At 62.1% G+C, this 229325-nt stretch carries 198 protein-coding genes, 1 tRNA gene and 1 pseudogene; 83 read left to right on the top strand and 117 right to left on the bottom strand.

Annotated features, from left to right (window positions below; all coding sequences use genetic code 11):
- Positions 1-360 precede the first annotated feature (360 nt).
- The 3 genes from AC07T0_RS01000 to AC07T0_RS00990 all read left to right on the top strand — a co-directional run bounded on the left by AC07T0_RS01000 (position 361) and on the right by AC07T0_RS00990 (position 4638).
- Positions 361-437 (top strand) — tRNA-Met (locus tag AC07T0_RS01000).
- A gap of 278 nt (positions 438-715) precedes the next feature.
- Positions 716-3358 carry a bifunctional lysylphosphatidylglycerol flippase/synthetase MprF gene (mprF, locus tag AC07T0_RS00995; RefSeq protein WP_494999440.1) on the top strand — a complete coding sequence of 881 codons (2643 nt, stop codon included), beginning with the start codon at positions 716-718 and terminating at the stop codon, positions 3356-3358.
- Positions 3358-4638 (top strand): virulence factor family protein, encoded by a 1281-nt coding sequence (locus AC07T0_RS00990; RefSeq protein ID WP_494999439.1) that lies wholly within the window; start codon positions 3358-3360, stop codon positions 4636-4638. The genes mprF and AC07T0_RS00990 overlap by 1 nt, the downstream gene beginning before the upstream one ends.
- A 229-nt stretch (positions 4639-4867) precedes the next feature.
- On the opposite strand, the gene AC07T0_RS00985 is transcribed toward AC07T0_RS00990, so the two are convergent.
- On the bottom strand, positions 4868-6769 hold the full coding sequence (locus AC07T0_RS00985; RefSeq protein WP_494999438.1) for a potassium transporter Kup: 1902 nt from the start codon (positions 6767-6769) through the stop codon (positions 4868-4870).
- A gap of 299 nt (positions 6770-7068) precedes the next feature.
- Between AC07T0_RS00985 and rimO the strand changes: the two genes are divergently transcribed.
- From rimO to AC07T0_RS00960, 5 genes are all read left to right on the top strand, one after another.
- Positions 7069-8406, top strand: coding sequence for a 30S ribosomal protein S12 methylthiotransferase RimO (gene rimO, locus AC07T0_RS00980; RefSeq protein WP_494999437.1), 1338 nt, complete (start codon positions 7069-7071; stop codon positions 8404-8406).
- A 102-nt stretch (positions 8407-8508) separates the two neighbouring features.
- Positions 8509-8958: a GNAT family N-acetyltransferase gene (locus tag AC07T0_RS00975; protein ID WP_494999436.1), complete on the top strand. Its 450-nt coding sequence runs from the start codon at positions 8509-8511 to the stop codon at positions 8956-8958.
- A gap of 75 nt (positions 8959-9033) precedes the next feature.
- Positions 9034-9744 carry an rRNA pseudouridine synthase gene (locus AC07T0_RS00970; protein ID WP_494999435.1) on the top strand — a complete coding sequence of 237 codons (711 nt, stop codon included), beginning with the start codon at positions 9034-9036 and terminating at the stop codon, positions 9742-9744.
- A 54-nt stretch (positions 9745-9798) separates the two neighbouring features.
- Positions 9799-10260: a YehS family protein gene (locus tag AC07T0_RS00965; RefSeq protein WP_494999434.1), complete on the top strand. Its 462-nt coding sequence runs from the start codon at positions 9799-9801 to the stop codon at positions 10258-10260.
- Positions 10261-10363: 103 nt separating this feature from the next.
- Positions 10364-11134 (top strand): SDR family oxidoreductase, encoded by a 771-nt coding sequence (locus tag AC07T0_RS00960; protein ID WP_494999433.1) that lies wholly within the window; start codon positions 10364-10366, stop codon positions 11132-11134.
- A gap of 186 nt (positions 11135-11320) precedes the next feature.
- Here AC07T0_RS00960 and AC07T0_RS00955 read toward each other — a convergent pair whose 3' ends face one another.
- Positions 11321-12418, bottom strand: coding sequence for a PLP-dependent cysteine synthase family protein (locus AC07T0_RS00955; RefSeq protein WP_494999872.1), 1098 nt, complete (start codon positions 12416-12418; stop codon positions 11321-11323).
- Positions 12419-12735: 317 nt separating this feature from the next.
- On the opposite strand from AC07T0_RS00955, the gene nhaA reads away from it, so the two are divergent.
- Positions 12736-13908 (top strand): Na+/H+ antiporter NhaA, encoded by a 1173-nt coding sequence (gene nhaA, locus AC07T0_RS00950; RefSeq protein ID WP_494999432.1) that lies wholly within the window; start codon positions 12736-12738, stop codon positions 13906-13908.
- 59 nt (positions 13909-13967) lie between these two features.
- On the opposite strand, the gene AC07T0_RS00945 is transcribed toward nhaA, so the two are convergent.
- Positions 13968-14432: an outer membrane lipoprotein gene (locus AC07T0_RS00945; RefSeq protein WP_103496413.1), complete on the bottom strand. Its 465-nt coding sequence runs from the start codon at positions 14430-14432 to the stop codon at positions 13968-13970.
- A gap of 230 nt (positions 14433-14662) precedes the next feature.
- Here AC07T0_RS00945 and AC07T0_RS00940 point away from each other — a divergent pair.
- Positions 14663-14896, top strand: a pseudogene (locus tag AC07T0_RS00940) (hypothetical protein); the annotation flags it as partial.
- An 86-nt stretch (positions 14897-14982) separates the two neighbouring features.
- Here the strand turns inward: AC07T0_RS00940 and pdxH are convergent.
- The 5 genes from pdxH to dinG all read right to left on the bottom strand — a co-directional run bounded on the left by pdxH (position 14983) and on the right by dinG (position 22924).
- Positions 14983-15630 carry a pyridoxamine 5'-phosphate oxidase gene (pdxH, locus tag AC07T0_RS00935; protein WP_494999431.1) on the bottom strand — a complete coding sequence of 216 codons (648 nt, stop codon included), beginning with the start codon at positions 15628-15630 and terminating at the stop codon, positions 14983-14985.
- Positions 15631-15655: 25 nt separating this feature from the next.
- Entirely contained in the window at positions 15656-16747 is a 1092-nt protein-coding gene (locus AC07T0_RS00930; RefSeq protein WP_494999430.1) for an OmpA family protein, read from the bottom strand.
- Between the two features lie 110 nt (positions 16748-16857).
- Positions 16858-18003, bottom strand: a complete 1146-nt coding sequence (locus tag AC07T0_RS00925) for a serine hydrolase domain-containing protein (RefSeq protein ID WP_494999871.1) — start codon at positions 18001-18003, stop codon at positions 16858-16860.
- 306 nt (positions 18004-18309) lie between these two features.
- Positions 18310-20682 (bottom strand): beta-agarase, encoded by a 2373-nt coding sequence (locus AC07T0_RS00920; RefSeq protein ID WP_494999429.1) that lies wholly within the window; start codon positions 20680-20682, stop codon positions 18310-18312.
- Between the two features lie 97 nt (positions 20683-20779).
- Positions 20780-22924 carry an ATP-dependent DNA helicase DinG gene (gene dinG / locus AC07T0_RS00915; RefSeq protein ID WP_494999428.1) on the bottom strand — a complete coding sequence of 715 codons (2145 nt, stop codon included), beginning with the start codon at positions 22922-22924 and terminating at the stop codon, positions 20780-20782.
- Positions 22925-23023: 99 nt separating this feature from the next.
- Here dinG and AC07T0_RS00910 point away from each other — a divergent pair, with 99 nt between their 5' ends.
- Positions 23024-23488 (top strand): CopD family protein, encoded by a 465-nt coding sequence (locus AC07T0_RS00910; RefSeq protein ID WP_494999427.1) that lies wholly within the window; start codon positions 23024-23026, stop codon positions 23486-23488.
- 154 nt (positions 23489-23642) lie between these two features.
- On the opposite strand, the gene AC07T0_RS00905 is transcribed toward AC07T0_RS00910, so the two are convergent.
- Together AC07T0_RS00905 and AC07T0_RS00900 are read right to left on the bottom strand one after the other, a co-directional pair.
- Positions 23643-24401 (bottom strand): collagen-like protein, encoded by a 759-nt coding sequence (locus tag AC07T0_RS00905; protein ID WP_494999426.1) that lies wholly within the window; start codon positions 24399-24401, stop codon positions 23643-23645.
- Positions 24394-24672 (bottom strand): DUF1145 domain-containing protein, encoded by a 279-nt coding sequence (locus AC07T0_RS00900; RefSeq protein ID WP_494999425.1) that lies wholly within the window; start codon positions 24670-24672, stop codon positions 24394-24396. The genes AC07T0_RS00905 and AC07T0_RS00900 overlap by 8 nt, the downstream gene beginning before the upstream one ends.
- 109 nt (positions 24673-24781) lie before the next feature.
- Here AC07T0_RS00900 and AC07T0_RS00895 point away from each other — a divergent pair, with 109 nt between their 5' ends.
- Positions 24782-25279 (top strand): DUF6231 family protein, encoded by a 498-nt coding sequence (locus tag AC07T0_RS00895; protein WP_494999424.1) that lies wholly within the window; start codon positions 24782-24784, stop codon positions 25277-25279.
- 5 nt (positions 25280-25284) lie between these two features.
- Positions 25285-25761 (top strand): YchJ family protein, encoded by a 477-nt coding sequence (locus tag AC07T0_RS00890; protein WP_494999423.1) that lies wholly within the window; start codon positions 25285-25287, stop codon positions 25759-25761.
- On the opposite strand, the gene AC07T0_RS00885 is transcribed toward AC07T0_RS00890, so the two are convergent.
- Entirely contained in the window at positions 25754-26257 is a 504-nt protein-coding gene (locus tag AC07T0_RS00885; protein WP_494999422.1) for a hypothetical protein, read from the bottom strand. The genes AC07T0_RS00890 and AC07T0_RS00885 overlap by 8 nt on opposite strands.
- A 133-nt stretch (positions 26258-26390) precedes the next feature.
- Here AC07T0_RS00885 and AC07T0_RS00880 point away from each other — a divergent pair, with 133 nt between their 5' ends.
- Together AC07T0_RS00880 and AC07T0_RS00875 are read left to right on the top strand one after the other, a co-directional pair.
- Entirely contained in the window at positions 26391-26873 is a 483-nt protein-coding gene (locus tag AC07T0_RS00880) for an LEA/WHy family protein (protein WP_494999421.1), read from the top strand.
- Between the two features lie 7 nt (positions 26874-26880).
- Positions 26881-27087 (top strand): SEC-C metal-binding domain-containing protein, encoded by a 207-nt coding sequence (locus AC07T0_RS00875; RefSeq protein ID WP_494999420.1) that lies wholly within the window; start codon positions 26881-26883, stop codon positions 27085-27087.
- Positions 27088-27151: 64 nt separating this feature from the next.
- Here AC07T0_RS00875 and rpoS read toward each other — a convergent pair whose 3' ends face one another.
- The 8 genes from rpoS to AC07T0_RS00835 form a co-directional block, all read right to left on the bottom strand.
- Positions 27152-28156 (bottom strand): RNA polymerase sigma factor RpoS, encoded by a 1005-nt coding sequence (rpoS, locus tag AC07T0_RS00870; protein WP_248794610.1) that lies wholly within the window; start codon positions 28154-28156, stop codon positions 27152-27154.
- Between the two features lie 107 nt (positions 28157-28263).
- Positions 28264-29142: a peptidoglycan DD-metalloendopeptidase family protein gene (locus tag AC07T0_RS00865; protein ID WP_494999419.1), complete on the bottom strand. Its 879-nt coding sequence runs from the start codon at positions 29140-29142 to the stop codon at positions 28264-28266.
- Between the two features lie 198 nt (positions 29143-29340).
- Positions 29341-29976 (bottom strand): protein-L-isoaspartate(D-aspartate) O-methyltransferase, encoded by a 636-nt coding sequence (locus AC07T0_RS00860; RefSeq protein ID WP_248794953.1) that lies wholly within the window; start codon positions 29974-29976, stop codon positions 29341-29343.
- A gap of 41 nt (positions 29977-30017) precedes the next feature.
- Positions 30018-30767 carry a 5'/3'-nucleotidase SurE gene (gene surE / locus AC07T0_RS00855; RefSeq protein WP_494999418.1) on the bottom strand — a complete coding sequence of 250 codons (750 nt, stop codon included), beginning with the start codon at positions 30765-30767 and terminating at the stop codon, positions 30018-30020.
- Positions 30755-31813, bottom strand: a complete 1059-nt coding sequence (truD, locus tag AC07T0_RS00850; RefSeq protein ID WP_494999417.1) for a tRNA pseudouridine(13) synthase TruD — start codon at positions 31811-31813, stop codon at positions 30755-30757. The genes surE and truD overlap by 13 nt, the downstream gene beginning before the upstream one ends.
- Positions 31810-32283 (bottom strand): 2-C-methyl-D-erythritol 2,4-cyclodiphosphate synthase, encoded by a 474-nt coding sequence (gene ispF, locus AC07T0_RS00845; RefSeq protein ID WP_494999416.1) that lies wholly within the window; start codon positions 32281-32283, stop codon positions 31810-31812. The genes truD and ispF overlap by 4 nt, the downstream gene beginning before the upstream one ends.
- Before the next feature lie 77 nt (positions 32284-32360).
- Positions 32361-33206: an S-formylglutathione hydrolase gene (fghA, locus tag AC07T0_RS00840; protein ID WP_494999415.1), complete on the bottom strand. Its 846-nt coding sequence runs from the start codon at positions 33204-33206 to the stop codon at positions 32361-32363.
- Positions 33207-33214: 8 nt separating this feature from the next.
- On the bottom strand, positions 33215-34327 hold the full coding sequence (locus AC07T0_RS00835) for an S-(hydroxymethyl)glutathione dehydrogenase/class III alcohol dehydrogenase (protein ID WP_248807047.1): 1113 nt from the start codon (positions 34325-34327) through the stop codon (positions 33215-33217).
- Positions 34328-34434: 107 nt separating this feature from the next.
- Between AC07T0_RS00835 and AC07T0_RS00830 the strand changes: the two genes are divergently transcribed.
- Entirely contained in the window at positions 34435-35331 is an 897-nt protein-coding gene (locus AC07T0_RS00830) for a LysR substrate-binding domain-containing protein (protein WP_494999414.1), read from the top strand.
- Positions 35332-35497: 166 nt separating this feature from the next.
- On the opposite strand, the gene ispD is transcribed toward AC07T0_RS00830, so the two are convergent.
- From ispD to rpsB, 23 genes are all read right to left on the bottom strand, one after another.
- A complete protein-coding gene (gene ispD, locus AC07T0_RS00825) occupies positions 35498-36208 on the bottom strand; it encodes a 2-C-methyl-D-erythritol 4-phosphate cytidylyltransferase (RefSeq protein ID WP_494999413.1) in 711 nt (236 codons plus the stop codon).
- Positions 36205-36483 (bottom strand): cell division protein FtsB, encoded by a 279-nt coding sequence (gene ftsB, locus AC07T0_RS00820; RefSeq protein ID WP_017906255.1) that lies wholly within the window; start codon positions 36481-36483, stop codon positions 36205-36207. The genes ispD and ftsB overlap by 4 nt, the downstream gene beginning before the upstream one ends.
- Positions 36484-36654: 171 nt before the next feature.
- Positions 36655-37944 (bottom strand): phosphopyruvate hydratase, encoded by a 1290-nt coding sequence (gene eno, locus AC07T0_RS00815; RefSeq protein ID WP_494999412.1) that lies wholly within the window; start codon positions 37942-37944, stop codon positions 36655-36657.
- A 161-nt stretch (positions 37945-38105) separates the two neighbouring features.
- Positions 38106-38951: a 3-deoxy-8-phosphooctulonate synthase gene (gene kdsA, locus AC07T0_RS00810; RefSeq protein WP_100938597.1), complete on the bottom strand. Its 846-nt coding sequence runs from the start codon at positions 38949-38951 to the stop codon at positions 38106-38108.
- A gap of 18 nt (positions 38952-38969) precedes the next feature.
- Complete coding sequence (gene pyrG / locus AC07T0_RS00805) at positions 38970-40601, bottom strand: CTP synthase (RefSeq protein ID WP_494999411.1); 1632 nt, start codon at positions 40599-40601, stop codon at positions 38970-38972.
- Between the two features lie 274 nt (positions 40602-40875).
- Positions 40876-42204, bottom strand: coding sequence for a tRNA lysidine(34) synthetase TilS (tilS, locus tag AC07T0_RS00800; RefSeq protein WP_494999410.1), 1329 nt, complete (start codon positions 42202-42204; stop codon positions 40876-40878).
- Positions 42205-42246: 42 nt separating this feature from the next.
- Entirely contained in the window at positions 42247-43194 is a 948-nt protein-coding gene (locus AC07T0_RS00795) for an acetyl-CoA carboxylase carboxyltransferase subunit alpha (RefSeq protein WP_494999409.1), read from the bottom strand.
- A gap of 149 nt (positions 43195-43343) precedes the next feature.
- A complete protein-coding gene (dnaE, locus tag AC07T0_RS00790; RefSeq protein WP_494999408.1) occupies positions 43344-46865 on the bottom strand; it encodes a DNA polymerase III subunit alpha in 3522 nt (1173 codons plus the stop codon).
- A gap of 73 nt (positions 46866-46938) precedes the next feature.
- Positions 46939-47565, bottom strand: a complete 627-nt coding sequence (rnhB, locus tag AC07T0_RS00785) for a ribonuclease HII (protein WP_494999870.1) — start codon at positions 47563-47565, stop codon at positions 46939-46941.
- An 11-nt stretch (positions 47566-47576) separates the two neighbouring features.
- A complete protein-coding gene (gene lpxB / locus AC07T0_RS00780) occupies positions 47577-48707 on the bottom strand; it encodes a lipid-A-disaccharide synthase (protein WP_494999407.1) in 1131 nt (376 codons plus the stop codon).
- A gap of 2 nt (positions 48708-48709) precedes the next feature.
- A complete protein-coding gene (lpxA, locus tag AC07T0_RS00775) occupies positions 48710-49486 on the bottom strand; it encodes an acyl-ACP--UDP-N-acetylglucosamine O-acyltransferase (protein ID WP_494999406.1) in 777 nt (258 codons plus the stop codon).
- On the bottom strand, positions 49483-49923 hold the full coding sequence (fabZ, locus tag AC07T0_RS00770; RefSeq protein WP_040064770.1) for a 3-hydroxyacyl-ACP dehydratase FabZ: 441 nt from the start codon (positions 49921-49923) through the stop codon (positions 49483-49485). Before fabZ ends, lpxA begins: the two co-directional genes overlap by 4 nt.
- Before the next feature lie 114 nt (positions 49924-50037).
- The gene (gene lpxD, locus AC07T0_RS00765) at positions 50038-51093 is read right to left on the bottom strand and encodes a UDP-3-O-(3-hydroxymyristoyl)glucosamine N-acyltransferase (RefSeq protein WP_494999405.1); all 1056 of its coding nucleotides are present in this window, start codon (positions 51091-51093) and stop codon (positions 50038-50040) included.
- 3 nt (positions 51094-51096) lie between these two features.
- The gene (locus tag AC07T0_RS00760) at positions 51097-51600 is read right to left on the bottom strand and encodes an OmpH/Skp family outer membrane protein (protein ID WP_248794627.1); all 504 of its coding nucleotides are present in this window, start codon (positions 51598-51600) and stop codon (positions 51097-51099) included.
- A 45-nt stretch (positions 51601-51645) separates the two neighbouring features.
- Positions 51646-54033, bottom strand: coding sequence for an outer membrane protein assembly factor BamA (gene bamA / locus AC07T0_RS00755; protein ID WP_494999404.1), 2388 nt, complete (start codon positions 54031-54033; stop codon positions 51646-51648).
- A 75-nt stretch (positions 54034-54108) separates the two neighbouring features.
- Positions 54109-55461, bottom strand: a complete 1353-nt coding sequence (gene rseP, locus AC07T0_RS00750) for a sigma E protease regulator RseP (RefSeq protein ID WP_494999403.1) — start codon at positions 55459-55461, stop codon at positions 54109-54111.
- 51 nt (positions 55462-55512) lie between these two features.
- Positions 55513-56703 (bottom strand): 1-deoxy-D-xylulose-5-phosphate reductoisomerase, encoded by a 1191-nt coding sequence (gene ispC / locus AC07T0_RS00745; RefSeq protein WP_494999402.1) that lies wholly within the window; start codon positions 56701-56703, stop codon positions 55513-55515.
- Complete coding sequence (locus AC07T0_RS00740; protein WP_494999401.1) at positions 56700-57506, bottom strand: phosphatidate cytidylyltransferase; 807 nt, start codon at positions 57504-57506, stop codon at positions 56700-56702. The genes ispC and AC07T0_RS00740 overlap by 4 nt, the downstream gene beginning before the upstream one ends.
- A complete protein-coding gene (uppS, locus tag AC07T0_RS00735) occupies positions 57506-58261 on the bottom strand; it encodes a polyprenyl diphosphate synthase (RefSeq protein WP_494999400.1) in 756 nt (251 codons plus the stop codon). Before uppS ends, AC07T0_RS00740 begins: the two co-directional genes overlap by 1 nt.
- Positions 58262-58277: 16 nt before the next feature.
- Complete coding sequence (gene frr, locus AC07T0_RS00730; protein WP_248794633.1) at positions 58278-58835, bottom strand: ribosome recycling factor; 558 nt, start codon at positions 58833-58835, stop codon at positions 58278-58280.
- Entirely contained in the window at positions 58832-59575 is a 744-nt protein-coding gene (pyrH, locus tag AC07T0_RS00725) for a UMP kinase (protein ID WP_003172271.1), read from the bottom strand. The genes frr and pyrH overlap by 4 nt, the downstream gene beginning before the upstream one ends.
- A 203-nt stretch (positions 59576-59778) precedes the next feature.
- Positions 59779-60642, bottom strand: coding sequence for a translation elongation factor Ts (gene tsf / locus AC07T0_RS00720; RefSeq protein ID WP_494999399.1), 864 nt, complete (start codon positions 60640-60642; stop codon positions 59779-59781).
- Positions 60643-60831: 189 nt separating this feature from the next.
- Entirely contained in the window at positions 60832-61572 is a 741-nt protein-coding gene (gene rpsB / locus AC07T0_RS00715) for a 30S ribosomal protein S2 (protein WP_248794635.1), read from the bottom strand.
- A gap of 396 nt (positions 61573-61968) precedes the next feature.
- Between rpsB and map the strand changes: the two genes are divergently transcribed.
- The 3 genes from map to dapC all read left to right on the top strand — a co-directional run bounded on the left by map (position 61969) and on the right by dapC (position 66868).
- The gene (gene map, locus AC07T0_RS00710; RefSeq protein WP_494999398.1) at positions 61969-62751 is read left to right on the top strand and encodes a type I methionyl aminopeptidase; all 783 of its coding nucleotides are present in this window, start codon (positions 61969-61971) and stop codon (positions 62749-62751) included.
- Positions 62752-62806: 55 nt separating this feature from the next.
- Positions 62807-65509, top strand: coding sequence for a [protein-PII] uridylyltransferase (locus AC07T0_RS00705; protein ID WP_494999397.1), 2703 nt, complete (start codon positions 62807-62809; stop codon positions 65507-65509).
- A 159-nt stretch (positions 65510-65668) separates the two neighbouring features.
- Entirely contained in the window at positions 65669-66868 is a 1200-nt protein-coding gene (gene dapC / locus AC07T0_RS00700; protein ID WP_494999396.1) for a succinyldiaminopimelate transaminase, read from the top strand.
- 133 nt (positions 66869-67001) lie between these two features.
- Here the strand turns inward: dapC and AC07T0_RS00695 are convergent, their stop codons facing one another.
- Positions 67002-68663, bottom strand: a complete 1662-nt coding sequence (locus tag AC07T0_RS00695) for a Na+/H+ antiporter (RefSeq protein WP_494999395.1) — start codon at positions 68661-68663, stop codon at positions 67002-67004.
- Between the two features lie 268 nt (positions 68664-68931).
- Between AC07T0_RS00695 and AC07T0_RS00690 the strand changes: the two genes are divergently transcribed.
- The 4 genes from AC07T0_RS00690 (at position 68932) to AC07T0_RS00675 (ending at position 72189) form a co-directional block, all read left to right on the top strand.
- On the top strand, positions 68932-69240 hold the full coding sequence (locus tag AC07T0_RS00690) for an arsenate reductase (protein ID WP_494999394.1): 309 nt from the start codon (positions 68932-68934) through the stop codon (positions 69238-69240).
- Between the two features lie 45 nt (positions 69241-69285).
- A complete protein-coding gene (gene dapD, locus AC07T0_RS00685) occupies positions 69286-70320 on the top strand; it encodes a 2,3,4,5-tetrahydropyridine-2,6-dicarboxylate N-succinyltransferase (RefSeq protein WP_494999393.1) in 1035 nt (344 codons plus the stop codon).
- A 259-nt stretch (positions 70321-70579) separates the two neighbouring features.
- A complete protein-coding gene (locus AC07T0_RS00680) occupies positions 70580-71785 on the top strand; it encodes an aminotransferase class V-fold PLP-dependent enzyme (RefSeq protein ID WP_494999392.1) in 1206 nt (401 codons plus the stop codon).
- Positions 71782-72189: a SufE family protein gene (locus tag AC07T0_RS00675; protein ID WP_494999391.1), complete on the top strand. Its 408-nt coding sequence runs from the start codon at positions 71782-71784 to the stop codon at positions 72187-72189. Before AC07T0_RS00680 ends, AC07T0_RS00675 begins: the two co-directional genes overlap by 4 nt.
- A gap of 200 nt (positions 72190-72389) precedes the next feature.
- On the opposite strand, the gene tcdA is transcribed toward AC07T0_RS00675, so the two are convergent.
- On the bottom strand, positions 72390-73199 hold the full coding sequence (gene tcdA / locus AC07T0_RS00670) for a tRNA cyclic N6-threonylcarbamoyladenosine(37) synthase TcdA (protein ID WP_494999390.1): 810 nt from the start codon (positions 73197-73199) through the stop codon (positions 72390-72392).
- A 264-nt stretch (positions 73200-73463) separates the two neighbouring features.
- Between tcdA and AC07T0_RS00665 the strand changes: the two genes are divergently transcribed.
- The 4 genes from AC07T0_RS00665 (at position 73464) to AC07T0_RS00650 (ending at position 78668) form a co-directional block, all read left to right on the top strand.
- Positions 73464-76055: a glycosyltransferase gene (locus AC07T0_RS00665; RefSeq protein ID WP_494999389.1), complete on the top strand. Its 2592-nt coding sequence runs from the start codon at positions 73464-73466 to the stop codon at positions 76053-76055.
- 189 nt (positions 76056-76244) lie between these two features.
- Positions 76245-77396: a succinyl-diaminopimelate desuccinylase gene (dapE, locus tag AC07T0_RS00660; RefSeq protein WP_494999388.1), complete on the top strand. Its 1152-nt coding sequence runs from the start codon at positions 76245-76247 to the stop codon at positions 77394-77396.
- Positions 77396-78205: a putative RNA methyltransferase gene (locus AC07T0_RS00655; RefSeq protein WP_494999387.1), complete on the top strand. Its 810-nt coding sequence runs from the start codon at positions 77396-77398 to the stop codon at positions 78203-78205. The genes dapE and AC07T0_RS00655 overlap by 1 nt, the downstream gene beginning before the upstream one ends.
- 85 nt (positions 78206-78290) lie before the next feature.
- The gene (locus AC07T0_RS00650; RefSeq protein WP_494999386.1) at positions 78291-78668 is read left to right on the top strand and encodes a hypothetical protein; all 378 of its coding nucleotides are present in this window, start codon (positions 78291-78293) and stop codon (positions 78666-78668) included.
- A 193-nt stretch (positions 78669-78861) separates the two neighbouring features.
- Here AC07T0_RS00650 and AC07T0_RS00645 read toward each other — a convergent pair whose 3' ends face one another.
- The gene (locus AC07T0_RS00645; protein ID WP_017127105.1) at positions 78862-79071 is read right to left on the bottom strand and encodes a cold shock domain-containing protein; all 210 of its coding nucleotides are present in this window, start codon (positions 79069-79071) and stop codon (positions 78862-78864) included.
- 246 nt (positions 79072-79317) lie between these two features.
- On the opposite strand from AC07T0_RS00645, the gene plsB reads away from it, so the two are divergent.
- The 3 genes from plsB (at position 79318) to AC07T0_RS00630 (ending at position 83384) form a co-directional block, all read left to right on the top strand.
- Positions 79318-81825: a glycerol-3-phosphate 1-O-acyltransferase PlsB gene (plsB, locus tag AC07T0_RS00640; protein WP_494999385.1), complete on the top strand. Its 2508-nt coding sequence runs from the start codon at positions 79318-79320 to the stop codon at positions 81823-81825.
- Positions 81826-81951: 126 nt separating this feature from the next.
- Positions 81952-82572: a hypothetical protein gene (locus AC07T0_RS00635; protein WP_121137127.1), complete on the top strand. Its 621-nt coding sequence runs from the start codon at positions 81952-81954 to the stop codon at positions 82570-82572.
- A gap of 122 nt (positions 82573-82694) precedes the next feature.
- A complete protein-coding gene (locus tag AC07T0_RS00630) occupies positions 82695-83384 on the top strand; it encodes a DUF4197 domain-containing protein (RefSeq protein ID WP_494999384.1) in 690 nt (229 codons plus the stop codon).
- Between the two features lie 123 nt (positions 83385-83507).
- Here AC07T0_RS00630 and AC07T0_RS00625 read toward each other — a convergent pair whose 3' ends face one another.
- Both AC07T0_RS00625 and AC07T0_RS00620 read right to left on the bottom strand, forming a co-directional pair.
- Positions 83508-86618, bottom strand: coding sequence for an efflux RND transporter permease subunit (locus AC07T0_RS00625; RefSeq protein WP_494999383.1), 3111 nt, complete (start codon positions 86616-86618; stop codon positions 83508-83510).
- A gap of 6 nt (positions 86619-86624) precedes the next feature.
- Positions 86625-87725 carry an efflux RND transporter periplasmic adaptor subunit gene (locus AC07T0_RS00620; protein ID WP_494999382.1) on the bottom strand — a complete coding sequence of 367 codons (1101 nt, stop codon included), beginning with the start codon at positions 87723-87725 and terminating at the stop codon, positions 86625-86627.
- 93 nt (positions 87726-87818) lie between these two features.
- On the opposite strand from AC07T0_RS00620, the gene AC07T0_RS00615 reads away from it, so the two are divergent.
- Positions 87819-88454 (top strand): TetR/AcrR family transcriptional regulator, encoded by a 636-nt coding sequence (locus AC07T0_RS00615; RefSeq protein ID WP_494999381.1) that lies wholly within the window; start codon positions 87819-87821, stop codon positions 88452-88454.
- Positions 88455-88610: 156 nt separating this feature from the next.
- Here AC07T0_RS00615 and AC07T0_RS00610 read toward each other — a convergent pair whose 3' ends face one another.
- Positions 88611-89393: a class I SAM-dependent methyltransferase gene (locus AC07T0_RS00610; RefSeq protein ID WP_494999380.1), complete on the bottom strand. Its 783-nt coding sequence runs from the start codon at positions 89391-89393 to the stop codon at positions 88611-88613.
- Positions 89394-89485: 92 nt separating this feature from the next.
- On the opposite strand from AC07T0_RS00610, the gene AC07T0_RS00605 reads away from it, so the two are divergent.
- A complete protein-coding gene (locus tag AC07T0_RS00605; RefSeq protein WP_494999379.1) occupies positions 89486-90100 on the top strand; it encodes an energy transducer TonB in 615 nt (204 codons plus the stop codon).
- Positions 90101-90129: 29 nt separating this feature from the next.
- Here AC07T0_RS00605 and AC07T0_RS00600 read toward each other — a convergent pair whose 3' ends face one another.
- The 6 genes from AC07T0_RS00600 to ppc form a co-directional block, all read right to left on the bottom strand.
- The gene (locus AC07T0_RS00600; RefSeq protein ID WP_494999378.1) at positions 90130-90957 is read right to left on the bottom strand and encodes an isocitrate lyase/PEP mutase family protein; all 828 of its coding nucleotides are present in this window, start codon (positions 90955-90957) and stop codon (positions 90130-90132) included.
- 33 nt (positions 90958-90990) lie between these two features.
- Entirely contained in the window at positions 90991-91863 is an 873-nt protein-coding gene (locus AC07T0_RS00595) for a DUF72 domain-containing protein (protein WP_494999377.1), read from the bottom strand.
- A gap of 13 nt (positions 91864-91876) precedes the next feature.
- A complete protein-coding gene (locus AC07T0_RS00590; protein WP_494999376.1) occupies positions 91877-92179 on the bottom strand; it encodes a hypothetical protein in 303 nt (100 codons plus the stop codon).
- A 334-nt stretch (positions 92180-92513) separates the two neighbouring features.
- Positions 92514-93188 carry a tRNA (adenosine(37)-N6)-threonylcarbamoyltransferase complex dimerization subunit type 1 TsaB gene (gene tsaB, locus AC07T0_RS00585; protein WP_494999375.1) on the bottom strand — a complete coding sequence of 225 codons (675 nt, stop codon included), beginning with the start codon at positions 93186-93188 and terminating at the stop codon, positions 92514-92516.
- Positions 93189-93281: 93 nt separating this feature from the next.
- Positions 93282-93929, bottom strand: a complete 648-nt coding sequence (adk, locus tag AC07T0_RS00580) for an adenylate kinase (RefSeq protein WP_100942394.1) — start codon at positions 93927-93929, stop codon at positions 93282-93284.
- A 285-nt stretch (positions 93930-94214) separates the two neighbouring features.
- Positions 94215-96845 (bottom strand): phosphoenolpyruvate carboxylase, encoded by a 2631-nt coding sequence (gene ppc / locus AC07T0_RS00575; RefSeq protein WP_494999374.1) that lies wholly within the window; start codon positions 96843-96845, stop codon positions 94215-94217.
- 223 nt (positions 96846-97068) lie between these two features.
- On the opposite strand from ppc, the gene AC07T0_RS00570 reads away from it, so the two are divergent.
- Positions 97069-97410, top strand: coding sequence for a pilin assembly protein (locus tag AC07T0_RS00570; protein WP_494999373.1), 342 nt, complete (start codon positions 97069-97071; stop codon positions 97408-97410).
- 203 nt (positions 97411-97613) lie between these two features.
- On the opposite strand, the gene AC07T0_RS00565 is transcribed toward AC07T0_RS00570, so the two are convergent.
- The 7 genes from AC07T0_RS00565 to AC07T0_RS00535 all read right to left on the bottom strand — a co-directional run bounded on the left by AC07T0_RS00565 (position 97614) and on the right by AC07T0_RS00535 (position 104350).
- On the bottom strand, positions 97614-97940 hold the full coding sequence (locus AC07T0_RS00565; RefSeq protein ID WP_494999372.1) for a PA3694 family proteiin: 327 nt from the start codon (positions 97938-97940) through the stop codon (positions 97614-97616).
- The gene (locus tag AC07T0_RS00560; RefSeq protein WP_494999371.1) at positions 97937-98851 is read right to left on the bottom strand and encodes an alpha/beta hydrolase; all 915 of its coding nucleotides are present in this window, start codon (positions 98849-98851) and stop codon (positions 97937-97939) included. The genes AC07T0_RS00565 and AC07T0_RS00560 overlap by 4 nt, the downstream gene beginning before the upstream one ends.
- A gap of 159 nt (positions 98852-99010) precedes the next feature.
- Positions 99011-100324 carry a flavohemoglobin expression-modulating QEGLA motif protein gene (locus AC07T0_RS00555; protein ID WP_494999370.1) on the bottom strand — a complete coding sequence of 438 codons (1314 nt, stop codon included), beginning with the start codon at positions 100322-100324 and terminating at the stop codon, positions 99011-99013.
- A 9-nt stretch (positions 100325-100333) separates the two neighbouring features.
- Positions 100334-101050 carry a TetR/AcrR family transcriptional regulator gene (locus AC07T0_RS00550; protein ID WP_494999369.1) on the bottom strand — a complete coding sequence of 239 codons (717 nt, stop codon included), beginning with the start codon at positions 101048-101050 and terminating at the stop codon, positions 100334-100336.
- 93 nt (positions 101051-101143) lie between these two features.
- Complete coding sequence (gene lysS / locus AC07T0_RS00545; protein WP_494999368.1) at positions 101144-102646, bottom strand: lysine--tRNA ligase; 1503 nt, start codon at positions 102644-102646, stop codon at positions 101144-101146.
- Positions 102647-102728: 82 nt separating this feature from the next.
- Positions 102729-103824 (bottom strand): peptide chain release factor 2 gene (gene prfB, locus AC07T0_RS00540; RefSeq protein ID WP_248794669.1). Its coding sequence is split into 2 segments (ribosomal slippage): positions 102729-103751 and positions 103753-103824, totalling 1095 coding nucleotides; the frame shifts between segments, so codons are not numbered across the junction.
- 88 nt (positions 103825-103912) lie between these two features.
- Positions 103913-104350, bottom strand: coding sequence for a type II toxin-antitoxin system YafO family toxin (locus AC07T0_RS00535; protein ID WP_494999367.1), 438 nt, complete (start codon positions 104348-104350; stop codon positions 103913-103915).
- A 291-nt stretch (positions 104351-104641) separates the two neighbouring features.
- On the opposite strand from AC07T0_RS00535, the gene AC07T0_RS00530 reads away from it, so the two are divergent.
- Genes AC07T0_RS00530 through AC07T0_RS00520 form a run of 3 tightly spaced genes read left to right on the top strand, consistent with a single transcriptional unit; the run spans position 104642 to position 108734 of the window.
- Positions 104642-106849 (top strand): type VI secretion system Vgr family protein, encoded by a 2208-nt coding sequence (locus tag AC07T0_RS00530; protein WP_494999366.1) that lies wholly within the window; start codon positions 104642-104644, stop codon positions 106847-106849.
- Complete coding sequence (locus AC07T0_RS00525; RefSeq protein WP_494999365.1) at positions 106846-107847, top strand: DUF2515 family protein; 1002 nt, start codon at positions 106846-106848, stop codon at positions 107845-107847. The genes AC07T0_RS00530 and AC07T0_RS00525 overlap by 4 nt, the downstream gene beginning before the upstream one ends.
- Positions 107844-108734 carry a hypothetical protein gene (locus AC07T0_RS00520; RefSeq protein WP_494999364.1) on the top strand — a complete coding sequence of 297 codons (891 nt, stop codon included), beginning with the start codon at positions 107844-107846 and terminating at the stop codon, positions 108732-108734. Before AC07T0_RS00525 ends, AC07T0_RS00520 begins: the two co-directional genes overlap by 4 nt.
- 367 nt (positions 108735-109101) lie before the next feature.
- On the opposite strand, the gene AC07T0_RS00515 is transcribed toward AC07T0_RS00520, so the two are convergent.
- From AC07T0_RS00515 to AC07T0_RS00480, 8 genes are all read right to left on the bottom strand, one after another.
- Positions 109102-109386 carry a hypothetical protein gene (locus tag AC07T0_RS00515; RefSeq protein WP_494999363.1) on the bottom strand — a complete coding sequence of 95 codons (285 nt, stop codon included), beginning with the start codon at positions 109384-109386 and terminating at the stop codon, positions 109102-109104.
- 335 nt (positions 109387-109721) lie between these two features.
- On the bottom strand, positions 109722-110726 hold the full coding sequence (locus tag AC07T0_RS00510; protein ID WP_494999362.1) for a diguanylate cyclase domain-containing protein: 1005 nt from the start codon (positions 110724-110726) through the stop codon (positions 109722-109724).
- 51 nt (positions 110727-110777) lie between these two features.
- Positions 110778-111788: a chemotaxis response regulator protein-glutamate methylesterase gene (locus AC07T0_RS00505; RefSeq protein ID WP_494999361.1), complete on the bottom strand. Its 1011-nt coding sequence runs from the start codon at positions 111786-111788 to the stop codon at positions 110778-110780.
- The gene (locus AC07T0_RS00500) at positions 111785-114079 is read right to left on the bottom strand and encodes a hybrid sensor histidine kinase/response regulator (protein ID WP_494999360.1); all 2295 of its coding nucleotides are present in this window, start codon (positions 114077-114079) and stop codon (positions 111785-111787) included. Before AC07T0_RS00500 ends, AC07T0_RS00505 begins: the two co-directional genes overlap by 4 nt.
- A complete protein-coding gene (locus AC07T0_RS00495) occupies positions 114076-114762 on the bottom strand; it encodes a chemotaxis protein CheW (RefSeq protein WP_494999359.1) in 687 nt (228 codons plus the stop codon). The genes AC07T0_RS00500 and AC07T0_RS00495 overlap by 4 nt, the downstream gene beginning before the upstream one ends.
- Complete coding sequence (locus tag AC07T0_RS00490; protein WP_494999358.1) at positions 114759-116042, bottom strand: CheR family methyltransferase; 1284 nt, start codon at positions 116040-116042, stop codon at positions 114759-114761. Before AC07T0_RS00490 ends, AC07T0_RS00495 begins: the two co-directional genes overlap by 4 nt.
- Complete coding sequence (locus AC07T0_RS00485; RefSeq protein ID WP_494999357.1) at positions 116039-116557, bottom strand: chemotaxis protein CheW; 519 nt, start codon at positions 116555-116557, stop codon at positions 116039-116041. The genes AC07T0_RS00490 and AC07T0_RS00485 overlap by 4 nt, the downstream gene beginning before the upstream one ends.
- On the bottom strand, positions 116557-118179 hold the full coding sequence (locus tag AC07T0_RS00480) for a methyl-accepting chemotaxis protein (RefSeq protein ID WP_494999356.1): 1623 nt from the start codon (positions 118177-118179) through the stop codon (positions 116557-116559). Before AC07T0_RS00480 ends, AC07T0_RS00485 begins: the two co-directional genes overlap by 1 nt.
- Positions 118180-118265: 86 nt before the next feature.
- On the opposite strand from AC07T0_RS00480, the gene AC07T0_RS00475 reads away from it, so the two are divergent.
- The 8 genes from AC07T0_RS00475 to AC07T0_RS00440 all read left to right on the top strand — a co-directional run bounded on the left by AC07T0_RS00475 (position 118266) and on the right by AC07T0_RS00440 (position 128478).
- Positions 118266-119933: a diguanylate cyclase domain-containing protein gene (locus tag AC07T0_RS00475; RefSeq protein ID WP_494999355.1), complete on the top strand. Its 1668-nt coding sequence runs from the start codon at positions 118266-118268 to the stop codon at positions 119931-119933.
- Positions 119934-120028: 95 nt separating this feature from the next.
- A complete protein-coding gene (locus tag AC07T0_RS00470; protein WP_494999354.1) occupies positions 120029-120943 on the top strand; it encodes a LysR family transcriptional regulator in 915 nt (304 codons plus the stop codon).
- Positions 120944-121049: 106 nt separating this feature from the next.
- A complete protein-coding gene (locus tag AC07T0_RS00465; protein WP_494999353.1) occupies positions 121050-122540 on the top strand; it encodes a gamma-aminobutyraldehyde dehydrogenase in 1491 nt (496 codons plus the stop codon).
- Between the two features lie 87 nt (positions 122541-122627).
- Positions 122628-123779 carry a putative ABC transporter substrate-binding protein YdcS gene (gene ydcS, locus AC07T0_RS00460; protein ID WP_494999352.1) on the top strand — a complete coding sequence of 384 codons (1152 nt, stop codon included), beginning with the start codon at positions 122628-122630 and terminating at the stop codon, positions 123777-123779.
- Between the two features lie 332 nt (positions 123780-124111).
- Positions 124112-125137, top strand: coding sequence for an ABC transporter ATP-binding protein (locus AC07T0_RS00455; RefSeq protein ID WP_494999351.1), 1026 nt, complete (start codon positions 124112-124114; stop codon positions 125135-125137).
- 1 nt (position 125138) lies between these two features.
- On the top strand, positions 125139-126086 hold the full coding sequence (locus AC07T0_RS00450) for an ABC transporter permease (protein WP_494999350.1): 948 nt from the start codon (positions 125139-125141) through the stop codon (positions 126084-126086).
- Complete coding sequence (locus tag AC07T0_RS00445; protein ID WP_494999349.1) at positions 126076-126903, top strand: ABC transporter permease; 828 nt, start codon at positions 126076-126078, stop codon at positions 126901-126903. The genes AC07T0_RS00450 and AC07T0_RS00445 overlap by 11 nt, the downstream gene beginning before the upstream one ends.
- A gap of 150 nt (positions 126904-127053) precedes the next feature.
- Positions 127054-128478: a gamma-aminobutyraldehyde dehydrogenase gene (locus tag AC07T0_RS00440; RefSeq protein WP_494999348.1), complete on the top strand. Its 1425-nt coding sequence runs from the start codon at positions 127054-127056 to the stop codon at positions 128476-128478.
- Positions 128479-129291: 813 nt separating this feature from the next.
- Here the strand turns inward: AC07T0_RS00440 and AC07T0_RS00435 are convergent.
- The 4 genes from AC07T0_RS00435 to AC07T0_RS00420 all read right to left on the bottom strand — a co-directional run bounded on the left by AC07T0_RS00435 (position 129292) and on the right by AC07T0_RS00420 (position 133764).
- Positions 129292-129804 (bottom strand): P-loop nucleotide/nucleoside kinase family protein, encoded by a 513-nt coding sequence (locus AC07T0_RS00435; RefSeq protein ID WP_494999347.1) that lies wholly within the window; start codon positions 129802-129804, stop codon positions 129292-129294.
- A gap of 193 nt (positions 129805-129997) precedes the next feature.
- On the bottom strand, positions 129998-131104 hold the full coding sequence (locus AC07T0_RS00430; protein ID WP_494999346.1) for an NADH:flavin oxidoreductase/NADH oxidase: 1107 nt from the start codon (positions 131102-131104) through the stop codon (positions 129998-130000).
- Positions 131105-131503: 399 nt separating this feature from the next.
- Positions 131504-133213 (bottom strand): single-stranded-DNA-specific exonuclease RecJ, encoded by a 1710-nt coding sequence (recJ, locus tag AC07T0_RS00425; RefSeq protein ID WP_494999345.1) that lies wholly within the window; start codon positions 133211-133213, stop codon positions 131504-131506.
- Between the two features lie 8 nt (positions 133214-133221).
- Positions 133222-133764: a YaeQ family protein gene (locus tag AC07T0_RS00420; RefSeq protein WP_494999344.1), complete on the bottom strand. Its 543-nt coding sequence runs from the start codon at positions 133762-133764 to the stop codon at positions 133222-133224.
- A gap of 139 nt (positions 133765-133903) precedes the next feature.
- Between AC07T0_RS00420 and AC07T0_RS00415 the strand changes: the two genes are divergently transcribed.
- The gene (locus AC07T0_RS00415; RefSeq protein WP_494999343.1) at positions 133904-135103 is read left to right on the top strand and encodes a CaiB/BaiF CoA transferase family protein; all 1200 of its coding nucleotides are present in this window, start codon (positions 133904-133906) and stop codon (positions 135101-135103) included.
- A gap of 51 nt (positions 135104-135154) precedes the next feature.
- Entirely contained in the window at positions 135155-136054 is a 900-nt protein-coding gene (locus AC07T0_RS00410; RefSeq protein WP_494999342.1) for a TIGR02285 family protein, read from the top strand.
- A 161-nt stretch (positions 136055-136215) separates the two neighbouring features.
- On the opposite strand, the gene AC07T0_RS00405 is transcribed toward AC07T0_RS00410, so the two are convergent.
- Complete coding sequence (locus AC07T0_RS00405; protein WP_494999341.1) at positions 136216-136506, bottom strand: DUF3509 domain-containing protein; 291 nt, start codon at positions 136504-136506, stop codon at positions 136216-136218.
- Between the two features lie 169 nt (positions 136507-136675).
- Here AC07T0_RS00405 and AC07T0_RS00400 point away from each other — a divergent pair, with 169 nt between their 5' ends.
- Positions 136676-137356 carry a response regulator gene (locus AC07T0_RS00400; protein ID WP_494999340.1) on the top strand — a complete coding sequence of 227 codons (681 nt, stop codon included), beginning with the start codon at positions 136676-136678 and terminating at the stop codon, positions 137354-137356.
- Positions 137357-137366: 10 nt separating this feature from the next.
- Here AC07T0_RS00400 and AC07T0_RS00395 read toward each other — a convergent pair whose 3' ends face one another.
- The 11 genes from AC07T0_RS00395 to ffh all read right to left on the bottom strand — a co-directional run bounded on the left by AC07T0_RS00395 (position 137367) and on the right by ffh (position 150900).
- The gene (locus tag AC07T0_RS00395; RefSeq protein WP_494999339.1) at positions 137367-138632 is read right to left on the bottom strand and encodes an EAL domain-containing response regulator; all 1266 of its coding nucleotides are present in this window, start codon (positions 138630-138632) and stop codon (positions 137367-137369) included.
- Between the two features lie 88 nt (positions 138633-138720).
- Entirely contained in the window at positions 138721-142251 is a 3531-nt protein-coding gene (locus AC07T0_RS00390) for an ATP-binding protein (RefSeq protein WP_494999869.1), read from the bottom strand.
- Between the two features lie 203 nt (positions 142252-142454).
- Positions 142455-143864: a threonine synthase gene (gene thrC, locus AC07T0_RS00385; protein ID WP_494999338.1), complete on the bottom strand. Its 1410-nt coding sequence runs from the start codon at positions 143862-143864 to the stop codon at positions 142455-142457.
- Between the two features lie 31 nt (positions 143865-143895).
- On the bottom strand, positions 143896-145200 hold the full coding sequence (locus tag AC07T0_RS00380; protein ID WP_494999337.1) for a homoserine dehydrogenase: 1305 nt from the start codon (positions 145198-145200) through the stop codon (positions 143896-143898).
- Positions 145201-145338: 138 nt separating this feature from the next.
- Positions 145339-146070 carry a DsbC family protein gene (locus AC07T0_RS00375; RefSeq protein ID WP_248794698.1) on the bottom strand — a complete coding sequence of 244 codons (732 nt, stop codon included), beginning with the start codon at positions 146068-146070 and terminating at the stop codon, positions 145339-145341.
- A gap of 132 nt (positions 146071-146202) precedes the next feature.
- Positions 146203-147099, bottom strand: coding sequence for a site-specific tyrosine recombinase XerD (xerD, locus tag AC07T0_RS00370; protein ID WP_494999336.1), 897 nt, complete (start codon positions 147097-147099; stop codon positions 146203-146205).
- A 228-nt stretch (positions 147100-147327) separates the two neighbouring features.
- Positions 147328-147678 carry a 50S ribosomal protein L19 gene (gene rplS / locus AC07T0_RS00365; RefSeq protein ID WP_191485515.1) on the bottom strand — a complete coding sequence of 117 codons (351 nt, stop codon included), beginning with the start codon at positions 147676-147678 and terminating at the stop codon, positions 147328-147330.
- 45 nt (positions 147679-147723) lie between these two features.
- Positions 147724-148491 carry a tRNA (guanosine(37)-N1)-methyltransferase TrmD gene (gene trmD / locus AC07T0_RS00360; protein WP_494999335.1) on the bottom strand — a complete coding sequence of 256 codons (768 nt, stop codon included), beginning with the start codon at positions 148489-148491 and terminating at the stop codon, positions 147724-147726.
- Positions 148478-149014, bottom strand: a complete 537-nt coding sequence (gene rimM / locus AC07T0_RS00355) for a ribosome maturation factor RimM (protein ID WP_494999334.1) — start codon at positions 149012-149014, stop codon at positions 148478-148480. Before rimM ends, trmD begins: the two co-directional genes overlap by 14 nt.
- Before the next feature lie 5 nt (positions 149015-149019).
- The gene (gene rpsP / locus AC07T0_RS00350; RefSeq protein ID WP_017124058.1) at positions 149020-149271 is read right to left on the bottom strand and encodes a 30S ribosomal protein S16; all 252 of its coding nucleotides are present in this window, start codon (positions 149269-149271) and stop codon (positions 149020-149022) included.
- Between the two features lie 252 nt (positions 149272-149523).
- A complete protein-coding gene (gene ffh, locus AC07T0_RS00345) occupies positions 149524-150900 on the bottom strand; it encodes a signal recognition particle protein (protein WP_494999333.1) in 1377 nt (458 codons plus the stop codon).
- A 197-nt stretch (positions 150901-151097) separates the two neighbouring features.
- Here ffh and AC07T0_RS00340 point away from each other — a divergent pair, with 197 nt between their 5' ends.
- From AC07T0_RS00340 to AC07T0_RS00330, 3 genes are all read left to right on the top strand, one after another.
- The gene (locus tag AC07T0_RS00340) at positions 151098-151910 is read left to right on the top strand and encodes a cytochrome C assembly family protein (protein WP_494999332.1); all 813 of its coding nucleotides are present in this window, start codon (positions 151098-151100) and stop codon (positions 151908-151910) included.
- A 15-nt stretch (positions 151911-151925) separates the two neighbouring features.
- On the top strand, positions 151926-153170 hold the full coding sequence (locus AC07T0_RS00335; RefSeq protein WP_494999331.1) for a transporter associated domain-containing protein: 1245 nt from the start codon (positions 151926-151928) through the stop codon (positions 153168-153170).
- 348 nt (positions 153171-153518) lie between these two features.
- Positions 153519-154835 carry an MFS transporter gene (locus AC07T0_RS00330; RefSeq protein ID WP_494999330.1) on the top strand — a complete coding sequence of 439 codons (1317 nt, stop codon included), beginning with the start codon at positions 153519-153521 and terminating at the stop codon, positions 154833-154835.
- Between the two features lie 92 nt (positions 154836-154927).
- Here AC07T0_RS00330 and purT read toward each other — a convergent pair whose 3' ends face one another.
- From purT to AC07T0_RS00305, 5 genes are all read right to left on the bottom strand, one after another.
- The gene (purT, locus tag AC07T0_RS00325) at positions 154928-156109 is read right to left on the bottom strand and encodes a formate-dependent phosphoribosylglycinamide formyltransferase (RefSeq protein WP_494999329.1); all 1182 of its coding nucleotides are present in this window, start codon (positions 156107-156109) and stop codon (positions 154928-154930) included.
- Positions 156110-156225: 116 nt separating this feature from the next.
- Positions 156226-156693, bottom strand: coding sequence for a VUT family protein (locus AC07T0_RS00320; protein ID WP_494999328.1), 468 nt, complete (start codon positions 156691-156693; stop codon positions 156226-156228).
- Positions 156694-156925: 232 nt separating this feature from the next.
- On the bottom strand, positions 156926-157141 hold the full coding sequence (locus AC07T0_RS00315; RefSeq protein WP_494999327.1) for a DUF1289 domain-containing protein: 216 nt from the start codon (positions 157139-157141) through the stop codon (positions 156926-156928).
- A complete protein-coding gene (locus tag AC07T0_RS00310) occupies positions 157138-157662 on the bottom strand; it encodes a gamma carbonic anhydrase family protein (RefSeq protein WP_494999326.1) in 525 nt (174 codons plus the stop codon). Before AC07T0_RS00310 ends, AC07T0_RS00315 begins: the two co-directional genes overlap by 4 nt.
- A gap of 40 nt (positions 157663-157702) precedes the next feature.
- On the bottom strand, positions 157703-158302 hold the full coding sequence (locus tag AC07T0_RS00305; RefSeq protein ID WP_494999325.1) for a CoA pyrophosphatase: 600 nt from the start codon (positions 158300-158302) through the stop codon (positions 157703-157705).
- Between the two features lie 146 nt (positions 158303-158448).
- Between AC07T0_RS00305 and AC07T0_RS00300 the strand changes: the two genes are divergently transcribed.
- The 7 genes from AC07T0_RS00300 to nagE all read left to right on the top strand — a co-directional run bounded on the left by AC07T0_RS00300 (position 158449) and on the right by nagE (position 166864).
- Positions 158449-159003 (top strand): NUDIX hydrolase, encoded by a 555-nt coding sequence (locus AC07T0_RS00300; RefSeq protein WP_494999324.1) that lies wholly within the window; start codon positions 158449-158451, stop codon positions 159001-159003.
- Positions 159004-159037: 34 nt separating this feature from the next.
- On the top strand, positions 159038-159541 hold the full coding sequence (locus AC07T0_RS00295) for a L,D-transpeptidase family protein (RefSeq protein ID WP_494999323.1): 504 nt from the start codon (positions 159038-159040) through the stop codon (positions 159539-159541).
- 174 nt (positions 159542-159715) lie between these two features.
- On the top strand, positions 159716-160447 hold the full coding sequence (locus AC07T0_RS00290; protein WP_494999322.1) for a GntR family transcriptional regulator: 732 nt from the start codon (positions 159716-159718) through the stop codon (positions 160445-160447).
- Positions 160448-160466: 19 nt separating this feature from the next.
- Positions 160467-161573, top strand: coding sequence for an N-acetylglucosamine-6-phosphate deacetylase (gene nagA, locus AC07T0_RS00285; RefSeq protein WP_494999321.1), 1107 nt, complete (start codon positions 160467-160469; stop codon positions 161571-161573).
- The gene (locus AC07T0_RS00280) at positions 161554-162576 is read left to right on the top strand and encodes an SIS domain-containing protein (RefSeq protein WP_494999320.1); all 1023 of its coding nucleotides are present in this window, start codon (positions 161554-161556) and stop codon (positions 162574-162576) included. The genes nagA and AC07T0_RS00280 overlap by 20 nt, the downstream gene beginning before the upstream one ends.
- Positions 162577-162589: 13 nt before the next feature.
- The gene (gene ptsP, locus AC07T0_RS00275) at positions 162590-165106 is read left to right on the top strand and encodes a phosphoenolpyruvate--protein phosphotransferase (RefSeq protein ID WP_494999319.1); all 2517 of its coding nucleotides are present in this window, start codon (positions 162590-162592) and stop codon (positions 165104-165106) included.
- A gap of 42 nt (positions 165107-165148) precedes the next feature.
- A complete protein-coding gene (nagE, locus tag AC07T0_RS00270) occupies positions 165149-166864 on the top strand; it encodes an N-acetylglucosamine-specific PTS transporter subunit IIBC (RefSeq protein ID WP_494999318.1) in 1716 nt (571 codons plus the stop codon).
- A gap of 15 nt (positions 166865-166879) precedes the next feature.
- On the opposite strand, the gene AC07T0_RS00265 is transcribed toward nagE, so the two are convergent.
- Positions 166880-167191, bottom strand: a complete 312-nt coding sequence (locus AC07T0_RS00265; RefSeq protein WP_494999317.1) for an NGG1p interacting factor NIF3 — start codon at positions 167189-167191, stop codon at positions 166880-166882.
- A 6-nt stretch (positions 167192-167197) separates the two neighbouring features.
- A complete protein-coding gene (purL, locus tag AC07T0_RS00260; RefSeq protein WP_494999316.1) occupies positions 167198-171094 on the bottom strand; it encodes a phosphoribosylformylglycinamidine synthase in 3897 nt (1298 codons plus the stop codon).
- A 286-nt stretch (positions 171095-171380) separates the two neighbouring features.
- Between purL and mltF the strand changes: the two genes are divergently transcribed.
- Positions 171381-172841 (top strand): membrane-bound lytic murein transglycosylase MltF, encoded by a 1461-nt coding sequence (mltF, locus tag AC07T0_RS00255; protein WP_494999315.1) that lies wholly within the window; start codon positions 171381-171383, stop codon positions 172839-172841.
- A gap of 175 nt (positions 172842-173016) precedes the next feature.
- On the opposite strand, the gene pdxJ is transcribed toward mltF, so the two are convergent.
- The 9 genes from pdxJ to lptF form a co-directional block, all read right to left on the bottom strand.
- Entirely contained in the window at positions 173017-173763 is a 747-nt protein-coding gene (gene pdxJ / locus AC07T0_RS00250; protein ID WP_494999314.1) for a pyridoxine 5'-phosphate synthase, read from the bottom strand.
- A 157-nt stretch (positions 173764-173920) separates the two neighbouring features.
- Positions 173921-174610 (bottom strand): DNA repair protein RecO, encoded by a 690-nt coding sequence (gene recO, locus AC07T0_RS00245; RefSeq protein WP_494999313.1) that lies wholly within the window; start codon positions 174608-174610, stop codon positions 173921-173923.
- Positions 174611-174763: 153 nt separating this feature from the next.
- Positions 174764-175666, bottom strand: a complete 903-nt coding sequence (era, locus tag AC07T0_RS00240) for a GTPase Era (RefSeq protein ID WP_248794722.1) — start codon at positions 175664-175666, stop codon at positions 174764-174766.
- Positions 175659-176348: a ribonuclease III gene (gene rnc, locus AC07T0_RS00235; protein WP_494999312.1), complete on the bottom strand. Its 690-nt coding sequence runs from the start codon at positions 176346-176348 to the stop codon at positions 175659-175661. Before rnc ends, era begins: the two co-directional genes overlap by 8 nt.
- Complete coding sequence (locus AC07T0_RS00230) at positions 176345-176722, bottom strand: DUF4845 domain-containing protein (RefSeq protein WP_494999868.1); 378 nt, start codon at positions 176720-176722, stop codon at positions 176345-176347. The genes rnc and AC07T0_RS00230 overlap by 4 nt, the downstream gene beginning before the upstream one ends.
- Before the next feature lie 61 nt (positions 176723-176783).
- A complete protein-coding gene (gene lepB, locus AC07T0_RS00225) occupies positions 176784-177638 on the bottom strand; it encodes a signal peptidase I (protein WP_494999311.1) in 855 nt (284 codons plus the stop codon).
- 5 nt (positions 177639-177643) lie between these two features.
- Positions 177644-179443, bottom strand: a complete 1800-nt coding sequence (gene lepA, locus AC07T0_RS00220) for a translation elongation factor 4 (protein WP_494999310.1) — start codon at positions 179441-179443, stop codon at positions 177644-177646.
- A gap of 170 nt (positions 179444-179613) precedes the next feature.
- Positions 179614-180675 (bottom strand): LPS export ABC transporter permease LptG, encoded by a 1062-nt coding sequence (gene lptG, locus AC07T0_RS00215; protein WP_494999309.1) that lies wholly within the window; start codon positions 180673-180675, stop codon positions 179614-179616.
- A complete protein-coding gene (gene lptF / locus AC07T0_RS00210; RefSeq protein WP_494999308.1) occupies positions 180668-181786 on the bottom strand; it encodes an LPS export ABC transporter permease LptF in 1119 nt (372 codons plus the stop codon). The genes lptG and lptF overlap by 8 nt, the downstream gene beginning before the upstream one ends.
- A 402-nt stretch (positions 181787-182188) precedes the next feature.
- Between lptF and AC07T0_RS00205 the strand changes: the two genes are divergently transcribed.
- The 5 genes from AC07T0_RS00205 (at position 182189) to rlmF (ending at position 189045) form a co-directional block, all read left to right on the top strand.
- Positions 182189-183679: a leucyl aminopeptidase gene (locus AC07T0_RS00205; RefSeq protein ID WP_494999307.1), complete on the top strand. Its 1491-nt coding sequence runs from the start codon at positions 182189-182191 to the stop codon at positions 183677-183679.
- Between the two features lie 57 nt (positions 183680-183736).
- Positions 183737-184165: a DNA polymerase III subunit chi gene (locus AC07T0_RS00200; RefSeq protein ID WP_494999306.1), complete on the top strand. Its 429-nt coding sequence runs from the start codon at positions 183737-183739 to the stop codon at positions 184163-184165.
- 8 nt (positions 184166-184173) lie between these two features.
- The gene (locus tag AC07T0_RS00195; RefSeq protein ID WP_494999305.1) at positions 184174-184590 is read left to right on the top strand and encodes a DNA polymerase III subunit chi; all 417 of its coding nucleotides are present in this window, start codon (positions 184174-184176) and stop codon (positions 184588-184590) included.
- 286 nt (positions 184591-184876) lie between these two features.
- Positions 184877-187723, top strand: a complete 2847-nt coding sequence (locus AC07T0_RS00190; protein ID WP_494999304.1) for a valine--tRNA ligase — start codon at positions 184877-184879, stop codon at positions 187721-187723.
- Positions 187724-188016: 293 nt separating this feature from the next.
- The gene (rlmF, locus tag AC07T0_RS00185) at positions 188017-189045 is read left to right on the top strand and encodes a 23S rRNA (adenine(1618)-N(6))-methyltransferase RlmF (RefSeq protein WP_494999303.1); all 1029 of its coding nucleotides are present in this window, start codon (positions 188017-188019) and stop codon (positions 189043-189045) included.
- Between the two features lie 90 nt (positions 189046-189135).
- Here rlmF and AC07T0_RS00180 read toward each other — a convergent pair whose 3' ends face one another.
- Positions 189136-189417: an HU family DNA-binding protein gene (locus AC07T0_RS00180; RefSeq protein WP_040064476.1), complete on the bottom strand. Its 282-nt coding sequence runs from the start codon at positions 189415-189417 to the stop codon at positions 189136-189138.
- Between the two features lie 389 nt (positions 189418-189806).
- On the opposite strand from AC07T0_RS00180, the gene yejK reads away from it, so the two are divergent.
- Both yejK and AC07T0_RS00170 read left to right on the top strand, forming a co-directional pair.
- Positions 189807-190814 (top strand): nucleoid-associated protein YejK, encoded by a 1008-nt coding sequence (gene yejK, locus AC07T0_RS00175; RefSeq protein ID WP_103497043.1) that lies wholly within the window; start codon positions 189807-189809, stop codon positions 190812-190814.
- A 3-nt stretch (positions 190815-190817) separates the two neighbouring features.
- Positions 190818-191168, top strand: a complete 351-nt coding sequence (locus tag AC07T0_RS00170; protein ID WP_494999302.1) for a glutaredoxin family protein — start codon at positions 190818-190820, stop codon at positions 191166-191168.
- 115 nt (positions 191169-191283) lie between these two features.
- On the opposite strand, the gene AC07T0_RS00165 is transcribed toward AC07T0_RS00170, so the two are convergent.
- The 5 genes from AC07T0_RS00165 to AC07T0_RS00145 all read right to left on the bottom strand — a co-directional run bounded on the left by AC07T0_RS00165 (position 191284) and on the right by AC07T0_RS00145 (position 195308).
- Positions 191284-192225 carry a glutathione S-transferase family protein gene (locus tag AC07T0_RS00165; protein ID WP_494999301.1) on the bottom strand — a complete coding sequence of 314 codons (942 nt, stop codon included), beginning with the start codon at positions 192223-192225 and terminating at the stop codon, positions 191284-191286.
- 156 nt (positions 192226-192381) lie between these two features.
- Positions 192382-192732, bottom strand: a complete 351-nt coding sequence (locus AC07T0_RS00160) for a GIY-YIG nuclease family protein (RefSeq protein WP_494999300.1) — start codon at positions 192730-192732, stop codon at positions 192382-192384.
- Between the two features lie 46 nt (positions 192733-192778).
- Complete coding sequence (locus AC07T0_RS00155; RefSeq protein ID WP_494999299.1) at positions 192779-193249, bottom strand: nuclear transport factor 2 family protein; 471 nt, start codon at positions 193247-193249, stop codon at positions 192779-192781.
- Positions 193250-193351: 102 nt separating this feature from the next.
- Positions 193352-194659, bottom strand: a complete 1308-nt coding sequence (locus AC07T0_RS00150; RefSeq protein ID WP_494999298.1) for a CynX/NimT family MFS transporter — start codon at positions 194657-194659, stop codon at positions 193352-193354.
- Complete coding sequence (locus AC07T0_RS00145) at positions 194649-195308, bottom strand: FadR/GntR family transcriptional regulator (RefSeq protein ID WP_494999297.1); 660 nt, start codon at positions 195306-195308, stop codon at positions 194649-194651. The genes AC07T0_RS00150 and AC07T0_RS00145 overlap by 11 nt, the downstream gene beginning before the upstream one ends.
- Positions 195309-195525: 217 nt before the next feature.
- On the opposite strand from AC07T0_RS00145, the gene AC07T0_RS00140 reads away from it, so the two are divergent.
- Complete coding sequence (locus AC07T0_RS00140; RefSeq protein ID WP_494999296.1) at positions 195526-195999, top strand: type II toxin-antitoxin system MqsA family antitoxin; 474 nt, start codon at positions 195526-195528, stop codon at positions 195997-195999.
- 65 nt (positions 196000-196064) lie between these two features.
- Here AC07T0_RS00140 and AC07T0_RS00135 read toward each other — a convergent pair whose 3' ends face one another.
- The 4 genes from AC07T0_RS00135 to AC07T0_RS00120 all read right to left on the bottom strand — a co-directional run bounded on the left by AC07T0_RS00135 (position 196065) and on the right by AC07T0_RS00120 (position 200227).
- Complete coding sequence (locus AC07T0_RS00135; RefSeq protein WP_494999295.1) at positions 196065-196829, bottom strand: amino acid ABC transporter ATP-binding protein; 765 nt, start codon at positions 196827-196829, stop codon at positions 196065-196067.
- 10 nt (positions 196830-196839) lie between these two features.
- Complete coding sequence (locus tag AC07T0_RS00130) at positions 196840-197937, bottom strand: amino acid ABC transporter permease (protein ID WP_494999294.1); 1098 nt, start codon at positions 197935-197937, stop codon at positions 196840-196842.
- 10 nt (positions 197938-197947) lie between these two features.
- Positions 197948-199129 carry an amino acid ABC transporter permease gene (locus AC07T0_RS00125; protein ID WP_494999293.1) on the bottom strand — a complete coding sequence of 394 codons (1182 nt, stop codon included), beginning with the start codon at positions 199127-199129 and terminating at the stop codon, positions 197948-197950.
- Between the two features lie 66 nt (positions 199130-199195).
- Positions 199196-200227, bottom strand: a complete 1032-nt coding sequence (locus tag AC07T0_RS00120) for an amino acid ABC transporter substrate-binding protein (protein WP_218223666.1) — start codon at positions 200225-200227, stop codon at positions 199196-199198.
- 480 nt (positions 200228-200707) lie between these two features.
- On the opposite strand from AC07T0_RS00120, the gene AC07T0_RS00115 reads away from it, so the two are divergent.
- The 5 genes from AC07T0_RS00115 (at position 200708) to AC07T0_RS00095 (ending at position 206227) form a co-directional block, all read left to right on the top strand.
- Positions 200708-201364 (top strand): alpha/beta hydrolase, encoded by a 657-nt coding sequence (locus AC07T0_RS00115; protein WP_494999292.1) that lies wholly within the window; start codon positions 200708-200710, stop codon positions 201362-201364.
- A 76-nt stretch (positions 201365-201440) separates the two neighbouring features.
- The gene (rhlB, locus tag AC07T0_RS00110; RefSeq protein ID WP_494999291.1) at positions 201441-202919 is read left to right on the top strand and encodes an ATP-dependent RNA helicase RhlB; all 1479 of its coding nucleotides are present in this window, start codon (positions 201441-201443) and stop codon (positions 202917-202919) included.
- Positions 202920-203059: 140 nt separating this feature from the next.
- Positions 203060-204010: an ornithine cyclodeaminase family protein gene (locus AC07T0_RS00105; RefSeq protein ID WP_494999290.1), complete on the top strand. Its 951-nt coding sequence runs from the start codon at positions 203060-203062 to the stop codon at positions 204008-204010.
- A gap of 295 nt (positions 204011-204305) precedes the next feature.
- Positions 204306-205433, top strand: coding sequence for an NAD(P)/FAD-dependent oxidoreductase (locus AC07T0_RS00100; RefSeq protein ID WP_494999289.1), 1128 nt, complete (start codon positions 204306-204308; stop codon positions 205431-205433).
- 164 nt (positions 205434-205597) lie between these two features.
- Complete coding sequence (locus AC07T0_RS00095; protein ID WP_494999288.1) at positions 205598-206227, top strand: helix-turn-helix transcriptional regulator; 630 nt, start codon at positions 205598-205600, stop codon at positions 206225-206227.
- A 148-nt stretch (positions 206228-206375) separates the two neighbouring features.
- On the opposite strand, the gene AC07T0_RS00090 is transcribed toward AC07T0_RS00095, so the two are convergent.
- From AC07T0_RS00090 to AC07T0_RS00065, 6 genes are all read right to left on the bottom strand, one after another.
- The gene (locus AC07T0_RS00090) at positions 206376-207152 is read right to left on the bottom strand and encodes an ABC transporter substrate-binding protein (RefSeq protein ID WP_494999287.1); all 777 of its coding nucleotides are present in this window, start codon (positions 207150-207152) and stop codon (positions 206376-206378) included.
- A 352-nt stretch (positions 207153-207504) separates the two neighbouring features.
- Positions 207505-207954 (bottom strand): molybdopterin synthase catalytic subunit MoaE, encoded by a 450-nt coding sequence (gene moaE / locus AC07T0_RS00085; protein ID WP_494999286.1) that lies wholly within the window; start codon positions 207952-207954, stop codon positions 207505-207507.
- A gap of 1 nt (position 207955) precedes the next feature.
- Positions 207956-208198: a MoaD/ThiS family protein gene (locus AC07T0_RS00080; protein WP_494999285.1), complete on the bottom strand. Its 243-nt coding sequence runs from the start codon at positions 208196-208198 to the stop codon at positions 207956-207958.
- Positions 208195-208668: a cyclic pyranopterin monophosphate synthase MoaC gene (moaC, locus tag AC07T0_RS00075; protein WP_494999284.1), complete on the bottom strand. Its 474-nt coding sequence runs from the start codon at positions 208666-208668 to the stop codon at positions 208195-208197. Before moaC ends, AC07T0_RS00080 begins: the two co-directional genes overlap by 4 nt.
- Before the next feature lie 251 nt (positions 208669-208919).
- Positions 208920-210314 carry a PhoH family protein gene (locus tag AC07T0_RS00070; RefSeq protein WP_494999283.1) on the bottom strand — a complete coding sequence of 465 codons (1395 nt, stop codon included), beginning with the start codon at positions 210312-210314 and terminating at the stop codon, positions 208920-208922.
- Between the two features lie 342 nt (positions 210315-210656).
- Positions 210657-211781: a polysaccharide deacetylase family protein gene (locus AC07T0_RS00065; protein ID WP_494999282.1), complete on the bottom strand. Its 1125-nt coding sequence runs from the start codon at positions 211779-211781 to the stop codon at positions 210657-210659.
- Between the two features lie 294 nt (positions 211782-212075).
- On the opposite strand from AC07T0_RS00065, the gene yaaA reads away from it, so the two are divergent.
- The 12 genes from yaaA to AC07T0_RS00005 all read left to right on the top strand — a co-directional run bounded on the left by yaaA (position 212076) and on the right by AC07T0_RS00005 (position 229138).
- Complete coding sequence (yaaA, locus tag AC07T0_RS00060) at positions 212076-212855, top strand: peroxide stress protein YaaA (RefSeq protein ID WP_494999281.1); 780 nt, start codon at positions 212076-212078, stop codon at positions 212853-212855.
- A 982-nt stretch (positions 212856-213837) separates the two neighbouring features.
- Positions 213838-215154, top strand: a complete 1317-nt coding sequence (locus AC07T0_RS00055; RefSeq protein WP_494999280.1) for a nucleotide sugar dehydrogenase — start codon at positions 213838-213840, stop codon at positions 215152-215154.
- 195 nt (positions 215155-215349) lie between these two features.
- Positions 215350-216831 carry a mannuronan synthase gene (alg8, locus tag AC07T0_RS00050; RefSeq protein ID WP_494999279.1) on the top strand — a complete coding sequence of 494 codons (1482 nt, stop codon included), beginning with the start codon at positions 215350-215352 and terminating at the stop codon, positions 216829-216831.
- 36 nt (positions 216832-216867) lie between these two features.
- Positions 216868-218046, top strand: coding sequence for a PilZ domain-containing protein (locus AC07T0_RS00045; protein WP_494999278.1), 1179 nt, complete (start codon positions 216868-216870; stop codon positions 218044-218046).
- Between the two features lie 216 nt (positions 218047-218262).
- On the top strand, positions 218263-219711 hold the full coding sequence (gene algK / locus AC07T0_RS00040; RefSeq protein ID WP_494999867.1) for an alginate biosynthesis TPR repeat lipoprotein AlgK: 1449 nt from the start codon (positions 218263-218265) through the stop codon (positions 219709-219711).
- The gene (locus AC07T0_RS00035) at positions 219708-221192 is read left to right on the top strand and encodes an alginate export family protein (protein ID WP_494999277.1); all 1485 of its coding nucleotides are present in this window, start codon (positions 219708-219710) and stop codon (positions 221190-221192) included. Before algK ends, AC07T0_RS00035 begins: the two co-directional genes overlap by 4 nt.
- Complete coding sequence (algG, locus tag AC07T0_RS00030) at positions 221192-222808, top strand: mannuronan 5-epimerase AlgG (protein ID WP_494999276.1); 1617 nt, start codon at positions 221192-221194, stop codon at positions 222806-222808. The genes AC07T0_RS00035 and algG overlap by 1 nt, the downstream gene beginning before the upstream one ends.
- Before the next feature lie 11 nt (positions 222809-222819).
- Entirely contained in the window at positions 222820-224253 is a 1434-nt protein-coding gene (locus AC07T0_RS00025; RefSeq protein WP_494999275.1) for an alginate O-acetyltransferase, read from the top strand.
- Positions 224254-224264: 11 nt separating this feature from the next.
- Positions 224265-225383 (top strand): mannuronate-specific alginate lyase, encoded by a 1119-nt coding sequence (locus AC07T0_RS00020; protein WP_494999274.1) that lies wholly within the window; start codon positions 224265-224267, stop codon positions 225381-225383.
- A 334-nt stretch (positions 225384-225717) separates the two neighbouring features.
- On the top strand, positions 225718-227268 hold the full coding sequence (locus AC07T0_RS00015; RefSeq protein WP_494999273.1) for an MBOAT family O-acyltransferase: 1551 nt from the start codon (positions 225718-225720) through the stop codon (positions 227266-227268).
- 11 nt (positions 227269-227279) lie between these two features.
- Complete coding sequence (locus tag AC07T0_RS00010) at positions 227280-228458, top strand: alginate O-acetyltransferase (protein WP_494999272.1); 1179 nt, start codon at positions 227280-227282, stop codon at positions 228456-228458.
- Positions 228459-228472: 14 nt separating this feature from the next.
- Positions 228473-229138 carry an alginate O-acetyltransferase AlgF gene (locus AC07T0_RS00005; protein ID WP_494999271.1) on the top strand — a complete coding sequence of 222 codons (666 nt, stop codon included), beginning with the start codon at positions 228473-228475 and terminating at the stop codon, positions 229136-229138.
- Positions 229139-229325 lie beyond the last annotated feature (187 nt).

Raw genomic sequence — 229325 nt, 5'->3', positions numbered from 1 at the left:
ATGGAGCAGTCTGGTAGCTCGTCGGGCTCATAACCCGAAGGTCGTCGGTTCAAATCCGGCTCCCGCAACCAAACATCAAAAAAGGCTACTCGAAAGAGTGGCCTTTTTTGTGCTTGTGGGAACTGGCTTGCCAGCGATAGCGTTCTTGCCAGCGATAGCGTTCTTGCGGGCGCTATCGCTGGCAAGCCAGACGCCTACAAAGAGCGCACGATCGTCACCCCTCCTTCTCACAAAAAACCTTGATTGTCGGACACTTACTGAAAGCGACCGGCCAAATCAGGGCTTTTCGCATTATTTTGACCAAACGGGCCATTAACGGTTGACACCCCGCCGTTCGGCTGTAGAATGCCGCCACACAGACGCGGGATGGAGCAGTCTGGTAGCTCGTCGGGCTCATAACCCGAAGGTCGTCGGTTCAAATCCGGCTCCCGCAACCAAACATCAGAAAAGGCTGCTCGAAAGAGTGGCCTTTTTTGTATCCGCCGAAAAAACTTTCATCCAATCAGTGCTGCAAGGATCGAACCCTCGACGGATACCGCAGTCAATGGCTGCACAGGCTAAGCTGAATCCGCAACAAACTTCCTCTACAACAGCCCGGGGCGTGGGTCGCCGTACAACGGCCAGACACGTTAATATTTGCACTTATTTTGTCCATAGGGATTGGTAACTTGGCTGGATACCCCCATCCTGTCGCGCACAATCCTAGAGGTGATTGATGCGCGCCAACTCGTCCGAACCACACGAAACTGTTACAGCGACACACCCGATCACCGCCACCCGTCTCCGTTGGCTGGATCTGTTGAGCAAGTACCGGCAGTCCGTCGGCTTGGCCGTCACCCTGTTTCTGTTCGCCATCGCCCTGATCGCCTGTCGTCACCTGTTGATCGAACTCGATCTGGACGCCTTGCACGATTCGATTCTCAGCGTGCCCAAGCCAGCCTTGGGCGGTGCGCTGGCCGCGACCGCCATCGGCTTCATTATTCTGCTGGGCTATGAGTGGTCCGCCAGTCGCTACGCCGACGTGAAACTGCCGGGGCGCACCCTGGCGCTCGGCGGCTTCACCGCCTTCGCCATCGGCAATGCCATCGGCCTGTCGTTGCTGTCCGGCGGCTCGGTGCGCTATCGACTCTATGCCCGCCACGGCCTGGGCGCCTCCGAAGTCGCGCGGATGACCCTGTTCGCCAGCCTGTCGCTGGGTTGCGCGCTGCCACCCTTGGCCGCCCTGGCGACCCTGAGCAACCTGCCCGCGGCATCCGAAGCCCTGCACCTGCCCACCTACCTGCTCGGCGGCATCGCCGTGCTCGTGCTGGCCCTCGCGGCACTGCTGGCGGCCGGCATCTATCGCCGGCGCCTGCCGGAACAACCGATCAAGGAAAACCTGCTGGTCAAGGTGGGACGTCGCACCCTGCGCCTGCCCAGTGCGCGCCTGACCCTGCTGCAACTGCTGATCACCGCCCTGGACGTGGCCGCCGCCGCGACCGTGCTCTATCTGCTGTTGCCCGAGGCACCACCGTTCGGCGCATTCCTGCTGGTGTATCTGCTGGCCCTGGCCGCCGGCGTACTCAGCCATGTGCCTGGCGGCGTCGGCGTGTTCGAAGCCATCCTGCTGGCGGCCTTTGCCAATCAGCTGGGCGCCGCACCGTTGGCCGCCGCGCTACTGCTCTATCGCCTGATCTATGTGCTGTTGCCGTTGCTGCTGGCCTGCCTGGCCCTGCTGAGTACCGAAGCCCAGCGCCTGATGACCACCCGGCAAAGCATGCGGGTCGCTTCCGGCTTCGCCGCGCCGATCCTCGCCGTGTTGGTGTTCCTCTCCGGCGTGGTCCTGCTGTTCTCCGGCGCCACCCCGGAAATCGACACGCGCTTGGAAGGCATCGACTTCCTGGTCCCGGATCGCCTGATCGACGCCTCGCACTTCGGTGCCAGCCTGGTGGGCGTGCTGTGCCTGCTGCTGGCCCAGGGCCTGCGTCGCCGCCTGTCCGCCGCCTGGATGCTGACCATGACCTTGCTGCTGGTGGGCGCCCTGCTCTCCCTGCTCAAGGGCTTCGACTGGGAAGAAGCCTGCATGCTGACGGCCACCGCCTGTCTGCTGGGGATTTTCCGCCGCTCCTTCTATCGACCCAGCCGCCTCACCGAACTGCCGTTCTCGCCGCTGTACCTGGTGGCCAGCCTCTGCGTGCTCGGTGCCTCGGTCTGGCTGCTGCTGTTCGCTTACCAGGACGTCCCCTACAGCCACGAGCTGTGGTGGCAGTTCGCACTGGATGGCGACGCACCCCGCGGCCTGCGTTCGCTGCTGGGGGCTGCCGTGGTCCTGGTCGCCGTTTCGCTGACCTGGCTGCTGCGCACCGCACGTCCAGTGATTCACCAGCCCACGCCGGATGAAATGGAGCGGGCGGTCAAGGTGCTGATGGCCTCGGACCAGCCTGACGGCGGCCTGGCCCTGACCGGCGACAAGGCCTTCCTGTTTCACCCCACCGACACTGCGTTCCTCATGTACGCCCGCCGTGGCCGCAGCCTGGTGGCGCTGTACGATCCGATCGGGCCGGCGCGCCAGCGTGCCGAACTGATCTGGCAATTCCGCGATCTCTGCGACACCCACCATGCTCGTCCGGTGTTCTATCAGGTGCGCGCGGAGAACCTGCCGTACTACATGGACATCGGCCTGACCGCCATCAAGCTCGGCGAAGAAGCGCGAGTCGACCTGCAGCGCTTTGACCTTGAATCCAAGGGCAAGGAGATGAAAGACCTGCGCTACACCTGGAACCGTGGCGGCCGTGACGGCCTGTCGTTGGAAATCTACGAACCGGGACAGGCCCCGCTGGATGAACTCAAGGTCATCTCCGATGCCTGGCTCACCGGCAAGAACGTGCGCGAGAAAGGTTTCTCCCTGGGCCGCTTCAGCCCCGAGTACATCAACCACTTCCGTGTTGCAATCGTGCATTTCGAGGGGCGCCCGGTGGCGTTCGCCAACTTGCTCGAGACCCACGGCCATGAACTGGCCAGCCTCGACCTGATGCGCTCGCACCCCGACGCCCCCAAGCTGACCATGGAGTTCTTGATGGTTGGCCTGATTCAGCATTATAAGGCTCACGGATACGCACGCTTCAGCCTCGGGATGGTGCCGTTGTCGGGCCTGCAACCGCGGCGCGGCGCACCACTGACCCAGCGCCTGGGCTCGATGGTGTTCCAGCGCGGCGAGCAGCTCTACAACTTCCAGGGCCTGCGTCGCTTCAAGGACAAGTTCCAGCCTGACTGGGAACCTCGTTACATGGCCGTGCCAGCCGGACTTGATCCGTTGGTCGCATTGGCCGATACCGCCGCCCTGATTGCGGGCGGCCTGACTGGATTGGTGAAACGCTGATGATTCAACGCTCCTGGCGGTTTTTACTGGTAATCGTGCTGCTCCTGGCCGCACTCGCGGGAGGTGGCTACTGGTTCTGGAACCGCCCCCCGCCGGAATCCACCCTTGAGCACCTGAGCCAGGCCGACGGTTCGACCCTGACTCGCCTGACCCCTGGCACTACGCCCAAGGCCCAGGTGGTCGTGGCGACCCTCGCCGAAGACGCCCTGAGCGACGCGCAATTGTCCGCCCTGAGTCGTAGTGGCGCGGCGTTGATCGTCCAGGTGATCCTGCCCAAGGACAACTGCACGCTGCAACAAAAGGCCCTGGACGGCGCCCTGCAACAATTGAAGGGCCCGGCGACCTTGGTCAGCGGCGTCGGCCCGGGCGCGTCCCTGGCCTGGAACTGGCTGGCGTCCCAGACCAGCGAGAAGGCCCAGGCCATCTCGGTGGGGTTCGTCCTCGATCAACCGGATTGCACCCTCCCGGTACCGAAGAGCGCCGCCCATGGCCACTGGCTGGTAGCCTGGAACGACGGCCCGGATGATCCGAGCGCGGCGTTCGTGCGCGACCAGCCGAATGCCGAAACCAGCATCAGCGACTACGACATCCACCTGCCCCAGGTGCTGAACAACGAACTGCGCAAGATGCTGGTGGGTACGGACAACGGCGGCCTGGCCATTCCCGTGGTGGAAGTCCCGGCGGAGAAAGCCAGCGACACCGTGACCCTGTTCCTCTCCGGCGACGGTGGCTGGCGCGACCTGGACCGCGACGCGGCGGGCTATATGGCGAAGATGGGCTACTCGGTAGTGGGCATCGATACCCTGCGCTACTACTGGCAGCACAAGAGCCCGGAACAGACAGCCGCCGACCTGACCGAACTGATGCAGCACTATCGGCAGAAATGGGGCGCCAAGCGTTTCGTCCTGGCCGGTTACTCCTTCGGTGCCGACGTCCTGCCGGCGATCTACAACCGCCTGCCGGAAAACGAGCAGCAGCGGGTCGATGCGATCATCCTGCTGGCTTTCGCCCGTAGCGGCAGCTTCGAGATCCACGTTGACGGCTGGCTGGGCAAGGCCGGCATGGAACTCGATACCGGTCCGGACATGGCCAAGCTGCCGGCAGTCAAGGTGTTGTGTATTTATGGCCAGGACGAAGTGAAGGAGAGTGGCTGCACCACCGAGACCGCGGTGGGAGAGCCCGTCAAATTGCCAGGGGGTCATCACTTCGACGAGAACTACCCGGCGTTGGCCAAGCGGTTGGTGGATGCTATCCAGAAGCGTCAGGCTAAAAGCGAGTAATGCGAGCCCTGTAGGAGCCAGCTTGCTGGCGATAGCGGCCTGACAGTCAACCCCTCTGTCACCTGATAAACCGCCTCGCCAGGCGCCTACAGAAGCAAGCACAGCCCTCCTACAGCGCCCAACAGATCGCATCACTGGCCAGCCAGCTCCCACAGAGTCAGCGTAAGCCGCCCAAAGAAAAAGCCCCCGCTGCCGCAAGGCAACGGGGGCTTTTTCATACCCGGGACAATCAGATCTCGACCTGCGTCCCCAGTTCGATCACCCGGTTCACCGGCAGCTTGAAGAAGCGCAGGTTACCGTTGGCATTCTTCAGCATAAAGGCGAACAGGCTCTCCCTCCAGCGCGCCATGCCGACGATCTTCGACGCGATCACCGTCTCGCGACTGAGGAAATAGGTGGTGCGCATCGGGCTGAAATCCAGCTCATCCAGATGGCACAGCTTCAGCGCCTGCGGCACATCCGGCTCATCGATAAAGCCGAAGTGCAGGATGACCCGGAAGAACCCCTCACCATAGGAATCGACCTCAAACCGCCGCTGTGCCGGTACCCGTGGAATATCTTCATAGACCACCGTCAGCAACACCACCTGCTCATGCAGCACCTGGTTGTGCAGCAAATTGTGCAACAACGCATGGGGTACCGCATCCGGCCGCGCGGTGAGGAACACCGCCGTACCCTGGACCCGATGGGGCGGCTGCACCCGAATGCTACCGATAAAGATCGGCAACGGCAGGCCACCTTCATCGAGGCGATCCATCAGCAGCTCCTTGCCGCGTTTCCAGGTGGTCATGAGGATAAACAGCACGATCCCCGCCAACACCGGAAAGGCACCGCCCTGGACGATCTTGGGCACGTTGGCGGCGAAGAACAACCCGTCCACCAGCAGGAAGCCCACCAGGATCGGCACGGTCAGGATCGGCGACCATTTCCACAACAGCAACATCACCGCCGCCACCAGGATACTGGTGATCAGCATGGTCCCGGTCACCGCCACACCATAAGCCGAGGCCAGGGCGTTGGACGAGCCAAACCCGATGACCAGCAGGATCACGCCGATCATCAGGGTCCAGTTCACCGCACCGATGTAGATCTGCCCCTGCTCGGCACTCGAGGTGTGCTGGATATACATGCGCGGGATGTAGCCCAACTGGATCGCCTGGCGGGTCAGGGAGAACGCCCCGGAGATCACCGCCTGGGAAGCGATCACCGTCGCCAGGGTCGACAGCACCACCAGCGGTACCAAGGCCCAGGCTGGCGCCAGCAGATAGAAGGGGTTGCGTGCCGCGTCCGGGGTTTCCAGCAGCAAGGCACCCTGGCCGAAGTAGTTCAGCACCAGCGCCGGCAGCACCAGGGCGAACCAGGCGCGGGCAATCGGCTTACGCCCGAAGTGGCCCATGTCGGCATACAAGGCTTCGGCACCGGTCAGCGCCAGCACCACCGCCCCCAGAATCGTCACGCCCATGCCCGGGTGAACGACAAAGAAGTGCACGCCCCACATCGGGTTCAACGCGCTCAGCACTTCAGGGTGCAGGGAAATGCCATAGGCCCCCATGATCCCCAAGATCACGAACCACGCGACCATCACCGGCCCGAACAACTTGCCGATACTCGCGGTGCCATGTCTCTGGATCAGGAACAACCCCACCAGCACCACCAGCGACAGCGGCACCACCCAATGCTCCAGCCCGTCGAAGGCGATTTCCAGACCCTCGACCGCCGACAGCACCGAAATGGCCGGGGTGATCATGCTGTCACCATAGAACAGTGCCGCGCCGATCAACCCGAGCACCACCAGCGTCGACTGCAATTTCGGGTAGGACGCCGATGCCCGCCGCGCCAACGCAGTCAGGGCCATGATCCCGCCCTCACCCTGGTTGTCGGCACGCAGGATAAACAACACGTACTTGATCGAAACCACCCAGATCAGCGACCAGAAGATCAGTGCCAGAATCCCGAAGACACCGTCATGGTCGACCTGCACCCCGTAACCGCCAGTGAACACCTCCTTGAGGGTATATAACGGGCTGGTGCCGATGTCGCCGTACACCACCCCTACCGCCGCTACCAGCATGCCCAACGGCTTTGCCGTCGAGTGCCCGACCTGCCCCTCACTCACTGCCTGACCACCCATCAACTACTCCTACACCCCGGACTAAGGCTTCTTTCAAGAAGCACTATGCTTTTTCACGCAGCATGCGCTGTTTTTCTTACAGTTGCCGACGATTTATAAATCATCGGTGATTTGAAACAAAAAATGACAGCGACTCGCATCGGACGAAGCATAGCGCAGCACTCGTCGCATTTCCCTGCATAAAGCTGGTCAAGTGCCTCGAGCGTCGCTAGAATTGCGCACTTTTTGATCAGAGGCGCATCAGCGCCCACGCGACGCCCTTGTCCCAAGCGGCTCGACACCCTATACCGAGGTTAGACATGTCCACCCCTACCGCGCCAGCCAACCCCAAGGTCGGCTTCGTATCCCTGGGTTGCCCGAAAGCACTGGTCGACTCCGAGCGCATCCTTACGCAACTGCGCATGGAAGGCTATGACGTGGTGTCCACCTACCAGGACGCCGATGTCGTGGTGGTCAACACCTGCGGCTTTATCGACAGCGCCAAGGCCGAATCCCTGGAAGTGATCGGCGAAGCCATCAAGGAAAACGGCAAGGTGATCGTCACCGGCTGCATGGGCGTCGAAGAAGGCAACATCCGCAAGGTGCACCCCAGCGTACTGGCCGTGACCGGCCCGCAGCAGTACGAGCAGGTGGTCAATGCCGTGCACCAGGTGGTGCCGCCGCGCCAGGACCACAACCCGCTGATCGACCTGGTGCCGCCACAGGGCATCAAGCTGACCCCACGCCACTATGCGTACCTGAAGATTTCCGAAGGCTGCAACCACAGCTGCAGCTTCTGTATCATCCCGTCGATGCGCGGCAAGCTGGTCAGCCGCCCGGTCGGCGACGTGCTCGACGAGGCCCAGCGTCTGGTCAAGTCCGGGGTCAAGGAACTGCTGGTGATTTCCCAGGACACCAGCGCCTATGGCGTCGACGTGAAGTACCGCACCGGTTTCTGGAACGGCGCGCCGGTGAAAACCCGCATGACCGAACTGTGCGAAGCCCTCGGCAGCCTGGGTGTGTGGGTGCGCCTGCATTACGTCTACCCGTACCCGCATGTCGATGAACTGATCCCGTTGATGGCCGCCGGCAAGATCCTGCCGTACCTGGACATCCCGTTCCAGCACGCCAGCCCGAAAGTGCTCAAGTCGATGAAACGCCCGGCGTTCGAAGACAAGACCCTGGCGCGGATCAAGAACTGGCGGGAAATCTGCCCGGACCTGATCATCCGTTCGACCTTCATCGTCGGCTTCCCCGGCGAAACCGAGGAGGACTTCCAGTACCTGCTCGACTGGCTGACCGATGCCCAGCTCGACCGCGTCGGCTGCTTCCAGTACTCACCGGTGGAAGGCGCACCGGCCAACGACCTCGGCCTGGACGTGGTCCCGGATGACGTCAAGCAGGAGCGTTGGGATCGCTTCATGGCCCATCAACAGGCCATCAGCAGCGCCCGCCTGCAACTGCGCATCGGCCGCGATATCGAAGTGCTGATCGACGAAGTCGACGAACAAGGCGCGGTCGGTCGTTGTTTCTTCGACGCCCCGGAAATCGACGGCAACGTGTTCATCGAAGGTGCCGGCGATCTCAAGCCCGGCGACAAGGTCTGGTGCCGCGTCACCGACGCCGACGAATACGACCTCTGGGCGGAAACGATCTAAGTTGTAAATAAACTGAAAAGCCCCGCTCTTTCAACGAGATGCGGGGCTTTTTTACGGCTATAGTCTGGCTCATGAACAACCGTGACGGAAGGAATCTGCCGCATGCGCCAGCTCCCGGTGATCCAAACCCCCAAGCCCGGTGACTACCCGGAACTGGCCCGACTCTGGGAAGCCTCGGTGCGTGCCACCCATGACTTCCTGCCGGACAGCTACATCGAACTGCTGAAGAACATGCTGCTGACCCACTACCTGGATGCGGTCATGCTGATCTGCACCCGCGATTCGCGCCAGCGCATCACCGGGTTTGCCGGGGTCGCGGCGGGCAAAGTCGAAATGTTGTTTATCGCCCCGCAGGCACGCGGTACCGGCCTGGGCAAACTGCTGCTGCGCTACGCTATCGAACACCTGAATGCCGATGAACTGGACGTCAACGAACAAAACTCCCAGGCCGTCGGTTTCTACTTCAAGCAAGGCTTCGAGGTGATCGGGCGCTCGGAGAAGGATGGCATGGGCCAGCCCTATCCGTTGCTGCATCTGCGCCTGAAGCGCTGAGTGCGACAAATGTTGCCGGGCTTAACCGGCGCCAGGCAGGTACAATAGCCGCCCCCCTTTTTTACGGCCGCCGTCATGTCTGAACCCACTCGCCTTTCCAAACGCCTGATCGAGCTGGTCGGCTGCTCCCGTCGGGAGGCCGAACTGTTCATCGAAGGCGGCTGGGTCACGGTCGATGGCGAAGTCATCGACGAACCGCAGTTCAAGGTCGAGGCCCAGAAAGTCGAACTGGATCCCGAAGCCAAGGCCACCGCCCCGGAACCGGTAACCCTGCTGCTGCACCAACCGCTCGGCCTGGACCTCGACGCGGCCATGCAACTGCTGCGCGCCGAGACGCTCTCCGAGGAACACCGTTATGGCAAGCGTCCGCTCAAGGGGCACTTCCTGCGCCTGACCGCGGGGACCGACCTGCAAGCCGGCGCCAGCGGCCTGGTGGTGTTTACCCAGGACTGGAAAATCCTCCGTAAGCTCACCGCCGACACCGCCAAGATCGAGCAGGAATATGTGGTGGAGGTCAGCGGCGACATCGTCGAGCACGGCCTCAACCGACTGAGCCACGGCCTGACCTACAAAGGCCGCGAGCTGCCCGCCGTGAAAGCCAGCTGGCAGAACGAGAACCGCCTGCGTTTCGCGATGAAAAATCCGCAACCGGGGGTGATCGCGCTGTTTTGCCAGGCGGTCGGGCTCAAGGTCGTGTCCATTCGGCGGATCCGCATTGGCGGTGTCTCCATCGGCAAGGTGCCCGTGGGTCAATGGCGCTATCTGTCGACCAAAGAAAAATTCTAATCCCCTTTTCAGCGCCGCGCAGATGCGCGGCGTCTACCTCTCAGGATGGTTCCCATGATTCACAACGACGTACTGCGTAGCGTGCGCTACATGCTCGACATCAGCGACAACAAGGTCGTCGAGCTCATCAAGCTGACCGGCTTCGACGTGGCCAAGGCCGATGTCATCAGCTACCTGAAAAAGGACGAGGAAGAAGGCTTCGTGCATTGCCCGGACGAGGTCATGGCGTATTTTCTCGACGGCCTGGTGATCTTCAAGCGTGGCAAGGACGAGAGCCGCGCGCCGCTGCCGGTCGAGTTGCCAGTGACCAACAACATCATCCTGAAGAAACTGCGGGTCGCCTTCGAACTGAAGGAAGATGACATGCACGCCATTCTCAAGGCCGCCGAGTTCCCGGTGTCCAAGCCGGAGCTGAGCGCGCTGTTCCGCAAGTTCGGTCACACCAACTACCGCCCCTGCGGCGACCAGTTGCTGCGCAACTTCCTCAAGGGCCTGACCCTGCGCGTTCGCGGCTGATCCGCGGCATCGTGCATGGCGCATCATTGCGCCGCCCAATAGTGGCTCCGTTTTTGACTCCTGACGGCTAGGGTATGGACACCTTTCGCACTCAGGATTCGCCATGCACCCCTACTTCTCCCTGCAAGGCCGCACTGCGCTGGTGACCGGCGGTACCCGCGGCATCGGCAAGATGATTGCCAAGGCCTTTGTCGAGGCCGGTGCCAAGGTCTACGTCTGTGCCCGGGATGCCGAGGCCTGCCAGCAGACCGCCGATGAACTCGGCGCCCTGGGCCACTGCCAGGCCCTGGCCGCCAACCTGGCGACCGAGGAAGGTGTGCTGGCGCTGGCGACACGTCTGGGTGAGCAGATCGATCGGCTGGATATCCTCGTCAACAACGCCGGCACCACCTGGGGCGCACCGCTGGAAAGCTACCCGGTGAAGGGCTGGGAAAAGGTCATGCAGTTGAACGTGACCTCGGTCTTCAACTGCATCCAGCAATTCCTGCCGCTGCTGCGCAAGGCCGGTTCGGCGGCGAACCCGGCGCGAATCATCAATATCGGTTCGGTCGCGGGGATTTCCTCGTTCGGCGAACAGGCCTATGCCTACGGCCCGAGCAAGGCCGCCCTGCATCAACTGTCACGGATCCTGGCGCGCGAACTGGTCAGCCAGCACATCAACGTCAATGTGATCGCGCCGGGACGCTTCCCGAGCAAGATGACCCAACATATCGGCAGCGACGAGCAGGCGTTGGCTGAAGATACCGCGTTGATTCCCATGAAACGCTGGGGTCGCGAGGAAGAGATGGCGGCGCTGGCGATCAGTTTGGCGAGTACGGCCGGGGCTTATATGACCGGGAATATCATCCCGCTGGACGGTGGTTTCAGCCTGTAATCACAGGAACTGCCGAGGACTAACTTGTGGAACCCCATACCTGTGGGAGCAGAGCTTGCTCGCGAAGGGGCCCTCAAGAGCGCTAAAAGCTTCGCGGCGGTGCGGCGATCCGACAAGCACCGCTCCCACAGGTTTTCTGCCATACGTAACACTCAGATACGGCTCAGGACGGTGGGAGCGTTCGGATCAGATCCCGGCCCGCAACACACTCTCGGGCAGCGCCTCGCCGCGCTCGACACTGGCCGCCACGGTCGCGATCAGGCTGTCCAGCTCATAGCCCTGGGCCGCCAGCCATTGCGGGTCGTAGTAAGTGGTGGCGTAACGCTCGCCGCCGTCACAGAGGATCGCCACGATCGAACCACTCTCCCCCGCCTGGACCATCTGCCGCGCCGCCATCAGCGCACCGATCAGGTTGGTCCCGCTGGACCCCCCGACCCGCCGCCCCAGGCGCTGTGCCAGGTAGTGCATGGCTGCCAGGGACAAGGCATCCGGCACCTTGACCATGGCATCGATCACCTTCGGCAGGAACGACGCCTCGACCCGCGGACGACCGATGCCTTCGATTCGCGAACCGCAGTCCAGGCGCAGGCTGGCGTCACCGGTCTGGTAAAAATCGAAGAACACCGAACGCTCGGCATCGGCACACAACACCCGGGTGCAATGCTGGCGATAGCGCACATAACGACCCAGGGTCGCCGTGGTGCCGCCGGTACCCGGGCTGGAAATCAACCAGCTCGGCTCCGGGTGACGCTCGCAACGCAGTTGCTGGAAAATCGACTCGGCGATGTTGTTGTTCGCCCGCCAGTCAGTGGCTCGCTCGGCGTAGGTGAACTGGTCCATGAAATGACCGCCGCTCTCCCGGGCCAGGCGCTCGGATTCGGCATAGATCTGCGTCGGGTCCTGCACCAGGTGGCTCTTGCCGCCGTAGAAGGCGATCTGCGCGATCTTTTCCTGGGAGGTGGTGGCCGGCATCACCGCGATAAAAGGCAAGCCCAGCAGGCGCGCGAAGTAGGCTTCGGAGATCGCCGTCGAGCCACTGGACGCCTCGATCACCGGCGCGCCCGGGCGCAGCCAGCCATTACACAGCGCATAGAGGAACAGCGAACGGGCCAGGCGATGCTTCAGGCTGCCGGTCGGATGGCTGGATTCGTCCTTGAAGTACAACTCGATGCCCGGCAGGCCCGGCAACGGTAAAGGGATCAGGTGGGTATCGGCACTGCGCTGGAAGTCGGCTTCAATGATCCGAATCGCTTCCCGGGCCCACTGTCGGTTGTCGCTCATGATGGCTACTCGTCTTGGAACGGAGGCGCTCGAAAGCACTGACGGCCGGCTGCGCCACTGCGCCCAAGGCCAAACCGTTGAAGGATAAACAGAGATCGGACCCCTGACAGGCCCCACCGCAATAATCCGCTAACTATAGGAAGTTTCCTACGCAGCGCACAGATACAGTGAAGACGCATTTAGACACACAACTGCTAGGCTCTTTGCGATCACCCTTCAACGACTCGCTTATAACAAAAACGAATATAATTTTTGTTTTAACAACTAACAGTACGGGTTAGGGTGTCCTACCTTTTTGAATTCATCGATGGAGAGCGACCTTGCCTCTGCGTAGCACTTTCACCCGTTTCTTTCAGTTGGAAGCTGCCAGCGGTCTGCTATTGATAGCCGCTGCAGCCCTGGCCCTGATTATCAACAATTCGCCACTGTCGCACCTCTACGCCGGTCTGCTGGACGTACCGGTGGTGGCCCAGGTCGGCGCCCTGAAAATCGCCAAGCCCCTGCTGCTGTGGATCAACGACGGCCTGATGGCGTTGTTCTTCCTGTTGATCGGCCTGGAGGTCAAGCGCGAACTCCTCGAAGGTCATCTGTCCAAGCCGTCGCAGGTGGTGCTACCCGGTGCGGCGGCCATTGGCGGCATGGTGGTGCCGGCGCTGATCTACTGGTTCCTCAACCGTGACAACCCGGCGGCGCTGGGCGGCTGGGCAATCCCCATGGCCACCGATATCGCCTTCGCCCTCGGCGTGCTGGCCTTGCTCGGCAAACGGGTACCAGTGTCACTGAAACTGTTTCTGATGACCCTGGCGATCATCGACGACCTGGGCGCGATCATCGTCATCGCGATCTTCTATTCCCATGAACTGTCGACGCTCTCGCTGATGCTGGCAGGGGCCTGCCTGGTGGCGCTGATCGCGATGAATCGCCTGGGAGTGATCAAGCTCGGACCGTATCTGGTGATCGGCCTGATTCTCTGGGTCTGCGTGCTCAAGAGCGGCGTGCATGCCACGCTGGCCGGCGTGACCCTGGCCTTTTGCATCCCGTTGCGCACCCGCAACGCCGAAGCCTCGCCACTGCTGAGCCTGGAGCACGCGCTGCATCCCTGGGTGGCGTTCGGCATCCTGCCGCTGTTCGCCTTTGCCAATGCCGGCGTGTCCCTGGCCGGCGTGAACCTGGACAGCTTTACCCACCATGTGCCGATGGGCATCGCCGCCGGCCTGCTGATCGGCAAGACGGTCGGGGTCTTCGGCCTGACCTGGCTGGCGGTCCGCGCCGGTCTGGCGGCGCTGCCCCACGGCGCCAACTGGGGGCAGTTGTTCGGCGTGGCGATCCTCTGCGGTATAGGTTTCACCATGAGCCTGTTCGTCGGCTCCCTGGCCTTTATGCCGGGTCACAGCGACTACGCGGGCATGGACCGCATGGGCATTCTCACCGGTTCGATCCTGGCGGCGCTGATCGGCTACGCCGTGACGGCCGTGGCCAGTCGCAAGCCCTGAAAAAAGAAAACCCCGACCAGTTTCCTGGCCGGGGTTTCTTTTTTAGACCGATCGCGAAATCAGTGGGAAACGCGGCTGGTACCGCCAACGGTGGAAATACGCACACGCTCGCCAACCCGGAAGATTTCGTTCGGCTGAACTTCCTGCACATAGGCACGCATGCTGCCGTCGTCTTCACGCACGGTGATTTCAACACCCTGGGCGCTGGTCAGGCCTTTTTCAGCCATGTTGCCCAGCACGCCACCGGCGACCGCACCGATCACTGCGGTCACGATACTGCCACGGCCACCACCGATGGCGCTGCCGCCGACACCGCCGACAATCGCACCGGCACCGGCACCGATAGGCGAATTGCTACCTTCGATTTTCACCGGACGCAGCGACTCGATGGTGCCCATGCGAATGGTCTGAACGCGACGCGCTTCGTCACGGGAATAGGAATCGCCAGTCAGGCTGTTGGTGCAACCACCCAGCAACATAGCCATTGTGGAAAAGGAAGCAATCAACAAAACAGACTTACGCATAGGATCAACTCCAAAGGAAATGACTTTAATTAAACTCCGCAGCTTGATCCCTGTCACGGCACCGCACGGATAAAATGGTTTCATTCAGCGCCAGTACAGCCTCGACGTCCAAATAAACGGGGACATAGGGTAGCGCGATTACGATCCGCCTGCCCCGGCTGCCAAACAGTTGAAACAATCAGTAACAACTGAATCGCTACGATAACTACCCCAACTCGCAAAGAACCGGCATGGACTACTTCATCATCGCAATCACTACAGTAGCCGGGTTGTATTTCCATGGCTGGCTGTATATCAGGATCAGACGCTGGACGGACCGCGATCTGGCGTTATCGCTAGCGGGAGACAACGAATTACACAAAAAGTTCATGCTCGAACGCCTGGCCGCGGCCAGGGAGCAGAAGATCAAGCGTCGGGACCTGCAACAATGGCTTGAAGCCGCCGCCGCCAGTTATCCAGGTCAAGGCCTGGAAGAACACTCGCCAGGCAGCGATCAGGCGAACACTTGTTCAACGTCGCCTGATCGAAGCGCTGACGGCTCGCGCCAACGCTAAGGCGCGAGACGCTGGCGCGCCCAGTCCGCGCCGACCAGACGGTAGTCGAGGCGGTCGTGCAGGCGGCTCGCGCGGCCCTGCCAGAACTCGATACGCTCCGGCAGTAAACGATAACCGCCCCAGTGCTCGGGACAATCGGGCTGTGTATCGCTGAAGCGCGCTTCGGTGTTCTTGAGCAAGCCTTCGAGTTCCGCCCGGTCGGCAATCACCCGACTTTGCGGCGAAGCCCAGGCCCCCAGGCGGCTACCCAACGGACGCACCTGGAAGTAGGCATCCGATTCCTGCTCCGAGACCTTGACCACTCGCCCCTCGATCCGCACCTGGCGTTCCAGGGTCGGCCAGAAGAAGGTCATCGCGGCAAAGGGACGGACCGCCAGTTGCCGGCCCTTGTCGCTTTCGTAGTTGGTGAAGAAGGTAAACCCCGCCTCGTCCAACCCCTTGAGCAACAGGATGCGGCAATGCGGGCGCCCTTCCTCGTCCACCGTGGCCAGGGTCATGGCATTGGCCTCGACGGGCGCCTGCTCGGTCTTCACCGCCTCGGCAAACCACTGGTGGAACAGCGCGAACGGCTCGGCCGGAGCCTGGGCCTCGGTGAGCCCATCACGGGTGTAGTCGCGGCGCATATCCGCCAGGGTTTGAGTCACGGCGCGTTCCTTCTTGATCGTCAGGTCAGTTCTTGGTCGAGCTGTCGCCGCTGTCGTCTTTCTTCGCCGGCGCTGCTGCCTTGTCCGCCGCTGGCTTGGTCGCCGCTTTCTTGACCGCAGCCTTCTTGTGGACAGAAGCCTTCTTGGCCGCTGCCTTGCCCTTGCCCTTGGTCGTGGCTTTCTTCGCCACAGGCGCTGGAGCCACTGCCGGCTTGACAGCCGCCACCTGGGTGACCGGAAGCGGAGCCGGAACCGGAATGCTGTATTTGCTCAACAGTGCAACCATCGTGTTCTGCGGCGTCAGGATGATTTCCACGCGACGGTTCAGGGCACGGCCTTCGTTGCTGTCGTTGGCGGCACGCGGCATGTCCGCGCCCATGCCACGCAGCATCAGGCGATCACGATGCAGGCCGCTGAGGCCGAAGATCGCCGCTACGGACTGAGCCCGTTGCTGGCTCAGGGCCTGGGTCGACTCGGCGCTGGCACTGTTGTCACCATGGCCGAGGATCAGCACGGCAGTCTTGGGATCACCCTCAACGGTCTTGGCGATTCGGGTGAAGGGACCGAGGGTCACCGGCAGCAACATTTCCGGGCGCTTGGGGTTGTAGAAACCGTCCACCGGGGCAATCACCACCAGCACGTTTTCACGCCGCTCCAACTTCAGGGCGCTGTTCTGGATCGCGGTACGCAGGCGTGGCTCGTAGTCGTCGAGCCAGGCCTGGGTGATTTTCGGATCGGGCATCGGCACGGCCTTGACCGGCGGCTGGGCAGCTTCCTGGGCCTTTTCCGAACTGCCGAACGGCCACCACCAGTGAGTGGCAGGGTCGACCTTTGGCGCTGGGGTCGTCGCGGCGGCAACGGCTGGAGCGGTTGAAGCCGCCGCGGGGGCTACTGGAGCGTTTGCCTTGGCAACATCCTTGGCGGCTGACGCAGCTGCGGCGGGCTTGACCGGGAGCTTGGCAGCATCCTTGGCTACGGCTGCCGCAGACGCGGCGGGTGTACTAGTGCCAGCTGTCGCCGGGGCTTGAGCAATGTCCTTGTCCGCACTTTGTGGAGTTTGCGCACAACCGGTCACGGTCAGACAGAGGGCCAGGGCGAGAGACTTGTTCGATGACATTGGATATCCACAAATGAGATAGGGAAACGAGGACCGTCAGGCCCCATGAAACAGTGTATTGGAAAGCAAAAAAGTCACAGGGTTCCGGCCTACGAATTTATCTGCGCATTCTACAGACAGCCGGTAAGAATCCGTACTAGCTTCTGTGCCCGCGGGTCCATCAATACATAAGGGCCGAGGGTATTGGTGACGAAGCCGAAGGCGACATCGTGCTCAGGGTCGGCAAACCCGACGGAGCCGCCGGCACCCGGGTGGCCGAAGGCCTTGGCCCCGAGACCGAAGGTGGCGTTGGCGACGTCCGGCTGATCGAGCATGCAACCCAGGCCGAAACGGGTCTGGGTCAACAGCGTCTTGTCCAGGCCCAGACTGTGCTGGCGGGTCAGTTCCTCCAGCATATCGGCCTCCAGCAGGCGACCGTCGAGCAGGCCGCTGTAGAACCCCGCCAGGCTGCGTGCGTTGCCATGCCCGTTGGCGGCCGGCTGCTGCATGCGCCGCCACTCCGGCTTGTTGGTACTGGTCATGATCGACGGTGGGTTGGTGAACGCCCGGGTGCTCATCGCCTCGGGTTCGCGCATGGTCACTTGCAGCAGGCGCTGGGCCGCGGCGTCGCCGACATTGCCCTTGCCCCGGGCGATATGGGCCACGCGATGGAATTCCTGGTCCGCCAGGCCGACATGGAAGTCCAGCCCCAGCGGCCGGGCAACCCGCGCCACGATGGACTCACCCGGCCCGCGCCCGTCGGCGCGCCGGAGCAATTCTCCGACCAGCCAGCCATAGGTGATCGCGGCGTAGCCATGGCCCTCGCCAGGAGTCCACCAAGGCGCTTCGGCCGCCAGGGCGTCGACCATGGTCTGCCAGTTGTACAGCGCCTCGGGGGGCAGCAACTGGCGCAAGGCCGGTAAGCCGGCCTGATGGCAGAGCAACTGGCGCAGGGTGATAGCGGCCTTGCCGGCGGCGGCGAACTCGGGCCAATACTGGGCAACCGGAACATCCAGTTGCAATTTACCCTCGGCCACCAGTTGCAGCGCGGTGACGGCGGTAAAGGTCTTGGTGCAGGAAAACAGGTTGGCGATGGTGTCGCTGTGCCAGGCCTCGGCACCGTCCTTGTCGGCGGTACCGGCCCAGAGATCAACCACGGTTTCCCCGCCAATCTGGATACAGAGCGCGGCGCCGCGCTCCTGGGGATCGTCGAAAAGGGCCGCGAAGGCTTCGCGCACCGCCTCGAATTGAAGTTCGAAATGACCCTGAATCTGCACCCGTGACTCTCCCGCCGCAACACCTACCAAAGTGGCCTGCATTGTTCCAGCGATTGGCGGGTTTGGGAACAGACGTGAATCAGACTATTCGTAACACCTTGCAAGAATTGTCAGGCATTGAGCAAGGCGCTGTAGGAATTGGAATCATCGACCCAAAACACCACAAAACTGTAGGAGCGAGCTTGCTCGCGATGAGGCCAGGGAGCCATGCATCGCCTGTTCGGCCCCTATCGCCAGCAAGCCGGCGCCTACAGGAACGGTGTTTATTCAAGAAATCAATCCGTGCGCCCGTGGTCCGAGAGCCGCTCAGTGGCCGTTGCCGGAGTGACCACCGGGATGGTCGGCCCCCTCGGCCCCCTGTTCACCCGCACTGCCGGAACGGGCGTTGCCACCGCTGTCATCCTGGCCGATGCCCTTGGCAGCTTTCTGCTGCGCCTCCACCTTGGCTTTCTCGGCTTCCTTGTTGAGCAACGCCAAGGCCTGCAGATTGCTCTTGCGCACGCTCTCGACAAAGCCCTGGAACGGCACATCGGTCATGCCCACCAGGCCGAAATGACCGTTTTCGCCGTCCAGCAGGCGTCCCGTCACAGGCTGGTCGAGGTACTGGAACCAGTGCACACCGACGATCGAGGGCTCGGCCACCGCCTGCTTGAGGAATGCGGCATAGGCCGGGCCACGATCTTCTTCCCGGGCCAGTTCCGTCACCCCGCCCCAGAACGGACCGCGATCTTTCGAGCCGAAGTTGAATTCGGTGATCAGTACCGGTTTGTTCAACGCCTCCAACCGGTCGAAGTCGTAACCGTCCTGGGGCTTGAGGGTGTAGAAGTTGAAACTCAGCACATCGCAGTACTGGGCACAGGACGCCACGGCCTCAGGCGTGCTGACAGCAAAACGACCGCCCAGCAGCAGATGGTTCGGCGCATGCCATTTCAGCGAGTCGGAAATGGTCTTGAAGTAGGTGTCGGCAAACACCTTCTGGAAATACTTCAGGTCCGCCTCGATTTGCGGGTGCGCGGGATTCGGCAGCGGTGCCTCGAAGCCCGGGTCCTCCATCTGTTCCCAGGTCGGAATATCCACGCCCCAGGCCTGGGACAGACCCTGCTGGTTGCGGTACTTGTCACGCAACTGCTTGAGGAAGGCACGCTTGGCCGGTACGTCGGTGGTCATGCGCAACGTGCCGTAGGCCAGGGCGTAACGGGATTTCGGATCATCGCCGGGACCGGCCCAGGCCAGTTCGTTGTCGGCGAAATAGCCGAGCAGCCAAGGGTCGTCGCGATGATCGCGGGTGGCAATCGCCACCGCGCGCTCGGTGGCCATGGCAAAACGCGGGTCGAACGGGTCGGGCATGCCGCCCCACCAGTCGCTGCCGGTACTGATACTGGTGTAGTCGCCGACGATGGACAGCGGCAAGGTGTAAGGCACGCGGTCGTTCAGGCTCAGGGCCGGATCGCTCCAGTTACCGAGGGTGTTGAAGCCCCAGGCCAACAGGCGATCCAGGGTATGTTTCTGCCAACGCTGGGCGTCCAGGCCCGGGGCGCAGGGCACCTTGGGCTCCGTCGGCGCGGCGGTCGCGCACGGCGAACCATAGGTGCGCTCCAGGTTGGCGCCATAGAAATCGAACCAGCGCCCGGACTTGAAAGCCCGGCCCTGGGAGGCTCCGCTGGTGGTGCTGTTGTCGGCCTTGCCGTAGTAGGCGGCCAGGGGCTCACCGTCCTTGGGCAGGTCGCTGAACATGCCTTCACGACCTTCGACATAGGTCTGCTGGTCATGGGCACTCACGGTATTCACACCCAGGGAGTAGAACGGATGCCCCTCCGGCGTCACCAGGTACCAGCGGCCGTCGTGCTTTTCCGTGCGAAAGAAGCCAGTGGCATCAAAGAGCGGGCCCTTGAGCGAACCGCCGAACTTGTCCCGGGCACTGCGTTCGCGCTCGCTCAGCCAGGTCTTCAGTTGCTGGCTTTCCTTGCTCGCGACGGCCTTGAGCTGATCGTCGCTGCTGATTTTTTCCGGCCACTTGGCCCGGGTGGACTGGCCGTAGCCGTCCACCAACGAGCTGTAGACAGCCGCGATCACATCGTCGCCATTCTGCACGCCGAAACGTTCCAGAAGGATGTTCTGGGCGACTTTCGGCGCGTCCATCGACAGGGTCACCGACACCACCTGCTGGCGATTCAGTTCGCCCCGGCTACTGGCCAGTAACACCCGCTGGCCATCAACCGTCGTCGGCATCGGCGGACCGACGCGCATGCCCTGGCTCAACGCTGAACTGGCCTGCAGCGGCACCAGCAAGGTCTGCGCCGGGCCGGCCGGCAGATCGACGCGGCTGCTGAGGGTCTTGCCGTCGCTGCTCTGGATCGTCACATTGAGGGTCAACGCCCAATCCATCGCACTCTGGATCCGCAGGCTCATGGCGCCCGCCTGCGACCAGTCCCAGGCCCCGGTCTGCGGCGTAAGGCGCAGGCTCGGTTGCAGCGCTGGATTGAAGGTGATCCGCCGCAGCACTTCGCCCTCGGCCGTCTGTTCCGCGTTGTATTGCGGCAGGCTGGCATCCACGGTTGTCACCTGCACCACATCGGCGGGACGAACGAAGTTGAACAGCGTCTGTTGCCCGGCAGGCGCAGCCCAGAGCGGCGCGGCGAACAACAAGGCGAAAACGGCGGGCAGCGTACGGCCAATCATATGAATCAAACTCTCCCTTACGGCCAGTCAGAGGCCAGCGTGACGCCAAGCGGCGCCATCCGTAGACAACGAAATTGGTAATTCAACCTACATCACATCAAGAAATTTCCCGCCGGAACGGCGGCAAGGCATTGAGGATAGCTTTACCGTAGCGCTGGGTGACCAAACGCCGGTCGAGCAAGGTGATGATGCCCCGGTCCTCTTCGGTGCGCAGCAGCCGACCGCAGGCCTGGACCAGCTTGAGGGAGGCGTCCGGCACGGAGATTTCCATGAACGGGTTGCCGCCCCGGGCTTCGATCCATTCGGCCAGCGCCGCCTCGACCGGATCGTCCGGGACCGAGAAGGGAATCTTGGCGATCACCACGTGTTCGCAGTAGGCACCGGGCAAGTCCACCCCTTCGGCAAAGCTCGCCAGGCCGAACAGTACGCTGGAGTCACCACCGTCGACCCGCGCCTTGTGCTTGTTGAGGGTCTCCTGTTTCGACAGGTTGCCCTGGATAAACACCTGCTTGCGCCAGTCGCGGTCCAGGCCGTCGAACACGTCCTGCATCTGTTTACGCGAGGAAAACAGCACCAGGGTGCCCTTGGAACCCTCCACCAGTTCCGGCAGGTCGCGAATGATCGCGGCGGTATGCGCCGCAGCGTCGCGGGGATCGGCGTTGAGATTCGGCACCCGCAGCACACCGGCATCGGCATGATGGAAGGGGCTCGGCACCACCGCCGTCACGGCTTTCTTCGGCAAGCCGGCGCGCATGCGGAAACGGTCGAAGGTGCCCAGAGCGGTCAGGGTCGCCGAGGTCACCAGGGCGCCATAGGCCACGTTCCACAGGTTGCGCCGGAGCATTTCCGCGGCCAGGATCGGGCTGGCGTTGACCTCGATATCAAACAGCGCACCGCTCTCGGCCAGACTCAACCAGCGCGCCATGGGCGGGTTGTCTTCCGGGTCTTCGGCGGTAAAGGCGGTCCACAGCTCCCAGTTGCCCTGGGCGCGAGACAGCAGGCTGCCGAACAGCGGATACCACTCCTCGGCCTGGTGACTGGCGATGCCGATATTGACCTCGCCGTCCATGCCCTCCTTGAGCAATTCGGTCAGGCGGGTGAAGAGGTCGTTGAGGCGGGCAAAGCCTTTCTTCAGCTCGATGCCCATCTCGCGGATATGCTCCGGAATCACCCCGCCGACAAAGCGATGGCGCGGCCGCTCGCGGCCCTCGGTGTCTTCGCCGGTCTTGAAGTCGGCCAGTTGCTCGCAGGCGCTGAACATGAACTGCTGGTGGGTCTTGATCTCCCGCGCCAGCTCCGGCACCTGCTCGATCAGCTTGCCCAGGTCGCCCGGCAGCGGATGCTGGGCCAGCAGCTTGGTCAGGTTCTTGGCGGTCTGCTCCAGCCAGTCGGCGGTGGAGCGCAGGCGCGTGTAGTGGGCAAAGTGGCCGATAGCCTTGTCCGGCAGGTGGTGGCCTTCGTCGAACACATACAGGGTGTCGCGCGGGTCGGGCAACACCGCGCCACCGCCCAGGGCCAGATCGGCGAGCACCATGTCATGGTTGGTGACGATCACGTCGACCTTGCCCATGCCTTCGCGGGCCTTGTAGAAGGCGCACTGGCCGAAGTTCGGGCAATGGCGGTTGGTGCACTGGCTGTGATCGGTGGTCAGGCGCGCCCAATCGGCGTCCTCCAGGGCCGAAGGCCAACTGTCGCGGTCGCCATCCCATTTATTTCCGGCGAGCTTCTCGATCATGCTGGTGAAGAGTTTCTGGCTGGCCTCGTCGACCTCGATACGAAACCCTTCCTCTTCGAACAACTGCGCGGTGGCGGTCTGCGCGTGACCTTCCTGCAACAGCATGTCGAGCTTGGACAGGCACATGTAGCGCCCGCGCCCCTTGGCCAGGGCGAAGCTGAAGTTCAAACCGCTGTTGCGCATCAGGTCGGGCAGGTCCTTGTAGACGATCTGCTCCTGCAGCGCGACGGTGGCGGTAGCGATCACCAGGCGCTTGCCGGCGGCCTTGGCGGTGGGAATCGCCGCCAGGCTGTAGGCCACGGTCTTGCCGGTACCGGTCCCCGCCTCCACCGCGACCACGGCCGGGTCGCCACTGCGCCGGCCTTCGTCATCGGTGTCGATATCGCCGAGGACCTTGGCCACTTCGGCGATCATCAGGCGCTGGCCGTAACGCGGCTTGAGGCTCTTGGCTTCGAGAAAACGCGAGTAGGCGCCCTGGATCGTGGTTTTGAGTTCGGTGCTGATCATGAGTCTTCAGGCGCAAGAAACGCTGGATAAATTTTCAGTGGTTCGAATGGACGGCTATCATACCCCGCTAAACCCTCGCGCGCCGCACGGAGTACCCGAATGACCGCTTTTGCCCTTGTCTACACCCTGCATGTCCTGGCCGCACTGGTCTGGGTCGGCGGTATGTTCTTCGCCTGGATGATCCTGCGCCCGGCGGCCATGGCCGCGCTGGAGGGGCCGGCCCGACTGAAACTGTGGGTCCAGGTGTTCCAGCGCTTCTTCGTCTGGGTCTGGGTCGCGGTGGTGCTTCTGCCAATCAGCGGCGTCGGCCTGATCCAGTTGCGTTTCAGCGGGTTCGAGACTGCACCACGTTATGTGCAGGTCATGATGGGCCTGTATATCGTCATGGTTGCACTGTTTATTCGTATCCAGTCATTGCAACTACCGGACTTGCGCCAGGCAGTGCAAGCCCAGGACTGGCCGGCGGGTGTGGCGGCGCTGGGGCGGATTCGGCGACTGGTGGGGATCAATCTGCTGATCGGCTTGGTGCTGGTGGCCATTGCCGCGGCACGCCCGATGTTTTGAGTGCGGTACTGGCTGAGCCCAGGAGCCGAGCCCAGCACGGACAGTGTTGGAGCTGGCTTGCCGGCGATGAGGCCCTTGAGCCTTGCATCGCTCTTGCGGCCGTCATCGCCGGCAAGCCGGCTCCTACAGGGTTTGTAGCGTTTTCACGGTCTTGTTACAGACGCTGAACCGTCACGCTGCCCGCCGGGCCAACCGCCCCCGGCTTGCCCGCGTGGCCCGGACGGCCTGGCTTGCCACCGTCGGTGTCGTAAACGAAGCAGCCCTTGGCCTTGCCACCCGCGCCCGGACGCCCCGCCGCACCGGCAAGGCCGCCGTTACCGCCATCGACCAGCACTTGGATCTGCGCCGCCGGATAATCCCGTGGCAACTGCAGCCGAACCTGCGCACCCGGCGCCCCCTGATGACCATCGCCGCCATTGTCGCCGTCCGCGCCTTGTCCGGCCGCGCCCCAGGTACAGCCCGGCTCATCGCCATTGGCCCCATCGAGCCCGACGTAGCCCGGCACGCCGGCGCCGCCACGGGCATCCACCGACAGCAAAGGACCGCTCAACGCATCGATACGCAGATCCAGGTTACGTCCCGGCGAAGGGGCTCGCTGGTAGGTACCCGGCGCTCCAATCGCGCTGATCTGGCTGCCGCTACCCAACTCGGCGTGTGTGGCCTTGAGGGCGAACCCCTGCTCGCTCGGCACAATGGCAATACGCGCCTCATGCCCCAGGTGCAGCTCACCGATATTCAGTTGCGTAACACTGGCGGGGACCAGCAAGGTGCCAAAGTCGGCCACATCCAGGCGCTCCAGTTGCAGCACCGAGGTACTGGCCGGCAAGCGCAGCAGGGAATTGGTTTCGACACTCACGACCTGGGCGAACGCCAGGGGGCTGCACAGCGCAGCCAGCAGACACAGGCTACGCATGTTGGCGTTCCTCACGGGTAGGCAAAGGCAGGACTTGCAGGTGGAACATGCCGAACAGCAGAATCTGCGCCCGGTCGCGCCAGGGATGGGCACGCTCCCGCAAGCTGCCATTGAACAGCATCACTTCCAGCAAATGCGTCAACAGCAGCATGCTCCCCGCCAGATCGACCAGGACCCGGAACGGACTGATCAGCGGCTGCACCAGGTTGACCAGCACCACCAGCCAGAACATCAGCGTCAACACCTTCCCCAGCCCCCAAAGCACCTTCATACGCCCCCCTGATGAGTTATTCTTTGGCGCACAGTAAGGCGAGTCAGGGTAGTTTGCCAGTGGCCGTTGAAAATTCGCCCATGTTTGCCGTTCCGAGCGAGGAATCCCGATGCTAGAAAGCCTTTCCACCCGCACCCCCCAGCAAGCACTGGCGGCGCTACTGGACCGTTATGCTCCGCAAAACCTGCTGCTGGTAGGGGCTGGCAGCTTTCCGGCACTCGACGCGTTTCAAGCCGCCCACCCCGAGACCCAGGTAGCCTTCGCCGAACCCGGCGCCCTGCCCGCCGCACTGGCCGCCCGGCGCTTCGACCTGGCGCTGGTGGTCGACTGCCTGGAGCACCTGCCCAAGCGTGACGGCCGACAATTGCTCGGCGGCATTCGCAACCTCAATGCCAGCCGGATCGCGGTGCTGGTGGACATGGCCGCCAGCGGCTGGCAGGACAGTGACTTCTTCGCCCTGGCCCTGCAAAACAGCGAACGTTTTGCCCGCGACGAGCAGGTACTGACGTTGTTCACCTATGATCTGAAGGAATACAAACAGGTGCCGGACTGGTTGAATGCCAAGTTCTGGGCCAATCCGGAAAATTTCGGCAAGTACTGGTGGTGATTCCCGTGAGCACATCCATCTGTCCCTGTGGTAGCGGCAACCTGCTGGATGCCTGCTGTGGCCACTATCACTCCGGCCATCCGCCCCCCTGCGCCGAAGCCCTGATGCGCTCGCGCTACTGCGCCTATGTGCTGGGACTGGTCGACTATCTGGTGGACACCACGCTGCCGGCTCAACAACCCGGACTGGACCGCCAGGCCATCGGCGAATGGAGCGCGCAAAGCACCTGGCTGGGCTTGCAGGTGGAAAGCTCGGAAGTCTTCGGCGGCCAGCCCGAACATGCCTTCGTGACCTTTACCGCGCGCTGGCACGACAGCAACGGCGAACACAGCCACCGGGAAAAGTCGTCCTTCGTGCAAACCGACGGGCGCTGGTATTTCATCGACCCCACCGTGCCCCTCAAGGCCGGGCGCAATGACGCCTGTCCTTGCGGCAGCGGGCAGAAATACAAAAAATGCTGCGCAGGTTACCTGCTCAACTGAGACTCAGGTGTGAGATATCCGGCAGCGTGGCGACGGTTGTCGTCGGCAGTTGGCCCATGTCGGCACCCACCGGCGCCACGCTGAACGCTGACAGATCCAACACCGCCACGACCGGTTCAGGCTTGGCGTCCTGCATGTCGCTGCCGACCTCGGCGATGCCAAAGTCCGGCGCATCGACCGCACTGAACGCCGCCATATAGGCATCCCGCGGCGCCACCTGGGCGCGGCCGGGCATCGGCGCGAGCGCCGTCATTTCGATCTCCTCGACGGCCATCTCGACCACCGTGACCAAAGCGCCGGCACGCTCGAGGGTGAGCCGATACTTTTCCGCGGCCACAGCATCGAGATTGCTCTTGAGCACCAGGCGACGCCCGGAAAACAGCAGCTCGACACGCTGGGCATCGGCCTGGAACAGCCGGGTCAGGTTGCTTTTGACCTGATCGGGCGCCGCGCCGGGCAGCGACTCGCCACTGAAGACAATCTCGTAAAGCGTCATGATCACACTCCTGTGCGCCAGCCTGATCCATTGCGCGAATGGTAGGCAGTATCCCCCAGTGGATTTACCGCCACAACCATGAGCTTTTTCTGTCACAGGCTTGCTATGCTGGGGCCTCGGCGGGAGGAAACCCATGCACTCACGGACACTTGGCACGCTCGGCCTGCTTATGCTGTTGACACTTTCCGGCTGCGCGTCCTGGTTCGACAGCAGTACCCGCGAGCCCGAGGTGCGCCTGGTGCGGGTCGAACTGGTCAAGGCCCGGCTGGTGCAACAGAAGTTTCGCCTGCACTTTCGCGTCGACAACCCCAACGACGATAGCCTGACCGTGCGTGGCCTGCATTATCGTCTCTACCTCGATGGCTGGCTGCTAAGCGAAGGCGAGTCCGCCAATGGCTGGTTCACCGTCGAAGCCAACAGCCACGCCTTCCTGGTGATTCCAGTCAGGACCAATCTCTGGGAGCACCTGCGCGACCTGACCAAACGCCTGAAACACCCCCATGATCCGATCCCCTACCGACTGGAGGGCGAACTGGAAACCGGACTATTCCTCAGCCATGACGTGCACCTGGAGCGCAAAGGCGAGATAATTCCCGCCGAAATTACTCCGGAGTGACACCAGCATGACCCAGCAACCCCATGTTCACGGCCCTGATTGCAACCACGATCATGACCATGACCACCACGATCACGACCATGGTCATGTCCACGGCCCGAACTGCGGCCACGCTCACCAGGAGCCGGTACGCAACGCGCTGAAGGATGTGGGTCGCAACGATCCTTGCCCGTGCGGCAGCAGCAAAAAATTCAAGAAGTGCCACGGGGCCTGAGGCCCGGATACAAAAAATCCCCGACCAGATCGGGGATTTTTATTTGGCCAGGTGCAGGGCCGTGCTACTGGAACAGTGCTTCGCTGGACAGGCCGTTCTTTTCAAGGATCTCGCGCAGGCGCTTGAGCCCCTCGACCTGGATCTGGCGGACGCGCTCGCGGGTCAGGCCGATCTCCAGACCGACATCCTCCAGGGTACTGCTCTCATGCCCGCGCAGGCCGAAGCGCCGTACGACCACCTCACGCTGCTTGTCGGTCAATTCCGATAACCACTGGTCGATGCTCTGGGACAGGTCGTCGTCCTGAAGCAGCTCGCAGGGATCGGTAGGCCGATCATCCGTCAGGGTATCGAGCAGCGTCTTGTCGGAGTCCGGTCCCAGGGACACGTCCACCGAAGACACCCGCTCATTCAGGCCCAGCATGCGCTTGACCTCACCCACTGGTTTCTCCAGCAGGTTGGCGATTTCTTCCGGGGAAGGTTCATGATCGAGCTTCTGGGTCAGCTCCCGCGCCGCCCGCAGATAGACGTTCAACTCCTTGACCACGTGAATCGGCAGGCGAATGGTTCGGGTCTGATTCATGATCGCCCGTTCAATCGTCTGGCGGATCCACCAGGTGGCATAGGTTGAGAAGCGAAAGCCACGTTCCGGGTCGAACTTCTCGACGGCCCGGATCAAGCCGAGGTTGCCCTCTTCGATCAGGTCCAGCAGGGAAAGACCACGGTTGACATAACGTCGGGCGATTTTCACCACCAGGCGCAGGTTGCTTTCGATCATGCGCTTGCGGCCCGCGGGATCGCCACTTTGCGACAAGCGTGCAAAATGAACTTCTTCTTCCGGGGACAACAAGGGGGAAAAACCGATTTCATTGAGATACAACTGGGTCGCATCCAGCGCCCGGGTGTAGTCAATGTACTTGTGCTGCTTGAGCGAAGCAGCACTTTTGGCCTTGGCACGAACTGGGGGTGGAGAACTGTCGTCCTCCGGCATCATATCCATGACGATGTCGGAGTCCATAAGGAGCACCTCATCATCGATGTCAAACCCCGGCGCTTCTTTACTGAGAGCCATTGTTATAGTCCTTTGGTGAGTTCGACCTCAAGCTCAAGCGACGCCTTTATCCTTGGCAACGCTGGAACCTGTTCCCGCTACATCAGGAGAACAGGCTGGAAAACGGATCAACGACGCGGCAGGAATTGCAGTGGGTCTACGGGTTTCCCCTGGCGGCGAATCTCAAAATGCAGTTTCACCCGGTCTGTACCAGTTGACCCCATTTCGGCAATTGTCTGTCCGACCTTGACCTGCTGCCCCTCCCGAACCAACAGCCTACGGTTGTGACCGTAAGCACTGACGTAGGTATCGCTGTGTTTGATGATGACTAGTTCGCCGTAGCCCCGCAACCCACTCCCGGCGTAAACAACTGACCCATCAGACGCAGCTAAAACAGGCTGTCCCAAATCCCCGGCGATATCAATACCTTTATTCAAACTACCGTTTGAAGAGAATTTTCCAATCAGAATCCCGTTTGAAGGCCATGCCCAGCCCTTGGGCGCGGGACCGGCCGGCGGCGTCGGAGCGGCGGCCACAGGTGTCTGGGCGGCGGCTTGTGAGCTGGTTGCCGGACCAGACGTCGAGTTGGCCGGGCGCCGGGTGATGGTGAATTTTCCCGAAGGCGAGGCCGTCGACGTGCTCGAGGCAACGGCGGTCGGTGTTGAATTTGAACGGCTGTCGAAGCGAATCGCCTGACCCACGTGAATCGTGTAAGGCTCGGGAATATTGTTGCGCGCGGCCAGGGCTTTCCAATCCCAACCGTAGCGAAAGGCGATCGAAAACAAGGTATCGCCACGGGCGACCACATGCTGGCCGGTGGTGGTCATCGGCTTCTGTGGCGCCGCGTTGGCGGTTGTCGTTGTCGTGTTGCCGTTACGATCGACGACGCGTACGCCGCCTTTTGGAGCACTGGAGCAACCAGCCAGTAAAGCACTGAGGGCAAGGCCGATCATCAGGCGCTGAACGCTTGCTTTACCCATACGCTGCCGAATGACTGTGAGACTCACCCGCCGCTCCCTTTGTGGTGGCTGAAATAAGAGTGCCTGTACAGGCGGTAATGTGACGTAAGTATAACTGGCTGTTGGAATTTCACTGACAACCCAGCCAAGTCGAAAAACTCGACACATTTTAAACATGGCTGCCGTACCTGGTCCCGCTCTAAGACCTACGACCTTAAACAGAATTCATTGCCGTTCAACAAATGTTCAGGCCAAGGGTCCGTTAAGCAGCGGAACGAAACGTACTGCGCCTAATACATGACGGGAAAAACCCTGTTCTTCGCGCACGATCAGCATCAACTGCTGGACTTCACCGGCACCCACCGGAATCACCAGGCGCCCGCCCGGGGCCAACTGGTCCAGCAGCGCTTGCGGTACATCGGTGGCCACGGCAGTGACAATAATGCCGTTGTACGGCGCCAGTGCCGGCCAGCCTTCCCAACCGTCGCCCCAGCGGAACACCACGTTACGCAGGTTGAGCTCGACCAGACGCTCCTTGGCGCGGTCCTGCAGGACCTTGATCCGCTCCACCGAAAACACCCGCTCCACCAACTGCGAGAGTACCGCCGTCTGGTAGCCGGAGCCGGTCCCGATCTCCATCACCTTGTCCAGCGGCCCGGCCTCCAGCAGCAGCTCGCTCATGCGCGCGACCATATAAGGCTGGGAAATGGTCTGGTTGTGGCCGATCGGCAGCGCCGTATCTTCATAGGCACGATGGGCCAACGCCTCGTCGACAAACAGATGACGCGGGGTACGGCGGATCACTTCCAGCACCTGGGCGTTGGACACCCCCTCTTCATAGAGCCGCTGAATCAAGCGTTCGCGGGTTCGTTGGGAGGTCATGCCGATGCCGCGGCGCATCAGGTCGTCCTGCTCACGGGCCATCAGGCAAGCCCCTCCAACCAACCACCCAGCGACTGGAAGGCATCATTGAACGTGCGATCCAGTTGCAGCGGCGTCACCGAGACAAACCCTTGCATCACGGCATGGAAGTCGGTACCCGGGCCGCCGTCTTCGGCATCGCCGGCGGCGGCGATCCAGTAACCGGCCTTGCCCCGCGGATCGACCACCCGCGTCGGCGCCGCGGCCCGGGCACGATGGCCCAGGCGCGTGAGCTGGATACCGCGAATGTGCTCCAGGGGCAGGTTGGGAATATTCACGTTGAGCACCGTGCGCGTGGGCAGTGCCAGGCCTTCATGGGCCTGCACCAGCAGGCGGGCGAAATGCGCGGCGGTGGCCAGGTTGTCGACCTGGCGTGAGGCCAGCGAGAAGGCGAACGAAGGCTTCCCGAGGAAGCGCCCCTCCAGGGCCGCCGCCACCGTGCCGGAATACAGCACGTCATCCCCCAGGTTGGCCCCCAGGTTGATACCAGACACCACCATGTCCTGCGGATGCGATAGCAGGGCATTGAGCCCCAGGTGCACGCAGTCGGTAGGTGTGCCGTTGAGGCTGATAAAGCCGTTGGGCAATGTATGCGGGTGCAGCGGACGGTCCAGGGTCAGCGAACTGCTGGCACCACTTTTGTCCTGGTCCGGGGCAATCACCTTGCACTCGGCATAATCCGCCAACGCAGCATGAAGCGCGGCGAGACCGGGTGCGAAAACCCCATCATCGTTCGAAATCAGAATACGCATGAGCTGTCCGTCTGTCCTACCGGCACCAGATCGACGAGTTCGCGCACCAAAGCAGTGGCGAAGCAACCGGCCGGCAGGACGAATTCCAGTTGCAGAATGTCCAACGAAGGATAATGCCACGACAACCGACCAATGGGCAGCCGCAGGATGCGACGTTCGTGCTCCATGCTCGCCTTGACCAGCCATTGGCAGAGTTCGGCCTCGCGCTCGGCAACCGCTTGCTCCAGCGCGAAGGTCGCCCCCGCCGCCGGTGACGGGCCTTCGCCCCACTGCGGGCCAGTGGGATGCAGATCGAGAATGTCCAGGCGCGGGTCGCTGCACTCGGCCTCGCCGGCCGGGAAGAAACTACGGCTGTCGGTGAACGCCAGCAGGTCGCCGACCTGGGCCCGATTCCAACTGCCGTCGGCGACACGCGCCGCCAACACCTGGTTGAACAGGTAGCTGCGCGCCGTGGACAGCAGCCGCGAACGGACATTGCGCTGCTCGGGCAAAGCCTGGCGCGCCGCATAGGCACGAGCCTCGCCCAGATTACCGCCGAGGTGGCCGAAGCGCTGGGCGCCGAAATAATTCGGAATACCCTGCGCGGCGATCTGCTCGAGGCGTTGCTGCAAACCGTCCTTGTCCGCGTTCAATTGGGTCAGGCGCAGAGTGAAGCCGTTGGCGGCATGGGCACCGCGTTGCAGCTTGCGCTTGTGCCGGGCGCTCTTGAGGATCAGCAGGCTGTCGTTCTGCGCCGCCGACAGGTCCGGATCGGCCTTGCCCGGCAGTTGCACGCTGAACCACTGACGGGTCAGAGCCTGGCGATCCTTGAGACCGGCATAACTGACCGTGCGCAACGGCACACCGGCGGCCTTGGCGATGCGCCGGGCGGCCTCCTCGGTATTCAGGCCGCGCTTCTCCACCCACAACCACAGGTGCTCGCCCTCGCCGCTCAGCGGGATATCGAGGACCTCGTCGACCTGGAAATCTTCAGCCGTGGCCTTGAGCACCGCGCTGCCCAGGACATCGCCGTAGGCACGTGGGCCCAACAGTTCCAGTTCGGTCATGCGCGTAACAACAAGGCGACGCTATGCACAGCGATACCTTCTTCACGGCCGGTGAAACCGAGCTTTTCGGTGGTGGTGGCTTTGACGTTCACTTGATCCAACTCAACTTCAAGATCCGCGGCAATCAGTGCGCGCATCGATTCGATATGCGGCGCCATTTTCGGCGCCTGGGCAACGATGGTGTTATCGACATTGCCGACTTTCCAGCCCTTGGCCTTGATCAACGACACCACGTGACGCAGCAGCACCCGGCTGTCAGCGCCCTTATAGGTCGGATCGGTGTCAGGGAAATGCTTGCCGATATCGCCCAGAGCGGCCGCCCCCAGCAGCGCATCGCTCAAGGCATGCAGCAGCACGTCGCCGTCGGAATGGGCGAGCAACCCGTGGTGGTGCGCAACACGCACGCCGCCCAGGGTGATGAAGTCGCCTTCGGCGAAACGGTGCACATCATAGCCGTGGCCAATACGCATAAAAAAAACGCCCCGATGTAAGTCAGGGCGTGATTCTACCTATTTTGCGGCAGATTAACCGCTAAGAGCTGCGCTGTTTAACCGCCAAGAGCCGCGCTGTGATGACGCAAGTGGTCGTCAATGAAACTGGCGATGAAGAAATAGCTGTGGTCGTAGCCCGGCTGCAGGCGCAATGTCAGCGGATGTTGTGCCAGTTTCGCCGCCTGTTGCAGCGCCTCAGGCTTGAGCTGGTTGGCCAGGAAATCGTCACGATCGCCCTGATCCACCAGGATCGGCAGCTTTTCAGTGGCCTCGGCGATCAGCACACAGGCATCCCATTCCCGCCAGCGCGAGCGTTCCTCGCCCAGATAGCGGGAAAAGGCCTTCTGTCCCCAGGGGCAATCCATCGGGTTGCTGATCGGCGCGAAGGCCGACAGCGACTGATAACGCCCGGGATTGCGCAAGGCGCAGACCAGCGCGCCATGCCCGCCCATGGAATGACCGCTGATACCACGCTTGTCCGAAGCCGGGAAATGCGCCTCGACCAGGGCCGGCAGCTCATGCACCACGTAGTCGTGCATCCGGTAATGCTCGGCCCAAGGTTGCTGGGTGGCATTGAGATAAAAACCGGCACCCAGGCCGAAGTCCCAGGCCTTGTCCGGATCCCCCGGCACATCGGTGCCACGCGGACTGGTGTCCGGCGCGACGATGATCAATCCCAGCTCGGCGGCCAGGCGCTGAGCGCCGGCCTTGTGCATGAAGTTCTCGTCCGTGCAGGTCAGGCCGGACAGCCAGTACAGCACCGGCAACTTGCCACCCTGTTCGGCCTGTGGTGGCAGATAAACGGCGAACACCATGTCGCAGCCGAGGACTTCGGAATGATGCTTGTAGCGTTTGTGCCAGCCGCCGAAGCTTTTCTGGCAGGACAGGTTTTCCAGGCTCATGAGCGACCTCAGAAATGGATGACGGTGCGAATGCTCTTGCCTTCATGCATCAGGTCGAACGCCTTGTTGATATCTTCCAGGCCCATGGTGTGGGTGATGAAGGTATCCAGCGGAATCTCGCCCTTCTGCGCCATCTCCACGTAGCTCGGCAACTCGCTGCGCCCACGCACGCCACCGAAGGCCGAACCGCGCCAGACGCGCCCGGTGACCAACTGGAACGGACGGGTGGAAATTTCCTGGCCGGCCCCGGCGACGCCGATGATCACCGACTCGCCCCAGCCCTTGTGGCAGCACTCCAGCGCCGCGCGCATCAATTGCACATTGCCGATGCACTCGAAGGAGAAATCCACGCCGCCATCGGTCATGTCGACAATCACTTCCTGGATCGGACGATCGAAGTCCTTCGGATTGACGCAATCGGTGGCCCCCAGTTGTCGGGCGATTTCGAACTTGGCCGGGTTGATGTCGATGGCAATGATCCGCGCCGCCTTGGCCTTGACCGCACCGATCACCGCCGACAGGCCGATGCCGCCGAGGCCGAAGATCGCCACGGTGTCGCCCGGCTTGACCTTGGCCGTGTTGATCACCGCACCGATCCCGGTGGTGACGCCACAGCCCAGCAGGCAGACCTTCTCCAGCGGCGCGTCTTTTGAGATCTTCGCCACGGAAATTTCCGGCAGCACGGTGTACTCGGAGAACGTCGAAGTGCCCATGTAGTGGAAAATCGTCTCGCCCTTGTAGGAGAAACGCGAAGTACCGTCCGGCATCAGGCCTTTGCCCTGGGTGGCGCGAATGGCCTGGCAGAGGTTGGTCTTGCCCGACAGGCAGAATTTGCACTTGCCACATTCCGGGGTGTAGAGCGGGATTACGTGGTCGCCCACCGCCACCGAGGTCACGCCTTCGCCGATCGCCTCGACAATCGCACCGCCTTCGTGGCCGAGGATCGACGGGAAGATACCTTCGGGGTCCGCGCCGGACAGGGTGTAGGCGTCGGTATGGCAAACGCCGGAGGCCACGACACGCAACAGCACTTCGCCGGCCTTGGGCATGGCGACATCGACTTCGACGATCTCGAGGGGTTTCTTGGCCTCGAAGGCAACGGCAGCACGTGACTTGATCATCCAGCAACTCCTGAAAAGTGAATAACGAAAACCCGAGTGTAAATCAGCCTTGGTTGATTAATAATCCAGCCAAAAGCAAAACATTATTGCTGTGCAGGGACAATCCAATGAATGACAACCGCTGGGAAGGCATCGACGAGTTCGTCGCGGTGGCCGAATGCAGCCAGTTCACGGCGGCGGCGGAGCGCCTGGGGGTGTCGTCCTCGCATATCAGCCGGCAGATCGCCCGGTTGGAGGAGCGACTGCAAACCCGCCTGCTTTATCGCAGCACCCGGCGGGTGACCCTGACCGAGGCCGGGCAGACTTTCCTGCAACACTGCCAGCGTCTGCAGGACGGACGCGAAGAAGCCTTGCGCGCGGTGGGCGACCTGACCAGCGAGCCCAAGGGCATGTTGCGCATGACCTGCGCCGTGGCTTATGGCGAACGTTTTATCGTGCCGCTGGTGACCAGCTTTATGGGGCTGCATCCGCAGTTGCGGGTGGATATCGAGTTGAGCAATCGCACGTTGGATCTGGTGCATGAAGGGCTGGACCTGGCGATCCGGCTGGGGCGCTTGCAGGATTCGCGACTGGTGGCGACCCGGCTGGCGCCGCGGCGGATGTATCTGTGTGCGTCACCGTCCTACCTGGAACGTTACGGTCGCCCTCATAGCCTGTCGGAATTGAGCCGGCATAACTGTTTGATCGGCAGCTCGGATATCTGGCAACTGGAGCAGGACGGGCGGGAGTTTTCCCAACGGGTGCAGGGCAATTGGCGCTGCAACAGTGGCCAGGCGGTGTTGGATGCGGCGTTGCAGGGAGTTGGGTTGTGTCAGTTGCCGGACTATTACGTGCTGAAGCATTTGCACAACGGCACGCTGATCTCCTTGCTCGAAGCCCATCAGCCACCGAATACGGCGGTGTGGGCGCTGTATCCGCAACAGCGGCACCTGTCGCCGAAGGTGCGCAAGCTGGTGGATCATCTCAAGGAAGGGTTGGCCAAACGGCCCGAGTACGCCATTTGATCGACGCCTGCAAATACCCTCTTGAGATCAACGCAGTCACTGTGGGAGCCGGCTTGCCGGCGATGAGGGCAGAGAGTCTTGCGTCAATCTTGCGGACGCCATCGCCGGCAAGCCAGCTCCTACACGAGTCCGCGTTCCATCGAGAAATAGCGTCGGGCCCCAAACTTCAGTGACGGTTGGCCCAACGCAGCCGCAGCCATTCCAGGTCTTCAGGCCGGGTGACCTTGATATTGTCCGAGCGCCCTTCGATCAGCCGCGGCGCCTGGCCTGCCCACTCCATCGCCGAGGCTTCATCGGTGATGGTCGCATCCGCCACCAGGCTGTCGGCCAGGGCCCGGTGCAAGGCGCCGAGGCGGAACATCTGCGGCGTATAGGCCTGCCAGATCAAGCTCCGGTCGATGGTTTCCAGCACCCGCCCGTGCTGGTCGACACGCTTGAGCGTGTCCCGGGCCGGCACGGCCAGCAGGCCGCCCACCGGGTCATTCGCCAACTCAGCGAGCAGGGTGTCGAGGTCATGACGCGACAGGTTGGGCCGCGCCGCATCGTGTACCAGCACCCAATCGTCCTCCGCCGCCCCCAGGGTATGCAGGTGCAGCAAGGCGTTGAGTACCGAGTCGGCCCGCTCGCTGCCACCCTCGACCCGCTGGATACGCGAATCCGCGGCACAGGCCAGGCCAGGCCAGTAGGGATCGTGCGGAGCAAGGGCAATCACCAGGCCCTTCAAGCCCGGATGATCGAGGAAACAGCCGAGGCTGTGTTCAAGAATAGTGCGCCCGCCCAGTGACAGATACTGCTTGGGACGGTCCGCGGCCATACGGGCACCGACGCCCGCGGCAGGAATCACGGCCCAGAAGGCCGGTAGAGAGAATTCAGTCATTGCGCCAGCTGATAAAGGGTTTCACCGTCCTTGACCATGCCCAGCTCATGGCGAGCGCGTTCTTCAACGGTCTCCATGCCTTTCTTCAGTTCAAGAACTTCCGCGTCAAGCACACGATTGCGCTCCAGCAGACGCTCGTTTTCGGCGTGCTGTTCGGCAATTTGCTGTGTCAGGTCGGCTACCTGCGCCAGGCTCCCATTGCCCACCCAAAGGCGGTACTGCAGGCCAGCCAGCAGCAAGAGCAGAACGAGGAACAACCAATTGGGACTGCGCATCGAATTTCAGTTATCCAGTGGAAAAGACAGCCATGCCAACCATTTCGAACCGACTGATAGCACGAAGCCTGGAAGACCCAGGCTTGTGCTCTCAAAGCATCAGATTAGTGCTAAAAAACTCGCGATAGCGACTTTTTCGACACAATCCGGTGTCTTTTTACCATCTACGGCTTAACCGCGAAACTCGGAGCGACCGTTGTACTTGGCCTTGGCGCCCAGTTGCTCTTCGATACGCAGCAGTTGGTTGTACTTGGAAACGCGGTCGGAACGGCACAGCGAACCGGTCTTGATCTGGCCCGCGGCGGTGCCCACGGCCAGGTCGGCAATGGTCGAATCTTCGGTTTCACCGGAGCGGTGCGAGATCACCGCGGTGTAGCCGGCGGCCTTGGCCATCTGGATGGCTTCCAGGGTTTCGGTCAGGGTGCCGATCTGGTTGAACTTGATCAGGATCGAGTTGGCGATCTTTTTATCGATGCCTTCTTTCAGGATCTTGGTGTTGGTAACGAACAGGTCGTCGCCTACCAATTGGGTCTTCTCGCCGATCTTGTCGGTGAGGATTTTCCAGCCATCCCAGTCGGACTCGTCCAGGCCATCTTCGATGGAGATGATCGGGTAACGCTCGGTCAGGCCTTTGAGGTAGTCGGCGAAACCTTCGGCGTTGAACACCTGGCCTTCGCCGGACAGGTTGTACTTGCCGTCTTCGTAGAATTCGCTGGCGGCGCAGTCCAGGGCCAGGGTCACGTCGGTGCCCAGCTTGTAACCGGCATTGGCCACGGCTTCGGAGATCACTTTCAAAGCATCTTCGTTGGACGCCAGGTTCGGTGCGAAACCACCTTCGTCACCCACGGCAGTGCTCAGGCCACGGGCCTTCAGCACGGCTTTGAGGTGATGGAAAATCTCGGTGCCCATGCGCAGGCCTTCGGAGAAGGTCTTGGCGCCCACCGGCTGAACCATGAATTCCTGGATGTCGACGTTGTTGTCGGCATGCTCGCCACCGTTGATGATGTTCATCATCGGTACCGGCATGGAGTAGACACCCGGCGTGCCGTTGAGGTTGGCGATGTGCGCGTACAGCGGCAGGTCCTGGTCCTGGGCAGCGGCCTTGGCGGCGGCCAGGGACACGGCGAGGATGGCGTTGGCGCCCAGGGTTGCCTTGTTCTCGGTAGCGTCCAGCGCGATCATCGCGTGGTCCAGACCCTTCTGGTCGGCAGGATCCTTGCCCAGCAACAGCTCACGGATCGGGCCGTTGATATTGCCGACAGCCTTCAGCACGCCCTTGCCCAGGTAACGGCTCTTGTCGCCATCACGCAGTTCCAGCGCTTCACGCGAACCGGTCGAAGCACCGGACGGCGCGCAGGCGCTGCCGATGATGCCGTTGTCCAGAAGCACGTCCGCTTCCACGGTGGGGTTGCCACGGGAGTCGAGAACTTCACGACCTTTGATGTCGACGATTTTTGCCATTGTTGTAAACACTCCAAAGTTGACGAAAACCCTGTAGGAACCAGCTTGCTGGCGATAGCGATCTTACGGACACCATCGCCGGCAAGCCGGCGCCTACAAAAGCTATACGGCCGGCAGGCCAGAGCGAAAATTTGTGTGGCAGTTTACCGAAGAAACGAGGATTACGCGGTTTCTACCGTCGGAAAACTCTTCACCAGCGTGTCCAAGGCCTTGAGTTGGGCCAGGAACGGTTCCAGCTTGTCCAGGCGCAGGGCACAAGGGCCGTCGCATTTGGCGTTGTCCGGATCCGGATGCGCTTCCAGGAACAGCCCGGCCAGACCCTGGCTCATGCCGGCCTTGGCCAGGTCGGTGACCTGGGCCCGACGACCACCGGCGGAATCCGAGCGACCGCCCGGCATCTGCAGGGCGTGGGTCACGTCGAAGAACACCGGGTATTCGAACTGCTTCATGATGCCGAAGCCGAGCATGTCCACCACCAGGTTGTTGTAACCGAAGCTCGAACCGCGCTCGCAGAGGATCAACTGGTCGTTGCCCGCTTCCACGCACTTGCTCAGGATGTGTTTCATTTCCTGGGGCGCGAGGAACTGGGCCTTCTTGATGTTGATCACCGCGCCGGTCTTGGCCATGGCCACCACCAGATCAGTCTGCCGCGACAGGAAGGCCGGCAACTGGATGATGTCGCAGACCTCGGCGACCACGGCGGCCTGGGCCGGCTCGTGGACGTCGGTAATGATCGGCACGCCGAACGCCTGCTTGATGTCCTGGAAAATCCGCATCCCTTCTTCCAGGCCGGGGCCACGGTAGGAGGTGACGGAAGAACGGTTAGCCTTGTCGAAGCTGGCCTTGAACACGTAAGGAATACCCAACTTCTCGGTAACCTTCACGTATTCCTCACAGACCTGCATCGCCATGTCGCGGCTTTCCAGTACGTTCATGCCGCCGAACAGCACCATCGGTTTGTCGTTGGCAATCTCGATGTCGCCTACGCGGATGATCTTTTGGGCCATGCTTCTATCTCTCCGAGATCATGCGTTCTTCTGGTGTTGAACCAAGGCCGCCTTGACGAAACCGCTGAACAGCGGATGGCCGTCACGCGGGGTCGAGGTGAACTCAGGGTGGAACTGGCAAGCAACGAACCATGGATGATCCGGGGCCTCGATCACTTCCACCAGTGCACCGTCACCGGAACGACCGGAAATCTTCAGGCCGGCCTCAATGATCTGCGGCAGCAGATTGTTGTTCACTTCGTAGCGGTGACGGTGACGTTCGACGATCACGTCCTTGGCATAGCAGTCGTGTACCAGGGAACCGGCTTCGAGCAGGCAGTCCTGGGCGCCGAGGCGCATGGTGCCGCCCAGGTCGGAGCTTTCGGTACGGGTCTCGACCGCGCCGGTGGCGTCTTCCCACTCGGTGATCAGCCCCACCACCGGATGACCGCTGGTGCGATCGAACTCGGTGGAGTTGGCATCTTTCCAACCCATCACGTTACGGGCGAACTCAATGACCGCCACTTGCATGCCCAGGCAGATCCCCAGATACGGCACCTTGTTTTCCCGGGCGTACTGCACGGCGGTGATCTTGCCTTCCACCCCACGCAGACCGAAGCCGCCGGGAACCAGAATGGCGTCGACGCCTTCCAGCAGCGCGGTGCCCTGGTTCTCGATGTCTTCGGAGTCGATGTAACGCAGGTTGACCTTGGTTCGGTTGGTGATACCGGCGTGACTCATCGCTTCGATCAGCGACTTGTAGGCGTCCAGCAGCTCCATGTACTTGCCGACCATGGCGATGGTGACTTCGTGTTCCGGGTTCAGCTTGGCGTCAACCACCGCTTCCCACTCGGACAGATCGGCACCGCCGCATTGCAGGCCGAAACGCTCGACGACGAAATCATCCAGGCCCTGGGAGTGCAGGATGCCCGGGATCTTGTAGATGGTGTCGGCGTCTTCCAGCGCGATCACCGCACGTTCTTCAACGTTGGTGAACTGGGCGATCTTGCGCCGCGACGAAATATCGATCGGATGGTCCGAGCGGCAGACCAGCACGTCCGGCTGCAGGCCGATGGAACGCAGTTCCTTGACCGAATGCTGGGTCGGCTTGGTCTTGGTTTCGCCGGCCGTGGCGATGTACGGCACCAGGGTCAGGTGCATCAGCATCGCGCGCTTGGCACCGACCTCGAAACGCAACTGACGGATGGCTTCGAGGAACGGTTGCGACTCGATGTCGCCGACCGTCCCGCCGATTTCCACCAGGGCCACGTCGGCATCGCCGGCGCCCTTGATGATGCGGCGCTTGATCTCGTCGGTGATGTGCGGGATCACCTGGATGGTCGCGCCCAGGTAATCACCACGCCGCTCCTTGCGCAGCACGTGCTCGTAGACACGGCCGGTGGTGAAGTTGTTGTTCTGGGTCATGGTCGTGCGGATGAACCGCTCGTAGTGACCCAGGTCCAGGTCGGTCTCGGCACCGTCGTGGGTGACGAAGACTTCACCGTGCTGGAACGGGCTCATGGTGCCCGGATCGACGTTGATGTACGGGTCCAGTTTGAGCATGGTGACTTTCAGCCCCCGCGCCTCCAGGATGGCCGCCAATGAAGCCGAGGCAATGCCTTTCCCCAATGAAGAAACAACACCGCCCGTGACGAATATGTAGCGCGTCATGAAAAACCCTAGAAGTCTGCGTTAAAGCGGTCCGAGCCGCCGGGGAAAGCGAAGGAAGGCCGAAGCCCCCAATTACCTGCGATCATCACAGTGCACCTTTCGAAAAACTGCTGCGTTGAGACGGGCCACGGGGACAAACCCGCGGTACGGTGCGCGCTACACATTTTTTGGAATCGCCCGGCAAAGACAGCCTGGTAATCGGCAACTCCTGCAATTGCTGGCAATCCACAGAAGTTGTATCAAGAAGGGAGCGTAGTCTACCGGAAAGCGCCTTTCAGCTCAAACCTTGATCGCTCGAAGGTGGTTGCCAATGCAAATGCCAGTCGCCCAAAGCCCCACCGTCCAAGCCCGGCAGGTTCGCCACGGCCAGCAATTCGTCGCCCCGATAGAGCAGCGGCAATCGGCCGCGGATAAACCAGGGCACGCCACTTTCGTTAAGCAGGCGCTTCAGATCGCGGTGTCCGCGGTCCGGCAGGTGCAGCACCTCGCCGCCCTGGCGATAACGAACCTGCAAGGGACCGGGCGGCGCCTCGCCGACCACCAGCAGTTCGCCGTTGTCCGGCAGTTCCAGTGGGCGATTCGGAGATTTCCAGGCGATATCCGCCAGCGGCTGGCGTAACCAGGAACCGCTCAACCACCACAGATGCTCGTCGGCCCGGTGCAATTCGCCCTCCGCCAGGCGCCATTTCGGCCGGGCATCATGGGCGGCATCACGCAGATCGTCCCAACCGGCCCAATGGTCGCTGTCCGGCAGCCGGGTCAGCGGTGCCAGCCAATGCCGCAGGGCGTTGCGCTGACGCGCCGGGGACAGGTCGATCAAGGCGTCGAGGGCCAGCGAGGGCATGCCCAGCCAGACGTGCCGGGAATGCGCCAAGGCATCGTCGAGGTCGACTTCGGCCAGTTCGTCGAGCAGTTCCTGGGCTTCGCGCAGGTGCGCGGCGCTACGCACCATGCTGCTCACCGCTTGCGGCCAGCGCCCGGTCAGCCCGGGGAAAACCCGCTGGCGCAGGAAGTTGCGCGAGAATTGCTGGTCACTGTTGGACGGGTCCTCGATCCAGCGCAGGTCGTGCGCGCGGGCATAACGTTCGAGTTCAGCCCGGGAAACGTCCAGCAGCGGCCGCACCAGATAGCCGCCACCGACCTCGCGCTGCGCCGGCATGGCGGCCAGGCCGCGCACTCCGGCACCACGCAGCAGGCGAAAGAGCAGGGTTTCGGCCTGGTCTTCGCGATGCTGGGCGGTCAGCAGCACATCATGCAACTGGGTGACGCCGGCAAAGGCCAGGTAGCGCGCGTCGCGGGCGGCGCGCTCAAGGCTGGCGCCCAGCTGGACGCTGACCCGAATCACCTGCAACGGCACCCCCAGCTCATCGCAGACCGCCTGGCAATGGGCCGGCCAGCCGTCGGCCACCGCCTGCAGTCCGTGATGGACATGCAAGGCGGCAATCCTGGGCAGGGGCCGGGTTCTCGCCTGGGTGGCGAGCAGGTGCAGCAGCACAGTGGAGTCCAGGCCGCCGGAGAAGCCGATCCGCCAGGTCTGGGCATTGCGCCAGGGCGAAAGGGCTTCGAGCAGCCTGCAGGGCAGATCGATATCAGGCTGACGCATGGGTTGCCCCCCGCGCTGGCTCACGAACGATAACGCGCGCTATCAGAGACCGTAGCTCATCAGACGCTCGTAACGACGAGCCAGCAGCGCATCGTTGTCGAACTTCTTCAGCATAGCCAACTGCGCGCTGAGTTCGGCACGAATCGATGCTGCCGCCGTGGCCGGGTCGCGGTGCGCACCGCCCAGGGGCTCGGAAATCACCTTGTCGACAATCCCCAGGCCCTTGAGGCGCTCGGCGGTGATGCCCATGGCTTCGGCGGCATCCGGGGCCTTCTCGGCGGTTTTCCAGAGGATCGAGGCACAACCTTCCGGGGAAATCACCGCGTAGGTCGAGTACTGCAGCATGTTCAACTGGTCGCACACGCCAATGGCCAGCGCACCGCCGGAACCGCCCTCGCCTATCACGGTGGCAATGATCGGCGTTTTCAGCCGCGCCATCACCCGCAGGTTCCAGGCAATCGCTTCGCTCTGGTTGCGCTCTTCGGCATCGATACCCGGGTAGGCGCCCGGCGTATCGATAAAGGTCAGGATCGGCATCTTGAAGCGTTCGGCCATTTCCATCAGGCGGCAAGCCTTGCGGTAGCCTTCCGGACGCGGCATGCCGAAGTTGCGGCGAACCTTCTCGCGCACTTCGCGGCCCTTCTGGTGACCGATAACCATCACCGGCTGGTCGTCCAGACGGGCAATACCGCCGACAATCGCCGCGTCGTCGGAGAAATGCCGATCGCCGTGCAGTTCATCGAACTCGGTGAAGATATGCCCGATGTAGTCCAGGGTATAAGGACGACGCGGGTGACGCGCCAGACGCGCGATCTGCCAGCTGGTCAGCTTGCCAAAAATATCTTCGGTCAGCGTGTTGCTCTTGTCCTGCAGGCGGGAAATCTCATCGCCGATGTTCAGCGAATTGTCGTTACCGACCAAGCGCAGCTCTTCGATCTTGGCTTGCAGGTCAGCGATCGGCTGTTCGAAATCAAGAAAATTCGGGTTCATAAGCATCCGTCTTGGGTCGAGCACAGTAGTTTTTACACAGCCTGGCCGGCCGATTGATCTGTATCGCGCCCTACCTTACGGGATATGGCGCGCTCAGGTCGAGATTAAAAATAGGGTCAAGGTCGGCGCGCACCGAGTGCGCCACCGTCCTAACGGTATTGGAGGAAGACGTTGTCTCGCCCGAACTGGTCACGCAATGCCTGAATCAGACTGTCCGCCGGGTCGATCCGCCAGCTCTCGCCGAACTGCAGCAAGGCCTTGGCGTCGCTGCCGGTGTACTCCAGGGTGATCGGGCAAGCCCCCCGGTGCTTGCCGAGCAACGCCCCCAGCCAGCGCAGTTGATCGCCCTTGAGCGCGTCGCTTTGCAGCTTCAGGCGCAGGCTCTCGGCCAGGTTGGTGCGGGCATCTTCCATGCTCATCACCCGCTTGACCCGCAGACGCAGGCCGCCGGAGAAGTCGTCGTTACTGACCTCGCCCTCGACCACCACCATGGCGTCGGTCTGCAACAGCGACTGGGCCGACATGAAGGCATCGGCGAACAACGAGGCCTCGATCCGCGCCGAACGGTCGTCGAGGGTGATAAAGCCCATCTTGTCGCCTTTTTTGTTTTTCATCACCCGCAGGTTGATGATCATCCCGGCCACTGTCTGGGTATCTCGGGCCGGCTTCAGGTCGATGATGCGCTGTCGGGCGAAGCGGCGGATCTCGCCTTCGTATTCGTCGATCGGGTGACCGGTGAGGTACAGGCCGAGGGTGTCCTTCTCGCCCTTCAGCCGTTCCTTGAGGGTCAGCTCCTTGGCCTTGCGGTGATTGGCGTAGACATCGGCGTCCGCTTCGACGAACAACCCGCCAAACAGGTCGGCGTGACCACTGTCGTGGGTGCGCGCGGTCTGCTCGGCAGCCTTGATCGCCTCTTCCATCGCCGCCAGCAATACCGCGCGGTTACGGTCGATATTGGCCTGGTAGGCCTTGGTTTCGTCGTGAAAATAGGGACCGAGGCGATCCAGCGCGCCGCTGCGGATCAGGCCGTCGAGGGTGCGCTTGTTGATGCGCTTGAGGTCGACCCGGGCGCAGAAATCGAACAGGTCCTTGAACGGACCGTCCTGGCGCGCTTCGGTGATCGCTTCCACCGGGCCTTCGCCGACGCCCTTGATCGCGCCGAGACCATAGATGATCCGGCCCTCGTCGTTCACCGTGAACTTGAACTCCGAGGCGTTCACGTCCGGTGCGTCGAGGCGCAGCTTCATGGTGCGCACTTCCTCGATCAAGGTCACGACCTTGTCGGTGTTGTGCATATCCGCGGACAGCACCGCGGCCATGAACGGTGCCGGATAGTGGGCCTTCAGCCAGGCGGTCTGGTAGGAGACCAGGCCGTAGGCGGCGGAGTGGGATTTGTTGAAGCCATAACCGGCGAATTTCTCCACCAGGTCGAAGATGTTACCGGCCAGATCCGGATCGATATTGTTGTTCGCGCAACCTTCGATGAAACCGCCGCGCTGCTTGGCCATTTCCTCGGGCTTTTTCTTACCCATGGCACGACGCAGCATGTCCGCGCCACCCAGGGTGTAGCCGGCCATGACCTGGGCGATCTGCATCACCTGTTCCTGATACAGGATGATGCCGTAGGTCGGCGCCAGCACCGGCTTGAGGCCTTCGTACTGGTAATCGGAGTGCGGGTACGCCAGCTCGGCGCGGCCGTGCTTGCGGTTGATGAAGTCGTCCACCATGCCGGACTGCAGCGGGCCCGGACGGAACAGGGCCACCAGTGCGATCAAGTCTTCCAGGCAGTCGGGCTTGAGCTTCTTGATCAGCTCCTTCATGCCGCGCGATTCCAGCTGGAACACCGCCGTGGTCTCGGCTTTCTGCAGCAGGCTGTAGGTCGGCTTGTCATCCAGCGGGATAAAGGCGATATCCAGCGGCGCCTCGTCGACCTTGGCGCGCTCACGGTTGATGGTCTTCAACGCCCAGTCGATGATCGTCAGGGTCCGCAGGCCGAGAAAGTCGAACTTCACCAGGCCGGCCGCCTCCACATCGTCCTTGTCGAACTGAGTGACCAGGCCGTCGCCCTCTTCATCGCAATAGATCGGCGAGAAGTCGGTCAGCTTGGTCGGCGCGATCACCACGCCACCGGCGTGTTTACCGACGTTACGCACTACGCCCTCAAGCTTGCGCGCCATCTCCCAGATTTCCGCCGCCTCTTCATCGACCTTGATGAAGTCCCGCAGGATCTCTTCCTGCTCGTAGGCTTTTTCCAGGGTCATGCCGACTTCGAAGGGGATCATCTTCGACAGGCGATCGGCCAGGCCGTAGGACTTGCCCTGGACCCGCGCGACGTCCCGCACCACCGCCTTGGCGGCCATGGAACCGAAGGTGATGATCTGGCTCACGGCGTTGCGGCCGTACTTCTCGGCCACGTACTCGATCACCCGGTCGCGACCGTCCATACAGAAGTCGACGTCGAAGTCGGGCATGGAAACCCGTTCCGGGTTGAGGAAACGTTCGAACAGCAGGTCGTATTCCAGCGGGTCGAGGTCGGTGATCTTCTGCACATAGGCCACCAGCGAACCAGCACCCGACCCCCGGCCGGGGCCGACGGGCACGCCGTTGCTCTTGGCCCACTGGATAAAGTCCATCACGATCAGGAAATAACCGGGGAAGCCCATCTGGATAATGATATCCAGCTCGAAATTCAGCCGGTCGACATAGACCTGGCGCTTGGCTTCGTAGTCTTCGGTGGTGTCCTTGGGCAGCAGTACCGACAGGCGCTCTTCAAGGCCGTCAAAGGATACCTTGCGGAAATACTCGTCGATGGTCATGCCATCGGGAATCGGGAAGTTGGGCAGGAAGTGCTTGCCCAGCTTTACTTCGATATTGCAGCGCTTGGCGATCTCGACGCTGTTTTCCAGGGCGTCGGGCAGGTCGCTGAACAGCTCGGCCATTTCCTCGGCGCTTTTGAGGTATTGCTGATCGCTGTAGTTCTTCGAGCGCCGCGGATCGTCGAGGGCCCGGCCCTCACCGATGCAGACGCGGGTTTCGTGGGCCTCGAAATCTTCCTGCTTGATGAAGCGCACATCGTTGGTCGCCACCAGCGGCGCGCCGAGCTTGTCGGCCAGGGCCACCGCACCGTGCAACTGCTCTTCGTCGTTGGGGCGGTTGGTGCGCTGGATTTCCAGGTAGAAACGGTCCGGGAACACCGCCATCCAGTCGCGGGCCAGGGCTTCGGCTTCGGCGGCGTTGTCGCCGAGCAGGGCCATGCCGATCTCGCCCTCCTTGGCCGCCGAGAGCATGATCACGCCTTCGCTGGCCTCGGCCACCCACTCGCGCTCGATGATCACCATGCCGTTGCGCTGGCCATCGATAAAGCCACGGGAAATCAGCTCGGTGAGGTTACGGTAGCCGACCGCGTTCATCGCCAGCAGGCTGATGCGGCTCAGCGGCGCATCGGGATCCTTGTTCGACAGCCACAGGTCGGCGCCGCAGATCGGCTTGATCCCGGTGCCCATGGCGGCCTTGTAGAATTTGACCAGGGAGCACATGTTGTTCTGGTCGGTCACCGCCACGGCGGGCATGTTCATGCCGACCAGGGTTTTGACCAGCGGCTTGATCCGGACCAGGCCATCGACCAGGGAGTACTCAGTGTGCAGGCGTAGATGAACGAATGAAGCCGGCATAGTGATCCTGTCTATATCTGTAAAAACAACAAGGCCCGGATTGTACCGGGCCTGGCCTAAAACATCAGCAGCGTCAAAGTTCGCTGGACCGCCCATGACGCTCATAAGCCAAACGTACCGGTGCGAACGAACGCCGATGAATCGGGGTCGGCCCCAGCCGCTGCAAGGCTTCCAGGTGCACCGGCGTCGGATAGCCTTTATGCCCGCCAATGCCGTAACCCGGGTAGATCAATTCGACAGCCGCCATTTCACGATCACGGCTGACCTTGGCCAGGATCGACGCCGCCGCGATGGCAGGCACCTTACTATCGCCCTTGACCACGGCTTCGGCCGCCATCGACAGCTTCGGGCAGCGGTTGCCGTCGATCATCGCCAGCTTGGGCTGGATGTGCAGGCCTTCGACCGCCCGCTGCATCGCCAGCATGGTGGCATGCAAAATATTCAGCTCGTCGATTTCCTCGACTTCAGCGCGAGCGATACACCAGCTCAGGGCCTTTTCGCGAATTTCGTCATAGAGCTTTTCGCGCCGGGCTTCAGTGAGCTTCTTCGAGTCGTTCAGGCCGAGGATCGGGCGCTTGGGATCGAGGATCACCGCCGCCGTCACCACCGCGCCGCAGAGCGGGCCACGACCGACTTCATCGACACCGGCGACCAGGTCTTCGGCATCCGCCACCAGGGTGAAGTCCAAGCCCATCTGCATTTTCAGGTTACTCATAGGGTTTTGCCGATCAGCTTCAACACCGCGTCGGCGGCCTGGTTCGAGGCATCCAGGCGCAAGGTGCGATGGATTTCGTCGAAGCCCCGGGTCTGCTCTTCGCCACCTTCGAGCAGCGGTGACAAGGTCCGCGCCAGGGTTTCGGGGGTTGCGTCGTCCTGCAGCAACTCGGGTACCAGCAGACGCTGGGCCAGCAGGTTCGGCAGCGAGATATAAGGGCTTTTCACCAGCCGCTTGAGAATCCAGAAGGTCAGCGGCGCCAGGCGGTAGGCAACCACCATCGGCCGCTTGTACAGCAAGGCCTCCAGCGTCGCCGTACCCGAGGCGATCAACACCGCGTCGCAGGCGGCCAGGGCCTTGTGGGACTGGCCGTCGAGCAGGGTCAGCGGCAAATCGCGCCCCACCAGCAAGGCCTCGATCTGGCTACGCCGCTGCGGACTGGCGCAGGGCATGACAAAACGAATGCCGGGGTGCATCTCACGCAGGCGTTGCGCAGTATCGAGGAACAAGCCCCCCAGGCGCCCGACTTCGCCACCGCGACTGCCTGGCATCAGCGCCACCACGGGACCGCTCGGCAAACCGAGTTCAGCCCGGGCGGCAGCACGATCGGCCTGCAAGGGGATGGCGTCGGCCAGGGAATGCCCGACAAACCGCACCGGCACGCCCTTCTCTTCATAGAAACGCGCTTCGAACGGGAACAGCGTCAGCATCAGGTCGCAACCTTCGCGGATCTTCAGCACCCGCTTCTGCCGCCAGGCCCAGACCGACGGACTGACGTAATGCACGGTCTTGATCCCGGCACGGCGCAGCTTCAGTTCGATATTCAGGGTGAAATCCGGCGCATCGATGCCAATGAACACATCGGGCCGTTCGGCAATCAGCGTCTGGATCAGCAGCTTGCGGCGCTTGAGCAGCTCTGGCAGACGACCCAGCACTTCCACCAGGCCCATTACCGACAGCCGTTCCATGGGGAAATAGGAGACCAGGCCTTCGGCCTGCATCAACGGGCCACCAACCCCAATGAACTCGACTTCGGGATGCTGGGCCTTGAGTGCCCGCATCAGACCAGAGCCGAGAATATCACCGGAGGCTTCCCCAGCGACCAGCGCAATCCGCAAAGTCGCCATGATCAGCGGGTAATGCCGCGGGTCGAGGACTGGATCGACTGGAGGAACACCGCTACTTCCGGGTACTGCGCGGCGGGTTCGACCAATTCGGCAATAGCTTGCTCCACCGTCAGCCCCTGGCGGTACACCACCTTGTAGGCCCGGCGCAGGGCGTGGATCACATCCTCGCTGAAGCCGCGACGGCGCATACCTTCGAAGTTCATGCTACGGGCTTCGGCGGGGTTGCCGAATACCGTGACGTAGGCTGGAACATCCTTGCCGATGGCGGTGCCCATACCGGAAAAGCTATGGGCGCCGATATGGCAGAACTGATGGACCAGGGTGAAGCCCGAGAGGATCGCCCAATCACCCATGTGCACATGCCCGGCCAACGCCGTGTTGTTGACCAGGATGCAGTGGTTGCCGATCACGCTGTCGTGACCGATATGCGCGTAGGCCATGATCAGGTTATGGTCGCCCAGGGTGGTTTCCGCGCGATCCTGCACCGTGCCACGGTGGATGGTCACCCCTTCGCGGATAACGTTGTGGTCACCCATGACCAGGCGTGTCTCTTCGCCTTTGTACTTGAGATCGGGCGTGTCTTCGCCTACCGAGGAAAACTGGTAGATGCGGTTGTGTCTGCCGATCCGGGTCGGGCCCTTGAGAATCACATGCGGCCCGATCACTGTCCCCTCGCCGATTTCCACACCTGCGCCGACGATCGACCAGGGGCCGACCTCAACGCCCTCGGCCAATATGGCCGTCGGATCGATGATTGCACGAGGGTCAATCAAACTCATACTTTCTGTTCCGCACAGATGATCTCGGCCGAGCAGACCGGCTTGCCGTCAACCGAGGCCTGGCATTCGAACTTCCAGATCTTGCGCTTGCAGCTGATGAACTTGGCTTCGAGGATCAACTGGTCACCCGGCAGCACCGGCTGGCGGAAGCGCAGCTTGTCGGAGCCGACGAAGTAGTACAGGGTGCCATCGGAAGGCTTCACGTCGAGCATCTTGAAACCGAGGATGCCGGCAGCCTGAGCCATGGCTTCAATGATCAGCACGCCCGGCATGATCGGATGCGCCGGGAAATGGCCATTGAAGAAAGGCTCATTGATGCTGACATTCTTGTAGGCACGAATGCGCTGGGCCTCGACATCCAGTTCCACCACCCGGTCCACCAGCAGGAACGGGTAACGGTGAGGCAGGTATTCGCGAATCTCTTTGATGTCCATCATTTCGTGGGGAAGCCTGTAGTAAAGAGTGGGAGCGCGCCACGCGCGGCTCCTCTAGCAAATCAAGAAGGCAGCTTTCGTACAGACTCGGGCAGCTACTTGATATGGAAAATGGTATCAGCCATCTGATGAAGCATTACCGTCCGGGGTCACGTCGCCTACCCGCTTTTCCAGCTGCCGCAAGCGCCGGGCGATGTCGTCGAGCTGGCGAATACGCGCCGCGCTCTTGCGCCACTCGACGGCCGGCTGCATCGCCGTGCCGGAAGAATAGGCACCCGGCTCGGTAATCGAGTGGGTCACCATGGTCATCCCGGTGAGGAAGACGTTGTCGCAAATCTCGATATGCCCCACCAGGCCGACACCACCGGCGAGCATGCAATGCTTGCCGATCTTGGTGCTGCCGGAAATCCCGCAGCAGGCAGCCATGGCCGTGTGATCGCCGACCTGAACGTTGTGGGCGATCTGAATCTGGTTGTCGAGCTTGACGCCATTGCCGATGATCGTGTCGGCCAGGGCCCCACGGTCGATAGCGGTATTGACGCCGATCTCCACGTCGTCACCGATGGTCACGCCGCCAATCTGGGCAATCTTCTGCCAAACACCCTTTTCGTTGGCAAAGCCGAAGCCTTCGCCACCGAGCACGGCACCGGACTGGATCACCACGCGCTTGCCAATGCGCACGTCGTGGTAAAGCGTGACCCGTGGCGCCAGCCAGCCGCCTTCGCCGATTTCACAGCGGGCACCGACAAAACACTGGGCCCCGACGCTAACCCCGGCAGCAATCCGCGCACCGCTCTCGATCACCGCAAAGGCACCGATACTGGCGCTCGGATCGACCTGCGCATCGGCGGCCACCAGCGCACTCGGGTGAATCCCGGCAGGCGCCTTGGGCTTGGGATCGAACAGGTGCGAAATACGCGCATAGGCCAGGTAAGGATCAGCCACCACCAGCGCATCGCCAGCATAACCTTCGGCATCGGCGGCCTTGAGCAACACGGCACCGGCCTGGCTGTCAGCAAGGTATTTGCGGTACTGGGGATTTGCCAGAAAGCTCAACTGAGCTGGGCCAGCCTCCTGCAAGGTGGCTAGCCCAGTGATTTGTTTCTCCTCGTTGCCACGCAAGGTGGCACCGAGGATCTCGGCCAATTGGCCGAGCTTGATGGTCGCTGTCATGGATTACTTCAGCTGGTTCATGCGCTCGATCACCTGGCGGGTGATGTCGTACTGCGGTTTGACATCGATCACGGCGCCACGCTCGAACACCAGGTCAAAGGCACCTTTCTTGATGACTTCTTCCACGGCGCTATCAAGCTTGGGCTTGAGCTGCTTGAGCATTTCACGGTCAGCAACGGCTTTTTGCTCGTTCAGCTCCTTGGACTGGAACTGGAAGTCACGGGCCTTTTGCTTGAATTCCAGCTCAAGACGCTCGCGCTCGCCTTGCTGCATCTTGTCGCCGCCCGCCACCAGACGATCCTGGATCCCCTTGGCGCTGCTTTCCAGAGCCTTGAGCTTGGTCAGTTGCGGACCGAACTTCTTCTCGGCATCGACCGCGTATTTCTTGGCTGCGTCGGATTCCAGCAGGGCCATCTGATAGTTCAGGACCGCGATTTTCATTTCGGCAAAGGCCGGGGTCGCTACCAGAACAGTGGCCAGCAGAACCAGTTGAGTCAACTTACGCACGATAAACTCCTACAAAATCCATTGTCGTTATCTAGGGTCAGGCCGTTAGAAGGTCTGACCGAGGGAGAATTGGAAAACCTGGGTTTCAGCGTTATTCGGTTCTTTGATCGGCATTGCCAGGGCGAAACTCAATGGCCCCAGAGCGGTCACCCAGGTCACGCCAACACCCACGGAACTGGCCATATTGCTGAAACTGATGTCGTTGCACTGCGTCTGCGACAGCGTGCCATTGGTGTTCCTGACCTGTTCGCACTTGGAGTCGAACACGTTACCCACGTCCCAGAACAGCGAGGTACGCAGCGAACGCTGGTCTTTCACGAATGGCAGCGGGAACAACAGCTCCGCACCACCTTGAATCAACACGTTACCACCGAACGGCAAGGCACTCGTGCTGGTATCGGCAACCGTACCGACGTTGCCGGTCACATCGACGCCACGACTTGGCGTGCCGCGCGGACCCAGGGTGCTGTCCTTGAAGCCACGTACCGAGTTGAAACCACCGGCGTAGTAGTTCTCATAGAACGGCAGACCGTTGGTCGAACCGTAGCCGTCGCCATAACCCAGTTCGGTATGGAAACGCATGGTGTAGGTGTCGCTCAACGGCTGGAATACCTGGCCGCGGTAGTCGAGTTTGAAGAACAACAGGTCACTGCCTGGGATGGTACTTTCCAGGGTCAGGCTCTGGGAATGACCACGGGTCGCCAGGACACCTTTGTTCAGGGTCGATTCCGACCAGCCGGCCGAAGCCTTGTAGTTCAGGAACTCATCGCCCTGATTGTTAACGAAGTTGAAGATTTCGTCGACGGTGTACAGGCCGGTCTGGATCTTGTCCTGCTGGGCCGTCAGGCCGAAGGTCAGGCGCGAGGTTTCGTTGATCGGGTAGCCGACGCTGACACCGGCACCCAGGCTGTCCACGGCATAGCTGGCGACGCTGACATCGAGCTGAGCGTAGTCAGTGGTGCGATAGAACACGTTGTAGCCCAGGCTGACACCGTCCGGCGTCCAGTAGGGGTCGACATAACCGAAGTTATAGCGGCTCTGGTACTGGCTGCGGGTCAGGCCGATGCTGACCTTGTTACCGGTACCGAGGAAGTTGTTCTGGGTGATCGAGCCGCCCAGGATCAGACCGGCACTCTGGGCAAAACCGACGCTGGCGGTAATCGAACCCGAGGCCTGCTCTTCCACGGCGTAGTTCACGTCAACCTGGTCGTCGACACCCGGAACCGCCGGGGTTTCGACGTTGACTTCTTTAAAGAAGCCCAAACGTTCAAGACGGGTCTTGGACTGGTCGATCAGGTAGGTGGAAGCCCAACCGCCTTCCATCTGACGCATTTCACGACGCAGCACTTCGTCCGCGGACTTGGTGTTGCCACGGAAGTTGATGCGGTTGACGTAGGCCCGCTTGCCCGGGTCGACCACGAAGGTGATATCGACGGTGTGATCGTCATCGTGCGGCGTCGGGACGCCGTTGACGTTGGCGAAGGTGTAGCCGTCGTTACCCAGGCGGCGGGTGATCAGTTCCGAGGTGGTGGTCATCAGCTTGCGCGAGAACACCTGCCCCTTCTCCACCAGCAGCAGGGATTTGACCTGGTCTTCAGGCACCTTCAGGTCACCACTGAGCTTCACGTCACGGACCTTGTACTTCTGGCCTTCGGTGACGTTGACCGTGATATAGACGCTTTTCTTGTCCGGGGTGATGGAGACCTGGGTCGAGGCGATATCCATGTTGATATAGCCACGGTCCAGGTAGTAGGAACGCAGGCGCTCCAGGTCACCGGAGAGCTTTTCACGGGCGTACTTGTCATCGTTCTTGAAGAACGACAACCAGTTGGTGGTCTTGAGTTCGAACAGGTCGATCAGGTCTTCGTCCTTGAATACCGAGTTACCCACCACGTTGATGTGCTGGATCGCGGCGACGGTGCCTTCATTGATCTTGATCTTCAAGCCAACGCGGTTACGCGGTTGGGGAACGACTTCGGTCTCGACCTCGGCCGAGTAACGGCCCTGGGCCACATACTGACGTTGAAGTTCGTTACGCACGCCTTCAAGGGTCGCGCGCTGGAAAATTTCACCCTCGGCCAGGCCGGACTGTTTCAGACCCTTCATCAGATCGTCAGTCGAGATCGCCTTGTTGCCTTCGATATCGATACTGGCCACCGAGGGCCGTTCAACGACCGTGATGACCAGGACGTTACCTTCGCGCCCCAGTTGGATATCCTGGAAGAAACCGGTTTTGAACAGCGCGCGAGTGGATTCCACCAGGCGACGGTCATCCGCTTGCTCCCCGACATTCAACGGTAACGCGCCAAAGACGCTACCAGCGGATACCCGCTGGAGGCCATTGACACGAATATCGGAGATAGTGAAGGACTCGGCGTGAACTTCGGCGATCATCAATACGGTGAGAACCGCAGTTAGCAGCAGACGTTTCATGAAGTCCTTTCTTATTCCAACTGGCAATAAACAAACTGCCGCACAATGCGGCAGATTCGCAATTTTCGCGAAGCGTTACAGTCGACTCAGATCGTTGACCAAGGCAAGCAACATCACCCCGACCACCAAACTGATACCGATCTGAATCCCCCAACCTTGCACCCGATCCGACAAGGGACGACCACGCGCCCACTCGATCAGATAAAACAGCAAATGCCCCCCATCCAGTACCGGGATGGGCAACAAATTCAGAACCCCGAGGCTGATACTCAGATAAGCCAGGAAATTCAGGAAATCAGCGACGCCCGACTGGGCCGAAGCGCCCGCCACTTTAGCAATGGTTATCGGTCCACTCAAGTTTTTTACCGAGAGCTCACCGAACAACATTTTCTTCAGCGAGTCCAGGGTCAGAACACTCATGGTCCAAGTGCGCCGGGCACCCTCGCCAATCGCCGCCAGCGGACCGTAACTCACCTCGCGAACCATCTCCGGCGGCCAGTCCACGGCCTTGACCCCCGCCCCCAGATAACCGCTCGCCGCCTTGCCTTCGCCACGGCTGGCCAGGGTCAGCGGGACGTCGATTTGAGCACCATCACGCTCGATGTGCAGCACAATTTTGGTATCAGGACGTACACGGACCCAATCCACCACCTGCTGCCAGTCGTTCAGGGGCTGGTCATTCACCGCCAGCAGGCGGTCGCCAGTCTTGAGACCGGCAGCCTGGGCCGGGCCTTTCGGATCGAGTTCGGCCAGCACCGGCGCCAACGCCGGGCGCCATGGGCGAATCCCCAGGGCCTTGATCGGATCGGGCTCATCGGCGCCCTTCAACCAATGGTCCAGCGCCAGTTCGCGTGGCGAGTCGCTGGTCGAACCGGACTCACGGACCCGCAGTTGCAAGGTGCCGCTCTCTCCCAGGCGCCGCACCAACTGAAGATTGACCGCACCCCAACCGGTGGTCGGCTCGCCGTCGATGGCAACAATTTCCTGGCCGCTGCTCAGTCCGGCCTTCTCGGCCAGGCTGCCGCTCTCCACAGTGCCAATGACCGGACGCACCTGTTGGCTGCCGAGCATCGCCAAGCCCCAGAAAAACACGATGGCCAGGAGAAAGTTGGCAATCGGGCCGGCCGACACGATCGCGATACGCTGGCGCACCGACTTGCGATTGAAAGCCTGGTCGAGCAGATGCGGCGGAACTTCAGCCTCGCGCTCGTCGAGCATTTTCACGTAGCCGCCCAACGGAATGGCGGCGACCACGAACTCGGTGCCCTGGCGATCCTGCCAACGCAGCAGCGGCATGCCAAAGCCCACGGAAAAACGCAGGACCTTGACGCCGCAACGACGGGCCACCCAGAAGTGGCCGAATTCGTGGAAGGTCACCAGCACACCCAGGGCCACCAGGGTGCCGACTATCATATAGAGCGCGCTCATGTACTTTCTCCGCAATCCCAGGTGCCGACAGCCCCGAAGGCTACGCCAGATTCATCGCCCGTGGCGACTCAGCCACTGCTCGGCCAGCGCCCGGGCCTTGGCGTCCGCCGCGAATACCGCGTCGAGCTGGTTGACCGCGACCACCGGCTCCAGGTTCAAAACGTCCTCGATGATACCCGCGATCTCGAGGTAGCGGATGCGCCGTTCGAGAAATGCCGCCACCGCCACTTCATTCGCCGCATTCAACATCGCCGGCGCACTGCCTCCGGCCTCAGCCGCTTCGCGGGCCAGGCGCAGGCACGGAAAGCGCTGCTCGTCCGGTGCCTGGAAGTCCAGCCGCGCCACGGCAAACAGGTCCAGCGGCGTCGCGCCGGAGTCAATCCGCTCAGGCCAGGCCAGGGCGTTGGCGATTGGTGTGCGCATATCCGGGTTGCCCAACTGTGCCAGCACCGAACCGTCAACGTAATCGACCAACGAGTGAATCACACTCTGTGGGTGGATCACCACTTCGACCTGGGACGGCTTGGCGTCGAACAACCAGCACGCCTCGATCAGCTCCAGGCCTTTGTTCATCATACTCGCAGAGTCGACCGAGATCTTGCGCCCCATCGACCAGGTCGGATGGGCGCACGCCTGCTCGGGAGTGACATCGGCCAGTTCGGCCAACGGCGTTTGCCGGAACGGGCCACCCGAGGCGGTCAGCAGGATCCGCCGCACACCGACCGCCGCCAGGCCACGGGCGTGATCCTGGGGTAAACACTGGAAAATCGCATTGTGTTCACTGTCGATCGGCAGCAATACCGAACCGCTCTTGCGCACCGCCTGCATAAAGAGCGCGCCGCTCATCACCAGCGCCTCCTTGTTGGCCAGGAGGATCTTCTTGCCCGCCTCGACCGCCGCCAGCGTCGGACGCAAGCCCGCCGCGCCGACGATGGCCGCCATCACCGCATCGACCTCGGGATCGGCCGCGACCTGGCACAGGCCGGCCTCCCCCACCCGCACTTCGGTCGCCAGGCCGGCATCGCGCAGCTGCTCCTGCAGACCACGCGCCGCGGCCGCCTCGGGCACTACCGCATAACGCGGTCGATGCCGCACGCACAGGGCGAACAGCTCGGCCAAGCGGCTGAAACCGCTCAGGGCAAAGACCTGGTAACGCTGCGGGTGGCGAGCGATGACATCCAGGGTACTCAGGCCGATGGAACCGGTGGCACCCAGCACGGTAATTTGCTGTGGGCGGCTCACGATGCAGCGATCCAGAGCAGTACGGCGAAGGTCGGAATCGCCGCCGTCAGGCTATCGATTCGATCGAGGATGCCGCCATGCCCGGGCAACAGGTTGCTGCTGTCCTTGATCCCCGACTGGCGCTTGAACATGCTTTCGGTCAAGTCACCGACCACCGAGATCACCACGATCAGCGCCGCCCCCAGCAGACTGGCGATCATTTGCCCGGCACCCCAGCCGCGTACGACCCCGACCACCGCGGTAATCACCAGACTCAAGGCCAGGCCGCCGTAGACACCTTCCCAGCTCTTGCCCGGACTGACCGAAGGTGCCAGCTTGCGCTTGCCGAAGGCCTTGCCGGAAAAGTAGGCACCGATATCGGCACCCCAGACCAGGATCATCACCGCCATGATCAACCAGTTGCCCAACGGTTCCTGCTTGATCAGGATCAGGCCCTGCCAGGCCGGCAACAGGATCAGGAAGCCGATCACCAGTTTGCTGGCGGTCGTCGACCAGTGCGCGCTGGTGCGCGGGTAGGTCAGCACCAGGAAAGTCGCCAGGCCCCACCACAACACCGCCGCCCCGAGCACCCAGGGTGCCAGGTTGGGCAGGATGTACATAAAGAACAACAGCACCGCGACCAGCGCCGCATAGGCCACACGGGCCGGCTGCGCTTCAAACCCCGCCAGGCGTGCCCATTCCCAGGCGCCAAGGGTGACGACCAGGCCGATGAACAGCGCAAAGCCGGCGCCTTCGAGCAGGAAGAACCCACATAAGGCAATAGGCAGGAGAATGAGTGCCGTGATGATGCGTTGCTTGAGCATTAAACCCGGGCTCCTGCTTCGACCTGCTCGCTCGTTTTACCGAAACGACGCTGGCGGGAAGCAAAATCAGCCAGCGCGGTGCGCATGGCCTCGTGTTTGAAGTCCGGCCAGAACAGGTCGGAGAAATACAGCTCGGCATACGCCAGCTGCCACAGCAGGAAATTGCTGATGCGATGCTCGCCACCGGTCCGGATACACAGGTCCGGCAACGGCAGGTCGCCGGTGGCCAGACAGGTCTGCAACAGCTCCGGAGTAATATCGTCCGGACGCAAATGCCCAGCCTGCACTTCACGGGCCAGGCGCTGGGCCGCCTGGGCGATATCCCATTGCCCGCCATAGTTGGCGGCGATCTGCAGAATGAAACGATTGCTGCCGACCGTCGCCGCTTCCGCCTCGCGCATGGCGGCCTGCAACTCGGGGTGAAAGCGCGAGCGGTCGCCAATGATCCGCAGGCTGATATTGTTCTCGTTGAGACGCTTGGCCTCGCGGCGCAACGCCTTGAAGAACAGGTCCATCAAGGCACTGACTTCGTCGGCGGGGCGCTGCCAGTTCTCGCTGGAGAACGCGAACAGGGTCAATACCTCGACCCCAGCCTCGGCACACACTTCAATAACGGCGCGCACCGCGTCGACGCCAGCCTTGTGCCCGGCAACCCCGGGCAAAAAGCGTTTCTTCGCCCAGCGGTTATTGCCGTCCATGATGATTGCAACATGGCGCGGCACCGAGGACGGCACAGACTGCTTGGTCTTTTCCATGAAAACGTCCTGACCCTTATACGGCCATCAGGTCCGCTTCTTTTTGCTTCACGGCGACTTCGATTTCCGCCACGAACTTGTCGGTCAGTTTCTGGATATCGTCAGCCGCACGACGCTCTTCGTCTTCGCTGATTTCTTTTTCCTTGACCAGGTCCTTCAAGTCGCCCAGCACGTCGCGACGGATATTGCGCACGGCAACGCGAGCGTTTTCCGCTTCTTCACGGGCCTGCTTGGTGAAACCACGACGGGTTTCTTCGGTCAGCGCCGGCATGGAGATCAGCAGCAACTCGCCCAGGTTGGTCGGATTGAGGTTCAGACCGGCACTGCCGATCGCCTTGTCCACGGCACCGAGCATATTGCGCTCGAACGCCACGACCTGCAGGGTGCGCGCGTCCTTGACGGTGATGTTGGCGACCTGTTTGATCGGGGTGTCGGTGCCGTAGTAAGGCACCATCACACCTTCCAGGATGCTCGGGTGAGCCTGCCCGGTACGAATCCGGCCAAACGCATGGGCCAGGGATTCCAGGGACTTCTTCATGCGCTCTTGAGCGTCTTTCTTGATTTCGTTGATCATTGTTGGCCTTCCTCGATCAGGGTTCCTTCAGCGCCGCCATGCACGATGTTCAGCAGGGCGCCGGGCTTGTTCATGTTAAATACGCGCAGCGGCATCTTGTGATCGCGGCACAGGCAGATAGCAGTGAGATCCATGACCCCCAGCTTGCGATCCAGCACTTCATCGTAGGTCAGATGATCGAACTTCTCGGCATGCGGGTCTTTGAATGGGTCCGCGGTATAGACGCCATCGACCTTGGTCGCCTTGAGCACCACATCGGCGTCGATTTCAATTGCCCGCAGGCAAGCCGCCGAGTCCGTGGTAAAGAACGGATTACCGGTACCGGCCGCGAAGATCACCACTTCCTTGGCGTTGAGATGACGCATGGCCTTGCGGCGATCATAGTGATCGGTCACACCGACCATGGAAATAGCTGACATCACGATGGCCGAGATATTCGCACGTTCCAGCGCGTCGCGCATCGCCAGCGCGTTCATCACCGTGGCCAGCATGCCCATGTGGTCGCCGGTGACACGGTCCATCCCGGCGGCACTCAAGGCGGCGCCGCGGAACAGGTTGCCACCGCCGATCACCAGACCGACCTGAACGCCGATGCCAACCAGTTGGCCGACTTCCAGCGCCATGCGATCCAGGACTTTCGGGTCGATCCCGAACTCTTCCGAGCCCATCAGGGCCTCGCCGCTAAGTTTGAGTAGAATGCGTTTATAGCGAGCTTGATAGCCACTGCCCTGCTGAGCCATTGCGAATCTCTCCTGCGGCGTTTAAAAAATCTTGCGAGCTGTTTGCAGCCTGCGCTTACTCTAGCTTGGCGCTGCTACAGCGCCATCAGAACACATCTCTGTAAGACGGTTCCGAATGGAAAAAGAGAAAATCCCTCCTCCCATTTGAAAAGAGGCTGCGCGCGTAAGCGGGCAGCCTCTTGGGTCGACAGTTGAAAACCGTCTTACTGCTTGTTGGCAGCCAGTTGAGCAGCAACTTCTTCAGCGAAGTTGTCCACTGGCTTCTCGATACCATCACCTACTTTGAAGTAAGTGAAGGAAACGATTTCAGCGCCGGCTTTCTTGACCAGAGCACCCACGGTGACTTCTGGGTTCTTGACGAAAGCTTGCTCAACCAGGCTGGCTTCGGCCAGGAACTTGTTGATACGGCCGCCGACCATTTTTTCAACGATTTCAGCTGGCTTGCCTTTGATCTTGTCTTCGTTGAGGCTCAGGAAAACGCCTTTTTCGCGTTCGATGGCTTCAGCGGAAACCTGCGATGGCAGCAGGAATTCAGGGTTGGTCGCCGCAACGTGCATGGCAACGTCTTTGGCCAGGTCTTCGTTGCCGCCTTTGAGGGCCACAACCACACCGATCTTGTTACCGTGCAGGTAAGCGCCGACCACATCACCTTCGATACGAGCCAGGCGACGGATGTTGACGTTTTCGCCAACTTTGGCAACCAGTGCTTCACGCGCCGATTCCTGAGCGGCGATCAGCGGAGCTACGTCGGTCAGTTTGTCAGCGAAGGCTTTTTCAACGCTGGCAGCGACGAAGCCCTTGAAGTCGTCTTGCAGAGCCAGGAAGTCGGTCTGCGAGTTCACTTCCAGGATCACGGCAGCGGTGCCGTCGCCCTTGATTGCGATGGCGCCTTCAGCGGCAATGTTGCCGGCTTTCTTGGCGGCCTTGATGGCGCCCGAAGCGCGCATGTCATCAATGGCTTTTTCGATGTCGCCGTCAGCCTTGGTCAAGGCCTTCTTGCAGTCCATCATGCCTTCGCCGGTACGCTCGCGCAGTTCTTTGACCAACGCTGCAGTAATCTCTGCCATTTCAAAATTCCTCTTGGATAGGTTATCAACCATTCCACCCGATCGAACGGGCGTTCAATTCTTCCCGATCCCGTTGTAGCGGCTACACATTACAAAGGCTGTAGCGGCACCAGCAACCAACGGTTTTCGAGGTGGCAAAAAGGGGGCCAAGCCCCCTTTTTGCTTACTGAGTCAACGCCAGGGCGTCAATTACTCAGCTGCGGCGACCGGAGCTTCTTCAGCAGCGAACTCGACGGTGCCACCGTTGACATTGTTGCGACCGCGGATCACAGCGTCAGCCATCGAACCCATGTACAACTGGATGGCGCGAATGGCGTCATCGTTGCCTGGGATGATGTAGTCAACGCCTTCCGGGCTGCTGTTGGTATCGACTACGCCGATAACCGGGATGCCCAGCTTGTTGGCTTCAGTGATCGCGATGCGCTCGTGGTCAACGTCGATCACGAACAGTGCGTCAGGCAGACCGCCCATGTCCTTGATACCACCCAGGGAACGATCGAGCTTTTCCAGGTCGCGAGTGCGCATCAGCGCCTCTTTCTTGGTCAGCTTGGCGAAAGTACCGTCTTCGGCTTGGATTTCAAGGTCACGCAGACGCTTGATCGAAGCACGGATGGTTTTGAAGTTGGTCAGCATGCCGCCCAACCAGCGGTGATCGACGTACGGCGAACCGCAACGTGCTGCTTCTTCAGCAACGATCTTGCCAGCGGAACGCTTGGTGCCGACGAACAGAATCTTGTTTTTGCCCTGGGCCAGACGCTCTACGAAAGTCAGAGCTTCGTTGAACATTGGCAGGGTTTTTTCAAGGTTGATGATGTGGATCTTGTTACGTGCGCCGAAAATGTACTTACCCATTTTCGGGTTCCAGTAACGGGTCTGGTGACCGAAGTGCACACCGGCCTTCAGCATATCGCGCATGTTGACTTGGGACATGATAGTTCCTTGATAAGTCGGGTTTGGCCTCCACGTATCCCAATGACCAACCCGCAGCTTTAGCTGAGGCACCCAGGTCATCGTGTCGACACGTGTGTGGATTTAAGCTTCACGGGGCTATCCCCGGAAAGCGGCGCATTTTATACCACAGCAACGACAAAAACGGAACCCGCATTCGCATTTCCTGCCCCGGGCTTTTGCGCCCGCCCAGGATTCAGGCCAGAATGACCCCAGCTTGATAGAGAGAAGCGATGGCCGGATGCTCATGGTTCACCCCGTCCGTCTGGTAGAATCGCGCTTTATAAGGGTAGCGACCCCCCGGGCCAGCCATCATGGCCCCGGCGTTTACACCCCATTCCGTGTTTATCCGCGCCCGGCGCGTAGAAGAGAGCCTGTATGACCGTCACCCTCAAAACCCCCGAGGACATCGCAAAAATGCGTGTCGCTGGCCGCCTGGCTGCCGATGTACTGGAAATGATCGGTGAATACGTCAAGCCCGGCGTCACCACCGAGGAACTCGACCGTATCTGCCACGACTACATCGTCAATGTGCAGCAGGCCATTCCCGCCCCGCTCAACTACAAGGGTTTCCCGAAGTCGATCTGCACCTCGGTCAACCACGTGGTCTGCCACGGCATTCCCGGCGACAAGGCACTCAAGGATGGCGACACGCTGAACATCGACGTCACCGTGATCAAGGACGGTTACCACGGCGACACCAGCAAGATGTTCCACGTCGGTGCGGTGCCGGTCTGGGCCGAACGGCTGTCGCAGATCACCCAGGAATGCATGTACAAGGCCATCGAGATCGTCAAACCCGGCTGCCGCCTGGGCGACATCGGCGAAATCATCCAGAAGCACGCGGAAAAGAACGGTTTCTCGGTGGTGCGTGAGTTCTGTGGCCACGGCATCGGCAAGGTGTTCCACGAAGAGCCGCAGATCCTGCACTACGGCCGCGCCGGCACCGGCATGGAACTCAAGGCCGGCATGACCTTCACCATCGAGCCGATGATCAACCAGGGCAAGGCCGACACCAAGGTGCTGGGCGACGGCTGGACCGCGATCACCAAGGACCGCAAGCTGTCGGCCCAGTGGGAGCACACCCTGCTGGTCACCGACAGCGGCTATGAGATCTTCACCCTGCGTAGCGATGAGACCATCCCGCGCGTCTCGGCCTGATCGCTCGCCAGCCGCTTTATATAGAACGCCTATAGAACCCAAGGAAAGCCAATCGATGCCGCAGGTGGACCCCGAACTCTTCGACCGCGGCCAGTTCCAGGCGGAACTGGCACTGAAGGCCAGCCCCATCGCTGCCTTCAAGAAGGCCATCCGCCATGCCCACGAGGTGCTCGACGAACGCTTTCGTATCGGGCGCGATATCCGCCGGCTGATCGAAGACCGCGCCTGGTTCGTCGATAACATCCTGCAACAGGCCTGGGACCAGTTCTGTTGGAGCGAAGACGCCGACATCGCCCTGGTGGCGGTCGGCGGCTACGGTCGTGGCGAACTGCACCCCTACTCGGACATCGATCTGCTGATCCTGCTCGACGACGCCGACCACGAGATCTTTCGCGACTCCATCGAGCGTTTCCTGACCTTGCTCTGGGACATCGGCCTGGAAGTCGGCCAGAGCGTGCGCTCGATTGACGAATGCGCCGAGGAAGCCCGAGCCGACCTGACGGTCATCACCAACCTGATGGAAAGCCGCACCGTCGCCGGCCCCGAGCGCCTGCGCCAGCGCATGCTCGACGTCACCAGCACGGCACACATGTGGCCGAGCAAGGACTTCTTCCTGGCCAAGCGCGCCGAACAGAAGGCCCGCCACCACAAGTACAACGACACCGAATACAACCTGGAACCCAACGTCAAGGGCTCGCCCGGCGGCCTGCGGGATATCCAGACGATCCTCTGGGTCGCCCGCCGCCAGTACGGCACCCTGAACCTGCGAGCCCTGGCCGGCGAAGGTTTCCTGGTGGAAAGCGAAAACGCCGTGCTGGCCTCGTCCCAGGAGTTCCTCTGGAAAGTCCGCTACGCCCTGCACATGCTCGCCGGTCGCGCCGAGGACCGCCTGCTGTTCGACCACCAGCGCAGCATCGCCGGGCTGCTGGGCTTCAAGGGTGACGATGCGAAACAGGCCATCGAAAACTTCATGCAGCAGTACTACCGGGTGGTCATGAGCATTGCCCAGCTCAGCGACCTGATCATCCAGCACTTCGAGGAAATCATCCTCGCCCCGGAAGACGAAACGCCGCCGCAGCCGTTGAACTCGCGCTTCCAGTTGCACGACGGCTACATCGAGGCGTGCAACCCGAACGTCTTCCGCCGCACGCCGTTCGCCATGCTGGAAATCTTCGTGCTGATGGCCCAGCAGCCGGAAATCAAGGGGGTGCGCGCCGACACCATCCGTCTGCTGCGGGAAAACCGCCACCTGATCGACGACGACTTCCGCAACGATATCCGCAACACCAGCCTGTTTATCGAGCTGTTCAAGTGCAAGATCGGCATCCACCGCAACCTGCGCCGGATGAACCGCTACGGCCTCCTCGGGCGCTACCTGCCGGAGTTCGGCGATATCGTCGGGCAGATGCAACACGACCTGTTCCATATCTATACGGTCGACGCACACACCCTGAACCTGATCAAGCACCTGCGCAAACTGCAGTACACCCAGGTCTCGGAGAAATTCCCGCTGGCCGCCAAGCTCATGGCCAAGCTGCCCAAGCCCGAGCTGATCTACATGGCCGGGCTCTACCACGATATCGGCAAGGGCCGGCACGGCGACCATTCGGAACTCGGCGCTGTGGATGCCGCGGCCTTCTGCGCGCGTCACCAACTGCCGCAGTGGGACAGCCGCCTGATCGTCTGGCTGGTGCAGAACCACCTGATGATGTCCACCACCGCCCAGCGCAAGGACCTCTCCGACCCGCAGGTCATCCATGACTTCGCGCAGATCGTCGGCGACCACGTCTACCTGGACTACCTTTATGTCCTGACCGTCGCCGACATCAACGCGACCAACCCGAGCCTGTGGAACTCCTGGCGCGCCAGCCTGTTGCGCCAGCTCTACACCGAGACCAAGCGCGCCCTGCGCCGCGGTCTGGAAAACCCGGTGGACCGCGAAGAGCAGATTCGCCAGACCCAGAGCGCCGCCCTGGATATCCTGGTGCGTGCCGGCACCGACCCGGACGATGTCGAACAGCTCTGGTCGCAACTGGGCGATGACTACTTCCTGCGTCACACCGCCGGCGATGTCGCCTGGCACAGCGACGCGATCCTGCAGCAGCCGGCCGATGGCGGCCCGCTGGTACTGATCAAGGAAACCACCCAGCGCGAATTCGAAGGCGGCACGCAGATCTTTATCTACGCCCCGGACCAGCACGACTTCTTCGCCGTGACCGTGGCCGCGATGGACCAGCTCAATCTGAACATCCATGACGCCCGGGTCATCACCTCCAGCAGCCAATTCACCCTCGATACCTACATCGTGCTGGACAACGACGGCGGCTCCATCGGCGACAACCCGAAGCGCATCAAGCAGATCCGCGACGGCCTGACCGAGGCCCTGCGCAACCCGGACGACTACCCAACCATTATCCAGCGCCGGGTCCCGCGCCAGCTCAAGCACTTCGCCTTTGCGCCCCAGGTCACCATCCACAACGACGCCCAGCGCCCGGTCACGGTGCTGGAGCTGAGTGCGCCGGACCGCCCCGGGCTGCTGGCGCGGATCGGCAAGATCTTCCTGGAGTTCGACCTGTCGCTGCAGAACGCCAAGATCGCCACCCTCGGCGAGCGGGTCGAAGACGTGTTCTTCATCACCGACGCCGACAACCAACCGCTGTCCGACCCGCAGCTGTGCAGCCGATTGCAGGACGCCATCGTCGAACAACTGAGCGTCAACGCCGAACCGCCCCCTGAAACGATGCGCCTGAGTATCTGAATAAATGCTTTCCTGTGGGAGCGGGCTTGCCCGCGATGCGTCAGTCCAAACACATCGCCGGCGACTGACACACCGTCATCGCCGGCAAGCCCGCTGCCACACTTGATCTGCCGCGCCCGGCAGGCCGCATGCCTACAACTGAATTGAACGAGACTGTCCATGAACAACGCCCTGAACCAGTTGCAGCCCTACCCGTTCGAGAAACTCCGCGCCCTGCTTGGCAGCGTGACGCCGAACGCGGACAAGCGGCCGATCGCCCTGTCCATCGGCGAACCGAAGCACCGCTCGCCAGCATTTGTCGCCGAGGCCCTGAGCGCCAACCTGGAACAGATGGCCGTGTACCCGACCACCCTCGGGGTGCCGGCCCTGCGTGAAGCCATCGCCGGCTGGTGCGAGCGGCGTTTCGGCGTGCCGAGCGGCTGGATCGACCCGGCGCGCAACGTGCTGCCGGTCAACGGCACCCGCGAGGCACTGTTCGCCTTTACCCAGACCGTGGTCAACCGTGGCGACGACGCCCTGGTGGTCAGCCCCAACCCGTTCTATCAGATCTACGAAGGCGCGGCGTTCCTCGCCGGGGCCAAGCCGCACTATCTGCCCTGCCTGGACGAGAACGGCTTCAACCCGGACTTCGAGGCCGTGCCGACGGAGATCTGGCAGCGTTGCCAGATCCTCTTCCTGTGCTCGCCAGGCAACCCGACCGGTGCGCTGATTCCGCTGGAGACCTTGAAAAAGCTGATCGCTCTGGCCGACGAGCACGACTTCGTGATCGCCGCCGATGAGTGCTACAGCGAGCTCTACTTCGATGAGCAGACCCCGCCGCCGGGCCTGCTCAGCGCCTGCGTGGCGCTGGGCCGCAAGGACTTCAAGCGTTGCGTGGTGTTCCACAGCCTGTCCAAGCGCTCCAACCTGCCGGGGCTGCGTTCGGGTTTTGTCGCCGGTGACGCGGATATTCTCAAAGCCTTCCTGCTGTATCGCACCTACCACGGCTGCGCGATGCCGGTGCAAACGCAACTGGCCAGCGTGGCGGCCTGGAACGACGAAGTGCATGTGCGGGCCAATCGTGCGCTGTACCGGGAGAAGTTTGATGCGGTGCTGGAGATCCTGGCGCCGGTGCTGGATGTGCGGCGGCCGGATGGCAGCTTCTACCTGTGGCCGAATGTGCAGGGCGATGATGCGGCGTTCTGCCGCGATCTGTTTGCCGAGGAGCATGTGACCGTGGTGCCGGGCTCCTATCTGTCCCGCGAAGTCGACGGCGTCAATCCGGGGGCTGGTCGCGTGCGCATGGCCCTGGTTGCGCCACTGGCCGAATGCGTCGAAGCCGCCGAGCGGATTCGCGCGTTCATCCAGCGCCGCAAATAACCTGTAGCAGCAGGCTTGCCGGCGATGAAGCCGTTGGGCCCTTGTGGGAGCGGAGCTTGCCCGCGAAGAGGCCCGCGATGCCGCTAAGGACATCCCGACAAGCTCCGCTCCCACGGCACCGTGACACCCCGGGCTATTTCACCGAGCCGAGGTTCGCCTCGCTCAGATCCAGCTCCGCCAGCACCTCGCGCAACACATCGTCGCCGATCTGATGCTGGCGACTGAGCCGGTACAACTCCAGGCGCTGCGCCCGCAGTGCCCTCAGCCGCAAGCGGCGGTCCAACTGGTCCATCTGGAATGCCAACGCCTGAGCTTCGGCGGAGTCGTTGAACACCTCCAACTGATGCCGGTATTCGGCCATCAACTGCGCTTTCAACTCGGTCGCCAACGCTGCCTGGGTCGCATCCTGAGTAGCGTCCTGAGTCATGTCCTGCGGCGCAGCCAGTTCCTCGGTCTCCAGCGCATGGATCGCCGCTTCGGCGGTTTTCTTCCAGGCTTCGCGCACTTCGCCGCGATGTTTGTCATCCTGACTCTTCGGCAAGTCGCGCAACAGCAGCGGCAAGGCAATGCTGGCGGCCGCCAAAGACAACAGAATCACCCCCGCGGCAATGAAAATCAGCAAATCACGCTCGGGAAAATCCACCCCAGGCGCAATCAGCAGCGGCACCGACATCACGCCCGCCAGCGTCACCGCCCCGCGCACGCCGCCCACCGTCAGCAACCAGCAGGAACGCCCCTTGGCCATGCCCGACAATGGGCTTTTGCCACGCCAGCCCCGCAGCAGCTCGGACAAACGCCAAATGCTGTGCACCCAGATAAACCGCAACGCCACCAGCGCCAGAAAGATCGCCAGCACCTCCAGGCAGCGATAGAGCAAGGTCGGCCACAACGAAGGCTGATGACTGACGACCGCCTTGACGATGTCCGGCAACTGCAAGCCCAGCAGCAGGAAGATCAGCCCGTTGAAGGCGAACTCCAGCAGCGACCAGACACTGCGGTTGAGCAACCGCGTGCTGGTCTGGCGCGGCAGCAGGTCGAGCCAGCTCTGCATCATCCCCGCCGCCACCGCCGACAGAATCCCCGAGACCTCGAGACGCTCGGCCAACACATAGGCGGCGAACGGCAACAGCAACATGAACACCACGTGGGTCGCCGGATCGTCCCAACCGCGAGCGATCATCCAGACCCGAAAGCGCCCCACCAGCCAGCTCAGCGCCACGCCGACGGCCAAGCCACCGACCGCCACCAGAACAAAGGTCAGGCTCGCATTGGCCAGGGAAAAGGCACCGGTCACGGCCGCCGCCAGGGCGAACTTGAAGGTCACCAGGCCCGACGCATCGTTCATCAGCGCCTCGCCCTGGAGCATATGCATCAGCGGTGTCGGTAGACGGTTTTGGGCAATGGCGGACACCGCCACCGCGTCGGTCGGCGACAACACCGCCGCCAAGGCGAACGCCACGGGCAAGGGGATGGCCGGCAGCAGCCAGTGAATGAAATAGCCAGCGCCGACCACCGTGAACAACACCAGCCCCACGGCCAGGGTCAGGATCGGCCCGCGCAGGCGCCACAACTCGCGCTTGGGCATGCGCCAACCGTCAGAAAACAGCAACGGCGGCAGAAACAGGAACAGAAACAGCTCCGGGTCCAGCGCCACATGCAGACCCAGGGTCGGCCAGGCCAGCAAGGCCCCCGCGGCAATCTGCACCAAGGGCAGCGGCAGCGGAATCACCCGCCAGAGCAAACGCGAGACGCCGACCAGCATCAGCAAAATCAGGACGGTGTAGGCCGTCTGCATAAAAAGCATTCCCAATCGTTTAAAACAGATCGCTGGCAACAGCTTGCCGTCGAAGTGCCATATTAGCCGCTTAAGCTGCCACCCGGACGCTGCACCAAAGTCGCAGTCGGCAGGGGAAGATGTAACCGCACACGACTAAGACGCCTAAGCGGCCCGGTCATGGCATAATCTTCAACCTTTCATCCCTCGCATCTCCAAAGGGGAGGCAATTGCTGTGACTGCTCCGAGCAAAACGTTGCACCTTTTCGGAATCAAGGCGTGCGACACCATGAAAAAGGCCCGTACCTGGCTCGACGAGCAAGCCGTGCCCTACACGTTCCATGACTACAAGACCGCCGGTATCGACCGCGAACACCTGACCCAGTGGTGCAACGAGCACGGCTGGCAAGTGGTGCTGAACCGCGCCGGAACCACCTTTCGCAAACTCGACGACGAACGTAAAGCCGATCTCGACCAGGCGAAAGCGATTGAACTGATGCTGGCACAACCCTCGATGATCAAGCGCCCGGTGCTTGATCTCGGTGACCGAACCCTGATTGGCTTCAAGCCAGATAGCTATGCGGCGGCCCTCAACTGAGCCAGAGCGCTCAAGGCCCCCACTCATTTTGCAAGAGGTAACTGCATGTCCACTACTCCGTTCAGCCTGGGCTTCGGCGTTGGCACCCAGAATCGTCAAGGTGCCTGGCTGGAAGTTTTCTACGCCCAACCCCTGCTTCAGCCTTCGGCCGAGCTGGTCGCCGCCATCGCGCCGATCCTCGGTTACACCGGCGGCAACCAGGCGATCACCTTCAGCACCGCCCAGGCCTCGCAACTGGCCGAGGCCCTGAAAAGTGTCGACGCCGCCCAGGCTGCCCTGCTGACCCGTCTGGCCGAAAGCCACAAGCCGTTGGTCGCGACCCTGCTGGCTGAAGATGCCCAGCTGACTTCCACCCCCGAGGCCTACCTCAAGCTGCACCTGCTCTCCCACCGCCTGGTCAAGCCCCACGGCCTGAGCCTGGCGGGCGTGTTCCCGCTGCTGCCGAACGTGGCCTGGACCAGCCAGGGCGCCATCGACCTGTCGGAACTGGCCGCGCATCAACTGGAAGCGCGCCTGCGTGGCGAGCTGCTGGAAGTGTTCTCGGTGGACAAGTTCCCGAAAATGACCGACTACGTGGTCCCGAGCGGCGTGCGTATCGCTGACAGCGCGCGGATCCGCCTGGGCGCCTACATCGGCGAAGGCACCACCGTGATGCACGAAGGCTTCGTCAACTTCAACGCTGGCACCGAAGGCCCGGGCATGATCGAAGGCCGCGTTTCGGCGGGTGTCTTTGTCGGCAAGGGTTCGGACCTGGGCGGCGGTTGCTCGACCATGGGCACCCTGTCCGGTGGCGGCAATATCGTCATCAAGGTCGGCGAAGGTTGCCTGATCGGTGCCAACGCCGGTATCGGCATTCCGTTGGGCGACCGCAATACCGTGGAATCGGGCCTGTACGTGACTGCCGGGACCAAGGTCGCGCTGCTCGACGAAAACAACCAGTTGGTCAAGGTGCTCAAGGCCCGCGACCTGGCCGGCCTGCCGGACCTGCTGTTCCGTCGCAACTCGGAAACCGGTGCGGTGGAATGCAAGAGCCATAAGTCGGCCATTGCACTGAACGAAGCCCTGCACGCGCATAACTAAGCAGGATTGCTGTAGGCCGTGCGACAGGATCAATTGTAGGAGCCGGCTTGCTGGCGATGGCGTCTGTAAGGCCGCCTTCGCGGGCAAGCTCCGCTCCCACAAGAGATTTGTGCCATGCACAAAGATTGTGCCCGGCGCCGAACTGTGGGAGCGGAGCTTGCCCGCGAAGAGGCCCTCAAGGTCGCAAAAGAACTTCGCGAACCAGACCGATACCTACAGGTTTTGCGTACCCCGCCCATGCTAACCAGGGCCGAACACCATGTTGATACCTTCCCCCTGGCGCGCCGATTTCCCGGCCATCGCCGCCCTGCAACGGCAAGACCAGGTCTACCTGGACAGCGCCGCCACCACCCAGAAGCCCCAGGCATTGATCGATGCCCTGGCGCACTATTACAGCAACGGTGCGGCCAATGTGCACCGTGCCCAACACCTGCCCGGCGCCCACGCCACCCAGGCCTTCGAGGACAGTCGGAGCAAGACGGGCCAGTGGCTCAACGTCGGCAATAGCGGACAGATCGTCTTCACCCACGGCGCCACCTCGGCGCTGAATCTCCTGGCCTACGGCCTGGAAGCGCTTTTCCAACCCGGCGACGAGATCGTTATCAGCGCCCTGGAGCATCACGCCAATCTGCTGCCCTGGCAGCAACTGGCCCAGCGCCGGGGACTGCGACTGGTGGTCCTGCCGATCAGCGACAGCGGCCTGATCGACCTGGAGGCCGCCCGCCCGTTGATCGGCCCGCGGACCCGTCTGCTGGCGGTCAGCCAGTTGTCCAATGTGCTCGGCGCCTGGCAACCGTTGGCGCCGTTGCTGGCACTGGCCCGCTCGTTCAACGCGCTGAGCGTGGTCGACGGCGCCCAGGGCGTGGTCCACGGTCGTCACGACGTCCAGGCACTGGGCTGCGATTTTTATGTATTTTCCAGTCACAAGCTCTACGGCCCGGATGGCGTCGGCGTGCTCTATGGCCGACACGAAGCCCTGAGCCAGCTGCGCCACTGGCAATTCGGCGGCGAGATGGTGCTGGACGCGGACTATCAACAGGCCAGCTTCCGCCCTGCCCCATTGGGCTTCGAAGCCGGAACACCAGCGATTGCCAGCGTCATCGGCCTCGGCGCGACCCTCGACTATTTGGCCGGCCTCGACCAGACGGCCGTCTCGGCCCATGAAGCGGCGCTGCATGCCCACCTGTTGCAAGGTTTGAAAGTTCGCAAGGGCATCCGTCTGCTGGGCGAGCCGCAGTTGGCGCTGGCCAGTTTCGTCGTCGACGGTGTGCACAACGCCGATCTGGCGCACCTGCTGACCGAACAGGGGATTGCCGTGCGCGCCGGACATCATTGCGCGATGCCACTGATGAAACAGCTTGGGCTGGCGGGCGCGATCCGCGTATCGCTGGGGTTGTACAACGACTCGGAAGATCTGGAGCGTTTTTTCGAGGCGCTGGATCAGGCGCTGGAGTTGTTGCGATGAGCTTGCCCGATGAGGCGCTGCTGGTGCTGGAAAACTTCCGGCATCTGGCGGGCTGGGAACAACGGGCGCGTCTGCTGATGCAATGGGGCGAGCGCTTGCCGCCCTTGAGCGACGCCGACAAGACCGAGGCCAACCGCGTGCACGGTTGCGAAAGCCAGGTGTGGTTGACCGGGCACTTGCAAGACGGTCAGTGGCAGTTTGCCGCGAGCAGCGATGCGCGAATGATTCGCGGGCTGGTAGCGCTGTTGCTGGTGCGGGTCAATGGTCTGAGCGCCGGCGAGTTGCAGCAGGTCGACCTGCCGGACTGGTTCAACCAGCTTGGCCTGTCCCGGCAATTGTCGCCGTCGCGCAGCAACGGCCTGAATGCCGTGCTGCAGCGGATGCGTGAATTAACCCAATCCTGAAAACCCCACAAACCTGTAGGAGCAAGCTTGCTCGCGATCGGGCGCGTAGCGGCCGCAATTCGCTTGACTCGGCGTGTCAGAAAAACTGCGTTCTGAGGTTTTACGACTGCTGCGCAGCCGATCGCGAGCAAGCTTGCGCCTACACAGTACGACGTCGCCCATCAGTTCCGGGAACGACACAAATACCCAGACGACCTTCCTTATTGCGGCTTGAGCCGATCCGCCGGACGGCGCATACCGGCGACGATCTTGTCCACCGCCTTGGTCGCCGCGACCATGCCGAAGGTCGCCGTGACCATCATCACCGCGCCGAAACCACCGGCGCAGTCCAGTTTCACCCCATCGCCGACAAAACTCTTCTGCAGGCAGATGCTGCCATCCGGCTTGGGATAACGCAGTTGCTCGGTGGAAAACACACACGGCACGCTGTAATGGCGGGTCACCGTGCGGGAAAAACCGTAGTCACGACGCAGGGTCGAACGCACTTTCGAGGCCAGGGGATCATTGAAGGTACGGTTCAGATCGCACACCTGGATCAACGTCGGATCGATCTGCCCACCGGCACCGCCCGTGGTGATGATCTGGATCTTGCGCCGCTTGCACCAGGCGATCAGCGCCGCCTTGGCATTGACGCTGTCGATGCAGTCGATCACGCAGTCGATATCCGGGGTGATGTATTCGGCCATGGTCTCGCGGGTGACGAAATCGGTCACCGCGTGAACTCGACAGTCCGGGTTGATGCCCTTCAGGCGCTCGGCCATCACCTCGACCTTGGCCCGACCCACGGTGCTGTCCAGGGCATGCAACTGACGGTTGCTGTTGCTGACGCAGACATCATCCAGGTCGAACAGCGAGATCTCGCCGACACCGCAACGGGCAATGGCTTCGGCCGCCCAGGAACCGACACCGCCGACGCCGACGATCGCCACATGGGCGGCCTTCAGCCGTTCCAGGCCTTCAATGCCATACAACCGGGCGACGCCGGCAAACCGCGGATCTTCTGCACTCATGACCATTACCCCAAAAACCGGCGCGCATTATAGGGCCGGGCGCGGGCCGAGGGCAGCTTTAGCCTATGAATGGCTGCCGACGAGCGTTAAATCACAACGCTTTGACGAGAATAGAGCTACAAAGAATCCGGAAAGAACTTAAGTCATGCGTTATTGCCCAATGTCCGCGCACACTCCACGGTACTGTACGGTCGACGGATAGCAAGTGTAGGATGCGCGCCGCTCTGTTCCCTGTTCTAGCCCTTTTCGGAACCCGAAATACCTATGTCATCGCGTAAATTTGGACTCAACCTGGTCGTGGTGCTGGCAATTGCCGCACTATTCACCGGTTTCTGGGCGCTGATCAACCGCCCGGTTTCGGCGCCTGACTGGCCCGAGCAGATCGCCGGCTTCTCCTACTCGCCTTTCCAGCAGGGACAATTCCCACAGAAAGAGCAGTATCCGACCGACGATGATATGCGTCGCGACCTGGAGATCATGAGTAAGCTGACGGATAACATCCGTATCTACTCGGTCGACGGCACCCTCCAGGATATTCCCAAGCTCGCCGAAGAGTTCGGCCTGCGGGTCACCCTGGGGATCTGGATCAGCCCGGACCAGGAACGCAACGAGCGCGAAATCACCCGCGCCATTGAACTGGCCAACACCAGCCGCAGTGTCGTGCGCGTGGTGGTCGGTAACGAGGCGATCTTCCGCAAGGAAATCACCGCCAAGGAACTGGCCGTGCTGCTCGACCGCGTGCGCGCCGCCGTCAAGGTGCCGGTGACCACCTCGGAACAGTGGCATATCTGGGAACGCAACCCGGAACTGGTCAAGCACGTCGACCTGATCGCCGCGCACATCCTGCCCTATTGGGAATCTATCCCGATGGACAAGGCCGGCCAGTACGTGCTGGACCGCGCCCGCGAACTCAAGCGCATGTTCCCGAAAAAACCCCTGCTGCTCTCGGAAGTCGGCTGGCCGAGCAATGGCCGCATGCGGGGCGGTGCCGATGCAACCCAGGCCGACCAGGCCATTTACCTGCGCACCCTGGTCAACAAGCTTAACCGCCAGGGCTTCAACTACTTCGTGATCGAAGCCTTCGACCAGCCGTGGAAAGCCAGCGACGAGGGTTCCGTGGGCGCCTACTGGGGCGTGTTCAACGCCGCGCGCCAGCAGAAGTTCAACTTCGAAGGCCCGGTGGTGGCAATCCCGCAATGGCGCGTACTGGCCATCGGTTCGGTGGTCCTGGCGCTGCTCTCGCTGACCCTGCTGATGATCGACGGCTCGGCCCTGCGCCAGCGCGGGCGGACCTTCCTGACCTTTACCGCGTTCCTCTGCGGTTCGGTGCTGGTGTGGATCGGCTACGACTACAGCCAGCAATACAGCACCTGGTTCAGCCTGACGGTGGGTTTCCTGCTGGCCATCGGTGCCTTGGGCGTGTTTATCGTCCTGCTGACCGAGGCCCACGAACTGGCCGAGGCGGTCTGGACCCACAAGCGCCGGCGTGAATTCCTGCCGGTGGAAGGCGACTCGGACTACCGGCCGAAGGTCTCGATCCACGTGCCGTGCTACAACGAGCCGCCAGAGATGGTCAAACAGACCCTCGACGCCCTCGCGGCCCTCGATTACCCGGACTACGAAGTCCTGATCATCGACAACAACACCAAGGACCCGGCGGTCTGGGAACCGGTGCAGGCCTACTGCGAAACCCTCGGTCCGCGCTTCCGCTTCTTCCACGTCGCGCCACTGGCCGGTTTCAAGGGCGGGGCACTGAACTACCTGATCCCGCACACCGCCAAGGACGCCGAAGTCATCGCGGTGATCGACTCGGACTACTGCGTCGATCGCAACTGGCTCAAGCACATGGTGCCGCACTTCGCCGATCCGAAGATCGCCATCGTGCAGTCGCCACAGGACTACCGCGACCAGAACGAAAGCACCTTCAAGAAGCTCTGCTACTCGGAATACAAGGGTTTCTTCCATATCGGCATGGTCACCCGCAACGACCGCGACGCGATCATCCAGCACGGCACCATGACCATGACCCGGCGTTCGGTCCTGGAAGAACTGGGCTGGGCCGACTGGTGCATCTGCGAAGACGCCGAACTGGGCCTGCGGGTCTTCGAAAAAGGTCTGTCGGCGGCTTATCACCACAACAGTTACGGCAAGGGCCTGATGCCCGATACCTTTATCGACTTCAAGAAACAGCGTTTCCGCTGGGCCTACGGCGCGATCCAGATCATCAAGCGGCACACCGCCAGCCTGCTGCGCGGCAAGGACACCGAACTGACCCGTGGTCAGCGCTATCACTTCCTCGCGGGCTGGCTGCCGTGGGTCGCCGATGGCATGAACATCTTCTTCACCGTTGGTGCCCTGCTCTGGTCGGCGGCGATGATCATCGTGCCGCAACGGGTCGATCCGCCGCTGTTGATCTTCGCAATCCCGCCCTTGGCGCTGTTCGTGTTCAAGGTCGGCAAGATCCTGTTCCTCTACCGTCGCGCGGTCGGGGTGAACATGAAGGATGCCTTCGCCGCGGCACTGGCTGGGCTGGCCTTGTCCCACACCATCGCCAAGGCGGTGCTGTACGGTTTCTTCACCAGCAGCATCCCGTTCTTCCGCACACCGAAAAACGCCGACAACCACGGCTTCTGGGTGGCGATTTCGGAGGCCCGGGAAGAGATGTTCATCATGCTGCTGTTGTGGGCCGCGGCGCTGGGGATCTTCCTGGTGCAGGGCTTGCCGAGCAACGACATGCGCTTCTGGGTGGTGATGTTGCTGGTACAGTCGCTGCCGTACCTGGCGGCGCTGATCATGGCCTTCGTCTCGTCGCTGCCGAAACCGGCCGGCGAGCCGGAGCCGGCCGCAGTCGCATAAACGCGATGTACAACACGAAACGGCGGCCTGCGGGCCGCCGTTTTGCTTTAAGATATCTCCCCTTTGCGCGCCCCTACCCGTGTAGGAGCCGGCTTGCCGGCGATCCAGGCGACGCGGTGATCCTGGTTAACCGCGTCGCTCAAATCGCCAGCAAGCTGGCTCCTACAAAAAAAGCACCGGAGCTTTCCCATGACGGCCCACGCCGACCTTTCGCCGACCTTGCAACTCGCTTGCGAGCTGATCCGCCGCCCTTCCGTGACCCCGGTCGATGCCGACTGCCAGAAACTGATGATGCAGCGCCTGGGCGACGCCGGTTTCAAGCTCGAGCCGATGCGTATCGAAGACGTCGATAACTTCTGGGCCAGCCATGGCCGGCATGAAGGCCCGGTGCTGTGTTTCGCCGGTCACACCGACGTGGTCCCCACCGGTCCCGTGCAGGCCTGGCAGAACGATCCGTTCGATGCCTTGATCGACGGGCACGGCATGCTCTGTGGGCGCGGCGCGGCCGACATGAAAGGCAGCCTGGCAGCGATGCTGGTGGCCGCCGAGCGTTTTGTCGCCGACTACCCGGATCATCGCGGTTCGGTCGCCTTCCTGATCACCAGCGACGAAGAAGGCCCGGCCCACCACGGCACCAAGGCCGTGGTCGAGCGCCTGGCCGCGCGTAAAGAGCGCCTGGACTGGTGCATCGTCGGCGAACCGTCGAGCACCACCCTGGTCGGTGACGTGGTGAAAAACGGCCGTCGCGGTTCCCTCGGCGCCCGGCTCACCGTGCGTGGCGTACAAGGCCATGTGGCCTACCCACACCTGGCGAAGAACCCGATCCACCTGGCCGCCCCGGCCCTGGCCGAACTGGCCGCCGAGCACTGGGACGACGGCAACGCCTTCTTCCCGCCCACCAGCTTCCAGATTTCCAACCTCAACTCGGGGACCGGCGCGACCAACGTGATCGCTGGCGAACTGGTGGCGCTGTTCAACTTCCGTTTCTCCACCGAGTCCACGGTCGAAGGCCTGCAACAGCGGGTCGCGGCGATCCTCGACAAGCACGGCCTGGACTGGCATGTGGAATGGGCGCTGTCCGGCCTGCCGTTCCTGACCGAGCCGGGCGCGCTGCTCGATGCGGTGTCGGCGAGCATCAAGAGCATCACCGGACGCGAGACCCAGGCCTCCACCAGTGGCGGCACCTCCGACGGGCGCTTTATCGCCACCCTCGGCACCCAGGTGGTCGAGCTGGGCCCGGTCAACGCGACCATCCACCAGGTCAACGAGCGGGTCCTGGCCAGCGACCTCGACGTGCTGACCGAAATCTACTACCAGACCCTGATCAAGTTGCTTGCCTGATGCTCACCTGCCCTCTCTGCAGCGCGCCCCTGGGCGCGGTCGACAACGGCGTGGCGTGCCCGCTCGGACATCGTTTCGACCGGGCACGCCAGGGTTACCTGAACCTGTTGCCAGTGCAGCACAAGAACAGCCGCGACCCGGGCGACAACCTGGCCATGGTCGAAGCCCGACGGGATTTCCTCAACGCCGGCCACTACGCGCCGGTGGCCCGCCGCCTGGCGGAGCTGGCCGCCGAACGCGCGCCGGGACGCTGGGTCGATATCGGCTGCGGCGAGGGCTACTACACGGCGCAGTTGGCCGAGGCCATGCCCACGGCTGACGGCTATGCGCTGGATATCTCCCGCGAGGCGGTCAAGCGCGCCTGTCGGCGCAACCCGCAACTGACCTGGTTGATCGCCAGCATGGCGCGGGTGCCATTGGCCGACGCCAGCTGCCAGTTCATCGCCAGCGTGTTCAGCCCGCTGGACTGGCAGGAAGCCAAACGCCTGCTGAGCCCCGGTGGCGGCCTGATGAAAGTCGGACCGACCAGCGGCCATCTGATGGAACTGCGCGAGCGTCTGTACGATGAAGTGCGCGAGTACACCGACGACAAGCACCTGGCCCTGGTGCCGGCGGGCATGGCGCTGCAACACAGCGAAGTGCTGGAGTTCAAGCTGAGCCTGGCCAGCGCCCAGGACCGCGCGAACCTGCTGGCCATGACCCCTCACGGCTGGCGGGCCAGCGCCGAGCGCCGGGCACAGGTCATCGAACAGCCGGAGCCGTTCGAGGTCAGCGTGTCGATGCGCTACGATTACTTCGTTTTGCAATAACCCCACTCTTCATGGCCTTGGACACCGGTTCAAGGCCGACAAAATCCGCGAATGGATTTTTCGAACAACCGCAGCGAGGATTTCCATGCGCCAGCCCGATATCGAGATTTACCTCAAGGACGACGACGTCGATCACAAGGCCGTTGCCGCCTGGCTCGGCGCCGCGCTGGGCCCTTGCAGCGACTGGGTCCAGAAAGGCCAGACCTGGAAGTGCCAGGCCGGCAATGTGCCGGTGACCTGGCTGCCCAAGGCCGTGGGCAAATGGAACAGCCTGTACCTGGAAAGCGACCAGACGCCGTGGGACGACGACATCGCCTGCGCCCGCGCCGCCTTTGCCGCGCTGAACGTGGAAGTGCGTTGCGCCCCGGGCAGTTGGGTCGAGGAAGAAGGCGAGGAGACGGCCGATCGCTGGATCCGCATCAGCGCCGATGGCGAAGAAGAAATCACCTGGCGTACGGCATAGCACTGGCAGGCAAACCCGGGGCTTGGCGGTATTCTGCGGTGAAACACCGAACCTGTAGGAGCTGGCTTGCCAGCGATGGCGTCCGCAAGATCAATGCAAGACTCACTGGCCTCATCGCCGGCAAGCCGGCTCCCACAATGACCGCGTTGACCGTAACGGCCAATCCACGGTCGGCGTCGATTGAAGACTGGTCTTACAGCCCCACCACATCCTCGGCCTGCAGGCCTTTCTGGCCTTCCACCACCGCGTATTCCACCTGCTGCCCTTCCGCCAGGGAGCGGTGACCTTCGCCACGAATCGCGCGGTAGTGCACAAACACATCCGCCCCGTCTTCGCGCTGAATAAAGCCGTAGCCCTTGGCATCGTTGAACCACTTCACATTGCCTGTCTCGCGAGTTGCCATGAATCCGTACTCCGTCTTGTTATTGTGGGGAGAGGCCCGGCTCGACGGGCCCTGCCTGCTGCGTCGCCAGAACATCATGCTGCGCGGATAAATCCTACCGTCCACGGCGAACGACCGAGTATAAGACAGGTCAAAAAACTCTCAATCAATATTAGTTCGCCGCGTTTTTGCCGATCTTTGACGAATACGGCACACTAGCCATACCGAGCAAACGCTCGGTTCAATCCACTAGCCTGCAGAAGCCGTATGACCCGTTCCCCGTTCCGCCGCCTCGTGTTTGGTACCTTGCGCCGCCTCTTGTACCTGTGGGTGCGCTCGGAGACGATCAACCAGTCGTCGCTGACCCTCGACCTCGACCGCAGCCGGCCGGTGTTCTACGTCCTGCAATCGCCGTCGCTGACCGACCTCGCCGTGGTCGACCGCGAATGCACCAAGGCCGGCCTGCCGCGTCCGGTACTGCCGGTGTCCGTCGGCTCGCTGCTGGAACCGGCGGCGTTCTTCTACCTGACCCCCGAGCCTGACTGGCTCGGCCGCCAGGACAAGCGCGGCGCGCCACCGACCCTGACCCGTCTGGTCAGCGCCTTGAGCGAGAACCCCGCCGAAGATGCGCTGATCATCCCGGTCAGCGTGTTCTGGGGGCAGTCGCCGGACAGTGAGTCGAGCCCCTGGAAACTGCTGTTCGCCGACAGCTGGGCGGTCACCGGGCGCCTGCGCCGCCTGCTGAGCATCCTGATTCTCGGGCGCAAGACCCGCGTGCAGTTCTCCGCGCCGATCCACCTGCGCGGCCTGATCGAACACAACAAGGGCCATGAACGCACCGTGCGCATGGCCCAGCGGATCCTGCGGGTGCACCTGCGCAACCTCAAGGCCGCGGTGATCGGCCCGGACATCTCGCACCGGCGCAACCTGGTCAAGGGCCTGGTCAACGAACCGATGGTGCGCCAGGCCATCCTCGAAGAAGCCCAGCGCGAGAACATCTCCGTGGACAAAGCCCAGGCCCAGGCCCTGCGCTACGGCAACGAGATCGCCTCGGACTACACCTATACCGCGATCCGCTTCCTCGAAGTGGTGCTGAGCTGGTTCTGGAACAAGATCTACGACGGCATCAAGGTCAACCATATCGAGGGCGTGCAGGCCGTGGCCCAGGGCCATGAAGTCATCTACGTGCCCTGCCACCGCAGCCATATCGATTACCTGCTGCTGTCCTACCTGCTGTTTCGCAACGGCCTGACCCCACCGCACATCGCCGCCGGGATCAACCTCAACATGCCGGTGATCGGCAGCCTGCTACGGCGCGGCGGGGCGTTCTTCATGCGCCGCACCTTCAAGGGCAACCCGCTCTACACCGCGGTGTTCAACGAATACCTGCACACCCTGTTCACCAAGGGCTTCCCGGTGGAGTACTTCGTTGAGGGCGGCCGCTCGCGCACCGGGCGCATGCTGCGGCCGAAGACCGGCATGCTGGCCATCACCCTGCGCAGCTTCCTGCGTTCCTCGCGCATGCCGATCGTCTTCATCCCGGTGTATATCGGCTACGAGCGCGTGCTGGAGGGTCGCACCTACCTGGGCGAACTGCGCGGCGCGAGCAAGAAGAAAGAATCGATCTTCGACATTTTCAAGGTCATCGGCGCACTCAAGCAGCGCTTCGGCCAGGTCGCGGTCAACTTCGGCGAGCCGATCAAGCTGGCCGAGTTCCTCGACCAGGAACAACCGGACTGGCGTGCCCAGGAACTGGGCCCGCAATTCCGCCCGGCCTGGCTCAACGAAACCACCAACCGTCTCGGCGAGCGTGTGGCCCGGCACCTGAACGAAGCGGCGGCGATCAACCCGGTGAACCTGGTGGCCCTGGCGTTGCTCTCGACCACGCGCCTGGCCCTCGACGACCGCGCCATGGCCCGGGTGCTCGACCTTTACCTGGCGCTGTTGCGCCGCGTGCCTTACTCGCCGCACACCACCCTGCCGGAAGGCGATGGTCGCGCGCTGATCCAGCACGTCAAGGACATGGACCTGCTGGCCGAGCAAAGCGACGCCCTGGGCAAGATCCTCTACCTGGACGAGCAGAACGCCGTCCTGATGACCTATTACCGCAACAACGTGCTGCATATCTTCGCCCTGCCTTCATTGCTGGCGAGCTTCTTCCAGAGCGCCACGCGCATGAGCCGCGAGCAGATCCTGCGCTACAGCCGCGCGCTCTATCCCTACCTGCAGGCGGAACTGTTTATCCGCTGGTCATTGGAGGAACTCGACGCGGTGATCGACCAATGGCTGCAAGCCTTTGTCGAACAGGGCCTGTTGCGCCTGGAGAACGACGTCTACCTGCGCCCGGCGCCGAGCTCGCGGCACTTCGTACTCTTGACCCTGCTGTCGCGGAGCATCGCCCAGACCCTGCAACGTTTCTACATGGCCATCTCGCTACTGCTCAACAGCGGCCAGCACAGCATCAGCGCCGAGGAGCTGGAAGACCTGTGCACGGTCATGGCCCAGCGCCTGTCGATTCTGCATGGCCTGAACGCCCCGGAGTTTTTCGACAAGAGCCTGTTCCGCCACTTTATCCAGACCCTGCTCGACCTCGATGTGCTGCGCCGCGACGCCGCCGGCAAACTGGGTTATCACGAACTGCTCGGCGAGTTGGCCGAGGGCGCCGCCAAACGGGTACTGCCGGCGGAAATTCGCCTGTCGATCCGTCAAGTGGCCGTGCATCGCAGCGAAGATGCCGCCGAACAAAGCCCCAATTCGGCTCCAGAGGTGGGATAAGGCGAACCACCCTTGTCAGGCTATTCGGTAAAGCAGCAAGGATGCTTCTCGGCCGGTTTTCAAGCGCAAAGGCCCGTGTAGACTCAATCTTGCGTTGCCTTTGACGCGTTCGATAAGGACATCGAGATGACCGCAAAAAACGTCGTGACCGCTGTGTTCCACTTCCCACCGGACTACAGGATCCCGGCCAAGGCCGAAACCCGTATCACCTTGCGCAACCGCTGCAGCGACACCCTGCTGGGGACCTGGACCAGCGCGCAACTTCCCGACCAGTCGCCCTGGCGCTTCACCTTCGAACTGCCGGCGGATCTCAAGCGTAACTGCAAGGTCGAGATCGACATCGACCTGAGTGTCGCCGGCACCTCCCTGCTGCCGGACATCAAGTACAGCTTCCGCTGGCGTCGGGACAACCAGGAAGAAACCTTTCACCTGAGCCCACCGGGGTACCTGTACCTCAGCGCGGCGCTGGTGCCGATGATCGGCACGCAGGACAATACCCTGGCCACCCTGAGGCTGGTCGCCCAGACCGAACCGGGTATTCCAGTGCATGTGCTCAGCGAGGAAATCACCTTCTTCAAGGGCTCCATCCCACGCTACCTGCGCTACGACGTGAACAAGGTCAAGCCGGGCCAGACCTACGAGACCCAGGGCACCTTCGGCAGTCGGCGCAAGTTCACCATGAAGCCCATTCCGCGCACCGTCGTGCTACTGAAAGAGAAACCGCAAAGCCTGATCCTCAGTGCCTGAGTCGCATGCGGCGCCTTTCAAAAACTGACGTTTGTCGATAAATTCGTTAGATTCTTACTGGCTGGCGCCAGGTTTCTTCTGGCGCCACGGATTTCCCCACTGACCCCAACAAGGAAGCTTCCATGCTCCGTCCCTCCCTTCGTCTGGCCGGCTTCTGCGCGGGCCTGCTGATTTCCGTCAACGCCCTGGCCTTGTCCCTCGGCAGTCTTACCCAGGGCGAAGCGTCCGGCGGCCTCAAGGATGCCCTGGCCCAGGGCGCCGTCGCCGCCGTGACCAACCTCGGCAAACCGGGTGGTTTCAGCAACAACCCGGCCGTGAAGATCGAACTGCCGGGCAACCTCGGCAAGGTCGCCAGCAAGATGAAGCAGTTCGGCATGGGCGCCCAGGTTGACCAGTTGGAAGCCAGCATGAACAAGGCCGCGGAAGCCGCCATGCCACAGGCCCAGGCGCTGCTGGTGGATGCGGTGAAGAAGATGACCGTGACCGATGCCAAGGGCATCCTCACCGGTGGCAAGGATTCGGCGACCCAGTACCTGGACAAGACCAGCCGCGAACAGATCCGCGCCAAGTTCCTGCCGATCGTCAAGCAGGCCACCGACCAGGTGGGCCTGGCCAAGCAGTACAACTCGTTCGCCGGGCAGGCGGCGACCCTCGGCGTACTCGACGCCAAGAGTGCCAACGTTGAAAGCTACGTAACGGAAAAGGCCCTGGACGGCCTGTTCAAGATGATCGCCCAGAAGGAAGAAGACATCCGCGCCAACCCGGCGGCGGCGGCTACCAGCCTGGCGAAGAAGGTGTTTGGCGCGCTGTGATGTCACCTGTGGCGCGCCGGCTTGCTGGCGCCCTACAATTCCCCTGTAGGAGCCAGCTTGCTGGCGATAACGGCCGATCAGGCGATGCAAGGCTTACTGGCCTCATCGCCAGCAAGCTGGCTCCTACAGGTCCGGGGCGCTTACTAGGCCGGCTCCGAGCGGCTGCTCTTGATGGACCGTCTTCTTCACCCTGAACCACCCCGCATACAACGCCGGCAGGAACAGCAGGGTCAAGGCCGTCGCCACGATCAGGCCCCCCATGATCGCCACCGCCATCGGCCCGTAGAATACGCTGCGTGACAACGGAATCATCGCCAGCACCGCCGCCAGGGCGGTCAGCACGATGGGTCGGAAACGCCGCACGGTCGCCTCGATGATCGCCTGCCATTGCGACATGCCCGCCCGGATATCCTGCTCGATCTGGTCGACCAGGATCACCGAGTTGCGCATGATCATCCCCGACAAGGCGATAGTCCCGAGCATCGCGACAAACCCGAACGGCTGGTGGAACACCAGCAGGAACAAGGTCACCCCGATCAGGCCCAACGGCGCGGTGAGGAACACCAGCGCCACCCGCGAGAAGCTGCGCAGTTGCAGCATCAACAAGGTCAGCACCACCACGATAAACAGCGGCACGCCGGCATTCACCGAAGCCTGGCCGCGCTCCGAATCCTCCACGGTGCCGCCGACGTCCAGCAGGTAGCCATCCGGCAACTCGGCGCGAATCGGGTCCAGGGTCGGCATGATCTGCTTGACCAGGCTCAGCGGCTGCTCCTGGCCGTAGATATCGGCGCGGATCGTCACGTTCGGCAAGCGGTTGCGGTGCCAGATAATGCCTTCCTCGAAACCGTACTCCAAGGTCGCGATCTGCGACAGCGCCACACTGGTGCCGTTGTCCGTCGGTATCGCCAGGCTCGGCAGTGCCGACAACTGGTTGCGTTCCTGGACAGTGCCGCGCATCAGGATTTCGATCAACTCGTTGTCCTCGCGGTACTGGCTGACGGTCGAACCGGTCAGCGACAACTGCAGGAAGCGCGACAAGTTCGCGGTGCTGACCCCCAACGCCCGGGCACGGTCCTGATCGACGTTCAGGTAGACCACCTTGCTCGGCTCTTCCCAGTCCAGATGCACGTTGGTCACATGCGGGTTCTCACTGACCTTGGCCGCGACCTTGCGCGCCAGGGCACGGACCACCTCGATATGCTCGCCGGTCACCCGGAACTGTACCGGATAGCCCACCGGCGGCCCGTTCTCCAGACGTGTCACCCGGGCCCGTATATCGGCGAACTGCTCATCGAGCACCTTGATCAGCCAGGTACGCAGTGCTTCCCGCTCCTCGATGCTCTTGGCCAGCACGACGAACTGGGCAAAGCTGGTGGCCGGCAATTGCTGGTCCAGCGGCAGGTAGAAACGCGGCGAACCAGTGCCGACATAGGCCACATAGTTATCAATACCGGGGTGATCCTTGAGCAGGGCCTCCAGCCGCGAAACCTGTTCGGTGGTGTTGTTCAGGGACGCACCTTCGGCCAGCTTCAGATCGACCATCAGCTCCAGTCGCCCGGAGGCCGGGAAGAATTGTTGCGGCACAAAGCGGAACAGCAACACCGAGCCGATAAACAGCGCGATAGTCAGCACAATCACGGTTTTACGCCGACGCACGCACCACTCCACCGTGCGTCTGACCCGCTGGTAAAACGGCGTGCCATAAGGGTCCGGTTGCTCGCCGCCGTGTTTGGCGGCATGGATCCTGGCCAAATCCGGCAGCAGTTTTTCCCCCAGATAAGGTACGAACACCACCGCCGCGATCCATGACGCCAGCAGCGCCAGGGTCACCACCTGGAAAATCGAACGGGTGTACTCGCCCGTGCCCGACTGCGCGGTAGCAATCGGCAAGAAGCCGGCGGCGGTGATCAGGGTACCGGTGAGCATCGGGAATGCGGTGCTGGTCCAGGCAAAGCTCGCCGCCTTGAGGCGGTCGAAGCCCTGCTCCATCTTGATCGCCATCATCTCCACGGCGATGATCGCATCGTCCACCAGCAAGCCGAGGGCCAGTACCAGTGCACCGAGGGAAATCTTGTGCAGGCCGATGCCCAGGTAATACATGGCGGCAAAGGTCATCGCCAGCACCAGCGGAATCGCCAGGGCCACCACCATCCCGGTGCGCACGCCGAGGGAGAAGAAACTCACCAGCAGCACGATGACCAGGGCCTCCACCAGCACCTGGACGAACTCGCCGACGCCGCTCTTCACCGCGGCGGGCTGGTCGGAGACCTTGCTCAGTTTCATCCCCGCCGGCAGGCTTTTCTGGATACGCGCGAACTCGGTCTCCAGGGCCTTGCCCAGCACCAGGATATCGCCGCCGTCATTCATCGCCACCGCCAGGCCGATCGCGTCTTCCCCCATGAAACGCATGCGCGGTGCCGGGGGATCGTTGAAGCCGCGATGGACATCGGCGACATCGCTGATCCGGAAGGTGCGATCGCCCACGCGAATCGGGAAGCTCCTGATCTCGTCGACCGTTTTGAAGTTACCGCTGACCCGCAATTGCACGCGCTCGGTCGGGGTCTCGAAGAAGCCGGCGGTGGACACCGCATTCTGCTCTTGCAGGGCTTGTTGCACGGCGGTCAGCGGCAGGCCGAGGGTGGCCAGCTTGACGTTGGACAGCTCGATCCAGACCTTTTCGTCCTGCAAACCGAGCAGGTCGACCTTGCCCACGTCCTTGACCCGCTGCAACTGGATCTGGACACGGTCGGCGTAGTCCTTGAGCACCGCATAATCGAAACCTTCGCCGGTCAGGGCGTAGATATTGCCGAAGGTGGTGCCGAACTCATCGTTGAAGAATGGCCCCTGGATGTCCGGCGGCAAGGTCTGGCGGATATCGCCGATTTTCTTCCGGACCTGGTACCAGAGGTCGGGAATCTGTGAAGAGTGCATCGAATCCCTGGCCATGAACGTCACCTGGGATTCGCCCGGCCGGGAAAAGGACACAATCCGCTCGTACTCGCCGGTCTCCATCAGCTTCTTTTCGATGCGTTCAGTGACCTGCCGCGAAACTTCCTGGGCCGTGGCCCCCGGCCAGTTGGTCTTGATGACCATGGCCTTGAAGGTGAACGGCGGGTCTTCGCTCTGCCCCAGCTTGGTGTAGGACAACGCGCCGACTACCGCCAGCAGGATCATCAGGAACAGCACGATCTGGCGATTACGCAACGCCCATTCGGAAAGATTGAAACCCATCGAGGACTACTCCTTGGCCGCCAGATTGACCACGCGGTTGGAGCGATCCACCGGGCGAACCAGCTCGCCGTCATGGAGCACATGCACGCCGGCCGCCACCACCCAGTCGCTGGCCGTCAGGCCTTCGAACACCGGCACGGTCTTTTCGCCAAAGGCGCCGACCCGCACCGGGGTCAGCTTGAGGGTATTGTCGGCCTGAACTCGCCAGACATAGGTCGCACCGTTTTCCGCGGTCAGCGCCGACAGCGGCACCGACAACGGCACCACGCCGGCGGCCTGGATAAACACCCGGGCGCTCTGGCCCAGCTCGGCCGGAACCTTGCCGGCACTGAAGGCAATCCGCGCGGCGAAGGTCCGCGACTTGGGATCGGCGGCCGGTGACAACTCGCGGATCCGCCCGTTGAAGCGTTGATCCGGCTGCGACCAAAGCTCCACCGAGACATCCTGGCCGATCTTGAATCGTCCAAAGGCCTGCTCCGGGAAACTGATCAGCACTTCACGTTCGCCATCGGCGGCCAGGGTGAAGACCGTCTGGCCGGCGGCAACCACCTGGCCGACTTCCACCAGGCGCTTGGCAACCACACCGTCCTGGGGCGCGCGCAACACAGCATACCCAGCCTGGTTGCTGGACACGTCGAACTCGGCCTTGATCTGCTTGAGGCGCGCCTCACCGGAACGGTAGAGGTTCTCCGCATTGTCGTACTGTGAGCGGCTGACCATCTGCCGGTCGAGCAAGGTCTTGTAGCGATCACGCTCGGAGCGCACCAGGTTGAGGTTGGCCTCGGCGGCCGCGACCTGGGCGCGGGTCGCTTCCAGTTGCAGGCGCACGTCCTGTGGGTCGAGCTCCGCCAGGGGCTGGTTGGCCTTGACCCGCTCGCCCTCCTCCACCAATCGCTTGCTCACCTTGCCACCGATGCGGAAGGCCAGATCAGGCTCGAAACGCGCGCGCACTTCGCCGGGATAACTGTCCATGGCCTGGGCCGAAGGCTGTGGCTGCACCACCATCGCGGGACGCACGCTGACCTGGGCCGGCTCTTCATGACCACAACCGACTAGGAAAAGGGCTAGACTGACGGGCAACGCAAGGGGCATGACATAGCGGAACATGGTGTAGGACCTTTCGCTAGTGGTGCTCAGAATATTTATACTGATCAGTATGGTATTAATACCAAACCGACCAGTCCAGTATTAAGTAAAAAAATGTCCGACAATCTTTCAGTGCCCAGCGGTCCCGGCCGCCCCAAGGACCTGGCAAAACGCCAGGCCATTCTGAACGCGGCGAAAGATCTGTTCCTGAGTCATGGATACGCCAGCACCAGCATGGACGCAGTCGCTGCAGCAGCAGGTGTTTCAAAGCTGACGGTGTATAGCCATTTCAACGACAAGGAGACGCTGTTCTCCGCTGCCGTGGTGGCCAAATGCACAGAACAGCTGCCCGAGTTGTTCTTCGTGCTGCCCCAAGGCGTACCGGTGGAAAGCGTATTGCTGAACATCGCCCGGGGCTTTCATCACCTGATCAACAGTGACGAGTCGGTGAACCTGCATCGGCTGATCATGGCCCTGGGTAGCCAGGACCCGAAGCTCTCGCAGATCTTCTTCGAGGCCGGGCCCCAACGCATGCTCACGGAGATGGAGCAACTGCTCAGCCAGATTCACCAGAGCGGCGCCCTGGTGATCGACAAGCCGCATAACGCCGCCGAGCATTTTTTCTGCCTGCTCAAGGGTGCGGGGAACTTCCGCCTGCTCTACGGCTGCGGCGAGCCGTTGAGCGAAATCGAGGGCGAGGCGCATGTGCGCGAAGTGGTGGGGTTGTTCATGCGCGCCTACCGGCCTTGAGCACTCGGGTGCCTGTCAAACCGCTATCGCGAGCAAGCTTGCTCCTACAAGATTTGTGTCGTAAGCAAAGTCTATGCACGACGCAAAACTTGTAGGAGCAAGCTTGCTCGCGATGAGGCCCTCAAGACCGCCCAAGCCGTCACGCCAAGCAGGCTTTCACGGTTTCAGGGCTTTCTTCGGATAGATATCGTAGCGACTCGACTTGCCGTCCAGGCCATGGCTCGGTTTCGGCCCGTCGATGCACGGTGCCTTGCGTGGGCGCTTGACCACCACCCGATGGGTCGCCAGAGCCAGTGCCGCCTCGAGCAAGGCCGGCGCGTCCGGGTCATCGCCCACCAACGGCCGGAACAGGCGCATTTCCTTCTTCACCAGGGCGGTTTTCTCGCGGTGGGGAAACATCGGATCCAGATAGATCACCTGCGGCGCCTCACCCTCCCAATTGCGCATCACCTCGATCGAGTTGCCCTTGAGCAGGCGCATGCGCGAGACAATCGGCGCCACCTCGAAATCCTCCAGCCCGCGGGACAGACCGTCTTCGAGCAAGGCGCCAATCAACGGCTGGCGCTCGATCAGGCTCATCTCGCAGCCCAGGCTGGCCAGCACGAACGCATCCTTGCCCAGGCCCGCCGTGGCATCCAGCACCCGCGGACGCACGCCTGGCTGAATCCCGACCGCCTTGGCGATCATCTGCCCGCTGCCGCCGCCGTACAGACGTCGATGTGCCGCGCCGCCTTCGACAAAGTCCACGCGGACCGGCCCGGGCGCCTCGGGGCCCAGTTGTTGCAATTGCAAGCCCTGCTCGGACAGCTGCAGAGCGAACTCCGCTTCGGGCTCCTGCAACGGCAAACCGAGGCGCTCGGCCCACTCTTCGGCCCGGGATTGCAACCCTTCGGCCAGGGCCTCGACTCTGATACGCACCGGCGCTTGCTGCTCACTCATGAAAAACACGCTCAAAAATTTAATGATCGGCAAAAGCTGCCGATAAAAACATTATCCAGCATTTTGCCAGACCTGAGCGCCACTCGAGAGCCATGTCAGACATTCGCAATACATCCATAGGTTATCTGTCGCCCACCGGCGATTATGGCCTGCGCAATTCCCAGGCACTGAGCGGTGTCAGTCACCTGTGGCAAGATTTTTTTGCCCGGGCGCTGGCCGAACAGGTGGGGGATACGCCGGATGGCAAGAATGTCCAGGCACAGCTGCCAGTCGATGGCCCGGTGGAACCCACCGCCGGCGCCGAGCTGCTCGCGCAGATCGTCGACCAGCGCCAGTGTGATGTGCAGGACACACCGGTGCGTCCACCGGAGCCGCTGTTCCTGCCGATTGCCGAATTCGATCTGGACCTGCTGAAGCGTCCCGTGCCCTATCCGCCGGAAGAAATCGTCGCCCAGCAGAAGCAGCAGGATTTCGAAAGCGGTTGGGTCCGTCCTATCGTTCTTACCGCCGGTCAGCCACTGCCCGTGCCCGGCCCAGCACCGCAACCGCGTCCGCTGCACCTGCCGATTGCCGAATTCGAACTGGACCTGCTGCAACCCCACGTGCCATTCGACGAAGAAACCCTGGCCAAGCAGCAGAAAGCCATGGATTACGACCTGCACTGGGCCCGTCCGCTGGTGGCACAGAATCTGCGCCTGGCGGCCTGAGTCGCCAGCGCCTGCAAGAATGTGTCTACCTAGCCCTTGAACATCTGATTGATCCGCGCAAAAGGTATCGCCTGATCCAGCGCGCCAAACGTCCCCTGCCCACGAATCTCCTCGGCCGCCCGATAGAACGCGCCGTACGCCGCCCGGGCCAGCGCCGAACCGACGCTGATGCGCTTGACCCCCAACTCGCTCAACTCGGCTACCGACAGCGACACCCCACCCGACATCAACACATTCACCGGCTTGGGCGCCACGGCCTTGACCACCGCCTGGATATCCTCACGTGTGCGCAGGCCCGGTGCATACAACACGTCGGCACCGGCCTCGGCGAACGCCTGCAATCGGCGAATCGTATCCGCCAGATCCAGGCGGCCATGCAGCAGATTCTCCGCCCGCGCCGTGAGCATGAACGGGAACGCCAGGCTGCGGGCTGAGGCAACCGCGGCTTCGACCCGCTCGACTGCATGGTTGAATGCATAGATAGGGTCTTCGGCATGGCCGCTGGCGTCTTCGATCGAGCCGCCGACCAATCCGGCGTCAGCCGCGCGCAGAATCGCCTCGGCGCAACCGACGGAGCTGTGGCCGAAGCCATTTTCCAGATCCGCCGCCACCGGCAGCGCCGTGGCCAGGACAATGCTGCGCGCGTTTTCCAGCGTATCGCTCAGCGAGTTGGCCCCCTCCGCATCCGGACGTCCAAGGGAAAACGCCAGGCCCGCGCTGGTGGTGGCCAGCGCCTCGAAGCCCAGCGCGGCGAGCATTTTCGCCGAGCCGGCATCCCAGGGATTGGGAATCACGAAGGCCCCCGCACGTTCGTGCAGGGCCTTGAAGGCTTGGGCTCTAAGGGTTTGCGCATCCATGGGTCGACTCCTGGCGAAGAGAGTGGAGTGCCATCAGAGCAAACCAAGTTGCTCCGTGGCGGGTCCTCTGTATAGCTCAGGCAGCGCCGGCAAGCCAGGCATTCGCGCCATCAGCCGGGCATGGAACCGTTGCGCCAGCGCCGGTGCGAGACGGTTGTCAGAGGTATGCAGAAACACATAGGGCGTGCGTCCCTCCTCGATCCAGCCGGCGACCTTTTCGACCCAGGGGGTCAGGAAAGGCTCATTCGCCTGCAGTTCCGGGTGACCGATAAAACGCACTTGCGGGAACAGCGTGAACGCCGCCGGCCGTGGTGGCACCTTGGGCTTTTTCGACTGGGCGTGGAGCACCGAGGCTTCAGTGGAGGTGCAACTGAACAGTGCCCGCGGATCGAGGCAGATCCGTTCGACACCCCGGTCCAGCAGCATGCGATTGAGCATCCGCTCCGCGTCGCCCTTGGCGAAGAAGTCGCGATGACGGACTTCAATCGCCAACGGGCGCTCCAATGCGTCGATAAACCCGGCCAGCTCGGCCAGGCGCTGCGGCGCAAAACTGGCCGGCAATTGCAGCCACAGTGGCGCCACCCGCGGGCCCAGCGGCTTGAGCAGTTGCAGGAAGTCTTCAGCGGCCTGGACCTGCTCGCGCAGGTCACCGCCGTGGCTGATATCCCGGGGAAACTTGGCGGTGAAGCGAAAGTGTTCGGGCATAAGCTGCGCCCAGCGTTCTACCGTGGCGGGCGCGGGCCGTGCGTAGAAGGTGGTGTTGCCTTCGACGGCATTGAACAGCTGGGCGTAGAGATCGAGAAAGTCGCTGGCGCGCGCGGTGGGCGGGTACAGAGACTCGCGCCAGGCGTTTTCGCTCCAGGAGGGGCAACCGAGGTAGTAAGGGAGCAGGACAGGATCAGTCATCGACCCGATTAAATCAGATATGCAGGTCGAGCCCCAACACTTCCATGTCCCACTCGACGAAACCGGCGGTGGTCAGGTAGCTGGCCAGGGCATTGGCGACGCTTTTGCTCATGGCGCGATGGAAGATCATGTCCTGCGGGCGGGCCGGCAGATTGGCCAGACGACTACCGGCCGCTTCGGCGCGGGCGGCGACCTCGGAGAGGTCCTCATCGCTATCACCATTCGAGACATCGGCATCGTCGTCGAGCACGACGCTGCCTTTGCGCGGCTTGCGCTTGATGGGGTAGGACTGTGAGGAAACGCCGTCTATACGCATTGGGGCATGCTCGGTGTCGATGATGGCAATTTAGCAGCACGCACCGCACTTAGCTATTGCCCGAGTGATAACTGGACCACAGAACCTGGAAAAGGTTTTCACACCCTGACGCCTGGGTGGGAAAAACATGATGAACGGCACATTTTTGACTGATTCAGGCGTTTTTTCGGCTGATCGAGTTAACGTTCAGTTTAGCCTGAATTTTATCAGTTGCCGCCCAACCTTGTGGGAGCCGGCTTGCCGGCGATGAGGCCAGTAAGCCTTGTATTGCCCTTTCGGCCGTCATCGCTGGCAAGCCAGACTTCCTACAAGGACCGTATGCAGCCTTGCGGGCTCAACGCGCCTTGGGCGTTGCCACTTTATCGCGCAAGTAGACGGGCTGGGCATCGTCGGCCGGGATCGCCTCGCCGCGCGCCCAGGCAAAGCGCGCCAGGCTCAACAGGTCTTCGGCGTGAGGCAGCAGGCTGGCATCCTGACCGCTCAACGCAACCTGGATCCGTTCGCCATAACCCCAGCCCGTGCCCGCACCAAACCACTCGCCCGTGGCGTCGTCCGGCAACGCCGCCAGTTGCGGTGCCAGCACGGCCTCAACCCCGGCCAGGCGCATCTCCCCCGCTTCCTCGCGGTAGCAGCCCCAATACACCTCGTCCATCCGCGCATCGATGGCCGCGGCCACCTGACGCACACCGCGCTCACGAAAGGCCCGTTGCGCGAGGACCGCCAGGTTCGACACCGGCAACACCGGACGCTCCAGGGCAAACGCCAGCCCCTGAACCACACCAATGGCAATCCGCACCCCGGTAAAGGCCCCTGGACCACGGCCGAAGGCAATCGCCTCCACGGCCGACAGGCTGATACCGGCGTCCGCCAGCAACTGCTGGATCATCGGCAAGAGCTTTTGCGCGTGCAGGCGCGGAATCACCTCGTAGTGGCTCGTCACCTTGCCGTCGTGCAGCAAGGCGACGGAGCAGGCTTCAGTCGCGGTGTCCAGGGCCAGCAAGGTGCTCATCGATGTATCCGTCAGGTCGAAAGGAAAAAAGTGCAACAGTATAAACAACAACAGCCCGCAAGCGGGCTGTTGTAGACGCGGCAACTACAACGATCAGCTCAAGGCTTCAAGCACCTTGCTGGTGATCGATTCCACCGAACCGACACCGGCGATATGGCTGTACTTCGGTTTGCCCTGGGCGGCCGAGAGCTTCTGGTAGAAATCCACCAGCGGCTTGGTCTGGGAATGGTAGACCGACAGGCGATGACGCACGGTTTCTTCGGTGTCGTCCTTGCGCTGGACCAGGTCATCCCCGGTCAGATCGTCCTTGCCTTCGACTTTCGGCGGATTGTAGACGGTGTGGTAGACGCGCCCGGAAGCCTCGTGCACACGACGGCCGGCAATGCGCTGGACGATTTCTTCGTCATCGACGGCGATCTCGACCACGTAGTCCAGCTCGACGCCGGCGTCCACCAGGGCTTCAGCCTGGGGAATGGTCCGCGGGAAACCGTCGAACAGGAAACCCTTGGCGCAATCGGCCTGGGCGATACGGTCCTTGACCAGTGCGATGATCAGGTCGTCGGAGACCAGACCGCCGGCGTCCATGATGCCCTTGGCCTTGAGGCCCAGCTCGGTGCCGGCCTTGACCGCGGCGCGCAGCATGTCGCCAGTGGAGATTTGCGGGATGCCGAATTTTTCGGTGATGAACTTAGCCTGAGTACCTTTACCGGCCCCGGGAGCTCCCAGCAGAATGACGCGCATCGATGTGCTCCTCAATTTTTTATTTAGAAACGCTCGGATTCGCCTCGTGGGGCCAATCTCAAAAATAGGGTCATGGCCGCAAAACGGCCAAAGGCTGATCAAGATACACAGCCGACCGTACCCACACAAGCCGCCGAAAGTCGCAGTCACTCATGCCTGCACAAGCGCTGAAACCTGCTACGCCGGGTCGCCCCCCGACAATAAAGTGTCGCCACACAAAAACGACCGCCCCTGACTGGGCAGTCGCTTTTGCCTTGCTGTACACAGAGACGCTTCCTACACACCTTAGCCAGTATTGCGCAGTCCGGCGGCAATTCCCGCCACAGACACCAGCAAAGCCTGTTCCAGAGGGCTGTCCTGGGTGGTTTCCTGGCGCCGCGAACGGGCCAGCAACTCAGCCTGCAAGCGATGCAGCGGATCCAGATAGGTGTTGCGCAGGCGAATGAATTCCAGGGTCTCGGGGCTGTGGGCAAGCAGTTGCGACTGGCCGGTCAAACCCAGAACCACCGCGCACGCCTGCGACAATAGGTCGCGTAAGTGCACCCCCAATGGCCGCAATTCGGCATCCACCAAGCGCTCGTCATAGGAGCGGGCGATATCGCTGTCGGCCTTGGCCAGGACCATTTCCAGCATGTCGATACGGGTGCGGAAGAACGGCCATTGCTCACGCATCTGCGCCAACAGCTCGCCTTCACCCCGGGCCAGGGCCTTGCGCAACGCGGCTTCCCAGCCAAGCCAGGCCGGCAGCATCAAGCGCGTCTGGGTCCAGCCGAAAATCCACGGGATCGCCCGCAGGCTTTCGATACCGCCGGCGCGGCGCTTGGCCGGACGGCTGCCCAGCGGCAGGCGCCCGAGTTCCTGTTCCGGGGTCGACTGACGGAAGTACTCGACGAACTGCGGATTATCCCGCACCTCGGCGCGGTACGCATTGACGCCGTCCGCGGCCAGTTCGTCCATTAACGTGCGCCAGGCCGGCTGCGGCGGCGGTGGCGGCAGCAAGGTGGCTTCGAGTACGGCGGCCAGGTAGAGGTTGAGGTTCTGCTCGGCAATATCCGGCAGGCCGAACTTGAAGCGAATCATTTCGCCCTGCTCGGTGGTGCGGAAACGCCCCGCCACCGAACCCGGCGGCTGCGACAGGATGGCCGCGTGGGCCGGACCGCCGCCACGGCCGACGGTGCCACCGCGACCATGGAACAGCAGCAGTTCGACCTGCTGCTCGCGGCAGATCTCCACCAGGCGTTCCTGGGCCCGATACTGCGCCCAGGCCGCCGCCGTGGTGCCGGCGTCCTTGGCCGAATCGGAGTAGCCGATCATCACCTCCTGCGGACCTTGCAGGCGGGCGCGATAACCGGGCAGCAACAACAGTCGCGCCATCACCGGCCCGGCGTTGTCCAGGTCAGCCAAGGTTTCGAACAATGGCACCACACGCATCGGCCGCAGCACCCCGGACTCCTTGAGAAGCAACTGCACCGCCAGCACATCGGAGGCGGCAGCGGCCATGGAGATCACATAGGAACCGAGGGACGCCGCCGGCGCCGCGGCGATTTCCCGGCAGGTTGCCAGCACTTCGGCGGTGTCCGCGGAAGGCTTGAAATAGGCCGGCAGCAGCGGGCGACGATTGGCCAGCTCGCGCATCAGGAACGTCAGGCGGTCTTCTTCCTTCCAGTCTTCGTAACGCCCCAGGCCCAGGTAGTCGGTGATCTCGGTCATCGCGGCGGCGTGACGGGAGGCGTCCTGGCGCACATCCAGGCGCACCAGGAACAGACCGAAAGTCACCGCCCGGCGCAGGCAATCGAGCAGCGGGCCATCGGCAATCACGCCCATGCCGCAGTCGTGCAGGGACTGGTAGCACAGTTGCAGCGGCTCCAGCAGTTCACGGTTGTGCTGCAGCACCTCGTCCGACGCCGGTTGCGTCGTGGCGAGGGAGGCCTGGGCCCAGTTGCGGGTGGCCCGCAGCCGCTCACGCAATTGCTTGAGCACGGCGCGGTAAGGTTCAGCGCTCTCGCCAGCGCGGGCGCACAAGGCCGCGCTGGCCTGTTGCATCGACAACTCGGCGGCCAACTGATCGATATCGCGCAGATAGAGGTCCGCCGCCATCCAGCGGGCCAGCAACAGGACCTCACGGGTGACCTTGGCCGTGACATTCGGGTTGCCGTCGCGGTCGCCGCCCATCCAGGAGGCGAAACGAATCGGCGCGCCTTCCAGGGGCAGGTGCAGGCCAGTGGCGGCAAACAGCGCCTGGTCGGCACGGCGCAGGTAATTGGGGATGGCTTGCCAGAGGGAATGCTCGATCACCGCGAAGCCCCATTTGGCCTCGTCTACCGGCGTCGGTCGGGTACGGCGGATTTCCTCGGTGTGCCAGGCTTCGGCGATCAGACGCTGCAAGCGCTGGTGGATCTGCTCGCGCTCGGCGCCGGTGAGATCACGGTGATCCTGCTGCGCCAATTGCGCGGCAATCGCATCGTATTTCTGGATCAGGGTCCGCCGCGCCACTTCGGTGGGATGCGCGGTGAGCACCAGTTCGATCTCCAGGCGGCCCAATTGCCGCGCCAGGGATTCGGCGCCATGGCCTTCGGCGAGCAGCCGCGCCAGCAACTCCGGCAGCACCCGCGACTCGAAGGGCGCTGGCTGCGACTCGTCGCGGCGGTGAATCAACTGATACTGCTCGGCAATATTGGCCAGGTTGAGGAACTGGTTGAAGGCCCGGGCCACCGGCAGCAGCTCGTCGTCGCCCAGGCTGTCCAGGCTGGCACTGAGCTCGGCATTGACCGAACCGCTGCGGTCGGCCTTGGCGCCTTTGCGGATACGCTCGATCTTGTCGAGGAATTCGTCACCGTGCTGGGCACGGATGGTATTACCCAGCAGTTCACCTAACAGGTGGACGTCTTCACGCAAACGTACATCAATATCGGACATCGACAGACTCTCCGGGGGACGCTGAGATGGCTCACAAGCGCAAGAGTGCACCACGGCGGCGAATGCTTACAAGTCGAGCGGATAATTGCTGCCCGGCAAAAATCCGCAATGAACCTCGTGACCTGAAGCTAGTCTGATAGATAGGTCCCATGAGGGCCTTATCGCCGGTACAGGCCGGTCACTCATCAATACCCACCATCAACGGGTGCGAATTGAGGTCGATATGAAAATCCGCGAGCTTGCCCAGCACTGGGAAGAAAACGCCAAGGGTCGGTTGACCGACACCGGCTATGCCATTCATCTGGATGTGGAAGCTGCGGCGCGACTGGCGGCGGTGATCGACATGTACCCCAAACGGCGCCCGGAAGAGCTGCTCGGCGAGCTGATCGGCGCGGCGCTGGAGGAACTGGAAGCCAGTTTCCCCTATATCCAGGGCGCACAGGTGGTGGCCACCGACGAAGAAGGCGATCCGCTGTATGAGGACGTCGGGCCGACACCGCGTTTCCTGACGTTGTCGCGACGTCATCTGCATGACCTGGCGTCCCAGGACAAACCGAAACATTAAAGCGCAGCGCGCGTCCCTTATGGATACCGTCTTGCCCCTTGACGCGCAACGACGGTCACTGCGGTCATGCGGTCATGCGGTCATGCGGTCACTGTAGGAGCGAGCTTGCTCGCGATAAACGCAAGGACACCGCGATACCCTTGAAGAATCGCGTTATCGTTGACGCCCATCGCGAGCAAGCTCGCTCCTACAGATAAGGCAGGTTACTGCTCCAACTTCGGCGTTTCCTGCCCCATGCAGCGCACCGCCTGCTTCTGGCTGTTCACCAGCACGCCGGTCAGGCCCTTCTGTTCGGTGTCGAACAGCACCAGCACGCCATCGACGCACTGCGCGGTTTGCGCCGCCGGCTCCAGCGACAGCTTGTAATCCTCCCCGGGCACCGTCTTGAGCATGGTGAACTCGTTCAACAGCAGCGCATCCTCCGGCTTGGCGAAATGCAGGTAGCCGTAGTACCACAAGCACGCCACCGTACCGAGGATGCTGCAGATACCGGTGATGATCAGGGGAATGGCGTTACGTTCTTCAGTCATTGCGGACTCTCTGGTTCACTATTCGAATTCGGGACAGGCGGATAATTCGGGATCTCGCCCAGGCGGCGCAGGCCGTTGAAGTGTTGCGGGTCGTCGAGATAACGCAGCATCACCTGGCGCCAGGTCGGGTCGCCGAAGGTCTGCACATGACCGCCACGGGTCAGTTGCAGCACCCGTGGCGGTGGCGCCGCCTGATACAGCTGGATGCCATTGCTCAGCGGCACGATCGGGTCGTCGAGGCTGTGGAAAATCAGTTTCGGCACCCCGGTCAGGCGCGGCATGGCCTTGATCGCGCTGTCACCGTCGGGCACCAACCAGGACAGCGGGATTTGCAGGAGCCAGGTCAACCAGGACGAAGCGAGGGCATCACGCCCCACCGACCGGTAGCCGGCCGGCGCGCCATCAAGCACCAGGGCCTTGAGCCGCGACTGATACTCGGGATGGCGTTCCACCAGGTAATGCACCACCAGCGCTCCGCCCAGGCTCTGCCCCAGGACCACCAGGGGTTTGCCCTGGACTTCCGGGGCCTTTTGCAGCCAGTCGAACGCGGCATCGATATCCTGGTAAACCGCCGGCAGGCTCGGCTCGCCTTCGGACAGTCCATAACCGCGATAGTCGAGCATCAGCACCTGGTAACCCTGCTCCGGCAACCACCAACTGCCGCCCAGATGCCCGGACAGGTTGCCGCCGTTGCCATGTAGATGCAGCACCGTGCCCTTGACCGCCACGCCGGCCTTGACCGGCAGCCACCAGGCGCGCAGGCGCAAGCCGTCGGCGGTGGTCAGGGTGACATCGCGGTATTCGAGGTGAGCCTTGTCCGGGGTGAATGGCAGGCCGGGATCGGGATAGAACAGCAGGGAACTGCAACCGCCCAGGGTCAGCAACAAGCACAGCACGCCGAGGATTCTCATCCGTTTGAAGCCTCGCTAGATATGTAGAGCCCCCCACCATCCCCTGTAGGAGCGCGCTTGCTCGCGATGGCGGCACAGGCACCGCGGGGCAGCAGTTGCCCCGCGTTATCGTTGACGTCCATCGCGAGCAAGCTCGCTCCTACAGGGCGCGGTCAGCGGTCAGAGGATATTAGAGTAATCCGCTTCGATCCGATCCAGGCTCAAGTGGTTCAGGAAGTTGCTGAAACACATCCAGGCCGACAGTGCATTCATGTCGCGGAACTGTTCCGGCAGGTACTTGGGGGCTACCACCAGGCCTTCATCCACCAGTTGGCGCAGCGTGCGCATGTCCTCCAACGTGGTCTTGCCGCAAAACAGCAACGGCACCTGTTCGAGCTTGCCCTTGCGCACGGCCAACTGAATATAGTTGTAAACCATGATGAAGCCCTTGAGGTAGGACAAGTCTTTGGTAAACGGCAGGCCCGTGGGGGTCGAGCCACGGAAGATCCGACTGGCGTTGCCATAGCTTTCCGCCATCTCGAAACCCTGTTCGCGAAAGAATTCGAACACCTGGAGGAAATCCGCGCCCTGCTCCACCATGTCGATGGCCCGGGTACGGTTGGTCAGCTTGCGCAGGCGGGTCGGATAGGAGGCGAAGGCAATCACCTCCATCAGGATCGCCAGGCCCTCCTGGGTCACGGTCGACGAGGGTGGCCCCTTGGACAGGAAGGTGCAGATCGGCTGGTTCAAGCCGTTGAGGGTGGTGCCGACATGCACCAGACCTTCATGCACCTCCAGCGCCCGTACATCCCGCGAGTTGAACATCGCATCGGCACGGATCTTGATGTAATCGGCACCCGCCGCCGCGTCGGCGACGATACCGTCAGACTCGAACACCCGGATGGTGCCCTCGGCCTCGCCGAACACCTTGTTCAAGCGGCTTTGCAACAGCTCGACCGCGTCCTTGGCAGTGAGGGTCTTGGGTTCGTCCTTGAGGTCCCCGCGCACGTCGATATTGTTCAGGTAATCGGACAGCATCAAGCCCAGGTCCGCCAGGGTCGGATCACCGGCGTGGAAGGCATCCGACGCGGCGCCGTACAGTTCCTGGGAAATCAGCCCGAAATCCGCGGTGCCACGGGCTTCAAGCATCCGCACCACCTGACGGTACTCACGGCACATACGGCGCATGATCTGCCCGACCGGATTGAACTGGCCGAGCCGCCGGGTGATGTCGCGCTCGATATTCTGGAACTCCAGCTTCACCGCGCTGGAATCGAACGACAGCGGCCGCGAGGTGTAATAGTCGCGATCCACCGCCGGCATTTCCTTGCCCTTGGCCTTGAGAAACCCCTTGCGGATATTGTCGTCCCACTTCACCGCATCGAGCACGCGAATCGGTGTCTGCGCCAGCACAATGCGATCGGAGAGGCTGCGTATCGTCTGCTGGTAATCGTCCAAGGGTGACTCCTGAAAGTGACGGCGGTGAATAGCCATGCACGCAGCCTAGACCGAGGCCAGCACCAGATGCATGTAACGCGAGAGGATCCCCAGCATGTCTTGCTCGGTCTGGGCCTCGGTGTCGTTGAGCAGGCCCTGATATTCCATCCGTCCGATAATCGCCGTCAACACTTTGGCATCCTGCTGTGGCTCTTTGGTTCCCAGCACCTGGACAAACTGGTAGGCGCCCTCCAGGAGAATCTGCTGGTGCGAGCGCACCAACACCGCCAGGCGTGGATTGAGCAGCGCTTCCTGGCGAAACGCCTGCTCAGCCATCAGGTGCTCGCGACGGTTGTGCAATTGCCGCTGGATGTAGTCGGCGATCATGTGGGCGATGTCGTCGGCCAGTTGCGCCCGTGAGGCCGTACTGCCGTCACCGTAGGCGACCATTTCCCGCAAGATGCCTTCGGTGTTTCCCCACAGCTTGGCCATAAAGGCCGCACTGCGCTCGACATACTGGGCGAAGGTATCGGTAAGCAGGTCATCGATATCCTTGAAGTAATAGGTGGTGGCCGACAGCGGCACACCGGCCTCGGCGGCCACCGCGCGGTGCCGCACCCCGCGTACGCCGTCGCGCACGACAATGCGCATGGCCGCGTCGAGAATCTCCTGTCGCCGCTGCTCGCTGCCCTGCCGGCTGGCCTTGCGCCCTTGATACTGAACGCTTTCAGCCACCGCCGTGGCGACGCCAGCTGCTCCCTTTTGCGCCTTTGCACGCTCCACTACCGGTCTTCCTCTCTTGTAATGATTTGAAACATCAGTACCAACAGACAATAAAAAAGCCGCCTTGCAAGGGCGGCTTTTTCAACAACAGGTTTACGCTTGCGGCCGCATGTGCGGGAACAGGATCACATCGCGGATCGACGGTGCGTTGGTGAGCAACATCACCAGGCGGTCGATACCGATGCCCTCGCCCGCAGTGGGCGGCATGCCGTACTCCAGCGCCCGCACGAAGTCGGCGTCGTAGTGCATGGCCTCGTCGTCGCCGGCGTCCTTCTCGGCCACTTGGGCCTGGAAGCGCTCGGCCTGGTCTTCCGCGTCGTTCAACTCGGAATAGGCGTTGGCGATTTCACGACCGCCGATAAACAGCTCGAAACGGTCGGTGACGTTCGGGTTCTCGTCATTGCGGCGGGCCAGCGGCGAGACTTCGAACGGGTACTCGGTAATGAAGTGCGGCTGTTCCAGCTTGTGCTCGACCAGTTCTTCGAAAATCATCACCTGCAGCTTGCCCAGGCCTTCGAAGCCGAGGACCTTGGCGCCGGCCTTCTTGGCGATGGCGCGGGCCTTGTCGACGTCCTGCAGGTCGGCGGCGCTCAGCTCCGGGTTGTACTTGAGGATCGAGTCGAACACCGACAGGCGCACGAAAGGTTCGCCGAAGTGGAAGACCTTGTCACCGTATGGCACGTCGGTGCTGCCGAGAACGGCCTGGGCCAGCTCACGGAACAGCTCTTCGGTCAGGTCCATGTTGTCTTCATAGTCGGCGTAGGCCTGGTAGAACTCCAACATGGTGAATTCAGGGTTGTGCCGGGTCGACACGCCTTCGTTGCGGAAGTTGCGGTTGATCTCGAACACCCGCTCGAAGCCACCGACCACCAGGCGCTTGAGGTACAGCTCCGGCGCGATGCGCAGGTACATGCCCATGTCCAGCGCATTGTGGTGGGTTTCGAACGGCTTGGCCGCGGCACCGCCGGGAATGGTCTGCAGCATCGGCGTTTCCACTTCCATGAAATCGCGCTGCATCATGAAGTTGCGGATATGGGCGATGACCTGCGAACGCACGCGGAAGGTCTGGCGTACTTCTTCGTTGACGATCAGGTCGACGTAGCGCTGGCGATAGCGGGTTTCGGTGTCGGTCAGGCCGTGATGCTTGTCCGGCAGCGGGCGCAGCGACTTGGTCAGCAGGCGCACCTGGGTCATTTCGACGTACAGGTCGCCCTTGCCGGAACGGGCCAGGGTGCCTTCAGCGGCGATGATGTCACCGAGGTCCCAGGTTTTCACCGCGGCCAGGGTGTCTTCGGCCAGGGTCTTGCGGTTGACGTAGACCTGGATGCGCCCGGACATGTCCTGGATCACCATGAAGGAGCCACGGTTGAGCATGATGCGACCGGCAACCTTGACCGGGATCGCTGCCTCTGCCAGCTCTTCCTTGGTCTTGTCGGCGTACTGTTTCTGCAAGTCTTCACAGTAGGCGTCGCGACGGAAGTCGTTGGGGAAGGCCTGACCCTTGGCGCGCTCGGCAGCCAGCTTTTCCTTGCGCAGGGCGATCAGAGTGTTTTCTTCCTGTTGCAGGGCTTGCGGGTCGAGTTGTAGGTCGCTCATGTCTTTAGATTTTCCATCACAGGTTCGTTGCCCCCGGCCTACGGCCGGGGATCGCCAGCAAGCCGGCTCCCACAGTAGTGTCTTACAGCCCTTGCTTGAGGCTGGCTTCCAGGTATTCGTCGATATCGCCGTCCAGCACCTTGTCGCAGTCGCTGCGTTCGATGTTGGTGCGCAGATCCTTGATCCGCGAGGCGTCGAGTACGTAGGAGCGGATCTGGTGACCCCAGCCGATATCCGACTTGGTGTCTTCCAGGGCCTGGGAAGCGGCGTTGCGCTTCTGCACTTCCTGTTCGTACAAGCGCGCCCGCAACATTTTCATCGCGGTGTCTTTGTTCGCGTGCTGGGAACGTTCGTTCTGGCAGCTGACCACGGTGTTGGTCGGTACGTGGGTGATCCGTACGGCCGAGTCGGTGGTGTTAACGTGCTGGCCACCGGCACCGGAGGAGCGATAGGTATCGATCCGCAGGTCGGCCGGGTTGATTTCGATTTCGATGTTGTCGTCGATTTCCGGCGAGACGAAAACCGCCGAGAACGAGGTGTGACGACGGTTGCCGGAGTCGAACGGGCTCTTGCGCACCAGGCGGTGCACGCCGATCTCGGTGCGCAGCCAACCGAAGGCGTACTCGCCCTTGATATGCACGGTGGCGCCCTTGATCCCGGCGACTTCACCGGCGGACAGTTCCATGATGGTGGCGTCGAAACCGCGTTTGTCGGCCCAGCGCAAATACATGCGCAGCAGGATATTGGCCCAGTCCTGAGCTTCGGTGCCGCCGGAACCGGCCTGGATATCCAGGTAGGCGTTGTTCGCGTCCATTTCGCCGCTGAACATCCGCCGGAATTCGAGTTTCTCGAGGGCGGCGCGCAAGCGTTCGACTTCAGCGGCGACGTCGTCGACGGCACCCTGGTCTTCTTCGGCGGCGGCCATTTCCAGCAGGTCGCGGGCGTCGCTCAGGCCACTGGACATGTCATCCAGGGTCTCAACGATCAGCGCCAGCGCGGAGCGCTCGCGGCCGAGGTTCTGCGCGTATTCGGGGTTGTTCCAGACAGCCGGATCTTCAAGCTCGCGATTGACTTCGGTCAGACGCTCATGCTTTTGATCGTAGTCAAAGATACCCCCGAATGGTTTCGGAGCGCTCGGACAGGTCCTTGATACTGTTAAGGATCGGGTTGATTTCCATGGCGGGCAGCACTCGTCGGTGAACTTTTGAAAGCCGGCGAGTATAACCGAATTGCGCGCGTCCCGGCAGCCCGCTTGGCGGGGTGATTTCAGTTTTCGCCGCGAAACTTCTGCGCCAATCTGGCCAGGTATCGCATTAGCTTCTCTTCACGTGCCCTTGCATGCCCATCGGGATACAGGACCGCGAGGAGACAGTAACGATGCTCCTCCAACTCCCCGCGCACATAAACTAGAGCGGCGTCCTTTTCCGGAGCGCCTCTACGACATACTCGATCAATCTGCGGAAGGTGCCTGGGGAATTTTTCCGGCGGAAGCTTTAAGTGGATATGCATGAGGTTTGCATTAAACGCTGCCGCCGGCCAGACGTAGGGAGCGTCACACCCAAACCGATCTGAAGGGATACCTGTCTGCTTATAGAGGGCGAAATCATTCAGTAGAGCGGCGTCCAACCCAGGATAATCCTTCAGGACATCCAGAAAAAACTCGCGGTAGGATTCCGGATGAAAGTTGGCTGACGCCCTGGACATCAGGCGTTAGCCAACTCAATCAGCCTCTGGGTGGAATGAGCGGTCTGCTCAAAAGTATTTTGGTGTGCAATTATTGTACAGCCGCACACCGTATCGTGATATTTCAGCAACCCTCCACCTGCTTAAGCCCCCCAGCAGTGGCACTTTCACCTCTTTTGGCAAAACATTCCGCTATTGCGTCAGCCCTTTTAACCTTAAAATGTAAGGCATTTCTGTTTTTTAACAGACCTATTCAACACACCGCCGAGGACAAGCAGACTCCCCCCTTACCGCTTGAGTAAGGGACTACGAATGTTCATTTCAGCGCCGTTAAACCGCTTTACCCTGACCCTCCCGGGCCTTGCCCCTGAACTCCAGGTGCTGGCCTTCAAAGGCAGTGAAGCCATCAGCCAGCCCTATCGTTTCGAGCTGGAACTGGTCAGCCGCCGCCCGGACCTGAACCTCGACGCGCTGCTGCACCAGCAGGGCTTTCTCGCCTTCAACGATGGTGGCGCGGGTATTCACGGCCAGGTCTACAGCATCGGCCAAAGCGATACCGGTCAGCGCTGGAGCCACTATCACCTCACCCTTGTGCCGCAACTGACTTACCTGGGCCATCGCTTCAACCAGCGCATTTTCCAGAACCAGACCGTACCGCAGATCATCGCCCGAGTGCTCAAGGACCACGGCATCCTCGGCAACGCCTTCAGTTTCAACCTCGCCACCCCCCTGCCCGCCCGCGAGTACTGCGTGCAGTACAACGAATCCGATCTGGATTTCATCCAGCGGCTGTGTGAGGAAGACGGCCTGCACTACCACTTCCAGCACAACCCGACCGACCATCACCTGGCCTTCGGCGATGACCAGACCTTCTTTCGCCGGCTGTCCAATGCCGTGCCCTATGTGCCGGACAGCGGCACCGTGGCTACGACCGCGAGCATCAAGTCCTTTGACCTGCGCCTGGAGACCCGCAGCAGTCATGCGGCCTTGCGTGATTACGACTTCGAGACGCCGCATACCTTGCTGGAGCGGACGACCCACTGCTCGGATTCACTACCGAAACCCGTATTGGAGAACTATCGCTATCCCGGCCGTTTCAAGCATGACGACGCCGGCAAACAGCTCAATCGCCGCCAACTGGAACGCCATCGCGCCGACTATCGACAGGCCTCGGGCAAAAGCAACGCGCCACAACTGGTCAGCGGTCACCTCCTGACCCTGAGCGACCATCCACAGCCGGACTGGAATGATCTCTGGCTGCTGACCCACCTGACCCACGAAGGCAAACAGCCGCAGGTGCTGGAGGAGTCGGCACCTGGCCCGAACAGTGCCAACGACGGTTTCCGTCAGGGCTACCGCAACAGCTTTCTCGCCACGCCGTGGGATGTGTTCTTTCGGCCGCCGCTACAGGTGCGCGAATCCCGTCGTCTGAATGCCCAGACCGCTATCGTCACCGGCCCGCCCGGCGAAGAAATCCACTGCGACGAATATGGCCGGGTGAAGGTGAAGTTTCACTGGGACCGTTCCGACGAAACCGGCACCCACAGCAGTTGCTGGTTGCGGGTGGCGTCCGGCTGGGCCGGGCCGAGTCATGGCGCCGTCACCCTGCCCCGTGTCGGCATGGAAGTGCTGGTGACCTTTCTGGAAGGCGACCCGGACCAGCCACTGATCGTCGGTTGCCTGAACAACGCGGTGCAGCAAGCGCCCTACCCTCTGCCAGCGCACAAGACCCGCAGCGTGTTCAAAAGCCAGAGCAGCCCGGGGGGTGGCGGCAGTAATGAAATCCGTATCGAAGACCTCAAGGGCCAGGAACAGATCTATGTGCATGCCCAACGGGATTTCGAGCAGCACATCGAACATGACCAGCACGTACAGGTCGGCCATGAACGGCATGAAAGGGTCGACGCCAACAGCTATGCCGAGTTCAGGGCCGAAGAGCATCACACGGTTCATCAGGATCGGCGTTGCGAGGTGAAGGGGGATGATCATCTGACGGTGGGTCGAAGCCAGCAGGTGAAAGCAGGAGTGGGTTACCTCGTCGAAGCGGGCCAGGAAATTCATTTCTATGCAGGCAAAAAAATCGTTATCGAGGCCGGTGCTGAATTGACGATCAAGGTGGGTGGTCACTTCATCAAGCTCGACGGCAACGGCATCAGTCGTGTAGGCCCCGATACCGATGGAATCGCAGGTACAGGAGCAGGTATTGCCGTGTTGACGGCTCTCAAACCAGCCGCCGTAGGACAGGCCGGAACCACACATCGTATACCCGGCAGTTCACCCCAAGAAGCCCACGACGAGCAGATGCAACTGCTCAGCCGCTCCGGCACGCCGCTGAAAGGGATCAAGGTCACCGTTGCAGTGCCTGGAGAAAGCGCCCCTCTGGTTGTCACCAGCGACGTCGACGGACTTCTCCCCCGTATCAAGACCCAAACCGCCCAGGACCTCAAGGCATTTCTGAACTGGGACAAATTCCATGTCCCGGAAGGCGCTGATAGTTACGAAAGGAGTCGCAAGCAATGAGCGCAGATCCGATCCTCACATGCACCACCAATACTCGACCCGGCTCGGTCTCTCAGCAGACTTTTGACTGCGCAATACTCTGGGCCTGGGGTCAGCAGGAAGCGATACGTCGGCTGACAGTAGAGAGGCGCGATCCCTATTCGCAACACGTACGCAGCGAATTGGTCGCCAGTTTCAGTGCCCGTGCCGCGCGTATCGCGGCGACCTATGCGCGGTTCTATCTGGAGTTGGAAGACGGTGGAAAGCCCGAACTGAAGGGACGTTTCTACTGGATGGGTCTGGCGGCCTTTGCCAGTAAACAAGTCAAGTGCGGATTGGACTTCATACCGGACGCTCTGGCTGTCTCAGTAGGGGATTATCTGCCCAATCCAATGGCTATCGGCAAGGACGGGCTGGGTAAGGGTAACTTTTGGTTGTTCCAAGACATTTTTGTCTGGCACTGGTTTTACAGCCAATTTCCCGAACAATTCGAAGAATGTGCGTTGGAGCGTAATGCGCTGAACTGCCCTGAGTTGGCACTGGCGGGACTAAAGAATTTGCCATGGGCGGAGGAGGCGTTGGCGACTTTGAATAACTTCAGGGTAAATTCTTATATTCTTGAAGCTTTTGAAACCATCAAGAAGTGCGAGCAGGCCACCACGGAAAACAAGCCAGACCTGCAGCTCGACTCCCTTTTAGCCATAGCCAACCATGAACAGCTAGAAATCCTGCAGCCACTTATCTACGAGAATCAAATCTTCCAAAAAGTGTTGGACCTCCAAGCATTGACAGAAGGGTTTCCCGGTTTCCCCTTAAGGGTTGCAGCTTTCAGTACGACATGTGATGTAGAAGAAGAAAATCTTCGAGAGCACATGACGGAAGGGGATCTGTACAACGAAACGCACAGAATGAATTTCATTACAAAAATTGCAAACACATACCATTTACTCATGCAATACAATACCGAATACATGGAGGAGTGCATTACCTCTATATCCAACTGGTCTGATGCCGCATGAAAAAAATCCTGGTGGCGACACTAATACTTGGACTCACTGCTTGCGACACCTCGAGTAATCCAGAGAAGCAAAAAATGAAAGACAGTCCCCCTATCATCAAAATCAACCTTCACGAAGATATCAATGATGTCATCGCGCGCAGCCCAATACCATTCAAACCTGACTGCTTAGCGGCAGCGGGTGTATGCTGGCATGAAATATCTCGTTCGCCCAATAGCAAAGAGTTCCCTATCGCCAGTATAAAGACGGGGGCTCACACACTACTATTAAAGAATGCATCAAGAATAAGCACTGCCATCTTTGACAGATTCGGCAGCCAAATCGAAAACATAGAAATCGTTTTGAGAGGCCTTCCCGACAACAGCCTACACACGGACCATCAAAATTCCATATACCACCTAATCGACGGTATCCAACGTGCTGGTTGGACTCACTACTACCGTAGGAGCGACCCTAGAGTTTCGGGCAAAGAGATGGACAAAATTGACACACCGCGGGAAGTACTTGGAAAATTCACATCCAGCCATCCTTGGCTAGACCCAAACTATAGAGTCGACATAGATCGCTGGCTTAAAGTAGGTTCATTTTATAATTGGTTTTTTTACAACAACGGCTCATATCTGCACCTTAGAGCGTGGCGTCGACTTTCAAAAAAATACCCTAACGAAAGAGGAACCTATCTAATAAGCCTGGAGTTCTCGACAGAGGCGGAATTTTGGCGAACTCCCTTCCAAGGCAAAGACAAGCTTCGTTGGAAAGAGCTACTACCAGACGTGCTAGCGACCGCTAAAAAACAACGCGAAGATCAGGAAACCAAAGCCCGAGCAGCCGGCATAGAAATTGATGAATCGTATCAAGACCCGCTAATTAAGGCGCTTAGCTTATAGCCATTCCCCGCTGGAGAACCTTCGCCCTCTTCCGGTTGAAACCGAGGAATTGGCATGAATTTAAAAACCCTCATTGAGCGGGCTGAACATTTAATTCACGCAACCTTTCAGGCCAATGCCGGCTCGTGTCGGAACCGGCTTTACGGGTGATAAAACCCTAAAATTTTGCATCGCCAGAACTGACGCCTTCGCGGGCAAGCTCCGCTCCCACAGGTTTTGAGTCGACCCCGGATATTGTGTACGACACAAAACCTGTGGGAGCGGAGCTTGTCGGGACGCCGCACCGCCGCGAAGAGGCCCTTGAGCCATGTGCCGATCTTGCGGACGTCATCGCCGGCAAGCCGGCTCCCACACAGGGAGTGTTCGATCAGGAAACCGGGGCGCTGCGGGCTCGGTCGGTGAAGCGGCCCTGCATCGCATCCAGCGCATCACAACCATCCTGCAACAGCAGGTACGTGGCGCCCGCGCAGTGCTGAAGATCACGGTCGCAGGTGTTGCCGATGCTCATGCAGGTCAGGCTGTGACTCAGGTCGCGGGCGGCCTTGATGCGCTGGATCGCGCACTCATACAGGTCACGTACCGGAGCATCGAGATTGAGGTAGAGAACGGGGACTTCGGTGAGGTTGCTTTGTAGCGGGCGATATTGAGTCATTGCTAAAGCTCCATTAGGAGCCACCACCTTTTGCGGCTAAGCAAAACTAGGGTGGCAGCTGTACGCGGGTTAGCCGACCGGGTCCTATGGAGCTACACCCGGCACACCCGAAGGTGTCCCGCGCACAACCGCCATAACGCAAACGTCAGGCAGTAGGAAGCGCCAGCATTGTAATGGCGGCGCTCAAGCTCCGTTAGGAATTTCGACCGGCTAAGATCGATCACCGACACATCGGCGACGACCGAACTATAGTCCAGCCAGTCACCCAATAGTCGCCGCTTTTACACCTTGAAATACGAGCCACTGCGGATGCCAGTAATGGCGATTTATCCGCCTCAACCAATCCCCACCTGATTACGCCCACTGTTCTTCGCCAAATACAGCCCCTTGTCCGCCGCCGAAATCAGCTCGCGGCAGTTGCTGCCCTGCTGCGGGATCACGGTGGACAAGCCGATGCTGATGGTCAGCACCGAACCCTCGCTCGGCGTATTGTGCGGAATCTTCAACCCCGCCACGGTCTGCCGTAGTTTTTCCGCCACCAGCCGCGCGCCCCCCTGCGAGGTGTTCGGCAGGACCAACGCAAACTCCTCACCGCCATAACGCGCCGGCAAGTCCGAAGGCCGGTTGCCGGCCTCGCGGATCGTCTCCGCCACCTTGCGCAGGGCTTCATCACCCTCCAGATGACCAAAGCTGTCATTGAAGGCTTTGAAATAGTCAACGTCGATCATCAACAGCGACATCTGCATCTGCTCGCGCTGCGCCCGTCGCCACTCCAGCTCCAGGTACTCGTCGAAGTGCCGACGGTTGGACAAGCCGGTCAGGCCATCGGAGTTCATCAGGCGCTGCAACACCAGGTTGGTGTCGAGCAATTGCTGCTGGCTGACCCGCAATGCCCGATACGCCGCGTCACGCTGCAACAAGGTCATGTAGGACCGCGAGTGATAGCGAATCCGCGCCACCAACTCGATGTTGTCCGGCAACTTGACCAGGTAATCATTGGCCCCGGCGGCAAACGCCGCGCTCTTGATCAGCGGTTCTTCCTTGGTCGAGAGCACGATGATCGGAATGTCCTTGGTCGCCGGGTGATTACGGTACTCGCGCACCAGGCTCAGACCATCGAGCCCGGGCATCACCAGGTCCTGCAGGATCACCGTCGGCTTGATGCGAATCGCCTGGGCAATCGCCTGGTGCGGATCGGCACAAAAGTGAAAATCGATATTGGCCTCAGTGGCCAGCCCGCGCCGAACCGCCTCGCCGATCATGGCCTGATCATCGACCAGCAACACCATCGCGGCATTTTCGTCGGAGGTCTTGAAATCATACAGCTGTAATTCATTCATACGCGGTCACCTGAAGTACTGCTTTCAAACCAGGATTGCTGACTATAGAACTCATGTCGGAAATATCTCCAGCAAACGTGGTGCGATCTTGTTCAGTGGGCGAATTTCAACGGCGGCATCGATAGCCGCCGCCGCCTTGGGCATGCCGTACACGGCGCTGCTCTGTTGGTCCTGGGCGATGGTCAGGTAGCCGCGCTCGCGCATCAGCTTCAACCCGTGGGCACCGTCGCGCCCCATGCCCGTCAACAACACGCCCACCGCATCGCTATTCCAGTAACTGGCGACACTCTCGAAAAACACATCGATGGAGGGCCGGTAGATTTCGTTCACGGGCTCGGCGGTGTAGGCCAAGGTCCCGTTTTTCAACAAGCGGATGTGGTGGTTCGTCCCGGCCAGCAACACGGTACCGCGCTGCGGCGCCTCGCCATCGCGGGCCAGGCGCACCGGCAAACCACAGGCGCTGCCCAACCACTCGGCCATGCCGGCGGCAAACACCTGGTCGACATGCTGGACCAGGACAATGGCGGCGGGGAAATTGGCAGGCAAACCTTTCAGCAAGGTTTCCAGGGCCGCCGGCCCCCCGGCCGAAGAGCCAATGACCACCAGTTTCTGCCGTGGACTGTGGTCCCGGGCCGGCGCGGTCACGCTGCACACCCGGCTGCCGCGCTGGCCGATCAGCCAGCCGATATTGAGGATCTTGCGCAACAACGGCGCCGCGGCTTCCTTCGGATTGCCGGCGCCGATGGCCGGGGTGTCGACCACGTCCAGGGCTCCGTGGCCCATGGCTTCGAAAACCCGGTGCACATTCTGCTGCCGGTCAACGGTGACGATCACAATGGCACACGGCGACTCGGCCATGATCCGCCGGGTAGCTTCGACGCCATCCATCACCGGCATGATCAGGTCCATCAGGATCAAGTCCGGGGTGTCCTCGGCGCATTGTTTCACCGCTTCGGCACCGTTGCCCGCGACCCAGATCACTTCGTGCGCCGGCTCCAACGCCAGGGCACGGCGCAACGCTTCTACCGCCATGGGCATATCGTTGACGATAGCAATCCTCATCCCTGAGCGCCCCCAATCAGTTCCACCACCGCGTCGAGCAGGGCGTCGTCATGAAAACTGGCCTTGGCCAGATAATAGTCGGCCCCGGCGTCCAACCCACGGCGACGATCTTCTTCACGGTCCTTGTAGGACACCACCATGACCGGCAGCGACTGCAAGCGTGTGTCTTTACGCAAGAGGGTGACCAATTCAATCCCGTCCATTCGTGGCATGTCGATATCGGTGATCAACAGGTCAAAGTCTTCGCCGCGCAGGGCGTTCCAGCCGTCCATGCCATCCACCGCGACCGCCACCTCGTAACCCCGGTTGAGCAGCAGTTTGCGTTGCAGTTCGCGCACGGTCAGGGAGTCGTCGACCACCAGCACGCGCTTGCGCACAGCCTCGCTGACCTGGCGCTTGCGCCGGTCGATACGTTCCAGGCGACCGGTATTGAGCAGTTTTTCCACCGACCGCAGCATGTCCTCGACGTCGACGATCAACACCGCCGAACCGTCGTCGAGCAAGGCCCCGGCGGAAATATCCTGGACCTTGCCCAGCCGTGGGTCCAGCGGCAATACCACCAGGGTGCGCTCGCCGATAAACCGTTCCACCTCAACCCCGTAGACCGCCTCGCGCTCGCGGATCACCACGACCTTGAGGCTACCATCCTGGTGTCCGCTGGCCGGACGCTGCAGCAACTGGCTGGCCGCCACCAGCCCGACATGCCGACCTTCATGCCAGAAGTGCTGACGCCCCTCGAGCTGAACGATGTCCTCGGGGGCCAGATCACACATACGCTCGATATGGGCCAGAGGAAAGGCATAGGCCTCGCCGCCAACTTCCACCACCAGGCTGCGCACCACCGACAAGGTCAGCGGCACTTCGAGGTGGAAGCGGCTGCCCTGCCCCGCTGCCTGCTCCAGCACCACCGCGCCGTGCAACTGGCGGACCATATGCTGCACCGCATCAAGACCGACCCCGCGCCCGGAGACTTCGGTGACTGTGTCCCGCAGGCTGAAACCCGGCAGGAAGAGAAAGCTCAGCAGTTCCTCTTCGCTCAGTTGCGCGGCGGTTTCGGCCGGTGACAACTGGCGCTCGATAATGTTGCGCCGAACCCGTTCCAGGTCGACGCCAGTGCCGTCGTCGCTCAATTGCAACACCAACAGCCCGGCCTGGTGCGAGGCGCGCAGGCGAATCAGGCCTTCCGCGGGTTTACCGGCCAGTACCCGCAGCTCCGGGCTCTCGATGCCATGGTCGACCGCATTGCGCAGCAGGTGGGTCAGCGGCGCTTCGAGCTTTTCCAGCACGTCGCGGTCGACCTGGGTTTTCTCCCCTTCGATTTCCAGACGAACCTGCTTACCCAGGCTACGGCCCAGGTCGCGAACCATTCGCACCTGACCATTGAGGACATCGGCAAAGGGTCGCATGCGACAGGCCAGGGCCGTGTCATAGAGCACCTGGGCACGCTGGCTGGCCTGCCAACCGAACTCGTCCAGCTCCAGCGTTTGCGCCGCCAGCATCTGCTGGGACTCGGCCAACAGGCGCCGGGCATCGACCAGGGCCTCCTCGGCCTCAAGGCTCAGGCCGATGTTTTTCAATTGCTCGCTAAGCTGGTCCAGGGCGCGCAGGCCTTTGTTCTGTATCCGCCGCGCCCGCTGCATGCTCGCCAGGTAAGGTTTGATACGCTGGGTTTCCACCAGGGACTTGCTCGACAGATCGAGCAAGCTGTTCAAGCGTTCAGCGGTGACCCGCAACACCCGTTCGCCACCTTCGGCGACCCGGCGGCCGGGGCTCGTCGGTTCAGGTGAGGCCGTTTCAACAAGCACGCTTTCAACGTCAAGGGACGCGGCTGGCGGCACGAATTCAGGTTCCGGCAACACGGCCACACCCGCCCGCTCAGGCACCGTCCGGGCAACGGCGGCTGCAGGATCGAGCAACGCCTGCAACCGCAGGACATAGGCCTCGATCTCCACCGGTCCGACATTGGCGCTCGGCGTGGCGATGCGCATCAACAGGTCGGTGCCGTGCAGCAAGGCGTCGATATGTTCCGCTTGCAGGTATAAGCGACCTTCCTGGGCGCTGACCAGGCAATCCTCCATCACATGGGCCACGCTGACCCCGGCATCGACGCCGACGATCCGCGCCGCGCCCTTGAGCGAATGGGCGGCGCGCATGCAGGCTTCGAGCTGGTCGGCCTGGGTCGGGTTGCGCTCCAGGGCCAACAAGCCGGCGCTGAGCACCTGAGTCTGGGCCTCGGCCTCCAGACTGAACAGTTCCAGCAGCGACGAGTCGCGCATTTGATCAGGGGTCATGTGAGGCTCCGGGTCACGGCCAACAACAATTGCTCTTCATCCAGCCAACGCAGACTGCGCCCCTTGAACGGCAATACGCCACGGGTGAACCGCGCACTGGCCTGGGGGCCCGCGGCGCTGGCGTTGTCGAGCAGACGCTGGTCGATGGCATGGATACCGTCCACCTCGTCCACCGGCAGCACCACCGGACCGCCCTGGGCACTGACGATCAGCATGCGCGGCATGACCCGCCCGGTCGGTGCGACCGTGAGCGAGGCATCCAGCCCCAACAACTCCACCAACGACAGACAAGCCACCAGCGCCCCGCGCACATTGGCCACACCGAGCAAGGCCCGCGAGCGCTGGTGCGGCAGGGAATGAATCGGTCGCAACGGCGCGACTTCCACCAGGCAACGGGTGACCAGGCCCAGCCATTCCTCGCCGAGCCGGAACATCAGCAGCGAACGGGTGATGACATCGCTGTCGACCGCCACTGTCGCGGCCTGCTCGGGACGCTCCTGTTGCAACGAGTAACGGTCCAGCAGGCGCGTGGCGGCGGCGGAGTACACCGCGCAGTTGCGGCAGTGGATATGCTCGCCCAGCAGCGGGCAGGACTTGTCGCCGTGGATACCGATGCGGTTCCAGCAATCGTCGATTTTCTCGGCGTCGTGGTGGGTCAGGTTCAAGGCTGTCAAACCGCTCATCGTTTACGCTCACTGTCAGCGGTGCGCTCGCTACGGGCGGCGCGTTCCTGCAATCGTCGGGCGCCTGCCACGTCGCCCTGGGAGGCCAGCAAGGCCGCCAGGTGGACAAGAGCCTCGGGATGCTGCGGTTCCAGGTATAAAGCCTTGCGATAAAAACCCTGGGCCTCCAGCGCACTGCCGGCCACGTCGCTCAGCAGGCCCAGCCAGTAGAACACCTGGGCCAACGGCGGGTGTTGACGCAGATAGGTTTCGCAGGCCTGGCGGGCTTGAGCGCCCTTGCCTTCGTTGGCCAGGGTGGCGATCCGCGCCAGCAAGCCAGCCGCGTCGTCCGACGTCTTGGCCGTCACCACCGGCGCTGGCACCGGCGGCGCGAAAGCCGCGCCGCTGCTGAACGGTCGACGCGGCGGCACCGGCGCGCTGACCGGCTGCAACACCCGCACCGGCAAGGATGGCGGTACGAGCACTGGTAAGGGTTCGAGCTCGGCTTGCGTCTGGCGGCGGAAGGCAAAGGACTGCGCCGCGCCAATGGAGCGCATGCCCATCCGCCCCAGCAGGTTGCCCTCGGCCGGGCCAATAAACAGTACCCCGTCGACATGGGTGAGGCGCTTGAGGATGTCGAAGACCTGGCGTTGCGTCGCCAGGTCGAAATAGATCAGCAGGTTGCGGCAGAACACGAAGTCATAGACCTCGCCGACCCGCAACTCGGGATCGAGCAGGTTGCCGCTCTGCAAACGCACCTGTTCGCGAACCCGCTCGCTGAGCCGGTAAGCGTCCGCCACCTGCGTGAAATGCCGCTCGCGAAACTCGAGGCCCTGGCCACGAAAGGAGTTCTTGCCGTACACCGCGCACTTGGCCCGCTCCAGCGACAGCGGGCTGACGTCGATGCCGTCGACCTTGAACTGGTGCGGCGCCAAGCCCGTATCGAGCAAGGCCATGGCGATCGAATAGGGCTCTTCGCCGGTGGAACAGGGCAGGCTGAGGATCTTCAGGGTGCGCAGGCCCTTGAGCTGCGCCAACCGCTCAGTGGCGAGGCGCGTCAGGGTGGAAAAGGATTCCGGGTAGCGGAAGAACCAGGTTTCCGGAACGATCACCGCCTCGATCAACGCTTGCTGTTCGTCGTCGCTGGTCTGCAAGCGGGTCCAGTAGTGATCCGCCGAGGGCATCTGCAACTGCATGCAGCGTTGCCGCACGGCACGCTCGATAATCGCCGGGCCGACCGAGGCCACGTCGAGGCCGATGCGCTGCTTGAGAAAGTCGAAAAACCGCTGGTCGTCACTCATGCAGGCCCCTCATCCGCAGCCGGAAACAGCAGCGCGCGCACCTCGGCGCTGAGCAGGTCGTTGACCCGGATACGTTGCAGCAGGCCCTGGGCATCTTCACGCACCGGTCCCAGGTAGGGCGCCGCGCGGTTGTCCAGGCCATAGGGCTGGAAGTCCGCCGGGTTGCAGCGCAGGGTATCGGTGGCCTGTTCGAGAATCAGCCCGAGCAAGCGCCCGGGCACCTCGCCGGCGGGACGATAATGTACCAACACCAGCCGCGTGCTGGTGCGCGCCGCCGCTGGCTCACCGAAGGTCATGGCGCTGACGTCGATCACCGGCACCATCGTCCCCCGATGAGCCAACACCCCCGCCACCCAGGCGGGTGCCTGGGCAATCGGCTTGAGTTGCAGGCACGGCAGTACCTCGGCCACCTCGACGGCCTCCAGGGCATAACGTTCACCCTGGATCCGAAAGACCAGGAACAGGCTGTTCCTGGGCTGCGCGCTGGCGACGCGTTTAGCCACCCACTCGCTCATCAGACTTTGAAACGCGAGACGCCGCTGCGCAGGCCCACCGCGACCTGGCTCAGCTCGTCGATGGCGAAACTGGCCTGGCGCAGGGACTCGACGGTCTGGCTGCTCGCGTCGCCCAGTTGCACCAGGGCGTGGTTGATCTGTTCAGCCCCGGTGGCCTGGGCCTGCATGCCTTCGTTGACCATCAGCACCCGTGGGGCCAGGGCCTGGACCTGATGGATGATCTGCGACAGCTGCTCACCGACCTGCTGCACTTCGGACATGCCGCGGCGCACTTCCTCGGAGAACTTGTCCATGCCCATGACCCCGGCGGACACCGCCGACTGGATCTCACGCACCATCTGCTCGATGTCGTAGGTGGCGACGGCGGTCTGATCCGCCAGGCGCCGCACTTCGGTGGCGACCACGGCAAAACCGCGACCGTACTCGCCGGCCTTTTCCGCTTCGATGGCGGCATTGAGGGACAACAGGTTGGTCTGGTCGGCGACCTTGACGATGGTCACCACCACCTGGTTGATATTGCCGGCCTTCTCGTTGAGGATCGCCAGTTTGGAGTTGACCAGGTCGGCGGCGCCCATCACCGAATGCATGGTTTCTTCCATGCGGGCCAGCCCTTGCTGGCCGGAGCCGGCCAGCACCGAGGCCTGGTCGGCGGCGGTGGACACCTCGGTCATGGTTCGCACCAGGTCCCGCGAGGTGGCGGCGATTTCCCGCGAGGTCGCGCCGATCTCGGTGGTGGTCGCGGCGGTTTCGGTGGCCGTGGCCTGCTGCTGCTTGGAGGTCGCGGCGATTTCCGTGACCGAGGTGGTGACCTGTACCGAGGAGCGCTGGGCCTGGGAGACCAGGGCCGTCAACTCGGTCATCATGTCGTTGAAGCCGGTTTCCACCGCGCCGAACTCGTCCTTGCGCTCCAGGTTCAGGCGGCTGCTCAAGTCACCGGTGCGCATGATTTCGAGTATGTCGACAATCCGCTGCATCGGCGCCATGATCGCCCGCATCAGCAGCAGGCCGCAGAGGCCGGCGGCGACCACCGCGATCAGCAACGAAATCCCCATGCTGATTTTCGCCGCGGATACCGCCGCGGAAATCGAGTTGGTGTCCTGGTCGGCCGCCCCCTTGTTCTCGTTGATGATCGCGTTGAGGTGCTGGCGACCGGCGACCCAGGCGGGCGCCAGTTGCTCGTTGAACAGACGGACGGCCTGGTCGTTCTGTTTGTGCTGATAGAGATCCAGCACGTTGACCAGCAGCTTGTTGTAGGCCTCGTGATCCCGCTTGAAAAGATCGAAGGCGGCCGCGTCCTCGGGCCTGAAGACCGTTGTCTGGTAATTGCTTATCTGCTCCGCCAGAAGGTTTTCGAACGCCTTGAACTGCGCCTGGTCGGCGGCACTGATAGCGCCGTCCGCGTTGAACCCCAGCAATTGTTGGGTCAGCACGTAACTGTCGACCCAGGCGCCGCGGATCATGGTGCTGTAGTAAACCCCGGGAAGGGTGTCGGTGCGCACACTCTCCTCGCTGGACTCGATCGACAGCAGTCGGGAATACGAAGCGACGACCATCAGCAACATGATCGCGATGATGACGGCAAAGCTTGCCAGTATTCGTTGGCGCAACGTCCAGTTCTTCACTCGCAGTCCTCTAGAGCCGTTCAAATGAAGGGCAGTATAGCCGAGCGTGTGTCATCCTTGATCCATCCATTCCAGGAACCCAGGCCATGCCCGCCCTGCCCAGCTTACGCAGCCGTTTTGCGTTGATGATCGCCGTGTTGGTCAGCCTGCTGAGCTGGTTGTTGGGTTCGTTCATCAGCCACGACTCCAATTCGCGAATGATCAACGAAATCGGCCAGGATCTCGCCGAAAATGCCTACCAGATGGCCGATCGGCTGGACCGCGACATGGCCAGCCGGATTCACCTGCTGAGCGTCATCAGCCGGCTGCAGGTGATGCAACAAGCCTCGGATACCCCGCAGATCCGTCACCTGCTCAACCATTTGCAGGAAGAGTTCCCGAGCTTCGCCTGGGTCGGTTTCGTCGCCCCCGACGGCGTGGTCAAGGCCGCGACCCAGGGTGTTCTCGAACAGGTCGATATCGGCGCGCGGCCAGTGTTCACCCAGGGCCGGGAACACTTGTTCGTCGGTGATGTGCATGACGCCAAGCTGCTGTCCAGACTGCTACCCAACCCCAATGGCGAGGCGATGAAGTTCGTCGATATCAGCCTGCCGGTGTTCAGCGACGAACTTAGCAACATACCATCACCAAATAAAGTCGGGGTACTCGCGACGCACCTGTCCTGGGCTTGGGCCGAGGAGCTGCGCCAATCCTTGTTCGAACCCCTGAAAGACCGGCGCAAGGTGGAGTTTTTCGTCCTCGCGGCCAACCATCAGGTCATTCTCGGTCCCCGCGAGTCGATCGGCCAGTCATTGCCCCTGCCCTTGCTCGACCACCTCGACCCCCAGCAGGCCCGCTGGGGCGTCCAGCGCTGGCCGGACGGCAACGACTACCTGACGGGAATTGCCATGAGCCGCGGTTATGGCAGTTATGCCGGGCTGGGCTGGGCCGTAGTGTCGCGCCAGACCCTCGATGAAGCCTACGCCCCGGCCAAGGAGTTGCAGCGCGATATCCTGGCCTGGGGCATCGCCCTGGCGGTGGTCATCGCCTTTATCGGCTGGCTGCTGGCCACCTGGTTTACCCGGCCGCTGCATGACATCGCCAGGGCCGCCGACCGTTTGAGCCTGGGTGAATCCATGGAGATTCCCGAGGTCAAGGGTACCCGGGAAATCGCCCAGTTGAGCCAGTCGATCCGCCATCTGGTGGACAGCCTGAGCAATCACCAGACCGCCCTGGGGATGATGGAAAGCCTGGCCCACCATGATGCCCTGACCGGCCTGCCGAACCGCGCCGCCCTGGAAAAATACCTGCCGCGCGCCCAACAGCGCAGCCAGGCGCAGAACCACTACCTGGCCTTGCTCTACCTGGACCTGGACGGTTTCAAGCCGATCAACGACCAGTTCGGCCATGCCGGCGGCGATGAACTGCTCAGGGAAGTAGCGAGCCGCTTGCGCCTCTGCCTGCGTGAAGGCGACCTGGTGGCGCGCCTGGGCGGCGACGAATTCCTGATGGTCCTGCAGGTGCCCCGCCACGATGCCATCGACCAGGCGCGCAGCATTGCCGAACGGGTCCTGGCCAGCCTGGGGCAATCGTTCCAGGTGCACGATGTGCCCGCCTGGATCGGTTGCAGCATCGGCGGCGCACTGTGGCCCCTGGATGCCGCGGACCTGAGTGACGTGCTCGGCCTGGCGGACCAGGCCTTGTACCGCGCCAAGCATGCGGGCAAGGGCCAGGCGCATTTTCATGGGATGGCCAAGGAAGGCGGTTTGTGCTGACGCCCGCCACCGGCAAGGCCATCGATTAAAAAGATATACACTGGCTCGCATCCATAAAAACAACCTGCCGGTTAACCGGCATCGGTGCCCGCCCCATGATGACCCTGCGTCAGATCCGTCATTTTATCGCCGTGGCCGAGACCGGCTCGATCTCCGCCGCCGCCCAGGCGGTGTTTATTTCCCAGTCGACCCTGACCCTGGCGATCCAGCAACTGGAGCAGGAGATCGGCGTCAGCCTGTTCAACCGCCATGCCAAGGGCATGACCCTGACCCACCAGGGCCATCAGTTTCTGCGCCAGGCCCACCTGATCCTGGCCACCGTCGACAATGCCAAGCGCAGCCTGCAACAGAGCACCGACCAGGTCGCCGGGCAACTGACCATCGGCGTGACCAGCCTGGTGGCCGGTTACTACCTCGCCGACCTGCTGACTCGTTTCCAACGCGCCTATCCCAACGTGGAAATCCGCGTGATGGAAGACGAGCGACCTTATATCGAACACTTGCTGGTCAGCGGCGAGATCGATGTCGGGGTGCTGATCCTCTCCAACCTCGAAGACCGTCACGCCCTGCAGACCGAAGTCCTGACCCATTCGCCGCATCGCCTGTGGCTGCCGGCCCAGCACCCGCTGCTGGAACACGACAGCATCAACCTGGCCGATGTCGCCCGCGAGCCGCTGATCCAGCTCAATGTCGATGAAATGGACCGCAATGCCCAGCGCATGTGGCGCGGCGCCGGCTTGCAACCGCGGATCACCCTGCGCACCGCGTCGACCGAGGCAGTGCGGAGTTTGGTGGCCGCCGGGCTGGGGGTGTCGATCCAGCCGGACATGACCTACCGACCCTGGTCACTGGAGGGCGACATCATCGAAGCCCGGCCACTGGCCGACCTGAGCCAGACCCTCGACGTTGGCCTGGCTTGGCGCCGAGGCACCGCCCGGCCGCCGTTGGTGGACCCGTTCCTGACCGTGGCCCGTGAGCCACCTCACGGCGGGCGCAAGCCATCTATTTAATCGAACGCTGCATTCAGTATTTAGTATTTGTCGACCTCCCGTCCGCCCACTAGTCTCTTGCCATCCATCTAGAGAAAGGCCGGACTCCAGCGATAGGGGAAGCTCCATGGCCACACAAGAAAAGAGAACTCGCAAAATGGCTGGCGCGCACCCGACCCCACTGTTCACCGCTTTACTGATCGACGGTGAACTCGTTGCCGGCCAGGGTTTTGTCGAGCCAATCCTCAACCCGGCCACCGGCGAGGTGCTCACCCATATCGCCGAAGCCAGCAGCGAACAGGTCGAAAGCGCCATCCTCGCCGCCCACCGGGCCTTTCCCGGCTGGTCGCGGACGACCCCGCAGCAACGCGCCACTCTCCTCCTGGCCATCGCCGACGCGGTAGAAAAAAACGCCGACCTGCTCGCCCGCCTGGAATCGCTGAACTGCGGCAAGCCCCTGCACCTGGCCCGCCAGGACGACCTGAGCGCCACCGTCGACGTCTTCCGCTTCTTCGCCGGCGCCGTGCGTTGCCAGACCGGCCAGTTGTCCGGCGAGTACCTGCCGGGCTACACCAGCATGGTCCGCCGCGACCCGATTGGCGTGGTGGCCTCCATCGCGCCGTGGAACTACCCGATCATGATGGCCGCCTGGAAGATCGCCCCGGCCCTGGCCGCCGGCAACACCCTGGTGTTCAAGCCATCGGAACACACGCCGCTGTCGATCCTGGCCCTGGCGCCGGTCCTCGCCGAGCTGCTGCCGCCGGGGGTGATCAATATTGTCTGCGGCGGTGGCGAGGGGGTCGGCAGCCATCTGGTCAGCCACCCGAAGGTGCGCATGGTGTCGCTGACCGGCGATATCGTCACCGGCCAGAAAATCCTCCAGGCCGCCGCCAAGAGCGTCAAGCGCACCCATCTGGAACTGGGCGGCAAGGCACCGGTGATCGTCTGCAACGACGCCGACCTGCAAGCCGTGGTCGAAGGTGTGCGCAGCTACGGCTACTACAACGCCGGGCAGGACTGCACCGCCGCCTGCCGGATCTACGCCCAGGCCGGGATTCACGACAAATTGGTCGCCGAACTCGGCGCGGCGGTCAGCAGCCTGCGGTTTGCCGGCAAACGCGACGCCGACAATGAAATCGGCCCGCTGATCAGTACCCGCCAGCGCGACCGCGTCGCCAGCTTCGTCGAACGCGCCCTGGGACAACCGCATATCGAACGGGTCACCGGTGCCGCCGTGCATTCCGGGCCCGGCTTCTATTACCAGCCGACCCTGCTTGCCGGTTGCAGGCAGAGCGACGAAATCGTCCAGCGCGAAGTGTTCGGCCCGGTGGTCACCGTGACCCGCTTCGACGAATTGAGCCAGGCGGTGGATTGGGCCAACGACTCGGAATACGGCCTGGCCTCGTCGGTCTGGACCCAGAACCTGGACAAGGCCATGCAGGTGGCTTCGCGCCTGCAATATGGCTGCACCTGGATCAACAGCCATTTCATGCTGGTCAGCGAAATGCCCCACGGCGGCCTGAAGCGATCCGGTTACGGCAAGGACCTGTCCAGTGATTCGCTCCAGGACTACAGCGTGGTGCGCCACATCATGGCGCGCCACGGCCAGCATCTGTAACACGCTCTACGCTAATAACCAGCCCGCAAACGGCACGCTGCATCACGTTCAACTGCCCCGACCATAATTAAAGAAGAGGGAATCCCCATGTTCGTGCACAAGACCGCATTGCTCAGTGCAATGACCACCGCGCTGCTGGCCAGCGTCTCGATCCAGGCCGCCGAGCCGCTGAAAGCCGTCGGTGCGGGCGAAGGCCAACTGGATATCGTCGCCTGGCCCGGCTACATCGAGCGCGGCGAAAGCGACAAGGCCTACGACTGGGTGACGGGTTTCGAGAAGGAAACCGGTTGCAAGGTCAGCGTGAAAACCGCGGCCACCTCCGACGAAATGGTCAGTCTGATGGCCAAGGGCGGTTATGACCTGGTCACCGCCTCCGGCGATGCGTCCCTGCGGCTGATCGTCGGCAAGCGTGTGCAACCGATCAACACCGCGTTGATCCCGAACTGGAAGAACCTCGACCCGCGGCTCAAGGATGCGCCGTGGTACGTGGTCAACAAGCAGACCTACGGCACCCCTTATCAGTGGGGCCCGAACGTGCTGATGTACAACACCAACGTGTTCAAGCAGGCACCGACCAGTTGGGGCGTGCTCTTCGATACGCAGAACCTGCCGGACGGCAAGTCGAACAAGGGCCGCGTGCAGGCCTATGACGGCCCGATCTATATCGCCGACGCGGCGCTGTACCTGAAATCGGCCAAACCGGAACTGGGCATCCAGAACCCTTACGAACTGACCGAAACCCAGTACAAGGCCGTGCTCGACCTGCTGCGGGCGCAGCAGCCGTTGATCCATCGCTACTGGCATGACGCCACAGTACAGATGAGCGACTTCAAGAACGAAGGCGTTGCCGCGTCCAGCTCCTGGGGCTATATGGTCAATGGCCTGCAGGCGGACAAGCAGCCGGTGGCCTCGACCATTCCGAAGGAAGGCGTCACCGGCTGGGCCGACACCACCATGCTGCACGCCGATGCCAAGCACCCGAATTGCGCCTACAAATGGATGGACTGGTCGTTGCAGCCGAAGGTCCAGGGTGATGTCGCGGCCTGGTTCGGCTCGTTGCCGGCGGTACCGGCGGCGTGCAAGGAAAGCGAGCTGCTCGGGGCCGAAGGTTGCAAGACCAATGGCTTCGACCACTTCGACAAGATCGCCTTCTGGACCACTCCGCAGGCGGCAGGTGGCAAGTTCGTGCCGTACAGCCGCTGGACCCAGGATTACATCGCGATCATGGGCGGCAGGTAACAGCCCGGATTGAGGGGCAATGACGAACCTGTGGGAGCGGTGCTTGCCCGCGAAGCTTTTAGCGGCCTCGCAGGCCTCTTCGCGGGCTAGCTCCGCTCCCACAAGAGATCTGTGTCGAACACCCAACTTGCGTACGACATAGACCCTGTAGGAGCTGGCTTGCCGGCGATAAGGCCCTTGAGCCTTGCATCGCCTATCCGCACGCCATCGCCGGCAAGCCAGCGCCTGCAAGGGTTCGCAGTGTTAGTCAGATCAGCATCCACCGTTTCAGCTTTTTCAGAAGTCCAGGCCGGGCCGCTGCCACAACCCATGCCTTCTCGGAGCACCGTATCATGACGCTTGCAGTCCAGTTCACCCACGTTTCCCGTCAGTTCGGCGAAGTGAAAGCCGTTGACCGGGTTTCCATTGATATCCAGGACGGCGAGTTCTTTTCCATGCTCGGCCCTTCCGGCTCGGGCAAGACCACCTGCCTGCGCCTGATCGCCGGTTTCGAACAACCCAGCGCCGGCTCGATCCGCATCCATGGCGAAGAAGCCGCCGGCCTGCCACCCTATCAGCGCGACGTGAACACAGTGTTCCAGGACTACGCGCTGTTCCCCCATATGAACGTACGCGACAACGTCGCCTACGGCCTGAAAGTCAAAGGTGTCGGCAAGACCGAACGCCTGAACCGCGCCGAAGAAGCCCTGGGCATGGTCGCCCTGGCCGGCTACGGCGAACGCAAGCCGGTGCAGCTCTCCGGTGGCCAGCGCCAGCGTGTGGCCCTGGCCCGCGCCCTGGTCAACCGGCCCCGCGTGCTGCTGCTCGACGAACCCCTCGGCGCGCTCGACCTGAAGCTGCGCGAGCAGATGCAAGGCGAGCTGAAAAAGCTCCAGCGGCAACTGGGCATCACCTTCATCTTCGTCACCCACGACCAGACCGAAGCCCTGTCCATGTCCGACCGCGTGGCCGTGTTCAACAAAGGCCGCATCGAACAGGTCGACAGCCCACGCAACCTCTACATGAAACCGGCCACCGTGTTTGTCGCCGAATTCGTCGGCACCTCCAACGTGATTCGCGGCGAACTGGCGAAACAGCTCTGTGGCAGCGACCTGCCGCTGTCGATCCGCCCGGAACACGTGCGCTTCGCCGACGGGGCGGTGCAAGGCCATGAGGTCGAGATCAGCGGCCTGCTCCACGATATCCAGTACCAGGGCAGCGCCACCCGCTACGAACTGAAACTGGACAACGGCCAGACCCTGAACATCAGCCAGCCCAACAGCCAATGGCAGGACACCCATAGTGGGCATCAGGCCGGCCAGCGCATCACCGCGCGCTGGGCGCGGGAAGCCATGACCGTGCTGGCGAGCGAGGCCTGAGATGAACACCCTGGCCCTCCCCCAAGCGACTGCCGCCGACTCGCCGATGCGGCGCTTCGCCAACCTCTTGTACCGCCGCCCCAACGTCTACCTGGCACTGCTGCTGGTACCGCCGCTGATCTGGTTCGGCGCGATCTACCTCGGCTCGCTGCTGACCTTGCTCTGGCAGGGTTTCTACACCTTCGACGACTTCACCATGGCGGTCACCCCGGACCTGACCCTGGCCAACTTCGCCGCCCTGTTCGCACCGTCGAACTTCGACATCATCCTGCGCACCCTGGGCATGGCGCTGGTGGTGTCCATCGTCGCCGGCTGCATCGCCTTCCCCATCGCCTACTACATGGCGCGCTACACCACGGGCAAGACCAAGGCGTTCTTCTACATCGCGGTGATGATGCCGATGTGGGCCAGCTATATCGTCAAGGCCTACGCCTGGACCCTGCTGCTGGCCAAGGGCGGTGTCGCCCAATGGTTCGTCCAGCACCTCGGGCTGGAGCCACTGTTGCAGTTCGTGCTGGGGATTCCCGGGGTCGGCGGCAGTACCCTGTCGACCTCGCACCTGGGACGCTGCCTGGTGTTCGTCTATATCTGGTTGCCGTTCATGATCCTGCCGATCCAGGCTTCCCTGGAACGCCTGCCGCCGTCGCTGCTGCAAGCCTCTGCGGACCTCGGCGCCAGGCCGCGCCAGACCTTTATGCAGGTGGTCCTGCCGCTATCGATTCCGGGCATCGCGGCAGGGTCGATCTTCACCTTCTCGCTGACCCTGGGCGACTTTATCGTGCCGCAACTGATCGGCCCGCCCGGCTATTTCGTCGGCAGCATGGTCTACGCCCAGCAGGGCGCCATCGGCAACATGCCGATGGCGGCGGCCTTCACCCTGGTGCCGATCGTGCTGATCGCCGTGTACCTGTCCATCGTCAAACGCCTGGGGGCCTTCGATGCGCTCTAATACACCACAACACGGCGACAAGGCCTCGCTGGGCCTGCGTCTGGCCGCCTGGGGCGGGCTGCTGTTCCTGCACTTCCCGATCCTGATCATCTTCCTCTACGCCTTCAACACCGAAGACGCGGCGTTCAGCTTCCCACCCCAGGGCTTCACCCTGAGGTGGTTCAGCGTGGCCTTCGCCCGGCCCGACGTACTGGAAGCCATCAAGCTGTCCTTGCAGATCGCCGCGATTGCCACGCTGATCGCCATGCTGCTCGGCACCCTGGCCTCGGCCGCCCTGTATCGCCGGGATTTCTTCGGCAAGCAGGGCATCTCGCTGATGCTGATCCTGCCGATCGCCCTGCCGGGGATCATCACCGGGATCGCCTTGCTGGCGACCTTCAAGACGTTGGGGATCGAGCCGGGAATGTTCACCATCATCGTCGGCCATGCGACTTTCTGTGTGGTGATCGTCTACAACAACGTTATCGCCCGCTTGCGCCGTACCTCCCACAGCCTGATCGAAGCCTCGATGGACCTGGGGGCCGACGGCTGGCAGACCTTCCGCTACATCGTCCTGCCGAACCTCGGCTCGGCGTTGCTGGCCGGCGGCATGCTGGCGTTTGCCCTGTCGTTCGACGAGATCATCGTCACCACCTTTACCGCCGGGCATGAACGCACCTTGCCGATCTGGCTGCTCAACCAGCTCAGCCGGCCACGGGACGTGCCCGTGACCAACGTGGTCGCCATGCTGGTGATGATGGTCACGATGCTGCCGATTCTCGGCGCCTACTACCTGACCCGCGGCGGCGAAAGCGTGGCTGGCAGTGGTGGCAAATAACCCCGGACAAGCGCACACATTTCCTTGTAGGAGCCAGCTTGCTGGCGATAGGCGTCAACGAAAACGCGGAGAACCTGAAAAACCGCGGTGCCACTGCCTCCATCGCCAGCAAGCTGGCTCCTACAAAAAAGCACTGATGAGGACATAACCATGCAAACCAAACTGCTGATCAATGGCCAACTCGTCAACGGCGAAGGCCCGGCCCAATCGGTATTCAACCCGGCCCTGGGTCGGGTCCTGGTGGATATCAACGAAGCCAGCGAGGCCCAGGTCGACGCCGCCGTGCGCGCCGCCGATGACGCCTTCGAAAGCTGGTCACAGACCGCACCGAAAGACCGTTCGCGGCTGTTGCTGAAACTCGCCGACGCCATCGAAGCCCATGGCCCGGAGCTGGCGAAACTGGAGTCGGACAACTGCGGCAAGCCCCTGAGCGCCGCCCTCAACGACGAGATCCCGGCCATCGCCGATGTGTTCCGTTTCTTCGCCGGCGCCAGTCGCTGCATGAGCGGTTCGGCGGGTGGCGAATACCTGCCCGGCCACACCTCGATGATCCGTCGTGACCCGGTGGGCGTGATCGCCTCCATCGCGCCATGGAACTACCCGCTGATGATGGTCGCCTGGAAAATCGCCCCGGCCCTAGCCGCCGGCAATACCGTGGTGCTCAAACCCTCGGAACAGACCCCGCTGACCGCCTTGCGCCTGGCCGAACTGGCGGCGCAGATCTTCCCGGCCGGCGTGCTCAACCTGGTCTTTGGCCGTGGCCCGAGCGTGGGCAATCCGCTGGTGACCCACCCGAAAGTGCGCATGGTGTCGCTGACCGGTTCCATCGCCACCGGCTCGCACATCATTGCCAGCACCGCCGACAGCGTGAAGCGCATGCACATGGAACTGGGCGGCAAGGCCCCGGTGATCATCTTCGACGACGCCGACATCGACGCCGCGGTGGACGGCATCCGCACCTTCGGTTTCTACAATGCCGGCCAGGACTGCACCGCCGCCTGCCGGGTCTACGCCCAGGCCGGGATCTACGAAAAGTTCGTCGAGAAACTCGGCGCGGCGGTCAGCACCATCAAGTATGGCTTGCAGGATGATCCGCAAACCGAGCTGGGCCCGCTGATCACCGCCCAGCATCGTGATCGTGTGGCCGGTTTCGTTGAACGCGCGTTGGCACAGTCGCATATCCGCCTGGTGACGGGCGGCAAGGCGGTGCCCGGCAATGGCTTCTTCTTTGAACCGACGGTCCTGGCCGATGCCCGGCAGGACGACGAAATCGTCCGGCGCGAGGTGTTCGGGCCGGTGGTCTCGGTGACCCGGTTCGACGATGAAGCCCAGGTGCTGGGTTGGGCCAACGATTCGGACTACGGCCTGGCCTCGTCGGTGTGGACCGCCGATGTCGGTCGCGCCCATCGCCTGGCGGCGCGCTTGCAGTACGGCTGCACCTGGGTCAACACCCACTTCATGCTGGTCAGCGAAATGCCCCACGGCGGGCAGAAGCTGTCCGGGTATGGCAAGGACATGTCCATGTACGGGCTGGAAGACTACACCACCGTGCGGCATGTGATGTTCAAGCACTGACACATCAATACCAGGGTTGTCCGCGAAGCTGGCGTTCGTCTTGAGGGCCTCTTCGCGGGCAAGCTCCGCTCCCACAGGTTATCGGTCGCCTGCGAAAAGTAAATTCGACGCAGTCATTGTGGGAGCGGAGCTTGTCGGGACGCCGCACCGCCGCGAAGAGGCCAGAACAAGCACCACCATTCAAGATCTCTACCTGCAATCCAGATCCACCACAACAATACCGAACCGGGACGGGCCGTCATGGCCCGGCCACGGTTTCGGACCCCTGAAATCTGCCGCTTTTCCGGAGCAATACCGTCATGAGTGCACAACCCCACCTCGGCGCAGCAGCCGACAGCGGGTGTTCGAGCGCCATCAACCGCTCAGCGTGCTGTTCAACACCTTCGATATCCGCGTCGACGGTTCCTACCTGCCAGCATTCCTCAGCGCGTCCCTGGCGGGCATGACAACCTGTGCGGCTCAAAACCGCGAAACACCCTCCATCACATTCAACAGGCAGCACATCGCATTGCGGTCCTCTTCCGACAACGCACGATAGCGTTCCAACAGTTGTCGCTCTTCAGCGCTGAGCTTGCGCACCCTGGGCCGGGATGGTGCCCTGAACGTCCAGAGGAACAGTATGAAACCGAAAATGCTTCGCGCCTTTGCCATGACCGCTGCCCTCGCTGGATAAACCTGCCCCGTCTGAACGAACCGCTCAAACCTACCCTAAGCGTAGGAACAGTCCGAATCAGGCTAAGAACATTTCGAAATTTCCAGCAAGAAAACTCAGGTTATCCTGGCAAGAGTCCGTGATGAGCACCCAAGGCGCGCCTATTCATACCGCACCAGCTCAAACCCCTCCTCCAGTGTCGGGGCTTCGAAATAGCGGGAAATCACCTCGAACTCGGCCTCGCTGGTCTTGAACGGGTGATCACCCGCTTCGTTACGGATCTTCAGGCGCGCCTTGCACACATCATCGCCCACAGCGAGGAAATGCAACCGATGAGCAGCCTCCGCGTTTTCGAAGACCGACCGGGCCCAAAGCCGGCTGGCCACGGTATTGGATGGAAAATCGAGGACCACCGAGACCCCCGCTTTCAATAGCGCAACGAGATGCTCGGCCAAGGCCCCGCGCAAGCGGGTGGCGCAGCGCACGTAGTCGGTGATCTCGCTGATCTCGCCCGGATACAGGCGCGCGAGCCAGACGTCCTCGCTGATCAACACCGTCGAGGCTGTCGCCGCCAGGCGTTGTGCCAGCGTTGATTTCCCCGAGCCGATCTTTCCACAGACCAGGTGCAGGGTCGGAACGCAATCACGAGTAGCAAAAGCTTCAGGTTGCGACATTTCAATCTCCTTTTGACGTCCAATACCCACGAAGCGGCCAGAAAAAACCCGCCTCGGTGGGCGGGTTTCGGGTGTTTTCAGAACACGCGTCAGCCCACCCTCGGATTGAGGGTGGGAATAATCGAGATGTTCAGGTGTGAGTTCATAAAACCGACCTTATTCGTTCAAAGGCCTTACGGCAAGCATCAAGCCCTCAATCACGCAAGTCCGATTCATGAATCGGCTGGTCGCGATGGGTCGCACGCTGATACTGCGCCGGCCAGATCGCCTTGTGCCCACCCAGGTCATCATCGGCATGCAACGGCCAGTAAGGGTCACGCAACAACTCGCGGGCCAGCAGGATCACATCTGCCTGACCGGTGCGCAGGATGTGCTCGGCCTGGGCTGGCTCGGTAATCAGGCCGACGGTACCCGTGGCGATATCGGACTCCTTGCGTACACGCTCGGCGAAACGGGTCTGATAACCAGGCCCTGTGGGAATTTCCGCATTGGCGGCGGTACCGCCCGAAGACACGTCGATCAGGTCGACACCCAAGGCTTTCAGACGGCGCGCCAACTCCACCGTTTCGTCCGGATTCCAGCCGTCTTCCACCCAGTCGGTGGCCGAAACACGGACAAACAGCGGCAGTTCGTCGGGCCAAACCGCGCGCACCGCTTCGGTCACCTGCAACACCAGGCGGATACGATTTTCAAAGGAGCCACCGTATTGGTCGCGGCGCTGGTTGCTCAATGGCGAAAGAAACTGGTGCAACAGGTAACCATGCGCCGCATGCACTTCGACCACCTTGAAACCGGCGATCAAGGCCCGCTGGGCGGCCGCGACAAAGGCCTGGATCACTTCGGCGATCTGCCTCTGATCCAGCGGCGTGGGCGACGTGTGCTGCGGATCGAAGGCAATCGACGACGGGCCAACCGGGGTCCAACCGCCCTCCTCCGGTTTGACGCTGCCATGCTTGCCCAGCCAGGGCCTATGGGTGCTGGCCTTACGCCCGGCATGCGCCAGCTGGATGCCCGCCACCGCCCCCTGGGCCGTGATAAAGCGGGTGATGCGTTGCAGCGGTTCGATCTGTTCGTCGTTCCACAGGCCCAGGTCCTGGGCGGTGATCCGGCCTTCGGCGGTCACCGCGGTGGCCTCGGTGAAAATCAGCCCGGCCCCGCCCACTGCCCGACAGCCCAGATGGACGAGGTGCCAGTCATTGGCCAGGCCCTCGACGCTGGAGTACTGGCACATAGGAGAGACCGCGATGCGGTTGAGCAGGGTCAATTGACGAAGGGTATAGGGTTCGAGCAGCAGACTCATGGGGCACCTCTCAAATCAAGTGGGCTGGCTCCAGGGTTCTGTTAGAACGTCGGCAAGTGACAAGAGTGGTGGATAACCGCCCCCCGGCGGGTAGAAAACAAGACGACGTCACAAGACCATTCAGACAGTGCTTACAGCCTAGTCGACAATGGCTCGGGCGGGAGGGATCAGCGGATTTAAACCGGCACCATCGCCTGTAACTCGCCTCTGGAGCCTGACCCGACAAAACCAGCCAACACGGTCCCTTGTAGGCGCTGGCTTGCCGGCGATGGCGGTCGAACAGGCGATGCAAGACTTTTTGGCCTCATCGCCGGCAAGCCAGCTCCTACAGGGGACCGCGTTGACCGTGGTTGCGAGTCAACGGTCAAGTCGGTATCCACAAAGCGCCCTCGAAATACCTCAGCGCGGCTCGATATGGGCAATCATCAGCTGCACGCTTTCCTTGCCGCGAAACTCGTTGAGGTCGAGCTTGTAAGCCAACTCCACCCAATCGACCCGCGCATGGGTCCACAACTCCGGGTCGATGCCGAAGGCAATGCCATCGAGCTTCAGCGAACCGCACTCGCTTTTCAGCACCACCTTCAGGTGACGCTCGCCGACGATGCGTTTTTCCACCAGTTGGAACACGCCATGGAACAACGGCTCAGGGAAATGCTGGCCCCAGGGACCGGCATTACGCAACGCCCGGGCCAACTCCAGGTTGAACTCCTCGATAGCCAACGAGCCATCGGTCTGCAGGCGTCCGGTCAGGTCATCCGCGGACAGCTGACGACGCACTTCAGCATCAAAGGCTGCGGCAAACAGCGGGAAGTTCTCCTGCGGCAGGCTCAGGCCGGCGGCCATGGCGTGACCGCCGTACTTGCCTATCAACTCCGGGTGCTGCGCCGCCACCACACTCAAGGCATCGCGGATATGGAAGCCCGGCACGGAACGGCCGGAGCCCTTGAGCATGCCGTCGCCAGCATCGGCAAAGGCGATGGTCGGGCGGTGATAACGTTCTTTCATCCGCGAGGCGAGAATCCCGATCACCCCCTGGTGCCAGTCCGGCTCGAACAGGCACAGGCCAAACGGCATCGACTCCAGCGGCAGGTCCTTGAGCTGGGCCAACGCCTCGCGCTGCATGCCCTGCTCGATGGACTTGCGGTCCTTGTTCATGTCATCAAGCTGGCTGGCCATTTCCAGGGCCTGGGCCGGGTCTTCGCAGAGCAGGCATTCGATGCCCAGGCTCATATCATCCAGGCGTCCCGCGGCATTCAGACGCGGACCGAGGATAAAACCGAGGTCGGTGGAGGTCAGCCGCGAATGCTCGCGCTTGGCTACCTCCAGGATCGCCTTGAGCCCCGGCCGCGCACGCCCTGCGCGAATCCGCTCGAGGCCCTGGTGCACCAGGATGCGGTTGTTGGCATCCAGCGGTACCACGTCGGCGACGCTGCCAAGTGCCACCAGGTCGAGCAGCTCACCGATATTCGGCTGCGGCGTATTGGCGTACCAACCCAGGCTGCGCAAACGCGCGCGCAAGGCCATCAGCACATAGAAAATCACCCCGACACCGGCCAGGGCCTTGCTCGGAAACTCGCAGCCCGGCTGGTTCGGGTTGACGATGGCATCGGCCGCCGGCAATTCGCTACCGGGCAAGTGGTGGTCGGTGACCAGCACCTTGAGCCCGGCCGCCTTGGCGGCCTGAACCCCCTCGATGCTGGAAATACCGTTGTCCACGGTGATCAGCAATTGCGGCTCGCGCTGCAAGGCCACGGCAACGATTTCCGGGGTCAGGCCATAGCCGTATTCAAAGCGGTTTGGCACCAGGTAGTCGACATTCGCGGCCCCCAGCAAGCGCAAACCCAATACCCCGACAGTGCTGGCGGTGGCGCCGTCGGCATCGAAGTCGCCGACGATCAGGATCCGCTGGCGCTGCTCCAACGCCGTCACCAGCAGGTCCACCGCCGCGTCGATGCCCTTGAGTTGCTGGAAGGGAATCAGCCGCGCCAGGCTCTTGTCCAACTCGTCCTCGGACACCACGCCGCGGGCGGCGTAGAGGCGGGTCAACAATGGCGGCAAATCACCGAGAAAAGGCAGTGTGGCGGGCAGCGGGCGGGGTTCGATACGCATGGGAATAATTAACCGCGCTCGCCCATCAGCCATTCCAGCTGGACTTCATGCTGACCACGATCGTCGGTGACGAAGATGGTGCCTTCGCTGATCATCACGTCCCACTTGATCACCCGTGGCATGTCCTTGGCCAGGGTCTCGAGGATGTCTTGCGGCACGGCGGCGATATGCACGTTCTTCAGGTTCTTCACCGCGTCGACCACCTTGGTCTGCCAGACCCGCAGGCTGCCGTAGGCCAGCAGACTGGTGCGCTCGGTACGGCGCGAGCACCAGGTCAGGCGATCGGCGTCCGGCTGGCCGACTTCGATCCAGTGCAATACACGATCATCCAGGCTCTTTTCCCACAGTGCCGGCTCATCCACTTCCGACAGACCCCGACCAAACGACAGCTGCTCGTTGTACCAGAAGGCGTAGGCCAGCAGACGCACGGTCATGCGCTCCTCGGTTTCCGACGGGTGGCGGGCGATGGTCTGGTTGACGCTCTCGTAGACCCCACGATCCAGGTCGGTGAGGTTCAGGTTGAATTTGTAGGTCGTGGACGGCTGGGCCATGAACAGGGCTTCTAAAGACGAGGAAAGGCGGCCAGTCTAACCGATACGCAAGGCAAGCAACGACTGCTCGAAGTTATGCTGATGGCGCCAGCCATGATAAAAGGCTCTATTGCCCCCGTGTTGTCCTACAGGATCTGCCATGCCGCTCACCGCCAAACCCCTTTCCGGCCTGAAGGTCATTGAGCTCGGCACCCTGATCGCCGGTCCTTTCGCCTCGCGCATCTGCGCCGAATTCGGCGCGCAGGTGATCAAGGTCGAATCGCCGGATGGCGGCGACCCGCTGCGTAAATGGCGCAAGCTGTACGAGGGCACCTCGCTGTGGTGGTTTGTCCAGGCGCGCAACAAGCAATCGCTGACCCTGAACCTGAAACACCCGGACGGCCTGGCCATCCTCAAGCAATTGCTGAGCGATGCGGACATCCTGATCGAGAACTTCCGCCCCGGCGTGCTGGAAAAACTTGGCCTGGGCTGGGAAACCCTGCACGCGCTGAACCCGAAACTGGTGATGGTGCGCCTGTCGGGCTTCGGCCAGACCGGGCCGATGAAGGATCAGCCAGGCTTTGGCGCGGTCGGTGAGTCCATGGGTGGGTTGCGCTACATCACCGGTTTCGAAGACCGCCCCCCGGTGCGCACCGGGATTTCCATCGGAGACTCGATTGCCGCGCTCTGGGGCGTGATCGGCGCGCTCATGGCCCTGCGTCATCGCGAAGTCAACGGCGGCAACGGCCAGGTGGTGGACGTGGCCCTGTACGAGGCGATCTTCGCCATGATGGAAAGCATGGTCCCGGAGTTCGACGTGTTCGGTTTTATCCGCGAGCGCAGCGGCAACATCATGCCGGGGATCACCCCCTCTTCGATCCACACCAGCGCCGATGGCAAGCATGTGCAGATCGGCGCCAATGGCGACGCGATCTTCAAGCGTTTCATGCAAGCCATCGGCCGTGACGACCTGGCGAACGACCCGCTGCTGACCAGCAATGATGGTCGCGACAGCCGGCGCGATGAACTCTATGGCGTGATCGATCGCTGGGTGAACAGCCAGCCGCTGGACGCGGTACTCGCCACCCTGAACCAGGCCGAGGTGCCGGCCAGCCGGATCTACAGCGCCGAAGACATGTTCAGTGACCCGCAGTTTCTCGCTCGGGAAATGTTTATCCAGGCCAAGTTGCCCGACGGCAAGGACTTCAAGATGCCGGGGATTGTGCCGAAATTGTCCGAGACACCAGGTTCCAGCGAATGGGTCGGGCCTGAACTGGGCGAGCATAACGACGTCGTACTGGGTGGCCTCGGTTATGACGCCGCACAGATTGCACGTTTACATGAAAGTGGCGCTATCTAGCATGCCCTGGTGGCAAGACTTTGACCTGACTGCGCAGAAGGTATGGACGTCATGAGCCCTCGATTTCTCTGGCAACACATGCTCTGTCGAAACCCCTTCATCGCCCTGCTGGCAGTGCTGGCCTGCGCCCTGCCCAGCGTTGCCCAGGCCAAGGACACGCTGATCTGGCTGCTGCGGGACTTGCCGCCACTGAGCATTTTCGATGGCCCGCAAAAAGGCCAGGGGGCCATCGACCAGTTGTGGCCGCTGTTGGAGGCCGCCATGCCGGAGTACGAGCACACGAGCCTGCGGGTCAACCGCGCGCGCGGCATGCAAATGCTTGCCGAGCCTTCGTTTACCTGCGACCCGATGCTGCTCTGGACGGCCGAGCGGGCGAAGACGATCGTCTTCTCCATTCCCAGCCTCGGCCAGGTCAGCAACGGCCTGGTGGTGCGCCAGGCGGACCGTCCACTGGTCGCGCCATTTGTGCAGGAGGGTCAGGTTGACCTCGCCGCCTTGCTGGCCAGCGACCCTCTCAAACTGGGGATTGTCGCCGAACGCAGCTATGGCCAACTGATCGATAACCTGTTGAAACAGACACCCGCTGGACGATTGGCCGCCCATTACGGCAACGATGCCTTGGGCAGCCTATTGCAAATGCAGCGTTTGGGACGCCTGACCGCACTACTCGGCTACTGGCCGGAAATCCGCTACCAGGCCCAGCAACAAGGCATCGTGACCGAGGACCTGGCGTTCTATCCGATCAAAGGCGTCGATAAATACCAGTTCATCCGCGTCGGTTGCTCCGACACGGAACAGGGACGCGCGGCCATCGTGCACATCAATCAGATCCTGCGTGAACTGCGTCAGCACCAGTTGCTCGACTTCTATGTGCAATGGCTCGACCCACAACAGCGCGACGCCTATCGAGAGGATGCCAAGCAGTTTTTCCTGACGCCTGAGGCCCCGTGACAAACGCCAGGCAAAAGAAACCCCGAGAAGTGGGGAAACAACTCGGGGTTAAACGTGGCCTACAAAGACCAGTACAACAAGCTACAAGCACCGGAGCACAATGCTTGATCCTGCCGTTATAAATCTGACACCCACTGCGAAAAAAAGGTTCCCGAGAAACTTTACACGGCAGTCGAGCGGAACACCTTGTCCTGGGCGGCGTGACGCAAGGCCGCGATGACGCTGGGTTCCAGACGCCCTTCGGCGATGCGCAGGTCACGGTGCAGCCCATCGACCACATCGGTCAACAAACGCTTGTCGCTCAATTGCGCATGGCTGATTTCACGGCTCAGCAGGACCAGGCCCACACGGCTGCTCACGGTCAACAGGCATTCACCCTGACTTCCCGATGGCGTCAGGGTGACGGGATAGGGACTCAAGGCTTCATTCAGCAACAGACTGATACTTTCCATCTCGATCACCACTCAATAGTCGAAACCCGACAGGTCAAAAACAAAGGGGCTGGAGTCAAAGACCGCCAGTCGGAGAAGAAAGTTCGTCAAGCCAGCTAACCTGATATCGGTAGAGGCCGAGCATCAAGCAGCGGCGCCTACCGTTCCATTGCGAGCATGAACGAGAAAGATGACAGAGAGAAAACAACCTGGCTCAGCGTCCCCAGCGCCCTTGCGCATCATCCTGGCGGATGATCACCCGATTTTCCTGATCGGCCTGCGCGTCCTCCTCGAGCGCGATCCCGGACTGAGCGTCGTCGGCGAGGCCAGCTCGCCACAGGAGCTTCTGGCGCTTCTGCAAGGCTGTGCCTGCGAGGTCCTGGTCAGCGACTTCATGATGCCGGTCGAACAACAGAGTGATGGGTTGCGCATGCTCGAAAGCGTGACCCGGCAGCACCCACAGTTGCCAATCGTGGTGGTGACCATGCTCAACAACGCCGGGCTGTTCCGCTCCATCCTCGATCTCGGGGTCATGGGGCTGCTGAGCAAGGCCAGCCTGGCCGCCGAGCTGCCGGACGCCATCGCCCAGGTACGCCGCCGGCGCCCCTATGTGGCCAACTCGATTCGCCAGACCCTGGCACTGGCCGGTGAGGTCGGTGAGCACCGCCTGGGTAACCAGGAGCAACTTTCGCCCCGAGAACTGGAGGTGACACGCCTGCTGGCGGCCGGGCGCAGCGTCGGTGAAATTGCCACCCAGCTGTGCCGCAGCAAGCAGACGGTCAGTGCGCAGAAGGTCAGTGCCATGCGCAAGCTCGGCCTGTCCAACGATGCGGCGCTGTTTCTCTACCTCCAGGAACATGGCCTGGCTTGAGCGCGCAGCGTTAAAGGTTCACGGCATTCATGGCCGCGTATTGCAAAGTCCCGGACAACGGGTGAACCGGGCCGAACCCCGCCACTTCCAGCCAGGACAACAGTTCGGCGCGACTCATGACCGGTGCGACGAAGTCCCCCTGGATCAACGAGTCGCCCAGGGCCATGGCCGCCTGGTAGTCGTTTTCGCTTGCAACCCCGCTGAGGACCACCTGCAAATGCATGCCCCGCGCCATGCGCAAGACGCCGGCGACGATCGCCGACTTGCGCGGATCCGCCGCCATGCCGACGACGAAGGGCGAACCGATCTTCAGCTCGGTGAAGGGTAATTCGAGCAGGCGCTGAAGGCTGCCGCCGCCCGCGCCGAAATCACCGACGGACAATTGGCAACCGAGCATGCGCACTCTCAACAAGCCTTCGGTCAACGCGCTGGCACTGTTGGCTTCGGCGCTTTCCAGCAGGTCGAGGGTCAGTCGCTCGGGCGGCAACTCGAAGCGCTCCAGCAAGGCTCTGAGCCGATCGCCGAAGTCCGCTTGTTCCAACAGACTCCCCGGAATGCTCACGGCAACCGGCAAGGCTTCATCGGTGGCAAAGCGCACCTCGGCCGACAGGCTCACCGCCTGTTCCAGCACCTGCCAGATCAGCGTCTGCGCCAGCCCGGCGTATTCGAGCACCGGCATGAAACTGCTGGGCAGCAACAAGCCCTGTTGCGGGTGCTGCCAACGCACCAGCACCTCGACCCCGACGACTCGACCGTCATGGCTCAGCCTCGGTTGAAAGTGCGCGGTACAGTATTTTTCGATGGCCGAGCCCCCGGCACAAGCCTGCAGTTCGTGCAGCGACAACAGCTCGCAGACCTGGGCCAGCGGCAGGCCAGGGCGCTGCCGGGCGAAACGTTGCTGGTAGCTCGCCAGCAAATCCGCCAGCGCCGCGGCCGACGTCGGCTTGCGCAGACAGCCGAGGACATGCAGCCCCTGCTGGCGCGCCATGTGCGCGGCGCCCTCGAGCACCTCCTGCTCGGCACTGCTGAGAATGATCAGGGCCTGAGCCTCCTGCCCCTCGGCCAGGGAGCGAATCAGCTCCAGACCATCGCCCTCCTCCAGCTGCAGGTCGCAGATGGCCACGTCGATAGGGCCACGGTTGGCCAGCGACTGCCGGGCGCTCTCGACATTTTCCGCAGTCAGCACATCAAACACGCCAGTGGCATTGAGCATCTGGTGCAAGGCCATCAGTTGAAAGGAGTTGTCTTCAAGAATCAGGACTTTGAGTGCACGCATCGAGGGTCTCCGCAAAATGAGGCGGCCAGGGTCCGCAATGACCCTCGACTTTAATCAACCGCCCCAGCCGGGCCCCATAGGACAAGTCCTAAAATGTCGGAATATCCACCTGCAGATGCGCTTCGATATCCTCCAGCACCCGTTCGATGACCTGCTTGAGGGCCTGCCAGTCCGCCGCCACCCGTTCCTCGGACTTGAGCCGCACGCAGCTGTCCAGGTCGGCGCAGGCACGCGCCAGGGCAATGGCATCGATCAGGCAGGCGATCCCCTTGAGCCGATGGACCGCCACCGCCAAACCTTCCCAGTGGCCCAAGCCGACCGCGACTTCCAGCGCCCCACGCTCCTGTTCGAGGTTCTTGCGCAACTCCAGCAACATACGCCGCATGACCTCGGCATTGGCACAGGTCATGGCGCTCAGGGCCTGAATATCGAAGGAGCGCTCGGGCCCGATGCGCGCCAGCAGTTGCGCCAGCTCGTCCAGCGAGACCGGCTTGACCAGCAGTTCGGTCATGCCCGCCTGCCGGCAGCGCTGGCGTTCATCACTCATGGCATTGGCCGTGCAACCGACCACCGGGCACGGCGGACGCTGTTCCTCGGCCTCGACCCGGCGTATCGCCTCGGCCAGCGCATAACCACTCATGTCCGGCATATTGCAATCGGTAATCACCAGGTCGAACGGCTCCCGCGCCAAGGCTTGCAACGCCGCCTCGCCACTCTGGCAGGCGACCACCTGCTGACCGAGAAAGCGCAACTGCTGGTTGAGCACCAGGCAGTTGGCGGACAGGTCGTCGACAATCAACACCTTGAGCGACGCCAGCCGAGGCCTGCGATCCTCCGCGGCGGCCGGTATGGCCTGGGCCGGGACCGATGCCACCGGCTTGAGCGCCAGCTCGATACGCACCCGGGTACCTTCTCCCGGCTGGCTCAGCAAGGCGATACTGCCGCCCATCAACTCCACCAGTTGCTTGCAGATACTCAAGCCCAGGCCGGTGCCGCCATATTCTTCATCGGCCTGACCGCGGATCTGGACAAAGGGGGCGAAGAGCGTCTGTTGCTGTTCGAGGCCAATCCCCTTGCCGCTGTCTTCGATGCTGACGCACAGGGTTTCCAGGTCCGCGGTGCACAACAGGCGGCGCACCTGAATACGGACAAAGCCTTCGGCGGTGAACTTCAGCGCATTACCGATCAGGTTGTTCAACACTTGACGCAAACGCAGCGGATCGAACCAGTAATCACCCGCCAGCCCCGGCTCCATCTCCAGGCTCAGTTCGACACCCTTGCCCCGCGCCGCGGCCTCGAACAGTTGCCGCACGCTTTCCAGCAGCGCGACCAGGGAGCCGGCGCGCAACGCCAGGTGCATGCCACCGGCCTCGATCTTGGCCAGATCGAGGCTATCGCCGATCAAGGCGGTCAGTTCCTGCGCCGATTGATACGCCACCTGCAGCGCCTGGGAGAGTTCCCGCCCATTGATGCGGGCTTGCTCGCGTTCGAGTTCGAGCAGGCCGATGATGGCCACCATCGGGGTGCGAATCTCGTGACTCATGGTCGCCAGGAACGCACTCTTGGCCTGGTTGGCCTGCTCCGCCTGCTGGCGCGCCTCCATCAACTGGGCCTCGAGCTGCTTGCGTTCGGTAATGTCGATCCAGCCGCCGAGCAGCCCTTGCAACTGCGCTTCCGCCGAGTAGAACGGCACCATCCACTGGTAGATGTCGATCCGACCACTGGCAAAGTCGAGCTGGCGGTCCTGGAACAGCGGTTGCTGGGTTTCGAACAACTGGATGAACTCGCCGTGCAGTTGCTCGGCGGTGGCCAGGGGCAAGATGTCCACTTCGGTAATCCGCCGGCCCTGGACTTGCTCCAGCGTGGTAGAAAAGCGCTCCTCGTAGCTGCGATTGCAGGTCATCAGGCGACCGTCCAGGTCGCGCACGAAAATCGGATTGGGGATACCGTCCAGCAAGGCCCTCTGGAAAGCAAGCTGATCGCTGAGTTCCTGTTCGGCTCGACGGCGCTGGCGAATCTGGATATTCAACCGGCGGTTCCAGGCCAGGGACACGCCGCCCAGCAGGATCATCACCGCCGCCAAACCGTAGACCCAGCGCGGCACCCGCTCCCAGACCGGGCGCATCGGCGCCAGGCCGATCGCGCCGTGCCATTTGATGCGCAACGCCCGCAGTTCGGCCACGGGGAACGCCTCCAGCGCCTTGTTCAGGATACTGAGCAGCTCCGGGTCGGTCTTGACCACCGAGAAACTGTCAGCCGACCAGAGGCCCTCGACACTGCGCCCGACCTTCAGCCGCCCGGGCGGATACAGATAGGCCCGCGTATCGCTCTGGATGGTCGCGGTCGCTTCACCGCGCTCGACCATCGCCCGGGCCTCCTCGGGGGTCTTGACCGTGCGCAGGTCAATCTCCGGATACCCCCTGCGGATCATCGGTTCCAAGGCGTGTTTCTCCGGCAGCACCAGCACCCGCCCGGACAGCTGCGAGAACGAGCCGAGGGGCGAGTCGTGCACACGCACCACAAACACCCAGGCGCTGCCACCAAAGGCATAGGTGAAATTCAGGAAGGCCTTGCGCTCGACACTCTCGGCCAGCGTGGTGCTCATCAGCGCCTTGCCGTCGTGAAGCAGGTTGACACTCTCGGCGGTGGAGGCAGTCTCCTTGTACTCGAACTGCAGGCCGGTCATGCGCGAAATACGTGACAGCAGGTCCGGATTGAGACCGACCCAACGGTTGTGGCCATCCTTGTAGATATGCGGCGGATACGGCTGGGCCACCACCGTGACCTTTGGGTTGCGGTCGATCCAGGCCAGTTCCGCAGTGGTGAGGCTGATGCGTTGCTGGGCGATGTCCGAGCCGAAGCCGGTGGTCCAGCGGGCGAGGATCTCCCGTCGGGTGGCGTTGTCGGTGTGCTCCAGGACCCGCTCCACCAGGCCGCTGAGCACGTGATCGGACTGGCGCGTGGCAAAGGCGAAGCCAATCGGCGGCAAGTCGCTCTTGTCCTTGATATGCACGCCCATGTAAGGCCGCAGGCTCTTGTAGGCGCGGACAATCACCTCATTGCCGATAAAGGCCTCGACCTCGCCCTGGGACAACGCCTCCAGGGCACTGTAGAGGGTCGGGGCAAGGATGATCTCGCTCTGCGGGTAAGTGGCATGCACCACCTGGGCATCGGCGTAGCCATCGAGCAGCACCACCTTCTTGCCGTTGAGATCGTGAAGACCGTGAGCGCCGGCGCGGCCGACGATCACCGAACGGTCCGGCATGTAGTCGCTGGAGAAGCTCAGCCCGGGCACACCGCGCTCGTAGCCGTTGGCACTGGTGAGAATATCGATCTGCCCGCTGCGCAGGGCCTCGACCGCCTGGTCGCGCTCGCCGAAGCCGAGCACCTGGACCTGCACCCCCAGGCGATCGCGGATCAGCCCGACGTAATCGGCACTGATGCCCTGGTAGCGGTTGCGGTCGTTGGTGATATCGACGGGTTCATAGTCGGCGACCGAGATCCCCACCCGCAAGGTCCGTTCGGGCCCCAGCCATTGCTCCTCCTCCGGGCTCAGGGGCAGGCGGCCGACCTCGACGAACGAGGGCGGCAGGCTGAACGGCAGGCCCTGGGCCGCCATCGCGCTGACGGGCAGGCACAGCAGCAGCCACCAGCACAGCCTGGCCAGAACGGATTGTATGGATCGAGCCAAAAACGCCATGACGAACTACCTGCCCCCTTCGGTCCATTTCAGGAAATGGCAAAAAAACAGGGCAAGTTTGACATGCGAAAACGATAAAGCCCGCCAAGCGGCGGGCTTTAATGTGTGACCTTTCTAGTCTGTCAGAGCGGCTTACCACGGTTGCCATGCTGGCTGACAAAGGCTTGCACGACTTTCAAGTCATTGGCCAAGACGGTGCAACGCTCATCTCGCTCAAACAAATCGGAAAGGTGCGCAGGTAGTTCGAGCGCTTTTCCTACGCCCGCCTTCTCCACTGCCTCAGGGAATTTGACCGGATGCGCGGTTCCGAGGATCACCATCGGGGTGTCCAGGCTGCGTCGGCACTCGCGGGCCGCGCGCACGCCGATGGCGGTGTGCGGATCGAGGACTTCACCGCTCTGGGCGAAGACTTCGGCGATGGTTGCGCAGGTCTGTGCATCGTCCACGGCCAGGGAGTCGAACAGCTTGCGCGCTTCGCTCCAGCGGTCCTGGTCGACACTGAAACCGCCACCTTGCTTGAAGGTGTCCATCAAGCCGGCGATGGCCGCACCGTTGCGCCCGTGCAGGTCGAACAGCAGGCGTTCGAAGTTCGACGAGACCATGATGTCCATGGACGGCGACAGGGTCGCGTGCAGGGTGTCCTTGACGTACTGGTTGCCGCTCATGAAGCGGTGCAGGATGTCGTTGCGATTGGTCGCGACGATCAACTGGCTGATCGGCAGGCCCATGTTGCGCGCCAGGTAGCCGGCGAAGATATCGCCGAAGTTGCCGGTCGGCACCGAGAACGCCACCGAACGGGCCGGGCCGCCCAACTGCAGGGCCGCGTGGAAGTAGTAGACGATCTGGGCCATGATCCGCGCCCAGTTGATCGAGTTCACCGCGACCAGGCGCGTGCCTTTGAGGAAGCTCTGGTCGGCGAAGCTGTTCTTGACCATTTCCTGGCAGTCGTCGAAGTTGCCTTCGACGGCGATGTTGTGGATGTTATCGCCGAACAGGGTGGTCATCTGCCGACGTTGCACCTCGGACACCCGGTTGTGCGGGTGAAGGATAAAGATGTCGACGTTCTCGCAGTGCTTGCAACCTTCGATGGCGGCCGAGCCGGTGTCGCCGGAGGTGGCGCCGACGATCACCACGCGCTCGCCACGTTTGGCCAGCACGTAGTCAAGCAGGCGACCGAGCAGTTGCAGGGCAAAGTCCTTGAACGCCAGGGTCGGGCCGTGGAACAGCTCCAGCACCCATTCGTTACCATTCAGCTGACGCAACGGGGCCACGGCGCCGTGGGAGAAGGCACCGTAGGTTTCCTCGAGAATCTTCTTGAAATCGGCGTCCGGAATGCTGCCGGTGACGAACGGGCGCATGACCCGGAACGCCAGCTCGTGATACGGCAGGCCGGCCCAGGAAGCGATCTCTTCCTGGGTGAAGCGTGGCAGGTTTTCCGGCACGTACAGGCCGCCGTCGCTGGCCAGGCCGGCCAGCAGCACGTCTTCGAAGTTCAGGGCCGGTGCCTGGCCGCGGGTACTGATGTAACGCATGAAGAATTCCTCTCTAATCGGCAGCGCCGGCTTAGTTCAAGTGCTCGACGCGAATCCGCACGACAGGGCCAACCACGCCTTGCAGGGCCTCCAGCGCCGCGATGGCGTCGTTGATATGCTGTTCCCGCACGCGGTGGGTCAGCAGGATCATCGGCACCAGGCCGTCGTGTTCTTCGACTTCCTTCTGCATGATCGATTCGATATTGATGCCGCGTTCCGACAGGATGCTCGCGACCTGGGCCAGCACGCCCGGATGGTCCTTGGCCTGGATGCGCAGGTAGTAGGCGCTTTCACAGTCTTCGATCGGCAGGATCGGGTGGGCCGACAGCGAGTCCGGCTGGAAGGCCAGGTGCGGGACACGGTTTTCCGGATCGCTGGTCATGGCGCGAACCACATCCACCAGGTCGGCGATGACCGACGAAGCCGTTGGCTCCATGCCGGCACCGGCACCGTAGAACAGGGTCGAACCGGAGGCGTCGCCGTTGACCATGACCGCGTTCATCACACCGTTGACGTTGGCGATCAGACGATCGGCCGGGATCAGCGTCGGATGTACCCGCAATTCGATACCGGCGGCGGTGCTACGAGCCACGCCCAGGTGCTTGATGCGATAGCCCAGGGCCTCGGCGTAGTTGACGTCGGCAGTGGTCAGCTTGGTGATGCCTTCGGTGTAGGCCTTGTCGAATTGCAGCGGGATACCGAAAGCAATGGAAGCCAGGATCGTCAGCTTGTGCGCGGCATCGATGCCTTCGACGTCGAAGGTTGGATCGGCTTCGGCGTAACCCAGCGCCTGGGCCTCGGCCAGCACGTCTTCGAAGGTACGGCCCTTCTCGCGCATTTCGGTGAGGATGAAGTTACCGGTGCCGTTGATGATACCGGCGACCCAGTTGATGCGGTTGGCCGAGAGGCCTTCGCGAATCGCCTTGATCACCGGGATACCACCGGCCACCGCGGCTTCGAACGCGACGATCACGCCCTTCTCGCGAGCCTTGGCGAAGATTTCGTTACCGTGCACGGCGATCAGCGCCTTGTTCGCGGTGACCACATGCTTGCCGTTTTCGATGGCCTTGAGCACCAGCTCGCGGGCGACGGTGTAGCCGCCCATCAGCTCGACGACGATATCGATTTCAGGGTTGCTCGCCACTTCGAAAACATCGTGGGTAATCGCAATACCGGTGGTCTGGAACTGAGGCTTTGGCGTACGCATGGCAATTTGCGCCACTTCGATTCCACGCCCGGCACGGCGGGCAATCTCCTCGGCGTTACGCTGAAGTACGTTGAAGGTGCCGCCACCGACGGTACCTAACCCACAGATGCCTACTTTGACCGGTTTCACTCTGAACTCCCCATGAAACGGCCGACACGAGGTCGGCCGTGGAAAACAGCCGCTGGACTGCCAGCGGCTCGCTATTGATGACCCGGGAACCCGTTCCGCGGGCAGTGCTCGTCAAAGGTTGCGCATGACGAGGCTGAATTACTTGGCGGACAGTGCCAGTTTGGCAACTTGTGCCGCCGGCTGGTAGCCCGGAATGACCTGACCATCGGCCAAAACAATGGCCGGCGTACCATTGACCCCAATTGATTGACCGAGGGCGAACTGCTTGGAAACCGGGTTGGCGCACTTGGCGGCCTTGATTTCATCGCCCTCGACCATCTTGTCCATCGCCGCTTTCTTGTCGGTCGAGCACCAGACCGCCTGCAACTGCTCATCGCCCGGCGAGCCAAGGCCCTGGCGCGGGAACGCGACGTAACGCACCTCGATGCCCATCTTGTTCAGCGCCGGCACTTCGGCATGCAGCTTGTGGCAATACGGGCAGGTGGTGTCGGTGAACACGGTGATATGCGACTTGGTTTCGCCAATGGCCGGGTAGACCACGGTCTCCGCCACCGGAATACCGTTGATCAGCTTGGAGACGCCCAGGCGTTCGGTTTTCTCGGTGAGGTTGACCGGCTTGCCGTCCTTGAGCTGGAACAGGTAGCCCTGCATGACGAACTGGCCGTCGGCGCTGGCGTAGAGCACGCGGCTGCCCTTGAGCTTGACTTCATAGAGGCCGGCCAGGGGGCTGGCGCTGATGCTCTCCACCGGGGTTTCCAGCTGGAGGCTTTCGAGGCTCTTGCGAATCGCCTGCTCGGCGGTGTCATCGGCCAAGGCCAGGGAGCTGACCAGAGCGAGGGCAGCGGCGGCGAAAATCTGGGTCAAACGCATGGGAACTCCTGAAGGCGGGCAAAGGGGTCGAAGCGGATACGACCTCTGGGAAACAGATCGGTTTCAAGCGCCCGCTTTGCAAACCAATAGAGCCTATCACATAAGCCCGGCGGGGCCGAACCCCTGTGTGGCTTAGCCGCGCGGGTGGTGTTTGGCGTGCATTTCCTGCAAGCGCGCGCGGGCCACATGGGTGTAGATCTGCGTGGTCGACAGGTCGCTGTGACCGAGCAACATTTGCACCACCCGCAGGTCGGCGCCGTGGTTGAGCAGGTGCGTGGCGAAGGCATGGCGCAAGGTGTGCGGCGACAGCGATTTGCCGATCCCGGCGACCTTGGCCTGGTGCTTGATCCGGTGCCAGAAGGTCTGGCGGGTCATCTGTTCGCCGCGCTGGCTGGGAAACAGCACGTCGCTGGGCCGCCCACCGAGCAGTTCGACACGGGCGTCACGCAGATAACGCTCGACCCAGACAATCGCCTCTTCGCCCATGGGCACCAAGCGCTCCTTGCTGCCCTTGCCCATGACCCGCAACACGCCCTGGCGCAGATTGACCTGTTCCAGGGTCAGGCTGATCAGTTCGGTGACCCGCAGCCCGCAGGCGTAGAGCACTTCGAGCATGGCACGGTCGCGCTGGCCGATGGCTTCGCTCAGGTCCGGGGCGGCCAGCAGCGCTTCCACATCGGCTTCCGACAGGGACTTGGGCAACGGCCGACCCAACTGCGGCATCTCGACCTGCAAGGTCGGGTCGACGGCAATCAGCCTTTCCCGCAACAGGTAACGATAGAAGCCTCGCACGCCAGAGAGAAAGCGCGCGGTGGAGCGCGGCTTGTAGGCCTGTTCCAGACGCCAGGCCAGGTGATCGAGGATCAGCTCGCGGCCAGCCTTGTCCAGCTCCAGGCCTTTTTCCTGCAACCAGCCGTTGAACAGCGCCAGGTCGCTGCGATAAGCGTCCCGGGTATTGTCGGACAGACCTTTTTCCAGCCACAGGGCGTCGAGAAACTGGTCGATAAGCGGGTGATCGATGGCGGGCATAAGGGCTCGAAAAACAAAAGGCGATAAGCAGATGAACATTGTAGGAGCTAGCTCGCCGGCGATGGCGTCCGGGCAAGCGCTGCAAGGCTCAAGGGCCTCTCGCTGGCAAGCCAGCTCCTACAGGGTGTTCATTGCAACCCGACTGTGACAGCGGCAAACGGCTTTTTCAAAACCCGGAATGCAAAAAAGCAGCCCGGAGGCTGCTTTTTTCTGCATCGGAAGCTGGACTTAAACCAGTTTTTCCTTGATGCGAGCGGCTTTACCCGACAGGTCGCGCAGGTAGTACAGCTTGGCCTTACGTACATCACCGCGACGCTTGACAGCCATGCTGTCGATTTGCGGGCTGTAGGTCTGGAAAGTACGCTCTACGCCAACACCGTTGGAGATTTTACGTACGGTGAACGCGCTGTTCACACCGCGGTTACGCTTGGCAATTACCACGCCTTCGAACGCTTGCAGACGCGAACGGTCGCCTTCCTTCACTTTCACCTGAACGACAATGGTGTCGCCCGGGGCAAAGGTAGGGATCTCTTTGGTCATCTGCTCGGCTTCGAGTTGCAGAATGATTTTGTTAGTCATGCTGTGCTCCTAAGGTAAATCGTTCGATCTACCATCGATACGTTGTTAACTATCGTCCCGCTCGCGGATGTATTCCTCGAGCAGCTTCTTCTCTTCTCCAGAAAGCGAGCGGCTTTCCAGAAGATCGGCGCGTCGTTCCGAGGTCCTGCCAAGGGACTGCTTCAGACGCCAACGCCGGATATGTGCGTGGTTGCCACTGAGCAACACGTCGGGAACACGCTGATCCACATACACCTCCGGACGGGTGTAGTGCGGGCAATCCAGCAAACCATCCGTGAAGGAATCTTCCTCCGCGGAGTCCGCATGCCCTAAAGCTCCGGGCAGCAGCCGTGTAACCGCATCTATCAGGACCATCGCCGGCAGCTCGCCACCGGAAAGAACATAGTCCCCAATCGACCACTCTTCATCGACATGAGCCTCTATAAAGCGCTCGTCAATGCCTTCATAACGACCTGCAATGAGGATTAAGGCTTCCTCGTTCGCCAGGTCGCGTACCGCCAACTGATTCAGTTGCCGGCCTTGGGGCGACAGGTAAATCACCTTCGCCGCCTCCCCTGCTGCTGCCTTGGCCTGAACCAGGGCGTCCTCAAGGGGCTTGATCTTCATCACCATGCCCGGACCACCGCCAAATGGGCGATCATCCACAGTGTGATGACGATCCGTCGTGTAGTCCCGCGGGTTCCAACAGGTCAGCTGCAAGAGCCCCTGTTTCACCGCACGACTGGTGATGCCGTAATCGCTGATGGCGGAAAACATTTCGGGAAACAAACTGATCACTTCTACGCGCAGGCCAGCCAGCTTAGAAGTCCGCATCCCATTCCACCTTCATCTCGCCAGCGGCAAGGTCGACAGCCAACACGCATTGCTCGGTATAGGGCAACAGGCGTTCGCGATCATCCAGGCTGCCCGGGCAAGGCTTGACCACCATGACATCATTCGAGCCAGTCTCCAGCAGGTGATCGATTTTCCCGAACAGTTGTCCGAGGGTGTCGATAACCTTGAGACCTTCCAGCTGGTACCAGTAGTACTCGCCGTCGGTCAGGTCTGGGAACAGGTTGCGCGGCACGCAGATCTCATAACCGGCCAGAAGACGCGCTTCTTCACGATCATCGAGATCCTTGAGCTTTGCGACCAGGAACTTGTCGTTCCCGCGTCCACTGACCAGCTCCACCTGTTTCACGCTACCTTCGCGCCGAAGCGTCCAGGTTTTGTACTCCAACAGGTTTTTAATCGGATCAGTAAAGGAATAAACCTTCACTTCGCCGCGAACGCCATGAACAGAATAGATCTTGCCGATAACGATCAAATCATCGGTAGAAGCCGGCGTCGCGTTCATATTGCTCAGGCCGCAACCTTAGCGTTTTCCTTCAGCAACTGAGCAACACGCTCAGAAGGTTGTGCACCAACGCTCAGCCAGTAGGCTACGCGCTCTTGGTTCACGGACAGACGAACTTCCTGACCACGAGCAACTGGGTTGAAGAAACCCACTTGTTCTTTGTGCGAACCGTCACGAGCGTTGCGGCTGTCGGTTACGGTCAGGTGGTAAAACGGGCGCTTTTTGGAGCCGCCAAGGGCAAGACGGATTGTTAGCATGTGAACATCGTTCCTGTAGTCGGTGCTGCAAATCTAAATGCACAGCGGGCATGGGTGCCCGAAAGGCCGCATATTCTAAGGAATATACGGACTTTTGCAAATGACTTTTTCCGGCGCCCGGCGCCGTGCAATCTGGATTTGCCATAGAGCCGTCGTCAAGACGGCAGGTCAGCTCCCGCTAAACGCGGGTTTACTGGCGATCCCCCGCATCCCTGCGGGGGTAGCGCCGGCCGTCAGGCCGACGCGAATCTTTTACATTTTCGGCATGCCGCCGCCGGGCAACATACCGCCCATGCCGCGCATCATCTTGGCCATACCGCCTTTGGCGGAGAATTTCTTCATCATCTTCTGCATCTGCTTGTGCTGCTTGATCAAGCGTCCGATGTCCTGCACCTGGGTGCCGGAGCCCATGGCGATCCGGCGTTTGCGCGAACCGCTGATCAGCTCAGGGTCGCGGCGCTCGGCCGGGGTCATGGAGTTGATGATCGCTTCCATCTGCTTGAACTGCTTCTCGGCCGCGCCCTGGGCGTTGCCCATCTGCGCCAGGTTGACCCCGCCGATGTTCGGCAGTTTGTCCATCAGGCCACCGAGACCGCCCATGTTCTTCATCTGTTGCAGCTGGTCGCGGAAGTCTTCGAGATCGAAGCCTTTGCCTTTCTTCAGCTTTTTAGCCAGTTTGTCGGCTTTTTCCTTGTCGAGGGTCTGTTCGGCCTTCTCGATCAGGCTGAGCACGTCGCCCATGCCGAGGATGCGCGAGGCGATCCGTTCCGGGTGGAAGGGCTCGAGCGCTTCGCTCTTCTCGCCCATACCGATGAACTTGATCGGCTTGCCGGTGATGGCCCGTACCGACAGTGCGGCACCGCCACGGGCGTCGCCGTCGACCTTGGTCAGGATCACCCCGGTCAGCGGCAGCGCATCGCCAAAGGCCTTGGCGGTGTTGGCGGCGTCCTGGCCGGTCATGGCGTCGACCACGAACAGCGTCTCCACCGGCTTGATCGCCGCGTGCAGTTGCTTGATCTCGGCCATCATCTCGTCGTCGATGTGCAGACGACCAGCGGTGTCGACGATGACCACGTCGATGAATTTGAGGCGCGCTTCCTTGATCGCCGCTTCGGCGATGTCCACCGGCTTCTGGCTGAGATCGGACGGGAAGAAGGTCACGCCGATGTCGCCGGCGAGGGTTTCCAACTGCTTGATCGCCGCCGGACGGTAGACGTCGGCCGACACCACCATCACGGTTTTCTTCTTGCGCTCCTTGAGGAAGCGCGCCAGCTTGCCGACCGTGGTGGTTTTACCCGCCCCCTGCAGACCGGCCATCAGCACCACCGCAGGCGGCACGGCGCTGAGGTTCAGGTCTTCGTTGGCGGCGCCCATCAGGCTTTCGAGCTCGGCCTGGACGATCTTCACGAACGCCTGGCCCGGGGTCAGGCTGCGCGACACTTCGGTGCCGACCGCGCGCTCCTTGACCGAATTGACGAAGTCCTTCACCACCGGCAGGGCGACGTCAGCTTCGAGCAACGCCATGCGCACTTCACGCAGGGTGTCTTTGATATTGTCCTCGGTCAGCTTGGCCTTGCCGGTGACATGGCGCAGCGTCTGCGAGAGACGGTCGGTCAGGTTTTCAAACATGCGCGATCCTTTGAGGCCCTTATGGAGACCGAAGTGATGGCTGCCGGAACAAGGAAAAACAGCGCCTGGCGAGCCTGCGGCGTGGGCAGGTCGCGGATTATAGCGGAGACTGCAAGCGGCCACTAGCGCCACGGTCTTTCGTGGACCGGGGGTTCTATGCCAAACTCAGCGTCTTTCGGGCTTGCCTAACAGGACTTATGCTCCCTTTGTCACCCAGTTTACTGACCAGCCTCGCCGCCGCCTTCATCTACGCCGCTGCGACCCTCTATCAGGGCACCCGCCTGCGCCAAGGCGCCAAGGCGAACAAACGCCTGCTGGTCGGGCTCGGCGTAATCGCCGTGATCGCCCACGCGGTGAGCCTGCTCACCCACCTGATGACCCCGATCGGCCTGGGCCTGGACTTTTTCAACGCCGCCAGCCTGATCGCCGTCGCCGTGATCGCCCTGACCCTGGCGGCCTGCTCGCGCATTCCGGTGGAAAACCTGCTGCTCCTGCTGTTTCCGCTGGGCTTGCTGACGGTGCTGCTGGCACAGTTCGCGCCCTCGGGCACGGTGCAGATCATCGACGAGGAGCCAGGGATCCTGGCGCATATCCTGCTGTCGATCCTGGCCTACGGCATGTTCACCATCGCGGTGTTCCAGGCCCTGCTCCTGTTATTGCAAGACCACCAGCTGAAAAACAAGCACCCCTCCGGGCTGATCCGCAATTTTCCGCCGCTGCAAACCATGGAAAGCCTGTTGTTCGGCTTTCTCTGGGCCGGCTGGAGCCTGCTGTCGCTGTCGTTGATCTCCGGCTGGCTGTTCGTCGAGAACCTGTTCGCCCAGCACCTGGTGCACAAGACTCTGCTGGCCTTCCTGGCCTGGGTGGTGTTCAGCGTGCTGCTGTGGGGGCGCAATCGTCTCGGCTGGCGCGGGCACAAGGCGATCCGCTGGACCCTGGCCGGTTTCTGCCTGCTGATGCTGGCCTATTTCGGCAGCAAGCTGGTCCGCGAATACATCCTGCACATCTGACGGGCCGACAAGACCATGGACAACCTGCCCGCCGGGCCAATGCTCGCCGTATTGGCCCTGCTGATTCTCTGGTCGGCGCTGTTTACCGCCGTTGAAGTCGCCCAGCACCAGCTCGCCGCCCTGCGCCCGGCCTCGCGCTCGGGTGAAAAACCAGCAGCCCGGCTGAAATTCCCCCGCGACAGCCTGATCCTGTGCAATACCCTGTGCCGGGTCGTCGTCGTCATTCTCGGCACCCTGTTGTCGATCCTGCTGTGGGGCCAGCACGGGCCCTGGCGGGCCTGCCTGGGAGCCACGGTGCTGCTACTGGTCTTTGCCGACTACCTGCCGCGCCTGCTCGCCGTCCGTTATCCCGAGCCGATCCTGGCCACCGGCAACGCCTTGCTGGGGATTCCGCTGAAAATCATCTACCCCGCGGCCTGGTTGCTGCACGGTATCGCCCAACTGTTGCTGCGGCCCTTTATCAGCAAGGTCAACGCAGTCAAGCAGAGCGATGAGGACCAGCCACCCCTCGATCCGCAAGACGAACCGGAACACCCACCGCGCAGCCATTCGCTGTCGAGCATCAAGGCGCTGGACAACATCACGGTCAACGACATCCTGGTGCCGCGCAGCGAAGTGGATGGGATCAATCTCGACGATTCCATCGAGGAAATCACCGCACAGTTGCTGAAGAACCGCCGTACCCGCCTGCCGGTGTTCCACAGCGATATCAACCAGGTCGAGGCGGTGATCAATACCCGCCAGATCCTCAATCTGCTGTTCGATGCCAGCCTGACCAAAGCCGCCCTGCTCGCGGCCTGCCACGAGCCGTACTTCGTCCCGGAAAGCACGCCGCTGCAACTGCAACTGCTGAATTTCCACAAGCAGCAGCGGCGCCTGGGCATGGTCGTGGACGAATACGGCGAAGTGCTGGGCATCGTCACCCTGGAAGATATCCTGGAAGAAATCGTCGGCGAATTCGAAAGCGAGCACAGCCTCGACAACCCGCATATCCATCCGCAGGCCGATGGCCGGCTGGTGATCGAAGGTGCCGCGTCAATTCGCGAACTGAACAAGAGCCTGGGCTGGCACCTGCCTTGCGACGGTCCGAAAACCCTCAACGGCCTGGTCACCGAAGCCCTGGAAACCATCCCGGAAAGCGCGGTGTGCCTGAAGATCGGCCGTTACCGCCTGGAAATCCTCGAGACCGAGGACAATCGGGTCAGCCGGGTGCTGGCCTGGCACACCAGCACTACCCCAGCGACGACTCCGCCCCTCTAACGAAAGCGCCGCATAACCCTGTGGGAGCCGGCTTGCCGGCGATGAGGCCCTTGAGCCTTGCGTCGCTTTCGAGGACGCCATCGCCAGCAAGCTGGCTCCTACAATATCTCGCCGAACCCACACCAGCGCCGGCCTTCGCTCTTGTTTGATCCGTCAGTGCCTTCCTATAATCGACCCGGCTTACCCAGCCTAGTCGGAACGCTTGCTTACCCGCAATCCTCCCCTCCGGCCCCACACATTGTCACAATCCGACGCTGGTTCGAACCTTGAACCGCGCGGAACCTGCCCTTATCCCTGGGCGTTCAATACTAATAATTCGCACGCGCAAGACTTTCAGGGACGCCCGCAATGACTTCCAGCAGCACCTTTGACACTGCCACGCCAAGCAAACCGCTGAACTCGACCGCACGAGTGGCGACCGCCAGCTTTATCGGCACGGCCATCGAGTTCTACGACTTCTACGTCTATGCCACCGCCGCCGCCCTGGTGATCGGGCCGGTATTTTTCCCGCAGACCGACAGCACCGCGCAGATGCTCTCGGCCTTCCTGACCTTCGGCATCGCCTTCCTCGCCCGCCCGCTGGGCTCGATCCTGTTCGGCCACTTCGGTGACCGTATCGGGCGTAAATCGACGCTGGTCGCTTCGCTGCTGTTGATGGGCGTGTGCACCACACTGATCGGCGTGCTACCCGGCTACGCGACCATTGGCGCCTGGGCGCCGATCCTTTTGTGCCTGCTGCGCTTCGGCCAGGGCCTGGGGCTCGGCGGCGAATGGGGCGGGGCCGCGCTGCTGGCGACCGAAAACGCCCCCGCGGGCAAACGCGCCTGGTTCGGCATGTTTCCGCAACTGGGCCCCTCCATCGGCTTTCTCGCCGCCAACGGCCTGTTCCTGATCCTGGCCATGACCCTGAGCGACGAACAGTTCCGCTCCTGGGGCTGGCGCATTCCGTTCCTGCTCAGCGCCGCGCTGGTGATGGTCGGCCTGTATGTGCGCCTAAAGCTTGAGGAAACGCCGATCTTCGCCAATGCCGTGGCCCGCCAGGAACGGGTAAAAATGCCTCTGGTCGAGCTGTTCAGCCGCTATTGGGCGCCGGTACTGCTCGGCTCGCTGGCGATGGTGGTGTGTTACGCGCTGTTCTATATCTCGGCGGTGTTTTCCCTGAGCTATGGCGTGGCCAACCTCGGTTACAGTCGCGAGACCTTCCTCGGGCTGCTGTGTTTTGCCGTGTTGTTCATGGCCGCGGCCACGCCACTGGCGGCCTGGGCCAGCGACCGCTTCGGGCGCAAGCCGGTGTTGATTTTCGGCGGCGTACTGGCCTTGCTGTCCGGTTTTACCATGGAGCCGTTACTGGGCCATGGCACGACCACGGGCGTCGCGCTGTTCCTGTGCCTGGAGCTGTTTCTGATGGGGATTACTTTCGCACCGATGGGGGCGTTGCTGCCGGAGCTGTTTCCGACCCACGTACGTTATACCGGCGCATCGGCGGCCTATAACCTGGGCGGCATCGTTGGCGCCTCGGCGGCACCGTTCTTTGCCCAGAAACTGGTGGCGCTGGGTGGTTTGAGCTGGGTCGGCGGGTATATATCGGGAGCGGCGGCGTTGAGCCTGATTGCGATTTTCTGCTTGAAGGAGACGCGCTACAACGATTTGAACAAGGTGACCTGACTCCGCTTTGTAGGAGCCAGCTTGCTGGCTCCTACAGTTCGGTGGCGAGCACAAATTGTACGCATGGCACAAATCCGCGCTCGCGGGCGTGATTACAGCTCGACCACAACCGCCTGAGCAGCACGCGTGGCCTTGGCCCGCGCGGCTTCGATCGACTCGTCCCGCGCCAACGCCACACCCATGCGGCGCTGGCCATTGACTTCCGGCTTGCCGAACAGGCGCAAGGCGGTATCCGGCTCGCTCAACGCCGCCCCCAGGTTGGCGAACGCGGTCTGGGTCGACTGCCCTTCCACCAGGATCACCGCCGACGCCGACGGACCAAACTGGCGGATCAACGGGATCGGCAAGCCGAGAATCGCCCGGGCATGCAGCGCGAACTGCGACAGGTCCTGGGAAATCATGGTCACCATGCCGGTGTCATGGGGACGCGGCGAGACTTCGCTGAACCAGACCTGGTCACCCTTGATAAACAACTCGACGCCAAACATGCCGCGCCCACCCAGGGCCTCGGTCACCGCCTTGGCAACCCGCTCCGACTCGGCCAGGGCCAACGGGCTCATGACCTGCGGCTGCCAGGATTCCTGGTAGTCGCCCTTCTCCTGACGGTGGCCGACCGGCGCGCAGAACGTGGTGCCACCAATATGACGAACGGTCAGCAGAGTGATTTCGTAGTCGAAGTCGATGAAGCCCTCGACAATCACCCGACCTTTACCGGCACGCCCGCCTTCCTGGGCGTAGTCCCAGGCCTTCTGCACGTCGTCATCGCTGCGCAGCAGGCTCTGGCCCTTGCCCGAGGAACTCATCACCGGCTTGACCACGCACGGGAAGCCCAGGTCCGAGACGGCCTTGCTGTAGGCCTCGAAGGTATCGGCGAAGTGGTACGGCGAGGTCGGCAACTGCAACTCTTCGGCGGCCAGGCGACGGATGCCTTCACGGTTCATGGTCAGTTGCGCGGCACGGGCGGTCGGCACCACGGTGAAGCCTTCAGCTTCCAGTTCCACCAGGGTGGCGGTGGCGATGGCTTCGATTTCCGGGACGATGAAATGCGGTTTCTCGGCTTCGATCACCGCCCGCAGGGCCGCGCCGTCGAGCATATTGATCACGTGGCTGCGATGGGCCACCTGCATCGCCGGCGCATTGGCGTAGCGGTCAACGGCGATCACTTCGACGCCCAGGCGTTGCAGCTCGATGACCACTTCCTTGCCCAGCTCACCACAGCCACAGAGCAATACGCGAGTCGCGGTCGACGACAGTGGAGTTCCGATACGGGTCATTTCAGGTCCTCAAGGAAGCAGATCAACGACGGCGCCTGGACAATCAGACACCTGTCGGGAAGAAAGGCCGGCATTTTACATGAACTGAGCGGGACATGAACCGAACGGGCGTGGCTTCAGCTGGAAAGCGCCGCCTTGCGCATCCGCCAGGCCATGGCCAGCCAGACGCAGGTCACCCCGGCGAATTTCGAACCCAGGGCGGTGAGGATCACCCCCGGGGTCAGCGCGCCGATCAGACCGAAGAAGATAAAAGTGTCCAACGGAATGCTTAGCGCCGAACTTATCCACAGGCGATCGTGCAGCGGGCGCTTGGTGATGCTGAAAACCAGCCAGTCGATGCATTCGGAGACGGCAAAGGCGGTGGCGCTCGCCAGGGCGATGGCCGGTTCGGAAGTGAAGTAGGACAACAGCAGCGCTGCGATCATCGCGACAATCGCGCCGTGGCCGAAGCGGGTCTGCACCATGTCGCGCAGGATAAACACCAACCCGCCCCAGGCTGACCAGATAATGTCCAGGTGCGGCGCGGCGGAGAAGGCGAAGTTGATCAGTACGACGCTGGCGATGTAGGCGAGAAGAAAAAGCATGGGTTGCAGACTACCTTGTCTATGTAGCCGCACAGGGTACTTCAGCAACCGCGCACGGCCAAGCTCAAGCGTTTGTCGGCCAATACCGAAAGGCCTGCCGGGAAACACCTACGACCTCACAAACACCAAAAATCCTTGGAGCTGGCTTGCCAGCGATGAGGCCCTTGAGTCTTGCATCAATTTCAAGGACGCCATCGCTGGCAAGCCAGCGCCTACAAGGTCCGCGTGTATTTCATGAATTCGGTTTGGCGTTCGGTATCCACAGCAAGCCACCGGCCCTGGCCCGCTCATGGCAACGCCCGAGCACCTCGCGGCGCTCGCTGTTGTCCATGCGACTCCAGCGGGTGATCTCCTCCACCGTGCGCTGGCAACCGATGCAGATGTCCTGCTCATCCAGCGCGCAGACACTCACGCAAGGCGAGGCCAGCGGACGTTCGGCACTGCTCATGCTTCGTCGACCGCCAGGTCACGGGCATAACGCTGGGCGTTGTGCACATAGTGAGCGGCACTGGCCTCGAGCATTTTCTTCTGTGCCTCGGTCAACTCGCGGACCACCTTGCCCGGCGAGCCCATCACCAGCGAACCGTCGGGAATTTCCTTGTTCTCGCCGATCAGGGCATTGGCGCCGATGATGCAGTGCTTGCCGATCTTCGCGCCGTTGAGGATCACCGCGTTGATGCCGATCAGGCTGTAGTCGTCCACGGTGCAGCCATGGAGCATGGCGTTATGGCCGATGGTCACCCCGGTACCAATGGTCAGCGCAAAGCCCATGTCGGTGTGCATCACCGTGCCGTCTTGCACATTACTGTTACGGCCGATCAGGATCAGTTCGTTGTCGCCGCGCAACACCGCGTTGAACCAGACACTGGCCCCCTCCTCCAGCCGGACCTTGCCGACCAGGGTCGCATTGGGCGCCACCCAGCTGTGCGGATGCGTCTCGACCCGGGCATCGCCCAGACGGTATTTCATAGGGTTGTCCTCAAGGCTCACGGCCACCTGAACGGTAGCTCTAGATATTGATAAAACGTTCGGGGGGATTGTGCAGGCTGATCCGCGCGTCATACAACAGGTTGACCAGCTCGACGATCATGATCGCCGTCAGCCCCCAGATCTTGTATTCGCCAAAGCGGTAGCTGGGCACGTACCAACTGCGGCCCTGATAGTCGATGCGGTGGGTATGCTCGCGGGGATCCTGGCGGAAAAACTCAAGCGGCACATTGAACACCGCGGCGATCTCGGCGTCGTTGGCCCGATAGTCGACAAAATCCGGCACTACCCCGACATAAGGCGTGACCTTGATTCCGTGCAGCGAGATCAGCGGACTGAGGGGGCCGATGATTTCCACCAGCCCCGGGGCCAGGCCGATTTCCTCTTCGGCTTCGCGCAGGGCGGTGAAGATCAGGTCCGGATCTTCCGGGTCGCGACGCCCGCCGGGAAAGGCCACCTCGCCGCCGTGGGTCGACAGACCGCTGGCGCGCAGGGTCAGCACCAGTTCCGGTTCGTCACTGCGGGTGATGGGCACCAGTACCGCCGCCTCGGGAAAACGACTATCCGTTTCCAGGGGGCGGGGCGTATGGCTGCTTACACGTCGAAGTAACTCGTCCAGCATGGCTGATCTCGATTTGCGGCTTACCCGGCATCATGCACCAAAAGAAGTGGCTGGCCCAAGTCCCGAACGTTGCCATGTCGCGAAAGCACAACTTGCCGACAGACCGCGCCCACGCGAAGATAGACGTATTGCCAAGAGAATCCAGCATGAAGTTCTGTAGCCAATGCGGTAAACCAGTGAGTCAACGCATACCCGAGGGCGACACGCGCCTGCGCTTCGTCTGCGACCACTGCGACACCATTCATTACCAAAACCCCAATATCGTCGCCGGCTGCCTGCCGGTCTGGGGCACCCAGGTCCTGCTCTGCCGGCGCGCCATCGAGCCGCGCCGCGGTTACTGGACCCTGCCCGCCGGTTTTATGGAAAACGGCGAAACCGTGGAACAGGCCGCCCGCCGGGAAACCCTGGAAGAAGCATGCGCGCAGGTGCGCAACCTGAACATCTATACGCTGATCGACGTGCCCCATATCAACCAGGTACACGTGTTCTACCGTGCCGAACTGGTGGACCTGACTTTTGCCGCCGGCGAAGAAAGCCTCGAAGTGCGCCTGTTCGAAGAACACGAGATCCCCTGGTCCGAACTGGCGTTCAGGACCGTCGGACGGACCCTGGAATACTTTTTCGCCGACCGCTCGACCGAGCAGTACCCGGTTCGCAGCGAAGCCGTGCCACCCATGGCGCCACGTAATACCACCCGATAATCAGAAACCCTTCACCCTCAGGGATACCGTTTTAATGCGCTGGTTGTTAGTTGTCTTCTGCCTGTCGTTCGCCACCCTGTCCCAGGCCTCCGCCGCCGACCCGCTGAGCGGCAAAATTATCGACAAGGTCCTTGTCCTCAAGTCCGCCCATCAACTGCAACTGATCAGTGACGGCAAACCGCTGAAGACCTACCGCATTTCCCTGGGGAGAAACCCCAAGGGCCAGAAACTCATCGCCGGCGACCGCCGCACGCCCGAAGGTTTCTATTGGGTGGACTGGCGCAAGACCAGTGACAAATACAACCTGTCGCTGCACCTGTCCTACCCCAATATCAGCGATTCGGTCCGCGCCCGCCGCGAAGGCGTGGACCCCGGCGACATGATCATGATCCACGGCACCCCGGACTCCGAGGACTACCCGGAACAGCTGTTCTACACCCTGGACTGGACCGACGGTTGCGTGGCCATGCGCAATGTCGATATGCGCGAGGTCTGGGGACTGGTCAAGGACGGCACTATGGTGGAAATCCGCCCCTGAGCCGAACCACCCTGATACCACTGCGTCATCCAGCGCCCGTCATGTCCCCCATGACGGGCGTTTTTATTGCACTCGTACGAAACCACTGGCATTGACATGGTATTCAAGTGGTATTACTTTCATCACCACTGTCCGAGTGCAAAACTTCTAACAAACGCACAGGAAAAATCTTACATGAACGACATCCTCGCTCTGCGACCCGACGAGTCCCAGCCGACCCCGCTGTACCTGCAGCTGGCGCGCAACCTGGAAGCGGCGATCCATGCCGGCCAGTGGAAAGCCGAACAGGCACTGCCCTCGGAGCGCAATCTGAGCGAGCTGTTGAGCATTTCCCGGGTGACCGCGCGCAAGGCCCTGGAAGTCCTCCTGGAACAAGGCTTGATCCGTCGCAGCCAGGGCTCCGGAACCTTTATCACCCCACGCCTGGAACAACCACTGTCACGCCTGTCGAGTTTCAGCGAACGGCTGCGGGCCAAGGGTTTTGTCCCCGGCTCGCGCTGGCTGGAGCGCGAGATCGCCCTGCCGAGCCACGAGGAACTGATCCGCCTGGCCTTGTCGCCACGGGACCAGGTCACCCGGCTCAAGCGCCTGCGCACCGCCGACGACACGGTCATGGCCATCGAAATGAGCACCCTGCCCGCCGCCCTGCTGCCGGACCCGGAGGCCGTCGGCGATTCGCTCTACGCCTTCCTCGACAGCATCGGCCGCCCGGTGGTGCGGGCCCTGCAACATATTCGCGCGATCAACGCCTCGGCCGAATTCGCCGCGCTGGTGGGCATCGCGCCCGGCACCGCGATGCTGCTGATGACCCGCGTCGGCTACCTCGAGGACAACACCCCGATCGAGCTGACCGACACCTACTGCCGTAACGATTACTACGACTTCGTCGCCGAACTGCGGCGTTAGCCTGTTCAGAGAGCCTGCCATGTCCGAAGACAACATCCTCACCCCGCAAGGCTGGATTCGCGGTCGCCTGCTGCACCAGCACGGCAAGGTCACGCAGATCGAGGGCACACCTTGCGATCCGCGCGAAAACGACCTGCCATACCTGTTGCCCGGCTTTATCGACCTGCATGTCCATGGCGGCGGCGGCAAGGACATCATGCAGGGCTTTGATGCCTTCGAGACCATCGCCCGTACCCACCTGCGCTTCGGCACCACCTCGCTGCTGGCCACCACCATGACCGCGCCGCCCGAGGAAATCAGCCTGATCCTCGGCCAACTCGGGGTCTATTGCGAACAGCGCCAACCCGGCACCGCCCGGGTCCTCGGTGTGCACCTGGAAGGTCCGTTCATCAACCCCGGCAAGCTGGGCGCACAACCGAACTTCGCCCACACCGCGATCAGCGCCGAAGTCGAAGACTACCTGCGCCTGGCGCCAATCCGGGTCATCACCATCGCCCCGGAAATCGCCGGCCATGCGCCGTTGATCCGTGACCTCAGCTCACGTGGCATCCGCATGCAGATCGGCCATACCCTGGGCAGCTACGAAGAGGGCGTGGCCGCCCTCGAGGCCGGGGCCACCAGCTTCACCCACCTGTATAACGCCATGAGCCCGCTGCATCACCGCGAGCCCGGCATCGTCGGCGCCGCCCTGGCCCACGCCCGCTACGCCGAACTGATCCCCGACCTGCTGCATGTGCACCCCGGCGCCATCCGCGTGGCCCTGCGCTCGATTCCCTGCCTCTATTGCGTCACCGACTCCACGGCGGCGGCCGGCATGCCGGACGGTGAGTACAAGCTCGGAAGCCACACCGTGACCAAATGCCTGGGTGGCGTGCGCCTGGCCGACGGCACCCTGGCCGGCAGCACGTTGACCATGGACCAGGCCCTGCGCAACCTGGTGAAGATCGGCCTGCCGCTGGCCGAAGCCTCGCAGCGCCTGTCGCAGTTCCCCGCCGACTATCTCGGCCTGGCCGAACGCGGACGCCTGCAAGCCGGCAGTTGGGCCGACTGTGTGCGCCTGGACCGTTCACTGACACTGACCTCGATCATGGTCGAAGGAGAAGCCGTTGACTTCCCGAATGCTTGAAGAGGCGCTGTCGGCCCACGAGGCGGTCAGCCGCCAGTTGCAACAGCTCGATGCACGGCTGATAACCCTGGGCGCACGGCTGCGCGAGCAACCGCCGCAGGTGATAATGACCGTCGCCCGCGGCAGCTCCGACCACGCCGCCAGCTACTTCGCCTATATCGCCATGCAGCAGACCGGGGTCCCGGTGGCTTCTTTGCCGATGTCGGTGGTGACCCTGCAACACTCACCGTTACAGGTCAGCGGCCAGGCGGTACTGGCCTTTTCCCAGTCAGGCCAGAGCCCCGACCTGGTGGACAGCCTGCGCCTGCTGCGTGAGCGCGGCGCCTTGACAGTGGCCCTGGTCAACGCCGCGGACTCACCCCTGGAAGCCGCCTGCGAATATGCGATCCCACTGCTGGCCGGGCCGGAACAAAGCGTGGCCGCGACCAAGAGTTTTATCGCCACCCTCAGCGCCAGTGCCCGCCTGCTCGGCCATTGGCGCCAGGACCCGGCCTTGCTCGCGGCCGGAGCGGCCCTGCCGGAAGGTCTGAGACAGGCCGCAACCCGCGATTGGAGCAAGGCCATCGAGACCCTGCGCGATTGCGAACGACTGATGGTGATCGGCCGGGGCGCCGGTTTCGCCATCGCCCAGGAAGCCGCGCTGAAATTCAAGGAAACCTCGGCGATCCAGGCCGAAGCCTTCAGCAGCGCGGAAGTCCGCCACGGTCCCATGGCCCTGATCGACGCGGGCTATCCGCTGCTGGTCTTCGCCCCACGCGGTGCCGAACAAGCCGGGCTGCTCAAGCTCGCCGCCGAGATGCGCCAGCGCGGCGCCCGGGTGCTGCTGGCGGCGCCGCCGGACGTGGCCGAACGCGACCTGGACCTGTGCTGCGCCGAGCACCCGGCCCTCGATCCGATCCTGGCAATCCAGAGTTTCTACGTGATGGCCGCCCACCTGGCCGTGGCCCGTGGCATGGACCCCGACCAACCGCGCCACCTGAGCAAAGTCACCCGTACCCACTGACGAGTACAGCGCCATGCATAACAAGAACAACATCACCCTCAGCGCCCCGCTGAGCGGGCCCGTGTTCCCGCTTGCCGAGGTCGACGATGCGGTATTCGCCAGCGGCGCCATGGGCCCCGGGCTGGCCATCGACCCGCTCAACGATTGCCTGCACGCGCCCTGTGCCGGCGAGATCATTCACATCGCCCGAACGCGACACGCCCTGACCCTGCGCACCGATAACGGCGCCGAACTGCTGCTGCACCTGGGCCTGGACACCGTCGAGCTGCAAGGTGAAGGCTTTGCCCTGCTGGTCGAGACGGGCACCCGGGTGCGGGACGGCCAGGCATTGCTGCGCGTCGACCTGGACAAGGTCGCCCGCCAGTGCAAGAGCCTGGTGAGCCTGGTGATCCTGACCAACGGCGAGCATTACGACCTGCAGCCCATGGCCCAGGCCCACGTCAAGGTCGGCGAACCCTTGTTGCATATCGTCCCGCGCCAGCACACCGAACAACCCGCCGCTTCTCCGACGGTGGACTCCGACGAAGTCCGCGGCAGCGCCCGGGTCGCCCATCACGGCGGCCTGCATGCCCGTCCGGCGGCGTTGCTGCGCCAGACCGCACAAGGTTTCAATTGCAGCGCCCGTTTGCATCTGGGGGATAAATCGGCGCCCCTCGACAGCCTGATCGGCATCATGGGACTCAGCGTCGGGGAACAGCAGGACGTGCAGATCAGCTGTCGTGGAGCGGACCGCGAAGCGGCGTTGCAAGCCCTGTTGAACGTATTGCGTACGCCCCTGGGCGATGCCGGCCATTCGGCGCCAGCGCCGCTCAGGACGGCCCCACGCCAAGCAAACGAAGACGGCGTCCTGCCGGGCGTATGCGCCTCGCCCGGTCTGGTCAGTGGTCCGCTGGTCCGCCTGGCCGCCATCACCCTGGCGCCGGACGCCGGTCAGCACGCCGCCGATGAACAGCTGCAAGCACTGGACACTGCCCTGGAAAAGGTTCGCGCGGACATCCACGGCACGCTGTTACAGGCCCGCCAGCGCAAAGCCGCCGAAGAGGAGGCGATCTTCAACGCCCACCTCGCCTTGCTCGAAGACCCCGTGCTACTGGAGGCCGCCAGCCAGGCCATCGAAGCCGGCCAGGCGGCTACCCACGCCTGGGACCGTTCGATCGAGACGCAATGCCAGGTTCTGCTCAATCTCGGTAATCCGCTGCTGGCCGAGCGCACCAACGACCTGAGCGACCTCCGGCAACAGGTGCTGCGGGCCCTGCTGGGCGAAGCCGCGCACTACGACCTGCCCCCCGGCGCTATCGTCGCCGCGCAGGAACTGACCCCCTCGGACCTGCTGTTGCTCAGCCGGCAACAGGTCGCCGGGCTGTGCATGGCCGCCGGCGGTGCGACCTCCCACGTCGCGATCCTCGCCCGGAGCAAAGGTCTGCCCTGCCTGGTGGCGCTGGGGGCCGGACTATTGGAGATTGCTCCCGGCCAAGTGGTGGTCCTCGACGCCGATCACGGCCGCCTCGAATTGACACCCGATGACGCCCGCCGCGAAGGCGTCGCCCTGGCCCACTGGCAACAGCAACTGCGGCGCCAGCAACAACAGGCCCAGGCCCACTTACCGGCCGAGACCCGCGATGGCCTGCACATCGAGGTGGCCGCCAATGTCGCCTCGGCCGCCGAAGCCGGCGAAGCCCATCTGCACGGCGCCGACGCTGTCGGCCTGTTGCGCACTGAGTTCCTCTTCGTCGGGCGTCGCAACGCGCCGGACCAAGAGGAACAACGCAGTGCCTACCAGGGCGTGCTCGACGCCATGGGCGAACGCCCGGTAATCATCCGCACCATCGATGTCGGTGGCGACAAGCAACTCGACTACCTGCCGCTGCCGGTGGAAGCCAATCCGGTGCTGGGCCTGCGCGGTATCCGCCTGAGCCAGGCGCAACCGGCACTGCTCGACCAGCAACTGCGCGCCCTGCTGCAGGTCAGCCCGCTGCAACGCTGCCGGATCCTGCTGCCGATGATCAGCGAAGTCGACGAACTGCTGCAGGTACGTCAGCGCCTGGATGAGCTGGCCAGCGAGCTGGGACTCAATCTGCGCCCGGAACTGGGGGTGATGATCGAAGTGCCTTCGGCCGCCCTGCTGGCCGAACAACTGGCCGAGCATGCGGACTTCCTGTCCATCGGTAGCAACGACCTGTCGCAATACACCCTGGCCATGGACCGCGACCACGCCGGCCTCGCCGCCCGGGTCGATGCCCTGCACCCGGCCCTGCTGCGGCTGATGGCCCAGACCTGCGCCGGGGCCGGCATGCATCGGCGTTGGGTGGGGATCTGCGGCGCGCTGGCCTCCGACCCGTTGGCGACCCCGGTGCTGATCGGCCTGGGGATCACCGAGCTGTCCGTGAGCACCCCGCAAATTGGCGAAATCAAGGCGCGGGTCCGCAGCCTGGATGCCGCCGAATGTCGGCGGATCGTGCCGTCGCTGCTGCAACTGGGCAGCGCCGCACAAGTCCGTGACGCCTGTCACCAACACTGGCCGCTGGGCTGATTGATCCTAGGCCTGCACACAACAACAAGAAGGAGACACGTCATGTACCAGTTCTTCATCGAAGGTCTGCAACGCCTGGGACGGGCGTTGATGCTCCCCATCGCCATCCTGCCGATAGCCGGCCTGCTGCTGCGCCTGGGCGATACCGACCTGCTGAACATCGCGATCATCCACGATGCCGGCAACACCATCTTCGCCAACCTGGCGCTGATCTTCGCCATCGGCATCGCCGTGGGGTTCGCCCGCGACAACAACGGCACCGCCGGGCTGGCCGGGGCCATCGGTTACCTGGTGCTGATCGCCACCCTCAAGGTGCTCGACGCGAGCATCAACATGGGCATGCTCGCCGGGATCATCAGCGGCCTGCTCGGCGGCGCGTTGTACAACCGCTTCAAGGACATCAAGCTGCCGGAATACCTGGCGTTCTTCGGCGGGCGCCGCTTCGTGCCGATTGTCACCGGGTTCTCGGCGGTAGGCCTGGGGGTGGTGTTCGGCTTTATCTGGCCGCCGATCCAGAGCGGCATCAACAGCCTCGGCCTGCTGATGGTCGAGAGCGGCAGCCTCGGGGCCTTCGTCTTCGGCGTCTTCAACCGACTGCTGATCGTCACCGGCTTGCACCATATCCTCAACAATATGATGTGGTTCGTGTTCGGCAGCTACACCTCGCCCGAGACCGGGCTGATGGTCACCGGGGACCTGGCGCGTTACTTCGCCGGCGACCCGAAGGCCGGGCAGTTCATGACCGGCATGTTCCCGGTGATGGTCTTCGGCTTGCCGGCGGCCTGCCTGGCGATGTACCGCAATGCCCTGCCGGAACGACGCAAGTTGATGGGCGGCCTGCTGTTATCGATGGCCCTGACCTCGTTCCTGACCGGGGTGACCGAACCGATAGAATTCGCCTTCATGTTCCTCGCGCCCATGTTGTATGTGCTGCACGCCTTGCTCACGGGCCTGTCGATGGCCGTGACCAACGCGCTGAACATCCACCTGGGCTTTACCTTCTCCGGCGGTGCCATCGACATGGCCCTGGGCTGGGGCAAATCCACCAACGGCTGGTTGGTGCTTCCGGTGGGGCTGGGCTATGCCTTGCTGTACTACTTCGTTTTCGATTTCTGCATCCGCCGATTCGACCTGAAGACCCCGGGCCGCGAGAATCTCGCCAGTGCCACCGCCACCCGGATACTCAGCGAAAACCAGCGGGCCGCCGCTTATATCCAGGCCCTCGGCGGGGCCGCCAACTTGCTGACAGTGGGGGCCTGCACCACACGCCTGCGAGTGGAGTTGCTGGACCGGGACAAGGCCGTGGACGCCGAGCTGAAAAGCCTCGGGGCAATGGCCGTGGTGCGACCAGGACACGGCGGCAGCCTGCAGGTGGTGGTCGGGCCATTGGCGGACAGCATTGCCGATGAGATCCGCCTGGCCTTACCAGTGACAGGCTCGATCGACAGGGCGGTGAGCGAGCCAGTGCCCCTCGGGGCGAAGGCGATCAGCGCGCAACAGGCCCAGCAATGGCTGGACGCACTGGGCGGGAAAGACAATGTGCTGGCACTGCAATGCGTCGCCCAGACCCGGCTACGGGTGCAGCTCGAGGATGTTCGGCGGTTATCCGAAGCGGATCTGAAAACCCTGGGCTGCCAGGGCATCAGCCAGGTGGAAGGCGGCGCCTGGCATGTGTTGGTGGGGAATCGGGCCAGCGCAATGAGTGAAGCGCTAAGGACGCTATTGAACCGCAAGGAAACCTGTGCGGTACCGCTCTAGATGGAGAGGAGTGCATCAGAAATCCGCTAGACGCCAGACTTCATAGGCCGGCGTTTCGTAGGGATGGCTCTGCTTCAGAGCCATCACCACCGCCTCGATCAAGGCGTCCGCCACCACCAGCTCAACCTTCCACTCATCCACCTGCTCGACCACACCGGTCTGCCCGAGAAACGGCTGGCTGCCGTCCAACGGGCGAAACTGGCCTTGGCCCAGCACCTGCCATGCGCACTGGTCGTAAGTACCGATCCGCCCGCCTCCGGCGGCGAATACGGCACGCTTGACCTGTTCCACATGGCTCGGCGGAACGAAAAAGCTGAGCTTGTACATGAGCGCTTAGTTCACCCAGACGCGGGCGTTGCGGAACATGCGCATCCATGGCGCGTCTTCGTTCCAGTCTTCCGAGCGCCAGGAGTTCTGCACGGCACGGAATACCCGCTCAGGGTGCGGCATCATGATGGTGACGCGACCGTCGCGGCTGGTCAGCCCGGTGATCCCGCGCGGCGAGCCGTTCGGGTTGGCCGGGTAGGTCTGGGTGACCTTGCCGTGGTTGTCGACGAAACGCATGGCCACGCAACCCGACAGGTCGGCTTGCAGCAGCGCGGCCTCGCTTTCGAACTCGGCATGGCCTTCGCCGTGGGCGATGGCAATCGGCATGCGCGAACCGGCCATGCCCTGCAGGAAGATCGAATTCGACTCCTGGACCTGGACCATCGCCACCCGCGCTTCGAACTGCTCGGAGCGGTTACGGACGAAGTGCGGCCAGAGTTCGCTGCCCGGAATCAGCTCGTGCAGGTTGGACATCATCTGGCAACCGTTGCACACGCCCAGGGTGAAACTGTCGGTGCGCTCGAAGAAGCCCTGGAAGGCATCGCGGGCACGGGCGTTGAACAGCGCCGATTTGGCCCAGCCTTCACCGGCACCGAGTACGTCGCCATAGGAGAAGCCGCCGCAGGCAACCAGGCCCTTGAACTCGTTCAGGTCGACGCGACCGGCGAGGATATCGCTCATGTGCACGTCAATGGCGTTGAAGCCGGCACGGTCGAACGCCGCGGCCATTTCCACCTGGCCGTTGACACCCTGCTCACGCAGCACCGCCACCTGTGGGCGAATGCCCTTCTTGATGTACGGCGCGGCGATGTCCTGGCTCACATCGAAGCTGGTCTTGTAGCTCAGGCCGGGGTTGCCTTCGTCGAGCAGGACATCGAATTCCTGGTCGGCGCACTCGGCGTTGTCACGCAGGCGCTGGATACGGTAGCTGGTTTCCGCCCACTGGCGCTGCAACAGGCGACGCTCGCCGGTGAAGACCGTCTCGCCGTCGAAGGTGATGCTGACTTCGCCATTGTTCAACGGCTGGCCGATCACCGACACACAGTCGCCCAGGCCGGCGGCGCTGAACTGCGCCAGCACGTCCGGGGTGGAATCCTGGCGAACCTGGATCACCGCGCCGAGTTCTTCGTTGAACAGGATGGCCGCGAGGTCGGCGGAGGTTTCCGCCAAACCGTCGAGGTTCAGATGCAGGCCGCAATGACCGGCAAAGGCCATTTCCAGCACGGAGGTCAGCAGACCACCGTCGGAACGGTCATGGTAGGCCAGCAGGTGACCGTCGGCGTTGAGGCCCTGGATCACCGCGAAGAAGGCCTTCAGGTCCTCGGCGTCGTCGACGTCCGGAGCCTGCTTGCCGAGCTTGCCGTAGACCTGGGCGAGGATCGAAGCGCCCATGCGATTCTGACCGCGACCGAGGTCGACCAGGATCAGATCGGTGGTGCCCTTGTCCATGCGCAGTTGCGGGGTCAGGGTCTGGCGGATATCGGTGACCGGGGCGAAACCGGTAACGATCAGCGACAGCGGCGAAGTCACACTCTTGTCGGTGCCTTCGTCGTTCCAGCGGGTGGCCATGGACATGGAGTCCTTGCCCACCGGAATGGTCAGGCCCAGTTCAGGGCACAGTTCCATACCGACCGCTTTGACGGTGTCGTAAAGACGGGCATCTTCACCCGGATGGCCGGCCGCGGACATCCAGTTGGCCGACAGCTTGATATCGGACAGCTTGCCGATCCGCGAAGCCGCGATGTTGGTCAGGGTTTCGCCGATCGCCATGCGCCCGGAGGCCGGCGCGTTCAACAGGGCCAGCGGCGTGCGCTCGCCCATGGCCATGGCCTCACCGGTGTAGACGTCGAAGCTGGTAGCGGTCACGGCGACGTCAGCCACCGGTACCTGCCACGGGCCGACCATCTGGTCGCGGGAGACCAGGCCGGTAATGGTGCGGTCGCCGATGGTGATCAGGAAGCTTTTGCTCGCCACGGCCGGGTGATGCAGGACGCGCTCGACGCACTCGGCCAGGGCCAGGCTGCTCGGATCGAAATCGTCGCCCAGCTCGCTTTCGCGCACCGCCGAACGGTGCATGCGCGGGGCCTTGCCCAGCAGCACTTCCAGCGGCATATCCACCGGGCTGTTGCCGAAGTGGCTGTCGGTGACCGTCAGTTGCGGCTCGGTAGTGGCTTCGCCGACCACGGCGAACGGGCAACGCTCACGCTCGCAGATCGCCTTGAAGCGTTCGAAGTCCGCCGCGCCGACCGCCAGGACATAACGTTCCTGGGATTCGTTCGACCAGATTTCGTGCGGGGCCATGCCCGGCTCGTCATTGGGAATATTGCGCAGTTCGAAACGACCGCCGCGATCGCCGTCATTGACCAGTTCCGGGAAGGCGTTGGACAGACCGCCGGCACCCACGTCATGGATAAAGCTGATGGGGTTCTTGTCGCCCAGCTGCCAGCAACGGTCGATGACCTCCTGGCAGCGACGTTCCATTTCCGGGTTTTCGCGCTGTACCGAAGCGAAATCCAGGTCCGCCGAGCTGGTGCCGGTGGCCATGGACGAGGCAGCACCGCCACCCAGACCGATCAGCATTGCCGGGCCGCCAAGGACGATCAGCTTGGAGCCGACAACGATTTCGCCTTTCTGTACGTGCTCGGCGCGAATGTTGCCCATACCGCCGGCCAGCATGATCGGCTTGTGGTAACCGCGCACTTCGTCGCCACGCGGGGTGGTGATGGATTGCTCGAAAGTACGGAAGTAGCCGGTCAGGGCCGGACGACCGAATTCGTTGTTGAACGCGGCGCCACCCAGTGGGCCTTCGATCATGATGTCCAGCGCGGTGACGATGCGCTCGGGCTTGCCGTATGGCACTTCCCACGGCTGTACGAAACCCGGGATCTGCAGGTTGGACACGGTGAAACCGGTGAGGCCGGCTTTCGGCTTGGCGCCACGGCCGGTAGCACCCTCGTCGCGGATCTCGCCGCCGGAACCGGTGGCCGCGCCCGGGAACGGGGCAATCGCGGTCGGGTGGTTGTGGGTTTCGACCTTCATCAGGATGTGCACCGGCTCCTGCACCGCGCCGTACTGGCGGGTTTCAGGGTCCGGGAAGAAACGTCCGGCAACGTTACCGACGATCACCGAGGCGTTGTCCTTGTAAGCCGACAGAACGCCTTCGCTGTGCATCTGGTAGGTGTTCTTGATCATGCCGAACAGGCTTTTTTCCTGGCTCTGGCCGTCGATATCCCAACTGGCGTTGAAGATCTTGTGCCGGCAGTGCTCGGAGTTCGCCTGGGCGAACATCATCAGTTCGATGTCGTGGGGATTGCGCTTGAGGCCGTTGAAAGCGTCGACCAGGTAGTCGATCTCGTCTTCCGCCAGGGCCAGGCCCAGCTCGACGTTGGCTTTTTCCAGCGCGGCGCGACCGCCACCCAGCAGGTCGATGGCCGTCAGCGGCTTCGGCTCGGCATGGCTGAACAGACCGGCGGCCTGCTCCAGGGTGCCCAGCACGATCTGGGTCATGCGGTCATGCAGGGCGGAAGCGATCAGCTCGGCTTCGGCGTCGCTGAACTGGCCGGCCACGTAGAACGCGATACCACGTTCCAGGCGCTGGACTTTCCCCAGGCCGCAGTTACGGGCAATGTCGCTGGCCTTGCTCGACCAGGGCGAAATGGTGCCGAAACGCGGCAACACCAGAAACAGACGACCGGTCGGCTCCTGGACCGGCACGCTCGGGCCGTATTTCAGCAGGCGGGCCAGCACTTGCTGTTCGTCGCCAGTCAGCACGCCAGTCACTTCGGCGAAATGGGCGAACTCGGCATACAAACCACTGACAGCCGGAACTTTTTGGCTCAGTTGTTCAAGCAGTTTGCTGTGGCGAAAGGCGGAAAGGGCAGGAGCGCCGCGCAGGATCAACATCTTCGGGACAGCCTCGGGAAGGGGTGTGCTTTGAGGCCGTGCATTCTAGCCTAAACCGCCCGCGACGGCACCCGAAACGGCACGCTTGCCTCACGGCACATGCCTCTCAAGGTCTAATTACCCATTCATACAGGTCATTACCATTATTCATCAGCACTATTTTATAAAGTTCATACGCGCTCAAAAGCCCATTCCTACAGCCTCCAGCCATTCCCAGGGATAGCTAGCAGACCGGCGCGATTCTGTCGAGATATGGCGGCCGGGGTCCTTTGCGTATACTGCGCAGATGTTCTCCCCAACTGCTTTCCGCCCGCGCTGTGCCAGGTGGCTCATCGCAACCGGACTCTTCCTGATGCTCGGCGCCTGTGTTGATAAACCCAGCACACTCGAGCGCGTAAAGGAGGACGGCGTACTGCGGGTGATTACCCGCAACAGTCCGGCCACCTATTTCCAGGATCGCAACGGCGAGACCGGCTTCGAGTACGAGCTGGTCAAGCGCTTTGCCGATGACCTGGGGGTCAAGCTCGAGATCGAAACCGCCGACAATCTTGACGATCTGTTCAATCAACTGGGCAAACCCAACGGCCCGGTGCTGGCGGCCGCCGGCCTGGTGAGCAGCGACGAACGCAAGCTGCAGGCACGCTTTTCCCATCCGTACCTGGAAGTCACCCCGCAGATTGTCTACCGCAACGGCCAATCCCGCCCCACGACACCGGCGGACCTGGTGGGCAAACGCATCACGGTGCTCAAGGGCAGCAGCCATGCCGGACAACTCGCCGAGCTGAAAAAGCAGAATCCCGCGATCGAATACGAAGAGTCCGACGCGGTTGAAGTGGTCGACCTGCTGCGCATGGTCGACGAAGGTCAGATCGACCTGACCCTGGTGGATTCCAACGAAGTGGCGATGAACCAGGTCTACTTCCCCAATGTGCGGGTCGCCTTCGACCTCGGCGATGCCCGCAACCAGCGCTGGGCGGTGGCCCCGGGCGAAGACAACAGCCTGCTCAACGAGATCAACGCCTACCTCGACAAGGTGCAGCAGAACGGCACCTTGCAACGTCTGAAGGATCGCTATTACGGGCATGTCGATGTCCTCGGTTACGTCGGCGCCTATACCTTTGCCCAGCACTTGCAGCAACGCCTGCCCAAGTACGAGAAACATTTCCGCGCGTCGGCCAAGGAAGAAAAAGTCGACTGGCGGTTGCTGGCGGCCATCGGCTATCAGGAATCGCTGTGGCAGCCGGGGGTCACTTCCAAGACCGGCGTGCGCGGCCTGATGATGCTGACCCAGAGCACGGCCCAGGCCATGGGCGTGTCCAACCGCCTGGATGCGCGACAGAGCATCAGCGGCGGGGCCAAGTACCTGGCGTATATGAAGGATCAACTGGACGAGCAGATCGAAGAGCCGGACCGCACCTGGTTTGCCCTGGCGGCGTACAACGTCGGCAGCGGCCATCTGGACGACGCGCGCAAGCTGGCCGAGAAGGACGGCCTGAACCCGAACAAGTGGCTGGACGTGAAGAAGATGTTGCCGCGTCTGGCGCAGAAGCAGTGGTACAGCAAGACCCGCTACGGGTATGCGCGGGGCGGCGAACCGGTGCATTTCGTCGCCAACATCCGCCGTTACTACGACATCCTGACCTGGGTGACCCAGCCGCAGCTGGAAGGCAGCCAGGTGGCGGACAGCAACCTGCATGTGCCAGGCGTGGACAAGACCAAGCCGACCGAGCAGCCGTCACAGCTCTAAGCTGATGGGGGTATGGCCTGAGTTATTTGTGGTGTTCTTTCGGACCTCTTCGCGGGCAAGCTCCGCTCCCACAGGGGGGACGCGGTCAAACTGTGGGAGCGGAGCTTGCCCGCGAAGAGACCGGAACAGGCGCAACAGCACTTCAGGTTACGCCTCAAGATGACATACCCGGCAGTCAGGCCTTCGGCGCAGCCGCCAGGATCAGCGCTTTCATCTCCACCACCGCCGCCTTGAATCCGACGAACAGCGCATGCGCCACCAGCGCGTGACCGATGTTCAGTTCGTTGATCCCCGGGATCGCCGCCACCGCCTCGACGTTGTGGTAATGCAGGCCATGCCCGGCATTGACGATCAATCCCTGGGCCACACCGAATGCCACGCCATCGGCGATCCGCTTCAGCTCTTCGGCCACTTCCACCGGCGTCTGGGCATCGGCATAACGCCCGGTGTGCAGCTCGATAGCCGGCGCCCCGACACGCTTGGCCGCGGCGATCTGACGCTCATCAGCATCGATGAACAGCGACACTTCGCTGCCAATCTTGCTCAGGCGCTGCACCGCCGCCTTGATCCGTTCCTCCTGCCCCGCCACATCCAGGCCACCCTCGGTGGTCAGCTCCTGACGGGTTTCCGGTACCAGGCAGATATGCGCCGGACGAATGCGCTCGGCAAAAGCCATCATCTCGTCGGTCACGCCCATCTCGAAGTTCATCCGCGTCTGCAACACCTCCTTGAGCAGCAACACATCGCGCTCCTGGATATGCCGGCGGTCTTCACGCAGGTGCACGGTGATGCCGTCGGCGCCCGCCTCTTCGGCATCCAGCGCAGCCTTGACCGGATCGGGATAACGCGTGCCCCGGGCCTGGCGCAGGGTGGCGACGTGGTCGATGTTCACGCCGAGAAGGATACGAGTGCTGGTGCTCACGGAAAGACTCCTGAAGAGTGGAAGATTCGCTGCACAGCATACACGTCAGCCGTGGCTTGTACGGCCAGTTCTGTGTGTCGAATGTGGATGCCAGGAGGCCATGCCCTAACGCCGTCGACCGGCTGCTCCTACAACAGCATTAGGCCCTACCCGCCCCTCAGGGCTTGCGAAACAACTCGCGACTGACCAGCGGCTTGCCGCCCAGATGCACCGCCAGGGCTTGGCGCATCAGGCGTTTGGCCGCCGACAAGGCGCCCACCGCGGTCCAGTCGGCCTCGGCCATGGCCAGCAGCTCGGCGCCCTGGAACAGGCCCGGTTGCAACAGATAGACCCGCTCCAGGCCGGCATCGACTTGCAGGCGGTACAAGCCATCCGCCGCCAGCGGTTCACCGTGAATATCCAGGTCGAGGGAAAAGCCATAACCGAGGTCGTCCAGCAGCCGCCACTCAAAGGAGCGCAGCAGCGGTTCGAGGGGACGGCCTTCGGCCAGGGCCAGCAAGGTTGCGGCGTAATGCTCGAAGACCGCGGGGTGCGGATCTTCGGCGGGCAGTAGGCGGATCAACAGTTCATTGAGGTAGAGGCCGCTGAACAGGGCCTCGCCAACCAGCCAGGTGGAGACCCCGGCGCTTTCCATGCGGCCGACGTTCTTCAGCTCGCCGCGACCGCGAAACTCCACCTCGAGGGGCACGAAGGGCCGCGCCAGAGTCCCGGCCTTGCCCCGCGCGCTGCGCAGTACGGCACGCAGCCGGCCTTGCGGGGTGATGAAATCCACCAGCGCGCTGTTTTCGCGATAGGCGCGGGAGTGCAGGACGTAGGCGGGTTGGCCGGGAGGTGGCGTCGTGGACATGAAGACCCTGTAGGAGCGAGCTTGCTCGCGATGAACGTTAACGATAACGCGGGGCAATGCAAGAATCGCAGTGTTCTTGCGTTCATCGCGAGCAAGCTCGCTCCTACAGGGGTGAGGGATAGCGTTCCGCCTGGGAGCGCTCGAACAGCCTGGTTACAGGTCGCCGTAACCCAACGAACGCAGCGCACGCTCGTCATCGGACCAGCCGCCCTTCACCTTGACCCACAGGTTGAGCATGATCTTCGAATCGAACAGCAGCTCCATGTCCTTGCGCGCCTCGGTGCCGATACGCTTGATGCGCTCGCCCTTGTCACCAATGATGATCTTCTTCTGGCCGTCACGCTCGACGAGGATCAACGCATGGATGTGCAGGGTCTTGCCCTGCTGCTTGAATTCTTCGATTTCCACGGTGATCTGGTAAGGCAGCTCGGCGCCCATCTGCCGCATGATTTTCTCACGCACCAGTTCCGCCGCCAGGAATCGGCTGCTGCGGTCGGTGATCTGGTCTTCCGGGAAAAAGTGCTCGTTTTCCGGCAGGTGCGTGGCGATCAGGCTTTCCAGGTGCTCAAGGTTGTGCCCGTGCTGCGCCGAGATCGGCACGATCTGCGCCTTCGGCAACTGCTCCTGCAACCAGGTCAGGTGTGGCATCAGCTCGGCCTTGTCCTCGATCCGGTCGGTCTTGTTCAAGGCCACGATCACCGGGCCCTCAACGTACTGGATACGCTCCAGGACCATCTGGTCTTCGTCGGTCCAACGGGTGCGGTCAACCACGAAGATCACCACGTCGACGTCTTTCAACGCCGCCGAAGCGGTCTTGTTCATATAGCGGTTCAGGGCCTTTTCGCCGCCCTTGTGCATACCGGGGGTGTCGACATAGACCGCCTGCACGCTGCCTTCGGTCTTGATCCCGAGCATGTTGTGGCGAGTGGTCTGGGGCTTGCGCGAGGTGATCGCCAGTTTCTGCCCGAGGATATGGTTCAGCAGCGTGGACTTGCCCACGTTCGGCCGGCCGACGATGGCGACGTAGCCGCAGCGTGTTGCCGTTGAATCAGTCATTACCATTCTCCACGCCCAGGGCAATCAGTGCCGATGCCGCCGCTACCTGTTCGGCAATACGACGGCTCACGCCCTGTCCTCGGCTTTTTTCATTCAATAGGGTGATCTCGCACTCGACGAAGAACGTCCGGCAATGCGGCTCACCCTGGATATCCACCACTTCGTAACGCGGCAGGTCGCAGGCCCGGGATTGCAGAAACTCCTGCAGGCGGGTCTTGGGGTCCTTGTTGGTGTCCACCAGCGTCAGGCTGTCAAACTCCGAGGTCAGCCAGGCCAACACCCGGTCCCGTGCCGCTTCCATGCCGGCATCCAGGTAAATCGCACCAATCAGGGCTTCCAGGGCATCGGCGAGAATCGACTCGCGGCGGAAACCACCGCTTTTCAGCTCGCCGGAGCCCAGGCGCAGGTACTCGCCCAACTCGAAACCACGGGCCAGTATCGCCAGTGTTTCACCTTTCACCAGGCGCGCGCGTAAACGCGACAACTGGCCTTCGCGAGCCTGGGGGAAACGCTCGAACAGCGCCTCGCCCGCCACGAAGTTGAGAATGGCATCCCCGAGGAACTCCAGGCGCTCGTTGTTGCGCCCGGCAAAACTGCGGTGAGTCAGGGCCAGGAGCATCAACTCCTGATCCTTGAAGGTATAGCCGAGCTGGCGCTCGAGACGACTTAAAGACACGCTCACGGTTTGGCCACGCTGAATTCGTGGTCGAACTTGACCACCAGATCGATATTCTGGATCAGCGGGTCACGCTGCTCATATTTCAAGTGCGCGAGGAACCGGTTGTTTTCCAACGTCACGCTTAACACCTTGTTCAAATCCAAATCCTGAATACTGTTGACCTGCATGCCGCGGATAACATGGGTATAAAAGTCATTGACGGTGACGATATCCGCCGCCTTGTCGGTTTCCACCGACATGATGATTCTCTTCATCGACATATAGTCGAGGTAATGCGGGACCAGCTTCAACGCCACACTGGCGGCAAAGGCCACCACGGCCAGGGTCAGCAACCAGCCAAAAAACGACAGGCCTTCTTGCGAGCGAGCGGAGGTCATCTTCATGGTACTGCGGCACCTGAAAAAGCACTCGGCGCTGTGTTCACAGCGCCGGGTTTGGTTACTTGATCAGACCGACCCGGGAAAAATTCGGGAAGTGGCTGAGTTTCGGTTCGGGCCAGCTCATCCAGACCGCGAAGGCCTTGCCGACGATGTTCTCGTCGGGAACCATGCCCAGCAGCTCCTTGGGAATGCTTGGGTCATCCCAGTAGCGGCTGTCGTTGGAGTTGTCGCGGTTGTCACCCATCATGAAGTAGTGGCCTTGCGGAACCTTCCACTCGTGATCGGGCGGCGCGCGGTAACGGCCCATTTCCTTGCGGATCATGTGCTCGGCGGCGCCCAGTTGCTCTTTGTAGAGCTCGGCGCTGCCCAACATGCCCGGCTCGGCGCCAATCAGTTGCTCGGCCACCGACTGGCCATTGACGAACAGCTTCTTGTCACTGGTGTAGCGCACCACGTCGCCCGGCAGGCCGACTACACGCTTGATGTAGTTGACGTTGGGGTCGCTCGGGTAGCGGAACACCATCACATCGCCGCGCTGCGGATCACCGACCCGGATGACCTTCTGGTCGATCACCGGCAAGCGAATCCCGTAGGAAAACTTGTTCACCAGGATGAAGTCGCCGACATCCAGGGTCGGTTTCATCGAACCGGACGGAATCTGGAACGGTTCCACCAGGAACGAACGCAGTACCAGCACGATGAACAACACCGGGAAGAAGGATTTGCCGTATTCAACCAGCAAAGGTTCCTTGTTCAGCTTTTCGACCACATCGCCATCGGGCTGCGTCACGCTGCCCTGATAGGCCGCGATGGCGGAACGCCGACGAGGCGCCAGAAAGACCAGATCGAACAACGCCAAGGCACCACAAACGGCGACGGCGATGACCAGCAACAGCGGGAAATTTAGTGACATAGGACCTAACTATCCAACCTGAGCACTGCAAGGAAGGCTTCCTGTGGAATTTCCACGTTACCCACTTGCTTCATGCGTTTCTTACCGGCCTTTTGCTTTTCCAACAGCTTGCGCTTACGGCTGACGTCGCCGCCGTAGCATTTGGCCAGTACGTTCTTTCTGAGGGCCTTGACGGTTGTCCGCGCCACGATCTGCCCGCCAATGGCGGCCTGGATGGCAACGTCGAACATCTGACGAGGAATCAGTTCTTTCATCTTCTCGGTCAACGCACGACCTTTGTAATGCGCGTTATCACGATGCACGATCAGCGCCAGGGCGTCGACCTTTTCACCGTTGATCAGTACATCCAGCTTGACCAGGTTGGCCGACTGGTAACGATCAAAATGGTAGTCCAGCGAAGCATAGCCGCGACTGGTGGATTTGAGACGGTCAAAGAAGTCCAGGACCACTTCGTTCATCGGCAAATCGTAGGTCACTTGCACCTGTGAACCGAGGAACAGCATGTCGTGCTGGATGCCACGCTTCTCGATACACAGGGTAATGACGTTACCCAGGTGCTCCTGCGGTACAAGAATATTCGCCCGGACGATCGGTTCGCGCATATCCTCGATGGACGACAGGTCCGGCAGCTTCGACGGGTTGTCGACGTAAATGGTTTCGCCGGTCTTGAGCAGCAGCTCGAAGATTACCGTCGGCGCGGTGGTGATCAGGTCCAGGTCGTACTCGCGCTCCAGGCGCTCCTGGATGATCTCCATGTGCAGCATGCCGAGGAACCCGCAACGGAAACCGAAGCCCAGGGCGTCGGAACTTTCCGGGGTGTACTGCAGCGAGGAGTCGTTCAGCGTGAGCTTTTGCAGGGCTTCGCGGAAGTCTTCGAAATCGTCGGAGCTGACCGGAAACAGACCGGCGTAGACCTGCGGCTGGATGCGTTTGAAGCCCGGCAGCACGTCGACGTCAGGGGTGGTGCTCAGGGTCAGGGTGTCACCCACCGGCGCACCGTGGATGTCCTTGATACCGGCGATGATAAAGCCCACTTCGCCGGCCTTCAGGTCGACGGTGGCGGTGTGTTTCGGGTTGAACACGCCGACGCTGTCCACCAGGTGCATCTTGCCGGTGGACTTGACCAGGATCTTGTCGCCCTTGCGCACACGGCCGTGGCGCACGCGCACCAGGGACACGACGCCCAGGTAGTTGTCGAACCAGGAGTCGATGATCAACGCTTGCAGCGGATCTTCGATATTGCCGGTCGGCGCGGGAATGGTGGTCACCAGGCGTTCGAGCACTTCGTCGACACCCTGGCCGGTCTTGGCGCTGCAGGTGACGGCGTCGGTGGCGTCGATACCGATGATTTTCTCGATTTCTTCCTTCACGCGGTCCGGATCGGCCTGAGGCAGGTCGATCTTGTTCAGCACCGGCATGACTTCCAGGCCCTGCTCGATCGCGGTGTAGCAGTTGGCAACGGACTGGGCTTCGACGCCCTGGCCGGCGTCCACCACCAGCAGGGCACCTTCACAGGCGGCCAGGGAACGGCTGACTTCATAGGTGAAGTCGACGTGGCCGGGGGTGTCAATGAAGTTCAGCTGGTAGGTGATGCCGTCGCGAGCCTTGTAGTACAGGGTAACGCTATGGGCCTTGATGGTGATCCCGCGCTCGCGCTCGAGGTCCATGGAGTCCAGCACCTGCGCTTCCATTTCGCGCTCGGCAAGGCCGCCGCACATCTGGATGAAGCGATCGGCCAGAGTCGACTTGCCATGGTCAATGTGGGCGATGATGGAGAAATTGCGGATATGACTCAAATCACTCACGGATCAACACTCAAAAAGGTTGCAGGCAGACTGCCCGCCGAAAAATAGCCGGGAATTGTACCTGATGCGCGACCAAGGCGTCACGTGAACAGGCCGGGCGGCACGGACAAAAAAGCCTCGGTCGCTGGACAGAGGCTTTTCCGTGAATCATTTACCGCTCAATCGCTTCATCATCCGGCCCGACGCAACAGCCAGACACCGGCCACCGCACAGATCGCCGCCGGCACCACCACCGCCAGCAGCGGCGGGAAACCGAACACCAGGCTCGACGGCCCGAGCAAGTCCTGGGCGATGCGGAAGGTGAAGCCCACCAGCACGCCGGTGAACACCCGTTGCCCCAGGGTAACCGAACGCAGCGGGCCGAAGATGAAGGAAATCGCCATCAAGACCAGCGCCGCGGTCACCAGCGGTTGCAGGACCTTGACCCAGAACGCCAGCCAGTAACGACCGTTCGCCAGGCCCTGGTCCGCCAGGTAGTGGATGTAACTCCACAGGCCGCTGATCGACAGAGCCTCGGGCACCATCACCACGGTACTCAGCAGGTTCGGGCTCAAGGCCACGTCCCAGCGTTCTTCCGGCACATTGATCACTTCGGTGCGACCGTCACGGAAATAGGTGGTGGTGACGTCCGTCAGTTGCCAGAAATCCTTGTCGAAGTGGGCCTTCTTGGCAAAGCTCGACGAGAGTATGTGCCGCTCGCTGTCGAAGTGATAGCGGGTCACACCGTAAAGCAGGCCGTTGGGCTGCACGGCGTTGATATGGATGAACTCGTCACCCTGGCGATGCCACAGGCCGTTGCGCGAACTCTGCGCATCCCCCGACCCCTGGGCCAGGGCCTTGGCTGCCTGGGCCCGGCTCTCGGTGGCCGGGGCAACGTACTCGCCGACCAGCACGCCGACCAGCATCAGCACCAGCATCGGCTTCATCACCGCCCAGACGATACGCCCGACCGACACGCCCGCCGCGCGCATGATGGTCAATTCGCTGTTGCTGGCCAGGCTGCCAAGGCCGATCAGGCAACCGATCAGGCCGGCCATCGGCAACATGTCGTAGACCCGGCGCGGTGCCGTGAGCAGCACAAAGCTCAACACGTCGCCCAGGGTGTAGGTATCGGAGATGCTGCCCATCTCGTCGATAAAGGCAAACAGCGAGGCCAACCCGAGGATGATCCCCAGCACCGCGAGGATCGCCATGAACACACTGCTACCGATGTAGCGATCGAGCTTAACCACGAGCCATCTCCTTCACAGTGCGACGACTCGCCAGTTTCAACCGCAGGGGTTCCCAATACAGCAGCGCCAGGCCGATGGCCAGGAACAGGCCGTGCACCCACCACATGCCGAACAGCGGTGACAAGTTGCCTTTCTCCAGGGCGCCACGGGCCGAAATCAGCATGGTCAGGTAGGCCATATAAAGGAGGATCGCCGGCAGCAGCTTCAAGAAACGCCCCTGGCGCGGGTTGACCCGCGACAGCGGCACGGCCATCAGGGTCACGATAAACACCAGCAAGGGCAGCGAAAGGCGCCATTGCAACTCGGCGACAGCCTTCAGATCCGGGTTGCCGAACAGGCTCGAGGTCATCATCGCATCGCGGTCGGTGACTTCTTCGCTGATGTCGGGCTTGGGCAACATGACCCCATAGGTGTCGTACTTGATCGCCCGGTAATCAGCCATCCCCGGACTGCCGTCGTAGCGATAGCCGTTTTCGAGGATCAGGTAGCGATTGCCGTCCTTGCGCACTTCCTGGCGGCCCTTCTCGGCCACCAGCACCGAAATGCCCCGGTCCTTCTTGTTCACGCCAAAACGTTTTTCCGAGATGAACACACCGCCCAGGTTCGCCCGATCATCGGACAGCTGCTCGGTATAGGTGACCCGCGAGCCATCGTTGAGCTCCTGGAAGCGGCCGGGCACCAGGGTGTCGAACTCGGTCATCGCATCCTGCTGGTTGAGCAGCAACTGGAATTGCAGGGCGCCCTTGGGCGCCAGGCTCAGGCTGATCCAGGCGACGAGCAGCGCCACCAACAGGGCCGGCGCCATGGTCATGCCCAGCAGGCGTTGCTGGCTCATGCCGGTGGCGGACAGCACGGTCATCTCGCTTTCGAGATAGAGCCGACCGTAGGCCAGCAAAATCCCGAGAAACAGCCCCAGCGGCAGGATCAGCTGGAGGAAACCGGGCAGGCGAAAGCCCATGATCAGGAACAGCGAGCCTGGATCCAATTGACCCGAGGCGGCCTGAGCCAGGAACTTGACGAAGCGCCCGCTCATGGTGATGACCAGCAGCACGGCGCTGACCGCACTCAAGGTGATCAATACTTCACGGGACAGATAACGAAAAACAATCAAACCAGACACTCCAGGGTTGTCAGGCTAAGGTGGCCGAACAAGCAAACATAGGCACCGACAGAGGGCTCGCCGCGGCGGGCCATCTAAAAAGAGGCGCATTATCCTGTGATTGCTCCCGGCTGTCACTGCGCACTTGCCTACAGCCCCCTCCTTCTGTAGAGCGAGCTTGCTCGCGATGGTCGTCAACGATAACGCGGGAAGCCTGATACCCCTCGCCGTCTGGGCCACCATCGCGAGCAAGCTCGCTCCTACAGTGCCATAACGGATCGGTATTGGGACTTGCCCCCGGCCAGCGCCGAGGTTCAAACTGCGGCCTTTGCCGAAGGCCACGCCATTGCGTCGCCCTGCCCCGGCGCAGAGCTGTCTCTGCGCCCTTTGACCTAAATATTCAGGGACCTGGACATGGAACTGGTTGTAAAAAGCGTCAGCCCAGAAACGTTGAAAACCGCCACCCTGGTACTCGCCGTCGGCGAAGGCCGCACACTCGGCACAGTCGCCAGCAAAATCGATGAGCTCAGCGGCGGCGCCATCAGCGCCATCCTCAAGCGCGGCGATCTGACGGGCAAGGTCGGCCAGAGCCTGTTGCTGCAAAGCCTGCCCAACCTCAAGGCCGAACGCGTGCTGCTGGTGGGCGTGGGTAAGGACGCCGAACTCGGCGACCGCCCTTTTCGCAAGGCCGTTGCTTCCATCCTCGCCACCCTCAAGGGCCTGGGCGGCAGCGACGCCGTGCTCGCCCTCGACGAAGTCGTGGTCAAGGGGCGTGACAGCTACGGCAAGACCCGCCTGCTGGCCGAAAGCCTGCTGGATGGCGAATACAGCTTCGACCAGTTCAAGAGCCAGAAAGCCGAACCCCGCGCGCTGAAGAAAATCACCCTGGTAACCATCAAGGCCGCGCAAGCCGAAGTCGAGCGCGCCGTCAGCCACGCCCGCGCCATCGCTGGCGGCATGGCCTTCACCCGCGACCTGGGCAACCTGCCACCGAACATCTGCCACCCGAGCTACCTCGCCGAACAGGCGAAGAACCTCGGCAAGGCCAACAAAGGCCTGAAGGTCGAGGTCCTTGACGAGAAAAAGATCAAGGAGCTGGGCATGGGCTCGTTCTACGCCGTGGGCCAGGGCAGCGACCAGCCGCCACGCCTGATCGTCATGCAATACAACGGCGGCAAGAAATCCGAGAAGCCGTTCGCCCTGGTTGGCAAGGGCATCACCTTCGACACCGGCGGCATCAGCCTCAAGCCGGGCCTGGGCATGGACGAGATGAAATACGACATGGGCGGTGCCGCCAGCGTATTCGGTACCCTGCACGCCGTGCTCGCCCTGCAACTGCCGATCAACCTGGTGTGCATCCTGGCCTGTGCCGAGAACATGCCGAGCGGCAGCGCGACCCGCCCGGGCGACATCGTCACCACCCTCAGCGGCCAGACCGTGGAAATCCTCAACACCGACGCCGAAGGCCGCCTGGTGCTGTGCGATGCGCTGACCTACGCCGAACGTTTCAAGCCCCAGGCGGTGATCGATATCGCCACCCTGACCGGCGCTTGCGTCGTCGCCCTCGGCGCCCACACCTCGGGCCTGCTGGGCAACAACGACGAGCTGATCGAGCAACTGCTCAGCGCTGGTCGCCAGGCCGATGACCGTGCCTGGCAACTGCCGCTGTTCGATGAGTACCAGGAACAGCTGGACAGCCCGTTTGCCGACATCGCCAACATCGGCGGGCCGAAAGCCGGGACCATCACCGCGGCCTGCTTCCTGTCGCGCTTCACCAAGCAGTTCAACTGGGCCCACCTGGACATCGCCGGCACCGCCTGGACCAGCGGCGGCAAGGACAAGGGCGCCACTGGCCGTCCGGTGCCCCTGCTGACCCAGTACCTGCTGGACCGCGCCAAAGCCTGAACCTGAGCCTGCCGGGCGGCGTCGGTCAATGACGTCGCCCGGAATCCGGAATCCCCTATGACCCAAGTCGACTTCTATATCCTTCCCAGCGCGGCCCCTTCGGCGCGCCTGGACTTTGCCTGCAAGCTGAGTGAAAAGGCCTGGCGCCTGGGGCACAAGGTCTACCTGCATTGCAGCGACAGTGCCCAGCGCGATGACCTGGATGCCCGTCTGTGGCAGTTCAAGGGCGAAAGCTTCATTCCCCACGGCCCGGCGGAAAGCGAGCCGGACGGCCGCGTGGTCCTGGGGCTGGGCGATGACCCCGGCGTTCATCAGGACCTGCTGGTGAACCTCGATACCAAGGTGCCACCCTTTGCTTCGCGGTTTGCCCGCGTGGCGGAAGTGGTGGTGGAAGACCCGGCGATTCGTCAAGCGGCGCGGGAGAGTTTCCGCTTCTACCGCGAACAGGGCTATCCTCTGCAAGATCACCGGCTACAGCGACTTTGAGCACCCCGATGGACACTCCAAAACACCCCCAAAAAGCCGCGCCCCTGCTGGACGAGCTCGAATCGATCCGCAAGCTGCTGGGCGACGACACCCTGCAACCGCCACTGCTGACCGAGACAGTCGCCAGCGAAGGGCAGATCCCCCTGTTGTTCGACATGGTGGGTAATAAAGCCAAGGTCGAGGTGCAGCCCGAGGCGGTTGCCACGCCGGTGGTCGAGCCCAAACCGGCACCGCCAGTCGTCGCGGCGGAACCTGCCAGACAGAAGAATCAGGACGCCCTGCTGCACCTGGACAGCGAACTGCGCGCCGCCGCGCAATTGATCATGCAGGACGTGATCGACGACTTCGCCCCGCATATCGAAACCGAGATCAAGCGCCGCCTGGATGCCCGTATGGAACGCCTGCTCAGCCAATATCCTTCCTGACGCGCCGCCCCAAGACCGCTATTGCCACATAGCCCGGGCCCGACACGCCCCCTGTAGGAGCCCGGCTTGCCGGCGATGAGGCCCATAAGCCCTGCATCGACCTTGCGAACGCCATCGCCGGCAAGCCGGCGCCTACACCGGAGCGCATTTCAACGCAAAATACCGTCAGGCCCCACGCCGGCGGGCATTTTTGTGCCGCCAGCGCTCACCTCGCTCTACGCCCCGCGCCATATCCTCGTTATACTTGTCGGCTTTCCTGAATTAATGCCTAAGGGTCCCGCCGCGCATGGATAAGACCTACCAGCCGCACGCCATTGAAACTTCCTGGTACCAGACCTGGGAGTCCGAGAATTATTTCGCCCCGCAAGGTAGCGGCGACGCCTACACCATCATGATCCCGCCGCCGAACGTCACCGGCAGCCTGCATATGGGCCACGGTTTCAATAACGCGATCATGGACGCCCTGATCCGTTTCCGCCGCATGCAGGGTCGCAACACCCTGTGGCAGCCGGGCACCGACCACGCCGGGATCGCCACGCAGATGCTGGTGGAACGCCAACTCGAAGCCCAGGGCCAGAATCGCCACGACCTGGGCCGCGAGAAGTTCCTGGAAAAGGTCTGGGAATGGAAGGATCAATCCGGTGGCAATATCAGCCGGCAGATCCGCCGTTTGGGTTCGTCCGTGGACTGGAGCCGCGAGCGCTTCACCATGGACGACGGTCTCTCGGAAGCGGTCAAGGAAGCCTTCGTGCGCCTGCACGAAGATGGCCTGATCTATCGCGGCAAGCGCCTGGTCAACTGGGACACCAAGCTGCACACGGCGATTTCCGACCTCGAAGTGGAAAACCACGACGAGAAAGGTTTCCTCTGGAACCTGCGTTATCCACTGGCTGACGGTGCCAAGACCGCCGACGGTCTGGGCTACCTGATCGTCGCCACCACCCGTCCGGAAACCATGCTCGGCGACTCGGCCGTGGCGGTAAACCCGGAAGACGAACGCTACAAGGCGCTGATCGGCAAGTTTGTCGAGCTGCCGCTGGTCGGCCGCCGCATTCCGATCATCGCCGACGACTATTGCGATCCTGAATTCGGCACCGGCTGCGTGAAAATCACCCCGGCCCACGATTTCAACGACTACGAAGTCGGCAAGCGCCACAACCTGCCGCTGCTGAACATCTTCGACAAGAACGCCGCCATCCTGCCGGCCTGCCAGGTGTTCAACCTCGACGGCACGCTGAACGACAGCATCGACGGCAAGATCCCGGCGCAATACGTCGGCCTCGACCGTTTCGAAGCGCGCAAACAGATCGTTGCCGCCTTCGAGGCCGCCGACCTGCTGGTCAGCGTTGACGACCACGGCCTGAAAGTGCCGAAGGGCGACCGCTCGGGGACCATCATCGAGCCGTGGCTGACCGACCAGTGGTACGTGTCGACCAAGCCGTTGGCCGAGCCGGCCATTGCCGCCGTGGAAGACGGCCGCATCGCTTTCGTGCCCAAGCAATACGAAAACATGTACTTCTCCTGGATGCGCGATATCCAGGACTGGTGCATCAGCCGCCAGCTGTGGTGGGGCCACCGGATTCCGGCCTGGTACGACGAGTCGGGCAAGGTCTATGTCGGTCGCGACGAAGCCGAAGTGCGGGCCAAGCACCACCTCGGCCCGGAGATTGCGCTGCAACAGGACAACGATGTCCTCGACACCTGGTTCAGTTCGGGCCTGTGGACCTTCTCCACCCTGGGCTGGCCGGAGCAGACCGACTTCCTCAAGACCTTCCACCCCACCGACGTGCTGGTGACCGGTTTCGACATCATTTTCTTCTGGGTCGCCCGGATGATCATGCTGACCATGCACCTGGTGAAGAACGAGGACGGCACCCCGCAGGTACCGTTCAAGACCGTCTACGTCCATGGCCTGGTGCGTGACGGCCAGGGCCAGAAGATGTCCAAGTCCAAGGGCAACGTCCTTGACCCGTTGGATATCATCGACGGTATCGAACTCGAAGCTCTGGTGCAGAAGCGCACCACCGGCCTGATGCAGCCCAAGCTGCAGAAAGCCATCGAGAAGCAGACCCGCGCCGAGTTCGCCGAAGGCATCGCCAGCTATGGCACCGATGCCCTGCGCTTCACCTTCTGCTCGCTGGCCTCCACCGGTCGCGACATCAAGTTCGACATGGGCCGCGTCGAAGGCTATCGCAACTTCTGCAACAAGATCTGGAACGCCGCGCGCTACGTGCTGGACAAGGGCGAAGACTGCGGCCAGAACGGCGAAGCCTTTGAACTGTCCCTGGCCGACCGCTGGATCATCTCGCAGTTGCAGCGCACCGAAGCCGAAGTGACCCGCCAGCTCGAGCAGTTCCGTTTCGACCTGGCCGCCCAGGCCTTGTACGAGTTCATCTGGAACCAGTATTGCGACTGGTACCTGGAACTGTCCAAGCCGGTGCTGTGGGACGACAATGCGCCGGTCGAACGCCAGCGCGGTACCCGTCGCACCCTGGTGCGCGTGCTGGAAGTGGCCCTGCGCCTGGCGCATCCGTTCATGCCGTTCATCACCGAGGAAATCTGGCAGCGCCTGGCGCCGCTGGTCGGTGCCGAAGGCAAAACCATCATGCTGCAACCGTGGCCGGTGGCGAACGAAGCGCGGATCGACCCGGGTGCCGAGGACGATATCGAATGGCTCAAGGGCCTGATGCTTGGCGTGCGTAACATCCGCGCCGAGATGAATATCGGCCCGGGCAAGCCACTGGCGTTGTTCCTGAAGAATGTCAGTGCCCAGGACCAGCGGCGCCTGAGCGAGAACGAGCAGTTGCTGAAAAAGCTGGCCAAGCTCGAATCGATCACCGTGCTGGCGGCTGGCGACGAAGCACCACTGTCCGCTACCGCACTGGTTGGCGAGATGGAAGTGCTGGTGCCGATGGCCGGGCTGATCGACAAGGGCGCCGAACTGGCGCGCCTGGACAAGGAAATCCAGCGTCTGCAAGGCGAAGTGCAGCGGGTCGGCGGCAAGCTGTCGAATGCCGCCTTCGTCGACAAGGCTCCGGCCGAAGTCATCGAGAAGGAACGCGCCAAGCTGGCCGAGGCCGAACAGGCCCTGGGCAAGCTGGCCGAGCAACATGCGCGGATTGCCAGCTTGTAAGCGTGGCGATCGACTGAAAAAGGGAGGCCCTCGGGCCTCCCTTTTTCATGCCCGCCGCATTCTTCCAAACACCACAGAACCTTGTAGGAGCCGGCTTGCCGGCGATGGCGTCCGATCAGACAGCGCAAGGCTTGCGGGCCTCATCGCCGGCAAGCCAGCTCCTACAGGTTTGCGTCGCCCTCAAAGCAGAGGATCGGCATTGGAGCGTGTTCGACCGAATGCCCTGCGCGTCAGCCCCGATGAATATGGGACAATACCCGCCATTCCGAGCCCTACCCGAATCGACTCTGCCCATGACCGCCCCGAGCCACCCCAAAGCCCCACGCAAGAAGCCCAAGCCCGCGACCCCGGCCAAGGCCGTCGAGCCGCGGGAAAAAGCCAGCCTGCACCCGCGTAACCGCCATCAGGGCCGCTACGACTTCCCGCAGTTGATCAAGAGCAGCCCCGAACTGGGCAAGTTCGTGGTCCTCAACCCGTATGGCAAGGAAAGCATCGACTTCGCCGACCCGGCCGCCGTGCGCGTGTTCAACCGCGCCCTGCTCAAGAACTTCTACGGCATTGCCCACTGGGACATCCCGGCGGACTTTCTCTGTCCGCCAGTGCCAGGCCGGGCCGACTACGTGCACTTCCTCGCCGACCTGCTGGCCGAAGGCAATGACGGCGTGATCCCCAAGGGCACGGCCGTGCGCGTGCTGGATATCGGCGTCGGCGCCAACTGCATCTATCCACTGATCGGCCACAGCGACTACCGCTGGCAGTTTCTCGGTTCGGACATCAACCCCACCGCCCTGGCCGCGGCCAAGGCCATCGTCCAGTCCAACGGCCTGAACAAGGCGATCAACCTGCGCCTGCAAGGCAATCCGAAGCACATCCTCACTGGCCTGCTGGAAAGCACCGAGTCTTTCGACCTGACAATGTGCAACCCGCCGTTCCACACCTCCCTGGACGAAGCGCAAAACGGCAGCCGACGCAAATGGCGCGCCCTGGGCAAGGCCGATCCGCAGCGCAAGCTGCCAGTGCTGAACTTCGGCGGACAAGCATCCGAACTATGGTGTGAAGGCGGTGAAGCACGCTTCGTGACCCAACTGATCGCCGAAAGCGCAGCCCTGGGCCGACAGGTGCTGTGGTTCAGCACCCTGGTGTCCAAGGCCTCCAACCTGCCGACCATCGAAAACGCGCTGAAAAAGGCCGGTGCCCGGCACAGCCAGGTGGTGGAAATGTCCCAGGGGCAGAAACAGAGCCGTTTCGTCGCCTGGACCTTCCAGGATCAGGCGCAGCGCCAAACGTGGCGCCAGGAGCGCTGGAACCGGCTTAACGGTTGAGGAGCGGCACCCTGCCAAGCTTCCGGCACGTTTCCACAGGCGAAAAAAAACCGTGCCCGGATAGACTCCGAGGCACGGCTTCAGTGCATCTTACTTGTTTACAGCGTCGGTCAGAACCTTGGCCACAACCAGCTTGATCACTTTCTTGGCAGGGATTTCGATGGCAGCGCCAGTCGACGGGTTACGGCCGGTACGGGCAGGACGCTCGGTCACTTTCAGTTTGCCAACGCCTGGCAGAGTGATTTCGCCGCCGTTTTCCAATTGATCAGCAACGATCTGGGCCAGTTGGTCCAGAGCGGCACGCGCGGTGGTTTTCGGCGCGTCGATAGCTTCGGCGATATCGGCGATCAGTTGGTCTTTGGTAATAGCCATTGAGATGTTCCTTCCCTATCAAATTCATTTGGATTGCAGAGTGCAGTGTCAGCCATCGAGCCAGCCTTGTGCCCCCCCGCTGACAGCCACGACGAATCGCAGATGTAGATAGCAGAATTGGGGTTTGGTTCGACGTGACACCTGCTGAATGCACGCTTTGCGCCGTTACCGAGCGCAAGACCGGGCAAAACTAGCACAGAGACGGGGAAATATCCGCCTCTACCTAGCCATTTGGTCAGCTTTTGCGCTCGTTTTCGAAAAAAAAGCTGTCTGAAACCGCTCATACCGCCAGAACCACCGTGCAAAGGCGGATTCAACCCGTGGGTGCGGTACACTGGGCGCTTTTCCGGGGAGCTCGCCTTCCCCCTGACAAATCAGCCGAGAGACCTATGCCGATCCGTCATTGCATCGTCCACCTGATCGACAAAAAACCCGACGGCAGCCCTGCGGTCCTGCATGCCCGTGACTCCGAACTGGCCGAATCCCAGGCCATCGAGCACATGCTTGCCGACCTCAACGAAAGCTACAACGCCAAGCAGGGCAAAGCCTGGGGCTTTTTCCATGCCGAGTCCGGCGCGCATCCGTTCAGCGGCTGGCTGAAGGAATACCTGGACGGAGGCAAGGACTTCACCGCGTTCAGCCGGATTGCCGTCGAACATCTGCAAAAGCTGATGGAGGAGTCCAACCTCTCGGTCGGTGGCCATGTGCTGTTCGCGCACTACCAGCAAGGCATGACCGACTACCTGGCGATCGCCCTGCTGCACCACAGCGAAGGCGTGGCGGTGAACGCCGAGCTGGACGTGACCCCCTCCCGTCACCTGGACCTGGGGCAATTGCACCTGGCGGCGCGGATCAACGTCTCCGAATGGCAGAACAACAAGCAGTCGAAACAGTACATTTCCTTTATCAAAGGCAAGAACGGGAAAAAGGTTTCGGAATATTTCCGCGACTTTATCGGCTGTCAGGAAGGCGTCGATGGTCCGGGCGAGACCCGCACCCTGCTCAAGGCCTTCAGCGACTTCGTTGAAAGCGAAGACCTGCCCGAGGAGGATGCCCGGGAAAAAACCAAAACTTTGGTGGACTACGCCAGCAGCCAGGCAAAAATGGGCGAACCCATGGGCCTGGAAGAGCTTTCCGGGCTGATCGACGAGGACCGTCCACGGGCGTTCTACGAACATATCCGCAACAAGGACTACGGCCTCTCGCCGGAGATCCCGGCGGATAAACGCACCCTGAACCAGTTCCGCCGTTTCACCGGGCGCGCCGAAGGCCTGTCCATCAGCTTCGAGGCGCACTTGCTGGGTTCGAAGATCGAGTATGACGAAGAAGCCGGGACCCTGATCATCAAGGGCCTGCCGACCCAGTTGACCGATCAGCTCAAGCGCCGCAAGGACTGAGTCATGCTCTCAGGTATGCTGAAGAAGGTCCTGCTGATCCTGTTGGTGGTGGTGGTTTATCAGAACTGGGGCAAGATCGAGCGGGTATTCAATCCCGGGCAGGTCGTCTCAGAACAGACCCGGGCCAAGGCTCGGGTGGTGCTCTACGCCACCGACTGGTGTGGCTACTGCAAGCAGATCCGGCGTTTTCTCGACCAGAAAGGCATTCCCTACCAGGAATTCGATATCGAGAAAGACGCCGCCGCGCGCAAGACCTACCAGGCCCTGGGCGGCGCGGGGATCCCGATGCTCGACGTGAACGGCAGCTTGATCCGCCGCTATGAGCCGGACGCGATCCTCGCCGCACTGAAATAACCACAGCCGAACACGGACCCTGTAGGAACCGGCTTGCCAGCGATGGCGTGCGCAAGATCGATGCACGGCCCAAGGGCCTCATCGCTGGCAAGCCCGCTCAGGGGTTGCGCTGTTTTCAAGCCTTTAGCACTTCAATCCTGAAGCCGAGCCGTGGGAAGTGCACATGCACCAGGCCCGCGCGCTCATCCTCGCGCCGCACGATCAACTCTTCGCGACCGGCAAACACCAGCTCGCCCGCCACCGGATCGACGCCATAGTCGGTCGCCGCGACGATCACCGACTGACCGGCGACAAAACCGTTCGGATCGTTGAACAGCTCATCAGGCAGCGCTGCCGGCGTCGACTCCCGCGCCACCTGCAAGGCCTGCTCGGCGGTCATATCACTCGGTGCGCCATGCCCGAACGCCATGACCCGGGCGAACCAGGCAGCCACCGCCGGATAGGCATCCACCAGCGGCGCGGTCACCGGCGTCGCCTTGAGGAACCACAGCGGATGAGCCATGGCGATATCGGCAATCGACGGCTCGCCGAACAGGAAGTCGCCCTCCTCATGCTGCAGTTGCTGCTCCAGCCGCGCCATGAACACCGGCCACTGGTGCTTGGCCACCTCCAGTGGGACCTTCGCCATCGAGCCGCCACTGAACAGACCGCCGCGGTCGATCATGAAGCCCTTGATCTGCTCCGGGGACAAGCGGGCAAAGCGCACCGCCACCGACTCGGGCTGGAACACCAGGCTGACCGCATGGCTGAACACCACCGAATCGGCCCAGGCGGCAAAAGTTGCCGCGACCATTTCCAGGCTCTGGGGGAACAGCCGCGGCGTGGCCTTTTCCTGCTCCAGGCGGCGGGCGATCAAGGCGGTGTCACAGTAGATATCGGCACCGACCTGCAACACCGGGGTTTTCCGGTAGCCACCGGTCAGCGCGGTCAGGTCGGGCTTGGGCATCACCGGCGGAATGAGCACCGAGCGCCAAGAAAGCCCTTTGAACCCCAACAGCAAGCGGGCCTTTTCGGCAAAGGGAGAGGTCGGGTAGTGATGAAGAATCAACTCAGACATGCTGGAGTCCGCCGGGCCAATAAGAACCTGCAGCTTAGCCTGCAAATCGTGGGCGGCCTACCCAGCCAGCCTGATGCCGTCTCATCAACGCTATCAATTACCTGGGCGCGGAAAGGCACCCTGGCAGGAGTTGAACCTAGTGGTGGAGAGCGCGTATCACAAAGGAGAGGATGGCAGTCCGAGCCTGAAAGGATCGATAGCCTCCAGACTGAACCCCGCCGCCAGGGCTTCCTTGGCACTCTTGCGCAACTTCTTGATCAGGCGTTCCTGGCGCAGGGCATCGCCCTTGTCGCGACAGGCCTCCACATACACCAGCGCGACCGCCGGGCTGGAGTGGAAGAAGCGCGCGCCCTTGCCACTTTGATGCGAGGCAAACCGCCGCTGCGGGTCATCGCTGATTCCGCAATACAGCGAGCCATTGGCGGCGCGCACCAGATAGACAAACCAGGGTTTGCCCGCAGGCGCTGCCGGCTCGGTTTCGGCACTGGGCGTTTCGCTGATGTTCACGTGGCAAAGGGCTTGATCGCTGACGGGGCCGCGATCTTAGCAGAACCTAGCGGCTCGCCTGGAAGGCCTTCAAGCCTTTCAGCGCCTGGGCCCGCACGGCGTTCCTGACCAAGGGTGTCCAGCCCAGCAGCAAGCCCTTGGTCCCCAGCGCCTGCCGCGACCAGCGCCACAGGTCGAAGCTGTCATGGTGCTCGCAAATCTTGCCGTCGCGAAACACAAACCGCGCATTGATATCGTTGACCACGGTATTGCCGGTCTGGCTGAACAGGTAGGTCGCAACCCAATGGGCGCCACCGCTGCGCTCGTCGGCACGGACATTGTCGAAGGTCAGGGAAAAGTCCTTGGCCCGGCTGGCCAGCATGCGCCACATATCGCCGGCATCACGGCCACGCAACTCGCCGAACGCCGGATCACTGAACAGCACATCCTCGGTGTAACAGGCACTCATGGCCTCGGCATCCAGCCGCTGGAACGCTTTATAGAACTCAGTAATCAACGCGCTGTGGGCATCACTCATGAACGGGCTCCGTGCAGGTAAAAGGCTCGCCTGCACGATAGTCTGCAAATGCCTGGCTGACTATCGGCATTCGCGATCCGAATGCCGCGAGTGTGGGGTGATTCAGAGCTTTTCGCTGGTCACCTGTACATAACGCGCCCGACCGGCACCGAGGCCGAAGACGATGGCGCCCAGGCCGATCACGCCGAAGATCCAGCCCAGCGCCTCCCAGCCACCGGTGAGGTCATGCACCAGCCCGACCGCGAACGGCCCCATCGATGCCAGGGTGTAACCGATGCCCTGGGCCATGCCCGACAGGTTCGCCGCCACATGGGCATCGCGCGAGCGCAACACGATAAGAGTCAGCGCCAGGCTGAAAGTCCCGCCCTGCCCCAGGCCAAGCAGGATCGCCCAGCCCCAGAGCCCTTCGAGCGGCGCATACAGGCAACCGAACAGGCCGCCCAGGGTCAGCACCATCACCACGACAATCGCCAGCCGTTGATCCTTGCCTCGTGTTGCCAACCAGGGCGTCGCCAATGAACTGATCAGTTGGATCAGAATCGATCCGGACAGCACGATCCCCGCCTGGGTGGCGCTCAGGCCGCGTCCGACCAGCACCGAGGGCAACCAGCCGAAAACGATATAGGCCAGGGACGATTGCAGGCCCATGTACAGGGTGACCTGCCAGGCCAGAGGATCGCGCAGCAAACCGCGTACACGGTAAGCCACGTGATGGGCAGCGTGTTTCTGCCCCACTTGCGGCAACCAGAAAGTCGCCGCCAGCAGCGCGGGCACGACCCAGAAACCCAGGCCGATCGACCAGTTCCCGGCAAAGTGTTGGCTCAGCGGCACCGTGGCCCCCGCCGCCAGGGCCGCGCCCAGACACAGGGCCATGGTGTAGACGCCGGTCATGGTCCCGGCCTGCTTGGCGAAGTCGCGCTTGACGATGCCGGGCAACAGCACACCGATCACCCCGATGCTCGCGCCAGCCACCACACTGCCGGCAAACAGGCCGAACTCGCCCAGCGAACTGCGCAGGATGATCCCGCCGGCCAGGGTCAGGAGAATCCCCAGCACCACTCGCTCACTGCCGAAACGCCGGGCCAGCAGCGGTGCCAGGGGCGCGGCCAGGCCGAGGCAGAGCACCGGCAAGGTGGTCAACAGACCGGCCTTGGCCGCCGACAAACCCAGGCTGCGGGACACATCGCCGAGCAACGGCGCCATGCTCGACAACGCCGGACGCAGGTTCAGCGCCACCAGCACCAGGCCCAGCAGCAACAGCCAGGGCCGGCGCAACACTGGCGGTTGCTGCTGGACCAGGTCGTCATCGGCCTCGGCGTCGATCAGCAGTCGGTCGAGCTCAACCGGCCGCGAGGCGGCGCCGGGTTCGGCAGGAGAACGGGACACGGGGCTCTCGCGTTCAAGGTTCATTGATCAAGCTCCGGCACAGGGCCTTGGCGCGCTCGGGGTCCTGTTGCTGCACGGCTTCGAGCAGGGCCACATGCAGGTCGAACACCGATTGGCGACGGGGGGTGATATCCAGGGTCTGGCGCAGGGCGCTGGCGATCACGCTGGAAAAGTAGCGATACAGCTCGCTGAGCATCGGGTTGTGCGCGGCGTCGATCAGGCGCTGGTGAAACACCAGGTCACAGCTGATGTAGCTATCAAGATCGCCGTGATAGTGGTCGCCGCTGGTGTGCAGAGCCTCGCGCAGACCCTTGAGATCCTCCTCGGTCCGCCGCAGGGCCGCCAGGCCAACAGCTTCGACCTCGAAGCTGTGCCGAGTCTCACGGGCCTGGTCGAGGGAACAGCGCGACAACGCCTGCAGGGTCATCAGTGGATCGATGGTCGCCCGCAGGTAGCTGCCGTCGCCCTGGCGAATCTCGATCAACCCGGAAAACGCCAACACCCGCAGGGCTTCACGCATGGTGTTGCGACTGATGCCCAGCTCCGCGGCCAGTTCCGGCTCGGTGGGCAGGCGCTCGCCCACGGCCCAGGTGCCACGGGTAATACGTTCGCGCAATTGCTCCAGGGCCTGGTCGACCAGGGAGCGTTTGATAAGGGGAATGCTTTGAGACATGGAAACAACCCTAACATCCAATCATAGGATGAATTACCCAAAAGGCTACTCCAAACCTGACTGCGAGTTCAAGAACCAACATTTCCTACAGGAGATGGAGAAGTCGCCGCTTATCCAAAAATTACCCTTTAAGGGTAGTTTTAAGCTCTACTATATCAAAAGTGAGCTACCGCCCTGCCGGCGGACCTCCGGTGATCTCCTTCAAGGAGAGTGAGTCATGAAACAACAGGACTGCATCAGCTGCGGCATGCACAACACCATGCATTGGTTTGAAGATCGGGACTTCGAGATCGACTTCAAAGCATTGAAAAAATCGGTCCTGGGGTTGTCGGGCTGGCAGTGCCAAGCCTGCTCGGAGATCGAGCTTGATCCTGAAAGTGCCCAGCGTTATTCAGAGGCAAGCGATGAGCTTATCTACCAGTCGAGGCGAGAAGTCGCCAACGAGATGAAGCGAATCCGCCGTAAACTTCACTTCACCCAACGTACGGCGGTGGAGCTGCTGTCGGGCGGTGGACACAATGCATTTTCACGTTATGAAAGAGCGGAAATCGATCCACCAAAGCCCTTGTTCGTACTGATGCATCTCCTGGACCGGCACCCTGAACTGGTCGAAGACATCAAAAGCATCAGCGAAGGCAAGATGCCCTGGCATCCGCCAAGCGCCAGAAAAGGAAAGCACTCGCTCACCTGATCGATAAAAACCCAGGCAAAAAAAAACCCGGACCAGGTCCGGGTTTTTCATTCAACGCCAGCCGATCAATGCAGGATCTGGCTTAGGAACATCTTGGTCCGATCGTTCTGCGGGTTGTCGAAGAAGTCGTTCGGCGCCGCCTGTTCGACGATTTCGCCCTTGTCCATGAAGATCACGCGGTTCGCCACGGTGCGGGCGAAGCCCATTTCGTGGGTAACGCACAACATGGTCATGCCGTCTTCGGCCAGGCCAATCATGGTGTCCAGAACCTCTTTCACCATTTCCGGGTCGAGCGCCGAGGTCGGTTCGTCGAACAACATGATTTTCGGCTTCATGCACAAGGCACGGGCAATCGCCACACGCTGCTGCTGACCACCGGACAACTGCCCCGGGAACTTATGAGCCTGCTCCGGAATACGCACACGCTCCAGGTAGTGCATGGCGATTTCTTCCGCCTGGCGCTTGGGCATCTTGCGCACCCACATCGGCGCCAGGGTGCAGTTCTGCAGGATGGACAGGTGCGGGAACAGGTTGAAGTGCTGGAACACCATGCCGACTTCACGACGGATCGCTTCAATCTGCTTGAGGTCGTTGGTCAGCTCCACGCCATCGACCACGATGCGGCCCTGCTGGTGCTCTTCCAGACGGTTGAGGCAGCGGATGGTGGTTGACTTGCCCGAACCCGACGGGCCGCAGAGGACGATACGCTCGCCCTGCTTGACGTTCAGGTTGATGTCTTTCAACACGTGGAACTGGCCGTACCACTTGTTCACGCCCTGCATCTGAATAATGCCTTCAGGACCCACAGGCTGTTTGATCGCTTGACTCATGACAAAACTCCTAACGCTTGTGGCCTGTGTCCAGCTTGCGTTCCAAATGCATGGAATAGCGGGACATACCAAAACAGAAAATCCAGAACACCAAGGCGGCGAACACGTAGCCTTCGGTGGCCATGCCCAGCCATTTCGGGTCGGCGGCGGCTTGCTTGACGCTGTTGAGCAGGTCGAACAGGCCGATGATGATCACCAGGCTGGTGTCCTTGAACAACGCAATCACGGTGTTGACGATCCCCGGGATCACCAGCTTCAAGGCTTGCGGCAGAATCACCAGGCCCATGGCGCGCCAGTAACCCAGGCCCATGGCGGCAGCCGCCTCGTACTGGCCCTTGGGAATGGCTTGCAGGCCACCGCGAACCACTTCGGCGACATAGGCCGACTGGAACAGGATCACGCCGATCAGCGCCCGCAGCAGCTTGTCGAAGTTCATGCCTTCAGGCAGGAACAACGGCAGCATCACCGAGGACATGAACAGTACGGTGATCAACGGCACGCCACGCCAGAACTCGATGAAGGTCACGCAGACCACCTTCACCGCCGGCATGTTCGAACGCCGTCCCAGCGCCAGCAGGATCCCCAGCGGCAAGGCCCCGGCGATACCGACGGTGGCGATGACCAGGGTCAGCATCAGACCGCCCCATTCGGTGGTGGCGACGCTGTCCAGGCCCAAGTAACCGCCACGCAACAGGGTGAAGGCGATGATCGGGTACAGCACCAGGAAGCTCAGGCCGTAGATCGCCTTGCGCGGAACGCGCGGGATGAACAACGGCGCCACGCCGAGTATCGCCAGCCACACGGTCAGGTCCACGCGCCAACGCAGCACGGGCGGGTAGTAGCCATACATGAACTGGCCGAAACGTTGCTGGATGAACACCCAGCAGGCGCCGCTCTTGGTGCAGTCGGCGCGAGTGGTGCCAACCCAGTTGGCGTCCAGGAAGGCCCAGTGCAGCAGCGGCGGGACGATCAGGTAGATCAGGTAGAAGGCGAACAGGGTCAGCAGCGTATTCAGCCAGCTGGAGAACATGTTGGCGCGCATCCACGCGACCACGCCGATACTGCTGCTCGGCGGTGGCATGTCGGGTTTGAAAATATGCGAACTCATGGGCGTTTCCTCACCGCTCGATCAGCGCAATGCGCTTGTTGTACCAGTTCATCAGCAGGGAAATGCTGATACTGATCGCCAGGTACACGCTCATGGTGATGGCAATGACTTCGATGGCCTGCCCGGTCTGGTTCAGCACCGTACCGGCAAACAACGAAACCATTTCCGGGTAACCGATACCGGCGGCCAGGGACGAGTTCTTCGCCAGGTTCAGGTATTGGCTGGTCAGCGGTGGAATGATCACGCGCAGGGCTTGCGGGATGATCACCTTGCGCAGGGTCGGACCGTTGCGCAGGCCCAGGGAGCGCGCCGCTTCGGTCTGGCCATGGCTGACCGACTTGATGCCCGAGCGCACGATCTCGGCGATAAACGCCGCGGTGTACACCGTCAGGGCCAGGGTCAAGGCCAGCAATTCAGGGATCAATACCCAACCGCCGACGAAGTTGAACCCTTGTAGCTGAGGCATTTCCCAGTGCACGGGCGCGCCGAAGATCAGGGCGCACAACGCCGGGATCACCAGGAACAACGCCAGGCCGACCCAGAACTTGTGGAACGGTACGCCGGTTTCTTCGAAACGCTTGGTCGCCCAGCGGCTCATCAGCACGATCGCCACAATGGCCAGCACGACGCTGATCACGAACGGCCAGAAACCGTCGGAGGCAATCGCCGCCGGCATGTTCAGGCCACGGCTGCTGACGAAGAAGGTGTCGCCGAAGTTATGGCTGTTGCGCGGTCCCGGCATGGTCAGGAACACCGCGAAGTACCAGAACAGGATCTGCAACAACGGCGGGATGTTACGGAACACCTCGATGTAGACGGTGGCCAGCTTGTTGAGCACCCAGTTCGACGACAGTCGCGACACACCGATGATGAATCCGAGCAGGGTTGCCAGGATGACGCCGATGAACGTGACCAGCAGGGTATTGAGCAGACCGATGACGAATACACGCGAATAGGTGTCCGACTCGGTGTAGTCGATCAGGTGCTGGGCGATGCCGAAACCGGCACTGCGTTCAAGAAAGCCGAAACCCGAGGTAATGCCCCGGTGTTGCAGGTTGGTCTGGGTGTTATGAAACAGATACCAGCCCAACGAGACCACCGCGACAATCGTGATGATCTGAAATAGCCACGCACGCACTTTGGGGTCGCTGAGACTGAGTCTCTGCTTGGGTGCGCCGATTTTATTTTGCATGTAGTGCCCCAGGAAAAACGGAACAAGAACATCGCCCGGCAGTTGGCCTGCCGGGCGATAGGTCAATCAGCGCACAGGAGGTGCGTATTGAATGCCGCCCTTGGTCCACAGAGCGTTCAGGCCGCGGTCGATTTCCAGCGGAGTGCTCTTGCCGAGGTTTTTCTCGAAGATCTCGCCGTAGTTACCGACCTGGGAAACGATCTTGACGACCCAATCCTTCGGCAGTTTCAGGTCCTTGCCGTATTCGCCGTCGCCACCCAGCAGACGAGCAACGTCCGGGTTCTTGGTCGACTTGGCTTCTTCCAGGACGTTTTTCGAAGTGATACCGGCTTCTTCGGTGTTGAGCAGCGCGTAGCCAACCCAACGAACGATCTTGGTCCACTCTTCGTCGCCGTTACGCACCACTGGGCCCAGAGGCTCCTTGGAGATGGTTTCTGGCAGAACGACGTAGTCTTTCGGCGAAGCCAGCTTGCTGCGCTGGGCGAACAGCTGGGATTTGTCCGAGGTCAGTACGTCGCAACGACCGGATTCCAGCGACTTGGCGCTTTCGTCGGAGGTGTCGAAGGTGATCGGGGTGTACTTCAGGCCATTGGCGCGGAAGTAGTCGGACACGTTCAGCTCGGTGGTGGTACCGGCCTGGATACAGATGGTCGCGCCATCCAGTTCCTTGGCACTTTTCACGCCCAGTTTGGTGTTGGCCAGGAAGCCGACGCCATCGTAGTAGGTGATGAAGCCAGGGAAGATCAGACCCATGCCGGCGTCACGGGAGCTGGTCATGGTGGTGTTACGCGACAGGATGTCGATTTCGCCCGACTGCAGCGCGGTGAAGCGCTCCTTGGCGTTCAACTGGCTGAACTTGACCTTGGTCGCGTCGCCGAATACGGCAGCGGCCACGGCACGGCAGACGTCAGCGTCGATACCGACGATCTTGCCGGAAGCATCAGGCACCGAGAAGCCCGGCAAGCCGTCACTCACGCCACACTGAACAAAACCCTTCTTCTGTACGGCATCCAGGGTAGCGCCCGCTTGCGCGAAACCGCTGACGCCCAGTACGACGGCTGCAGTCACGACTGCCAGGGTGGATTTCAACATCTTCATTCAAACCTCCAGTTGCTCTTGTTGTGTCGGAGCTAGAGTCTAGCCGCACCCTTATGAGGCGTTGTTAACCCGTGCTGGCTTTTTTTTGGGTCAAGCGGCTAAAGACTTGAGCTATGAGTTTAGTAGGAGAACATCTCCCGTCTGTAAAACTCACCGCCCACCAAATTGGCCGAACGGGCATCAGCCCTTTCCAGATTCGCTAAAGCCCTGCCGGCCCTCGGCGAACGTGAATCAGAACCCGCCGAAACGGATTCATTTGCTATCCCACGGCCAGCGGTAGACTGATAGTGTTACCGCCAGGGGTGAATGCATTCACTCGGTTCTCCCATAGCAAAGCCCGTACCACAGTGGCGGCTAAAGCGATTCAGCCACAGGTCAATAGAAAAACGGTCAACAACGCGACATTTTATTAACGAATCCACTCGTTACGCACCATCACCGCGCACACATCTGGAGCGCACGCACACTAATGGAGCACACATGACTGAACCGCTGATCATTCACCCCGCCAAGACCGCGGACGCCTGTGTTATCTGGCTTCACGGGCTGGGGGCCGACCGTTATGACTTCCTGCCGGTGGCCGAGGCGCTGCAGGAGAGCCTGACGAGCACACGCTTCGTTCTGCCGCAGGCGCCGACCCGCGCCGTGACCATCAATGGCGGCTACGCCATGCCCAGCTGGTACGACATCAAGGCCATGAGCCCGGCGCGTTCGATCAGCTTCGAAGAGCTTGAAGAATCGGCGGCGACCGTCATAGAACTGCTGGAAGCCCAGCGGGCCGCGGGTATCGACCCATCGCGGATCTTTCTCGCGGGCTTTTCCCAGGGCGGCGCCGTGGTGCTGCACACCGCCTACCTGAAGTGGCAAGGTGCCCTCGGCGGCGTCCTGGCGCTCTCGACCTACGCCCCGACCTTCAGCGATGCACTGCAACTTTCCGCCAGCCAACAGCGAATTCCAGCCCTCTGCCTGCATGGCCACTATGACGAGGTGGTCCAGAACGCCATGGGTCGGACCGCGTATGAGCACCTCAAGCGCCTTGATGTCACCGTGACATGGCAAGAATACCCAATGGGCCACGAAGTGTTACCCGAGGAAATCCAGGACATCGGTACCTGGCTGGCCGCTCGTTTGCGCTGATATCGGTAACGCACTACGCCGCGCCCGATTCTTGCATTACACTGGCCGGCGTACATTCCTTAACCAAATTAACGAGATGACCGTGCTCAAAGCACTCAAAAAAATATTCGGTAAAAGCGAGGCTGAGCAGCTCGCACCAGGCTCCGGCGCCCCAGTCCCAAGCTCCAATAGCCGCGATCACGGCCAAGCAGTGGAGCGCGTCGAGCCTGTCGCCAAACCGAAAGCCCCGGCCGCCATCCCAGAACAGCCCGCTACAGCGGTTGAAGTGCCACGCGCCGAACAGCCGAAAGCCACACCAGCGCGCCGTGAACGAGCGCCGAAGCCACCCGTCAAGCCCTGGAAACTCGAGGACTTCGTCGTCGAGCCAGAGGAAGGCAAGACCCGCTTCCACGACTTCAAACTGTCGCCTGAACTGATGCATGCCATCCAGGACCTCGGTTTCCCCTACTGCACGCCGATTCAGGCGCAGGTCCTGGGCTTTACCCTGGCCGGCAAGGACGCCATCGGTCGCGCCCAGACCGGCACCGGCAAGACCGCCGCCTTCCTGATCTCGATCATCACCCAGCTGTTGCAGACCCCGCCACCGAAAGAGCGCTACATGGGCGAACCGCGGGCGCTGATCATCGCGCCGACCCGCGAGCTGGTGGTGCAGATCGCCAAGGACGCCGCCGACCTGACCAAGTACACCGGCCTCAACGTCATGCAATTTGTCGGCGGCATGGACTTCGACAAGCAGCTCAAGCTGCTTGAAGCCCGGCACTGCGACATCCTGGTAGCGACTCCGGGCCGCCTGCTGGACTTCAACCAGCGCGGCGAAGTGCACCTGGACATGGTCGAAGTCATGGTGCTGGACGAAGCCGACCGCATGCTCGACATGGGCTTTATCCCGCAAGTCCGGCAGATCATCCGCCAGACGCCGCCCAAGAACGAACGCCAGACCCTGCTGTTCTCGGCCACCTTCACCGAAGACGTGATGAACCTGGCCAAGCAATGGACCACCGACCCGTCCATCGTCGAGATCGAAGCGCTGAGCCCGGCCAACGCCAACGTCGAACAGCACGTCTACGCCGTGGCCGGCGCCGACAAGTACAAGCTGCTCTACAACCTGGTCACCGACAATGGCTGGGAACGGGTGATGGTCTTCGCCAACCGCAAGGACGAAGTGCGGCGGATCGAGGAGCGCCTGGTGCGCGACGGCGTCAATGCCGCGCAATTATCCGGCGACGTGCCGCAGCACAAGCGCATCAAGACCCTGGAAGGTTTCCGCGAAGGCAAGATCCGCGTGCTGGTGGCCACCGACGTGGCCGGACGCGGGATTCATATCGACGGCATCAGCCACGTGATCAACTTCACCCTGCCGGAAGTGCCGGACGACTACGTCCACCGCATCGGCCGGACTGGCCGGGCGGGCGCTGACGGCGTGTCCATCAGTTTCGCTGGCGAAGACGACTCCTACCAGTTGCCAGCGATCGAGACCCTGCTCGGGCACAAGATCAGCTGCGAAATGCCACCCACCGAGTTGTTACGGCCGGTGGTGCGCCAGCGTCCGGCCTGACCGCCCAAACCAAAAACACGCCGCACGACAAAACGTCGCCCGATACCAGGCGGCGTTTTTTTTCGCCCGGCGATTGCTGAAATAAACTAAAAGTCCATAATAGACAAATTAGTTTATTCACAAGTCTTCGGGAGCCCCCCATGTCCGGCCACACCCCCTACGTGATCGACAGCCAGCAGGCGCATCGACTCCTGCAGCAGATCAACGTGCCGCAGATCCTGCACAAGTTGTTCCGCGACCTGGCGGCCGGGCAGGCCGTGCAACCGGCGCAGCAATGGGTGGAGTTCCCGCAAGGTGCCGGCGACTTCATCAACTACCTCGGCGTGCTGGCCGACGATCAGGTCTATGGCGTCAAGACCTCGCCCTACATCGTCGGCGAGCAAGGCCCGCGGGTGACCGCCTGGACCCTGCTGATGTCCATGCATAGCGGCCAGCCGCTGCTGCTCTGCGATGCCGGCGAACTGACCACCGCGCGCACCGCGGCCACCACCGCCGTGGCCGTGGACGCCCTCGCTCCGCTGGACGCCAGGCGCCTGGTCATCGTTGGCAGTGGTCCAGTGGCCCAGGCGCATCTGCACTACACCAAAGGCCTGCGCGACTGGCGGGACATCAGCCTCTACTCGCCCAATATAAATGCCGAAAAGTGCCGGCGCCTGAGCGATATCGAGCCGCGCCTGCGCATCGTCGAGCAGTTGGAGCAAGCCCTGGAGGACGCCGACGTCATCCTGCTCTGCACCTCCTCGGCGACGCCGGTCATGGACCCGAGCCAGCTGCGCAAGCCGGCCCTGATCACCTCCATCAGCACCAACGCCGTACGCGCCCATGAAGTGCCGCCGCAGACCTTGAGCGACATGCAGGTCTACTGCGACTATCGCCAGACCACGCCGGGCGCGGCCGGGGAAATGTTGATTGCCGCCAGCCAGCACGGTTGGAACGCCGGCGAGATCCGCGGCGACCTGGCCGAACTGCTGAGCGGGCAGACGCCACGGCCGACGTATGAGCGTCATGTGTTCTTCCGTTCCATCGGCCTGGGCTTGGAAGACATCGCCCTGGCCAATGCGCTTTATCACCTGCGCCACAAGGCCAGCTGAACACCGTACCTGTAGGAGCCAGCTTGCTGGCGATCGGGCCAGTCAGTCTTGCCTCGCCTGAACGGCCGCCATCGCCGGCAAGCCGGCTCCTACAGGATTGGAGCCCGACGCAGAATCTGTGGCTGACTAGCTCCTACAGGGATTGTGGCAACAGGATATTTTGCGGTGATACGCGGATTTGTGGGAGCTGGCTTGCCAGCGATGGCGATGTGATATTCACCGCCGCTATCACCGGCAAGCCGGCTCCCACAGGTTTCGTCTATAGCCTTTAGAACTTACCAGCAGGAGGCCTTGAATGAACCAGGCAGACTTCATCATCATCGGCGGCGGCATTGCCGGCGCCTCCACCGGTTTCTGGCTGGCCGAGCACGGCCGGGTCATCGTGCTCGAACGCGAATCGCACCCCGGCTATCACGCCACCGGACGCTCCGCCGCCCTCTACACCGCCGCCTATGGCACGCCGCAGGTGCGCGCCCTGACCCTCGCCAGCCGGGCCTTCTTCGACGCCCCGCCGCCCGGTTTCGCCGAACACCCGTTGCTCACGCCCCGGGGCGAAATGACCGTGGACTTCAGCGGCGACTCGGACGAACTGCAGCGGCAATACCTCAGTGCCAAAGCCAGCGTGCCCGAGATGCAGCTGCTCAGCGCCGACCAGGCCTGTGCCCGCCTGCCGATCCTGCGGCGGGACAAAGTCCACGGCGCGATCTACGACCCCAGCGCCAGCGACATCGACACCGACGCCTTGCACCAGGGTTATCTGCGCGGCATCCGCCGCCAGCAGGGAGAGGTCCACACCGACTGTGAAGTTCTCGGCCTTGAACGTGATGCCGATGGTCTGTGGCAGGTCCGCACGGCCGGGCAAACCTTCCGCGCCAAGGTACTGATCAACGCTGCCGGCGCCTGGGCCGACCAGATCGGCGAACTGGCCGGTGCCCGCCCCCTGGGCCTACAGCCCAAGCGCCGCGCCGCCTTTATCTTCGCGCCGCCCGAAGGCCTGGAAATCCACGCCTGGCCGATGCTGGTCAGCCTCGACGAGTCCTTCTATATGAAGCCGGATGCCGGCATGTTCCTCGGTTCCCCGGCCAACGCCGACCCGGTCGAGCCCCACGACGTACAGCCCGAAGAGCTGGACATCGCCATGGGCATCTACCAGATCGAGGAAGCCACCACCCTGACCATTCGCCGTCCGACCCGCACCTGGGCCGGCCTGCGCAGCTTCGTCAGCGACGGCAACCTGGTCTCCGGTTTCGACCCCCGGGTACCCGGCTTGTTCTGGGTCGCCGCCCAAGGCGGCTATGGCATCCAGACTTCGCCAGCGATGGGCCAGGCCAGCGCGGCGTTGGTGCGTGGCCAGGCCTTGCCCGAGCCTCTCGTGCATTTCGGTCTCGACGCCGCAATGCTCGCCCCTGCCCGTCTCGGGTGACGACTGGCGCTGATTGCGGCACACTCTTTAGTACACCCGTACCTGGGGCATTGCCCTTTCGCCACCAGGTGATCAGGTCAACTTCTTACGAGGTGAACCGATCACCGCACCAGCTGTTTCCTTTGGCTTCCCCCAAGGACGCTGAAGTTGCCTGGAGAACCACCATGACAGCCAAACAGGCCCCCGCCCTGGATAACTTCCGGGCGATTGCCGATGCCATCGCCACACTATTCTTTCCCCATGCCGAGGTGGTGCTGCACGACTTGCGCACGCAGCAGATCGACTACATCGCCAACAACATCTCCAAGCGCGAGATTGGCGATGACGCGGCGCTGGAGGACATGCTTGAGGCGGGTATCGACGAGCGCAATATCGGCCCTTACGAGAAACTCAACTGGGACGGTCAGAAGATTCGCAGTGTCAGCACCGTGCTGCACGACGCCCAGGGCGCACCGTTGGCGGTGCTGTGCATCAACCTGAATATTTCCCTGTTTGAAAGCGCCAGGGCGGCGCTGGACCTGTTCCTCTCACCGAACAAACTGATCCCGCAGCCCGATGCGCTGTTTCGCGATGACTGGCAGGAGCGGATCAACACCTTCCTGCACAGCTGGCTGCGTCAGCGGCAGTTGGGGCTGAACCTGCTGACCCGCGACCACAAGCGCGAACTGGTGCTGGCCTTGCACGCCGAGGGCGCGTTCAAGGGCAAGAGCGCGGCCAACTATGTGGCCAACGTGCTGAATATGGGCCGGGCGACGGTGTACAAACACCTGAAGGAATTGAAAGCCGAGGTTTGAGCCCCCCCCTGTAGGAGCGAGCTTGCTCGCGATGGACGTCAACGATGACGCAGGGTATCTGGAAGCCCGTGGTGTCTGTTCGTTCATCGCGAGCAAGCTCGCTCCTACAGGAAGGTAATGCCAGCGTTCGTAATCGGTGCTCCAGCAATCAGTCGCCGTAGATATCCGCTTTGAAGTACTTGCCCTCGATCTTCTGGTACTCGCCGCTGGCGCGAAGCCCGTCGATGGCCCTGTTCAGTTTGCTGACCAACTCACTGTTACCTTTACGCACCGCGATCCCGGCACCCTCGCCCACGTACTTCGGATCCTTCAGCTCCGGTCCGACAAAAGCGTAGCCGGCACCGCGCGGCATCGAGAGGAAATCGTCCAGGGGAATGGTGTCGGCAAAGATCGCGTCCAAGCGCCCGGACGCCAGGTCCATGTAGATTTCTTCGTTATTGCTGTAACGCATCACCTTGATGCCCAGCGGCTCGAAGACTTCCGTGGCATAACGGTCGGTGGTGGTCGAGCGCTGCACACCGATAGTCTTGCCCTTGAGGCTGGCGTACTGGTCATCCACCACCGCCCCCTTCTTCATCACCAGACGCGAGGAGGTGAAGTAATACTTATGGGTGAAATCCACTGACTTCTTGCGTTCGTCAGTGATGGTCATGGACGACAGCGCCGCGTCGATTTTCTTGACCTTCAAGGCCGGGATCAAGCCGTCGAACTCGCCTTCGATCCACTCACACTTGACCTTCATCTGCGCGCACAGGGCATTGCCGATGTCGTAGTCGAAACCGACGATGGTGCCTTCGGAGGTTTTCGAAGCAAAGGGCGGGTAAGCCGCCTCGATACCAATACGCAAGGTCGGCTCGGCGGCAAACGCAGTGCTGCCGGCCAACAGGCTCATGGCCAGACCGCCGATCAGGGTGAACTTCTTCATGCTGGAACTCCCGCTCTTTTATTTGAGGTGTTGTGGCAAGACAGTAGGAAAGAAGACGATGGCGCTAATTTGTACTTATTAGTCTATCGTGGACTTATAAGTACAAATCGTCAATAAGCAAATGCCTGCGCACGGTCAGAAAGCCAGGCACCGATGAATGTTGAAGGTGAGGGGTTTGTAGGCGATGAGGCCCGCCACTCTTGCAGCGCCAGCACCGACGCCATCGCTGGCAAGCCAGACTCCTACAGGGTCGGGGCCGTAGGCAAAATCTGTGTTCGACTTCGTACTAATGTGGGAGCCGGCTTGCCGGCGATGGGGACCGGAAGCCTTGCGCGGATCAAACGGCAAACTACTACTTCCAGCGCTCCGCGGCTGTCTGGTCGCTGGCGCGACCTTCGACCCAGTGCGGGCCCTCGGCGGTGTTTTCCTTTTTCCAGAACGGGGCCTGGGTTTTCAGGTAGTCCATGACGAAATTGCAGGCATCGAACGCGGCCTGACGATGGGCGCTGGTCACCCCGACAAACACGATGGGCTCACCCGGCTCCAGGGCGCCGACCCGGTGCAGCACTTCCAGTCCGAGCAACGGCCAGCGCTCCCGGGCTTGCGCGACGATCTTGCCGAGGGCCTTTTCGGTCATTCCCGGATAATGCTCAAGGAACATCCCCGCCACTGCATGCCCGTCATTGAAATCGCGCACGTAGCCAACAAAACTCACTACCGCACCGATTCCCAGGTTGGCGGCGTGCAAGGCATTCACCTCAGCCCCCGGATCGAATGCCTGCACCTGTACGCGAATCGCCATCTCAGCCTCCGGTCACCGTAGGGAAAAACGCCACTTCGTCGCCATCGAGCAGTGGCTCGGTCAACGAACAGAGGTCCTCATTACGGGCGCACATCAGGTTCTGTTCGCCGAGCACTTGCGTGCCCTCGCGCAGCAGCAGGAACTGGCGGACAGCCTCGACGCTGGCGAAATCCCCCTCCAGCGCCAACTCATCCACCCCGAGCGCTTCGCGGTAACGGGCAAAGAACTTCACCACGATCTTCATGGCGCATCCGCCAGGTAGTGGCCGCTCTTGCCGCCGAGCTTTTCCAGCAGGCAGACGTTTTCGATGATCATGCCGCGATCCACCGCCTTGCACATGTCATAGATCGTCAGCGCCGCGACACTGGCCGCGGTCAACGCTTCCATCTCCACGCCGGTCTGCCCGGACAGCTTGCAGCGCGCGACGATGCGCACGGCATCCTCGCCATCGGCATTCAGCTCGACCTTGATACTGGTGAGCATCAGCGGATGACACAGGGGAATCAGCTCGGAGGTTTTCTTCGCCGCCTGGATACCGGCGATCCGCGCCACGGCGAACACATCGCCCTTGGGGTGGCCACCGCTGACAATCATTTGCAGGGTCTCCGGCAACATACGCACGCGGGCCTGGGCTACCGCCTCGCGGAAAGTCACGGCCTTGTCGGTGACGTCGACCATATTGGCACGGCCTTGGGAATCGAGATGAGTCAGCACAGCGATACTCCTGATCAGGAGCGTCGATTGTAAACCTGCAGGTCAGTTTTACGCGACCACCGCAAAATATGTGCTGGCCCGCGGATTTATTGTAGGCGCTGGCTTGCCGGCGATGGCGTCCGAATGGACAACACCTGGCTCAAGGGCCCCATCGCTGGCAAGCCAGCTCCTACAGGGACAGTGACAGCCGCAATATTGGGCGCTGACATAAAAAGGGCGGCCCGCCTGGCCGCCCTTGGTTGTGGATAAGCTTACAGGTGGGATTCGGCGTATTCGGCCAGGATCGAACGTGGCACGCCCTGCAGGGTGATGTGCACGCCGTTCGGGAAATCCTTGAAGCGCTCGGTCAGGTAGGTCAGCCCGGAGCTGGTCGCGGACAGGTAAGGGGTGTCGATCTGTGCCAGGTTGCCCAGGCACACCACTTTGGAACCGGCACCGGCACGGGTGATGATGGTTTTCATCTGGTGCGGTGTCAGGTTCTGGCACTCATCGATCAGGATCAGGCTCTGCTGGAAGCTGCGCCCGCGGATGTAGTTCAGGGACTTGAACTGCAACGGTACCTTGCTGAGGATGTAGTCGACGCTGCCATGGGTGCTTTCGTCATCCATATGCAAGGCTTCGAGGTTGTCGGTGATCGCCCCCAGCCAAGGCTCCATCTTCTCCGCCTCGGTGCCGGGCAGAAAGCCGATCTCCTGGTCCAGGCCCTGCACGCTGCGGGTCGCGATAATGCGCCGGTAGCGCTTGCTGACCATGGTCTGTTCGATGGCGGCGGCCAGGGCCAGGATGGTTTTCCCGGAACCGGCGGCGCCGGTCAGGTTAACCAGATGGATGTCCGGATCGAGCAAGGCGAACAACGCCAGGCTCTGGTAGATGTCACGCGGTTTCAGGCCCCAGGCTTCCTGGTGCAACAGGGGTTCCTGATGCAGATCGAGAATCACCAGCACATCGGCGCGGATTTCCTTGACCCAGCCGACAAAGCCCTGTTCGTCGATGATGAATTCGTTGACGTGTACCGCCGGCAGGTTGTCGGTCAATTGCACCTGGTGCCAGGTGCGGCCATGGTCCTGGCGGGTCTCGACCTTGCTGACACGATCCCAGAACGAACCTTTGACGTCGTGATAACCGTTGGGCAGCAAGGACACGTCGTCGACCAGTTGGTCGGTGCTGTAGTCCTCGGCCGCGATCCCGCAGGCGCGCGCCTTGAGGCGCATGTTGATGTCCTTGGTCACCAGGACCAGGCGCAGGTCCTTGTCCCGCGCATGCAGATCGATCAACTGGTTGATGATGATGTTGTCGTTCAGGTGTTCGGGCAGCACCAGGTTCGGTTCGTGGCGCTTGCTCATCAGGATCGACAGCAGGCCCTTGGGACCGCTCTTGCCGCGCTGGATCGGGACGCCCAGCTCGACATCCTCGGGGCTGGCGTCGCCCAGGGTCTTGTCGATCAGGCGGATCGCCTGCCGGCATTCGGCGGCGACGCTGTGATGCCCGCCCTTGAGCTTGTCGAGTTCCTCGAGCACGGTCATCGGGATGGCGACATGGTGTTCTTCGAAATTGAGTAATGCGTTTGGATCGTGGATCAGTACGTTGGTATCGAGCACGTAAAGGATAGGCAGGTTGGAAGAAGGCGTGCGTCCGTGATCATCCATACTCGGTCACCTTTGTGGGAGCCATTCGACGCAATACCTGGACGGTGCTGCGCCTCGAAGTGACCGCCGAATTCGCCTGTGAAGGGGCAGGCGTTCTGTGCACAAGTAGGGTCTTGTAAGACGCCACCTGTGTTGCAGGTTTCGGCGGTCTGACTCCGTAATACCGCAAAAGACATGACAGAAAAAAGCACTTTGACGTTTTTTTGAAGTTTATTTTTCAGAGTGACGAATAGCCCTTGGCGAGTGGCCCGTACACCGTTAAAGTCGGAAGTCCGCCTGCACTGAAATCATCACCTCATTTTCCCCCAGCCCAACAAATACGGGCACTTGGGTTTTTCCCTGCTAACGAAACGCGTCCTTGCACTCCTGCCAGCCGAGCCCGCTTTCGGCGGTCTGCTTGAGCAGCCAGGGTAATGCCGTGCGCGCCTTGTCCTGGGTGTCATGAAACACAATGACCCCGCGCCGCCAGAGCAGCATCAGGGTCAACACCCGCTGGGCGGACTGCTCGGCGCTGAGCTTGCCGGTAGCATCCGCCGAATCGATGTCCCACAAGGCGACCTGCAAGTGCTGGGCCTTGAAAAACGCCGCGCCATCGGCCCGTCGCTGCCCGTAAGGTGGGCGGAACAGCGCGGCATAGTTGTCCGGCAGGGCGTTCTGCAGCAGCGCGATACTGCGCAGGATCGAGTCCTCCCAGTCCTGCCATTGACTGTGGGAGCGGTACTGCCAGCCTTCCGCGCCCACGCATTGCTGGCGGTACAGTTCGCGCACCGCTGGCATTGAGGTCTTGTCCAGGCGGGCCTGCAGGGCATTGCCGAGGACAAAGAACAGGCCGCTCATCTTCTGTTTGCGCAGGTAGCCGATCAACTCGTCGGTATTGCCCTGGGCCATTGTCGGCCCGCCGTCGAAGGTCAGCAGGAACAACCGGTCGTTGAAGCCTTCGCCATTGCGCTCGTGATCGCCCAGCAGCTGGATTTCGCTGCTGGTCTGCGGCAACAGCGCGGCCAGGCGCAGCAGCTCGTCCAGGTAACGCTCATGGAACGCCCGGGACGGCACCGCCCAGCGCACATAAAAGGAGTCTTCGCCGACCCGGAACTTGCCGGCGGCGGTCCGCAGACTCTCCAGGTCCTCGACGTAGAAACAGAAGGAGGCGTCCTGCTCGCAGCTCTGCTGGGCGGCGTTGTAGCTGCTCAGCAGGCGCTGCCACAGGCGCTGGCGCACCGTATCGATCGAGACCATGTTGATCTGCTTGAGCCCCAGGCGCTTCTTCAGGGCCGCTTCGTCGAGCAGTTCGCTGACCAGCAGCGTATGGGCAAACATCAGGACCTCGGCGCGCGAGGCGACATCGAACAGCGCCGGGCTGCTCAGTTGCTCGGGCCAGACGCTGCGATCCAGGGTCGCGGGGTCGTTCGGCGCGGCGAAGGTCGTGAGGCTGGCCAGCAGGGCCGAGAAGAAAAGAACGATACGCAAAAGGGTGCCTCCATTTCAGAACCCGCCGCGCACTATAGCCGATCTGACGGGCCGGGCCCTTATGGTGCCTGTTCTGGCCTCTTCGCGGCGATGCGGCGACCCGACAAGCTCCGCTCCCACAGGTTTTCAGTCGTTCACAGAACCAGAGTTCGACTCGAACACTGTGGGAGCCGAAGAGGTCCTCAAGATCGGCAAGGATGTCCCAGGCCAGCCATACAGCGGCTATCGCCATCATAGGTGGAGTCAAACCGCCCAAGCCCCTAGAATCCCCCGACGATTAAAGGAGACGACTTCATGCTGATGGTGATTTCCCCCGCCAAGACCCTCGATTTCGAAACACCGGCGGTGACCCAGCGCTTCACCCAACCGCAATACCTGGACCACTCTCAGGAGTTGATCGAGCAACTGCGCACCCTCAGCCCAGCGCAGATCAGCGAGTTGATGCACGTTTCCGACAAGATCGGCGGCCTCAATGCCGCGCGTTTCGGCAGCTGGAACCCGGCCTTTACCCCGGACAACGCCAAACAGGCGCTGCTGGCATTCAAGGGTGACGTCTATACCGGCCTCAATGCCGAAGACTTCAGCGACGCCGATTTCGACTACGCCCAGAGCCATCTGCGCATGCTCTCTGGCCTCTACGGCCTGCTGCGTCCGCTGGACCTGATGCAGCCCTATCGCCTGGAAATGGGCACCAAGTTCGCCAATGCCCGCGGCAAGGACCTCTACGCCTTCTGGGGTACGCGCATCAGCGAATGGCTCAATGAAGCCTTGGCCGAACAAGGTGACGAAGTGTTGCTGAACCTGGCCTCGAACGAGTACTTCTCGGCGGTCAAACGCTCGACGCTGAACGCGCGCATCGTCAATACCGAGTTCCGCGACCAGAAGAACGGCCAGTACAAGATCATCAGTTTTTATGCGAAAAAAGCCCGGGGGATGATGGCGCGGTTTGTGATCCGGGAGCGTATCCAGAACCCTGAGCAATTGAAGACGTTCGACGAACAAGGCTACCGGTTCAGCGCTGAACTTTCCAAGGTGGACAACCTGGTGTTTTTGCGTGATCAGGCGCTGGAGTAACGCAGTTCGTCGTAGTACCGCGTTATCGTTCTTCGCGGGCAAGCTCCGCTCCCACATTAATCCTGAGTCGTACCGACATTTTGTGTACGACTGAGAACCTGTGGGAGCGGAGCTTGCCCGCGAAGAGGCCGGCACAGACACCACAGCCCCCCAGACCGGCACATCTGTAACCCTGCCCCCACTCGGTGCACTACACGCAATGTGTAATCCCGACGATTCACCTCTATATCCCTCCCGCAACACCCCAAAAAACCCAATTATTTGACGTCAACAAACCGACCGTTACAACCATGAAAATTCTTTCACTCGACATTTCGAATTTTTTTGAGTAGTGGCACCTGAATTTTTTCCCCGTAGTGGCACACCACCATCTCTGCATTTTTAATCCCCATAACTAAAGGGCGAAACGGAAAGTGCTATCAATATGAAGTCGTGCCATCTTTCCTCCTCTTTTCAGAATTATCAGAAAACAGGATGAGCGGATCGGAACTTATGTTCCGAAGCATTGCTCATACCACCGGTAACGATTCTCACAGTACTTGTAAGAGATGACTTACATCGAGGCGAGAGTAAATGTTTAAGTTGCCAACAGCGACTTACAACCGCGCCCCACCATTCAAACCACAGCGAAGGACAGGAGATACGCAACCTTGATATCCCCTAAAAGGCCAAGACAGGCCCCCGGACAAAGCACTTGCAAGCGTCTCGCAACCTGTTGATCTACAAGCCCCCCTGTGGGTAGCCGAAGGTTTCGAGCACGCTGACAAGGGTCTTCTCGCTGAAGGCCGGCCACATTCAAGGGCACGCCCCTATAACAAGGCCAAGTTGCGCACAACTTGAGTGCAATTATTTAGCCACTCGACGCTTATATGCCTGCCTTCGGCGGACACGACCTATTAGGCCGCACTTCCGGACGCACCACGGTTACTGGCTACATTAACTCCGGCCATTTAATGGCGTGATTAAGATAGAGGTAAATGCAATGCGCATTAGCATATTCGGTTTGGGTTACGTCGGTGCAGTCTGTGCCGGTTGCCTGTCTGCACGAGGCCACGATGTCGTTGGCGTCGATATTTCCCAGGACAAGATCGACCTGATCAACAACGGCAAATCGCCGATTGTCGAACCGGGCCTGGAAACCCTGTTGGCCCAGGGGATTGCCAGCGGTCGACTGCGCGGCACCACCGACTTCGCCGAAGCGATTCGCAACACCGACCTGTCGATGCTCTGCGTCGGCACACCGAGCAAGAAGAATGGCGACCTGGAACTCAACTACATCGAGTCGGTGTGCCGCGAAATCGGTTTTGTCCTGCGTGACAAAACCACCCGCCACACCATCGTGGTGCGCAGCACCGTGCTGCCGGGCACCGTAAAAAACGTGGTGATCCCGATCCTCGAAGACGGCTCGGGGAAAAAAGCCGGGGTCGACTTCGGGATCGCGGTCAACCCTGAGTTCCTGCGCGAAAGCACCGCGATCAAGGACTACGACTACCCACCGATGACCGTGATCGGCGAATTCGACAGCGCCTCCGGCGACGTCCTGCAAGCGCTCTACGAAGAACTCGACGCACCGATTATCCGCAAGGACATCGAAGTGGCCGAGATGATCAAGTACACCTGCAACGTCTGGCACGCCACCAAGGTCACCTTCGCCAACGAAATCGGCAACATCGCCAAGGCGGTCGGGGTCGATGGACGCGAAGTGATGGAGGTGGTCTGCCAGGACAAGACCCTCAACCTATCCCAGTACTACATGCGCCCCGGCTTTGCCTTCGGCGGCTCCTGCCTGCCCAAGGACGTGCGCGCCCTGACCTACCGCGCCGCCTCTCTGGACGTCGACTCGCCACTGCTCAATTCGCTGATGCGCAGCAATGGAAGCCAGGTGCAGAACGCCTTCGACCTCGTCGCCAGCCATGACAAACGCCGCATCGCCCTGCTCGGCCTGAGCTTCAAGGCCGGTACCGACGACCTGCGCGAAAGCCCGCTGGTGGAACTGGCGGAAATGCTCATCGGCAAGGGCTTCGACCTGAGCATCTACGACAAGAACGTCGAGTACGCCCGTGTCCACGGGGCGAACAAGGACTACATCGAATCGAAGATTCCCCATGTGTCGTCCCTGCTCAACGCCGACTTCGACGAGGTGATCGACAACAGCGACGTGATCATCCTCGGCAACCGTGACGAGCGGTTCCGCGCCCTGGCCGAGAACGCCCCGCACGGCAAACAGGTCATCGACCTGGTGGGCTTCATGTCCAAGGCCACCAGTGCGAGTGGCCGGACCGAAGGTATTTGTTGGTAAACCAACAGCAATCGCTACGCGGTTGATCGCCGGCAAGCCAGCTCCTACATGGACGGGGTTGAACGCGAACATTACGTACGACTCCGCACTGTAGGAGCCGGCTTGCCGGCGATGGCGTCCGCAAGGACGCCTCGCCTGCCTTAACCCCACCGAGCCCGCCGACAGGCCCGCCCGAGACAGAGACGGATGCAGATTATGCACAGGCTAAAACACGGCCTTCTTCAGGCCGCCGGTTGGCTGTTCTACTTGAGTTTGCTGATGGGTCTGGCCGTGTTGCTGCCCACTTCGACCTTCGACGCCGACTCCAAGGACTTTATCTTCCTGATCGGGGCCGTGGGCATCTGGCGCTACGCCATGGGCGCCACCCATTTCGTCCGCGGGATGATTTTCCTCTACATCGTCTACCCGCACCTGCGCCGCAAAGTGCGCAAGCTGGGCAAGGCCGCGGACCCGTCCCAGGTGTTCCTGATGGTCACCAGCTTTCGCATCGATGCGCTGACCACCGCTCAGGTCTACCGCTCGGTGATCCGCGAAGCCATCGACTGCGGCTTCCCAACCACCGTGGTCTGTTCCCTGGTGGAAATGTCCGATGAGCTGCTGGTCAAGAGCCTCTGGGCGAAAATGAACCCGCCCGCTCACGTCACCCTCGACTTCGTGCGTATCGCCGGCACCGGCAAGCGCGACGGCCTGGCTTTCGGTTTCCGCGCCATCTCCCGCCACCTGCCGGACGACCGCGCCGTGGTCGCGGTGATCGACGGCGACACCGTGCTCAGCGAAGGCGTGGTGCGCAAGACCGTGCCCTGGTTCCAGCTGTTCGGCAATGTTGGCGGTCTGACCACCAACGAGTTCTGCGAAGTGCGCGGCGGCTACATCATGAGCGAATGGCACAAGCTGCGCTTCGCCCAGCGCCACATCAACATGTGCTCCATGGCCCTGTCCAAGCGCGTGCTGACCATGACCGGACGCATGTCGGTGTTCCGCGCCAGCGTGGTCACCAACCCGGACTTTATCGCCGACGTCGAAAGCGACTCGCTGCAACACTGGCGCCTGGGCCGCTTCAAGTTCCTCACCGGCGACGACAAGTCCAGCTGGTTCAGCCTGATGCGCCTGGGCTACGACACCTTCTACGTGCCCGATGCGGCGATCCACACGGTGGAACACCCGCCGGAAAAGAGCTTTATCAAATCCAGCCGCAAGCTGATGTACCGCTGGTACGGCAACAACCTGCGGCAGAACTCCCGTGCCCTGGGCCTGGGACTGCGCCGCCTCGGCCTGTTCACCGGCGTGGTGCTGTTCGACCAGCGCGTGTCGATGTGGACCTCACTGCTGGGTCTGACCGTGGCGCTGATCGCCAGCTTCAAGTACGGCATCGCGTTCATCCTCGCCTACCTGCTTTGGATCGGCCTGACCCGACTGATCCTGACCCTGCTGCTGGCCTGTTCCGGGCACAGCATCGGCCCGGCCTACCCGGTGATCCTCTATTACAACCAGATCGTCGGCGCACTGATGAAGATCTACGTGTTCTTCCGCCTCGACCGTCAATCCTGGACCCGCCAGGACACCAAACTGAGCCGCGACCTCGCCAGCTTCCAAGGCTGGTTCAACACCTGGTCGTCCCGAACCATGACCTTCTCCGCCGGTAGCATTTTCGTCGCCGTGCTGATGACGATGGTTTGACCCGACCCGCCTGAATTAGTGAATGGAGCTTTACCCATGAATTCCCAAGTCAATGCCAACGTCGTCCACGAATCCGAAGCCCAGCGCCAGCATGCGCGGGTGAAAATCCCGGCCAAGCTGCGCTTCCTCGGCAGCGCGAGCCAGCCCCTGGAAGTGCGGGTGCATGACCTGTCCGCCGGCGGCCTGAGCTTCAATGTCCCGCCGCAACAGGCCCTGACCCTGAAGCTCGGCGAGGTGTACAAGGGCCGCCTGCAATTCGTTATCGACAACCTCGGCCTGGCCATGGATGTCGAGTTGCAGGTGCGCGCCTACGACCGCCAGAGCGGCCGGGTCGGTTGCCAGTTCCAGAACCTGGAGCAGCAGGACATCGGTACTCTGCGCCACCTGATCACCTCGCACCTGTCCGGCGACATCGTCAACATGGGCGACGTGCTCGCCACCCTGCAGCGCGACAACTTCACCAAGGCGCGCAAGAACAAGGACGACGGCGGCGGCATGAGCGCCTTCGGTCGCCTGCGCGCCGTGACTTTCAGTCTCGGCATCTTCGTGGTCGGCCTCGCGGCCTTCGGCTTTGTCCTGAAGTCGGTGTATGGCCTGTACTTCGTCAGCCACGCCCAGGCCGGCCTGGTCAGCGTAGCGGGCATGAACATCACCATGCCCCGCGATGGCACCGTGCAAAGCCTGATCAAGGAAGACGGCGTCGCCGCCAAGGGTGCGCCGCTGGCGACTTTCAGCACCAGCATGCTCGATGTGCTCAAGGGGCATCTCGACGAAAACCAGCTGCAACCGGCCAAGATCGAGGAACTGTTCGGCAAGCAGATGACCGGCACGCTGACTTCGCCTTGCGATTGCACGGTGGCGCAGCAACTGGTCGCCAACGGCCAATACGCCAGCAAGGGCGATGTGATCTTCCAGCTGGTGCCTAGGGGGAGCCAGGCGAATGTCGAAGCGCGCTTCTCCTATCGGCAGTTTGGCGACGTGCGTCCAGGCACCCGGGTGAACTTCCAGATCGCCGGCGAAGCGCAGGTGCGTCAGGGCAAGATCATCAGCAGTAGCAGCCTGAAAAGCAGCGACCTGTCCTCGGATATCCGTGTCCTGATCAAGCCTGACGAAAGCCTCGACAGCAGCCTCGCCGGACGCCCGGTGGAGGTCAACAGCGACCGTGGCCCGAACATCAACTGGCTGATCGACAAAGCCATGGCCGCCGGTCTGTAAGCGGAGGACATGCCTGTGAATAATCGTCCCCCTTACGAGTGCCCTGCACTCGATCGCGAGCAAGCTTGCTCCTACAGTGAGCCGGTTGCCCACACGATCGACTGCACCACGACCCCCAGCGTAATCGATGATGGCGACTTTCTTGCCCGCCACGCTATCGACTGTGCCACGAGCCCCAGCGTAATCGATGATGGCGGATTTCTTGCCCGCCGCGCTATCGACTGCGCCACGAGCCCCTGTAGGAGCGAGCTTGCTCGCGATAGATCTCAAAGCCACCGCCACCTCGCCCTGAGCACCCTGACCCTGGCCATCGCCCTGACCGGTTGCGCCGGCCTGCCCGACCAGCGTCTGGCCAATGAAGCGCTCAAGCGCGGCGATACCACCCTGGCCGAGCAGAACTACCGCAAGCTGGCGGACCTGGGCTACAGCGATGCACAGGTCGGCCTGGCCGATATCCAGGTGGAAAGCCGCGACCCGGCCCTGCTCAAGCAGGCGGAAGCGACCTACCGCGCCGCCGCCGACACCTCGCCCCGGGCCCAGGCGCGCCTGGGCCGCCTGCTGGTGGCCAAGCCCGGCGCCAGCGAGGCCGAACACCACGAAGCCGAAGACCTGTTGAAAAAGGCCTTCGCCAACGGTGAAGGCAACACCCTGATCGCCCTGGCGATGCTCTACCTGCAATTCCCGCAGAGCTTCCCCAACGTCAACGCCCAACAACAGATCAACCAATGGCGCGGCGCCGGTTACCCGGAAGCGGGCGTGGCTCAAGTGCTGCTCTACCGCACCCAGGACACCTATGACCAGCATCTGGATGAGGTGGAAAAGATCTGCAAGAGCGCGCTCCACAGCTTCGACATCTGCTACGTCGAACTGGCCACCGTGTACCAGAAACGCGCCCAACCGGAGCAACAGGCCGCCCTGCTCAAGCAACTCCAGGCCGCCTACAGCCGTGGCGCCGTCGGGGCCCAAAGGATCGACAGCGTCGCCCGGGTGCTCAGCGATGCGAGCCTCGGCCAACCGGACACCAAGACCGCGCAAGCGCTGCTCGAACAGATCGCCCCCGGCTACCCGGCATCCTGGGTCAGCCTGGCGCAACTGCTCTACGACTTCCCCGACCTGGGTGACGTCAAGCAGATGCTGGAATACCTCGACAACGGCCGCGCCGCCGACCAGCCCCGCGCCGAACTGCTGCTGGGCAAGCTCTACTACGAAGGCAAGTGGGTGCCGGCAGACGCCAGGCAGGCCGAGGCGCACTTCCAGAAAGCCCTCGGTAAGGAGGTCGCCGCCGATTACTACCTGGGGCAGATCTATCGTCGCGGCTACCTCGGCCAGGTCGACTCGCAAAAGGCCCTCGACCACCTGCTCAAGGCTGCCCGCAACGGCCAGAACAGCGCCGACTTCGCCATTGCCCAACTTTTTTCCCAGGGCAAAGGGACCAAACCCGACCCGCTCAACGCCTACGTCTTCAGCCAACTGGCCAAAGTCCAGGACACCCCACTGGCCAATGAGCTGGCCCAACAACTCGACACCCAACTGCCGCCTGCCCGACGTGCCGATGCTCGGCGCCTGCTGCAACAGGAGCAGCGCCTGCGCGGGACCCTGAGCCGCAATCCGCTGGACCTGCAACAAGTCCTGCAAGCAGGCGACCGCGAGGAAAAAACCTTATGACACTCAATCCATTCGTCAAGGCTGGTATCGGCCTGAGCTTCGCCCTGCTCTGGTCCTGCCCGAGCCTGGCGGCGATCACCGAGACCAAGAACTTCGGCCTCGAAGTAAAAATCACCGGCCAATCCGAAGACGACCGCGACCTCGGCACCCTCAAGGGCGGCGACGTCAACGGCATCGGCCTGGACCTGCGGCCATGGGTCTACGGCGAACGTGGCAACTGGAGCGCCTACGCCATGGGCCAGGCCGTGACCGCCAGCGACATCATTGAAACCGACACCCTGCAACAGTCCGATGCCAGCCAGGAAACCTCGAGCAACGACGCGCGCAAACCGGATAAAAGCTACCTGGCCCTGCGCGAATTCTGGATCGGCTACAAGGGCCTGACGCCTTATCCGGGCGAGATGCTGAAACTCGGTCGCCAGCGCCTGCGCAATGACGACGGGCAATGGCGCGACACTAATATCGAAGCGCTGAACTGGAGCTTCGACACCACCCTGCTGCGGGCCAACCTGGGCGCCGCCGAGCGCTTCAGCGAATATCGCACCGACCTCACCGAACTGGCGCCCAAGGACAAGGATCGCCTGCATGTCTACGGCGATGTTGCCTACCAGTGGACACCCGGCCAGTGGATTGGCCTGCGCGCCCACCACACCCACGACGACGGCAAGCTCGACTACCCGACACCGGGTGTCGCCGCCGACCCGCTGGATAAAAAAGCCAACGGCGACCTGACCTGGCTTGGTCTGGAAGTCGACAGCGATGCCTACAATTTCAGAAACACCAACACCGTCAACTACTGGGCCAGCCTGACCGGCATGAGCGGCCAGCGCGACCGCGTCAACCCGCTCAACGCCGACGGCAGCCAGCCGGCAGACGCCACGCGCGGCAACCATATCAACGGCTGGGCCAGCGACCTCGGCGTGCGCCTGCGTCTCGACCCGAACTGGCAGGTCGGCGCCGCCTATGCCCGCGCCAGCGGCGACTACGAACAGAACGGCCTGGAAAGCAACCGCTCGAACTTCACCGGTACCCGCACGCGGACCCACCGTTTCGGCGAAGCCTTCCGTGGCGAAATGAACAACCTGCAGACCGCCACCCTGTTCGGCTCCTGGCAGCTGCGCGAGGACTATGACGCCAGCCTGATCTACCACAAGTTCTGGCGCGTCGACGGGCAAAAGGACGTCGGCAGCAACGGCATCAACGCCGTGCAGAACAACTACGACGACGCCACCGGTGCCCTGCTCTCCAGCGCCTCGCTGCCCTTGCAGGACGGCAAGAAGGACCTCGGCCAGGAAGTCGACCTGGTCGTGACCAAGTACTTCAAGCAAGGCCTGCTGCCCGCCGCCCTGAGCCAATCGATCGACGAACCTTCAGCGCTGGTGCGCTTTCGCGGCGGCGTGTTCAAGCCCGGCGATGCCTATGGCAAGAGCGTCGATTCCTATATGCACCGCGCGTTTGTCGACGTGATCTGGCGCTTCTGATGCAGACCGCCAAGGGAGTGACCGAGATGAACCACAGCGCCCTGCAAGGCTCGCTCAGCGTATTGGCCGGCGCCCTGCTGTTGGCCAGCAGCGCGGCCTTTGCCAGCGTCGAAGCGCCGCCCGGCAAAATCGAGCACGCGCCGACCCTGGCCAAGGAACTGCAACAGGCCAAGACCTACACCGTCAGCAGCGCGCCGACCGCGCCGCTGCACCTGGAAAAACCCCAGTTGCCTGACCTCAGCGGCTACACCGGCGAGGCCGTTGCGGCGAAGATCGGGCGCGGCAAGCCGGGCAAGATCAGCGTCCGCCGGATGATGCAGGAAGACGCCCTCAAGGACTTTATCGGCGGCGACAACAAGATGGCCGAGTGGGTGGTGCGCCAGCACGGCATTCCCCAGGCGATCTTCATCGACGACGGCTATATCAACCTCAAGGACCTGAGCAAAAAACTGCCCAAACAGTACATCAGCGAAACCTCGCCGGGGGTATTCCTGGCCAGGTTGCCGATCGTGGTCGGGCGCAAGGGCATCCTTGAAATCGACGGCCAGACCCAGGAGCTGCGGCTGTCCCAGGAAGGCGGTTCGTTCCTGGTCAACGACGGCCAACTGTTTATCCGTGACACCCAGGTCACCGGCTGGCGCGAAGCCGACAATGGCCCGGCAACCTTCCGTTCGCCCAAGGAATTCCGTCCGTTCCTGCTGGCCTGGGGCGGCACCGAAACCTATATCGTCAATAGCCGGATGGCCAGCTTCGGCTATGCCAACAGCAAGTCCTACGGTGTGAGTATTTCCCAGTACACGCCGAAGATGGCCCAGGTGCTCAAGCGCCCCGAGCCGACCGGCTGGATCATCGGCTCCGAGTTCTCGGACATGTGGTACGGCTTCTACTGCTACGAGACCCGCGACTTCGTGGTCAAGGGCAACATCTACCGCGACAACATCGTCTACGGCATCGACCCCCACGACCGTTCCCACGGGCTGATCATCGCCGACAACAGGGTGCACGGGACCAAAAAGAAACACGGCATCATCCTTTCCCGGGAAGTGAACGACAGCTTCATCTTCAACAACCGCAGCTATGACAACCAGCTCTCGGGCCTGGTGATCGACCGCAACAGCGTCAACAACCTGATCGCCTACAACGAGATCTACCAGAACCGCACCGACGGCATCACCCTCTACGAGAGCGCCGACAACCTGATCTACGCCAACAAGGTCATCGGCAACCAGCGCCACGGCATCCGTATCCGCAACAGCGTGAACATCCGCCTGTACGAGAACGTCGCCATGGCCAACGGCCTGACCGGGGTCTACGGCCATATCAAGGACCTGAGCGACACCGACCGCGACATCAAGCTCGACCCGTTCGACGCTCAGGTCTCGCTGATCGTGGTCGGTGGCGAACTCGCCGGCAACGGCAGCGGCCCGCTGTCCATCGACTCGCCGTTGAGTGTCGAGCTGTATCGGGTGTCGATGCTCGCCCCGACGAAAAACAGCGGCATCAGCTTCAGCGGGATTCTCGGCGATCGCCAGGATGAAATTCTCGACCTGCTGGTGCGTCAGCAGAAAGCCGTGCTGATCGACCCCGTCGAACGCCAGACCCCCTTGCCGGATTGAGGACGACCTTTATGAACCCACACCTGATCAAACTGCTCGGCCTGTCGGGCCTTGCCGCGGCAATCTTCGCCGCCAGCGGCAGCCTCAAGGCCGAGGAAGTCCAGGCGCCGAATTTCACCGCCGAGCCCTGCTGCAGCCTGTGCCCGGCGGCCCATGACGCGAAGAACTACACCACCCGCTACCAGCAGAACTTCACCACCCTGGTCCAGGCCCAGGGCGACTGGCTGTTCCGCACCCAGGAAGACCTGCGCACCGAGTTCGACACCAGCCCCGCCGGCTACCGGCGTCTGCAACAACTGCGCGATGCGTTCAAGAGCAAGGGCGTGGAGTTGGTGGTGGTGTACCAGCCGACCCGTGGTTTGGTGGATCGCAACAAACTGTTCCCGGCCGAGCGCGCCAAGTTCGACTATGAAAAAGCCCTGGGCAACTACCAGGCGATGCTCGGGCGTTTCGCCAAAATGGGCTACCACGTGCCGGATCTGTCGCCGCTGACCAATGAACAACAGGCCCACGATTTCTACTTCCGGGGTGACCAGCACTGGACCCCGTATGGCGCCGAGCGCACCGCGAAAATCGTCGCCGAGACGGTGAAAAAGATCCCGGGCTTTGCCGACATTCCCCATCGCGAATTCGAGACCAGGGTTTCCGGGCGCATGGGCAAGACCGGCACCCTGCACAACATGGCCGGCCAGCTCTGCGGCACCAGCTACGCAATCCAGTACATGGAACAATTCAGCACCGAACCCAAGGGCGAAGCGGCGGACGGCGACCTGTTCGGCGACGCCGGCAACCCGCGGATCACCCTGGTGGGCACCAGCCACAGCGGCAAGAACTACAACTTCGCCGGCTTCCTGCAACAGTACATCGGTGCCGACATCCTCAACGTCGCATTCCCCGGCGGCGGTCTGGAAGGCTCGATGCTGCAGTACCTGGGCAGCGAGGAATTCCAGAAAACTCCACCGAAAGTGCTGATCTGGGAATTCTCGCCGCTGTATCGCCTGGACCAGGAAACCATCTACCGGCAGATGATGGCCCTGCTCGGCAACGGCTGCGAAGGCAAGAGCGCCGAGATGAGCGCCAGCACCACGGTCAAAACGGGCAAGAACGAACTGCTGGTCAACCGCAACAACCGCGACCTGCGCAACAGCGCGCACCAGGTCGACATCCGTTTCGCCGACACCTCGGTGAAAACCCTGCACGCCACCCTCTGGTACATGAACGGCCGCCACGAGGACATCAAGATCGAGAAACCGCCAACCTCCGACACCGACGGACGTTTCGCCTTTGAACTGCGCACCGACGAAGACTGGGCCAACCAGAACCTGCTGGCGCTCGAAGTCCAGGGCCCGGAAGCCGGCGGCGCGCCACAGCAAGTCGAGGCGAAAATCTGCAAACGCAACGTATTCCCCAGCGCCGAGCCCCCTGTGGCACGGGCCGGGCTATGAGGTGCCTACCGATGAAACTCCGCACACTGCTTGTTCCTTCACTGCTCGGTTTGGCGATGCTCGCCAGCTCGGCCCACGCCGCCGCGCCGCTGCGCCCGCCCCAGGGTTACCTGGCCGCCATCGACAAGGTCAAGAGCGGCGACAACGGCGGCGGCTGCGACGCCATGCCCCAACCCTACACCGGCTCATTGCAGTTCCGCAGCAAATACGAGGGTTCCGACAAGGCTCGGGCGACCCTCAACGTACAGTCGGAACAAGCCTTTCGCGACACCACTGCGGACATCACCAAAATGGAACGCGGCACCAGCAAACAGGTGATGCAGTTCATGCGTGACGGTCGCCCGGAACAGTTGAGCTGCACCCTGAACTGGCTGACCGCCTGGGCCCAGGCCGACGCGCTGATGTCCAAGGACTTCAACCACACCGGCAAATCCATGCGCAAATGGGCCCTGGGCAGCATGGCCTCGGCCTATGTCCGCCTGAAGTTCTCCGACTCCCAGCCGCTGGCCACCCACCAGAAGGAAGCGCAACTGATCGAGGCCTGGTTCAGCAAGATGGCCGACCAGGTGGTCAGCGACTGGGACAACCTGCCGCTGGACAAGACCAACAACCATTCGTACTGGGCCGCGTGGTCGGTGATGGCGACCGCAATCGCCACCGACCGTCGCGACCTCTTCGACTGGTCAGTGAAGGAATACAAGGTCGGCGCCAACCAGGTCGACCCGCAGGGTTTCCTGCCCAACGAGCTCAAGCGTCAACAACGGGCCTTGGCTTATCACAACTACGCGTTGCCGCCGCTGTCGATGATTGCCAGCTTTGCCCTGGCCAACGGCGTGGATCTGCGCCAGGAAAACAATGGTGCGCTCAAGCGCTTGGGTGATCGGGTGTTGGCCGGGGTGAAGGATCCGCAGCAATTCCAGGCCAGAAATGGCAAGGACCAGGACATGACCGACCTCAAGGTCGACTCGAAATTCGCCTGGCTGGAACCCTACTGCACGCTCTACACCTGTCCGCCGGACGTGCTTGAACACAAGCATCAGATGCAACCGTTCAAGACCTTCCGCCTCGGCGGCGACCTGACCAAGGTCTACGACCCGACGCACGAAAAGGGCAACAAACAAGGGAATTGAAGCGCTGGAACAACCTGTGGCGAGCGGGCTTGCCCTAATGCCAGTCAGTTAAGGCTGAACACGGCCCTTGTGGGAGCAGAGCTTGCTCGCGAAGAGGCCCTTGAGACCGCTAAAAGCTTCGCGGGCAAGCACCGCTCCCACAGGTTAAGTGGTGTTTTCAATACCCCATTTCCTTAACTGAACGGCATTAGGGCAAGCCCCCTCGCCACAGGGAATCGCCTTCACCACAAGTCAGTGCATGACAGTGGACCTACGTAATACACCCCCCCGATTTCCATGGGGGGTTTGGGGGGGCTTCGGCCCTTGACCGTTGATGAAACAAGGAGAGCTCGGGATGGTCTTTTCATCCAATGTGTTCCTGTTCCTGTTCCTGCCGATCTTTCTCGGCTTGTACTACCTGAGCGGGCAACGCTATCGCAACCTGTTGTTGCTGATCGCCAGTTACCTGTTCTACGCCTGGTGGCGGGTCGACTTCCTCGCGCTGTTCGCCGGCGTCACCCTATGGAACTACTGGATCGGCCTCAAGGTTGGGGCCGCTGGCGTGCGTAGCAAACCGGCGCAACGCTGGCTGCTGCTCGGCGTCGCCGTCGACCTGGGCATCCTCGGCTACTTCAAGTACGCCAACTTCGGTGTCGACAGCCTCAACGCGATCATGACCTCGTTCGGCCTCGAACCCTTCATCCTCACCCACGTGCTGCTGCCGATCGGGATCTCGTTCTACATCTTCGAGTCCATCAGCTACATCATCGACGTCTACCGTGGCGACACCCCGGCCACCCGCAACCTGATCGACTTCGCGGCCTTCGTGGCGATCTTCCCGCACCTGATCGCCGGCCCGGTCCTGCGTTTCCGCGACCTCGCCGAGCAGTTCAACAACCGTACCCACACCCTCGACAAATTCTCCGAGGGCGCCACACGGTTCATGCAGGGTTTTATCAAGAAGGTCTTTATCGCCGACACCCTGGCGGTGGTCGCCGACCATTGCTTCGCCCTGCAACAACCAACCACCGGCGATGCCTGGCTCGGCGCCCTGGCCTACACCGCGCAGCTGTACTTCGACTTCTCCGGCTACAGCGACATGGCCATCGGCCTGGGCCTGATGATGGGCTTCCGCTTTATGGAGAACTTCAAGCAGCCGTACATCAGCCAATCGATCACCGAGTTCTGGCGGCGCTGGCATATCAGCCTGTCGACCTGGCTGCGCGACTACCTCTACATCACCCTGGGCGGCAACCGCAAAGGCACGCTGACCACCTACCGCAACCTGTTCCTGACCATGCTGCTCGGTGGCCTGTGGCACGGCGCCAACCTCACCTACATCGTCTGGGGCGCCTGGCACGGCCTTTGGCTGGCGATTGAAAAAGCCCTGGGCATCGACACCTCGCCACGCCGTTTCAACCCGATCCGCTGGGCCCTGACCTTCCTGCTGGTGATCATGGGCTGGGTGATCTTCCGTTCCGAAAACCTCCACGTCGCCGCCCGCATGTACGGCGCCATGTTCAGCTTCGGCGAGTGGTCGCTGTCGGAACTCAACCGCGCCAGCCTCACCGGCCTGCAAGTGGCGACCCTGGTGCTGGCCTACGCGACCCTGGCGCTCTTTGGCCTGCGCGACTTCTACCGCAACCCGCCTACCACCAAGGCCAAACCCGCCGACGGCCCGGCCACCGCGCAACCTGACCTGATCAAGGCGGTACCTGGTGAAACGGCCGGCAGCATTCACGAACCCGGCTACAGCGTCGGCACCGAAGCCCAAGTGCAACCGGCCTACGGGGTCGCCGACTGGCCGCGTTATGTGATGCGCACCCTGGTCCTGCTGCTGTTTATCGCCTCGATTCTCAAACTCTCGGCGCAAAGCTTTTCGCCGTTCCTTTACTTCCAGTTCTGAGGGAGCCGACCATGACCCGCTCATTCCGCATCCTCTACATCGCCCTGTTCCTCGTCACCTTGCTGGCGCTGGGGCTGTGGTCGCTGCGCAGCTTTATCGGCTTCAGCAGCAACCCCGACGCGACCCTGCTCGACGGGCGCTGGACCAAGGCCGTGGAAACCCGCTACGACACTGAATTCCCAATCAAGCGCCTGGGCACCAACCTCTGGGCCGCGCTGGACTTCAAGCTGTTCAACGAAGGCCGTCCGGGGGTAGTGCTGGGCCGCGACCAGTGGCTCTACAGCGACGAGGAGTTCAACCCGGTTGCCGGCGAGCAGCAGAACCTGCAAGGCAACTACGCGCTGGTCGAAGGCGTGCGCCAGACCCTCAAGGCCAAGGGCGTGAAACTGGTGTTGGCGATCGTTCCGGCCAAGGTCCGCCTGTACCCGGAACACCTGGGCGACGTACGTCCGGCGAGTATTCACGCCAACCTCTACCAGGACTTCCACGCCCGGGCCGCCGCCGAGCGGATCCTTGCTCCCGACCTGCTGGGCCCGATGCAACAGGCCAAGCAACAAGGCCAGCAAGTATTCCTGCGCACCGACACCCACTGGACCCCGGACGGCGCGCAAATCGCCGCGACCCAACTGGCCGACGCCATCGGCAAGCACGCCCCGCTCAGTGGCGAACCGCAGCGCTTTGTCACCGAAGCCGAGAAGACCGAACCACACAAGGGCGACCTGACCCTGTTCCTGCCGCTGGACCCGCTGTTCAGCAACCTGATGCCGCCCCAGGAACCGCTGGAAAAACGCAGCACCCGCGCCGCTGACGATCAGCCGGCCGCTGGCGATGCGCTGTTCGCCGACAACCAAGTCCCGGTGGCGCTGATCGGCACCAGCTACAGCGCCAACCCGAACTGGAACTTCGTCGGCGCGCTGAAGCAGGCCCTGCACCGTGACGTGGTGAATTACGCCGAAGACGGCCACGGTCCGATTTTGCCGATGCTCGCTTACCTGGAAAGCGACGCCTTCAAGAACAGCCCGCCGCAGGTACTGATCTGGGAATTCCCGGAGCGCTACCTGCCGGTCAACAACGAAATCGGCGATGCCGACCCCAAGTGGGTCGCGCAATTGAAAGCCACGGGGCTGCACCAACAGAACCTGGTCCAGAACACACCTAAATCCGAGTCGCCCGAACGGGCGCAAAACTGAAAGAGGTACTTCCCATGACCTTCAACATCACTCGTAAAAACAGCCAAGGCCGCGCGGTCAAAACCCTGGCCCTGGCCGCGGGCCTGAGCCTGCTGTCGTTGTCCGTCTGGGCCGGCGATTCCGCCCTGTACGGCCCGGTCGCACCGAAAGGCTCGAGCTTCGTGCGTATCTACAACGCCAGCAACCAGGAGGTCAGCGCCACCGTCGGCGCCACCGCGCTCAACGACGTGGCACCGCTGGCCAGCAGCGATTTCAGCTTTATGCCCGGTGGTGACTACAGCGCCAAGGTCGGTAGCCAGAGCCTGCCGGTGAAACTCGCCGCCGACCACTATTACACCCTGGTCAACAGCACCAGCGGCCAGCCGCAACTGATCGAAGAGCCGCCGTTCAAGAACAAGCAGAAGTCATTGGTGCGGGTGCAGAACCTGAGTGACAAGGCCCTGACCCTGAAAACCGCCGACGGCAAGACCGACGTGGTCCAGGCGGTGGCGGCCAAGGGTCGTGGCGAGCGCGAAATCAACCCGGTGAAAGTCAGCTTCGCCCTGTACGACGGCGACAAAAAGATCAGCGACCTCAAGCCCGTGGCCCTGGAGCGCGGTGAAGCGGCGGTGCTCTACGTCACCGGCAGCGGCAGCAGCCTGTCGCCGGTCTGGGTCAAGCGCCCGGTTTCGACCCGCTGATGAATTCGCCGGACGAACACAAACCTCGTGGCCCCCGCCAATGAACCTGTGGGAGCCAACCTGTGGGAGCCAACCTGTGGGAGCCAACCTGTGGGAGCCAACCTGTGGGGGCGGGGGGGGGGGGGGGGGGGGGGGGGGGGGGGGGGGGGGGGGGGGGGGGGGGGGGGGGGGGGGGGGGGGGGGGGGG

Source organism: Pseudomonas sp. GW821-FHT04D07 (assembly GCF_059420225.1).
Note: the sequence above shows the minus strand (reverse complement) of the source record. Positions and strands in the feature narration are given on the sequence as shown.

What these genes read in the sequence shown, in the direction of transcription:
- AC07T0_RS00965 (WP_494999434.1), top strand. Translation starts at nt 9,799, where the DNA reads ATGATTCACAACGACGTACTGCGTAGCGTGCGCTACATGCTCGACATC.
- AC07T0_RS00135 (WP_494999295.1), bottom strand. Translation starts at nt 196,829, where the DNA reads ATGAGTCAAGCGATCAAACAGCCTGTGGGTCCTGAAGGCATTATTCAG.
- AC07T0_RS00835 (WP_248807047.1), bottom strand. Translation starts at nt 34,327, where the DNA reads ATGATCAAGTCACGTGCTGCCGTTGCCTTCGAGGCCAAGAAACCCCTC.
- rimO (WP_494999437.1), top strand. Translation starts at nt 7,069, where the DNA reads ATGTCCACCCCTACCGCGCCAGCCAACCCCAAGGTCGGCTTCGTATCC.
- AC07T0_RS00635 (WP_121137127.1), top strand. Translation starts at nt 81,952, where the DNA reads ATGACCGCAAAAAACGTCGTGACCGCTGTGTTCCACTTCCCACCGGAC.
- AC07T0_RS00375 (WP_248794698.1), bottom strand. Translation starts at nt 146,070, where the DNA reads ATGCGTTTGACCCAGATTTTCGCCGCCGCTGCCCTCGCTCTGGTCAGC.
- AC07T0_RS00740 (WP_494999401.1), bottom strand. Translation starts at nt 57,506, where the DNA reads ATGCTCAAGCAACGCATCATCACGGCACTCATTCTCCTGCCTATTGCC.
- AC07T0_RS00095 (WP_494999288.1), top strand. Translation starts at nt 205,598, where the DNA reads ATGACAGCCAAACAGGCCCCCGCCCTGGATAACTTCCGGGCGATTGCC.
- AC07T0_RS00985 (WP_494999438.1), bottom strand. Translation starts at nt 6,769, where the DNA reads ATGGGTGGTCAGGCAGTGAGTGAGGGGCAGGTCGGGCACTCGACGGCA.
- AC07T0_RS00400 (WP_494999340.1), top strand. Translation starts at nt 136,676, where the DNA reads ATGACAGAGAGAAAACAACCTGGCTCAGCGTCCCCAGCGCCCTTGCGC.
- rpsB (WP_248794635.1), bottom strand. Translation starts at nt 61,572, where the DNA reads ATGTCCCAAGTCAACATGCGCGATATGCTGAAGGCCGGTGTGCACTTC.
- AC07T0_RS00485 (WP_494999357.1), bottom strand. Translation starts at nt 116,557, where the DNA reads ATGAGCGAGTGGGTGGCTAAACGCGTCGCCAGCGCGCAGCCCAGGAAC.
- AC07T0_RS00465 (WP_494999353.1), top strand. Translation starts at nt 121,050, where the DNA reads ATGGCCACACAAGAAAAGAGAACTCGCAAAATGGCTGGCGCGCACCCG.
- map (WP_494999398.1), top strand. Translation starts at nt 61,969, where the DNA reads ATGACCGTCACCCTCAAAACCCCCGAGGACATCGCAAAAATGCGTGTC.
- fabZ (WP_040064770.1), bottom strand. Translation starts at nt 49,923, where the DNA reads ATGATGGACATCAAAGAGATTCGCGAATACCTGCCTCACCGTTACCCG.
- dnaE (WP_494999408.1), bottom strand. Translation starts at nt 46,865, where the DNA reads ATGCCGGCTTCATTCGTTCATCTACGCCTGCACACTGAGTACTCCCTG.
- AC07T0_RS00455 (WP_494999351.1), top strand. Translation starts at nt 124,112, where the DNA reads ATGACGCTTGCAGTCCAGTTCACCCACGTTTCCCGTCAGTTCGGCGAA.
- AC07T0_RS00015 (WP_494999273.1), top strand. Translation starts at nt 225,718, where the DNA reads ATGGTCTTTTCATCCAATGTGTTCCTGTTCCTGTTCCTGCCGATCTTT.
- AC07T0_RS00525 (WP_494999365.1), top strand. Translation starts at nt 106,846, where the DNA reads ATGAGCGCAGATCCGATCCTCACATGCACCACCAATACTCGACCCGGC.
- tsaB (WP_494999375.1), bottom strand. Translation starts at nt 93,188, where the DNA reads ATGAGCACCTTGCTGGCCCTGGACACCGCGACTGAAGCCTGCTCCGTC.
- AC07T0_RS00320 (WP_494999328.1), bottom strand. Translation starts at nt 156,693, where the DNA reads ATGCTTTTTCTTCTCGCCTACATCGCCAGCGTCGTACTGATCAACTTC.
- tsf (WP_494999399.1), bottom strand. Translation starts at nt 60,642, where the DNA reads ATGGCAGAGATTACTGCAGCGTTGGTCAAAGAACTGCGCGAGCGTACC.
- AC07T0_RS00495 (WP_494999359.1), bottom strand. Translation starts at nt 114,762, where the DNA reads ATGAGCGGTTTGACAGCCTTGAACCTGACCCACCACGACGCCGAGAAA.
- ptsP (WP_494999319.1), top strand. Translation starts at nt 162,590, where the DNA reads ATGCATAACAAGAACAACATCACCCTCAGCGCCCCGCTGAGCGGGCCC.
- AC07T0_RS00830 (WP_494999414.1), top strand. Translation starts at nt 34,435, where the DNA reads ATGAATGACAACCGCTGGGAAGGCATCGACGAGTTCGTCGCGGTGGCC.
- AC07T0_RS00420 (WP_494999344.1), bottom strand. Translation starts at nt 133,764, where the DNA reads ATGGCCCAGCCGTCCACGACCTACAAATTCAACCTGAACCTCACCGAC.
- alg8 (WP_494999279.1), top strand. Translation starts at nt 215,350, where the DNA reads ATGCACAGGCTAAAACACGGCCTTCTTCAGGCCGCCGGTTGGCTGTTC.
- AC07T0_RS00105 (WP_494999290.1), top strand. Translation starts at nt 203,060, where the DNA reads ATGTCCGGCCACACCCCCTACGTGATCGACAGCCAGCAGGCGCATCGA.
- AC07T0_RS00990 (WP_494999439.1), top strand. Translation starts at nt 3,358, where the DNA reads ATGATTCAACGCTCCTGGCGGTTTTTACTGGTAATCGTGCTGCTCCTG.
- AC07T0_RS00880 (WP_494999421.1), top strand. Translation starts at nt 26,391, where the DNA reads ATGCACTCACGGACACTTGGCACGCTCGGCCTGCTTATGCTGTTGACA.
- AC07T0_RS00155 (WP_494999299.1), bottom strand. Translation starts at nt 193,249, where the DNA reads ATGAGTGATGCCCACAGCGCGTTGATTACTGAGTTCTATAAAGCGTTC.
- AC07T0_RS00535 (WP_494999367.1), bottom strand. Translation starts at nt 104,350, where the DNA reads ATGTCCAGGGCGTCAGCCAACTTTCATCCGGAATCCTACCGCGAGTTT.
- lpxA (WP_494999406.1), bottom strand. Translation starts at nt 49,486, where the DNA reads ATGAGTTTGATTGACCCTCGTGCAATCATCGATCCGACGGCCATATTG.
- mprF (WP_494999440.1), top strand. Translation starts at nt 716, where the DNA reads ATGCGCGCCAACTCGTCCGAACCACACGAAACTGTTACAGCGACACAC.
- AC07T0_RS00405 (WP_494999341.1), bottom strand. Translation starts at nt 136,506, where the DNA reads ATGGAAAGTATCAGTCTGTTGCTGAATGAAGCCTTGAGTCCCTATCCC.
- bamA (WP_494999404.1), bottom strand. Translation starts at nt 54,033, where the DNA reads ATGAAACGTCTGCTGCTAACTGCGGTTCTCACCGTATTGATGATCGCC.
- AC07T0_RS00445 (WP_494999349.1), top strand. Translation starts at nt 126,076, where the DNA reads ATGCGCTCTAATACACCACAACACGGCGACAAGGCCTCGCTGGGCCTG.
- adk (WP_100942394.1), bottom strand. Translation starts at nt 93,929, where the DNA reads ATGCGCGTCATTCTGCTGGGAGCTCCCGGGGCCGGTAAAGGTACTCAG.
- rpoS (WP_248794610.1), bottom strand. Translation starts at nt 28,156, where the DNA reads ATGGCTCTCAGTAAAGAAGCGCCGGGGTTTGACATCGATGATGAGGTG.
- rlmF (WP_494999303.1), top strand. Translation starts at nt 188,017, where the DNA reads ATGACCGCCCCGAGCCACCCCAAAGCCCCACGCAAGAAGCCCAAGCCC.
- AC07T0_RS00005 (WP_494999271.1), top strand. Translation starts at nt 228,473, where the DNA reads ATGACCTTCAACATCACTCGTAAAAACAGCCAAGGCCGCGCGGTCAAA.
- xerD (WP_494999336.1), bottom strand. Translation starts at nt 147,099, where the DNA reads ATGCCCGCCATCGATCACCCGCTTATCGACCAGTTTCTCGACGCCCTG.
- AC07T0_RS00960 (WP_494999433.1), top strand. Translation starts at nt 10,364, where the DNA reads ATGCACCCCTACTTCTCCCTGCAAGGCCGCACTGCGCTGGTGACCGGC.
- AC07T0_RS00145 (WP_494999297.1), bottom strand. Translation starts at nt 195,308, where the DNA reads ATGTCTCAAAGCATTCCCCTTATCAAACGCTCCCTGGTCGACCAGGCC.
- AC07T0_RS00090 (WP_494999287.1), bottom strand. Translation starts at nt 207,152, where the DNA reads ATGAAGAAGTTCACCCTGATCGGCGGTCTGGCCATGAGCCTGTTGGCC.
- tcdA (WP_494999390.1), bottom strand. Translation starts at nt 73,199, where the DNA reads ATGAGTGCAGAAGATCCGCGGTTTGCCGGCGTCGCCCGGTTGTATGGC.
- AC07T0_RS00190 (WP_494999304.1), top strand. Translation starts at nt 184,877, where the DNA reads ATGGATAAGACCTACCAGCCGCACGCCATTGAAACTTCCTGGTACCAG.
- rpsP (WP_017124058.1), bottom strand. Translation starts at nt 149,271, where the DNA reads ATGCTAACAATCCGTCTTGCCCTTGGCGGCTCCAAAAAGCGCCCGTTT.
- pyrH (WP_003172271.1), bottom strand. Translation starts at nt 59,575, where the DNA reads ATGGCTCAGCAGGGCAGTGGCTATCAAGCTCGCTATAAACGCATTCTA.
- AC07T0_RS00390 (WP_494999869.1), bottom strand. Translation starts at nt 142,251, where the DNA reads ATGGCGGCCCAGGGCCTGCCGTTCAGCCTGCCGCCCTCGTTCGTCGAG.
- AC07T0_RS00180 (WP_040064476.1), bottom strand. Translation starts at nt 189,417, where the DNA reads ATGGCTATTACCAAAGACCAACTGATCGCCGATATCGCCGAAGCTATC.
- AC07T0_RS00470 (WP_494999354.1), top strand. Translation starts at nt 120,029, where the DNA reads ATGATGACCCTGCGTCAGATCCGTCATTTTATCGCCGTGGCCGAGACC.
- ydcS (WP_494999352.1), top strand. Translation starts at nt 122,628, where the DNA reads ATGTTCGTGCACAAGACCGCATTGCTCAGTGCAATGACCACCGCGCTG.
- AC07T0_RS00435 (WP_494999347.1), bottom strand. Translation starts at nt 129,804, where the DNA reads ATGTCGCAACCTGAAGCTTTTGCTACTCGTGATTGCGTTCCGACCCTG.
- AC07T0_RS00910 (WP_494999427.1), top strand. Translation starts at nt 23,024, where the DNA reads ATGACCGCTTTTGCCCTTGTCTACACCCTGCATGTCCTGGCCGCACTG.
- ispF (WP_494999416.1), bottom strand. Translation starts at nt 32,283, where the DNA reads ATGCGTATTGGCCACGGCTATGATGTGCACCGTTTCGCCGAAGGCGAC.
- ffh (WP_494999333.1), bottom strand. Translation starts at nt 150,900, where the DNA reads ATGTTTGAAAACCTGACCGACCGTCTCTCGCAGACGCTGCGCCATGTC.
- AC07T0_RS00125 (WP_494999293.1), bottom strand. Translation starts at nt 199,129, where the DNA reads ATGCAAAATAAAATCGGCGCACCCAAGCAGAGACTCAGTCTCAGCGAC.
- AC07T0_RS00620 (WP_494999382.1), bottom strand. Translation starts at nt 87,725, where the DNA reads ATGTTCCGCTATGTCATGCCCCTTGCGTTGCCCGTCAGTCTAGCCCTT.
- AC07T0_RS00630 (WP_494999384.1), top strand. Translation starts at nt 82,695, where the DNA reads ATGCTCCGTCCCTCCCTTCGTCTGGCCGGCTTCTGCGCGGGCCTGCTG.
- AC07T0_RS00795 (WP_494999409.1), bottom strand. Translation starts at nt 43,194, where the DNA reads ATGAACCCGAATTTTCTTGATTTCGAACAGCCGATCGCTGACCTGCAA.
- AC07T0_RS00440 (WP_494999348.1), top strand. Translation starts at nt 127,054, where the DNA reads ATGCAAACCAAACTGCTGATCAATGGCCAACTCGTCAACGGCGAAGGC.
- rhlB (WP_494999291.1), top strand. Translation starts at nt 201,441, where the DNA reads ATGACCGTGCTCAAAGCACTCAAAAAAATATTCGGTAAAAGCGAGGCT.
- AC07T0_RS00675 (WP_494999391.1), top strand. Translation starts at nt 71,782, where the DNA reads ATGAGCTTGCCCGATGAGGCGCTGCTGGTGCTGGAAAACTTCCGGCAT.
- AC07T0_RS00500 (WP_494999360.1), bottom strand. Translation starts at nt 114,079, where the DNA reads ATGACCCCTGATCAAATGCGCGACTCGTCGCTGCTGGAACTGTTCAGT.
- AC07T0_RS00695 (WP_494999395.1), bottom strand. Translation starts at nt 68,663, where the DNA reads ATGCAGACGGCCTACACCGTCCTGATTTTGCTGATGCTGGTCGGCGTC.
- dapE (WP_494999388.1), top strand. Translation starts at nt 76,245, where the DNA reads ATGACGGCCCACGCCGACCTTTCGCCGACCTTGCAACTCGCTTGCGAG.
- rplS (WP_191485515.1), bottom strand. Translation starts at nt 147,678, where the DNA reads ATGACTAACAAAATCATTCTGCAACTCGAAGCCGAGCAGATGACCAAA.
- ispD (WP_494999413.1), bottom strand. Translation starts at nt 36,208, where the DNA reads ATGACTGAATTCTCTCTACCGGCCTTCTGGGCCGTGATTCCTGCCGCG.
- kdsA (WP_100938597.1), bottom strand. Translation starts at nt 38,951, where the DNA reads ATGGCCCAAAAGATCATCCGCGTAGGCGACATCGAGATTGCCAACGAC.
- AC07T0_RS00230 (WP_494999868.1), bottom strand. Translation starts at nt 176,722, where the DNA reads ATGACCTCCGCTCGCTCGCAAGAAGGCCTGTCGTTTTTTGGCTGGTTG.
- AC07T0_RS00590 (WP_494999376.1), bottom strand. Translation starts at nt 92,179, where the DNA reads ATGCGTATAGACGGCGTTTCCTCACAGTCCTACCCCATCAAGCGCAAG.
- trmD (WP_494999335.1), bottom strand. Translation starts at nt 148,491, where the DNA reads ATGCGGACTTCTAAGCTGGCTGGCCTGCGCGTAGAAGTGATCAGTTTG.
- AC07T0_RS00265 (WP_494999317.1), bottom strand. Translation starts at nt 167,191, where the DNA reads ATGTACAAGCTCAGCTTTTTCGTTCCGCCGAGCCATGTGGAACAGGTC.
- AC07T0_RS00130 (WP_494999294.1), bottom strand. Translation starts at nt 197,937, where the DNA reads ATGAGTTCGCATATTTTCAAACCCGACATGCCACCGCCGAGCAGCAGT.
- AC07T0_RS00080 (WP_494999285.1), bottom strand. Translation starts at nt 208,198, where the DNA reads ATGAAGATCGTGGTGAAGTTCTTTGCCCGTTACCGCGAAGCGCTCGGG.
- AC07T0_RS00705 (WP_494999397.1), top strand. Translation starts at nt 62,807, where the DNA reads ATGCCGCAGGTGGACCCCGAACTCTTCGACCGCGGCCAGTTCCAGGCG.
- AC07T0_RS00010 (WP_494999272.1), top strand. Translation starts at nt 227,280, where the DNA reads ATGACCCGCTCATTCCGCATCCTCTACATCGCCCTGTTCCTCGTCACC.
- AC07T0_RS00625 (WP_494999383.1), bottom strand. Translation starts at nt 86,618, where the DNA reads ATGGGTTTCAATCTTTCCGAATGGGCGTTGCGTAATCGCCAGATCGTG.
- AC07T0_RS00430 (WP_494999346.1), bottom strand. Translation starts at nt 131,104, where the DNA reads ATGAGTCTGCTGCTCGAACCCTATACCCTTCGTCAATTGACCCTGCTC.
- AC07T0_RS00295 (WP_494999323.1), top strand. Translation starts at nt 159,038, where the DNA reads ATGCGCTGGTTGTTAGTTGTCTTCTGCCTGTCGTTCGCCACCCTGTCC.
- rimM (WP_494999334.1), bottom strand. Translation starts at nt 149,014, where the DNA reads ATGAACGCGACGCCGGCTTCTACCGATGATTTGATCGTTATCGGCAAG.
- AC07T0_RS00975 (WP_494999436.1), top strand. Translation starts at nt 8,509, where the DNA reads ATGCGCCAGCTCCCGGTGATCCAAACCCCCAAGCCCGGTGACTACCCG.
- AC07T0_RS00475 (WP_494999355.1), top strand. Translation starts at nt 118,266, where the DNA reads ATGCCCGCCCTGCCCAGCTTACGCAGCCGTTTTGCGTTGATGATCGCC.
- AC07T0_RS00205 (WP_494999307.1), top strand. Translation starts at nt 182,189, where the DNA reads ATGGAACTGGTTGTAAAAAGCGTCAGCCCAGAAACGTTGAAAACCGCC.
- AC07T0_RS00570 (WP_494999373.1), top strand. Translation starts at nt 97,069, where the DNA reads ATGAAAATCCGCGAGCTTGCCCAGCACTGGGAAGAAAACGCCAAGGGT.
- AC07T0_RS00690 (WP_494999394.1), top strand. Translation starts at nt 68,932, where the DNA reads ATGAAAAAGGCCCGTACCTGGCTCGACGAGCAAGCCGTGCCCTACACG.
- AC07T0_RS00610 (WP_494999380.1), bottom strand. Translation starts at nt 89,393, where the DNA reads ATGAGTGAGCAGCAAGCGCCGGTGCGTATCAGAGTCGAGGCCCTGGCC.
- nagA (WP_494999321.1), top strand. Translation starts at nt 160,467, where the DNA reads ATGTCCGAAGACAACATCCTCACCCCGCAAGGCTGGATTCGCGGTCGC.
- AC07T0_RS00315 (WP_494999327.1), bottom strand. Translation starts at nt 157,141, where the DNA reads ATGAGCAGTGCCGAACGTCCGCTGGCCTCGCCTTGCGTGAGTGTCTGC.
- AC07T0_RS00655 (WP_494999387.1), top strand. Translation starts at nt 77,396, where the DNA reads ATGCTCACCTGCCCTCTCTGCAGCGCGCCCCTGGGCGCGGTCGACAAC.
- AC07T0_RS00140 (WP_494999296.1), top strand. Translation starts at nt 195,526, where the DNA reads ATGAAACAACAGGACTGCATCAGCTGCGGCATGCACAACACCATGCAT.
- dapC (WP_494999396.1), top strand. Translation starts at nt 65,669, where the DNA reads ATGAACAACGCCCTGAACCAGTTGCAGCCCTACCCGTTCGAGAAACTC.
- AC07T0_RS00885 (WP_494999422.1), bottom strand. Translation starts at nt 26,257, where the DNA reads ATGACGCTTTACGAGATTGTCTTCAGTGGCGAGTCGCTGCCCGGCGCG.
- AC07T0_RS00510 (WP_494999362.1), bottom strand. Translation starts at nt 110,726, where the DNA reads ATGAATGAATTACAGCTGTATGATTTCAAGACCTCCGACGAAAATGCC.
- AC07T0_RS00300 (WP_494999324.1), top strand. Translation starts at nt 158,449, where the DNA reads ATGAAGTTCTGTAGCCAATGCGGTAAACCAGTGAGTCAACGCATACCC.
- AC07T0_RS00565 (WP_494999372.1), bottom strand. Translation starts at nt 97,940, where the DNA reads ATGACTGAAGAACGTAACGCCATTCCCCTGATCATCACCGGTATCTGC.
- AC07T0_RS00930 (WP_494999430.1), bottom strand. Translation starts at nt 16,747, where the DNA reads ATGTCATCGAACAAGTCTCTCGCCCTGGCCCTCTGTCTGACCGTGACC.
- moaE (WP_494999286.1), bottom strand. Translation starts at nt 207,954, where the DNA reads ATGGCGATTCGCGTACAGGTGCAGGCATTCGATCCGGGGGCTGAGGTG.
- uppS (WP_494999400.1), bottom strand. Translation starts at nt 58,261, where the DNA reads ATGGAAAAGACCAAGCAGTCTGTGCCGTCCTCGGTGCCGCGCCATGTT.
- AC07T0_RS00025 (WP_494999275.1), top strand. Translation starts at nt 222,820, where the DNA reads ATGAACCCACACCTGATCAAACTGCTCGGCCTGTCGGGCCTTGCCGCG.
- AC07T0_RS00330 (WP_494999330.1), top strand. Translation starts at nt 153,519, where the DNA reads ATGACTTCCAGCAGCACCTTTGACACTGCCACGCCAAGCAAACCGCTG.
- yaaA (WP_494999281.1), top strand. Translation starts at nt 212,076, where the DNA reads ATGCTGATGGTGATTTCCCCCGCCAAGACCCTCGATTTCGAAACACCG.
- AC07T0_RS00070 (WP_494999283.1), bottom strand. Translation starts at nt 210,314, where the DNA reads ATGGATGATCACGGACGCACGCCTTCTTCCAACCTGCCTATCCTTTAC.
- lpxB (WP_494999407.1), bottom strand. Translation starts at nt 48,707, where the DNA reads ATGGCGACTTTGCGGATTGCGCTGGTCGCTGGGGAAGCCTCCGGTGAT.
- nagE (WP_494999318.1), top strand. Translation starts at nt 165,149, where the DNA reads ATGTACCAGTTCTTCATCGAAGGTCTGCAACGCCTGGGACGGGCGTTG.
- AC07T0_RS00875 (WP_494999420.1), top strand. Translation starts at nt 26,881, where the DNA reads ATGACCCAGCAACCCCATGTTCACGGCCCTGATTGCAACCACGATCAT.
- AC07T0_RS00340 (WP_494999332.1), top strand. Translation starts at nt 151,098, where the DNA reads ATGCTCCCTTTGTCACCCAGTTTACTGACCAGCCTCGCCGCCGCCTTC.
- AC07T0_RS00035 (WP_494999277.1), top strand. Translation starts at nt 219,708, where the DNA reads ATGACACTCAATCCATTCGTCAAGGCTGGTATCGGCCTGAGCTTCGCC.
- rnhB (WP_494999870.1), bottom strand. Translation starts at nt 47,565, where the DNA reads ATGCAGATGGGCTTGGACTTCACCCTGGTGGCGGATGCCGAAGACCTG.
- thrC (WP_494999338.1), bottom strand. Translation starts at nt 143,864, where the DNA reads ATGCGTTACATCAGTACCCGCGGCCAGGCACCGGCCCTGAACTTCGAA.
- mltF (WP_494999315.1), top strand. Translation starts at nt 171,381, where the DNA reads ATGTTCTCCCCAACTGCTTTCCGCCCGCGCTGTGCCAGGTGGCTCATC.
- dinG (WP_494999428.1), bottom strand. Translation starts at nt 22,924, where the DNA reads ATGATCAGCACCGAACTCAAAACCACGATCCAGGGCGCCTACTCGCGT.
- pyrG (WP_494999411.1), bottom strand. Translation starts at nt 40,601, where the DNA reads ATGACGCGCTACATATTCGTCACGGGCGGTGTTGTTTCTTCATTGGGG.
- AC07T0_RS00895 (WP_494999424.1), top strand. Translation starts at nt 24,782, where the DNA reads ATGCTAGAAAGCCTTTCCACCCGCACCCCCCAGCAAGCACTGGCGGCG.
- AC07T0_RS00335 (WP_494999331.1), top strand. Translation starts at nt 151,926, where the DNA reads ATGGACAACCTGCCCGCCGGGCCAATGCTCGCCGTATTGGCCCTGCTG.
- ftsB (WP_017906255.1), bottom strand. Translation starts at nt 36,483, where the DNA reads ATGCGCAGTCCCAATTGGTTGTTCCTCGTTCTGCTCTTGCTGCTGGCT.
- eno (WP_494999412.1), bottom strand. Translation starts at nt 37,944, where the DNA reads ATGGCAAAAATCGTCGACATCAAAGGTCGTGAAGTTCTCGACTCCCGT.
- AC07T0_RS00905 (WP_494999426.1), bottom strand. Translation starts at nt 24,401, where the DNA reads ATGCGTAGCCTGTGTCTGCTGGCTGCGCTGTGCAGCCCCCTGGCGTTC.
- recJ (WP_494999345.1), bottom strand. Translation starts at nt 133,213, where the DNA reads ATGCGTATCGAACCCCGCCCGCTGCCCGCCACACTGCCTTTTCTCGGT.
- AC07T0_RS00415 (WP_494999343.1), top strand. Translation starts at nt 133,904, where the DNA reads ATGCCGCTCACCGCCAAACCCCTTTCCGGCCTGAAGGTCATTGAGCTC.
- dapD (WP_494999393.1), top strand. Translation starts at nt 69,286, where the DNA reads ATGTCCACTACTCCGTTCAGCCTGGGCTTCGGCGTTGGCACCCAGAAT.
- frr (WP_248794633.1), bottom strand. Translation starts at nt 58,835, where the DNA reads ATGATCAACGAAATCAAGAAAGACGCTCAAGAGCGCATGAAGAAGTCC.
- AC07T0_RS00645 (WP_017127105.1), bottom strand. Translation starts at nt 79,071, where the DNA reads ATGGCAACTCGCGAGACAGGCAATGTGAAGTGGTTCAACGATGCCAAG.
- AC07T0_RS00305 (WP_494999325.1), bottom strand. Translation starts at nt 158,302, where the DNA reads ATGCTGGACGAGTTACTTCGACGTGTAAGCAGCCATACGCCCCGCCCC.
- lepB (WP_494999311.1), bottom strand. Translation starts at nt 177,638, where the DNA reads ATGTCACTAAATTTCCCGCTGTTGCTGGTCATCGCCGTCGCCGTTTGT.
- AC07T0_RS00450 (WP_494999350.1), top strand. Translation starts at nt 125,139, where the DNA reads ATGAACACCCTGGCCCTCCCCCAAGCGACTGCCGCCGACTCGCCGATG.
- fghA (WP_494999415.1), bottom strand. Translation starts at nt 33,206, where the DNA reads ATGAGCCTGGAAAACCTGTCCTGCCAGAAAAGCTTCGGCGGCTGGCAC.
- AC07T0_RS00605 (WP_494999379.1), top strand. Translation starts at nt 89,486, where the DNA reads ATGTCAGACATTCGCAATACATCCATAGGTTATCTGTCGCCCACCGGC.
- algG (WP_494999276.1), top strand. Translation starts at nt 221,192, where the DNA reads ATGCAGACCGCCAAGGGAGTGACCGAGATGAACCACAGCGCCCTGCAA.
- AC07T0_RS00520 (WP_494999364.1), top strand. Translation starts at nt 107,844, where the DNA reads ATGAAAAAAATCCTGGTGGCGACACTAATACTTGGACTCACTGCTTGC.
- AC07T0_RS00170 (WP_494999302.1), top strand. Translation starts at nt 190,818, where the DNA reads ATGCTCTCAGGTATGCTGAAGAAGGTCCTGCTGATCCTGTTGGTGGTG.
- AC07T0_RS00395 (WP_494999339.1), bottom strand. Translation starts at nt 138,632, where the DNA reads ATGCGTGCACTCAAAGTCCTGATTCTTGAAGACAACTCCTTTCAACTG.
- lpxD (WP_494999405.1), bottom strand. Translation starts at nt 51,093, where the DNA reads ATGACAGCGACCATCAAGCTCGGCCAATTGGCCGAGATCCTCGGTGCC.
- AC07T0_RS00120 (WP_218223666.1), bottom strand. Translation starts at nt 200,227, where the DNA reads ATGAAGATGTTGAAATCCACCCTGGCAGTCGTGACTGCAGCCGTCGTA.
- AC07T0_RS00530 (WP_494999366.1), top strand. Translation starts at nt 104,642, where the DNA reads ATGTTCATTTCAGCGCCGTTAAACCGCTTTACCCTGACCCTCCCGGGC.
- AC07T0_RS00920 (WP_494999429.1), bottom strand. Translation starts at nt 20,682, where the DNA reads ATGATTGGCCGTACGCTGCCCGCCGTTTTCGCCTTGTTGTTCGCCGCG.
- AC07T0_RS00680 (WP_494999392.1), top strand. Translation starts at nt 70,580, where the DNA reads ATGTTGATACCTTCCCCCTGGCGCGCCGATTTCCCGGCCATCGCCGCC.
- surE (WP_494999418.1), bottom strand. Translation starts at nt 30,767, where the DNA reads ATGCGTATTCTGATTTCGAACGATGATGGGGTTTTCGCACCCGGTCTC.
- AC07T0_RS00490 (WP_494999358.1), bottom strand. Translation starts at nt 116,042, where the DNA reads ATGAGTGACGACCAGCGGTTTTTCGACTTTCTCAAGCAGCGCATCGGC.
- AC07T0_RS00900 (WP_494999425.1), bottom strand. Translation starts at nt 24,672, where the DNA reads ATGAAGGTGCTTTGGGGGCTGGGGAAGGTGTTGACGCTGATGTTCTGG.
- lysS (WP_494999368.1), bottom strand. Translation starts at nt 102,646, where the DNA reads ATGAGCGACCTACAACTCGACCCGCAAGCCCTGCAACAGGAAGAAAAC.
- AC07T0_RS00505 (WP_494999361.1), bottom strand. Translation starts at nt 111,788, where the DNA reads ATGAGGATTGCTATCGTCAACGATATGCCCATGGCGGTAGAAGCGTTG.
- AC07T0_RS00650 (WP_494999386.1), top strand. Translation starts at nt 78,291, where the DNA reads ATGCGCCAGCCCGATATCGAGATTTACCTCAAGGACGACGACGTCGAT.
- AC07T0_RS00600 (WP_494999378.1), bottom strand. Translation starts at nt 90,957, where the DNA reads ATGGATGCGCAAACCCTTAGAGCCCAAGCCTTCAAGGCCCTGCACGAA.
- era (WP_248794722.1), bottom strand. Translation starts at nt 175,666, where the DNA reads ATGACTGATTCAACGGCAACACGCTGCGGCTACGTCGCCATCGTCGGC.
- AC07T0_RS00555 (WP_494999370.1), bottom strand. Translation starts at nt 100,324, where the DNA reads ATGGCTATTCACCGCCGTCACTTTCAGGAGTCACCCTTGGACGATTAC.
- AC07T0_RS00970 (WP_494999435.1), top strand. Translation starts at nt 9,034, where the DNA reads ATGTCTGAACCCACTCGCCTTTCCAAACGCCTGATCGAGCTGGTCGGC.
- purT (WP_494999329.1), bottom strand. Translation starts at nt 156,109, where the DNA reads ATGACCCGTATCGGAACTCCACTGTCGTCGACCGCGACTCGCGTATTG.
- AC07T0_RS00055 (WP_494999280.1), top strand. Translation starts at nt 213,838, where the DNA reads ATGCGCATTAGCATATTCGGTTTGGGTTACGTCGGTGCAGTCTGTGCC.
- tilS (WP_494999410.1), bottom strand. Translation starts at nt 42,204, where the DNA reads ATGCGTCAGCCTGATATCGATCTGCCCTGCAGGCTGCTCGAAGCCCTT.
- AC07T0_RS00615 (WP_494999381.1), top strand. Translation starts at nt 87,819, where the DNA reads ATGTCCGACAATCTTTCAGTGCCCAGCGGTCCCGGCCGCCCCAAGGAC.
- AC07T0_RS00860 (WP_248794953.1), bottom strand. Translation starts at nt 29,976, where the DNA reads ATGACCTCCCAACGAACCCGCGAACGCTTGATTCAGCGGCTCTATGAA.
- AC07T0_RS00200 (WP_494999306.1), top strand. Translation starts at nt 183,737, where the DNA reads ATGACCCAAGTCGACTTCTATATCCTTCCCAGCGCGGCCCCTTCGGCG.
- AC07T0_RS00195 (WP_494999305.1), top strand. Translation starts at nt 184,174, where the DNA reads ATGGACACTCCAAAACACCCCCAAAAAGCCGCGCCCCTGCTGGACGAG.
- yejK (WP_103497043.1), top strand. Translation starts at nt 189,807, where the DNA reads ATGCCGATCCGTCATTGCATCGTCCACCTGATCGACAAAAAACCCGAC.
- rseP (WP_494999403.1), bottom strand. Translation starts at nt 55,461, where the DNA reads ATGAGCGCGCTCTATATGATAGTCGGCACCCTGGTGGCCCTGGGTGTG.
- AC07T0_RS00115 (WP_494999292.1), top strand. Translation starts at nt 200,708, where the DNA reads ATGACTGAACCGCTGATCATTCACCCCGCCAAGACCGCGGACGCCTGT.
- recO (WP_494999313.1), bottom strand. Translation starts at nt 174,610, where the DNA reads ATGTCCACGACGCCACCTCCCGGCCAACCCGCCTACGTCCTGCACTCC.
- AC07T0_RS00310 (WP_494999326.1), bottom strand. Translation starts at nt 157,662, where the DNA reads ATGAAATACCGTCTGGGCGATGCCCGGGTCGAGACGCATCCGCACAGC.
- AC07T0_RS00165 (WP_494999301.1), bottom strand. Translation starts at nt 192,225, where the DNA reads ATGTCTGAGTTGATTCTTCATCACTACCCGACCTCTCCCTTTGCCGAA.
- ppc (WP_494999374.1), bottom strand. Translation starts at nt 96,845, where the DNA reads ATGTCCGATATTGATGTACGTTTGCGTGAAGACGTCCACCTGTTAGGT.
- AC07T0_RS00100 (WP_494999289.1), top strand. Translation starts at nt 204,306, where the DNA reads ATGAACCAGGCAGACTTCATCATCATCGGCGGCGGCATTGCCGGCGCC.
- AC07T0_RS00515 (WP_494999363.1), bottom strand. Translation starts at nt 109,386, where the DNA reads ATGACTCAATATCGCCCGCTACAAAGCAACCTCACCGAAGTCCCCGTT.
- AC07T0_RS00045 (WP_494999278.1), top strand. Translation starts at nt 216,868, where the DNA reads ATGAATTCCCAAGTCAATGCCAACGTCGTCCACGAATCCGAAGCCCAG.
- AC07T0_RS00945 (WP_103496413.1), bottom strand. Translation starts at nt 14,432, where the DNA reads ATGCGTAAGTCTGTTTTGTTGATTGCTTCCTTTTCCACAATGGCTATG.
- purL (WP_494999316.1), bottom strand. Translation starts at nt 171,094, where the DNA reads ATGTTGATCCTGCGCGGCGCTCCTGCCCTTTCCGCCTTTCGCCACAGC.
- AC07T0_RS00665 (WP_494999389.1), top strand. Translation starts at nt 73,464, where the DNA reads ATGTCATCGCGTAAATTTGGACTCAACCTGGTCGTGGTGCTGGCAATT.
- truD (WP_494999417.1), bottom strand. Translation starts at nt 31,813, where the DNA reads ATGACCGAACTGGAACTGTTGGGCCCACGTGCCTACGGCGATGTCCTG.
- AC07T0_RS00560 (WP_494999371.1), bottom strand. Translation starts at nt 98,851, where the DNA reads ATGAGAATCCTCGGCGTGCTGTGCTTGTTGCTGACCCTGGGCGGTTGC.
- AC07T0_RS00020 (WP_494999274.1), top strand. Translation starts at nt 224,265, where the DNA reads ATGAAACTCCGCACACTGCTTGTTCCTTCACTGCTCGGTTTGGCGATG.
- AC07T0_RS00410 (WP_494999342.1), top strand. Translation starts at nt 135,155, where the DNA reads ATGAGCCCTCGATTTCTCTGGCAACACATGCTCTGTCGAAACCCCTTC.
- AC07T0_RS00150 (WP_494999298.1), bottom strand. Translation starts at nt 194,659, where the DNA reads ATGAACCTTGAACGCGAGAGCCCCGTGTCCCGTTCTCCTGCCGAACCC.
- plsB (WP_494999385.1), top strand. Translation starts at nt 79,318, where the DNA reads ATGACCCGTTCCCCGTTCCGCCGCCTCGTGTTTGGTACCTTGCGCCGC.
- AC07T0_RS00595 (WP_494999377.1), bottom strand. Translation starts at nt 91,863, where the DNA reads ATGACTGATCCTGTCCTGCTCCCTTACTACCTCGGTTGCCCCTCCTGG.
- AC07T0_RS00290 (WP_494999322.1), top strand. Translation starts at nt 159,716, where the DNA reads ATGAACGACATCCTCGCTCTGCGACCCGACGAGTCCCAGCCGACCCCG.